Annotated in this window: 265 protein-coding genes, 3 tRNA genes, 3 rRNA genes, 5 pseudogenes and 2 riboswitches (2 of these 278 only partly in view); of the genes and pseudogenes, 206 read left to right on the top strand and 70 right to left on the bottom strand. The window is 48.8% G+C overall.

The window, feature by feature from the left end; genetic code table 11:
* The 4 genes in view from skT53_RS07865 to skT53_RS07850 are tightly spaced (at most 42 nt apart) and all read left to right on the top strand, a layout consistent with a single transcriptional unit that may run on beyond the window.
* On the top strand, positions 1–637 hold the 3' portion of the coding sequence (locus skT53_RS07865; protein WP_200760545.1) for a 2,3-diketo-5-methylthiopentyl-1-phosphate enolase. Its footprint begins 593 nt before the window's first position; 637 of the gene's 1230 nt are visible here — the last part of the coding sequence; its start codon lies beyond the left edge, outside the window; its stop codon occupies positions 635–637.
* A gap of 34 nt (positions 638–671) precedes the next feature.
* On the top strand, positions 672–1328 hold the full coding sequence (locus skT53_RS07860; RefSeq protein WP_226375429.1) for a 2-hydroxy-3-keto-5-methylthiopentenyl-1-phosphate phosphatase: 657 nt from the start codon (positions 672–674) through the stop codon (positions 1326–1328).
* Positions 1325–2005, top strand: coding sequence for a methylthioribulose 1-phosphate dehydratase (locus skT53_RS07855; RefSeq protein ID WP_200760544.1), 681 nt, complete (start codon positions 1325–1327; stop codon positions 2003–2005). Before skT53_RS07860 ends, skT53_RS07855 begins: the two co-directional genes overlap by 4 nt.
* Before the next feature lie 42 nt (positions 2006–2047).
* Positions 2048–2578 carry a 1,2-dihydroxy-3-keto-5-methylthiopentene dioxygenase gene (locus tag skT53_RS07850; RefSeq protein ID WP_200760543.1) on the top strand — a complete coding sequence of 177 codons (531 nt, stop codon included), beginning with the start codon at positions 2048–2050 and terminating at the stop codon, positions 2576–2578.
* A 213-nt stretch (positions 2579–2791) separates the two neighbouring features.
* On the opposite strand, the pseudogene skT53_RS07845 reads toward skT53_RS07850, so the two are convergent.
* A pseudogene (locus tag skT53_RS07845) lies at positions 2792–3457 on the bottom strand (methyl-accepting chemotaxis protein); the annotation flags it as partial.
* 25 nt (positions 3458–3482) lie between these two features.
* On the opposite strand from skT53_RS07845, the gene skT53_RS07840 reads away from it, so the two are divergent.
* Positions 3483–3845 (top strand): hypothetical protein, encoded by a 363-nt coding sequence (locus skT53_RS07840; RefSeq protein ID WP_200760541.1) that lies wholly within the window; start codon positions 3483–3485, stop codon positions 3843–3845.
* Between the two features lie 221 nt (positions 3846–4066).
* On the opposite strand, the gene skT53_RS07835 is transcribed toward skT53_RS07840, so the two are convergent.
* Both skT53_RS07835 and lgt read right to left on the bottom strand, forming a co-directional pair.
* Complete coding sequence (locus skT53_RS07835; RefSeq protein ID WP_200760540.1) at positions 4067–4261, bottom strand: hypothetical protein; 195 nt, start codon at positions 4259–4261, stop codon at positions 4067–4069.
* A 97-nt stretch (positions 4262–4358) separates the two neighbouring features.
* Positions 4359–5156 (bottom strand): prolipoprotein diacylglyceryl transferase, encoded by a 798-nt coding sequence (gene lgt, locus skT53_RS07830; protein ID WP_200760539.1) that lies wholly within the window; start codon positions 5154–5156, stop codon positions 4359–4361.
* A 431-nt stretch (positions 5157–5587) separates the two neighbouring features.
* On the opposite strand from lgt, the gene skT53_RS07825 reads away from it, so the two are divergent.
* Complete coding sequence (locus skT53_RS07825; RefSeq protein ID WP_200760538.1) at positions 5588–6178, top strand: DUF1802 family protein; 591 nt, start codon at positions 5588–5590, stop codon at positions 6176–6178.
* 88 nt (positions 6179–6266) lie between these two features.
* Here skT53_RS07825 and skT53_RS07820 read toward each other — a convergent pair whose 3' ends face one another.
* From skT53_RS07820 to skT53_RS07810, 3 genes are read right to left on the bottom strand one after another with little or no spacing between them, the layout of a single operon-like run.
* Positions 6267–6563 carry an antibiotic biosynthesis monooxygenase family protein gene (locus skT53_RS07820; protein ID WP_200760537.1) on the bottom strand — a complete coding sequence of 99 codons (297 nt, stop codon included), beginning with the start codon at positions 6561–6563 and terminating at the stop codon, positions 6267–6269.
* Positions 6564–6606: 43 nt separating this feature from the next.
* Positions 6607–6801 carry a hypothetical protein gene (locus skT53_RS07815; protein WP_200760536.1) on the bottom strand — a complete coding sequence of 65 codons (195 nt, stop codon included), beginning with the start codon at positions 6799–6801 and terminating at the stop codon, positions 6607–6609.
* Between the two features lie 38 nt (positions 6802–6839).
* Complete coding sequence (locus skT53_RS07810; protein WP_200760535.1) at positions 6840–7274, bottom strand: Dps family protein; 435 nt, start codon at positions 7272–7274, stop codon at positions 6840–6842.
* A gap of 103 nt (positions 7275–7377) precedes the next feature.
* Between skT53_RS07810 and skT53_RS07805 the strand changes: the two genes are divergently transcribed.
* The 10 genes from skT53_RS07805 to skT53_RS07760 all read left to right on the top strand — a co-directional run bounded on the left by skT53_RS07805 (position 7378) and on the right by skT53_RS07760 (position 17745).
* A complete protein-coding gene (locus skT53_RS07805; RefSeq protein ID WP_200760534.1) occupies positions 7378–7740 on the top strand; it encodes an arsenate reductase family protein in 363 nt (120 codons plus the stop codon).
* Positions 7737–9035 carry a M16 family metallopeptidase gene (locus skT53_RS07800; RefSeq protein ID WP_200760533.1) on the top strand — a complete coding sequence of 433 codons (1299 nt, stop codon included), beginning with the start codon at positions 7737–7739 and terminating at the stop codon, positions 9033–9035. The genes skT53_RS07805 and skT53_RS07800 overlap by 4 nt, the downstream gene beginning before the upstream one ends.
* A gap of 52 nt (positions 9036–9087) precedes the next feature.
* On the top strand, positions 9088–9939 hold the full coding sequence (gene dapF / locus skT53_RS07795; RefSeq protein WP_200760532.1) for a diaminopimelate epimerase: 852 nt from the start codon (positions 9088–9090) through the stop codon (positions 9937–9939).
* Positions 9940–9964: 25 nt separating this feature from the next.
* On the top strand, positions 9965–10939 hold the full coding sequence (locus skT53_RS07790; RefSeq protein ID WP_200760531.1) for a DMT family transporter: 975 nt from the start codon (positions 9965–9967) through the stop codon (positions 10937–10939).
* A 25-nt stretch (positions 10940–10964) separates the two neighbouring features.
* Positions 10965–11435, top strand: a complete 471-nt coding sequence (locus tag skT53_RS07785; RefSeq protein ID WP_200760530.1) for a YwhD family protein — start codon at positions 10965–10967, stop codon at positions 11433–11435.
* Positions 11432–12331 (top strand): DMT family transporter, encoded by a 900-nt coding sequence (locus skT53_RS07780; protein ID WP_200760529.1) that lies wholly within the window; start codon positions 11432–11434, stop codon positions 12329–12331. The genes skT53_RS07785 and skT53_RS07780 overlap by 4 nt, the downstream gene beginning before the upstream one ends.
* Positions 12332–12436: 105 nt before the next feature.
* Complete coding sequence (locus tag skT53_RS07775; protein WP_200760528.1) at positions 12437–13174, top strand: C40 family peptidase; 738 nt, start codon at positions 12437–12439, stop codon at positions 13172–13174.
* Positions 13175–13324: 150 nt separating this feature from the next.
* Positions 13325–14785, top strand: a complete 1461-nt coding sequence (locus skT53_RS07770) for an aminotransferase class I/II-fold pyridoxal phosphate-dependent enzyme (RefSeq protein WP_200760527.1) — start codon at positions 13325–13327, stop codon at positions 14783–14785.
* Positions 14786–14842: 57 nt separating this feature from the next.
* Positions 14843–15006: riboswitch (cyclic di-AMP (ydaO/yuaA leader) on the top strand.
* Positions 15007–15789, top strand: coding sequence for a 3D domain-containing protein (locus tag skT53_RS07765; protein WP_200760526.1), 783 nt, complete (start codon positions 15007–15009; stop codon positions 15787–15789).
* 96 nt (positions 15790–15885) lie between these two features.
* Positions 15886–17745 (top strand): hypothetical protein, encoded by a 1860-nt coding sequence (locus skT53_RS07760; protein ID WP_200760525.1) that lies wholly within the window; start codon positions 15886–15888, stop codon positions 17743–17745.
* 43 nt (positions 17746–17788) lie between these two features.
* Here skT53_RS07760 and skT53_RS07755 read toward each other — a convergent pair whose 3' ends face one another.
* Complete coding sequence (locus skT53_RS07755) at positions 17789–18004, bottom strand: hypothetical protein (RefSeq protein ID WP_200760524.1); 216 nt, start codon at positions 18002–18004, stop codon at positions 17789–17791.
* A gap of 134 nt (positions 18005–18138) precedes the next feature.
* The gene (locus tag skT53_RS07750) at positions 18139–18333 is read right to left on the bottom strand and encodes a hypothetical protein (RefSeq protein ID WP_200760523.1); all 195 of its coding nucleotides are present in this window, start codon (positions 18331–18333) and stop codon (positions 18139–18141) included.
* Positions 18334–18478: 145 nt separating this feature from the next.
* Between skT53_RS07750 and skT53_RS07745 the strand changes: the two genes are divergently transcribed.
* The 3 genes and pseudogenes from skT53_RS07745 to skT53_RS07735 form a co-directional block, all read left to right on the top strand.
* A complete protein-coding gene (locus skT53_RS07745; RefSeq protein ID WP_200760522.1) occupies positions 18479–18757 on the top strand; it encodes a hypothetical protein in 279 nt (92 codons plus the stop codon).
* A gap of 37 nt (positions 18758–18794) precedes the next feature.
* Complete coding sequence (locus skT53_RS07740) at positions 18795–19361, top strand: class I SAM-dependent methyltransferase (protein ID WP_200760521.1); 567 nt, start codon at positions 18795–18797, stop codon at positions 19359–19361.
* Between the two features lie 247 nt (positions 19362–19608).
* Positions 19609–19845 (top strand): annotated as a pseudogene (locus skT53_RS07735) (HesB/IscA family protein); the annotation flags it as partial.
* Positions 19846–19898: 53 nt separating this feature from the next.
* Here the strand turns inward: skT53_RS07735 and skT53_RS07730 are convergent.
* Together skT53_RS07730 and skT53_RS07725 are read right to left on the bottom strand one after the other, a co-directional pair.
* Positions 19899–20234, bottom strand: coding sequence for a spore coat protein (locus skT53_RS07730; RefSeq protein ID WP_200760519.1), 336 nt, complete (start codon positions 20232–20234; stop codon positions 19899–19901).
* Positions 20235–20335: 101 nt separating this feature from the next.
* Positions 20336–20767, bottom strand: coding sequence for a hypothetical protein (locus tag skT53_RS07725; RefSeq protein WP_200760518.1), 432 nt, complete (start codon positions 20765–20767; stop codon positions 20336–20338).
* Between the two features lie 164 nt (positions 20768–20931).
* Between skT53_RS07725 and skT53_RS07720 the strand changes: the two genes are divergently transcribed.
* The 5 genes from skT53_RS07720 to skT53_RS07705 all read left to right on the top strand — a co-directional run bounded on the left by skT53_RS07720 (position 20932) and on the right by skT53_RS07705 (position 26445).
* Positions 20932–22203 carry an HD domain-containing protein gene (locus tag skT53_RS07720; RefSeq protein ID WP_200760517.1) on the top strand — a complete coding sequence of 424 codons (1272 nt, stop codon included), beginning with the start codon at positions 20932–20934 and terminating at the stop codon, positions 22201–22203.
* A gap of 54 nt (positions 22204–22257) precedes the next feature.
* Positions 22258–22389: a hypothetical protein gene (locus tag skT53_RS18835; protein WP_264176003.1), complete on the top strand. Its 132-nt coding sequence runs from the start codon at positions 22258–22260 to the stop codon at positions 22387–22389.
* Between the two features lie 141 nt (positions 22390–22530).
* Positions 22531–23778 (top strand): glycosyltransferase family 2 protein, encoded by a 1248-nt coding sequence (locus skT53_RS07715; RefSeq protein ID WP_200760516.1) that lies wholly within the window; start codon positions 22531–22533, stop codon positions 23776–23778.
* A gap of 129 nt (positions 23779–23907) precedes the next feature.
* Positions 23908–24675 carry a class II aldolase/adducin family protein gene (locus tag skT53_RS07710; protein WP_226375372.1) on the top strand — a complete coding sequence of 256 codons (768 nt, stop codon included), beginning with the start codon at positions 23908–23910 and terminating at the stop codon, positions 24673–24675.
* Between the two features lie 222 nt (positions 24676–24897).
* Positions 24898–26445: an acyl CoA:acetate/3-ketoacid CoA transferase gene (locus skT53_RS07705; protein WP_200760515.1), complete on the top strand. Its 1548-nt coding sequence runs from the start codon at positions 24898–24900 to the stop codon at positions 26443–26445.
* 307 nt (positions 26446–26752) lie between these two features.
* Here skT53_RS07705 and skT53_RS07700 read toward each other — a convergent pair whose 3' ends face one another.
* The gene (locus skT53_RS07700) at positions 26753–27055 is read right to left on the bottom strand and encodes a YunC family protein (RefSeq protein WP_200760514.1); all 303 of its coding nucleotides are present in this window, start codon (positions 27053–27055) and stop codon (positions 26753–26755) included.
* Positions 27056–27227: 172 nt separating this feature from the next.
* Here skT53_RS07700 and skT53_RS07695 point away from each other — a divergent pair, with 172 nt between their 5' ends.
* The 6 genes from skT53_RS07695 to skT53_RS07670 all read left to right on the top strand — a co-directional run bounded on the left by skT53_RS07695 (position 27228) and on the right by skT53_RS07670 (position 32787).
* Entirely contained in the window at positions 27228–29000 is a 1773-nt protein-coding gene (locus tag skT53_RS07695; RefSeq protein WP_200760513.1) for a B12-binding domain-containing radical SAM protein, read from the top strand.
* 119 nt (positions 29001–29119) lie between these two features.
* Entirely contained in the window at positions 29120–30196 is a 1077-nt protein-coding gene (locus skT53_RS07690; protein ID WP_200760512.1) for a M42 family metallopeptidase, read from the top strand.
* A gap of 154 nt (positions 30197–30350) precedes the next feature.
* Positions 30351–30851 (top strand): divergent PAP2 family protein, encoded by a 501-nt coding sequence (locus tag skT53_RS07685; RefSeq protein ID WP_200760511.1) that lies wholly within the window; start codon positions 30351–30353, stop codon positions 30849–30851.
* Positions 30852–30870: 19 nt separating this feature from the next.
* Positions 30871–31935: a spore photoproduct lyase gene (gene splB, locus skT53_RS07680; RefSeq protein WP_200760510.1), complete on the top strand. Its 1065-nt coding sequence runs from the start codon at positions 30871–30873 to the stop codon at positions 31933–31935.
* Between the two features lie 63 nt (positions 31936–31998).
* Complete coding sequence (locus skT53_RS07675; RefSeq protein ID WP_200760509.1) at positions 31999–32253, top strand: hypothetical protein; 255 nt, start codon at positions 31999–32001, stop codon at positions 32251–32253.
* 84 nt (positions 32254–32337) lie between these two features.
* Complete coding sequence (locus skT53_RS07670; RefSeq protein ID WP_200760508.1) at positions 32338–32787, top strand: hypothetical protein; 450 nt, start codon at positions 32338–32340, stop codon at positions 32785–32787.
* Here the strand turns inward: skT53_RS07670 and skT53_RS07665 are convergent.
* From skT53_RS07665 to skT53_RS07650, 4 genes are all read right to left on the bottom strand, one after another.
* Positions 32784–33050, bottom strand: coding sequence for a hypothetical protein (locus tag skT53_RS07665; protein ID WP_200760507.1), 267 nt, complete (start codon positions 33048–33050; stop codon positions 32784–32786). The two genes, skT53_RS07670 and skT53_RS07665, sit on opposite strands and share 4 nt — an antisense overlap.
* 94 nt (positions 33051–33144) lie before the next feature.
* Positions 33145–34368, bottom strand: coding sequence for a site-specific integrase (locus tag skT53_RS07660; RefSeq protein WP_200760506.1), 1224 nt, complete (start codon positions 34366–34368; stop codon positions 33145–33147).
* Positions 34356–35327: an exonuclease domain-containing protein gene (locus skT53_RS07655; protein ID WP_200760505.1), complete on the bottom strand. Its 972-nt coding sequence runs from the start codon at positions 35325–35327 to the stop codon at positions 34356–34358. Before skT53_RS07655 ends, skT53_RS07660 begins: the two co-directional genes overlap by 13 nt.
* A gap of 157 nt (positions 35328–35484) precedes the next feature.
* Positions 35485–35570: riboswitch (cyclic di-GMP riboswitch) on the top strand.
* A 183-nt stretch (positions 35571–35753) separates the two neighbouring features.
* Positions 35754–36125 carry a helix-turn-helix domain-containing protein gene (locus tag skT53_RS07650; RefSeq protein WP_200760504.1) on the bottom strand — a complete coding sequence of 124 codons (372 nt, stop codon included), beginning with the start codon at positions 36123–36125 and terminating at the stop codon, positions 35754–35756.
* A gap of 155 nt (positions 36126–36280) precedes the next feature.
* Between skT53_RS07650 and skT53_RS07645 the strand changes: the two genes are divergently transcribed.
* Together skT53_RS07645 and skT53_RS07640 are read left to right on the top strand one after the other, a co-directional pair.
* Positions 36281–36529 (top strand): helix-turn-helix domain-containing protein, encoded by a 249-nt coding sequence (locus skT53_RS07645; protein WP_200760503.1) that lies wholly within the window; start codon positions 36281–36283, stop codon positions 36527–36529.
* Between the two features lie 23 nt (positions 36530–36552).
* Positions 36553–36741, top strand: coding sequence for a hypothetical protein (locus tag skT53_RS07640; RefSeq protein ID WP_200760502.1), 189 nt, complete (start codon positions 36553–36555; stop codon positions 36739–36741).
* Positions 36742–36959: 218 nt separating this feature from the next.
* Here the strand turns inward: skT53_RS07640 and skT53_RS07635 are convergent, their stop codons facing one another.
* Positions 36960–37142, bottom strand: coding sequence for an Arc family DNA-binding protein (locus skT53_RS07635; protein ID WP_200760501.1), 183 nt, complete (start codon positions 37140–37142; stop codon positions 36960–36962).
* Between the two features lie 134 nt (positions 37143–37276).
* Between skT53_RS07635 and skT53_RS07630 the strand changes: the two genes are divergently transcribed.
* Together skT53_RS07630 and skT53_RS07625 are read left to right on the top strand one after the other, a co-directional pair.
* Complete coding sequence (locus tag skT53_RS07630; RefSeq protein ID WP_200760500.1) at positions 37277–37444, top strand: toxin-antitoxin system HicB family antitoxin; 168 nt, start codon at positions 37277–37279, stop codon at positions 37442–37444.
* A gap of 23 nt (positions 37445–37467) precedes the next feature.
* Positions 37468–37632 carry a hypothetical protein gene (locus skT53_RS07625; protein ID WP_200760499.1) on the top strand — a complete coding sequence of 55 codons (165 nt, stop codon included), beginning with the start codon at positions 37468–37470 and terminating at the stop codon, positions 37630–37632.
* Positions 37633–37645: 13 nt separating this feature from the next.
* Here the strand turns inward: skT53_RS07625 and skT53_RS07620 are convergent, their stop codons facing one another.
* On the bottom strand, positions 37646–37816 hold the full coding sequence (locus skT53_RS07620; protein WP_200760498.1) for a hypothetical protein: 171 nt from the start codon (positions 37814–37816) through the stop codon (positions 37646–37648).
* 114 nt (positions 37817–37930) lie between these two features.
* Here skT53_RS07620 and skT53_RS07615 point away from each other — a divergent pair, with 114 nt between their 5' ends.
* The 48 genes and pseudogenes from skT53_RS07615 (at position 37931) to skT53_RS07380 (ending at position 63931) form a co-directional block, all read left to right on the top strand.
* Positions 37931–38719, top strand: coding sequence for a phage antirepressor KilAC domain-containing protein (locus tag skT53_RS07615; protein ID WP_200760497.1), 789 nt, complete (start codon positions 37931–37933; stop codon positions 38717–38719).
* A 2-nt stretch (positions 38720–38721) separates the two neighbouring features.
* A complete protein-coding gene (locus tag skT53_RS07610; RefSeq protein ID WP_404828940.1) occupies positions 38722–38901 on the top strand; it encodes a helix-turn-helix domain-containing protein in 180 nt (59 codons plus the stop codon).
* A gap of 22 nt (positions 38902–38923) precedes the next feature.
* A complete protein-coding gene (locus skT53_RS07605) occupies positions 38924–39457 on the top strand; it encodes a pentapeptide repeat-containing protein (protein ID WP_200760496.1) in 534 nt (177 codons plus the stop codon).
* 2 nt (positions 39458–39459) lie between these two features.
* Complete coding sequence (locus tag skT53_RS07600; RefSeq protein WP_200760495.1) at positions 39460–39708, top strand: hypothetical protein; 249 nt, start codon at positions 39460–39462, stop codon at positions 39706–39708.
* A 17-nt stretch (positions 39709–39725) separates the two neighbouring features.
* Entirely contained in the window at positions 39726–40133 is a 408-nt protein-coding gene (locus skT53_RS07595) for a hypothetical protein (RefSeq protein WP_200760494.1), read from the top strand.
* A gap of 157 nt (positions 40134–40290) precedes the next feature.
* Positions 40291–40464 carry a hypothetical protein gene (locus skT53_RS07590; RefSeq protein WP_200760493.1) on the top strand — a complete coding sequence of 58 codons (174 nt, stop codon included), beginning with the start codon at positions 40291–40293 and terminating at the stop codon, positions 40462–40464.
* Positions 40461–40826 (top strand): BC1872 family protein, encoded by a 366-nt coding sequence (locus tag skT53_RS07585; protein WP_200760492.1) that lies wholly within the window; start codon positions 40461–40463, stop codon positions 40824–40826. The genes skT53_RS07590 and skT53_RS07585 overlap by 4 nt, the downstream gene beginning before the upstream one ends.
* A gap of 170 nt (positions 40827–40996) precedes the next feature.
* Positions 40997–41314, top strand: coding sequence for a helix-turn-helix domain-containing protein (locus tag skT53_RS07580; RefSeq protein WP_200760491.1), 318 nt, complete (start codon positions 40997–40999; stop codon positions 41312–41314).
* Between the two features lie 131 nt (positions 41315–41445).
* Positions 41446–41658, top strand: coding sequence for a hypothetical protein (locus skT53_RS07575; protein WP_200760490.1), 213 nt, complete (start codon positions 41446–41448; stop codon positions 41656–41658).
* Positions 41655–42512: a YqaJ viral recombinase family nuclease gene (locus skT53_RS07570; RefSeq protein WP_200760489.1), complete on the top strand. Its 858-nt coding sequence runs from the start codon at positions 41655–41657 to the stop codon at positions 42510–42512. Before skT53_RS07575 ends, skT53_RS07570 begins: the two co-directional genes overlap by 4 nt.
* 10 nt (positions 42513–42522) lie before the next feature.
* The gene (gene recT, locus skT53_RS07565) at positions 42523–43395 is read left to right on the top strand and encodes a recombination protein RecT (protein ID WP_200760488.1); all 873 of its coding nucleotides are present in this window, start codon (positions 42523–42525) and stop codon (positions 43393–43395) included.
* A 35-nt stretch (positions 43396–43430) separates the two neighbouring features.
* On the top strand, positions 43431–43613 hold the full coding sequence (locus skT53_RS07560) for a hypothetical protein (RefSeq protein ID WP_200760487.1): 183 nt from the start codon (positions 43431–43433) through the stop codon (positions 43611–43613).
* A 19-nt stretch (positions 43614–43632) separates the two neighbouring features.
* Positions 43633–43995, top strand: a complete 363-nt coding sequence (locus tag skT53_RS07555; protein WP_200760486.1) for a YopX family protein — start codon at positions 43633–43635, stop codon at positions 43993–43995.
* Positions 43988–44308: an HNH endonuclease gene (locus tag skT53_RS07550; protein ID WP_200760485.1), complete on the top strand. Its 321-nt coding sequence runs from the start codon at positions 43988–43990 to the stop codon at positions 44306–44308. The genes skT53_RS07555 and skT53_RS07550 overlap by 8 nt, the downstream gene beginning before the upstream one ends.
* A complete protein-coding gene (locus skT53_RS07545; protein WP_200760484.1) occupies positions 44305–44529 on the top strand; it encodes a hypothetical protein in 225 nt (74 codons plus the stop codon). Before skT53_RS07550 ends, skT53_RS07545 begins: the two co-directional genes overlap by 4 nt.
* Positions 44519–44695, top strand: a complete 177-nt coding sequence (locus tag skT53_RS07540; RefSeq protein ID WP_200760483.1) for a hypothetical protein — start codon at positions 44519–44521, stop codon at positions 44693–44695. The genes skT53_RS07545 and skT53_RS07540 overlap by 11 nt, the downstream gene beginning before the upstream one ends.
* Positions 44696–44697: 2 nt before the next feature.
* Positions 44698–45195, top strand: a complete 498-nt coding sequence (locus skT53_RS07535; protein ID WP_200760482.1) for a hypothetical protein — start codon at positions 44698–44700, stop codon at positions 45193–45195.
* Between the two features lie 37 nt (positions 45196–45232).
* Positions 45233–45448 (top strand): DUF7167 family protein, encoded by a 216-nt coding sequence (locus skT53_RS07530; RefSeq protein ID WP_200760481.1) that lies wholly within the window; start codon positions 45233–45235, stop codon positions 45446–45448.
* A gap of 3 nt (positions 45449–45451) precedes the next feature.
* Positions 45452–45658 (top strand): hypothetical protein, encoded by a 207-nt coding sequence (locus tag skT53_RS07525; protein ID WP_200760480.1) that lies wholly within the window; start codon positions 45452–45454, stop codon positions 45656–45658.
* A gap of 49 nt (positions 45659–45707) precedes the next feature.
* Positions 45708–46577 (top strand): annotated as a pseudogene (locus skT53_RS07520) (DNA cytosine methyltransferase).
* A gap of 106 nt (positions 46578–46683) precedes the next feature.
* The gene (locus skT53_RS07515) at positions 46684–47514 is read left to right on the top strand and encodes a DUF4373 domain-containing protein (RefSeq protein ID WP_200760479.1); all 831 of its coding nucleotides are present in this window, start codon (positions 46684–46686) and stop codon (positions 47512–47514) included.
* The gene (locus skT53_RS07510; protein ID WP_200760478.1) at positions 47511–47741 is read left to right on the top strand and encodes a LuxR C-terminal-related transcriptional regulator; all 231 of its coding nucleotides are present in this window, start codon (positions 47511–47513) and stop codon (positions 47739–47741) included. The genes skT53_RS07515 and skT53_RS07510 overlap by 4 nt, the downstream gene beginning before the upstream one ends.
* Positions 47742–47743: 2 nt before the next feature.
* Entirely contained in the window at positions 47744–48040 is a 297-nt protein-coding gene (locus skT53_RS07505) for a hypothetical protein (protein WP_200760477.1), read from the top strand.
* On the top strand, positions 48040–49419 hold the full coding sequence (locus skT53_RS07500; RefSeq protein WP_200760476.1) for a helicase-related protein: 1380 nt from the start codon (positions 48040–48042) through the stop codon (positions 49417–49419). Before skT53_RS07505 ends, skT53_RS07500 begins: the two co-directional genes overlap by 1 nt.
* Positions 49416–50327: a DNA-methyltransferase gene (locus tag skT53_RS07495; RefSeq protein ID WP_200760475.1), complete on the top strand. Its 912-nt coding sequence runs from the start codon at positions 49416–49418 to the stop codon at positions 50325–50327. Before skT53_RS07500 ends, skT53_RS07495 begins: the two co-directional genes overlap by 4 nt.
* Positions 50311–50643, top strand: coding sequence for a hypothetical protein (locus tag skT53_RS07490; protein WP_200760474.1), 333 nt, complete (start codon positions 50311–50313; stop codon positions 50641–50643). Before skT53_RS07495 ends, skT53_RS07490 begins: the two co-directional genes overlap by 17 nt.
* Positions 50640–51206 carry a sigma factor gene (locus skT53_RS07485; protein WP_200760473.1) on the top strand — a complete coding sequence of 189 codons (567 nt, stop codon included), beginning with the start codon at positions 50640–50642 and terminating at the stop codon, positions 51204–51206. The genes skT53_RS07490 and skT53_RS07485 overlap by 4 nt, the downstream gene beginning before the upstream one ends.
* 13 nt (positions 51207–51219) lie before the next feature.
* The gene (locus tag skT53_RS07480; RefSeq protein ID WP_200760472.1) at positions 51220–51363 is read left to right on the top strand and encodes a hypothetical protein; all 144 of its coding nucleotides are present in this window, start codon (positions 51220–51222) and stop codon (positions 51361–51363) included.
* A complete protein-coding gene (locus tag skT53_RS07475) occupies positions 51360–51713 on the top strand; it encodes a RusA family crossover junction endodeoxyribonuclease (RefSeq protein ID WP_200760471.1) in 354 nt (117 codons plus the stop codon). Before skT53_RS07480 ends, skT53_RS07475 begins: the two co-directional genes overlap by 4 nt.
* A 449-nt stretch (positions 51714–52162) precedes the next feature.
* Positions 52163–52366: pseudogene (locus tag skT53_RS07470) on the top strand (LexA family protein); the annotation flags it as partial.
* 39 nt (positions 52367–52405) lie between these two features.
* On the top strand, positions 52406–52735 hold the full coding sequence (locus tag skT53_RS07465) for a hypothetical protein (protein ID WP_200760469.1): 330 nt from the start codon (positions 52406–52408) through the stop codon (positions 52733–52735).
* A 40-nt stretch (positions 52736–52775) separates the two neighbouring features.
* A complete protein-coding gene (locus tag skT53_RS07460; protein ID WP_200760468.1) occupies positions 52776–53417 on the top strand; it encodes an RNA polymerase subunit sigma-24 in 642 nt (213 codons plus the stop codon).
* Between the two features lie 965 nt (positions 53418–54382).
* Complete coding sequence (locus skT53_RS07455; RefSeq protein ID WP_200760467.1) at positions 54383–54733, top strand: hypothetical protein; 351 nt, start codon at positions 54383–54385, stop codon at positions 54731–54733.
* A gap of 41 nt (positions 54734–54774) precedes the next feature.
* Entirely contained in the window at positions 54775–55125 is a 351-nt protein-coding gene (locus skT53_RS18995; protein ID WP_200760466.1) for an HNH endonuclease, read from the top strand.
* A gap of 100 nt (positions 55126–55225) precedes the next feature.
* On the top strand, positions 55226–55726 hold the full coding sequence (locus tag skT53_RS07445) for a phage terminase small subunit P27 family (protein WP_200760465.1): 501 nt from the start codon (positions 55226–55228) through the stop codon (positions 55724–55726).
* Positions 55723–57414, top strand: a complete 1692-nt coding sequence (locus tag skT53_RS07440) for a terminase large subunit (RefSeq protein WP_226375370.1) — start codon at positions 55723–55725, stop codon at positions 57412–57414. The genes skT53_RS07445 and skT53_RS07440 overlap by 4 nt, the downstream gene beginning before the upstream one ends.
* 41 nt (positions 57415–57455) lie before the next feature.
* Entirely contained in the window at positions 57456–58676 is a 1221-nt protein-coding gene (locus skT53_RS07435; protein ID WP_226375369.1) for a phage portal protein, read from the top strand.
* A 24-nt stretch (positions 58677–58700) separates the two neighbouring features.
* Positions 58701–59297, top strand: coding sequence for an HK97 family phage prohead protease (locus skT53_RS07430; protein WP_200760464.1), 597 nt, complete (start codon positions 58701–58703; stop codon positions 59295–59297).
* Positions 59298–59339: 42 nt separating this feature from the next.
* Entirely contained in the window at positions 59340–60575 is a 1236-nt protein-coding gene (locus tag skT53_RS07425; RefSeq protein WP_200760463.1) for a phage major capsid protein, read from the top strand.
* Positions 60576–60626: 51 nt separating this feature from the next.
* A complete protein-coding gene (locus skT53_RS07420; RefSeq protein WP_200760462.1) occupies positions 60627–60854 on the top strand; it encodes a DUF7302 family protein in 228 nt (75 codons plus the stop codon).
* On the top strand, positions 60802–61356 hold the full coding sequence (locus skT53_RS07415; protein ID WP_200760461.1) for a head-tail connector protein: 555 nt from the start codon (positions 60802–60804) through the stop codon (positions 61354–61356). The genes skT53_RS07420 and skT53_RS07415 overlap by 53 nt, the downstream gene beginning before the upstream one ends.
* On the top strand, positions 61353–61667 hold the full coding sequence (locus skT53_RS07410; protein WP_200760460.1) for a phage head closure protein: 315 nt from the start codon (positions 61353–61355) through the stop codon (positions 61665–61667). The genes skT53_RS07415 and skT53_RS07410 overlap by 4 nt, the downstream gene beginning before the upstream one ends.
* A gap of 3 nt (positions 61668–61670) precedes the next feature.
* Positions 61671–62021, top strand: coding sequence for an HK97-gp10 family putative phage morphogenesis protein (locus skT53_RS07405; RefSeq protein ID WP_200760459.1), 351 nt, complete (start codon positions 61671–61673; stop codon positions 62019–62021).
* A complete protein-coding gene (locus skT53_RS07400; RefSeq protein ID WP_200760458.1) occupies positions 62018–62416 on the top strand; it encodes a DUF3168 domain-containing protein in 399 nt (132 codons plus the stop codon). The genes skT53_RS07405 and skT53_RS07400 overlap by 4 nt, the downstream gene beginning before the upstream one ends.
* 14 nt (positions 62417–62430) lie before the next feature.
* Positions 62431–62757: a hypothetical protein gene (locus skT53_RS07395; RefSeq protein WP_200760457.1), complete on the top strand. Its 327-nt coding sequence runs from the start codon at positions 62431–62433 to the stop codon at positions 62755–62757.
* A gap of 15 nt (positions 62758–62772) precedes the next feature.
* Positions 62773–63336: a major tail protein gene (locus skT53_RS07390; protein ID WP_200760456.1), complete on the top strand. Its 564-nt coding sequence runs from the start codon at positions 62773–62775 to the stop codon at positions 63334–63336.
* Positions 63337–63389: 53 nt separating this feature from the next.
* Positions 63390–63725: a hypothetical protein gene (locus skT53_RS07385; protein ID WP_200760455.1), complete on the top strand. Its 336-nt coding sequence runs from the start codon at positions 63390–63392 to the stop codon at positions 63723–63725.
* Positions 63726–63778: 53 nt separating this feature from the next.
* On the top strand, positions 63779–63931 hold the full coding sequence (locus tag skT53_RS07380; protein ID WP_200760454.1) for a hypothetical protein: 153 nt from the start codon (positions 63779–63781) through the stop codon (positions 63929–63931).
* Here the strand turns inward: skT53_RS07380 and skT53_RS07375 are convergent.
* On the bottom strand, positions 63928–64383 hold the full coding sequence (locus skT53_RS07375) for an LptM family lipoprotein (RefSeq protein WP_200760453.1): 456 nt from the start codon (positions 64381–64383) through the stop codon (positions 63928–63930). The two genes, skT53_RS07380 and skT53_RS07375, sit on opposite strands and share 4 nt — an antisense overlap.
* A gap of 74 nt (positions 64384–64457) precedes the next feature.
* Here skT53_RS07375 and skT53_RS07370 point away from each other — a divergent pair, with 74 nt between their 5' ends.
* The 20 genes from skT53_RS07370 (at position 64458) to skT53_RS07275 (ending at position 78572) form a co-directional block, all read left to right on the top strand.
* Positions 64458–66998 carry a tape measure protein gene (locus skT53_RS07370; RefSeq protein WP_200760452.1) on the top strand — a complete coding sequence of 847 codons (2541 nt, stop codon included), beginning with the start codon at positions 64458–64460 and terminating at the stop codon, positions 66996–66998.
* Positions 66998–69268, top strand: a complete 2271-nt coding sequence (locus skT53_RS07365) for a LamG domain-containing protein (protein ID WP_200760451.1) — start codon at positions 66998–67000, stop codon at positions 69266–69268. The genes skT53_RS07370 and skT53_RS07365 overlap by 1 nt, the downstream gene beginning before the upstream one ends.
* Positions 69265–69714 carry a hypothetical protein gene (locus tag skT53_RS07360; protein WP_200760450.1) on the top strand — a complete coding sequence of 150 codons (450 nt, stop codon included), beginning with the start codon at positions 69265–69267 and terminating at the stop codon, positions 69712–69714. Before skT53_RS07365 ends, skT53_RS07360 begins: the two co-directional genes overlap by 4 nt.
* Positions 69715–69726: 12 nt before the next feature.
* Positions 69727–70476: a choice-of-anchor R domain-containing protein gene (locus skT53_RS07355; protein ID WP_200760449.1), complete on the top strand. Its 750-nt coding sequence runs from the start codon at positions 69727–69729 to the stop codon at positions 70474–70476.
* Positions 70476–70979 carry a hypothetical protein gene (locus skT53_RS07350; RefSeq protein ID WP_200760448.1) on the top strand — a complete coding sequence of 168 codons (504 nt, stop codon included), beginning with the start codon at positions 70476–70478 and terminating at the stop codon, positions 70977–70979. Before skT53_RS07355 ends, skT53_RS07350 begins: the two co-directional genes overlap by 1 nt.
* Before the next feature lie 6 nt (positions 70980–70985).
* A complete protein-coding gene (locus skT53_RS07345) occupies positions 70986–71417 on the top strand; it encodes a hypothetical protein (protein ID WP_200760447.1) in 432 nt (143 codons plus the stop codon).
* A complete protein-coding gene (locus skT53_RS07340) occupies positions 71414–71590 on the top strand; it encodes a hypothetical protein (protein WP_200760446.1) in 177 nt (58 codons plus the stop codon). The genes skT53_RS07345 and skT53_RS07340 overlap by 4 nt, the downstream gene beginning before the upstream one ends.
* A 37-nt stretch (positions 71591–71627) precedes the next feature.
* Positions 71628–72044 (top strand): phage holin family protein, encoded by a 417-nt coding sequence (locus skT53_RS07335; RefSeq protein WP_200760445.1) that lies wholly within the window; start codon positions 71628–71630, stop codon positions 72042–72044.
* A complete protein-coding gene (locus skT53_RS07330) occupies positions 72031–72693 on the top strand; it encodes a peptidoglycan recognition protein family protein (protein ID WP_200760444.1) in 663 nt (220 codons plus the stop codon). The genes skT53_RS07335 and skT53_RS07330 overlap by 14 nt, the downstream gene beginning before the upstream one ends.
* A 144-nt stretch (positions 72694–72837) precedes the next feature.
* The gene (locus tag skT53_RS07325; RefSeq protein ID WP_200760443.1) at positions 72838–73209 is read left to right on the top strand and encodes a hypothetical protein; all 372 of its coding nucleotides are present in this window, start codon (positions 72838–72840) and stop codon (positions 73207–73209) included.
* Positions 73209–73880, top strand: a complete 672-nt coding sequence (locus skT53_RS07320; protein WP_200760442.1) for a hypothetical protein — start codon at positions 73209–73211, stop codon at positions 73878–73880. The genes skT53_RS07325 and skT53_RS07320 overlap by 1 nt, the downstream gene beginning before the upstream one ends.
* Positions 73873–74088 (top strand): hypothetical protein, encoded by a 216-nt coding sequence (locus skT53_RS07315; RefSeq protein ID WP_200760441.1) that lies wholly within the window; start codon positions 73873–73875, stop codon positions 74086–74088. Before skT53_RS07320 ends, skT53_RS07315 begins: the two co-directional genes overlap by 8 nt.
* Before the next feature lie 104 nt (positions 74089–74192).
* Positions 74193–74402 (top strand): hypothetical protein, encoded by a 210-nt coding sequence (locus skT53_RS07310; RefSeq protein ID WP_200760440.1) that lies wholly within the window; start codon positions 74193–74195, stop codon positions 74400–74402.
* A gap of 130 nt (positions 74403–74532) precedes the next feature.
* Positions 74533–74724, top strand: a complete 192-nt coding sequence (locus skT53_RS07305) for a helix-turn-helix transcriptional regulator (protein WP_226375368.1) — start codon at positions 74533–74535, stop codon at positions 74722–74724.
* A gap of 95 nt (positions 74725–74819) precedes the next feature.
* Positions 74820–74972 carry a hypothetical protein gene (locus skT53_RS07300; protein WP_200760438.1) on the top strand — a complete coding sequence of 51 codons (153 nt, stop codon included), beginning with the start codon at positions 74820–74822 and terminating at the stop codon, positions 74970–74972.
* 2 nt (positions 74973–74974) lie between these two features.
* On the top strand, positions 74975–75202 hold the full coding sequence (locus tag skT53_RS07295; RefSeq protein WP_200760437.1) for a DUF7667 family protein: 228 nt from the start codon (positions 74975–74977) through the stop codon (positions 75200–75202).
* Positions 75203–75406: 204 nt separating this feature from the next.
* A complete protein-coding gene (locus skT53_RS07290; RefSeq protein ID WP_200760436.1) occupies positions 75407–76543 on the top strand; it encodes a class I SAM-dependent methyltransferase in 1137 nt (378 codons plus the stop codon).
* Between the two features lie 34 nt (positions 76544–76577).
* Positions 76578–77126, top strand: coding sequence for a 5' nucleotidase, NT5C type (locus tag skT53_RS07285; protein ID WP_226375367.1), 549 nt, complete (start codon positions 76578–76580; stop codon positions 77124–77126).
* Between the two features lie 25 nt (positions 77127–77151).
* Positions 77152–78072 carry an NAD(P)/FAD-dependent oxidoreductase gene (locus skT53_RS07280; RefSeq protein WP_200760435.1) on the top strand — a complete coding sequence of 307 codons (921 nt, stop codon included), beginning with the start codon at positions 77152–77154 and terminating at the stop codon, positions 78070–78072.
* Entirely contained in the window at positions 78069–78572 is a 504-nt protein-coding gene (locus tag skT53_RS07275) for an NUDIX domain-containing protein (RefSeq protein WP_200760434.1), read from the top strand. Before skT53_RS07280 ends, skT53_RS07275 begins: the two co-directional genes overlap by 4 nt.
* A 127-nt stretch (positions 78573–78699) precedes the next feature.
* Here the strand turns inward: skT53_RS07275 and skT53_RS07270 are convergent, their stop codons facing one another.
* The 3 genes from skT53_RS07270 to skT53_RS07260 form a co-directional block, all read right to left on the bottom strand.
* On the bottom strand, positions 78700–79563 hold the full coding sequence (locus tag skT53_RS07270; RefSeq protein ID WP_200760433.1) for a 2-oxoacid:ferredoxin oxidoreductase subunit beta: 864 nt from the start codon (positions 79561–79563) through the stop codon (positions 78700–78702).
* 1 nt (position 79564) lies between these two features.
* Complete coding sequence (locus skT53_RS07265) at positions 79565–81292, bottom strand: 2-oxoacid:acceptor oxidoreductase subunit alpha (protein WP_200760432.1); 1728 nt, start codon at positions 81290–81292, stop codon at positions 79565–79567.
* 82 nt (positions 81293–81374) lie between these two features.
* Complete coding sequence (locus tag skT53_RS07260; RefSeq protein ID WP_200760431.1) at positions 81375–82334, bottom strand: GntR family transcriptional regulator; 960 nt, start codon at positions 82332–82334, stop codon at positions 81375–81377.
* A 159-nt stretch (positions 82335–82493) separates the two neighbouring features.
* Here skT53_RS07260 and skT53_RS07255 point away from each other — a divergent pair, with 159 nt between their 5' ends.
* Entirely contained in the window at positions 82494–83213 is a 720-nt protein-coding gene (locus skT53_RS07255; protein WP_200760912.1) for a glycerophosphodiester phosphodiesterase, read from the top strand.
* Between the two features lie 89 nt (positions 83214–83302).
* Here the strand turns inward: skT53_RS07255 and thiO are convergent, their stop codons facing one another.
* The gene (thiO, locus tag skT53_RS07250) at positions 83303–84409 is read right to left on the bottom strand and encodes a glycine oxidase ThiO (RefSeq protein WP_200760430.1); all 1107 of its coding nucleotides are present in this window, start codon (positions 84407–84409) and stop codon (positions 83303–83305) included.
* Positions 84410–84502: 93 nt separating this feature from the next.
* Positions 84503–85162, bottom strand: coding sequence for a thiamine phosphate synthase (gene thiE / locus skT53_RS07245; RefSeq protein WP_200760429.1), 660 nt, complete (start codon positions 85160–85162; stop codon positions 84503–84505).
* 260 nt (positions 85163–85422) lie between these two features.
* Here thiE and hepT point away from each other — a divergent pair, with 260 nt between their 5' ends.
* The gene (hepT, locus tag skT53_RS07240; RefSeq protein ID WP_200760428.1) at positions 85423–85854 is read left to right on the top strand and encodes a type VII toxin-antitoxin system HepT family RNase toxin; all 432 of its coding nucleotides are present in this window, start codon (positions 85423–85425) and stop codon (positions 85852–85854) included.
* A 135-nt stretch (positions 85855–85989) separates the two neighbouring features.
* Here hepT and skT53_RS18830 read toward each other — a convergent pair whose 3' ends face one another.
* Positions 85990–86667 carry a 3D domain-containing protein gene (locus tag skT53_RS18830; protein ID WP_200760427.1) on the bottom strand — a complete coding sequence of 226 codons (678 nt, stop codon included), beginning with the start codon at positions 86665–86667 and terminating at the stop codon, positions 85990–85992.
* A gap of 596 nt (positions 86668–87263) precedes the next feature.
* Here skT53_RS18830 and skT53_RS07230 point away from each other — a divergent pair.
* From skT53_RS07230 to skT53_RS07205, 6 genes are all read left to right on the top strand, one after another.
* A 16S ribosomal RNA gene (locus skT53_RS07230) occupies positions 87264–88812 on the top strand.
* Positions 88813–88969: 157 nt separating this feature from the next.
* Positions 88970–89046 (top strand) — tRNA-Ile (locus skT53_RS07225).
* Between the two features lie 27 nt (positions 89047–89073).
* Positions 89074–89149: transfer RNA gene (locus tag skT53_RS07220), tRNA-Ala, on the top strand.
* Positions 89150–89557: 408 nt separating this feature from the next.
* A 23S ribosomal RNA gene (locus skT53_RS07215) occupies positions 89558–92491 on the top strand.
* A gap of 130 nt (positions 92492–92621) precedes the next feature.
* A 5S ribosomal RNA gene (gene rrf / locus skT53_RS07210) occupies positions 92622–92736 on the top strand.
* Together the 16S, 23S and 5S rRNA genes with 2 tRNA genes alongside form the textbook arrangement of a ribosomal RNA operon.
* Positions 92737–93061: 325 nt before the next feature.
* Positions 93062–93187 carry a DUF255 domain-containing protein gene (locus skT53_RS07205; RefSeq protein WP_200760911.1) on the top strand — a complete coding sequence of 42 codons (126 nt, stop codon included), beginning with the start codon at positions 93062–93064 and terminating at the stop codon, positions 93185–93187.
* Positions 93188–93749: 562 nt separating this feature from the next.
* Here the strand turns inward: skT53_RS07205 and skT53_RS07200 are convergent.
* On the bottom strand, positions 93750–94772 hold the full coding sequence (locus skT53_RS07200) for a tyrosine-type recombinase/integrase (protein WP_200760426.1): 1023 nt from the start codon (positions 94770–94772) through the stop codon (positions 93750–93752).
* A gap of 244 nt (positions 94773–95016) precedes the next feature.
* Positions 95017–95113 (bottom strand) — tRNA-Sec (locus tag skT53_RS07195).
* Positions 95114–95487: 374 nt separating this feature from the next.
* Between skT53_RS07195 and skT53_RS07190 the strand changes: the two genes are divergently transcribed.
* Positions 95488–95889 (top strand): DUF2203 domain-containing protein, encoded by a 402-nt coding sequence (locus skT53_RS07190; RefSeq protein ID WP_200760425.1) that lies wholly within the window; start codon positions 95488–95490, stop codon positions 95887–95889.
* Positions 95890–95968: 79 nt separating this feature from the next.
* Here the strand turns inward: skT53_RS07190 and asnB are convergent, their stop codons facing one another.
* The 5 genes from asnB to skT53_RS07165 form a co-directional block, all read right to left on the bottom strand.
* The gene (gene asnB / locus skT53_RS07185; RefSeq protein WP_200760424.1) at positions 95969–97813 is read right to left on the bottom strand and encodes an asparagine synthase (glutamine-hydrolyzing); all 1845 of its coding nucleotides are present in this window, start codon (positions 97811–97813) and stop codon (positions 95969–95971) included.
* A 110-nt stretch (positions 97814–97923) separates the two neighbouring features.
* The gene (locus skT53_RS07180) at positions 97924–99636 is read right to left on the bottom strand and encodes a methyl-accepting chemotaxis protein (RefSeq protein ID WP_200760423.1); all 1713 of its coding nucleotides are present in this window, start codon (positions 99634–99636) and stop codon (positions 97924–97926) included.
* Between the two features lie 157 nt (positions 99637–99793).
* Positions 99794–100138, bottom strand: a complete 345-nt coding sequence (locus skT53_RS07175) for a DMT family transporter (RefSeq protein WP_200760910.1) — start codon at positions 100136–100138, stop codon at positions 99794–99796.
* Positions 100138–100566 carry a DUF2304 domain-containing protein gene (locus skT53_RS07170; RefSeq protein ID WP_200760422.1) on the bottom strand — a complete coding sequence of 143 codons (429 nt, stop codon included), beginning with the start codon at positions 100564–100566 and terminating at the stop codon, positions 100138–100140. Before skT53_RS07170 ends, skT53_RS07175 begins: the two co-directional genes overlap by 1 nt.
* Complete coding sequence (locus skT53_RS07165; protein WP_226375366.1) at positions 100563–101279, bottom strand: glycosyltransferase family 2 protein; 717 nt, start codon at positions 101277–101279, stop codon at positions 100563–100565. Before skT53_RS07165 ends, skT53_RS07170 begins: the two co-directional genes overlap by 4 nt.
* A gap of 167 nt (positions 101280–101446) precedes the next feature.
* Here skT53_RS07165 and skT53_RS07160 point away from each other — a divergent pair, with 167 nt between their 5' ends.
* Complete coding sequence (locus tag skT53_RS07160) at positions 101447–101677, top strand: hypothetical protein (RefSeq protein ID WP_200760420.1); 231 nt, start codon at positions 101447–101449, stop codon at positions 101675–101677.
* Between the two features lie 13 nt (positions 101678–101690).
* On the opposite strand, the gene skT53_RS07155 is transcribed toward skT53_RS07160, so the two are convergent.
* The gene (locus skT53_RS07155; RefSeq protein ID WP_200760419.1) at positions 101691–102596 is read right to left on the bottom strand and encodes an RluA family pseudouridine synthase; all 906 of its coding nucleotides are present in this window, start codon (positions 102594–102596) and stop codon (positions 101691–101693) included.
* Between the two features lie 160 nt (positions 102597–102756).
* Between skT53_RS07155 and skT53_RS07150 the strand changes: the two genes are divergently transcribed.
* Complete coding sequence (locus skT53_RS07150; protein ID WP_200760418.1) at positions 102757–103581, top strand: ParB N-terminal domain-containing protein; 825 nt, start codon at positions 102757–102759, stop codon at positions 103579–103581.
* A gap of 54 nt (positions 103582–103635) precedes the next feature.
* On the opposite strand, the gene skT53_RS07145 is transcribed toward skT53_RS07150, so the two are convergent.
* Positions 103636–104889: a cation:proton antiporter gene (locus skT53_RS07145; RefSeq protein WP_200760417.1), complete on the bottom strand. Its 1254-nt coding sequence runs from the start codon at positions 104887–104889 to the stop codon at positions 103636–103638.
* A gap of 221 nt (positions 104890–105110) precedes the next feature.
* Between skT53_RS07145 and skT53_RS07135 the strand changes: the two genes are divergently transcribed.
* The 4 genes from skT53_RS07135 (at position 105111) to skT53_RS07120 (ending at position 107959) form a co-directional block, all read left to right on the top strand.
* Positions 105111–105611 (top strand): peroxiredoxin, encoded by a 501-nt coding sequence (locus skT53_RS07135; RefSeq protein WP_226375365.1) that lies wholly within the window; start codon positions 105111–105113, stop codon positions 105609–105611.
* A 193-nt stretch (positions 105612–105804) separates the two neighbouring features.
* Positions 105805–106230 (top strand): glycine/sarcosine/betaine reductase selenoprotein B family protein, encoded by a 426-nt coding sequence (locus skT53_RS07130; RefSeq protein ID WP_200760414.1) that lies wholly within the window; start codon positions 105805–105807, stop codon positions 106228–106230.
* A gap of 18 nt (positions 106231–106248) precedes the next feature.
* Positions 106249–106497: a hypothetical protein gene (locus skT53_RS07125; protein WP_200761062.1), complete on the top strand. Its 249-nt coding sequence runs from the start codon at positions 106249–106251 to the stop codon at positions 106495–106497.
* A 184-nt stretch (positions 106498–106681) separates the two neighbouring features.
* On the top strand, positions 106682–107959 hold the full coding sequence (locus tag skT53_RS07120; protein WP_200760413.1) for a dicarboxylate/amino acid:cation symporter: 1278 nt from the start codon (positions 106682–106684) through the stop codon (positions 107957–107959).
* Positions 107960–108052: 93 nt separating this feature from the next.
* On the opposite strand, the gene skT53_RS07115 is transcribed toward skT53_RS07120, so the two are convergent.
* Genes skT53_RS07115 through skT53_RS07105 form a run of 3 tightly spaced genes read right to left on the bottom strand, consistent with a single transcriptional unit; the run spans position 108053 to position 111446 of the window.
* Positions 108053–108766, bottom strand: a complete 714-nt coding sequence (locus skT53_RS07115) for a response regulator (RefSeq protein ID WP_200760412.1) — start codon at positions 108764–108766, stop codon at positions 108053–108055.
* Positions 108763–110382: an ATP-binding protein gene (locus skT53_RS07110; protein WP_200760411.1), complete on the bottom strand. Its 1620-nt coding sequence runs from the start codon at positions 110380–110382 to the stop codon at positions 108763–108765. Before skT53_RS07110 ends, skT53_RS07115 begins: the two co-directional genes overlap by 4 nt.
* 41 nt (positions 110383–110423) lie before the next feature.
* Entirely contained in the window at positions 110424–111446 is a 1023-nt protein-coding gene (locus skT53_RS07105; RefSeq protein WP_200760410.1) for a DctP family TRAP transporter solute-binding subunit, read from the bottom strand.
* A 306-nt stretch (positions 111447–111752) separates the two neighbouring features.
* Between skT53_RS07105 and skT53_RS07100 the strand changes: the two genes are divergently transcribed.
* Positions 111753–112229, top strand: a complete 477-nt coding sequence (locus skT53_RS07100; protein ID WP_200760409.1) for a TRAP transporter small permease — start codon at positions 111753–111755, stop codon at positions 112227–112229.
* Position 112230: 1 nt separating this feature from the next.
* Positions 112231–113505, top strand: coding sequence for a TRAP transporter large permease (locus skT53_RS07095; protein WP_200760408.1), 1275 nt, complete (start codon positions 112231–112233; stop codon positions 113503–113505).
* Between the two features lie 192 nt (positions 113506–113697).
* On the opposite strand, the gene pcaC is transcribed toward skT53_RS07095, so the two are convergent.
* Positions 113698–114078, bottom strand: a complete 381-nt coding sequence (gene pcaC / locus skT53_RS07090) for a 4-carboxymuconolactone decarboxylase (protein ID WP_200760407.1) — start codon at positions 114076–114078, stop codon at positions 113698–113700.
* A gap of 147 nt (positions 114079–114225) precedes the next feature.
* Here pcaC and skT53_RS07085 point away from each other — a divergent pair, with 147 nt between their 5' ends.
* The 15 genes from skT53_RS07085 to skT53_RS07020 all read left to right on the top strand — a co-directional run bounded on the left by skT53_RS07085 (position 114226) and on the right by skT53_RS07020 (position 126662).
* A complete protein-coding gene (locus skT53_RS07085) occupies positions 114226–115119 on the top strand; it encodes an NAD(P)-dependent oxidoreductase (protein ID WP_200760406.1) in 894 nt (297 codons plus the stop codon).
* A gap of 64 nt (positions 115120–115183) precedes the next feature.
* Positions 115184–115870, top strand: coding sequence for an amidohydrolase family protein (locus skT53_RS07080; protein WP_200760405.1), 687 nt, complete (start codon positions 115184–115186; stop codon positions 115868–115870).
* On the top strand, positions 115776–116258 hold the full coding sequence (locus tag skT53_RS07075; RefSeq protein WP_200760404.1) for an FCD domain-containing protein: 483 nt from the start codon (positions 115776–115778) through the stop codon (positions 116256–116258). Before skT53_RS07080 ends, skT53_RS07075 begins: the two co-directional genes overlap by 95 nt.
* Positions 116259–116367: 109 nt before the next feature.
* Entirely contained in the window at positions 116368–117258 is an 891-nt protein-coding gene (locus tag skT53_RS07070) for a DctP family TRAP transporter solute-binding subunit (protein WP_200760403.1), read from the top strand.
* A gap of 137 nt (positions 117259–117395) precedes the next feature.
* Positions 117396–118124: a GntR family transcriptional regulator gene (locus skT53_RS07065; RefSeq protein WP_226375364.1), complete on the top strand. Its 729-nt coding sequence runs from the start codon at positions 117396–117398 to the stop codon at positions 118122–118124.
* A 162-nt stretch (positions 118125–118286) separates the two neighbouring features.
* Complete coding sequence (locus tag skT53_RS07060; RefSeq protein WP_200760402.1) at positions 118287–119636, top strand: MmgE/PrpD family protein; 1350 nt, start codon at positions 118287–118289, stop codon at positions 119634–119636.
* A gap of 19 nt (positions 119637–119655) precedes the next feature.
* Positions 119656–121284, top strand: a complete 1629-nt coding sequence (locus skT53_RS07055) for an FAD-dependent oxidoreductase (protein WP_200760401.1) — start codon at positions 119656–119658, stop codon at positions 121282–121284.
* A gap of 144 nt (positions 121285–121428) precedes the next feature.
* Positions 121429–121917, top strand: a complete 489-nt coding sequence (locus tag skT53_RS07050) for a PaaI family thioesterase (protein WP_200760400.1) — start codon at positions 121429–121431, stop codon at positions 121915–121917.
* Between the two features lie 54 nt (positions 121918–121971).
* The gene (locus skT53_RS18990) at positions 121972–122244 is read left to right on the top strand and encodes a fumarate hydratase (RefSeq protein WP_318978601.1); all 273 of its coding nucleotides are present in this window, start codon (positions 121972–121974) and stop codon (positions 122242–122244) included.
* The gene (locus skT53_RS07045) at positions 122186–122815 is read left to right on the top strand and encodes a fumarate hydratase (RefSeq protein WP_318978600.1); all 630 of its coding nucleotides are present in this window, start codon (positions 122186–122188) and stop codon (positions 122813–122815) included. Before skT53_RS18990 ends, skT53_RS07045 begins: the two co-directional genes overlap by 59 nt.
* A 9-nt stretch (positions 122816–122824) precedes the next feature.
* Positions 122825–123379 (top strand): Fe-S-containing hydro-lyase, encoded by a 555-nt coding sequence (locus skT53_RS07040; RefSeq protein WP_200760399.1) that lies wholly within the window; start codon positions 122825–122827, stop codon positions 123377–123379.
* Positions 123380–123412: 33 nt separating this feature from the next.
* On the top strand, positions 123413–124285 hold the full coding sequence (locus skT53_RS07035) for an HpcH/HpaI aldolase/citrate lyase family protein (RefSeq protein WP_200760398.1): 873 nt from the start codon (positions 123413–123415) through the stop codon (positions 124283–124285).
* A gap of 119 nt (positions 124286–124404) precedes the next feature.
* Entirely contained in the window at positions 124405–125439 is a 1035-nt protein-coding gene (locus skT53_RS07030) for a DctP family TRAP transporter solute-binding subunit (protein ID WP_226375363.1), read from the top strand.
* Positions 125440–125615: 176 nt separating this feature from the next.
* Positions 125616–126263, top strand: coding sequence for a histidine kinase dimerization/phospho-acceptor domain-containing protein (locus tag skT53_RS07025; protein WP_200760397.1), 648 nt, complete (start codon positions 125616–125618; stop codon positions 126261–126263).
* A 69-nt stretch (positions 126264–126332) separates the two neighbouring features.
* Complete coding sequence (locus skT53_RS07020; protein WP_200760396.1) at positions 126333–126662, top strand: sensor histidine kinase; 330 nt, start codon at positions 126333–126335, stop codon at positions 126660–126662.
* Here skT53_RS07020 and skT53_RS07015 read toward each other — a convergent pair.
* Entirely contained in the window at positions 126649–127824 is a 1176-nt protein-coding gene (locus skT53_RS07015) for a rhomboid family intramembrane serine protease (RefSeq protein ID WP_200760395.1), read from the bottom strand. The two genes, skT53_RS07020 and skT53_RS07015, sit on opposite strands and share 14 nt — an antisense overlap.
* Positions 127825–128096: 272 nt before the next feature.
* Here skT53_RS07015 and skT53_RS07010 point away from each other — a divergent pair, with 272 nt between their 5' ends.
* The 4 genes from skT53_RS07010 (at position 128097) to skT53_RS06995 (ending at position 129932) form a co-directional block, all read left to right on the top strand.
* Positions 128097–128321: a NifU family protein gene (locus skT53_RS07010; protein WP_264176018.1), complete on the top strand. Its 225-nt coding sequence runs from the start codon at positions 128097–128099 to the stop codon at positions 128319–128321.
* 26 nt (positions 128322–128347) lie between these two features.
* Positions 128348–128674 carry a thioredoxin gene (gene trxA / locus skT53_RS07005; RefSeq protein ID WP_200760393.1) on the top strand — a complete coding sequence of 109 codons (327 nt, stop codon included), beginning with the start codon at positions 128348–128350 and terminating at the stop codon, positions 128672–128674.
* Positions 128675–128744: 70 nt separating this feature from the next.
* Positions 128745–129587 (top strand): deoxyribonuclease IV, encoded by an 843-nt coding sequence (locus skT53_RS07000; protein ID WP_200760392.1) that lies wholly within the window; start codon positions 128745–128747, stop codon positions 129585–129587.
* A 78-nt stretch (positions 129588–129665) separates the two neighbouring features.
* Entirely contained in the window at positions 129666–129932 is a 267-nt protein-coding gene (locus skT53_RS06995; RefSeq protein ID WP_200760391.1) for a twin-arginine translocase TatA/TatE family subunit, read from the top strand.
* Positions 129933–130011: 79 nt separating this feature from the next.
* Here the strand turns inward: skT53_RS06995 and skT53_RS06990 are convergent, their stop codons facing one another.
* A complete protein-coding gene (locus tag skT53_RS06990) occupies positions 130012–130545 on the bottom strand; it encodes a hypothetical protein (RefSeq protein ID WP_200760390.1) in 534 nt (177 codons plus the stop codon).
* Between the two features lie 184 nt (positions 130546–130729).
* On the opposite strand from skT53_RS06990, the gene fdhD reads away from it, so the two are divergent.
* From fdhD to skT53_RS06930, 11 genes are all read left to right on the top strand, one after another.
* A complete protein-coding gene (gene fdhD / locus skT53_RS06985) occupies positions 130730–131494 on the top strand; it encodes a formate dehydrogenase accessory sulfurtransferase FdhD (RefSeq protein ID WP_200760389.1) in 765 nt (254 codons plus the stop codon).
* 114 nt (positions 131495–131608) lie between these two features.
* On the top strand, positions 131609–134749 hold the full coding sequence (gene fdh / locus skT53_RS06975; RefSeq protein WP_318978599.1) for a formate dehydrogenase: 3141 nt from the start codon (positions 131609–131611) through the stop codon (positions 134747–134749).
* Between the two features lie 3 nt (positions 134750–134752).
* Entirely contained in the window at positions 134753–135562 is an 810-nt protein-coding gene (locus skT53_RS06970) for a 4Fe-4S dicluster domain-containing protein (RefSeq protein ID WP_200760387.1), read from the top strand.
* Positions 135563–135574: 12 nt separating this feature from the next.
* A complete protein-coding gene (gene nrfD, locus skT53_RS06965; protein WP_200760386.1) occupies positions 135575–136510 on the top strand; it encodes an NrfD/PsrC family molybdoenzyme membrane anchor subunit in 936 nt (311 codons plus the stop codon).
* Positions 136511–136634: 124 nt separating this feature from the next.
* A complete protein-coding gene (locus skT53_RS06960) occupies positions 136635–137516 on the top strand; it encodes a formate dehydrogenase accessory protein FdhE (RefSeq protein ID WP_200760385.1) in 882 nt (293 codons plus the stop codon).
* Complete coding sequence (gene mobA / locus skT53_RS06955) at positions 137500–138189, top strand: molybdenum cofactor guanylyltransferase (protein WP_200760384.1); 690 nt, start codon at positions 137500–137502, stop codon at positions 138187–138189. Before skT53_RS06960 ends, mobA begins: the two co-directional genes overlap by 17 nt.
* Entirely contained in the window at positions 138186–139502 is a 1317-nt protein-coding gene (locus skT53_RS06950; protein WP_200760383.1) for a molybdopterin molybdotransferase MoeA, read from the top strand. The genes mobA and skT53_RS06950 overlap by 4 nt, the downstream gene beginning before the upstream one ends.
* The gene (locus tag skT53_RS06945; RefSeq protein ID WP_200760382.1) at positions 139432–141339 is read left to right on the top strand and encodes a molybdopterin biosynthesis protein; all 1908 of its coding nucleotides are present in this window, start codon (positions 139432–139434) and stop codon (positions 141337–141339) included. Before skT53_RS06950 ends, skT53_RS06945 begins: the two co-directional genes overlap by 71 nt.
* A 40-nt stretch (positions 141340–141379) precedes the next feature.
* Positions 141380–141625, top strand: a complete 246-nt coding sequence (locus skT53_RS19145; RefSeq protein WP_200760381.1) for a redoxin domain-containing protein — start codon at positions 141380–141382, stop codon at positions 141623–141625.
* Positions 141626–141634: 9 nt separating this feature from the next.
* Positions 141635–142024 (top strand): peroxiredoxin family protein, encoded by a 390-nt coding sequence (locus tag skT53_RS19140; protein WP_404828959.1) that lies wholly within the window; start codon positions 141635–141637, stop codon positions 142022–142024.
* Between the two features lie 485 nt (positions 142025–142509).
* On the top strand, positions 142510–143388 hold the full coding sequence (locus skT53_RS06930; protein ID WP_200760379.1) for a DUF5667 domain-containing protein: 879 nt from the start codon (positions 142510–142512) through the stop codon (positions 143386–143388).
* Between the two features lie 91 nt (positions 143389–143479).
* On the opposite strand, the gene skT53_RS06925 is transcribed toward skT53_RS06930, so the two are convergent.
* From skT53_RS06925 to skT53_RS06915, 3 genes are all read right to left on the bottom strand, one after another.
* Positions 143480–144097 carry a thioredoxin domain-containing protein gene (locus tag skT53_RS06925; RefSeq protein WP_200760378.1) on the bottom strand — a complete coding sequence of 206 codons (618 nt, stop codon included), beginning with the start codon at positions 144095–144097 and terminating at the stop codon, positions 143480–143482.
* Positions 144098–144251: 154 nt separating this feature from the next.
* A complete protein-coding gene (locus tag skT53_RS06920) occupies positions 144252–145637 on the bottom strand; it encodes a hypothetical protein (RefSeq protein WP_200760377.1) in 1386 nt (461 codons plus the stop codon).
* An 85-nt stretch (positions 145638–145722) separates the two neighbouring features.
* Positions 145723–147021 (bottom strand): glutamate-1-semialdehyde 2,1-aminomutase, encoded by a 1299-nt coding sequence (locus skT53_RS06915; RefSeq protein WP_200760376.1) that lies wholly within the window; start codon positions 147019–147021, stop codon positions 145723–145725.
* Positions 147022–147124: 103 nt separating this feature from the next.
* On the opposite strand from skT53_RS06915, the gene skT53_RS06910 reads away from it, so the two are divergent.
* Positions 147125–147421 carry a hypothetical protein gene (locus skT53_RS06910; RefSeq protein ID WP_200760375.1) on the top strand — a complete coding sequence of 99 codons (297 nt, stop codon included), beginning with the start codon at positions 147125–147127 and terminating at the stop codon, positions 147419–147421.
* A 130-nt stretch (positions 147422–147551) separates the two neighbouring features.
* On the opposite strand, the gene skT53_RS06905 is transcribed toward skT53_RS06910, so the two are convergent.
* Complete coding sequence (locus tag skT53_RS06905) at positions 147552–148301, bottom strand: ZIP family metal transporter (RefSeq protein WP_200760374.1); 750 nt, start codon at positions 148299–148301, stop codon at positions 147552–147554.
* A gap of 178 nt (positions 148302–148479) precedes the next feature.
* On the opposite strand from skT53_RS06905, the gene skT53_RS06900 reads away from it, so the two are divergent.
* Positions 148480–148629: a hypothetical protein gene (locus skT53_RS06900; RefSeq protein WP_200760373.1), complete on the top strand. Its 150-nt coding sequence runs from the start codon at positions 148480–148482 to the stop codon at positions 148627–148629.
* Positions 148630–148708: 79 nt separating this feature from the next.
* Here skT53_RS06900 and skT53_RS06895 read toward each other — a convergent pair whose 3' ends face one another.
* Entirely contained in the window at positions 148709–149980 is a 1272-nt protein-coding gene (locus tag skT53_RS06895) for an Nramp family divalent metal transporter (RefSeq protein ID WP_200760372.1), read from the bottom strand.
* A gap of 304 nt (positions 149981–150284) precedes the next feature.
* On the opposite strand from skT53_RS06895, the gene selA reads away from it, so the two are divergent.
* From selA to hemZ, 4 genes are all read left to right on the top strand, one after another.
* The gene (gene selA, locus skT53_RS06890) at positions 150285–151697 is read left to right on the top strand and encodes an L-seryl-tRNA(Sec) selenium transferase (protein WP_200760371.1); all 1413 of its coding nucleotides are present in this window, start codon (positions 150285–150287) and stop codon (positions 151695–151697) included.
* Between the two features lie 4 nt (positions 151698–151701).
* Complete coding sequence (gene selD / locus skT53_RS06885) at positions 151702–152754, top strand: selenide, water dikinase SelD (RefSeq protein WP_226375427.1); 1053 nt, start codon at positions 151702–151704, stop codon at positions 152752–152754.
* A gap of 158 nt (positions 152755–152912) precedes the next feature.
* Complete coding sequence (locus tag skT53_RS06880) at positions 152913–153089, top strand: hypothetical protein (protein WP_200760369.1); 177 nt, start codon at positions 152913–152915, stop codon at positions 153087–153089.
* Between the two features lie 115 nt (positions 153090–153204).
* Positions 153205–154773 (top strand): coproporphyrinogen dehydrogenase HemZ, encoded by a 1569-nt coding sequence (gene hemZ / locus skT53_RS06875; RefSeq protein WP_200760368.1) that lies wholly within the window; start codon positions 153205–153207, stop codon positions 154771–154773.
* A 106-nt stretch (positions 154774–154879) separates the two neighbouring features.
* On the opposite strand, the gene skT53_RS06870 is transcribed toward hemZ, so the two are convergent.
* Together skT53_RS06870 and skT53_RS19135 are read right to left on the bottom strand one after the other, a co-directional pair.
* On the bottom strand, positions 154880–155311 hold the full coding sequence (locus skT53_RS06870) for a hypothetical protein (protein ID WP_200760367.1): 432 nt from the start codon (positions 155309–155311) through the stop codon (positions 154880–154882).
* 16 nt (positions 155312–155327) lie between these two features.
* The gene (locus skT53_RS19135; protein ID WP_200760366.1) at positions 155328–155591 is read right to left on the bottom strand and encodes a glycosyltransferase; all 264 of its coding nucleotides are present in this window, start codon (positions 155589–155591) and stop codon (positions 155328–155330) included.
* Here skT53_RS19135 and skT53_RS06860 point away from each other — a divergent pair.
* The 5 genes from skT53_RS06860 to skT53_RS06840 all read left to right on the top strand — a co-directional run bounded on the left by skT53_RS06860 (position 155574) and on the right by skT53_RS06840 (position 162171).
* Positions 155574–156386, top strand: coding sequence for a transposase (locus skT53_RS06860; RefSeq protein ID WP_200760365.1), 813 nt, complete (start codon positions 155574–155576; stop codon positions 156384–156386). The two genes, skT53_RS19135 and skT53_RS06860, sit on opposite strands and share 18 nt — an antisense overlap.
* Positions 156387–156636: 250 nt before the next feature.
* A complete protein-coding gene (locus tag skT53_RS06855) occupies positions 156637–158307 on the top strand; it encodes a long-chain fatty acid--CoA ligase (RefSeq protein ID WP_200760364.1) in 1671 nt (556 codons plus the stop codon).
* A gap of 36 nt (positions 158308–158343) precedes the next feature.
* A complete protein-coding gene (locus skT53_RS06850) occupies positions 158344–159546 on the top strand; it encodes an acyl-CoA dehydrogenase (protein WP_200760363.1) in 1203 nt (400 codons plus the stop codon).
* A 96-nt stretch (positions 159547–159642) separates the two neighbouring features.
* Complete coding sequence (locus tag skT53_RS06845; RefSeq protein WP_200760362.1) at positions 159643–160650, top strand: phosphotriesterase family protein; 1008 nt, start codon at positions 159643–159645, stop codon at positions 160648–160650.
* 465 nt (positions 160651–161115) lie between these two features.
* Positions 161116–162171 carry a zinc-dependent alcohol dehydrogenase gene (locus skT53_RS06840; RefSeq protein ID WP_200760361.1) on the top strand — a complete coding sequence of 352 codons (1056 nt, stop codon included), beginning with the start codon at positions 161116–161118 and terminating at the stop codon, positions 162169–162171.
* Between the two features lie 42 nt (positions 162172–162213).
* Here the strand turns inward: skT53_RS06840 and skT53_RS06835 are convergent, their stop codons facing one another.
* The 6 genes from skT53_RS06835 to skT53_RS06810 all read right to left on the bottom strand — a co-directional run bounded on the left by skT53_RS06835 (position 162214) and on the right by skT53_RS06810 (position 164634).
* Complete coding sequence (locus tag skT53_RS06835; protein ID WP_200760360.1) at positions 162214–162762, bottom strand: hypothetical protein; 549 nt, start codon at positions 162760–162762, stop codon at positions 162214–162216.
* A gap of 121 nt (positions 162763–162883) precedes the next feature.
* Positions 162884–163060, bottom strand: a complete 177-nt coding sequence (locus skT53_RS06830) for a hypothetical protein (protein WP_200760359.1) — start codon at positions 163058–163060, stop codon at positions 162884–162886.
* A gap of 97 nt (positions 163061–163157) precedes the next feature.
* A complete protein-coding gene (locus tag skT53_RS06825; protein ID WP_200760358.1) occupies positions 163158–163331 on the bottom strand; it encodes a hypothetical protein in 174 nt (57 codons plus the stop codon).
* A gap of 12 nt (positions 163332–163343) precedes the next feature.
* Entirely contained in the window at positions 163344–163526 is a 183-nt protein-coding gene (locus skT53_RS06820; protein ID WP_200760357.1) for a hypothetical protein, read from the bottom strand.
* Positions 163527–163600: 74 nt separating this feature from the next.
* Positions 163601–163864 carry a hypothetical protein gene (locus skT53_RS06815; protein WP_449757739.1) on the bottom strand — a complete coding sequence of 88 codons (264 nt, stop codon included), beginning with the start codon at positions 163862–163864 and terminating at the stop codon, positions 163601–163603.
* Entirely contained in the window at positions 163828–164634 is an 807-nt protein-coding gene (locus skT53_RS06810) for an AMP-binding protein (protein ID WP_200760355.1), read from the bottom strand. The genes skT53_RS06815 and skT53_RS06810 overlap by 37 nt, the downstream gene beginning before the upstream one ends.
* Before the next feature lie 179 nt (positions 164635–164813).
* Here skT53_RS06810 and skT53_RS06805 point away from each other — a divergent pair, with 179 nt between their 5' ends.
* Both skT53_RS06805 and skT53_RS06800 read left to right on the top strand, forming a co-directional pair.
* Positions 164814–165425, top strand: coding sequence for an NUDIX hydrolase (locus skT53_RS06805; protein WP_200760354.1), 612 nt, complete (start codon positions 164814–164816; stop codon positions 165423–165425).
* Between the two features lie 155 nt (positions 165426–165580).
* Positions 165581–166174, top strand: a complete 594-nt coding sequence (locus skT53_RS06800; RefSeq protein ID WP_200760353.1) for a winged helix-turn-helix domain-containing protein — start codon at positions 165581–165583, stop codon at positions 166172–166174.
* Between the two features lie 152 nt (positions 166175–166326).
* On the opposite strand, the gene skT53_RS06795 is transcribed toward skT53_RS06800, so the two are convergent.
* Positions 166327–167565, bottom strand: coding sequence for an aminotransferase-like domain-containing protein (locus skT53_RS06795; RefSeq protein WP_200760352.1), 1239 nt, complete (start codon positions 167563–167565; stop codon positions 166327–166329).
* A 139-nt stretch (positions 167566–167704) separates the two neighbouring features.
* Between skT53_RS06795 and skT53_RS06790 the strand changes: the two genes are divergently transcribed.
* Positions 167705–168133, top strand: coding sequence for a GNAT family N-acetyltransferase (locus skT53_RS06790; RefSeq protein ID WP_200760351.1), 429 nt, complete (start codon positions 167705–167707; stop codon positions 168131–168133).
* On the opposite strand, the gene skT53_RS06785 is transcribed toward skT53_RS06790, so the two are convergent.
* The 4 genes from skT53_RS06785 to skT53_RS06770 are packed head-to-tail and all read right to left on the bottom strand — an operon-like array spanning position 168125 to position 172211.
* Complete coding sequence (locus tag skT53_RS06785) at positions 168125–168634, bottom strand: transcription repressor NadR (protein WP_200760350.1); 510 nt, start codon at positions 168632–168634, stop codon at positions 168125–168127. The two genes, skT53_RS06790 and skT53_RS06785, sit on opposite strands and share 9 nt — an antisense overlap.
* A gap of 27 nt (positions 168635–168661) precedes the next feature.
* Positions 168662–169762 carry a quinolinate synthase NadA gene (gene nadA, locus skT53_RS06780; protein WP_200760349.1) on the bottom strand — a complete coding sequence of 367 codons (1101 nt, stop codon included), beginning with the start codon at positions 169760–169762 and terminating at the stop codon, positions 168662–168664.
* A 35-nt stretch (positions 169763–169797) separates the two neighbouring features.
* A complete protein-coding gene (gene nadC / locus skT53_RS06775) occupies positions 169798–170628 on the bottom strand; it encodes a carboxylating nicotinate-nucleotide diphosphorylase (RefSeq protein WP_200760348.1) in 831 nt (276 codons plus the stop codon).
* A gap of 2 nt (positions 170629–170630) precedes the next feature.
* A complete protein-coding gene (locus skT53_RS06770) occupies positions 170631–172211 on the bottom strand; it encodes an L-aspartate oxidase (RefSeq protein ID WP_200760347.1) in 1581 nt (526 codons plus the stop codon).
* Between the two features lie 147 nt (positions 172212–172358).
* Here skT53_RS06770 and skT53_RS06765 point away from each other — a divergent pair, with 147 nt between their 5' ends.
* From skT53_RS06765 to skT53_RS06715, 11 genes are all read left to right on the top strand, one after another.
* Positions 172359–173540 carry a cysteine desulfurase family protein gene (locus skT53_RS06765; protein WP_200760346.1) on the top strand — a complete coding sequence of 394 codons (1182 nt, stop codon included), beginning with the start codon at positions 172359–172361 and terminating at the stop codon, positions 173538–173540.
* A 318-nt stretch (positions 173541–173858) separates the two neighbouring features.
* Complete coding sequence (locus skT53_RS06760; protein ID WP_200760345.1) at positions 173859–175457, top strand: acetate--CoA ligase; 1599 nt, start codon at positions 173859–173861, stop codon at positions 175455–175457.
* Between the two features lie 94 nt (positions 175458–175551).
* Positions 175552–175875, top strand: a complete 324-nt coding sequence (locus skT53_RS06755; RefSeq protein WP_200760344.1) for an ArsR/SmtB family transcription factor — start codon at positions 175552–175554, stop codon at positions 175873–175875.
* Between the two features lie 20 nt (positions 175876–175895).
* Positions 175896–176957, top strand: coding sequence for an ACR3 family arsenite efflux transporter (arsB, locus tag skT53_RS06750; RefSeq protein WP_226375361.1), 1062 nt, complete (start codon positions 175896–175898; stop codon positions 176955–176957).
* Between the two features lie 35 nt (positions 176958–176992).
* Positions 176993–177277 carry a low molecular weight phosphatase family protein gene (locus tag skT53_RS06745; protein WP_200760342.1) on the top strand — a complete coding sequence of 95 codons (285 nt, stop codon included), beginning with the start codon at positions 176993–176995 and terminating at the stop codon, positions 177275–177277.
* 15 nt (positions 177278–177292) lie between these two features.
* Positions 177293–177757, top strand: a complete 465-nt coding sequence (locus skT53_RS06740) for an ArsI/CadI family heavy metal resistance metalloenzyme (protein ID WP_200760341.1) — start codon at positions 177293–177295, stop codon at positions 177755–177757.
* Positions 177757–178185, top strand: coding sequence for an arsenate reductase (thioredoxin) (gene arsC / locus skT53_RS06735; protein ID WP_200760340.1), 429 nt, complete (start codon positions 177757–177759; stop codon positions 178183–178185). Before skT53_RS06740 ends, arsC begins: the two co-directional genes overlap by 1 nt.
* A 497-nt stretch (positions 178186–178682) precedes the next feature.
* Entirely contained in the window at positions 178683–179399 is a 717-nt protein-coding gene (locus skT53_RS06730; RefSeq protein ID WP_200760339.1) for a class I SAM-dependent methyltransferase, read from the top strand.
* Positions 179400–180132: 733 nt separating this feature from the next.
* Positions 180133–181389: a histidine--tRNA ligase gene (hisS, locus tag skT53_RS06725; protein WP_200760338.1), complete on the top strand. Its 1257-nt coding sequence runs from the start codon at positions 180133–180135 to the stop codon at positions 181387–181389.
* A 16-nt stretch (positions 181390–181405) separates the two neighbouring features.
* The gene (aspS, locus tag skT53_RS06720) at positions 181406–183199 is read left to right on the top strand and encodes an aspartate--tRNA ligase (RefSeq protein ID WP_200760337.1); all 1794 of its coding nucleotides are present in this window, start codon (positions 181406–181408) and stop codon (positions 183197–183199) included.
* A 5-nt stretch (positions 183200–183204) separates the two neighbouring features.
* Positions 183205–183567 carry a VOC family protein gene (locus skT53_RS06715; RefSeq protein WP_200760336.1) on the top strand — a complete coding sequence of 121 codons (363 nt, stop codon included), beginning with the start codon at positions 183205–183207 and terminating at the stop codon, positions 183565–183567.
* 150 nt (positions 183568–183717) lie between these two features.
* Here the strand turns inward: skT53_RS06715 and skT53_RS06710 are convergent, their stop codons facing one another.
* From skT53_RS06710 to skT53_RS06700, 3 genes are all read right to left on the bottom strand, one after another.
* Entirely contained in the window at positions 183718–183855 is a 138-nt protein-coding gene (locus skT53_RS06710; protein ID WP_200760335.1) for a hypothetical protein, read from the bottom strand.
* A 6-nt stretch (positions 183856–183861) separates the two neighbouring features.
* The gene (locus skT53_RS06705) at positions 183862–184302 is read right to left on the bottom strand and encodes a hypothetical protein (RefSeq protein WP_200760334.1); all 441 of its coding nucleotides are present in this window, start codon (positions 184300–184302) and stop codon (positions 183862–183864) included.
* 240 nt (positions 184303–184542) lie between these two features.
* Entirely contained in the window at positions 184543–185049 is a 507-nt protein-coding gene (locus skT53_RS06700; protein ID WP_200760333.1) for a TerC family protein, read from the bottom strand.
* 202 nt (positions 185050–185251) lie between these two features.
* Between skT53_RS06700 and skT53_RS06695 the strand changes: the two are divergent.
* The 13 genes and pseudogenes from skT53_RS06695 (at position 185252) to skT53_RS06635 (ending at position 200189) form a co-directional block, all read left to right on the top strand.
* Positions 185252–187595: pseudogene (locus skT53_RS06695) on the top strand (xanthine dehydrogenase family protein molybdopterin-binding subunit).
* Positions 187582–188421 (top strand): FAD binding domain-containing protein, encoded by an 840-nt coding sequence (locus skT53_RS06690; RefSeq protein ID WP_200760332.1) that lies wholly within the window; start codon positions 187582–187584, stop codon positions 188419–188421. The pseudogene skT53_RS06695 and the gene skT53_RS06690 overlap by 14 nt, the downstream one beginning before the upstream one ends.
* Positions 188418–188897, top strand: a complete 480-nt coding sequence (locus tag skT53_RS06685) for a (2Fe-2S)-binding protein (protein WP_226375360.1) — start codon at positions 188418–188420, stop codon at positions 188895–188897. The genes skT53_RS06690 and skT53_RS06685 overlap by 4 nt, the downstream gene beginning before the upstream one ends.
* Positions 188898–189020: 123 nt before the next feature.
* On the top strand, positions 189021–190112 hold the full coding sequence (mnmA, locus tag skT53_RS06680) for a tRNA 2-thiouridine(34) synthase MnmA (RefSeq protein WP_200760331.1): 1092 nt from the start codon (positions 189021–189023) through the stop codon (positions 190110–190112).
* On the top strand, positions 190090–190497 hold the full coding sequence (locus skT53_RS06675; RefSeq protein WP_200760330.1) for a hypothetical protein: 408 nt from the start codon (positions 190090–190092) through the stop codon (positions 190495–190497). The genes mnmA and skT53_RS06675 overlap by 23 nt, the downstream gene beginning before the upstream one ends.
* A gap of 170 nt (positions 190498–190667) precedes the next feature.
* A complete protein-coding gene (locus tag skT53_RS06670; protein WP_200760329.1) occupies positions 190668–191045 on the top strand; it encodes a hypothetical protein in 378 nt (125 codons plus the stop codon).
* Positions 191046–191225: 180 nt separating this feature from the next.
* On the top strand, positions 191226–192032 hold the full coding sequence (locus skT53_RS06665; RefSeq protein ID WP_200760328.1) for a YheC/YheD family protein: 807 nt from the start codon (positions 191226–191228) through the stop codon (positions 192030–192032).
* Positions 192033–192186: 154 nt separating this feature from the next.
* On the top strand, positions 192187–192960 hold the full coding sequence (locus skT53_RS06660; protein WP_200760327.1) for a class I SAM-dependent methyltransferase: 774 nt from the start codon (positions 192187–192189) through the stop codon (positions 192958–192960).
* A gap of 10 nt (positions 192961–192970) precedes the next feature.
* Positions 192971–194194: an o-succinylbenzoate synthase gene (gene menC / locus skT53_RS06655; protein WP_200760326.1), complete on the top strand. Its 1224-nt coding sequence runs from the start codon at positions 192971–192973 to the stop codon at positions 194192–194194.
* Positions 194195–194245: 51 nt separating this feature from the next.
* Entirely contained in the window at positions 194246–195619 is a 1374-nt protein-coding gene (locus skT53_RS06650) for a sigma-54 interaction domain-containing protein (RefSeq protein ID WP_200760325.1), read from the top strand.
* A 236-nt stretch (positions 195620–195855) separates the two neighbouring features.
* Complete coding sequence (locus tag skT53_RS06645; RefSeq protein ID WP_200760324.1) at positions 195856–197238, top strand: GntP family permease; 1383 nt, start codon at positions 195856–195858, stop codon at positions 197236–197238.
* A 144-nt stretch (positions 197239–197382) separates the two neighbouring features.
* Positions 197383–198159 carry a 3-hydroxybutyrate dehydrogenase gene (locus skT53_RS06640; RefSeq protein WP_200760905.1) on the top strand — a complete coding sequence of 259 codons (777 nt, stop codon included), beginning with the start codon at positions 197383–197385 and terminating at the stop codon, positions 198157–198159.
* Positions 198160–198224: 65 nt separating this feature from the next.
* Complete coding sequence (locus skT53_RS06635) at positions 198225–200189, top strand: AMP-binding protein (RefSeq protein WP_200760323.1); 1965 nt, start codon at positions 198225–198227, stop codon at positions 200187–200189.
* 99 nt (positions 200190–200288) lie between these two features.
* On the opposite strand, the gene skT53_RS06630 is transcribed toward skT53_RS06635, so the two are convergent.
* The 5 genes from skT53_RS06630 to skT53_RS06610 are packed head-to-tail and all read right to left on the bottom strand — an operon-like array spanning position 200289 to position 206707.
* Positions 200289–201785 carry an o-succinylbenzoate--CoA ligase gene (locus tag skT53_RS06630; RefSeq protein ID WP_200760322.1) on the bottom strand — a complete coding sequence of 499 codons (1497 nt, stop codon included), beginning with the start codon at positions 201783–201785 and terminating at the stop codon, positions 200289–200291.
* Between the two features lie 47 nt (positions 201786–201832).
* Positions 201833–202651 carry a 1,4-dihydroxy-2-naphthoyl-CoA synthase gene (gene menB / locus skT53_RS06625; RefSeq protein WP_200760321.1) on the bottom strand — a complete coding sequence of 273 codons (819 nt, stop codon included), beginning with the start codon at positions 202649–202651 and terminating at the stop codon, positions 201833–201835.
* Complete coding sequence (menH, locus tag skT53_RS06620) at positions 202652–203488, bottom strand: 2-succinyl-6-hydroxy-2,4-cyclohexadiene-1-carboxylate synthase (RefSeq protein WP_200760320.1); 837 nt, start codon at positions 203486–203488, stop codon at positions 202652–202654.
* Positions 203485–205281: a 2-succinyl-5-enolpyruvyl-6-hydroxy-3-cyclohexene-1-carboxylic-acid synthase gene (gene menD, locus skT53_RS06615; protein WP_200760319.1), complete on the bottom strand. Its 1797-nt coding sequence runs from the start codon at positions 205279–205281 to the stop codon at positions 203485–203487. The genes menH and menD overlap by 4 nt, the downstream gene beginning before the upstream one ends.
* Positions 205271–206707, bottom strand: coding sequence for an isochorismate synthase (locus skT53_RS06610; protein ID WP_200760318.1), 1437 nt, complete (start codon positions 206705–206707; stop codon positions 205271–205273). Before skT53_RS06610 ends, menD begins: the two co-directional genes overlap by 11 nt.
* Positions 206708–206946: 239 nt before the next feature.
* Between skT53_RS06610 and ltaE the strand changes: the two genes are divergently transcribed.
* The 18 genes from ltaE (at position 206947) to skT53_RS06520 (ending at position 221444) form a co-directional block, all read left to right on the top strand.
* Positions 206947–207981, top strand: coding sequence for a low-specificity L-threonine aldolase (gene ltaE / locus skT53_RS06605; RefSeq protein WP_200760904.1), 1035 nt, complete (start codon positions 206947–206949; stop codon positions 207979–207981).
* 80 nt (positions 207982–208061) lie between these two features.
* Positions 208062–209387 (top strand): AAA family ATPase, encoded by a 1326-nt coding sequence (locus skT53_RS06600; RefSeq protein ID WP_200760317.1) that lies wholly within the window; start codon positions 208062–208064, stop codon positions 209385–209387.
* Positions 209388–209739: 352 nt separating this feature from the next.
* Entirely contained in the window at positions 209740–210483 is a 744-nt protein-coding gene (locus skT53_RS06595; protein ID WP_200760316.1) for a YczE/YyaS/YitT family protein, read from the top strand.
* Positions 210467–210874, top strand: a complete 408-nt coding sequence (gene cymR / locus skT53_RS06590; RefSeq protein ID WP_200760315.1) for a cysteine metabolism transcriptional regulator CymR — start codon at positions 210467–210469, stop codon at positions 210872–210874. The genes skT53_RS06595 and cymR overlap by 17 nt, the downstream gene beginning before the upstream one ends.
* A gap of 69 nt (positions 210875–210943) precedes the next feature.
* Positions 210944–212083 carry a cysteine desulfurase family protein gene (locus tag skT53_RS06585; RefSeq protein ID WP_200760314.1) on the top strand — a complete coding sequence of 380 codons (1140 nt, stop codon included), beginning with the start codon at positions 210944–210946 and terminating at the stop codon, positions 212081–212083.
* Positions 212084–212836: 753 nt separating this feature from the next.
* A complete protein-coding gene (locus skT53_RS06580; protein ID WP_200760313.1) occupies positions 212837–213025 on the top strand; it encodes a hypothetical protein in 189 nt (62 codons plus the stop codon).
* A complete protein-coding gene (locus skT53_RS18455) occupies positions 213007–213090 on the top strand; it encodes a group II intron maturase-specific domain-containing protein (RefSeq protein WP_264176017.1) in 84 nt (27 codons plus the stop codon). Before skT53_RS06580 ends, skT53_RS18455 begins: the two co-directional genes overlap by 19 nt.
* A 343-nt stretch (positions 213091–213433) precedes the next feature.
* Positions 213434–213937, top strand: a complete 504-nt coding sequence (locus skT53_RS06570) for a PRC-barrel domain-containing protein (RefSeq protein ID WP_200760312.1) — start codon at positions 213434–213436, stop codon at positions 213935–213937.
* A 13-nt stretch (positions 213938–213950) separates the two neighbouring features.
* Positions 213951–214142 carry a hypothetical protein gene (locus skT53_RS06565; RefSeq protein ID WP_226375425.1) on the top strand — a complete coding sequence of 64 codons (192 nt, stop codon included), beginning with the start codon at positions 213951–213953 and terminating at the stop codon, positions 214140–214142.
* Positions 214143–214184: 42 nt separating this feature from the next.
* The gene (locus skT53_RS06560) at positions 214185–215000 is read left to right on the top strand and encodes a DUF116 domain-containing protein (protein ID WP_200760311.1); all 816 of its coding nucleotides are present in this window, start codon (positions 214185–214187) and stop codon (positions 214998–215000) included.
* Between the two features lie 138 nt (positions 215001–215138).
* The gene (locus tag skT53_RS06555; RefSeq protein ID WP_200760902.1) at positions 215139–216203 is read left to right on the top strand and encodes an AI-2E family transporter; all 1065 of its coding nucleotides are present in this window, start codon (positions 215139–215141) and stop codon (positions 216201–216203) included.
* A 127-nt stretch (positions 216204–216330) separates the two neighbouring features.
* Positions 216331–216591 carry an IreB family regulatory phosphoprotein gene (locus tag skT53_RS06550; protein WP_200760310.1) on the top strand — a complete coding sequence of 87 codons (261 nt, stop codon included), beginning with the start codon at positions 216331–216333 and terminating at the stop codon, positions 216589–216591.
* Complete coding sequence (gene ruvX / locus skT53_RS06545) at positions 216588–217001, top strand: Holliday junction resolvase RuvX (RefSeq protein WP_200760309.1); 414 nt, start codon at positions 216588–216590, stop codon at positions 216999–217001. Before skT53_RS06550 ends, ruvX begins: the two co-directional genes overlap by 4 nt.
* Before the next feature lie 15 nt (positions 217002–217016).
* Positions 217017–217289, top strand: a complete 273-nt coding sequence (locus skT53_RS06540) for a DUF1292 domain-containing protein (protein ID WP_200760308.1) — start codon at positions 217017–217019, stop codon at positions 217287–217289.
* A gap of 69 nt (positions 217290–217358) precedes the next feature.
* Positions 217359–218411, top strand: a complete 1053-nt coding sequence (gene mltG / locus skT53_RS06535) for an endolytic transglycosylase MltG (protein ID WP_200760307.1) — start codon at positions 217359–217361, stop codon at positions 218409–218411.
* A 12-nt stretch (positions 218412–218423) separates the two neighbouring features.
* Positions 218424–219053: an O-methyltransferase gene (locus tag skT53_RS06530; protein WP_200760306.1), complete on the top strand. Its 630-nt coding sequence runs from the start codon at positions 218424–218426 to the stop codon at positions 219051–219053.
* Between the two features lie 84 nt (positions 219054–219137).
* The gene (locus skT53_RS06525) at positions 219138–220886 is read left to right on the top strand and encodes a peptidoglycan D,D-transpeptidase FtsI family protein (protein ID WP_200760305.1); all 1749 of its coding nucleotides are present in this window, start codon (positions 219138–219140) and stop codon (positions 220884–220886) included.
* A 93-nt stretch (positions 220887–220979) separates the two neighbouring features.
* Entirely contained in the window at positions 220980–221444 is a 465-nt protein-coding gene (locus skT53_RS06520; RefSeq protein ID WP_200760304.1) for a hypothetical protein, read from the top strand.
* Positions 221445–221558: 114 nt separating this feature from the next.
* On the opposite strand, the gene skT53_RS06515 is transcribed toward skT53_RS06520, so the two are convergent.
* A complete protein-coding gene (locus skT53_RS06515) occupies positions 221559–223367 on the bottom strand; it encodes a GAF domain-containing protein (RefSeq protein WP_200760303.1) in 1809 nt (602 codons plus the stop codon).
* Positions 223368–223381: 14 nt separating this feature from the next.
* On the bottom strand, positions 223382–224959 hold the full coding sequence (locus skT53_RS06510; protein WP_200760302.1) for a flagellar assembly protein A: 1578 nt from the start codon (positions 224957–224959) through the stop codon (positions 223382–223384).
* Between the two features lie 242 nt (positions 224960–225201).
* Here skT53_RS06510 and skT53_RS06505 point away from each other — a divergent pair, with 242 nt between their 5' ends.
* Positions 225202–225879 carry a cyclase family protein gene (locus skT53_RS06505; RefSeq protein WP_200760301.1) on the top strand — a complete coding sequence of 226 codons (678 nt, stop codon included), beginning with the start codon at positions 225202–225204 and terminating at the stop codon, positions 225877–225879.
* Positions 225880–225946: 67 nt separating this feature from the next.
* On the opposite strand, the gene skT53_RS06500 is transcribed toward skT53_RS06505, so the two are convergent.
* The 3 genes from skT53_RS06500 to skT53_RS06490 all read right to left on the bottom strand — a co-directional run.
* Positions 225947–226840: a TIGR01777 family oxidoreductase gene (locus tag skT53_RS06500; RefSeq protein ID WP_200760300.1), complete on the bottom strand. Its 894-nt coding sequence runs from the start codon at positions 226838–226840 to the stop codon at positions 225947–225949.
* A 154-nt stretch (positions 226841–226994) separates the two neighbouring features.
* A complete protein-coding gene (locus tag skT53_RS06495) occupies positions 226995–227369 on the bottom strand; it encodes a hypothetical protein (protein ID WP_200760299.1) in 375 nt (124 codons plus the stop codon).
* 45 nt (positions 227370–227414) lie between these two features.
* Positions 227415–227530: the final stretch of a ParM/StbA family protein gene (locus skT53_RS06490; protein WP_200760298.1), read on the bottom strand. 961 nt of this gene lie beyond the right edge of the window; only the last 116 of its 1077 coding nucleotides appear in the window; its start codon lies beyond the right edge, outside the window; its stop codon occupies positions 227415–227417.

The raw sequence follows: 227530 nt of genomic DNA, 5'->3' as shown, positions 1-227530 counted from the left end.
AAGGGCTTACTCTGTTACGGGCAAAAAGGTGTTGTATGCGGCCAATTTGACCGGACCGGTTACGGAAATCGTGGAAAAAGCGAAACGGGCTGTTGAGGCAGGCGCCAGTGCCCTTCTGTTGAATGTGTTGGCATATGGATATGATGTGTTGCACAGATTGGCGGGAGATCCGGCCGTTACAGTTCCGATCATGGCGCATCCCGCCTTGTCGGGTGCTGTGTATCCAGCGCCACAGTACGGTATACGAGCCAGCGTTCTGCTGGGGAAACTGATGCGAATGGCAGGGGCTGATTTTGTGCTGTATCCTTCCGCCTATGGTTCGGTTGCCATGGAACGCACAGAGACGTTGGCGATTGCAGACGAATTGCGCATGGATGCGTTTGCCCTCAAACGGTCGTTCCCTGTCCCTTCCGCAGGGATTCATCCTGCGTTGGTGCCGCAGCTGTATGAGGATCTCGGAAATGATCAAATCGTCAACGCGGGTGGCGGCATTCACGGGCATCCGGACGGATCGGCAGCCGGCGGGCGGGCGTTTGTGGCAGCGATTGAAGCGGTCCTAAAAGGCCGAACACTTGCTGAAGCAGCAACCGAAAGTGATGAACTGGCGAAGGCACTCCAGTTGTGGGGAGGCAAGTAAATTGGGAGATGGCAATCAGATTTTTAGCAAGCAAATGGTCGTTTTTTGTGACTTTGACGGGACGATTACCGAACGAGATATGATCATTTCCGTAATGGAGCGGTTTGCACCGGATGGATGGGAATTAACGAAGGACGATATTTTATCGCAACGAATTTCGGTGCAGGAAGGGGTTGGCAGACTGTTTTCCATGATTCCCTCCGGCCAGCGGGATGAACTGGTTGCATATGCAAAACAGACGGCAAGAATCCGTGAAGGATTTGGCGAGTTTGTCGAATATTGCCGTGGAAATAATGTGGAACTGTTGGTGACAAGCGGCGGCATCGATTTTTTTGTGGAGCCGATTTTGGCACCTTACCAAATCTCGCAAATCTACTGCAATCAAGCAGACTTTTCGGATGAGACGATTCGCATTTTGTGGCCGCATGATTGTGACGACAAATGTGACGGGGGTTGCGGGATGTGTAAACCTTCGGTTATGCGAAAGTATCCGGCCGATCGATTTACACGCCTTGTGATTGGGGACAGTATCACCGATCTGAAAGCGGCGAGACAGGCCGATTTTGTGATTGCACGTTCCTTTTTGCTGGACAGGTGCAGAGAAGAAGGACTCACGCTTGCGCCGTTTACCGATTTTGGGGACGTTAAAGCATGCATTGAACGATTGTTGCAATTGGGGGTGTCCGCATGACAGACTATCAATTCTATCAGGAAGACCGGATTCAAATTGCGAGGCAATTAAAAGAGATTGCGGACAATTTTACGCAAAAAGGGTGGCTGCCGGCGACGGCGGGCAATCTGTCGATTAAACTGAGCGACGATCCGTTGGTTTTCGGTGTGACCGCGAGCGGCAAAGATAAGGAAAGTTTGCAACTGGACGATATTTTGGCGGTTGATCAGGAGTGCAAACCGATCGAACCAACCCGGCTGCGCCCGTCTGCCGAGACCCTTATTCACTCGAAAATCTATCAGTTAACAGACGCAGGATCAGTACTGCATGTACACACGGTATATAACAACCTGATTTCAGAGCTGTACTTCCACGAAGGGAACGTTACGTTGTCCCAGATGGAGCTTATCAAGGGCCTGGGTATATGGGAAGAGGGGGCCGTTATCGAAGTTCCAATCATTGAGAACTTTGCGGACATTCCCAGATTGGCAGATGAAATTGGTAACCGATTGGACCCACGGGTTCCTGGTGTGCTGATCCGCAAACATGGCATTTACGCATGGGGGCGAACTCCGTTTGAAGCGAAACGTCATGTGGAAGCTCTTGAGTTTTTGTTTCACTATCAGTTTTTGTGGGTATCGGTAACAAGAAACGGTTCGTTGCCGCTGGCGGTTCCGCCAATTGCGACTGCGCTGTAAATTATCTATTAAATAAATTCATATTCTGGGGAGGAAAATCGTATGGCACAAATTCGTTTTCACGAAACAAATGAAAGAATTGAAAATCCGGATGCAGTCGAGGCCTATCTGGAAGAGCAAGGCATTATCTATGAAAAATGGGATATTTCCCGGCTGCAGGGCAATCTCAAGGAAGAGTACGCGCTGACGGACGAACAGAAATCAGAAATTCTTGCGTTGTTTAAACCGGAAGTCGATGCGCTGTCAGCCAAAAGAGGATATAAGTCGGCCGACATTGTGGTGTTGTCTGATAAAACTCCCAATTTGGATCAACTGCTTGACATGTTCAAGAAAGAGCATCATCACAGTGAGGACGAAGTCCGCTTCATCGTAGACGGTCACGGCATCTTCGCGATCAAAGGTCCGAAAGACGGCGTGTTCTTTGATGTAGAACTGGAAGCGGGCGACCTGATTTCTGTACCGAACGGCACCCGTCACTGGTTTACCCTGATGGATGACCGCAAGGTGAAGGCGATCCGGATTTTCGAATCGACCGAAGGCTGGGCGGCGATCTTTGAGGAGCAGACGGCGTAAGGGGAAAGTGAATAGCTAAGAAACATCATCAAAGCGGACGCAGCTCTAAAATCAAACGGTACAGTTTGATGAAAGCAGCAGTCCGCTCTGGTGGGTTTAAATTAAACAACTCAGTTACAACTCGTTACAAAGTAAATGAAAACGCAGTGACACCTATAACCGAGACAAATTACAACTCATCATGAGAGAAGGTGTGCATTCTGTCTGATACGCCTATACCTTAAATTTCATTACAATTTTCTGAAGTTCCTCTGCCATTTGCGCCAGTGCATTTGCTGAAGCAGTGATTTCTTCCATTGTGGCCAGTTGTTCTTCCGATGCCGCTGAAACATTCTGTGCACCCGCTGCGGTAGATTCTGTGATTTCGGAAATCGTATCTATTGATTTAATTACTTGTTGTGAGTTTGTAGACATTTGCTTTGATGCGGCGGATACTTCTTGCATCTGGGAACTAACATCTGTAATAGAGTGTCCAATCTGTTCAAACGATTCCCCAGCCAAGTTAACGGCTGTGATACCTTCCGATACTTCCTTTGTGCCTCTTTCCATCGATTCAACGGCTTTATTCGTTTCTTCTTGAATTGTTGCAATTAATTCAGAGATTTGTTGTGCCGAGATAGATGATTGTTCGGCAAGTTTGCGTACTTCATCAGCCACCACTGCAAATCCACGACCGTGCTCTCCCGCACGTGCAGCCTCAATGGCAGCGTTAAGTGCCAGAAGATTGGTTTGGGAAGCAATACTGGTAATTGCCTCTACAATTTGCCCAATCTCTTGAGAGCGTTCTCCAAGCCCCGTGATAACCTTGGCCAATCCACTTACAGTATTTTGAATCGAGTTCATTTGACTGATTGCGGTTCGGATTGCCTGGTTGCCTTCTTCTACCCAAAGTATTACAAAACTTGTGTTTTCGGGAGACATTGGATCTGCCGGCCAGGCTATTGTATGTGATCCTGAGAAGATCGAAGAAGCGGATTATGTCTTTGTTGAGTCAACTTACGGCAATCGCCTTCACCCGCCTGTTGCGGAGCGCAGTGAACAACTTCTTGCCATAATTCGAGCGGCACAAAAGGATAACGGATTGGTGATTATTCCCGCGTTTGTGTTCTTTTTGATCGTATGGATCATCCGATTCCTTGAACGGATTTCGACACGCAGCAACAAAATTCAAGTGACAACTGGACAAAACGATGTATGGGTGGTTGATCCAGACAGGAATAAGATTTCAGTCTATCGCCTGAATCCGGAAACAAATCAAATTGAATAAGTGGCGAATCGCAGTTTATAACAGGGTGTGCGGGCTGTACTCAGAAGATCGTATTTTCTCCATATAAACCAGGGTCAAGTTGGCTCCTATGGGAACCGTCTTGAACTAGCGATATCCCAATTTTTGATAGAGAGTGATGTTTTTCCCGCTTCTGGAGATTGAGAAATGCCCTGACTTTGTTCCGTCACGGGCATTTTAGTTATGCAATTTACTTATAAAACTTAGGCACGATAGTCAATCTTTTGCCCTTTTCCGGTGTCGATATCGGGACCTTTTCCCGTATCGATATCGCCGTCGTGATCGGGATCGACATTTTGAACGGCATGCTGTTGCTGCTGAGCGTTTTGAGCTTGATGAACTTGCGGCTGTCTGTAAATAGCGGCTGCCGAATAACCGGTTGCTCCTGATACGTTCATCGTGTAGCCCTCCTTCCATATGTTTCATATTGCCTTACTCTTTTAGTATAGGGACGGATGATGAGAAATAAATGAGAATGAAATTAAAATTGTGTATTTAAGTTTCGCTGACATCGGAAGCAGGTTCTTCCCGGCGAGCCGGTTTCACCTTTAAATACACCATTAGAATCAGCGCCAACGCAATCACCGCCAAGCTTGTCCATTGGGCGGCTGTCATGCCAAGCGTGCGGGGGGAGTCGCCGCGCAGGAATTCAAGTAAGAAGCGACCCGCCGAGTAAAGAATATTGTAAAACAGAAAAAGATAGCCGGTGGGAAGCTTTCGCTGTTTCAAAAACAGCAGCAGCGCAAAAACCACCATATCCCACTGCCCTTCCCACACTTCAGCAGGAAATAAAGGTTGAGAACCGTACGTATCATAGGCGAATGTCCCGGGGGGATAGACAAGCCCATAATTTCCCCCGGTCGGAGAGCCGAACGCGTCTCCGTTCATCAGACAGGCGGCTCTGCCGATTCCCTGCCCAAAAATAATGCCCGGCGCCATTACATCCGCTAAATCCCAAAACGGTACCCTGTATCTCCAGGTATATAAGAGGCCAGCGGCAAATCCGCCGACCAGTCCGCCTTGAATCGACATTCCCCCATGCCAGAGGGCAATGATCTCGGCCGGATGCTGGGAATAATAGCCCCAATCGAAAAACAGCACCTGCCATACGCGGGCCCCAATGATGGCGCCGAGAATTGTATAAAAAGCGATGCCGGATATATGCGCTTCGTATTTTCCTTCCCGCCGCGCGAAGTAAGTGGCGACACCAATCCCCAGCAAAATGGAGATGGCCACGATTAGACCGTAGGAACGGACAGGAAAGTCTCCGATATAAAATAAGATTGGTCTCATTTGAGTTCCGTCCTTTTCAGGTATTTGAATGTCTTGAACTTTCTCTGCAAAGATTTTACCATAAGATTGCAGAGGGTTCTTGTGAATTTTCCATTTTTTTTTTCGGGAGGGGTTGCCATGCGGGTGCATGTGGAAGAACAAGCGGTGGAATATATTAAACGGCGCAATTGGGCCATTCATCTTGAGCTCCCCACAAATACGGGAACGTGCTGAGGAAGTGTTCAATTTGCCCCGTCCGTGCGGCTGGGCGAACCTCGTTTCAAGCAGAACCTTTATGAGAAGCAAGAACAGGGTGAAATTACGGTTTATATACCGAAACGGATCAATCAAGAAAACTTGAGCATCGGATTAAATCGTTTTCTCGGTCTGCCTTATTTGGTGATTCGCGGCTGGCGACCGATCGGTATTTGAAGACAGGGGGCACGAAAGAAATGGAAGATCGGCAATCGGTCGCTCTGAAGGAATGGGCAGTAGCGATTCAAGCGCTGGAAGCGGGAAAACAAACCATTTTGCTGCGAAAAGGCGGCATACGCGAAGAAACGAGAGATTTTCAGTTAAAAGAAAAATCGTTTTATCTCTATCCCACATATGAGCATCAGAAAGCCGATCTGATACGTCCAGAGTATCAATCTGATCTGCAGGCTACGCTGCAAGGCTTTGATCCGGCGAAACAGGATCAGGTAACCATCCGGCTGTTTGCGGAGGTGGTAGAGGAATATCCGCTTTTGGACGAGCAGATTCTGGCGGAACTGGCGCCGTTTTATGTGTATACGAACGAGTATGCGGCGGAGCGGCTGCATTGGAAAAAGACGAAACCGCTGCATGTGCTTCTCATTCGTGCCTATCGTTTGGCAGAACCGGTGACGATTCCTGTTCTAAATCAGTATCTAGGGTGTTTTTCATGGATTTCGCTCGACCAATCGCTCTGCGATGTGGAACGCGTACCGGTGTTGCCGGATGAGCAGTTTGCGAAGCGGCGGGAACAGATCGGCCAGATTTTGCAAAAATCGGCTCGGTTATGAAGTGATCGTAACGAAAAACAAAAGACGCTTCCGGTGAGCGGTATCGTATGGCGGCTCGCCTCCGAAGCGTCTGTTTTAATTGCGAGCCTTATGTATGGTGAATCACTTGATAGGTTTCCAGTTTGGAACCGGTAGCCGTAGATCCGCTGGTTCGCCGTTCATCATGCGCACGACGGAATGCCTCACTTTGCGTCCAGGCGACAAACGCTTCTTTATTTTCCCATTTCGTGTAGACGATCTGTTTGTCCTCTTCGTTTGAATCGAGGAACATGAATTCCAGACAGCCAGGAACCTGTTTCATATTGTCGGCGCTTTTGCCGAACAGTTCGATCATTTTGGCTTTGCCTTCTTGTGGAACCTGCAAAACGTTAAATACTACGTACATGGATCGCACCTCCCGGATTTTAAGTATAGCAAAATTCGCAGTGTCAATCGATGGTATCATTTGACCAGCCCCAACTCTCGACGCGGCTGTTTTCATCCGTTTCGGACTGTGTCCGCATCAATTGCCGGGCTGACTGAAGAAGCTGAATCGCATTTTTCAGGTCGGGAGCGTCCTGCTGCAACAACAGGAGTGCTTCCTGAATCATTTCATGCGGGTGTTGCGGCTCCAATTCATTCATGCGTGAGCCTCCTCTTGTTGGCAATTATTGTGGGCAATCTATTTAAGAAACGCTCGTAACATCCAGACGTGTTTTTCCAGCTGGGAGTGAATCGCCAGCAGCATATCGGCCGTTGTTTCATCGTTTTGATTTTGCGCGATTTCCATTCCGTTTTTTAATTCCTGAATAATGACCGAGAAATCATTTGCTGTGGCTTTCACCATCTGTTCGGCCGTTTCATTGCCGTTTGCTTCCTTCACGCTGGCTGTTTCCAATGCTTCCCGCATGGTGGCGATCGGTTTGCCGCCCAACGCCAGCAGACGTTCGGCCAATTCGTCAATATGTGCAGCGGCTTCGTTGTACAGTTCCTCAAACTTCGCATGTAAAGTGAAAAATTGCGGCCCCTGCACATACCAGTGGAAATTGTGCAGCTTGATGTACAGTACGCTCCAGTTTGCGATTTGTTTGTTCAATACGTTTACTGTTTCAGACATTTTACATGCCCCCTTTGATTGATGGTACATTTATAGTATATCTTTTTTGTAAGAACTTACCATGAGCCAGCCTACATTTTATTTATGAAACGGAGGGGTTTTTATGCCACAGGTTCAGTTTATCCATTATCCAAAATGTTCAACATGCCGCAACGCGAAAAAATATATCGAAAGCAAAGGATTTCAGGTGCAGGAGCGACACATTGTGGACGAACCGCTAAACAAACAGGAACTGCGCGATCTGATTGCAAAAAGCGGTCTGGACATACGCAAATGGTTCAATACAAGCGGGCAAAAATACAGGGAATTGGGCCTTAAAGATAAAATCGGTTCGATGTCGGAAGATGAATTAATCACGCTGTTGGTCTCTGACGGTATGCTGGTCAAACGGCCTGTGATCAGATATGGAGATCGGGTAACGGTCGGTTTCAAACAGGAAGCGGTCGATCAGGTGCTGCAGGCATGAAAGGTGATTTTTCAATTAAAAGAACCGTTTGCAAGAACGGAATGGTGGTTTTGACGCAGCACACCCCCCATTTTAACGGAGCGGCGGCGCTCTTTCGGTTTGGAGCAGGCTCTTCGCAGGAAGAGGGCTCCGACGCATGGGGGACCGCCCATTTTTTAGAGCATATGGTGTTTCAGGGAACGAAGCAGAAAAATCATGATCGGTTGATGACCGATCTGGCAAGAGTCGGAGCTTCCGCCAATGCGGCAACCGGTTTTGACGCGACCGTTTATGAGCTGACGGCGCCAGCCGATACGTTGCCGCAGGCGCTGGACATTATGGGGGAGATGCTGAGCGGTTTTGCGCTCGACCCGGAGGCGGTTGCCCGCGAACGGGACATCATCCTGGAAGAATTGAGAATGACGCGGGACGATCCGGCTGCTTGGGGCGAAGATTGTTTGTACCATCTGGTATTGGGCGATTTTGGTCATCCAATTTTGGGGACGGAAGCTTCTTTGCCAAAATTGGATCGCAGCCGGTTGCGGAAATTTGCCGACGATTTTTACACGCCAGACAACCTGATCGTCTCGATCGTCGGAAATATCGATCAATCGGCTGTTTTGGACTCGGTAGAGCGCTGGTTTACAGACAAAAAACAAACAGAAGGACGGGCGGAGCGGCAGCGACTGGCAGACGGACGGGCGAAGGGCGGACAGCGAAACGGCGAGCAGGCAGGACCGGAAGTGTCAAAGGGTGGCCACCCGAAACGGTTGCATGTTTCAGATGAGAATGAACAGGAACACCTGTTGCTTGGATTTTCGGCCCCTGCACTGACTGATAAAGCGCTTCCTGTGCTGGATATTCTGTCGCTGATTCTGGGGGGAGACAGTTGGTCCCGGCTGTTTCGCAAAGTCCGTAACGAATTGGGGCTGGCCTATTCAGTGGGCGGCTTTTATTCCGGTTGGAAAGAGAGAGGCATTTACGGAATTCAGTCGGCCACTCATTCGGATCAGGCGGCGCAATTGCTGGCGGCAATCCGGCAGGAGATAGAGTCGATCCGAACCAATGTGACAGATGATGAGCTTGCATTGGCTAAAGCGACATTGAAGGCAAATTTGCTTTTTCAATCGGACCAGGTGATGTGGCGGGCGGAACGGATGATGCAGAATGAAGCGGTATTCGGGCGTGTGAGGGAACTCACGGAAGATGTGGAATCGATTGAAGCGGCCACCAGAGAGCAGGTCATTGACTTAGCCCGGTCGATGCTTGATGAGGAACAGGAGTCGATTGTCACGGTAGGCAAAGTGGAACTGTAAATCTTTTCGCGCAAGGCGTATAATGGGGATAGTTTTTCGGGCGGGTGATCGAATGGCACAGTTTAAATTTACGAAAATGCATGGCTTGGGCAATACGTACATATACGTGAATCTGTTTGAAGAAACGCTGCAAGAGGCGGAACTGGCATCGCTGGCGGTACAGGTCAGCAATGTCAACACAGGCATCGGATCTGACGGCATGATCCTGATCGGTCCTTCTGACAAGGCGGATTTTCGTATGCGGGTTTTTAACAATGATGGATCAGAAGCGAAAAACTGCGGAAACGGTTTGCGCTGTGTGGCCAAATATGTGTATGATCGCGGTTTGACTGATAAGAGAAACATTCAAATCGAAACGCTCGGCGGCAATGTGGAAGCGCAAATCCACTTGGGCACTGATGGCAAAACGGAATCGGTGACAGTCGATATGGGAATGCCGCGTTTAACCAAACAGGAAATCCCGATGTTGGGGAACCCTGACTCAAAAACGATTGAAGAAACGTTTACGTTTCACGGAATGCCGTTTGCGGTCACAGCCGTTTCGATGGGCAATCCGCACGCGGTGATTTTTGTCGATGATGCGGATGCGGTCGATGTGGAGAGGATTGGGCCGGTAATTGAATTTGATGAACGGTTTCCGGAACGGGTGAACGTCGAATTTATCGAGGTGGTCAGCCGAAACGAAATTATTTTCCGCGTCTGGGAGCGGGGTTCCGGCATTACCCAGGCATGTGGTACGGGTGCTTGCGCGGCGGTCGTGGCGGGCGTGCTGACGGAAAAAACAGATTGCAATGTGCTGGTTCATCTGCTTGGCGGCGATCTGCAGATTGAGTGGCGCGAAGACGGCCGTATTTATATGACAGGTCCGGCCAATTTTATATGTGATGGCATTTTTTACCGGTAAAATTGCGAAGACGAGAGGGTGCCCAATGAACGAAGAGCGATCTGTAAAGGCTTTGCTGTGGGCGGTTGTTGTGGTTTGGGGACTTAATGTCGTCATAGTCAAATTTCTGGTTGGCTATTTGCCGCCTGTAACGCTTGGAGCCATTCGGATCGGGATTGGAACGCTGGTTTTGCTGGCGACTTTGTTTTTTAAGAACGGATTTTCCCGCATTTCCTTAAAATCATGGCTCTATATTGCAGGGGCTGGTTTATCCGGAGTGGCGTTACATCAAATGACCTTGGCAATGGGATTAAAGTCGGCTAATGCGTCGACCGGTTCCTTAATCCTGGGACTCAATCCACTGGTTACTGGTGTGCTTGCTTACTTCCTGTTCCGTGAACCAATCGGATGGCAACGAATTGTCGGAATTGTGATGGGGTTTGCCGGGGTTTTTGTGGTGGTGATGGGGGATTCGCTGATGCAGGGAGCGACCAACCTGTTCCATTTGGGGAAAGGCGAATGGATCGTGATAGCAGCGATGCTTTTTTATGTGATTGCCGGATTGTTTATTAAAAAAGCGGCGGAGACCGTTCCGGTTTTGGTTGTTACTTCGTACATGAATCTGGTCGGCACGATCTTTCTTGCAATTGGATCTGTATTCGAATCGAAAGCGGTTGGCGGCATCCTCTGGCCAACCGACTGGTTCGTTTGGGGAGCGCTTTTGTTTTCCTCTGTTTTTGCAACCGCTGTTTGTGGAATCTGGTTTAATAATGGCATCCAAAAAATTGGCGCCGGTCCAACGGCGATGTATTTAAACGGAATGCCGGTTGCGAGCCTGGTGTTTGCTATCCTATTGCTGGGGGAAAGGTTTATCTGGCTGCATGCGGTCGGATTTGGTCTCGTGTTTGCCGGAATTTGGCTGGGTACAATCGGCAGACGGACACCCCGATTAAACGCCTCTGTCCAGACTGTGACAGCTCTGCAAGCTCGCAATTCGCAGCACGTGTCGGATAGTATTTGATGTATAACCAAGGAGTGAGATTTTTATGGAATTAAACCTGACTGCGAAATCGAGTCATGACACACCGGACGAATTTGCGTCCCTGTCGGCCGTAATTATCGATGGCGATCAGATATTTGTCGATAACGGGGCGATTCATGGCAAGAGCCGCGTCGAGCGGGGAATTCAGTTTGGCGCCACAAGCCCTGACCAGATACCAGGCGGGCGGCGGGTCAGCGTTGTCTGGGTCACACTGACAAAAGGAACGAACGGCATGGGGTACCATGGAGTTTGTGCTGCGATTCCGTTTCGGATTGACGCGGAGGCGAAACTCGGGTACAAGAGTTTGCCCGACCAGGTCAACAAAATGGGAGACGCGATGAAAGGGGCCATCAAAGTTGATCTGCTGGAAACCGGCGAGAAGACGAAACTGGCCAATTTTCTGAAAGAATTCCGGGATGGAGAACTTTGGAACAATGCCCGCCCGGAATTCCGTGAGGCTTTGCAAGTTCCATGAATCAGGCGAAAGGAATCTGGTTTGCTGTACTGTCCGCTTGCGGTTTTGGGGCGATGCCGATCTTTGCGAATTATGCTTACCGGGCCGGTGGTGACGTGATAACGGTACTGACCGGTCGTTTTTTATTTGCGGCGATCGCTTTATGGGTGATTGTGTGGGTTCGCAAGCTGCCTGTCCGAATTGGAAAATGGGCGGTTGTTCAATGTGTTTTGTTAGGGATGCTGGGCTATGCCGTTGTATCGTTCTGCTATTTTGCCTCCCTGAAATATATTTCCGCCTCGATGACGGCGATTCTTCTCTATCTGTATCCGGCCTTTGTGACAGTATTGAGCTTGTTGACCAGACAAGAGAAATGGCAGGCACGCAAAGGGGTTGCTTTGTTCTGTTCCTTTTTCGGGCTGCTGATGATTGTCGGATTGTCTGGCGGACAGATCAACCTGTTGGGGGTTCTGCTGGGAGGAGCAGCCGGGTTGCTTTACTCGTTCTTTATTTTGGTGAACCGTCAGGTCGGACTGGGACTGCCTGTTTTGACAATGACCGCCTTTCTGGTAACAGGCGCTTTTTTGGCATTTGCGGCGATTGGCCTGTTGAACCGTTCGATTCATCCGGTTATGGCCCCGTATGGATATCTGGCGATTTTGGCTATTTCCCTGTTTTCGACTGTGCTCGGCATCTGGCTTTTCAGTGCCAGCATTCAACTGATCGGCCCTGCTAATGCCTCCATTATTTCTATGTTTGAACCTGTGTTCACTATCCTGTTGGGGTATTTGCTGTTTGCGGAACGCATGACGCCGCTGCAAATGGCAGGGGCCCTGATGATTCTGTTGTCTTTGTTCATCCTGCAGTTGAAACTCCCGAATCGGACAGGCAAGAATACGCATACGGAAATCTCCTAATTCCATACCAGAATGGTAAATTTTACAGCTACCTTCCAGTATCTATCTTTTTTAAAATAGAATTGGAAACATTACCACAACTAGGTGATACTGGGAGGTACAGAGATGCGACATGGGAAACGTTATTGGAAAGGGATGCTGGCAGCAGGTGCCATGATCGCTGCCTTATCGATTCATGGAATGGCGGAAGCGGCTTTCGGAGATACCGTTTTGAAAACCGGAATGTCGAGTGCAGATGTGAAAACGTTACAGTCAGATTTGAAGCAGCTGGGTTATTTCTCAGCAACGGAAACCGGCTACTTTGGGTCGATCACCCGTGATGCGGTGGTCAAATTTCAACAAGCGAACGGGTTAACGGCCGATGGTGTCGTTGGGCCAAAAACATTCAGCGTTCTAAACAAACAAATTCCCCAAGAGCAACAAAACCCGCAAAACACATCAATCCCGCAAGAGAAACCTACCACGCAAGAGAAATCAATCCTGCAAGCCAATATTGTAGCAACAGCAAAAAAATATATAGGCGTACCCTATCTGTGGGGCGGCAACACACCGTCAGGATTTGACTGCTCCGGTTTTTCCAGTTACGTATTTGCCCAAAACGGACTGACGATTCCCCGCGTTTCGGCCGACCAGTACAAGAATGGGACACCGGTTGACCGAAGCAAACTGGAAGTCGGCGACCTGGTGTTTTTTACAACAACCCGTGTGGGCCCGTCGCATCTTGGAATTTACATTGGCGATGGACAATTTATTCATGCCAGTTCGTCGCAGGGCGTGATCATCTCTTCCCTGTCCAACTCCTATTGGAGCGCGCGCTATGTCGGAGCGAGACGTTATTTATAGCCTGAACATACGGAGCGAGAGGATATCTTTGCCTGAACATACGGTTTGCGTTTTTTTCTTTCCGGCTGGATAAGCTTCTGGTATACTACTTGCTGTTATGAAATGGGACTCCTGCAATGTCCCTTTTTGCAGAAAGGTCGGGAAGCTTGAATGAACAAACAGGAACAGGAACGTACGCCGCTTTTTACAATGCTTGTGGAACATGCAAAACGGGATCCGATTCAATTTCATATACCCGGCCACAAGAAAGGCAGTGGGATGTCGGCGGAATTTCGTGATTTTATCGGCTCAAACGCTCTATCCATCGATTTGATCAACATTGCTCCGCTTGACGATTTGCACAATCCGAAAGGGATGATTCGCGAAGCGCAGGAATTGGCGGCAAAAGCGTTTGGCGCAGACCATACATTTTTCTCTGTACAGGGTACTTCTGGGGCCATTATGACAATGGTCATGTCGGTCGTGGGACCGGGAGACAAACTGTTGGTGCCGCGGAATGTACACAAATCGGTGTCGGCAGCCATTATTCTGTCTGGTGCGCAACCGGTCTTCATGCACCCGGAACTTGATCCAAATCTTGGAATTGCGCATGGCGTCTCTTACCAGACGGTCGAGCGTACATTGCAGCAACATCCGGATGCAAAAGGAATTTTGTTGATCAACCCGACCTATTTTGGAGTGTCATGCGATTTAAAATCGATCGTGGATATGGCGCATGAGAGGGGAATTCCTGTGATTGTGGACGAAGCGCATGGTGTTCACATCCATTTTCATGAAAAATTGCCGTTGTCTGCCATGCAGGCAGGTGCCGACATGGCGGCTACCTCCGTTCACAAGCTGGGCGGTTCGATGACGCAGAGTTCTGTCTTGAATGTGAAAGAGGGATTGGTCAATCCGAACCATGTGCAGTCGATTCTGTCGATGCTGACCACTACGTCCACCTCCTATGTGCTGTTGGCTTCGCTGGATACAGCGAGGAAACATTTGGCGATCAACGGTCACGATATGCTTGACAAAGCACTCGAACTGGCGGATTATGCCCGCCAAGAGATTAACCGAATCGACGGACTGTATTGTTTCGGCAAAGAAATTCTGCACAACTCATCCGTTTATGACCTGGACCCCCTGAAATTAACCGTTTCCGTTGTGAAATTGGGGATTACCGGGTATGATGTGGAGCGTATTTTGCGGGAAGAGTTTAATATTGAAGTGGAATTGTCGGACCTCTACAATATTCTGTGCATCGTGACAGGCGGCGATACAAGGGAAACGATCGATGCTTTGCTGAATGCCCTGCGTCGGATTGCGGAGCGTCATGTGTACCAAACCGGGAAACCGATGGTACAGGTGCGTCTGCCGGAAATTCCACGGTTGGCCATGTCGCCTCGTGAGGCGTTCTATTCAGAAACAGAGGTAGTTCCTTTTGATGAAGCGATCGGACGGACATTTGCCGAATTGGTAATGGTGTATCCGCCGGGAATTCCCATCCTGATGCCGGGAGAAATTGTCACTCGCGAGAATATTGAGTATATCCGGGAACATATGAAAGCGGGGTTGCCGGTGCAAGGACCGGATGATCCTGACATTGCACAGGTGAAAGTCGTAAAATAAGCTTTTTTCCAGCAGATTCCTAATGATTTTTTACTTTCAATTTCGTATAATTTACAGGAATTTTACAAGCCGAATCCGCGCATGCGTGACTTTGTTCGCATGCTGAAGTACGGAGGAACCGTTTTTTGGGGTGAAAGGACCGGAGAGCAACGATTTTCCGGAACAAGGGTACCTTCTACCGAACCCGTCAGCTAACTTCGGAGGCTTAGGAAGGAGACTGTATGTTACGTATTAAGGCTACATGTGCTTTGTTTGCATTCCTTTTTTTACCAGTTGAAGGGCAAGCCCATCACGTAGGGGATCTGCCTGATTTGATCAAATTGGCCGATTTGTCCAGTAAAGTGGATGATCGGCAGACAGGCCAATTTTTATCTCCGGCAATAGTCAGTGCCGGACAGCAAGCTGCCCCTCAAAATAGTGGACAAGTTTTTCCGGTAGGCGAACAAACGGTTCAACCAGTCGGAAAAGCTGTTCAACCGAACGAACAAGCTGCGCAATCGAACGGAGAAATGGCGCAGTTGGGTGGACAAACTGCTCCCCAGAGCGATCAAGCCGCCAGTCAAAACTACCGGCCGAATACGGTTGCTGTTGACAGTACGCATATAGCAGCAAGCCGCAGCGGTCTTTCCGCGTTGAGAGAAGCGACTCCAACCGTTGTAAAAGTGGCGCAGACAGTTGGAACGACCGAAGGAAAAACATTGGCGATGCGGGCCACCGCATACGGTCCATCTGATGTGAATTGGAAAAATGGCGGCAAGACCTATTCCGGAACGACTGTCCGGCAAGGTGTCATTGCTGTTGATCCAAACGTGATTCCTATCGGGACAAAAGTTTGGATTTCCGGTTACTCAAATCCGAATCTGCCGCCAGATGGCTTTCAGGCGGTAGCGGAGGACACAGGCGGGAAAATTCGCGGCAACCGGATTGACATATACATCGATACAGATGCGCAAGGTATCAGTCAATTTGGCGTACAGAATGTTCAAGTTCGTATGTTAAACTAAAAAGTTCCAATCGAGAAAGGGGCCTGTATAATCAGGTTCCTTTTTTTGCATTCTAGAAAATGGAACTGAAATCGTTAGGATAGAAAGAGGGATTGCATGAAACGCGGCAGCGGGCGGATAATCAGATTCTTTCAACTTTTTATTCTATGCCTCAGTCTCTTACAGGTTACGCCTGCGGCCGCCTGGGGGCAACAGGAGAATCAGGTGATTGTGGTGGTCATTCCCGGTTTGAAATGGGACCTGTTATCCAGCCAGGCGACACCTCATTTACTGGATATGGCGGCCGCAGGCGGCGCGGCTAATGTATCGATCCCTGTACGTAAAACGGAGGGGATTGAGGCGGCAGAATCCCTCATTCGACAAACAGGTGGAAGGGTGGAACGGATCGGACCGGAAACAGTTGGCGAAGAACAGATGTACAAGCGATATTTGGCTTTGCGCGACCACAGCAACCTGTTGACGGTTCAATTCAATCGACTGGAGCGGTTGACTGAACGACAACAGTTGAAGGCTGCCGACCGATTTGTCGGGAATTTGCTGCAGGACGTGGATTTGAAACATCTGCTGCTGGTGACGAGTGATCTGTCAACTGCCGGACAAGATCGAGGTCCTTGTTCCGCTGGCATACTGCTGGTCAGCGGCGGCGGAGTTGATCCAAATTCGCTGCTCAGTTCGAATGGCACACGTCAAATCGGGTTAGTCTCTGTACGGGATATGAATCCTACCATATTGGCACATTTAGGGCTGCCCGAACACCCTAACACAGGCGGTGAAGTCATCGGATCCTTGATGTGGTCCGGTTCGACGCTGCCGTATTTGCAGGATCAGGTCCATCAAATATCACTGGTCAACCGGGTGCGCCCTTATATGGTTAAAGGGTTTGTTTTCGGTATGCTGGTCGTGCTGATAGGGTCCATCAGCAGCCGACTGGCGCCTGTCCGTTTTGCTGATAAATGGGGAGTTCTTTTAACCGGATTATTGACGATGCCATCCGTGTTTCTGCTCTTGCCGATCCTTGGCTACCGAGACGTTGCCGATTTAACTGTCAAATGCGGGATTCTGTCGGCGATCCTGTTTGTCGCGCTGACGCTGTTTAAGACACAGAGGGGGAGACTCTTTTTCCTGTCTGCGATGACAGTTGGACTGGTCCTGCCAGATCTGCTGCAGCAGGGATACTGGATGAAGAATTCGGTGCTTGGCTACGATTTGTTGGCAGGGGATCGCTATTACGGAATCGGCAACGAATATATGGGAATTTTGATTGGGGCTGTGCTGCTGCTGTACTATTTAGCCAGTCAGCGCTATGTGGAGTGGAAAACGATTATTCAGGCTTTTTCCTTTCTTGTATTTGGTGCAATCATTTATCTGCTGGCGTCTCCCCGCTTGGGGACGAATGCGGGAGGGGCGGTGGCCGCTTCGATCGCTTTTATGTATGTGGCGGCGGTCGAAAGAGCAGCGATTTTTTATAAAAAATGGGTCTGGGTGGTTGCCGGAACGGCGGTTCTGGCAAGCGGCATACTGGCTATCAATCTGTTGGTCCCCTATGAACAGCAGAGCCATATCGGACGTATATGTTCACTGCTTTTAAATGGCGGATTCGATGAATTTTTTGCTATCATCCATCGAAAATGGCTTTTAAACTGGTATTTGTTGCGTGTATCTCCTTGGGGAATGCTCTTGTGTGTGACCCTGCTCGTGCTGTTTGCCCATCAGTTTTGGACGGATTGGTTTCGTACGCTTACCCCGGCGGAGGGGCGGATGGTGCAATCGTTCGCGGTGGCAGCATTGGCCGTTTTTCTATTGAATGATTCGGGAGTGATTGCAGCGACCGGAGTCTTGCTGTTTGCGGCGGTAACGGTGTTGACGAACGCAATGGTGAAGACGGGCATCATCCAACAGGCAATTGTGGCTGACAATGCAGCGAAAGACGACCGGGAGGATGTTAGCAAGGTGTAAAACAAAAGGGATTCCATTTGACGGAATCCCTTTCTCCTAAAAATTAGTAGGCGTACGGATAAGCGCCTGCGGCCGGGTAACCGTAGCCGTAACCAGCGCCGTAAGCGCCTGCGACTCCCACTCCGGCAGGGCCGCAGCCGCAAGGTTTCGCCGCAGCAACCCCAGCATACGGAACCCCCGGCACCAGCAAGAAGAACAGCACGAAAATAATCAGGAATACAATAGCCCATTGGGTCCAACCGCCAAAAACTCCTGTCATTGTTTTGCCCTCCCTTCACGTTTACATCAATAGTAAATTCGTGAAGGATGCAATAGGTAACGGACAGATACCCTAACCGCAAGCCTATTTTCCAGGGGAACGCCCGTACATACCGGTCGAGGAAACAAGGTACGCTATTCACGGGAGGACAGATATTCCCGCCAAACTTTCCGATAGGGGTTGTCGACTACTTCCGGATCGGTCTGTTCTTCTTCCAAAATCGTATATTTCACTTCTTCGTTCCAGGAACCATTCTGTTTAAAATAAGTGACCAGCCCAACAATCAACAACAACTGCAGAATGAGCAAAGCGATCACCCACATATGCATTAGAGTTTTTCCTCCCCGTATCGGTAGTGTACAAGTTTCGGTAAAATGTTATAACGGTAGATAATGTGTGTGTAAAATGTTCGATGCGGGAAATTGGTTTTCCTGCATCCGTTTGCAGCCAATTCTGATAAAAGGGAGGGATCTGATGGAAGGAAATCAATGCTGTAAATGCGACAACCGGGTGGATGAACACCATGTGATGTGTGATGCGTGTTTTACCGAACTGAGGGAGCAGGCGTTTCACCGCTTGCTGCAACTGAAAGAGCATCCGGAAATTCCTGTTTCGATCAAAGAATTGAGAACGAGGCTGGCGCTCGATTTTGAACAGGTGGAGAAAGACCCGGATGCAGAACGGTTCAGAACATCTGCAGCAAAGTTTTTTTTGGCAAACGATTATCCGGGTCACTATCGGTTTAAAGGTTGAAGTACAATAGAGAGAAGAGACAAGGGGAGGAGTTTGCATGGGACATCGTTTTAATCCAAATAAAGTTCATAAACTGGACAATCCGAAACGGCGGGAACTGTTGCCGCCGGAAGAAACTCTTGCTGCGTTACATATACAAGACGGGGACAATGTTGCGGATATCGGCGTAGGAATTGGTTATTTTGCCATTCCAGCCGCTCGTTTGACATCTGGCACAGTGTATGGAATTGATGTGGAACCGCAGATGCTTGAGATGTTAAAGGAAAAATGCGAGGCAGCGGGTATTTCCAATCTCCGGATGGTTCAAAGCGAAGCGGAGCAGATCAATCTGCCGGACAGCAGCGTAGAAAAAGTGATATGTGCCTTTATGCTGCATGAGTTGAACGATTTGCGGCAGGGGCTTTTGGAAATGAAGCGGATTTTACGGCCCGGTGGCAAAGTGCTGATTCTCGATTGGGAGAAGAAAGAGACACAGTCAGGCCCGCCGGTGGAAGAACGGCTGGCGGCGGAATTTTTGCAGAGCGAGCTGGAAAAAACAGGTTTTCGTCCGCAACTTTCACGGCCACACGATAGTTTTTATCTGATTTTAGCTGAATTGGTGTAAGCAGATTCAATTGGGACACCCTAAATGTGTGTTGGTGTATTTTTAAATGACAAAAGTGTAAGGTATCAGACTTTTCTCGTTTTCAGTACTATGTTAAAATAGCTCTAGAACTCAACGAAAGGGGAGAGATGCAATGGTAACATTGACCGAATCTGCTGCAAGTAAAGTAAAAACCTTGCTTGCGGATAAAGGGGAAGACATGGCTCTCCGGATTTTTGTAAAATCTGGCGGCTGAAGCGGCTTCTCATATGGAATGGCACTGGATCGTGCCAAGGAGCAAGATCAAGTATTTACAGAAAATGGAGTTAAGGTTCTGGTTGACATGAACAGCGCGCAATATTTGAACGGCGCTGAAGTGGACTATGTGGATTCCCTGATGGGAGCCGGTTTTAAAATCAGCAACCCGAACGCAACGTCCAGCTGCGGTTGCGGCAGTTCATTTCGCACAGCAAATGACGCCGGGAAACCGGGCGCCTGCTCGTAATTAAAGAATGAAAAGCCTATGGATGCAAGTGTCCATAGGCTTTTTTTTCGATTTCAGTGGCTATACACATTCATGGGTTGCTGATAGGGCACTTGCTGATAAATATGTCCCAGCGTCGTCATCGTTTGTTGGGGAGCGTAAACAACCGGGTAATACCCTTTGCGAGCCATATATTGCCAAACTTCATATGCTTGATGGGAACACATACGAAACGCATCTTCCAGGAAGCCTCGGAGACGCGGAACAGTCGTTTCAAATGCCGCCCAAGCATAGTCCCGTCCGGATCGTTTCAGTGTAAGCAGGTAAGAGGTAGCAATGGCACGGTCATCCAATCTGTTTAACCTGACTTCCGGCTGGATTGGCGGATACGGCTGGTTTGTTTGTTGCATCCCATTCGTATACGCCGGAAGCGGCGGAACCTTTGTGGTCTAAACTCCGGCTTTCGCCTGATTTAGTATGACAACGGGGATTCTGTTATGTGAAGAGTTCTTCACTTGGTAACGTAATGCAAATGTTTATGCAAAGTTTCCAGTACCTCTTTGTCGAAAACATCCGAGTCTGGATCCTTCTCAAAAATCGCCTTTAATTCATACGCCGCTTCCAGCACATACATCTTCTCGGCGGCATCCCTGGTTTTAGCGGTGGAAATGCTGTCAAGGTCAGGGTGAAACGCGATGTATCCCAATTCAACGCGGGGTGCGTAATGATTTTCCACCACTTTTTTCAAAGCGTTAAGGCAGTGCCATTCATTAAGAAAGCTCGGGTTTTGCAACGGCGGATTTTGCGGTGATTCCCCTGTCTCTGTGGGTTGCTTCTGTACCGGCATTTCCAGCCAAGTTTTCATCAAATGTATTACGTCATCTTGTTGATGCGGGGTGAGCCGATCGAACAATGAAAGCAACTGTTCACGGTTGGCGTCCATTTGCTTTACTCCTTTAGGACCGTTGGTCGTTGATTTATACGTTTACATTATAACACAATCAATAGTTGAGAACGATTCTCTTTGCAAGCTGTTTTTAAAAAAATATGGTACTCTTTTAGAAAGACCGGGTTTTGTTGGAAACATATGCGAGGGAGGAAGCGGATTTGCCGACGCAATGGTTTGCCGAAGAAAAAGTACTGAAAGACCCGATACACGACTGGATTTACATAAAAGATCCGTTAATCTGGAATCTGATCAACACCAGAGCGTTTCAACGCTTGCGGCGGATTAAACAACTCGGTACTTCCTACCTGGTATTTCATGGATCGGAACACAGCAGGTTAACCCATTCTCTGGGAACTTATGAAACGATGCGCAAGCTGCTGTCCCATTTTCATCGCAATCATGGCTGGCCGGATGAGGAAAGAGTGGAAAAACTGGCCCTATGCGCGGCGTTGCTGCACGATATTGGACATGGTCCGTTTTCTCATTCGTTTGAAACTGCTTTTCAAACTCATCACGAGAATTGGACACAGCGAATTTTAATGGAGGATTCGGAGGTAAACGGAATCTTGCGGTCGGTTGACGAACAGTTTCCGCAGGATGTGGCTGGCATTATTGCCAAAGATAGCAAATACCCTCTGCTGGTGCAGATTATTTCCAGCCAGTTGGATGTGGACCGGATGGATTATTTATTGCGTGACGCATTCAATACGGGAGTCATTTACGGAAAATATGAATTGGAGCGTTTAATTCGGGTTATGCGTCCCTATGAGAACGATATTGTGATCAAAAGCTCTGGCATTCATACGGTAGAACAATATGTGTTGGCCCGTTATTTCATGTACACACAGGTGTACTTGCATCACAAAACAGTAGGCAGTGATCTGTTGCTGCGGTCCGTCATGCTGCGGGCAAAAGCTCTGTTTGGTAAAGGCCTTTTACAATACCATCCGGTTGAACTGGTTCCTTTCTTCAGTAAACGGGAGTCTGATATACAGGTGTCAGAGTATCTGAGTCTCGACGAATCGATTATGCTGCATGCATTTCAACGTTGGCGGTCAGAATCGGATCCCATTTTGGCCGATCTGGCGAGCCGTTTTCTGGATCGTCGCCTGTTTGCTTCCGTCGCGTGCGACAAGCAGACAGAAGACAGTCTGCAGGAAATGCGTGACGCGTTTCAAGCCACGGGACTTGATCCGCACTATTATTTGATTTACCAAGAGATTGCCACAGGCGGGTTTCTTTACAAAGAGGGGATTCGCGTGATCGACGAACAGGGAATGCTGCGGGAGATTCACGAGGTGTCTCATCTGATCAATTCATTGGTGCCGGAAATCAGATACAGACTGTATTATCCTAAAGACGCGATTACGGCGGACGGGGAATTTGCATCCCTGTATGACCGACTGCAGCAGTTGAAAACCGGAAATTAAAAACCTGTCATATATGTTCAATCTGGATCGTAAGAAAAAACGGGAGCTTGTTTTATGAAATCGGTATTTACAGTGTTATTTTCTGTTATCTTTATGGCAATGCGGGGCGAGAAGGATTTATTGGCTGAATGGCGAAATGGATTAGGAGAACTTGGCAGCTACATACCAGAAAATAGAGAATCGTGATTCGGTTTCATAAGAAATATCGTTAAATTGACGTTTTTCCGTTAAAAAAGAGATTCATCCCACTTGTGTGTGTTTTACAACACGTGCTATAGTAAATTGTTGTTTTTACCCTTTGGAATAAAAAAGTGAGGGAAAGTCTTTATGAGTATGCTTGGATCCGTGATGGACGGTGCGTTTATTATCCTGCAAGTCCTAGTGGGAGTTACAAGCGCGTATCTTGCGGGAATGGCATTTTTTGGCTTATATCACAAAAAAGAAAAAATTACGGTTCCTCCCGAAAAAACGTTTGCTGTAATCGTGGCGGCGCATAACGAGGAGGAAGTGATTGAACCATTAATCGATAATCTGAAAAAAATGGATTATCCGAAGGAACTGTATGATATCTACGTAATCTGCGACAACTGCAGCGACGGAACGGCCAACATCGTAAGAAAGTCAGGCGCAATCCCTTGCGAACGGTTTGACGAAACGAAACGCGGCAAAGGGTACGCGATCGAATGGATGCTGGAACGTTTGTGGGCGCAGGAAAAACAGTATGATGCCGTCGTAATGTTTGATGCGGACAACCTGGCAGCAACCGATTTTCTGCTGCACATGAATCAGAAATTGGTGAATGGCGCACGCGTGATTCAGGGCTATCTGGATACGAAAAATCCGTATGACTCGTGGATCTCGATTTCGTACTGTATCTCCTATTACTTTACCAATCGGATGTGGCAACTCCCGAGGTTTAACTTGGGGTTGGCCAACGCTCTTGGTGGTACTGGCATTTGCATCGAATCCCAGCTCCTGAAGGAGATGGGATGGGGCGCCCATTCCCTGACGGAGGACGTAGAATTCACAGCCCGTTGTGTGGAACGGGGCGTATACCCGGTTTGGGCGCATGATGCAATCGTTTATGACGAAAAGCCGAATACGATGAAAGCCTCATGGAATCAGCGCTTGCGTTGGATGCAGGGACATTTCGACTGTGCCTCGCGCTTCTTGTGGCCGCTTTTGGTGAAAAGCATTAAAACTCGCAATTGGGCGATGCTTGATGCAGCCTTGTATCTGTTCCAGCCGATGCGGCTGCTTATGATTTTCCTGATTACGGTGATTCTCTATCTGCAGTGGGTGATGCCTTCCTGGTGGTCCGTTACCGATGTGCAAAAGCTGTTGTTCCCCACGCAGTATTGGACTATTGTGAGCATTCTGATTTACGCTCAATTGCCGCTTTCCATGCTGTTGGAAAAAGCGAACTGGCGTGCTTATGTAGGCTTGATTGGCTATCCGGTGTTTCTGCTTACTTGGTTTCCGATCACCGTCGTAGCGTACTTTACGAAAAACAATAAGACATGGAGCCACACGGCTCATAATCGCGGAATTCGGGTGGAAGAATTGCCGAGGTAAAGAGGTCGATCCGTCAAACGGTTACGTTTGGCGGTTTTTTTTACGCTCAATTTGTTTTTTGTATGTTACAATTATTCTGAATCGTGTTACAGATAGAATCGAAAGCAATCGAAACCGGGGGGGATTTTAATGGCGAGAGGAACCATGCGGATCACGATGCCGCCGACTTTTGAAACAGTGGAGGAAGAAAGAAGATATCGGAAAGAGCGGCTGGCAGCGGCGTTTCGGCTTTTTTCATTATTCGGGTTTGATGAAGGGGTGGCCGGACACATTACCGCGAGAGATCCGGAAAAACCGGACCATTTCTGGGTGAATCCGTTTGGTATGCATTTCAGTCAGATTCGAGTCTCCGATTTGATACTGGTGAACCATCTAGGGGAAGTGGTGGAAGGTGACCGGCCGGTAAACGGGGCTGCGTTTGCCATTCACTCCGAAGTCCATAAGGCCCGACCTGATGTGATTGCCGCTGCGCATGCCCACTCTGTTTATGGAAAAACGTGGTCCGCATTGGGACGACTGCTTGACCCTATCACACAGGATGCTTGCGCATTTTATCAGGATCACTCTTTGTTTGATGACTATACGGGAGTCGTACTGGATACGGAAGAAGGAAGAAGGATTGGACAGACTCTAGGTAATCACAAGGCGGTTATTTTGCGGAATCATGGACTTCTAACGGTGGGTCATACAGTGGAAGAAGCGGCATGGTGGTTTATAACCATGGAACGCTCCTGTCAAGCACAGCTTATGGCGGAAGCGGCAGGCAAACCGATTCTGATCGAACCGGAGAATGCTGCTCTGACGCAAACGCAGGTAGGCAGCCACCTGGCAGGTTGGTTCAGTTTTCAACCGCTATGGGACAAAATTGTCAGATTGCAACCGGATCTTCTGGAATAGTGGCGACATAAGGGAAATCAGACATAAGGGAAATCAAACGAAGCACGGAATGCAAACTTGGGTTGCATTCCGTTTTTATTGCTGGAACGGAGTATGGGTACGCGTCTGCGGTTTCGGTCACACGGACAGAGACGCCAAATTGGACGAGCAGACGGGCCGGTGCTATTATAGGAGCAGACGAAATTGGGTAACGCATCGAGATAGTGGCAGAAGGAGAGGCCTATGGAGATTTTATCGGCAAAACAGGCGGCTGAAAAAATACCTGACGGAGCAACTGTCCTCTATGACGGGTATATCGGGTTCGGCCACCCGGAAGAACTGACGAAAGCGATTGCGGAACGATTTCGCAACAGCGGTCACCCGCATTTGCTAACTGTCATTCACGCGGCAGGACAGGGAGATGGCAAAGACCGGGGCATGAACCATTTCGCCCAACCGGGCATGATCAAACGGATCATCGGTTCCCATTTTTCTATGACGCCGAAACTGGCTGAAATGATTGTCTCGGGCGAAATTGAAGCGTTTGCATTGCCGCAAGGCGTTATGTGTCATCTGTACCGCGAGACAGCCGCAAAACGACCCGGCCTATTTTCAAAAATCGGACTTCATACATACGTGGATCCCCGTCTGGAAGGAGCCAAATGCAATGACCGTACAGAGGGGCAGATCGTTGAACTGACAGAATGGAACGGCGAGGAATATCTGTTTTACAGGGCTTTTCAACCGGATGTTGCAGTTCTGAGAGGCACGTTTGCGGATACGGCAGGCAACATATCGCAGCATAAAGAAGCCCTTTCTCTGGATGTCCTGCCTATTGCGCAAGCGGTCCGCAATCATGGCGGAATCGTCATTGTACAGGTCGAATCGGTCGCCGCTCAGGGCAGCATCCAGCCGAGAGAAGTGGCAATACCAGGCGATCTGGTGGATTATGTGGTGGTGGCCCAGCCTGAAAATCATAAACAGACATGGAATGTGAGACATGATCCCCGCTTTTATACGGCAGCGGAAGGGGAGGTCGATTACCCCGTGCTTCCGTTCGATATCCGGAAAGTGATTGCCCGCCGTGGAGCGCTGGAACTTACGCCAAACAAGACTCATATTTTCGGGATTGGAATTCCAGACAGCGTGCTGACGGTGGCTGCGGAAGAAGGGGTGGCATCATCCCTGTCTGTTTATTTGGATTCGGGCGCAATTGGCGGAGTACCGGCCACGGGACTGGAGTTTGGCGCCGCCTTTAACCCGACCGCCATTTTGCCGCAGCATCAGCAGTTCGATTTTATTCACGGCGGCGGAATCCATACGGCGTTTCTCGGTATGGCCCAGGCCGACTCAAAAGGGAATGTGAACGTCAGCAAATTTAACGGTCAATTGATCGGAGCAGGAGGTTTTATCGATATTGCCCACAGTTGTCGTAAGGTTGTGTTTATGGGAACGTTCACAGCAGCCGGGTTGAAAGTGGAGCTTGCGGAGGGGCGGTTGCGGATCGTACAGGAAGGAAGGATTAAAAAGTTTGTGGAACAGGTGGAACAGATTACATTCAGTGGAAAAATGGCCCACCTGCTGAAGCAGGAAGTGCTGTTTGTAACCGAGCGGGCCGTGTTCCGAATGGCTGACGGACAGCTGCAGTTGACCGAATATGCGCCGGGTATCGATGTGGAAAAGGATATTCTTGCGCTGCTCGGTTTCCCGGTAAAACTTGCTGACAGTTTGGAACAGATGGATCCTCGTATATTTATTGATACGCGGCTGGAGCTGGCAAATCAATTTTAATGAGCGGAGACACGGTTGCCGTCTGTACGACACATGCATAAACAGCTCTCATTCCGTGTGACCGAAACCGGACCCGTCACGGTGTATTCATACGCCGCGAATCGCTTGTTCCGAAACGGTCCGTTTTCGATCTACACGGTACGAGAGCCATGCATGCGAGTTGTTTGACGGCAACCCTGTCTCCTTCGCTGCTAGATTTCACGCAGTGCAAGAGCGGACGTGCAGTGTAAGCACATACAGATGTATCGCCACCAGCGCCGAAGTGGACGTGCGGTGCCTGTGCGTCCGCTTCCGGGAAGCATTTTTGTCAAATCATACGCAGCAGCGCTTCTTTCCCGCTCATTCCTTCTCGAATCCCTATTTCTTCCGCCTTTTTGGTGATCGACTCGAGCGGGAAATTGAGCAGATCCTCAAGGCTTCGCACGCCGACTGCGCGGCCCGCAATGATGCCGCGGTCGGCCAGTTTGTCGTTCAACAGCGATACGTCCAACGCTCCGCACATAATATATCCTTTCTCCGTCCGAATGGCAATCAGATTGGTCTTCGGAAGTTCCACTTGAACCCCGATGACTGTATGACCCTCAATTTCGATCGGTGTAACGGTTATCATTTGATTCCCTCCCAACATAATGCGGGGTATTTTTGCCCCGGATTTTTCGCCTTCTATACAGATATGGCGGGACAGGCTGAAAATGGAAGGGCGGATGCCGTGAATGGGAAAGAAAACTGTACTATACTAGGAAAAGATCAGGGTACTGGCTTAGGAATCGGAGGATTCATTTATGAATATATTGCTTTCCACACTGAATGCAAAATTTGTTCATTCCTCATTGGCGCTTCGTTACCTGCGCAGTTATGTAGAACCCTATTTTCCTGAACTGCGTTTGGTGGAGTATACGATCAACGACTTGAGTGAACGGATTGCGGCTGATATTTATAAACAAAAGCCGGATTTGGTCGGGTTTTCCTGCTATATTTGGAATATTACGGAAACGATTGCGGTTATCAAACGGTTGAAAAAGGTCCTCCCTCGCCTAAAAATCGTACTCGGCGGTCCGGAAGTGACTTATGAAACGAAAGAGTTTCTCGAACGGCACCCGGAAGTCGATTTTGTGGTGGTAGGAGAAGGAGAGCAAACGTTTCTGGAACTTTTGCAAGCAGTCAGCGTAGGGAGAGGGGCAGAAGGCATTCGCGGCGTTTCCTATCGCGAAGGCGATTTGATTTGGGAAAATCCGCCCCGAGCGTGGTTGCCTGATTTAAACGTAATTCCTTCACCCTACCAAAACCGGTTTGAAGAGTTGGAAAACCGGATTGTCTATTACGAATGTTCACGCGGCTGTCCGTTCAAATGCCAGTACTGCCTGTCGTCGATCGAGGATGGCGTCCGTTATTTCGACATAGAAAGAGTAAAGCGTGAACTGAAAACGCTGATCGATGTGGGAGTCCGGCAGATCAAATTTGTAGATCGCACGTTTAATCTGCATAAACGGTATGCGTTGGAGATTTTTCAGTTTTTGATCGAGAACCGGAAAGAAACGACGTTTCATTTTGAAATCACGGCCGATATTTTGCATCCGGATGTTGTCGATTTTCTGAACAAGAACGCGCCAAAAGGTCTGTTCCAATTTGAAATTGGCGTACAGTCGACCAATGATCTGACCAACCAGTTGGTGCAGCGGCGGCAGAATTTTGAAAAACTGTCGAACACGGTGACAAAAATCCGGGAAGGCGGCAGAATTCATCAGCATCTGGATTTGATTGCCGGCTTGCCGGAGGAAGACTATGCCTCCTTCAGGCAAACGTTTAACGATGTGTATGCGCTCAAACCGGATGAACTGCAGTTGGGATTTTTGAAGATGCTGAAAGGGGTCGGCGTGAAACTCCGGGCAGCCGAACACGGGTATGTGTGGAGCGACGAACCGCCGTATGAAATTTTCTATAACAATGTTCTTTCCTATGAAGATGTACTGCGTCTGAAGGGTGTGGAAGACATTCTGGAGCGTTATGGCAATTCGCACAAGTTCGATGTATCGCTGCCTTATATCATCGCGCAGGAGTTTGATACGCCGTTCGACTTTTTCCAGGATTTTGCCGACTATTGGGAAGCGAATGGTCTGTTTCGAATCGGGCACCGATTAAAGTCGCTTTATGAATACTTGTTTCGTTTCTTGGAGTCGCGTCACGCAAAACAGCTGCCTGTCATTCGGGAACTGTTGAAGCTGGATATGGCGCTTCATGAGAAATCCCGTCAATGGCCGGATTGGGTAGATCCTGAAAAGGATCCGGAACAAGTGCAACAAACGTATGAAATGCTGCAAAACGTAACGTGGCGGCAGGCGAACATCCCGGCATTGGCGGATGTGGCACCCCAAATGCTGCGCAAAAACGCATTTGTGATGACGCTTCAAGCGGATGTAGAAAAGGCGGTTACCCATCCAGAGCAGCCGCAAACGGGCGATTGTCGTGATACTGTGATTGTTTTCTACGACGCCCCGCATCGACAGGCTGGGTCTGCCGATTTTTATGTGGTGAAGCAGACCAAATTGTCTACATAGCGGTTGGTTTTTTACGCATCCTAACGTAAACAGGACTACTATGCAAAGTAGAATGTTTTATACTACAATAGAAGTTAGTTGTTTTTTACAGTTTTTTTAACAGGAATGGGGGGATTTGAATGGATCGCGTAATGGCGATGTTTAAAGAACTCACGGAAGCGGCGGGTGTTCCCGGCCAGGAACAGGAAATTCGCAGTTTGATGCGAAACTATTTGCAACCTCTCTCGGATGAGATTTTGACCGATAACTTGGGAAGCATTATCGCGAAAAAAACAGGCGACGCAAACGGACCGAAAATCATGTTAGCCGGTCACCTTGATGAAGTTGGATTTATCGTGACGCACGTCAATTCAAAAGGGTATATCAAGTTTCAGACGCTCGGCGGCTGGTGGTCGCAGGTGATGCTTGCCCAGCGGGTGTTGGTCAAAACGAGAAAAGGCGATATTGTCGGTGTGATCGGTTCCAAACCGCCGCATGTACTGTCGCCGGAAGAGCGAAATAAAGTGGTGCAGATCAAGGACATGTTTATCGACATCGGGGCGTCGAGTGCGGAAGAGGCAAAAGAATTTGGCGTTCGGCCAGGCGATATGATTGTCCCGATCTGTCCTTTCACGATCATGAAGAATGAAAAGTTTATCATGGGCAAAGCGTTGGACAACCGTTCCGGTTGCGCGTTGGCGGTTGAAGTCCTGCATCAATTGCAAAACGAATCGCATCCAAACATCGTATACAGCGGAGCGACTGTACAGGAAGAAGTCGGCCTGCGCGGCGCGATGACCAGTCCGCATGTAGTGGATCCGGATATTTTCTTTGCGCTTGATGTGGGAATTGCAGGCGATACGCCCGGGATGTCAGAGGAACAGATGCCAAACAGCAAATGCGGCAAAGGTCCGTTGGTCGTGCTGTACGATGCGTCGATGGTGCCGCACCATAAACTGCTGAATTTTGTGCTGGATACAGCGGAAGCCGAAGGAATTCCGGTACAGTTTGAATCGATGGCAGGCGGCGGAACAGATGCAGGTCGCGTGCATCTTCACAAAAAAGGGGTGCCGTCCCTTGTGATCGGGTTCCCGACCCGCTACATACACAGCCATGCGGCCATTATGCATCGTGACGATTTTGACAACGCGGCGAAACTTTTGCTTGCGGTCATTAAAAAGCTTGATCGGAACACGTTGGCTGACTTGTTGTCGTAAGACGGAACGCTCAAATTTTTTGAGCGTTTTTTTGGTCAATAGGATTTTATATATTATATCCTATCGACATAAGGGCAACTAAGGTTCGCCTGCGCTTAGGCTTGGCGAAGCCAAGTTTTCCTAACCAGATTTTTAGATGTGGCCGGAGGATCTCATGCATACGTTTTTTTTCAATTATCCGTTGGTGGCGGCCTTGTTGGCCACCTTTCTGGCGCAAGCAGTGAAGGTGCCCATTTATTTTTTAACTGATAAAAAGTGGAATTGGCGGCTTATTTTTAACACGGGTGGAATGCCGAGCTCCCATTCAGCTTCCGTTTCCTGTCTGGCAGTCAGTCTCGGGTTGACGGAAGGGTTTGATTCGCCTTTTTTTGCGATTGCTGTCACGTTGGGGCTGATTGTGATGTATGATGCGATGGGGATCAGGCGGCACGCTGGGGAAACGGCCATGGCTTTGAACAAACTGGAAGCGGATTTTGATCGGCATTTAGAGGAACAATACAAAGGCAGGGCGATGTTGTTTTATCGTCGTCGCACGAAACAATTGAAAGAAATGCTGGGGCATCAGCCGATTGAAGTGATTGTCGGTTCCCTGCTTGGCTGTTTGCTGGCGATTTTTCTGTATTATTTCTGGGGGGTCAGCACAGTTCATTCCTAGAGGGCGAGGGATCATACAGATGGCAACTATAGGTGAGAAACCGCTCGCGCTTCCCAAAACGAAGCCATTTATGCCGGATCTGGTGTTTTTTGAACCGAAAGCGCTCGATTACGAAATGGGAGACAGGCTTTATCGGCAATTTAAAGAAATGGGCACCCCGATTAAAATCACGCCTTCTCACAACCGGGTGGTCGGCATTCCGGGAGATACACCGCAGCAGGCTTACCGTAACGCCAAAAACACTTTGGTGGTGGGCATTAAGAAATCGATGGATTTGGAGCAATCAAAACCGTCTGCCGATTATTCACTTCCCCCATCGACCGGCTGCATGGGCCACTGTCACTATTGTTACCTGCAAACGACGATGGGCAAGAAACCGTATGTGCGTGTGTATGTTAACATTGACGAAATACTGGCGACTGCCAAGAAATATATAGAACGGCGAGCACCGAACATCACCACGTTTGAGGCAGCCTGTTCTTCTGACCCGGTCGGTGTGGAACATCTGACCGGGTCACTGCATAAAATGATCGAGTTTTTCGGGCAGGAGGAATTGGGGCGACTGCGCTTCGTTACCAAATATGCAAATGTCGATTCACTGCTGGACGCGCGTCATAATCAGCACACCCGTTTTCGTTTTTCAGTTAATTCCGAATATGTAATTCGCAACTTTGAACCGGCCACCTCCCATTTTCAGGAACGGGTGGAGGCGGCCGGTAAAGTAGCCCGAGCGGGTTTTCCACTTGGTTTTATTGTTGCGCCCTTAATGGTGTATAAAGGGTGGCAGGAAGGCTATGAAAAACTGTTTCGGACGTTGGCAGACACATTAATTCAGGAAGCCAAGAAAGATTTGACATTCGAACTGATTCAACACCGGTTTACGCCGACTGCCAAAAAAGTAATTCTGGAACGGTATCCAAAGACGAAACTCGAAATGGAGGAAGAAAAACGAAAGTATAAATGGGGAAAATACGGTCGCGGAAAATATGTATATCCGGATGAGCAGGCCCGTGATTTGGACGAAACGATTCGTCATTACATTGCAACGTATTTTCCGGAGGCAGTTGTCCAATACTTTACGTAAGGTGGGGCGGTGGCTGATTGTCGCACCTGCACGTTTTCCAAAACGTACGGCGGAGGTGCCGATATGGACAAGCGGTTACACCAGCAGTTGGAACAATCGGATGCGACAGAAAAAGTGATCCGGCAGGTAGAGAAGACGGCTGACGAATCCATTTTGGCGGGCATGGTCAAGACGGCCGTTCGTGCCAATGTTGGGGGCGCATCGGCAATTCAGTCTGTCGATATGTCGGCCGTACTGGATGAGATTTCGGAACGGGATAGTGCCGGTACGGAAGCACAGCATGACGGATTTCGGTACGATTATGACGACAATCGATAGAGCACACCGTTAAACCCGGTCAGTACGACCGGGTATCTCTTTAGCAGACAGGTATGTAGTTCAGACACCAGGAGGAGTTCACTCATGTCAAGAAAACTTGTATCTGCCGCCCTGTTTTGCTTGCTCTTGCTGTTTTCGAATCTGTGCGCATTGGCAGAACCGATGATGCGGGCAGACATTGAGCAGTTCGACGCGGGAGAAGGGAAAGTAACGAAACGGTTTTGCAACACGGAACAGATTCAATCGGAAGTCAGTCAGTGGCTCACAAAGGATGTACAGCTTGCACCCGAATCAAAAATTGACGTAAAGCAGGGACTGATTTTTAAAATTCCGCTGCAGCCACCCGTTCAGGTACAAAAGCTCAATATCACCGTATCGGAACTGTTTGTGATTGTAAATACAGGTCCCCAGCTACGCATGCTGGTGTTGGATCATAACCGGCCGTTCCTGTTGATTCTGAACCGGGATAAAACTTCCACATTTTTTAGTCTGTTGAAAGAACGTCCTGAAATGCACAATAATCCGTCTCTTTAATCGACCCACGTGCCCTCGCGGTCAATTTTTTCCAGGACCGTCTGCAAGGCGATTCTTTTATCACTGACTACATGGCTTCCGTAAATGACCATTTTGGCATTCGGGTCTTTATCCGTTCCGATTGCGTAAAATTTACCATCCATCGTTTCGAATAATTCAATCAGGAATTGCCCTTTCTCACATTGGAAATCAAACAATTCTTTCTTTACAAGATCCGATCCCTCCGGCAGTTCGACAGTCCGCCAGGCAGGTTGCTCCGCCATATGTTCCACATCCTTTTACCAGTTGATTCCCTCTCATTGTACATCTCTGGTAGATGAATTTGTTTGAAAAATACTCATAATTATAGGGTTTTCCTTATATGCTTTTATCCTTTGGGGACGAATTGGGGACGAATTTTCTCGGGTCAAATACTTCCAGGTTCCCCGCCAGCTTTTTGCTCATTCGTTTCGTTACCTTCGCGTAAGTGTCGGCCGTCATAGCAAACGTGGAATGTCCGAGTCGTTGCTGAACGCCTTTCAGCGTCACATCCGCATCAATTCCCTGCTCAATTGCAGTTTCTATCAACAGAGTGGCGGCCGTGTGTCTAAGGTCATGCAACCGGATCTTTTTTAGTCCGTGTTTTTTGATGAAGTCCCGCCATTTGATTGTTGGGGTGTGGAAATGAAACGGTCGGCCGAATTCGTTGTGAAAAACAAATTCGCGTTCTTCCTCCCATGCGTCCCCAACGTCATCCTTATACTTTACCCATTCTAACCGATATTGCCTAAGTTCTTCCATATACCATTCTGGCATATCTACCTTCCGAATGGAACTTTTAGTCTTAGGCGGTTTTATAATCGGTTGTTTATCGACCGTCAACGAAAGAGACTGCTCGATGCTAAACGTGCCTTCATCAAAATCTACATGTCGCCACTCTAAAGCCAACAATTCCCCGCGCCGAAATCCGCCGATCATGGAAGCGATAAAATACAATCTCCATAGAGCAGGTTCTTCGTATAGTTTCTGAATGACCTTCTTTGCTTCTGAGCTGTCGTAATATTTCATTTCTACATTATCGCGAGCTGGCATCTTTACGCCGTCTATAGGATTGTTTTGTATGACTTGCCAATCTTTCGCACGATCCAGAACATTTTTCAGAACCTTGTATATGAATTGTTTTGTGGCTCCCGAAAGCGGCTTCTCTTTTCCGTCCTTTCGTGCGGTAGGCTTGTCCAATTCGTTAAAAAAGTTAATAAGATGCATGGTTTTTATTTGATCGAGCCGCAAATGTCCAAGAGCAGGAAGGATCTGTGCTCGTAATTGGTAGGTGTAATGCTTCAGTGATGAGGGAGCGAATTTCTTTTCGGCGTATTTGGGTAACCATTCTCTCTCGGAGAAAGCAGAAAGCGTCATCTTTTCTGGGGCGATATACTCACCGGATTGAACTTCCGCAACAAACTTAGCCAGTTCGATTTCTGCTTCCCGTTTGGTTTTCACTTTGACTGTTTTTGTTCGCTTGATCCGCTTTCCGTTTGCGTCATATCCCGCTTCCACAACTAACCGAAAGCTGTTTTTCCCGCGTTTCTCTATCGATGCCATCTTACTCCCTCCTGAAAAAGAAAAGCCCGGGTGGGCTGGAATTTATTTTTTGGATTTTTTCGTCCAAACCACCAAACAAATCCGCCTACAACAACACCCGCCCCGATAAATCCAAAGGAAATAAATACAATTACCAAAAGGATTAACCAAAACACATACCACATCGGTTTAATGCTTGATTTTGTGCTATTCGGTTCAATTTTGGCAGCTTCTTCTTGCGGAATTTCGCCTTTTTCTATTTGTATTTCTCTAATAACATCAGCAATATTTACTTTCATTTCAAGACTCTGCTTTTCTCGTGGTTCTGGTCTTACTTGATTCTCTGCAACTTGATTCTGTATTTTCTTCAATCTGGCCTTTTCTTTACGTTCGTTATTTCGGAGTAATTCTTTAAAGTAATATTCACCTTTTGAATTTTTTTGAGAAAGCAACATCAAAGCGGCGCGAACATCATTTGCCGCTCTATGCGCGTTATTAACTTCAATTCCATGATCTTTCAAAAGATTTTGCAGACCTTTGGATGCAAACCCTTTACGCTTCCAGCCAATGCCATTCATGGAGCAGAGCCACGGCTTGTTCGTCCAATCAAGTTTTGGATATTCCATTTCGACAAATGAGCGATCGAATTTAGCGTTATGAGCCACAATAAACTCCGCTGAATGAATTAAAGAAATAATCTTGTCGTCATCTAATTCTTCGCCTTCTACCATATCGTTTGTAATCCCATTGACACGAGTCGCGGCTCGCGGGATGCGTTTTCCGATCGGTTCTTTAAGTCCTGTATATTCGTCTATAATATCGGTGAATTCTCCTGTCTTACGATCAAATTCAAAAAGAACAATTGAGAACTCGATAATTTCATCATCAAATGGATCTAACCCTGTCGTTTCAACATCGATAAACGCAGCTAATCCATGCGTCTCCGATTTTATTTGCGCGGCTGAACTTTGATTTTCCAACGCCATCCTCTCCTATATTTCAAATACAATGGAAAATATTTCCTTGCAAAACACGAACATACGTTCTATTATTATAAGTACCCCCTTAGCAAACTACTATTTTTACACTGACACTATAGACATAACATTCCGAAAATAATGTAGTAAAATGCATCTCCAACGATAAAGCCAAAACCGTCGAAAGACGGTGACGGAAAGCTATGGGGCTAACTCCACAATGGACATGCTTGCCAAGCTACCGAAAGGAAGGTAATATGGGTGTCTCAACAACCGCAATTTCCAAAAAAGAAAAAGGTTAAGACTAAGTCAGATTGGTCATTATTGTTGAAGAAGATCACGAAACTAATCATGGTAATAATTGTGGATTTAATTGACGGAAGATTTGATCTGTATTATCTGATTACGAAAATACTTACGTGAGCAGGGTTAACCCCTGTTTTTTATTTGGTTTCGTCTAATTTTTATCAGTTCTATTTGTTTGATTATATCTTTGATATCTTCCTCTTCGGCCTCCGGGAATTCAAATAATTCCCTTAACTTCTCAAATGGCATATTTCCAACAGCATCATACATTTCCCTTTCATCATCGGTTAGAATTTCTTTTGGATTCTCTACACGACCAAGCAAATAGTCAACGGATACACCGAAAAAGTCTGCCATTTTTCTTAATAAGTCATTGTCTGGTTGCACTCGATCATTCTCATAATGTGAATATCTAGCACGAGAAATCCCGAATATTCTCGCCACTTCTTCTTGAGTCCTTTTACCTCTTAGTTCCTTTAACCGTTTCCCAAGCATGGTTTTCACCACCTTCCCCAAGTATTATAGATAAAAAAATTATCATACGAAACAAATGATAAAATATTTTTCGCAAATGTATTGACGATAAATTATTTATCATGGTATATTGGTTACACAATGATAAAAAATTTATCAAAGAAAGGAGATCGAACATGAAACGTGAGCGTCTTATTTCCGAACGCAACAAGAAAAGGAAAACACAACTACAAGTAGCACAAGACCTTGATATATCCGAGGTTTATGTTCGGAAACTTGAAAGCGGAAGTGTTAATCCTGGGCGCGATACTATGTTTAAATTCGAGAACTACTACAAAGTTGATGCAAAAAAATTGTTCCCAGATATTTTTTTGCGATTCGATGATAAAAAAGTTATCAAAGACAAACCTTCCGCATCAGCCTAACCAAATCAAAGGAGAGATGAAAGATGGATGAACAACGTATCATGGATATTCAGGCGAAAGACGCGGATGAGCGACTTGTGATTGAGTGTCCTAAATGTTTGAAGGCAACTGAATATAAAATTCCACCTAATTATTGTGCGTTCTGTGGATCGAATATCGATAGAACTGTTTGTTCTGTGGGGAGTCCGCATGAAATCATTCGCGCCGATTGATGGGTTTAATAATCCCATCCCGGAAAAACGAAGTCTCTGATCCACAGTACGGACAATAACAGGCATCAACAGGGCAGGATTCAGGTTCATCGTCATTGTTCATGACGCAGTGTGGATTTGTGCAGTTGTTTCCATCCAATCCAAATCCACAATTCTGGCAGTATTCTGCACCTTCAATATGACGATCGAAGCCACAACGTATGCATGATTGAGACATATTATTCATCTCCTTCTGGAATTTCAATAACGCCGTGCTCATTCTCATACTCGGCGATGTATTGCTCGACAAGAAATTCGATCTGCATAGCGATGGAACGCTTTGATTTTTCAGCAATAACTTTGATCTTTTGAAAGTTCTCTTCTTGCAGACGCAATGTGAATTGACGTTTATCTGTAGCCATATACAAAATTCCTTTCAAAGTGAATGCAAATTGAATGCATATGTAGATTGTACACTTTTTTATTGATTGCACAAAGAATCATATTGACATCTAAGTGAATTCACCTTATGATGTAAACGAGGAGGTGAGTCAAAGTGAATTCACCTAAAAGAAGCCAAATAACCTTGCGTCTCAATAAGGATTTAGACGAAAGAATTGCACTTCTTTCAAATAAAATAGGTGTTTCCAAGAACGCCTATATTCTGATGGTGCTTGCGAGAGAGTTAGATGTGAAAAATGAACAAACATCCACGTCAGCCTAATCAAATCAAAGGAGAGATGAAAGATGAAAGAAATCGCAGGGATTATCGAAGAGCAAATCGAGTTTCTATCGAAAGCCAATTTTGAACTTAACGCAGTTAAGGACGGGGAAGAGGTTCGCCAAAACATATTGGTAATTTGTGAAGCGACACAACTCTTAATGGTTTTGAAGAAGGAGGGGCTTGCATAACAAGCCCGCGAGTTTAGCATACTTCATCAACTTTCTTAAAAATAATCTCGTACATGTCTGAAACTTTCTCGGCCACTTCATTTGCGGATCCTTTTGTAGTCAGACTACCAATAGAAACCTTCTCTAGTGCTGCCAAAGTAAGTTCTTTCGCAACTTGAATCTTTGCTTCACCATAACTCGACATTTTATACCCTCCTTCCCTCGAAGATACGGAAGAACACCACTCGCCAAAGTTCGATTCTTCCGATGACTCACTTCGATAAAGGAGAAGAAAAATCCTTGAAAGGATGATGTTTGAATGGATAATCTACCACAAATCTTTAACCATCCGGCTTTTGGAAATGTTGAGCTTCTAGTTGAAGGTGAAAAATTCTGGTTCGGTGCAACAGATGTAGGTTTAGCCCTCGGCTATTCTAACCCCCAAAAAGCTGTTAGAGATCATTGCCGAGCAGATGGGTGCACGATTCGTTCAGTCATCGACTCATTAGGACGAGAACAACAAAAACGATTTATCGACGAAGGCAATCTATATCGGTTGATCACCAAATCAAAGCTACCGGACGCTGAAAAATTCGAGTCCTGGGTGTTTGATGAAGTGATCCCTTCGGTAAGAAAGCACGGTGCCTACATGACACCAGGCACACTGGAAAAAGCATTGACGAGTCCTGATTTCTTAATCCAACTGGCAACCAAATTGAAAGAGGAACGGCAAGCGCGTCTTGCAGCAGAAAAAAAGATTCAACTCGACAAGCCAAAAGTGATTTTTGCGGAAGCGTTAGAAATCTCCAGCAACACGATCTTAGTTGGAGAACTAGCCAAACTTTTAAAGCAAAACGGCGTGGAGATAGGTCAGAATCGATTGTTCGAGTGGCTAAGAAAAGAGGGTTATCTCGGGAGTAAGGGCGAGTATTACAACCTACCCACTCAAAAGTCAATGGAATTGGGGTTGTTTGAAATCAAAACGACTACCGTAAACAATCCGGACGGAAGCGTTCGTGTCACAAAAACACCGAAAGTAACAGGGAAAGGTCAAATCTACTTTATCAACAAGTTCAAGCAAGAATTAGTTGGCGAAAAGGCGGTGTAATCATGAAATCCACAATGACCGTTAATGAAGCCGCAGAATATCTAGGTGTTCATGTTGACACGATTTACACAATGGTGAGAGAAAAGCAAATCCCACATGTGAGATTGCGGAGAAGGATCGTGTTCCGGCGAGAAACGCTAAACGAGTGGATGTCCCAGCAAGAACGCAAGATCAGTTCCTAAGCAAAGGGGAGAGTGAGAATCAATGAAACTCACACAAGAGCAACTCAACGAAATCCTAGAGGAGCATCGTAAATGGTGGTACTACGAGGAAGGCGGCGAGCGAGCCAACCTGCGCAGAGCCGACCTGTGCGTAGCCAACCTACACGGAGCCGATTTGCGCGTAGCATACATGCGTGGAGCCGATTTGCGCGGAGCCAACCTACACGGAGCCAAACTGTGTGGAGCCGACTTATACGGAGCTGACCTACGCGGAGCTGACCTACGCGGAGCTGACCTACGCGGAGCTGACCTACGCGGAGCCGACCTGTCAAATGCTAATGTAACGCGAGTCTATGGTCAAACCTTTATGTCAGTCGACAACATCGGTAGTCGCAACAGCAAAACCGTCTATCACGTTGATCTGGATACCGTATTCTGCGGCTGCTGGAAAGGTACGTTGAATGAGTTTGAAAAGAGAGTGGCGGACGTATATCCAGAAGGCAAATATCGTAAACAGTACGATGCGGCGATTCGGTTGTTTCGTGAGTTGGTACAAATCGCTAAGGAGAGTGAATGACCATGAAAACCTACACTGACATGTTCTTGGAAGCTGTGCGAATGAGGCCTGAACAATTCGAAAAGATGCTTCAGCACATCGCAGAGTCTCCTTTCCAAAGTGAATATGGGGATGTTTGGATCAGCAAAGAATATGCCGAGGCTGTCTGCACAGAACTATACGAAATGGCAGTTTATGGTGAAATGTGCAGTTATCACGATTTCGAGAAGTTGAAAGAAGATGATTCTGACTTACTAAAAATTGTGTATTGAAAGGATGGTGAATGAACATGAAAACCTACAGCGCGACTGAAATCATAAGCGTGTTAAAACCGGGTCAAAAAGCAAAAGCGGTAAACCGTCATAATTTCGTAATCGAAAGAAGCTGCGCCGGAATAAAAGACGTAAGCTTTGGTGGTTTAGATGATCCGGAATACGTTACTCTTAGTCCAATTTTTTTCAGCACCAAATGGCAAATACTACCGCGATACGTCAGCTTCGAGGAAGCGTTGAAGGCGTATAAAGAAGGGAAAACGATTCGGGTCGAGTGGTCTCATGATGAAGATCCAAACGATTGGGAAATGTTCAAAGACTTTCCTCATAATAGCCAAGTTTCTTTTTACCAAATAATTCATGGTCGATGGTCCATTGTAGAGGACGACACAGAAAGGGAGGATGACAATGCTATCAACGGCTGAACGCCTAGAACTCCCAACCATCTGCACTCTACACAAATATAGCGAGCCAGCATATCGCATGTGTCCAGAGTGCGGAGAGAAAACCTACTGCCACATCTGTGAAGCATGTATAGTAATCGACTGCCGCTTGTCAGAGCAGTCGCAAAAGGAGGCCTATATGAAAGACGAGACTTTGAAACAAGCGCTCGCCATATTTGCAAAGCGCATGAAAGAGGATGGTCAAACGGTAGCTTTCATCGAGACGAATGACGATGATCCGAAGTTGATTGAGTTTCACTATTCCACAGAGAAACCCATTGCACAGGTCAATATTGAGGAGGAATCGGCGTGACAAATCGGGAGATTGACGTACTGATTGAAAAGTACATTTTCGGACACGAGAAAATTGTCTGTCGACATGCGGAGGATGATTACCACGTGCTAATTGAATCGGATGGATGGGATGTATTAATACCTCTCAGGTACTTTACGGAATCAATATCAGACGCTTGGCAAGTGTTGGAAAAACTCAAGAATGATGGGTACGGAATCAACTTATACGGTCAGGATGGTTTTAAATGGCAAGTCCAGTTGTACGAAGGTCGAACGTATGGAGCAATAGTGACATTCGACGAGCTGATTGAACATACATCCGCACCAATGGCAATATGTCTCGCTGCCTTGAAATCTGTTGGTGTGGAAATTGCCACCTGACAATGAGAGGGTTTGCCAGGCGGCATTGAGAGGAAGTGAAGCATTTGAGAGGCTATTGAGAGGGTGTACATCGAGGTTGTTCTTGCGAGGTACATCTTTAACTCTACTCATAATTTTGTGATATGGAAGTAGGTTCAATATCACAAATTTGGAAGGCGGTGAAATCGAAGGTGGATTCAAAGAAAACGGGGGAACTATTAGGAAGATGTAGAGAACGAGCAGGGCTTACTCAACTGGAGTTAGCCAAAAAGATGTATACCACACAATCCAAGGTCAGCATGGTCGAATCAGGGGAACGAAAGATCAGTGTTACAGAGATGTTGGAATGGGTGGAGATAACTGGGCAAGAGGATTTTTTCCTGAAAAGTTTAGCGGAAGAAATGAAAGCCACAACATTTAAAAAAGCCTATGAATACAGGGAGGAAGCCGCTAAATACAAGCAGGTTGTGGAAACGATGAAAAAAGCCTTAGTGGGAGTAGGAGCGTGATGGGCGTGACAAATGAACAAGAAAAATCCCCATCGTCCGACAACGAATGAGGATTCTGGATGCTCATGGCATCGATATACACCTATCTAATTATACCACGGGCATCCTCAATAAACAAATGAGGTGAGTATATGAGCGCGATAAAACCAACTGAATTAATTGACGCAAACATCGTGATTCTCACGGATGTCATTGCACATAACAAAATGCTTAAAGAAACGATAAGCCACTTGGAAGCCTACTGCAAGAATTTAGAAGCGGAAAATGAGTCGCTTTCCAACCGATTGGCGATCAAAGAAGAACCCATAATATTGATCATTAATCCAGGAGGGAAGTCTATATGAGCATTAACATTCTAGCCGCAACCAAAGACATGGGCCGGGATGAATGGTTGGAATGGCGCAGGAAAGGAATTGGCGGTTCGGATGTATCCGCAATCGCCGGACTCAACAAATACAAGTCCGCCATTCAGGTCTATCTCGAAAAAATCGGAGAATGGCCCGAAGAAGATGAACAAAGCGAAGCCGCCTACTGGGGAACTCGCATGGAGGATGTAATCGCGGAAGAGTTTCAAAAGAGAACCGGAATCAAGGTCAGGCGCAGAAATGTGATGTTCCGACATCCGAAATATCCGTGGATGATCGCAAACCTTGATCGCGTGGTTATCGGAGAAAATGCGGGACTCGAGTGTAAAACCGCGTCGGAATATCTAAAGGAAGAATGGCAAGGAGAAGATATTCCGAACTCATATATGCTCCAAATTCAGCACTACATGGAAGTTTGCCAATTCAATCATATGTATATCGCGGTTCTGATCGGCGGGAATAAGTTTGTCTGGAAAAAGATCGAACGGGACCAGGAAATGATCGACTACATTATCAAAATCGAAGCGGATTTTTGGAGAAAAGTAGAAACTCGCACCATGCCAATGGCGGACGGTTCTCCCGCCACTACAGAAGTGATGAAAATTCTGTATCCAAAATCCGACCGATCTATTTGCAATCTACCGGACGAAGCAAAACTGTATATCGATCAATACGAAGCATACAAAGCGGAAGAAAAAGAAGCAGCAGAACGGGCAGAGGAAGCAAAGAACCGACTCAAAATGATGCTCGGTGACAAAGAAATTGGATTTGTGAATGAACGGAAAGTCTGCTGGAAAAACACGGCTAAAGGCCGCAGATTCACGATCGAATAGGGGGATAAGCATGGCAACTCAAAAGCAACAGGATTTAAAAAACGCACTTTCTACAGTGGCAGAAAACAGACCGTCACAAGTAGATCCGGCAAAAACCATCGACGGTATGCTCAAAAGATTGGCTCCTCAGATTGCCAGGGCACTACCAAAACACATGACCGCAGACCGTTTGGCACGAATTGCATTAACAACTATACGGCAAAACCCGAAACTTTTGGAATGTACACAAGAATCCCTTATGGGAGCTGTGATGTTGTCGGCTCAGTTAGGACTTGAACCAGGTCCTTTAGGTCACGCTTACTTAGTTCCCTTCTGGGACAGCAAAACAAATTCCACAAACGCACAGTTCCAGATTGGTTATAAGGGAATGATCGACCTTACCCGGCGGACTGGAGAAATACAAACCATTACCGCCAATGAAGTCTACGAAAATGACACCTTTGAAGTGGAATATGGAAGCAATGGACACCTTACACACAAACCGTTCATGCACGGAGAGCGCGGAGACGTGACCAAATATTACGCCTATGCCAAAACAAAAGATGGCGGCGAGTATTTCTACTACATGACCAAAGAGGACGTAATCAAGTATCGCGACAAATACACGAAATCAAAAAACTTTAAAACAGGTGAGATATACGGGCCGTGGGCAACGGAATTCGATGCCATGGCAAAGAAAACCTGCCTGAAACAGATGATCAAATACATGCCGCTATCCGTAGAAGTCCAGCGTCAACTAGCCCAAGACGAAACTGTGAAACTTGATATGGACGAGGATATGACGATGGTTCCAAATGCGGATATTGAGTACGAATATAATCCAGCTACCAATGAAGCGATTGATACACAGAAAGAAACGAATTCAACACCAGGGGCGGAATAATCCGCTCCTGCTAAAACCAAGTGAGGTGGACTGGTTTGGAAAAGATAATGCTAATTGCTTCAATCCCCGCCATACAAACGGCAATAAAAGTTTCAGGTGATGGATCAGCAAGGATCCAACTGGATGTGCCTGCATCAGAAATGGCTCCGCTTATGAAGTTAATCGCCTTCGGAAGAGGGAAAGCGTTGAAAGTAACATTCGAGAAAGATGGTCAATAATGCGGGGAGTGGTTTAACAATGAGGGAGATAAAATTTCGGGCGTGGGATAGCAAAGGATGGATGCGTACGGATTTCAGTCCGTCTATGATTTACGACGTATTAAATATAACGGCCTTTGACTTGATTTGGAACAGCCCAGATTTTGTAAAAATGCAATACACCGGACTCAAAGATCGGAACGGCAAGGAGATTTATGAGGGGGATATCCTCCGCGACGACGAGACGGGATTAAACTTAGTCGTTTGGGACAACGGAGCATACTGGATTCGACCGGTTTATGATGTCGTAGATACTTATATGGAATATTTATCTGATTACAACGAGGTATGCGAAATCATCGGCAACATCTACGAAAATCCGGAGTTGTTGTCCGATGTTTGAAGTCCGGGCGGTACCGAAACCTAGCTACCCAAGAAAAACACTAAAACGCAAATCACGTTCCGAATTCTCTCCCAAAGTCCGCAAGTTAATTCTGGAACGCGACAACTACCAATGTGTCCGGTGTGGCAGAATAGCAGAGCATATCCATCATTGCATCTATCGTTCGCAAATGGGTGGAAATCAACCGTGGAACGGTGCGAGTGTCTGTCTGATCTGCCACAACCTAGCCCATACGAAACGGGAAGTACGAGAATGGTTTGAGCAGTTTAGTGAGCGGTTGAAACAACAATATAACGTGGAGGAATGGGAATGAGTAAAATCTGCAAACATGACATATTAAGGCGCAGTTGTTATACCTGTGACCTTGAAGATGAAGTGAAAGAGTTACGGGAAGAAAACGAACTATACCGCAAAGCGTTGGAGAAAGTAAATTATTACAATTCTGACACAGTAACGAATGATCGCCGTATAAGGCATATTATTGGGCAAATTGTAGACGAAGCCCTGAAAGTAGATAGTAAAAATGCTAAGTAAAGAGGAACGCGATCAAATACGAGAAAGATGGGAAGATTACACGTCATCACTTGTATATGCAGATGATGCGATAACGGATATTCTCATGCTGCTCGATGACCTTGACGCAAAAGACATGGAGATTGAGCGGCTTAAACACCTACAGTACAAAGAGGGGGATGAATAAGCATGAATCTTGTAACTATTGAAAACGAATTAATTCGATTGTTCAACGAACGTAAGGAAGCTGTGAAAAATCATGAAAATTTCATGAGTCAAAACATGAAAGAAATAGAAGAATTAAAACGCCAGAAGGAAATGTGCTTGAAAGGTATTGATCTCAACAAGATCAAAATTGCGGAGTCTCTCTTGCGGGTAAAAGGATTGAGTTATGGTCAATATAACGACCGTTGTGTAACCGAAGCGATTAAAGATATTGCCCAAGGCGCGCCAAAGATGTCAGAAGGGTATTTCGGAGTCAAAAATTATGCTCACTGGACACACCAAGAAAGCGATCATCCGTATGGATACGGACCAAGACATGGTTCAATCGTGTTTTCAGTGGGATTAAAGAACCCCAAAGAAAAACTGACAGAAGAGCAGAAAGAATGTTGTTTATATTATCTAAACCTTTTACGAAATAGAGAAATGCGTGAAGCAATTGTAAAGAAAGACATGATGGATTAGTTCAAGCAATTAAACTAACGAAAGCGAGTGGTTATAGATGGCTAAATTTGTATTCTTTTGCAACACGGGTTTTGCTGGAGCAAACCATAGAGAAATAATTGAAATTCCAGACGAAGAATTGGTCGGTCTATCTGACGACGAGAAACAAACCCTGCTACAAGAAGCGGTTGAAGAATGGGTGTGGAGTAAAATCGATGTCGGTTTTTGCGAAGTTGGAGAGGATGATGAGGAATACGGGGTAAAGAGGGAATAAGGGATGAGTAGATTGGAAGAAATCAAAGCGAGATTCGCTGACGCACCAATCGACATGGCATATCTAATTTTCAGAGTAGAGAGGTTGGAGAAAGCGTTGGACGACATTTTATACCACTACCCGACACCAATAGATATTGAACTTGATTACGAGAAAGCCTATAGCGAGATCAAGGAAATCGCCAAGCGAGCAAAGGAGGAGTCCAATTGAAACTCATAGCCTGCGGTGAAGGCAGGAAGAGGGTGAGTGTTGTTTGAGGATGCTTGATTTGTTTAGTGGAATTGGAGGCATTTCGCTTGCAGCTAGTTGGGCTGGTATTCAAACAGTAGCTTTTTGCGAAATAGATCCGTTCTGTCAAAAGGTATTAGCGAAACATTGGCCTGATGTACCAATTTTTGATGATGTGCGCAAAATCAATCGAAATGCGCTTATTGAAAGGGGAGTGATGAAAAATGTATCCGAACCAGCAATTGACCTTATTTGCGGCGGATACCCATGACCTTGCCAACCCTTTAGTCTTGCCGGGGAGCGACGAGGCGCGGAAGATGACCGTCACCTCTGGCCGGAAATGTTTCGCATTATACAAGAAATCCGGCCCTCTTGGGTGCTTGGTGAGAATGTTGCTGGACACATCAGTTTGGGGCTCGACGATGTGTTATCTGACTTGGAAAGCATCGGCTACGAAGCACAAGCGTTTGTTATTCCGGCTTGTGCCGTCAACGCACCGCACAGAAGGGACAGGGTTTGGATTGTGGCCTACTCCAACAGCAAACTATGGAAAGAATATAACGTTACCGCCGTCAGCAAGGAATTGGGATTCAGTTCCTGGGGAGATTTTGCGAAGATTTTTCCCAACTCCTACGGCGAGTCAGGATTACAAGCCTATTCGACCATTAGCACCGTCGGAAGCGAACGGAACACATGGAACGATGCTAGTCGGGGCGATTGGAGAAGCATACCCGGAACTTATTGGGATGTATTTGAATCCCCAATTTTCGGAGTGGTTGATGGGCTTCCCGATCACATGGACCGAGTTGCCGCGCTCGGAAACGCTGTAGTACCTCAACAAGTCTACCCCATCTTAAAAGCCATTGCAGAAATTCAAAAAGGAATGGAGGAAATTGCTTGAACAGGGGTGATTCTATGAAACTCATAGCCTGCGGTGTACGAATCAACGGGAAGTGGAAGAAAGTTGTGTTTGCGAAGTGAAACTGCCATAGAGAGGGATGGCATATATGGCAAGACCGGTCAAAGAAGGAATGGATTACTTCTCGCATGATACGGACGCGGTCAATGACGAGAAGATTGAGGCGCTTAGGATGCTATACGGAAATGATGGGTACGCTTTCTATTTCATCCTGTTGGAGAGGATCTATCGAACAAACGATTTTGAACTAGACATTTCTGACGCAGAAACTATTCAGATACTCGCCAAAAAAGTAGGAGTAACGGAAGAAAAATTCCATCAGATATTACAGTCAGCTTTGAAGTGGAATTGTTTTGATCGTGAAGCCTACGAAAAAAGGAGGGTGCTAACGAGTTCTGGCATTAAAAAAAGGGCAGCGACAATCATCGAAAAACGCGCTGCCATGCGGGAAAAATACCGCAAATCGAAGTTAGTAGTTTCTGAATCAGAAACCACACAAGAAACTATACCAGAAATCCCACAAGTAAAGAAAAGTAAAGTAAAGAAAAGTAAAGTAAATAAAAATATATATTCTTCGGATTACACACCTGAGTTTGAACAATTTTGGATTCACTATCCCAAGAAAGTGGAAAAGCAGGCGGCGTTTAAAAAGTGGTGTGCCAGACTGAATGAAAAAGATTCTCCTACTGCTGAAAGTTTAATTGAGGCCGCCAAAAATTATGCGATATTTTGTGCGAATGAAAAGACGGAATTTCGATTCATCAAACACCCTAAAACATTTCTTGGGCCTAGTAAGCCATATGAAGATTATTTGCAAGCAATACCAATCAAACAAGCAAGCGAAACAAAATCAGGGACGAAAATACATGATTTCCGATCAGAATACGTCGATAAACTCAAAAAGGCGGGATTGAAATGAACCGATTAGAAGCGTTAGCGATCCTAGCACAAGAGAATCAACTTAGACCGCGTCATATACAGATCATCGAGCAGTTACTAAGCGGCAAGAACCTGACGGAAACAGCGGAAGAATTAGGGATCAGCTACAGAACTGCCAAAAATCACATGGAGCGTATATATAGCCTAGGCGGTTGGCGCAACTTCCACCAGGTAGCCAGTTCCATCATGGACATCATGGAGCGGTAGTTATGATTCGGTTGATTCAGGCGTTCGCTGATCTGGGGTATGGGCGAAAAGAGCAGGAACAAGCGATTGCCGAAGCATTAAACGAATCGAAACATATCAGCAAACTCTCACAGCAAGAGATCAAGCGAGTTCTAAAACATATCGGCATCGATGAGGAATACGACGATCTGCTCAAGCGATTGGTCACAGGTGCGGAATACTTGGAACGCGAGGATTTGACACCGCAGCAACGAGAAAAGGCACAAAAACGATACGACGAGTTAGATATGAGATTTCGGAATTTGAGGGGGTGGGTGTAGTGAATTATGACGATTTTATCAAGTCAAAGCAAATTGAAGTTCAGCCTACGGGGTTTGAAGCGAAAGAACTGCATCCTGCATTGTTCCCTTTCCAGCGTGATATTGTCCGATGGTCGTTGAAAAAAGGGAAAGCTGCCATATTCGCGGGGACGGGATTAGGGAAAACGATCATGCAAACGGAATGGGCCGAACAAGTCCATCGGCATACAGGAGAAAACATTTTAATGCTTGCCCCTCTCGCTGTGGCCTCGCAAACCGTGCGAGAAGGGCAGAAGATAGGCGTTTACATCAATCTGTGTAGGGAACAGAAAGATGTGAAGCCTGGACTCAATATAGCAAACTACGAAATGCTGCACAAATTTGACATGGAAAAGTTCGTTGGAGTTGTATTGGACGAATCCTCAATCTTAAAAGCCTATGATGGGAAAATGCGTAATCTGATTATCGATTCTTTCAGGCAAACACCGTTTAAATTGGCCTGTACAGCAACGCCTGCACCGAATGACTACATGGAGCTTGGGAACCATGCAGAATTCTTGGGTGTTATGAGCCGTACCGAAATGCTGTCCATGTTCTTTGTGCATGATGGGGGAGACACCAGCAAATGGAGATTAAAAGGCCATGCGCAGAGCAAATTTTGGGAATGGGTCGCATCATGGGCGGTGCTTTTACGAAAGCCGTCAGACTTGGGATATGAGGATGGAGAGTTTAATCTTCCGCCATTAAACGTACAGGAACACATCGTTGAAGCCGATTCGATGGAAGGGCATCTATTTCCCGTTGAGGCACTGACGTTGCAAGAGAGACAGCAGGCAAGACGTAGCACGATTGAACAACGGGTAGAAAAATGCGCGGAGATTGTAAACAGTACAGAAAAGCCATTTCTGGTGTGGTGCGATTTAAACAAAGAATCCGAACTGCTGACAAAATCAATACCAGACGCAGTGGAAGTGAAGGGATCTGATTCTCCGGAACACAAAGAAAAATCCATGCTTGATTTCGCGGAAGGTAAAATCCGTGTTCTGGTCACAAAACCGAGTATTGCGGGGTATGGAATGAACTGGCAGCATTGTGCGGATATGGCGTTTGTCGGTCTTTCAGATTCGTTTGAACAAGTCTTTCAGGCGATCCGAAGGTGCTATCGGTTCGGTCAAAAAAATCCGGTCAATGTCCATATGATCATCAGCCAGTTAGAGGGCGCGGTAGCATCCAATATCAAGCGCAAAGAAAACGACTTTGAACACATGGCGAACGAGCTGGTGAAATACACACAAAAGATCACGAAAGAAAATATCCAATCTACCAAACAAGAAAAAACGGATTATAAACCGCAAGTGAAAATGTTAATTCCGGATTGGTTGAGGGGGAACGCGGCATGAATGTATTGGATCAGAAGATTACAGAACATTATGCGCTTTACCACGGCGATTGTGTGGAAGTGACAAAGGGTATACCGGACAATTCGATTCACTTCTCCATTTTCAGTCCTCCGTTTTCGTCGCTGTATACCTATTCCAACAGCGATAGAGACATGGGGAATTGTAAAAATGATGACGAGTTTATGATTCACTTTCAGTTCCTTGTGAAAGAACTCTATCGGGTGACGATGCCGGGCAGACTTGTGTCGTTTCACTGCATGAATTTGCCAACATCAAAACAGCATCACGGTTTCATCGGGATTCGGGATTTTCGCGGGGATTTGATTCGTGCGTTTGAGAAAGAAGGATGGATTTTTCATAGCGAGGTATGTATCTGGAAAGACCCGGTTACGGCTATGCAGAGGACAAAAGCATTAGGACTCCTGCACAAAACGATCCGAAAAGACAGTAGCATGTCGCGTCAGGGGATACCAGATTATCTGGTGACGATGAGAAAGCCGGGCGTAAACCTTGAGCCAATTTCACATACACACGAAGAATTTCCGGTCGAACTCTGGCAGAGGTACGCGTCTCCTGTATGGATGGACATAAATCCATCGAACACTCTGCAATATATGTCGGCGAGAGAGAACGAGGATGAACGCCATATATGCCCCTTGCAGCTAGACGTAATAGAGAGGGCGTTGATGCTGTGGAGCAATGAAGGGGATACGGTTTTCTCACCGTTTGCAGGTATTGGCTCGGAAGGATACACCGCTATCAAAATGGGACGTAGATTTGTGGGCGTGGAGCTGAAAAGAAGCTACTACGAATTGGCGAAAAAGAATCTGGACAGCGCCGTATCAGCAACAAAGGAACTGACAATTTTTGATCTGATGGAGGGGAGCGAAGTTGAAAGCGTTGGATAAGGTTGATAGCCCTGAAATACTCGCTATGCTTCGTGAAACCAAAAACTGCCTCAATTGCGGAAACAGGATCCCGAGAGGGCATAGATTCAAAATCAAACAAGGGTACTGTTCGGCTCGTTGCTACTACGAAAAGCCGCCCAAAATGGCCTATCTGGAATATCGCTTTGGTCTACCGATACGCGACATACTCGTGGAGACGCTGAACAGTTCGGAAGCCAGCATGGAGATCAAGGCACAACTGCTCGGGATTCCGAAAAGAAGGCTGTATTACTGGATCGAAAAGTTAAACATTCGCCGGGCGGTGGTGTGGAAATGAATTTAAACGAACTGGCTGTACAAGCCAAAACAGACGAGAGGGCATTTGAGAGGCTATTGAATAACGGGGTACGCTGGATGATCCGAGAAAAAGCGAAAAACTATGCCTGGATAGATGGCTACGACGAGGCATATCAAATGGCAAGACTTGCGGTGTGGGAAGCGGTGAACAGTTATGATCCGGGAAGAGAATCTGGCTTTTACAACTTCGCTGTCCGAGTTATCACAATGCGCATGGTGGATTATGGACGCTCGTGCTTTCGCGATAAGCACAAGTTTATTCGGCGAGCTGAACCGTTGGAATGGGAGGATGAATTCGGGGAGATTGTCCATCATCCGGAAGCATTTTACGAGTTAAACTTTAACGCAGGTGTTTTTCGTCAAGAGTGCATCCAAACCATCCGAGATGCAGGATTGACGGAACTTGAAAAAGTGGCATTGCAGAAATGGATAGATCGTGAATCGTATGAGTGCTCCAAAAGTTTGGATAATGCGATACAGAGAGTCAAAAGAAAACTCCGGAAAAACGAACGGCTACAACAACTGTATCAAGAAATCGGGTGAAGGAGAGGATGACATGATTCGCTTACTATTCGGAGCGGCAACTGTAATTTGGGTATTTTGTGCAATGGTAGAGATTAATCGACCAGAGCGCAATCTTTGGAGAGTGGCTGGGGATACGGGGATGGCGTTGATCTGCGCGGGGTTGATGTTGGGATGAAGATCACCATTCCCGGCACATTGCCAACTATGAACGAGATTATTGACGTGTGTAAGAAGCATTGGGCGAAATACTACGACATGAAAACCATCAACACGTACGTAGTTAAATTTGCAGCAAAGAATCTACCGCACATGAAACGGATTAACCTCACGATTCACTGGTACTGCAAAGACAAGCGTCAGGACAAAGACAACATCATGGCCGGCACAAAGTTTATATTGGACGGATTGAAAGAAGCCGGCGTAATCGAAAATGACGGATGGAAACAGATCGGAGATATAAACAATCGCTTTTACGTGGATAAGGAAAATCCAAGAATTGAAGTGGAAGTGGAGGAGATTGCATGAAAGGCGAACTGAAACAAATGTGTAACTCATGTGGCGAGGTATTCCCTATGGATTGGACATGTGCAATGCGAAATGAAGGCAATGGAGAGTGGTCAACATACCACCTGTATTGCAAACCACCTGAAAAGAAATGTGAGGATTGCGGGTTACATCGAAACGTATGTGATGAATGCCGTGAATTACCGGATGAGGAGGCATAGCCCATGAACCAATGCCCACTCTGCCACGAGGTCGTTGAGATACTGACAAACTATCATTGCCAGACCAAACATGGGATAAGCAAAAAGGAAATTGTCAAGAAGTACGGGGAACCAAAATATTTCGAGCCGCACACATCGAGAGAATTGAGTGATTGGCTCAAAGAAAACACTGTCTTTGTAGGCAAGAAGGATTTTGATATACCGCAGGCAGCGGTAAGGATGGTATACAAAAAGTTTTGAGGGGGAACGATGATGAACCTAACCAACCGTCAAAACGAAATCCTTGACTATATCAAGCAATATATCGCAAAGAAAGGCTACCCACCAACATGCCGGGAGATAGGAAAGGGAATCTATCTTTCCACTTCATCGGTGCATAAACATTTGGCAACCCTGGAAGAAAAAGGAGTCATACAGCGGGATCCAGAAACACCAAGGGCGATAAGGGTATTAGTTTAGCGCACTATAACCAATCTGTGAGAGGGTGGTTGTATGAAAGTAGACTATGAAAAACTGGTGACAGATTTGAAAAACGCAAACGAAAAAGCGGTTATCGAAGCAGAAAAATATGACGATGGTGGGTCAGCAAATCTGGATAGAGTATTTCTGCGGATTCCGGGAGCACGTGAGTCAAAAGTCTTAGAAGCGATTAAACAGGCTGGATTATATTGCCGATCAAAAAGGCAATGGATCGGGACGGGGTATTTTATTTCTCCGACTGTAAACGGACAAGGCAACAAACGTTATATCGGCGTTGAGACAATGAGCAAACATCTTAGAGAATGCGGTTGGGATACATTGGTATTTGCGAAGATGGATTGACGGATTTTGGCACACACCAACTTAGAGAGGGGTTGGCGTTATGCAGGCAGTACAGGACAACTATGATCGCATCGAGGCACAGGTAATTGAGCAGTTGAGCGAGTACAACACGATTGTAGGCAGGATCAAGATTTTGGAGAAGTACCCGATTGGGAACGGTTTATATCTGACCGAACCCTACAGCGAGGATGACAAATTGCAGGCCCTTCATAAGCAGTTGAAGGGTCTCCCCTCCCACATGTATTTGAGCCGGAGAGAACAGAAACTAGAGAGCGTGGCAAACGCATATATAACCCGGCATCCGGCAGGCACAAAAAGCCAGTTGTACGAGGTAAAAAGTGTTCGGACGCTGGATGATGATGACAAAAAGCTGCTCAAAGAGCTGGGTAGCAAGATTGAAAAGGTGATTGATGCTAGGCATGGAACTGTCGATGGGTATGAGGGGGCATTACAAAGGGTTGCGGAGTTGCAAGAGTTGCAGCAGAAGAAAGAGTGGATTGACGATATTCTTAAAACAATGGCGGAATACAAGCCGCATTACAGTGAATTGCTTATTCTTCGCTATATCCAATGCAAAGATGTAGAGGCGGTTTGTAACCAAATCCCGACTTCAAGAGCCAACTACAAACGGTGGAGGCCAATGGCGATTAAGGAATATGCCAAATTAGCAGGAATTGAATGAGCCAAAAATGAGCCAAATGTGAACCTTTAATTATACCACATAGGAAGAATTTGACGTTATAATGATTATAGTGGACAAAGTGTCCGAAGGGACAAGAGTCCAAATACGTTACACATTTTGGTTTCCCCCGCGCCGGTTTATACCGGCGTTGAGGTTCCAAAGATAGCGAACTGGACGAAAGGTTGCGATATTGGATTGTGACTGCATCGAAAGGTTTGACGTGGAACCTGAACGCTGTGATGAACAGCAGGTAAGTCCTCTGCCTATAGTGAAGCTGGTTTGGTGAAACGGGGAAAACCTCCTAGTTTGAGGCATCCGTGATCTGTATGGTAGGCCGCGTAACCAGTGGGTATCACAATGCGAGTTCCCCGGTCTTGATGGCAGTGGCACAATGAGTGCCGCCACTATTACCTGAAACCATGACCTCTTCGGTCGTGGGAGGTTGGACGTATGTAACGACTAGGGAATGGGGCGGTACAACTAATTTTCTCCCTCCTCTTATCCAGGCATCTGAGCCGATCAGGTGCTAATCTTTTTGATGAGGTGTTTAATGAGCAAATTCGACTGTTGAAATATGAACATCATCGAGCACGATGGCGGCATCATTTAGAGCGGTTGATAGAGTTGGTTGGATAGGAGGAAGAAAGATGAGCCTGTTTGTTCTATTTTGGATATTCTTCATTTATACGATGGGATTAAGTACGTCCGTGTTATTTCTGTGGACAAAAGGATACAAGTGGACCTGGGGAAGCAATGCAATCTTTTTCTCTGGTGCGATATTTGGATACTTACTAGGACTACTTAAAATGATTCATGGGTGATCGGATAATGTCTCATGTCCACTCACGAAAAACAAAACGAGCAAAAATGATCAAAATTCACGGGTAAATATCCACTCACAGAGGACATACATATTAGAAGGAATTTTCTGACCGCTTATAGAAAGAGTAAGTGGGGAGGTGATTATGATGAATCTTGATATAACAACCAAAAGAGAAGAATTGGAAAAGTGGACTAGAGAACTTGATTCAGAGTTAAATCAATTGGAAGATGAATTGGATGCTGCTAATAAGGAAATTGCAAAATTACGATTAAGACAAACTGTTTTAGGTGACGCGATTGACTTTTCTAAAATACAGCAAAGACATTTTATCGTACCGAAGTTAGAAGAAGAATACAGAAATATTGGCTCATTAGTTGAACAAAAAGAGAAACAAGTTGATGAAGCGAGAAATAATTTAAACCAACTTCAACAGTACACTCAAACATTAACAGATGTAATAAATACAATTCTTGAACAACAACTTAAGCGCTAAGCACCTTCGGGTGCTTTTTCTTTTTAAAAGTAGGTGAGCGAATGCCATGCAGACCGAAAAAGCCATGTAGTCATCCACGTTGTCCTGAACTAACAACGGAACGGTACTGTGACACCCACCGCAAACAAGAGCATCGATCATACAAACAAAGGCGTACGGATAAAGAGGAGCAAGCCTTTTACAATAGCAAAGAGTGGCGTGTACTCCGTAGCATGAAGCTACGACGAGATCCGCTATGTGAAGAGTGCCAACGGCAAGGCAGACTGATACCTGCTGTGCTAGTCGATCATATTCAACCGATCAAGCAAGGTGGCGCAAGGCTGGATATGGACAACCTACAGAGCTTATGCAGAGCCTGCCACAACGCCAAGACGGCGGCAGAGCGGGGATAGGGCAGGGGGTATAAAATCCTTGCGGAATAAGGCTTAGGGGTCGGCGCGGGCCGCTTCCGTACATGAATTTCGTTTTATTTTGCAAAGGGGGTGACATAATATGGGACGAAAAGCACAGCCGATTGCACTGCAACTGCTCAAAGGCAACAAAAACAGACTCACCAAGCAGGAGATCGAGCATCGGCAATCGATCGAGGAAAAACTTAAACCTAAAAAAGATGCTGTTAAACCTCCCGTCTGGCTGAATGACGTTGCTAAAAAAGAGTTCAAGCGAATCGCTAAAGAGTTGATGGAGCTTGATCTGATTACAAACGTGGACATTAACGCGTTGGCGGCATATTGTGACGCTTACTCCGACTACGTGGAGTGTACAAAGATCATCCAGGACGAAGGACTGATGGTCGAGTATACCAACAAGGCGGCTGAGACAAACAAAGTCCCTCACCCCCTGTTGACGAAAAAGAAGCAACTGCATGAGCAGATGAAGTCGCTAGCAACAGAGTTCGGTTTGACACCATCCTCAAGAGCAAAACTTGCCATGCCGAAGCTGGATGAAAAACCGAAGTCCGAAGAAGAACGAATGTTTGGTGATGCATTGTGATCGAAGAACTTATTGAACGCGTTGTTCACTATGCGCAAGATGTTATTGACGGACGGATTACAGCCTGTAAGAAGCATCGACAGGCGTGCGGGAGATTCATACAAGACATCGAACGCAGTCAGGTGGACGGATATCCATTCGAGTTCGATGTAGATGAATTATATAGGTTCTATCGCTGGTCACGGATGTTTAAACATACGAAAGGCATATTAGCAGGGCAGGCAATCGAGTTGACGGACTTTCAGTTATTTCTTATCGGGAACATTTTCTGCTGGAAACGAAAGGAAAGCGGATTAAGAAGATTCCGCAAGGCTTATATCCAGTTAGCGCGAAAGAACGCAAAGTCTCAACTGCTGGCTTTGATCTCCAGCTATGAGTGCTTCATCTCGCCGGAACAGTCGGAAGTGTATATTGCTGGTTGGGGCCGGGAGCAGTCCAGTATCGTTTATAACGAAATCCTGTCACAGATCCATGCAGCAGAGTTGTTGAAAGGCAAATTCTCAGACTCATACGGACGGATTCGGCATACGAAAAGTGGTAGCATCATCCAACCGCTGTCAAAAGAGGCACGTAAGACTGGCGATGGTAAAAATCCAAGCCTGGCCGTGATTGATGAGTACCACGTCCACGAAACAAGCGAGATTTATGATGTTCTAATCTCTGGTATGGTGGCCCGTGCGAATCCGCTAATTGTGATTATTACAACTGCCGGATTCAATCTTGATGTGCCTTGTTTCACGGAATATCAGTACGTGTCAAGTATTCTCGAACCTGATTCTCCAATTGAAAATGACGAGTATTTCGTTATGATCTGTGAGTTGGATAAGGATGACGACATCAAAGACGAACAGAATTGGATCAAGGCCAATCCGATTGTAGCTACCTATGAGGAAGGTATGGACTTCTTACGAGGCGAACTACAAGCGGCGCTCGATGTGCCGGAAAAGATGCGGAACTTCCTGACCAAAAACATGAATCTCTGGGTTGATCAGAAGGACAACGGATACATGCCGATGAGCGAATGGCGTGCTTGTGCAGTTACAGAAAAGATCGATCTTGACGTGCGGGAATGCTACATCGGCGTAGACTTATCCAAGAAAATAGACTTAACCAGTATCGGCGGCGTTATCCCGTTGGGGGATGGCCGTTTTTATGTTTGGTCACATAGCTTTATCCCGGAAGATACGCTGGCAATAAAGCGTAAGACAGATAAAGTTCCGTATGATCTATGGGCGAAACAAGGTTGGCTGACGGTAACGCCGGGTGCTGTAGTAGACTATCGATTTATCCATACGCACATCAAAAAACTAGAGCAAGATAATCTCTGGACCATCAAAGAAGTCTGCTATGACCCATACAATGCAACTCATTTCGCACAAGAAATGGAATCGGATGGATACACGATGGTGGAGATCCGACAAGGGGTTCGTACACTTTCTGAACCTACAAAATTTTTGCGGGAATTGGTACTGTCGAGGAAACTCATTCATGACGACAACCCAGTACTTACTTGGTCGGTAGGGAATGCGGTTGTACGACAAGACCACAACGAGAATATCATGTTAGACAAAGACAAGTCCACAGATCGGATTGACCCGATTGCGGCGCTTATAAACGCTATGGTCAGGGCTATGCTTGATGAGGACACCACATCGGTTTATGAAGATCGCGGCATAATTCTGCTGTGAGGAGGTGAACAAAACTGAGAGCGCCAAAGTTTTTACGAGAATTGCGGTCAGCCATATCCGCGCTTGCAAATCCACAATCTTGGCTGATTGAAACGCTTGGCGGCGGACAAGTCAAATCGGGCGTAAGAGTCAATGAATGGACAGCCATGCAATCCACGGCTGTTTTTGCTTGTGTTCGTATTCTAGCTGAGTCAGTCGCATCGCTCCCCTTGCCGGTTTACGAACGGTTGCAAGGTGGTGGAAAGCAAAGGGCACCGAACCATCCTTTGTATCGAGTGCTTCACGACATGCCAAACCCAGAAATGACATCTTTTGCTTTCCGAGAAACCATGATGGCGCATGTGTTGCTGTGGGGTAACGCATACGCTGAAATTGAACGGGACGGTGCCGGTCGAATTGTTGCTTTATGGCCTTTGCTACCGGATCGAACGCAAGTGTACCGTAATATGCAGACTCTACAGTTGGAATATTTAACCGTTTTGCCGGATGGTAGACAGATCATTTTGCCTGCTTTTCAGGTGCTGCATATACCGGGACTTGGGTTTAACGGAATTGTTGGTCATTCTCCAATTCGTATGGCAAGAGAAGCGGTCGGATTGGCGTTAGCAACGGAGGAATTTGGCGCACGATTCTTTGGAAACGGAGCGCAGTTGAACGGTGTTCTCGAACATCCTGGTAAGCTGGGAGACACTGCTCATAAAAATTTGAGAGAGTCTTTTGACGAAAAATATTCCGGGCTGTCTCAATCTCACCGCGTGATGATTCTGGAAGAAGGCATGAAGTACAACCGGATCGGGATTCCTCCGGAAGATGCACAGTTTTTGCAGACAAGGAAGTTCCAAATTGCAGAAATTGCCCGTTTGTACCGCGTGCCACTTCATATGTTGCAGGACTTGGAACGTGCGACGAACAACAATATCGAGCATCAATCTCTGGAATTTGTGGTTCATAGTCTTAGGCCTTGGTTGGTACGGTGGGAGCAGGCGATATTATCAAAATTGCTGACACCGCAAGAACAGGACATATACTTTGCGGAATTTCTGGTTGACGGGTTATTACGCGGGGACATCAAAAGCCGATATGATGCCTATGCCGTTGGACGACAAAATGGTTGGTTGAGTGCCGATGACATTCGCGAGATGGAAAACATGAACCCGCTTCCGGATGGAAAAGGAAAAATCTACCTTGTAAATGGAAATATGGTGCCAACAGATCAAGCCGGTCAACAAACTCAAACCGGACAACAAACTCAAACAGGTTGAGCCGATGAAGGGAGGTGAGCAAGGGTGAAGATTGAACGTCGTGAAATACCGATATCAGACGTAGAAGTTAGGACAACCGAAGGACAAAACACCGTAATTTCCGGTTACGCGGCCCGTTTTGACAAATTATCAGTTCCGTTGTGGGGGTTTCGGGAGCAGATTCGCAAAGGAGCTTTCGAAAACTCTGTCAGAAACAACAATGTGAAGGCGCTATGGAACCACAATTCGGACATTCCGCTGGGAAGCACAAAAAACGGAACCCTGAAACTGCAAGAGGACGATCAAGGTTTGCGTTTTGAATTGGAACTTCCGGAGTCGAATTGGGGGCAATTTGCTGCCGAAGCAATAAGGCGCGGCGATGTGGAAGGTGTTTCCTTTGGTTTTCAGGTCAAAAAAGACGAGTGGGACAAATCTGACCCGAAAAACGTCATCCGAACACTGGTCGAAGTAGACTTGATCGAGATTAGCCCGACTCCTTTTCCCGCGTACCCACAAACAAGCGTTGGAGTTCGCTCTTTGCAAGAGGTGTTTGAAGAAAACGTCAAAATACCACCTGAAACACCGCAAAGAAGCCTTGAAGTATTGAAAAAACGTATAGATTTGGCTGAAAAAGCCGTCTAAAACCGATAAAATAGGCGGTTATTTTATTTGGAGGTGTTGAAAGTGAGAAATATCATCGAAATGCGCCAACAGCGTGCCGCATTGGTACAGCAAGCGAGAGACATTCTGAACAAGGCAGAATCAGAAAATCGGGACCTGACAGCCGAGGAAACGCAGGAATATGACCGCATTATGGCAGATGTTGACCGTCGTGCGGCTGAAATTGAGCGCGAAGAACGCTTGCAAGGCATCGAAAACGAATTAACTCGCAGCAGTCGCACGGTTGTGGTTGATCCGAACGCCGTACCGAACCAACAAAGAGCAGATCAAAAGCTGCATGAAACGGACGAATATCGTTCTGCTTTCTGGCAAGCGGTCCGTCAAGGTCAAAACGCGCTAGATCATGAACAAGTTCGCATGCTTCTTGATCCAGAAGTACGCGCGTTGGTTACGCAAACCAATACAGCGGGCGGCTACTTGGTGCCGAACGAGTTTGAAAGGACGCTGGTTGAAAAATTGCTTCCTTTCAATGTTATGCGCGGACTGGCAACTGTCATTACAACCAGTAGCGGAACTACGCAGATTCCTGTTGAGTCTGATTTTGGAACGGCGCAATGGATCGGCGAAGGTGCGGCGTATACAGACACTGATTCAACCTTCGCACAAGTGACTTTGAGCGCTTATAAACTGACAACCATGATCAAAGTCAGTGAGGAATTACTCAATGATTCCGCGTTCAACATTGACAATTACGTGGCTTCCGCATTTGCTCGTCGTATGGGTACTACGGAAGAGGCCGCTTTCGTCAATGGCGACGGAACCGGCAAGCCGACAGGCGTTGTATCTGGTGCCACACAAGGAAAGGTTGGGGCAACAGGTCAAACCACGTCTGTAACGGTGGATGATATCATCGACTTGTATCACTCGCTCAAACGGCCATACCGTCCGACTGCTACATGGATGTTGGCGGACGCAACGGCAAAAGCCATCCGTAAGCTGAAAGATTCCACCGGTCAGTTCATCTGGCAACCAGGATTGCAGGCAGGTCAACCGGATCGTCTTTTGTCTCGTCCGGTAGCCATTTCTGACAACGTACCGGCGATGGCGGCATCCGCGAAATCGATTCTGTTTGGCGACTTCTCGTACTACTGGATTGCAGACCGACAAGGAACGGTTATGCAGCGTCTGTCGGAATTGTACGCAGCAAACGGACAAGTTGGTTTCCGGATGTTCAAGCGTACAGACGGCAAACTGATTCTGCCGGAAGCAGTAGTGTACTATCAAAACAGCGCAACCTAATAGAGATCAGGCGGTTATATGCCGCCTTTTTCTCTTGATTGGAGGTGTCACATGAAAGTAAAAATGCTGACAAGTATCGCAGCAGAAGATTGGTCATATGCGATCGGCGAGACAGTGGATTTGGACGACGAGCAGGCCGCTGCATGGATAGAAAGCGGACTCGCGGAAACTGCGGATGCCGAACAAGTCAAGAAAGCACCGGCTCGCAAGAAAGCAGGTGATGCAAATGGCGCTGAAGCTGATAACAGCACCAACGGAGGAACCGATAGCGCTGAATGATGTAAAAGGCTACTTGCGCATTGACGGAACCGACTTCGACGCTCTGTTGACCGGTCTAATTAAAGCAGCCAGAGAATACTGTGAAGCATTCCAGAATCGTGCATACGTCACGCAAACATGGGAAATGTCACTGGATGCGTTTCCAGACCTGCCTTTGAAGCTGCCAAAGCCGCCGTTGCAGTCGGTTGTGAGCGTGAAATACACCGATCAAAACGGCGTTGAAAGCGTATTTGCACCATCCAATTACCTTGTAGATCCAGTGTCCGAACCCGGCAGACTTGCGTTCGCCTATGGAAAAAGCTGGCCATCCGTCACACTTCAACCGGTAAACGCGGTAAAAATCCAGTTTGTAGCAGGTTATGGTGCAGCTGCAGCAGTTCCGCAAGCGGTCAAAACAGCCATGATGCTCTATATCGCGCATCGATTTGAGAATCCGGACGGAGACGATGTACCGGAGGCGGTTCATTCGCTTCTCTGGGCGGAGAGAGTGGTGCCAGTATGAAAATTGGACTGCTAAGAAACCGCGTGACAATCCAAAAACTGACGCAAACGGATGACGGCATGGGCGGATATACGGAAGGATGGGGAGTCGTTGCGACTGTTTATGCATCTGTCCATCCGCTAAAAGGACGGGAACTATTTGACGCACAGCAGGTACGGGAGCATATGACGCACCGCGTGACAATCCGGTATCGCGTAGACGTTACGCCAGATATGCGGGTTCTGTTTGGCGCAAAGGTGTTTAACATCCGGTCTGTTATCAATGTAGAGTCCAAAAACAGGGAACTGCAACTGCTTTGCGAGGAGGTGTGAAGCATGTCGGTAGAAGTAGACGGCTTACAACAACTGTTTTCTGGTCTGGATCGGCTGTCTGACGAAATGCGGGATGCCATCTGGAAGCAGATCAAACAGTCGGCCAAAGAGTTGCGAAAGGATGCTCAATCTCGCGCTCCGGCAAGGGCGGATCAACGCCTGAAAAAAAGTATCCGTGTGCAGTATGACGAGGACGCTTTAGAGGCTGTCATCGGCCCGAAAGTGTTTTACGCGCACTTTTTGGAGTTTGGAACCGTCCAGCAACCGGCACAACCTTACATGACACCGGCATTTGAGAACCAAAAGTCAAAATATCTGGACGCTCTCAAGCGAACCGTGGAGGGATTGCTGTGAAGTCGGCTCTTGGAATACTCCAAACGGCGATTTACAGCCGCCTTAAAAGTAGCTCTACACTCACATCCAAAGCACCCATTTTCGACGCAGTTCCCGAAAATCAGCCGTTTCCGTATGTAACGCTTGGAGACGAAACGGCAAGCGACTGGATGCTTCCGGCGCTTCAAACCGGTCAGGAAGTTGTGACAGACGTGCATATTTGGAGCAGATATCCGGGTTACAAAGAAACAAAAGATTTGATGAGCCTGGTCATTCAGACTCTTACCGAACCGCCGTTAACTCTTGATGGCGGTTTTCATATTTCATACGCCAGAGTGGATTTTCAGGAGACGTTTCGCGATCCGGACGGGATTACTCGTCACGGTGTGGTTCGTTTCCGTTTCAAAATTGCATAGTGAGGTGATGGCAAATGGCAGTTTTAAATGTGCAGGACATAACCGCGAGCGGAATTACGCCTAGCTATACCGCCGCCGCAGCCGCAGGAGATAGTTTTGCAAACGACGGTCAGACCATGCTGCATGTGAAAAACGGCGATACGGCAGCGCATACCGTAACGATCAAAAGTGCGCGACAATGCAATCAAGGATTTACACATGATCTGACAGTATCAGTTGCGGCAGGCTCCGACAAAATGATCGGTCCGTTTTCTCGTGACCGATTCAACGATGATAACGGACGAGTGCAGATCACATATGACGCGGTTACGGGTATGACTGTAGCCGTACTTCAACTCTAATGGAGGTGTTTTCATATGGCATTGAGCCACACAATCAAACTGATGGAGCTGTCTGATGCAAAAATTGCGCAACTAACATCGGACAGCGGAGCTTCACCAGCTTATTCTGCATCAGTTGATCTTCCTGGCATCACAAAAATTACATTGTCACCGAAAGCAGACATGAAAAAGCTGTACGGAGACAGTGCGCTTCTCGATGTATACCAAAAAACAACGGAAGTGGAGCTGGACATTGAGTGTTCGCTGCTTTCTCTTGATGCGCTGAAAGTCATGATGGGCGGCACGGTCACAGATGCGGGTACGACTCCAAGCCAGACCACAACCTACTCATTGCAAGCGACGAACAGCACGCCGCCGTATTTCAAACTGGAAGGCCAATGGACATATGCGGGTGACGGTATTGGAGACGGACACGTTGTACTGTACAAGTGCAAAGTCACTGACCCGCCGCAGATCGATCTGAACGACGCATCCGGCAACTACGGTACTGTGAAGTTCAAGGCTATCGCACTGCCTGCCACATCGAACGGAAAGTGGTTCGATCTGGTACTGAACGAAACGAAAACGGCGATTTCGTAATAGCAAAACGGGCGGCCTAAGTGCCGCCTGATCTTATATTTGGAGGGTTTACGATGTCAAATCTTGCGGATGTTCGTGTGAAATCGGTGCAAGTAACACTCGATAAAGAACGCTCTCTACTCTACGATCTGAACGCCTTTGCGGAGTTGGAAGATAAGTTCGGCAGCATTGACGAAACGCTAGAAAAGGTAGGTAAAGGGAGCATAAAGGCATTACGGGCGGTTCTGTGGGCCGGTTTGTTGCATGAGGATGAAAGCCTGACTGAAAAGCAAGTCGGAAAACTTATCACTTTGGCCGATCTGCAAGAGTTGTCAACGGCTGTCAATCAGGCACTCACCGCCTCCATGCCACAAGTCGAAAAAAAGACAGAAAACCCGCCGGAGAAATAACCGACGGGTGGGATTGGGCTTGGCTATTATATCTCGGTACGGTGATTTTGTGCATGAGTGAAGAAAAATTCTGGCGATGCACACCGCGCAAGCTGTTTGCTTTGGCAGATCGTCACATTCAGGCAAATACTGTCTCGAAGGATAAAGAAAAGCCGTCCGGAGAACCGGAACGGCTAACCGTGCAGGAGTTATTGAGTTGGCGTTAGTTTTTTATCGGCGACCAAAAATATCTCCAAGTGCCGTCATTTGTTTTAGCGAGGTGAATTGTGCCGCGTAATGTTTTATCGCCGTTAAAGGTTAGTATAAACGGAACTTCTGCTGCATTCTGATAAGTTTTCCCTGTTCCGTCTTTGTCAGTCCAGCTTTCTACGATACTCGCTTTATCAACTTTGTAGTCCTTTACATTTGCGAAAATGCCGCCTGCCTTCTTTCGATCTTCAATGAACTGTTCTTTTGTGTATTTTGCTTGCACATCTGGATGCAAATAGCTGTAAAGTTGATCCCACTGTTGAAAAGAGGACATTTTTAAAATGTTTGTGGCGGTATCCTCTGCACTTTCAACTTTCGGTTTTGATGCAGAAGGAGTTGCACTTGAACCGCAACCAGCGATTGAAAAGGCTAAAAACAAAGAAAAAATTGCGAAAAACAGCTTTTTCACTTAGAAACACCTCTTTTGATTATTTTTATATTCGTCTTTATTCCAAATATTACTAGAAAGGCGGTGAAAAATAAATGGAACTTGGTTCGCTTTTTGTAAAACTAGGGCTTGACTTCTCGCAGTTTAAGAAAGGAGTCCAGGATGCAAAAACAACCGTTTCTGATCTCGGCAAAAGCCTTGACAACAGTTTTTCGACCGCTGGACTGTCTAATTATACAGAAACTGTTTCTGGATTGCGAACACGACTTGGAATCCTACGTAATGAACTTAAAACCGTAACTGCTGGTTTGGACGAAACCGACGATAGAGAGCGCATTTTAACAGCTCAAACGGAGTCGTTGTCAAAGCAGATTGAGTTGCAACAGCAATTGGTGCAGAAACTGGCCGATAAATACCAAAAGTTGGCGCAAGAGAAAGGCGAAAACACAAAAGCTACACAGTCCGCAGCGTTGCAATTGTCTAAAGAGCAGAAAAACCTAGCAGAACTCGAAGCACAACTACGACGAACGAGCAATGAGATAAAAAAGCAATCCGACAACTTGAATGATTTGAATAATAAGTATTCATCGTTTGGCAGGGTCGCAGAGATTGTGAAAGGAGCATTGCTATTTTCCGGAATTTACGGCGGATTGCAGATGGTTGCGGATGGTTTTAGAGCCGTGGTTGGTGGAGGAATTGAATTTAACGCCAACATGGAACAAAATCAGATTGCTTTCACGCAAATGCTTGGTTCTGCCGAACAAGCCAAAGCGATGCTGGAAGATCTAACAAAGTTTGCAGCAGATACGCCGTTTGAATTGCCTCAAGTGGAGGATGCAGCGAAAAAACTGCTTGCTTTCGGGTTTGCCGCAGATCAAATTAAGCCAATGCTGACAAGTATAGGTGACGCGGCGGCAGGTCTGGGACTGGGAGCGGAGGGCGTTAACCGTATAACCATCGCGCTTGGCCAGATGCAGGCAAAAGGTAAAGTACAATCTGACGAAATGCTGCAGCTCGTCGAGGCAGGAATACCGGCTTGGGATATACTCGCCAAATCCATCGGCGTATCAACAGCAGAACTGCAAAATATGGTAACAAAAGGCGCTGTTCCAGCAGATCAAGCCATTCAAGCTCTCGTAAAAGGCATGGAAGAACGATTTCCAAACATGATGGATGCACAAAGCAAATCATTCTCCGGCATGATGTCAACCCTTAAAGATAACCTGAACATTACATTTGGGCAGGTTATGCAACCTTTATTTCAGTGGTTGACAGACGTTGCGTTGCCTAAAGCGCTAGACTTAACAACCAAGTTTACCGATGCACTCAAAGAAGGCGGAGCGGTAGAAGCGTTCAAGACTATTCTTCCATCTAACGTGGTGGACGATCTTGTATCAGTCGGAGGCGCTGTAAAAGAAGTGTTCGGCTTCATCAAAGAGAATAGCGAACCAATAATGGCGGCGTTAATCGGAATCGGTGCCGGATTTGCCGTGTTTAAAGGGTATAACGAAATAAAAAACACGGTCCAGGCGATCCAGGAATTGCGAGTAGCATTGATGCTACTTACCGCGTCCAATCCGATTCTGCTAGCCGTGTCTTTGGCAATTGGATCAGTAGCAGCGGCCTCTTATCTTGTCTACCAGCATTGGGATGGGATAAAGGCGTTTTTTGCATCAACGTGGGAGGGTGTCAAGCAAGTATTCTCAAACGCTCTGGATGCTATCGTTGGGTTCTTCAAAACTTGGGGACCGACGATCTTAGCCGTTGCTACAGGGCCAATCGGGCTACTCATTTTTGAAGTCGTAAAGCACTGGGAATCGATTAAGCAAGCGACTATAGAAGCGTGGGATGCCGTTAAAAACTTTGTTGTCAATGCGTTTCAATGGATGTATGACCACAACTACTATTTCAAGGATTTGGTTGATTTCATTCGTAACACTTGGGCCAAAGCCAAACAAGACGCGCAAGAAATATGGCAGGCTATTACAGACACTTTATCCTCTATTTGGGACGCAATCAGCACAAAGGTAAAAGACGTTTGGAATACGATCAGCCAGACCACCATGACAATTTGGTCAACGATTTCCAACTGGCTCTCCGGTTTGTGGGAAAGATTGAAAGGACAAGTCAATAATGCATGGAACGCAATATATGGAGTCATTTCCGGTGTTTGGGAGCGCATTTCATCAGGGTTTAAAAGCTTGATTGATGAGGCTTGGAATTGGGGCGCTAATTTACTCGATACATTCATTCAGGGTTTTCGATCAGCTTTTGATAGATTGGTTGAGTCACTTTCTGATGCAGGTAAAACAATCGCTGGTTATCTAGGCTTTCACTCTCCGACCGAACTGGGAGCAGGGCGCGATGCTGACAAATGGGCACCTAACTTTATGAAGATGTTTACAGCAGGCATACAAGAGAATATGCCGAAACTACAGGAGGTTGTAAATGGTATGGCCTTCTCGTTGAACCCGTCATTGCCAATCATTTCACCAGCTATGGTAGGAAGTAGCTACAATACAAGTTCAAGCACCGTAAATTACGGCGGTATATATATCACGGTTCAAGGCTCCAACGCCTCCGACCAAGCTGACCAACTTATCCGAGAACTGCAAAGACGCGGGGTGAGACTCTAATGGCGCGGCATATTTATATCGCTGGCGTTGATCGTTTTGCGAATGACTACGAAAAAGGTACGCTGTCCATTCAGCAGGCTCTGACGTACCAGATCGACACAGCGGATTTTCATGTACGCGGCGTACAACCGACAGAAGGTGACGAGGTGATCATATCGGATGATTCGCTTGGTCGCCTTTTTGCTGGCATCATCACAAAAGTCGATCTCGCGTACACCACGCCAGACCGATCAACAAATGTGTGGAGCGTACAATGTGACGACTACACGGCGCTGTTAGATCGGCGGCTTGTGGTGGAAACATATGCAAATATGACCGCAGACGCAATATTCCGCGACATCGTTACAAAGTATTGTCCGGGCTTTATCGCAAACGGTGTAAAGGCAGGAGCGCCGACCATCGAAGCCATTTCGTTCGATTACACACCTGTCAGCGAATCGTTTAAACAGTTGTGTGATTATGTTGGATGGCAGTGGCAGCCGGATTATTTCAAAGACCTTTCATTTTATAACGCGGAAAACGTGGCGAGTCCTGCGCCGATTACGTTGAAGCCAGGCGGCTACTTCCGAAATCTCAAACATACCATCGATCAGCAAGGACTAAGGAACCGCGTTTACGTTCGCGGCGGTACAATGCTCTCCGATCCATGGACGTACTCAATCAAAGCGGACGGCGCGGCCAGACAATGGGTTTTGCCGCACAAGCCGCATCAAATTTCCATGACGGTTAATGGTACTGCAGTTCGGGTCGGCATCGAGAATGTCCATGATGAAGCACAATTCGACTACATGATGAACTATGAGGAAAAATACGTACGGGCAAGCAATCAGACAGCAACCATTGCATCCGGAACAACAATCTCATGGACATACAAATACGACCTCGATGTCATCACGATGGTGGAGGACATCCAAAGTCAGCAGGCGATTGCAAAGGTACAAGGCGGTGACGGCGTATATGAGTACGCCATTACAGACGACAGCCTGACCACGATTGATGCGGCGGAGGCGGCGGGAAACGCGGATCTCAGACTGCATGCCAATCCAATCGTGAAAGGTTCCTTCGAAACGGAGATAAGCGGCTGGGCACCGGGGCAACTGGTCACGATCGACCTGCCAGACCGAGGTATAAACGGTACGTTTCTCGTCCAAAAAGTGACGATCACACCGGCGACGGATACGCTGTGGACGTACAAGGTCGAGTATGGCGGTAGACTGTTGGGCATAGCGGACTTTCTCAAAGCGATGCTCTCTGCACAGCAGAAAAAGAAGCTAAACGACACGGCGCTGCTGCACAAATTCGCCTACGGCGCGGAGACTGCCAAGCTGACGGATGAGGTTGTGACGACTTCACGAGCAACCGGCTGGAAGGTGGAGCAGAGTGTGGAGATTGACTCTCTTAAACCCGGTTCGGCTCTTGCATTTAACGGCGCAGATAGTAGTGTCGTTATACCAAACAGTTCTGTATTTAACATGACGAATACATTAACAATTGAGGCAACGGTCATACCGAGAAAAGGAAGAACCGCACCGACTGGGCATGTGTTATCAAAAGAGTTGGATTATAAGTTTCGAGTTTCACCTGATGGACATATCGACTTTTTATCAACGACGAATAATGCGTGGGCCGTAAAAGGAACGTCAGTTGGAACCATACCGGATGATGCAAGGTCAAATATTGCCGTAACCTATGACGCTTCCATTGGTAAATTACGGTTCTACATTAACGGAGTTTTTGACAGCGAATTTGCTGACTCAGGCGAAATCGTAAATAGCAATTCGTATCTACTCTGCATCGGCGTGAGAGATAATGGAACTCCGACCTATCCTTTTGACGGCATCATAAGCGAAGTACGACTGTGGAATGTTGTCCGCCCTGTAGCCAGCCTGCATGTACCACTTACAGGCAATGAGTCCGGTTTGGTCGGATACTGGAAGCTGAACGATGGAAACGGTACGGTTGCAAAAGATCTAACAATCAACCAAAACCACGGAACAATCTCCAAGTGCAAGTGGGTACAGGAGTTTGCGACTGTAGGCAGTAACGTAAATGTCAGTGATCCGAACGGGATGGAGTACCAAACCAGCGTAGACGGCGGCGTGACATGGAGCGCATGGCAATCGGTCAATCCGGCGCAACGCGATCCGATCACAGTACCGCATCCCTGCCGCCTGCGGTTGAAAGCAAACGGGCGTGTACAAGCACGAAACTGGAAGAAACCATTCGACGAGACTGACGTTGTATGCGGCTTCGTGGAGGTGAGTGCATGATCGCAGTACCAGAGTCAATCGCAATCCGAGGCGATTGGCTTTTTACGTATGAGGATGGAATGGTAATTGAAGCGAAAAACTTGATTACGCAGGCGGGACTCAATTTGCTGGCCAGTCTGCTGATCAACGAACAAAGTAACAGCCTGCCTTTTCATCTGGCCATGGGAATCGGCACAACCGCAGCGGCGGCTGGCGATACCAAACTGCAAACCGAAACATTCCGGAAGATTGTCAGCGCGAAGTCTAGGCAAGCCAACATGGCGCGGATTCGGACGTTTTTGTTATCTGGTGAAGCGAATGGGAATTTCAATGAGTTTGGTATTTTTGTGGCTGGTACGGATGCAAAGGACAGTGGAACGTTGCTGAATAGATTAGTTACGCCGATCAGCAAGACGGCGCAGACGGTGCTGACGGTCGAATGCAGATTGACGTTTACAGCAGGATAGGGGGTGTAGATATTGACGCTAAACGCTTTTAAAAACGGTGTTACAACGCTTGACGAGGCGACGATGAACGCCATTTTGGCGGCTCAACCGTCATCCATTATTTTCGATGGCACACAGGCCGATGCTAAAACAGGTACAGGAGCAGCCGATAGTGACTTATCGATTTTCACTTATTACGCCAGGTTCACGTTGACCGGCCAGACAACCATCGGACGCATTGAGTTAGAGTTGATCAAGTATGGCAACGGAGCTGATCTGACAGTAGAGATTCGCGATAACTCATTCAATCCGAACGGAAGCAACAATGGTGTCTTGATCAAATCATTCACGTTTCCGGCGAAGTTGTTCCAAACGGCAGCCGGATATATAAGCCTTCCTATTGACCTGTCCGGACTTACATCCGGAGCACAGTATTGGGTGGTGTTGAAAAAAGCTGGTGATAGCACAAACCGTATTGCGTGGCGTGGTGAAACGACAGCAGATGCAAACTATCCAACCTATTACAGATCAGGCTCAACTGGGGCGTGGACAGCTGGAAACGCGCTTCATTTCAAAATCTTTGCCAATACATCTGGAACATACATCCTTAAACACGGCATCTACGGAACCAACGCTAAAACACTCGTCAATTACGACGCAAACGGTAACATAACCGAGATATGGCGCTGGCTTCCGGCAAGTGATGGGACGTTTATGATCTGTGACAAACTCATACCGACTTATGATGCAAATGGTGTGCCAGTTCGATGGGAGGTGCAGTGATGTTTGGGTTTTTTGACGCTATATACGGTTTTCTGACGCGGCAGATGGGAACGCGCGGAGATGCGGCAAATTCTTCTGGGAGTTTGCATGCTAAAGTGTCCAGCATACAAAATGACATCAGCACGAAGCCGCAGAGGGCGAGATCAGGGAAATATACGGGAACAGTAAGCACCACAAGTACTACAGAAGTATCGATGCTCAGTGTATCCGGGAAAGGTAGGTTAGTAGCACTGAGATTAAGAATATCATCGACCAGCACCACGTCTCAAAATTTTAATGTAAGGATACTGATTGATGGAGTACAGATTGCATCGTGGTCACTTAGTAGCCCGTCCGGAACGAATGGAACCGTTTTAGGATGGCCTAGTATTTATGCAATGCTGACTTCTGCCAATTACACCGAAATTGATCTGAGTTTCAATGGCTCATTTGAACTAAGAGGATATGTTACCGGAGCCACTAGTTACACAGGATATATAGATTATGTCTACGAATTGGAGTGAGTTGGAATGTATGTGAGAGTTCCATTTAAAAATAAAGGCTTTGACATGGATAATACCTTGATTTTAGAGGGCGTATACCTTAACGGTGGATCTTTCGGGTATGTACGAATTCCCGATGGCGCTGTCCTGGCGGATGGCTGGGAAGTAATGACAGAGCTTGAATGGTTGTCTAAGTTTGAGTCTGGTATCGTTTCGGTGGACAAAGCATCCATCGTTGCAAATGGAACAGACGAAGCGACTGTAACCGCGGATGTAGATAGAAGCTTATTATCAGTAGATTTTTTCCGCGATGATGATGGAAGTCTCATATGTACACAACCAGTTACAAACGGTAAAGCTATTTTGAAAGTAAGTAGTACAATTTCAGGACGTATCCGAATAAGAGCAGGTAAGCCTACATCTGAAAACAAAAACATTGTCGAGGTGACGGCGCAATGAAACCGACTAAAATAGACGGCAACAAAGTCCAGTTTGGTGATGATCGAAAGGAAAAAGAGCAACAGAGACAATTGAAATTGGATGCGATCAACAAAAAGAAAGGCAAACTGACGATTGAGGACCTGAACGACAAATTAGACGTTATACTTGATATTTTGCAACAGCGCCAATAGGTGTTTTTTATTGTTGAAAAATAGGAGACGGAGAGTGATGAACGTGAAAGAAATCAGTTTTAATACGGCGTTCGCGGTGGTCAGTCTGGTGGTCACTACATGGTTAGGAGGGTGGGATGCCGCATTGCAAGCATTAGTTGTTTTCATGGTACTTGACTATATAACTGGTGTCCTATCCGCTATCAAAAACAAAAACCTAGACAGCGAAGTGGCATTTTGGGGCGGCATACGAAAGGCCGCTATTCTAGTCGTTGTCGCCGTAGCCGTTCTATTCGACCAGCTGACAGGAAACAAAGAACCGATCTTCCGTACACTCGCCATTTATTTCTATGTGGCTCGGGAGGGATTATCCATCGTGGAAAACTTTGGCCTGTTGGGTGTTCCATTGCCGCCGTTTGTCGCCAAAGTGTTGACGCAGTTACAAGAAAAGGGTGACAGCAATGTTTCCCGTTAATACGTTACTGATTACCGAGTCAGCTAATCGAAGTTTCCGAAAACGGTCCGAAACGCGACATCTTGTATTACACGAAACCGTTTCACAGGCAACTGCTAGGCAACAGTTAGCCTATTTCAATTCTGGTTCCCGTGATGCAAACGCGCACGGATTCATTGATTGGAATGAAATTCTGCTGACCCTCCCGTTTGATGAAGTGGGCTGGCACGTTGGGCAACCTGCTAATCAATTTACAGAGGGCTATGAGTTATGTCGTGCCAGCAACGCTGATGACTTTGCTAAACAGTGGGTAATGGCTACATGGTGGTTCGCTCAAAGATGCACAGTTTACGGACGCGGAGCCGACTTCATTCGCTCTCATCATGAGATTGCGCTACAGTATGGCGGGACGGATCACACCGACCCGGATGAATATTTCGCCATGTACGGAAAGACAGTTGATGATTTCCGGTCAGACGTGGACAAGATCCTGAAAGGTGAGGTGGATTATATGCTGAGTGTATCCGATGCAAATAAGATCATTGCGTGCTTGAAAGCGTCATACGGATTGATAGAGTCTGTGCCTGGCGCTGACGAAGCGCGAAAAGAAATTGGCCGTCTGGCCGATGAATTGCGGAAAGCGTCCGGTCAGCCGACACAAAACAGTTAATATGCGAGAGCCTCCTACCCTTCGGGGTGGGAGGTTTTTTTTGTTTCGGAAACTTCACATTATGTTCGTATTGTGTTCGTATTTACATATTATTATTTACATGTTATTATTAATACATAAGATAACGGCAAGGAGGAACCGGAAATGAAAATGAACGTAATGAGCAAAGCGTGGGGAATTGCAAGAGCTGGTCAAAAGAAATTCGGAGGCAACGTTAAAGAGTATTTTGCAGAAGCGCTGAAAATGGCGTGGGCAGAATCAAAGGCTCCTCAAAAAGCACTGGTCGAGCTCGCGGTAAACAACCGTAAAGGAAAAACGTGGGTCGCTCAGATCCTCGGCAAGGATCCGCAATACAAATACTTGCGAAATTTTGTAAGCTCAAGCTATGACGAGGACGGCGAAAGCGGTTGGAGATTAACGGACGGCATCTACGAGATTTGCGAAGTCGGCAAACGTTACTTTATCCGTGTTGCTAACGGAGACTGGAAGCGTATCGAAGAAAAGGAAGTCGCATGATGGGAAAACCGCGCATGGATCTGACAGGGCAACACTATGGACGGCTGACAGTAGTAAAAGAAGTCGAGCCAAACGGGTACACTCGGCGCTGGCTTTGCCAGTGCGACTGTGGTAACGAAAAGATAGTAACGATGTATAACCTCCGTACTGGACACACTGTCTCATGCGGCTGCGTGCAAAAAGAACGCGCCAGCCAAAAGAACACAGATGACCTAACCGGATCTGTTTTTGGCCGCCTGAAAGTTTTGCGGAGATCTGATACAAAACCCTATAAGTCGCGCCACGTTTTTTGGGAGTGCATGTGCGATTGCGGAAATACAACGATAGTTGACGGTGTGCACTTAAAAGACGGCACGACGCAATCTTGCGGCTGTTTGCGATCGGACAAAGGCGTTGAGCTGCAAGAGTATAATAACGCGAACTTATATAGTGACGGTGTGTTTACGCCAGTCCTCAAAAGTAAGCTACGAACAGACAACTCAACTGGTGTTAAAGGCGTATCCCGTAAGCGCAAGAAAGACGGCACAATCGTATATCGCGCAAATATCCGAGTAAAAAGCAAATCATATTATCTCGGGGAATACGCAACGGTCGAAGAAGCCACTGCCGCCCGTAAGCGCGGCGAAGAGGAATACCACAAACCATACTTGGAAGGTGAACACGATGAATAAAGACGAAATCAAAAAGTGGATCAAGGACAATCTGGTCATGCAGGACAAGGCTCGGACTATAACGGGCCAATCCGTATCCGCTTTTAACCAATCAGTTGCAACTGGCGGGATCGTCCCCTTTGTTGAATTTGGGTACGCTCGAAAAACGCGCCTTTATCTGCGAGAGGACTTAGAAGAGTACGCCAAAAACAAAAGGTCAAGAAAATAATCTCTATTTTTTGTATATAGCTATTTACATGTAATTTATTATATGTTATATTTAAACCACAGCAGGAAATGACATAAAAACAAACCAAAAAGGAGCGAATGAAAATGAAAACATGGGAACGGAAAGGTTACACGGTTGTCGAGAAGGAATTTGACCACGATCTGCACGAGTTTGAAGTTGTGAAAGGTGGGGAGGTTGTCGCAACGATCACCCCGGCAGATCTCGACGACATGAACCGCATCATTGAAGACCTGGACAACGGCGAGGACGTAAACGGCTGGGAAGACGGGATGGGTAACACAATCTCGGTTTGATCTGACAGGGCTTTGTCCCTTATTCTCCAAGACAAAGGGCTGCCAATTCGGCGGCTCTTTGTCTTTTCGCCAAAACATCCCATCTATCGCCAAAGGATTCGACAGCCTCCGTCTCGAAGTATCCTGTGAGGTGGGGGAGTTGGAGAATAGACTTAAAGCCGTTCTGGACGGCAGGACAATTAAATGGTTGTCTGATAAAACAGGCATAAATAGAAATACCATAACCTCATACATAAATGGTACTGTTCCGCCTCTTGACAAGGCTTATGCAATAGCAAGAGTTTTAGGTGTTTCTGTTTATGATATATGGCCGCAAGAATAGGCGGCTAATTTTTTTGTCATAAATGCTAAAAATGTTGTCATCAATAACGATATAACGTGCATAAGATATACCATCAAACCGAATGGAGGATGGATATGAAAGAGCTAATCAAAGTGTGGTTGGTATCAAAAGTGATCGGAGAGGCAATCAGTCTAATAGGGATACTCTTTTGTGCAACTGTGGTGGGATGGCTGGCGTTTAAGGTATTGCCAGCCGCAATCGGGAAGGTGTTCTGGTGGGGGTGGTAAGAATGTGGGTGGTCATGCAAAGGCTCGCCGAACTTTGGACGATCAATAAAAAACGCCCTCTGACAGAGGACGAAATGAAAGAAATGGAGCAATGCCTAGAGGCGAACGCAAAGAGGGCCTGGAAGCTCGCTACGCTTGAGAACCTTTCTTTGGTTGCCTCTATGACAAATGATATGGAATGGCAACATGAAATATGTGCTGAAATCGAGAAATTAGAGAAGGCCCATTGAAGGCCTTTTTCTTTTGGTATAATGGTGACATGACGGGGGACGAATTGGGGACTAAATTTATCATATCGTCCCCAAAATGAAACTTTTAAATCCGATTAACCGAAATAAAAACTCATATATATCAAGGTTTAACCGATTATAAAACAAGTCACCTTAGCTAATAAATGTACATCTCTGCTAGAATAAAGGCGAGTGGTGAACAAGATGAATCAATTAGAGTTGGCAATCAAAAAACGGATCCACCAGGCTGGCGGTCGCCTTCCGTTCGCCGAATTTATGACGGAGGCGTTATATCACCCGGAATGGGGGTATTACAATCGGGCTGGGATGACAATTGGCGAACAGGGCGATTTTTACACGGCACCGATGGTACATCCGATATTTGGCGAGTGCGTGGCACGGCAAATTTTTCGTATGTGGGAGCATTTGGGCTGCCCTGCTTCGTTTGCAATTGTTGAAATGGGGGCAGGAACAGGAGCTTTGGCACATGATCTTTTGCGTGAATGGGATCGTTTGATGGAATCGCAGTCGGGAAGTCAGAAGCTGCAGCGTGTACCTGAGGTTCGCTACCTGATTGTGGAGCAGAGTGGCGTACTGCAGAAAATACAGAAGGATGTAACGGCTGACGTTGCCCGCGAGCGGATAGGATGGTATCAAACTTTGCAAGAAGTGGAGGGGTATGGGGAACTAATCGGTGCGGTCCTCAGCAACGAGCTGTTTGACGCTCTGCCTGTCCATCGTCTGATTCGAGATGACGGTATGTGGAAGGAACTCTATGTCTCGTTTGTGGAGACGGGAGAGACCCGGCGGTTTGAGGAAACCATCGCCCCATTGTCCGACGAAAAATTGGCTGAACTGCTGCCCGCTTCCTTGTCTGCCGAATGGGAAACGGGGGATCGGTGGACTGTCTGTCCGCTTGCTGGCCATGTATTGGCAGACATGGCAGCCTGCTTGCGGCGAGGGTTTCTTTTGACGATTGATTATGGGGATCGGTCGGCTGCCGCTTTCGAGCCGTTTGATCGTTCCCGCGAGATTCGCTGCTATTACAAACAAACGCTTGTCGATGACCCTTTGGTTCGGATTGGCGAGCAGGACATTACAGCCGATGTAGATTTTGGCTATCTGGAACAAGTCGGCTCCCGGCTGGGACTGTTTACGGTCGATTACATGACACAAGGCGAATTTTTGGAGAAGTTCGGATTTTTGAAACAGGTGGAAATCATGCAAAGGAAGGCGTTTCTTGATCTGCAAGCCGATTTTGATTTGCAGAAAATGTTGACTTTGTATCTGCCGCAAGGGTTGGGCAGTGCCTGTAAAGTTCTTGTGCAAGCGAAACTTTGAACGGCTCATTCAAGCACCTGGAGGCGTAGGCAGTTTGAAGAAAAAAATTCTCTGTATCGATATGGATTCTGTACTTGTTGATTTGATGAGTGAGTGGCACGGACGTTACAACCGGGATTATCAGGACGATTTGACGCCGGAACGGGTACTGAGCTGGGATGCGAAATCGTACGTGAAGCCGGAATGTGGGGAGAAGATCTACGAATATCTGAAAGAACCCGGCTTATTTTCCTGTTTGCAGCCGTTACCGCATGCGGTGGAAGTGATGGAGCGGCTGACCCAGCGGTTTGACGTTGTGATTGTGACCGCCCCTCCGTCACCGATCGCCTATCAGGAGAAGGAAGCGTGGGTAGCGGAACATTTGCCGTTTCTGGGGCGGCACAATCTTATTTTTGCCCATCGGAAAGATTTGATCAGCGGCGATTTGCTGTTTGATGATGCGCCGCCAAATCTGAATGCTTTTATGGCGGCAGGCCGAATCGCGGTGGCGATGGATTATCCGTATAACCGGAATGTGAATTGTCCGCGCGTCTCCGGTTGGTTGGAGTTCGAGCAAAAGGTAGACCAATTTTTATCCGGCTAAGGCTTGCCCGAAGGGAGAGAGAAGGATGTATGACGTTGTGGTGGCAGGCGGCGGACCGGCCGGTCTATCTGCCCTGCTTTGGAGTCATAGGTTGGGACTTCGCGCCGTCCTGTTGGAACGAAGCGAGCAGCTTGGCGGTCAATTGAGCAGGATACATAATCCGATCATAGACTATCTGGGGATTTGGGCCCAAAATGGCCAGGAACTGCAGAAACGGTTTATTGAGCATATCGACCATTCAGGGGCAGATTATCGCTGTGGTGTTGATATTTCATCTATAGACCCGGATCAAAAAAAGATCATCACAAATCAGGGGGAATTTGCTGCCAAGGCGCTTATCTTGGCTTTGGGAGCAGAAGATCGCAGACTCGGGGTGCCGGGAGAAGCCGAAATGATTGCACGCCGGGAGATCTACTCCGCTTCCCGAGACAGAGCCAAATTTGCGGGGAAAAAAGTAGCGGTGGTGGGAGGCGGCGATCGGGCGCTGGAAGGGGCGCTTTTACTGGCTGAAGAGGGGGCTCAGGTTACGCTGATTCATCGCTCTGATCAATTCCGCGCGCGCAGTGAGTTTTTGCAGGCTGTCAGAGAACATCCACGGATTGAGATGATGACCGGTACGGTCGTTGAACGAATTTCTTCAGATGAACGTGTGAAGGGGCTTGTCGTGGTGCAGGAAGGAAGTCAACGCGAGATTCCGGCAGAAGCCGTTTTTGTCCGAATCGGCGTCCAACCGAATAACCGTCTTTTGGAGGGGAAGCTGAATTTGACAGAAGGGGGATTTGTGGAGACAGATCGCTACGGTGAGACAGATATTCGTGATGTGTTTGCTGCAGGAGATATTTGTACAAGTCCGATTTTCTCAAGTGTTGCCGTATCTGTGGCACAAGGGACGCAGGCAGCCAGGATGATCTCCTATCGGATCAACGCCAAAGGGGGAGCGAAGTGAACGATCAATTTCAATTTCCAGGGTCTTATGGCGGACAGGTAACTCTTTCGTTCCGACCGGAGGATGCAGCATCGGCTGGTTACGTGTTGGTATTTGCATTTTATGAGGGGAAACTGATTCTTACGAAAAACAAGCGGAGAGGGTGGGAAGTGCCGGGCGGTACGGTCGAACTGGATGAGTGGCCCCTTCAGGCGGCGATCCGCGAGACGTATGAAGAAACAGGAGCGGAACTGGATGCGGCAGAGTGGATCGGACAGTACACGATTATTGGCGAACGGGAAGTTTCGATGGTAAAATCGGTCTATGTCGGTCGCGTGTTCAAATTACACGACATGCCCGCCGGTTTTGAGACGGAAGACATCAGGGTGTGTGACAGACCGCCCACCAGAAACGAAATTTTGCAAGATGAATCCTATTCTCCCATCATGAGGGATCAGGTGTACCCTCTTGTTATGGAACGAATTCAACAAATTAGGCATCCTTTTACTCACCAAAAGTAAACCCTGCTACTTAAAATGGAAGCAGGGTTTGTTTTTGGTCGATAGGTTACTTTGGGTGAGTGTAACTTTGACTCGCCTGCACCAGAGGCGTGGCGAGGCCAGGTTTTCTTTAGGTAAAAAGCCTTTATTAAGCGAACTCTTTCAGGCACTGTTCAAACAGGTCGCGGTCAAGCGAAATGTCTTGGTTGACAAGCGCTTCCGGTTTATAACCCGGTATCAAGTCTTCGTAAGCCACTCGATCTTCCTTGTAAATCAGACCGGTGCAAAGACCGTTTGTTTCAATCACTTTTGTCATGGCAGCCGTCCGGTTGGATGGATCATACGATTCATCATTGTCCAGGTTCACAATATGTTCCTTAAACCAGTCGTACGTATTGATTTTGTTGAACGTTACGCAAGGCGAGAATACGTTCACGAGCGAGAATCCTTTATGGTTGATCGCCTCTTCAATCAGACGGGTTAATTGATTGATGTCGGTCGAAAAACCTTGTGCGAGGAAGGAAATCCCGGCACCGAGCGCCACTTGCGACGGTGTTAAAGCGTGTTCAATATTCCCTTCCGGCGTCGTTTTATTTTTGAAACCGTGTGCCGATGTGGGACTTGTTTGCCCTTTGGTCAAACCATAAATTTGGTTATCCATCACAATGTAAGTGATGTCCATGTTACGGCGAACCGCATGCATGAAATGGTTTAAACCGATACCAAAACCGTCTCCGTCTCCGCCAGATGCAATCACTGTCAAATCGCGGTTTGCCAGTTTAACGCCCTGCGCGATTGGCAGTGCGCGTCCGTGAATACCATGGAACCCGTAGGAATGAATATAGCCGGAAATCCGTCCGGAACAACCAATGCCGGAAATCACAGCCACCTGTTCCGGCTCTTTCCCAATGTTTGCCAATGCCCGTTGAATGGCTGCCTGAACGGAGAAATCTCCACAGCCGGGGCACCAATTGGGGCGAACTTCATTACGGAAATCTTTTACTGTTGCCATTTTAGAACAGCTCCTTACAATGAGAGTAAATTTCACTAGGAACGTACGGGTTGCCGTCATATTTTAACTGGGAGTGGAATGTGCCTTTGACGCCGAAGAACTGCATGAGATGTCTCAATTGGCCGGTTGCGTTGTTCTCCACCACCAAAACTTTCTTTGCTTTGTCGACATATTTCTGCAGAGTTTCAGTCGGGAAGGGCGAAATCACACGCAAATGGGCATGTGCAACCTGCTTGCCTTCCTGTGTCAAGCGATCAAGCGCTTCATCCACTACACCGATTGTCGAACCCACCGATACGACTAACAGTTCCGGGTTTTCGGCGCCGGTATATGTCAACGAATTCGGCAATTCTCCTTGGACTTTATTTAACCGTTTGTTCATCATTTTTGTGCGGACGGTCGCATCTTCTGTAGGACGGCCGGTTTCAATATGTTCAACGCCGGTTACATGGTGAATCCCGCCTTTTTGGCCAGGGAACACGCGCGGCGAAATATTGTCTGCTGTAAATTCATAACGCTTAAACAGTTTGCCTGCTTCTACAGCCGCCAATTGTTCTTCGGTTGCCAATTTGCCGCGGTCAATTTGAATTTTATCAAAGTCAAGCGGTTCTACCGATTGTTTTGCCAGAGACAATGCCAAATCGGTGATCAAAATAACCGGTGTTTGATATTTCTCTGCGTAGTTGAACGCATCAATTGTCATATAAAAACATTCTTCTGCAGTTGCCGGAGCAAGTACGATTTTTGCTATTTCACCATGTGTACCAAATAAGACGGCATACATGTCAGATTGTTCATGTTTCGTAGGCATACCGGTAGAAGGACCACCGCGCTGCGTATCGATGATCACGACAGGTGTTTCGGTCATGCCTGCCAAGCCAATTGCCTCCATCATCAAGGAGAGACCCGGACCGGAAGTAGCAGTCAAGGCACGAACTCCGGCGAAGTTGGCACCGATCGTCATGGTAATGGCAGCAATTTCATCTTCCGTTTGAATGACATGACCGCCGACCTTCGGAAATTTCTTAATCAGGTATTCCATTACATCGGACGCAGGTGTAATCGGGTAAGCTGGCATCACGCGAGCTCCTGCAGCTAACGCCCCGAGTCCAATCGCATCGTTCCCCATCATAAACAGACGCTGTTTGCCATCTCCTGGCTGTAAATGGAAGTCCGCGAGTTCACCGCCATGTTCTTTCATGTAATCAAGGCCTTTTTGAATGGCCGCCATGTTCGAATCCACCACTTTTTGACCTTTGCGAAGGAACATGTCGGAAATAAGGCTTTCGAATGTTGTGGCAGGCAGACCGAGAATACAAGCGGTCGCGCCGATCGACACCATATTTTTCATAATGGCAGAACCTGCTTCCTCTGCCAGTTTGGTTAATGGAACCGTATAGAAACGAATGTCTTGTCCGGATGGCGGAACCGGTTTGAATTTTTCATCTGCAATAATCACGCCGCCTGATCGTAATTCATGCGCATTAAAATCGATTGTTTCTTGGTCGAATGCGATCAGAATGTCCAGATTGTCAGCATTTGCCCGACGCGGTTTCGTGCTTACACGAATTTTGTAGTTTGTATGACCGCCTTTGATCCGAGAAGAAAAGTGACGATACCCGTATACGTAGTACCCGTTGCGGTTAAGGGCGGTGGCGAAGATCTCACCGGTTGAGTCGATCCCTTCCCCCTGTTGTCCTCCAACCTTCCAAGAAAGTTGTTCCAGCATTCTGCACACTCCTCATAACATCTGAATGATGGCGCTTGAAAGCGCTCTATACAACCGAGACAACGCTTCGATTTTATTTTTGTTATTTGCGTCGAATATCAATCAGCGCGGCGCGCAACAAATTAATAGAAGCGACATCTGGTTTGTATATAAATTCAATGATTTCACGGCGTCGGTTGGAAAGTGTTTCCACTTCGCGACGGCGACCGGGTGAGACGATTAGTACGTCGTGATCTGCGACAAATTGCACCAGTTCGTCCTGATCTGCCACAACAGAAACATCAATTTGCATGTCGAGACCGGCATTTTTCAGGGCCAACAGCACTTTACTGGCAAAATTGTCCGAACGGCATACCAAACCTACACGTTTTCCAGCGGGAATACGTGCGATCTTGACAATTGTTTCCAGCTGAGGGTCGAGTGCAATCGCCAATACCTGATTGTGATTTTGCACAAGCCCTTTCACTTCATCATAATGAAAGAAAGTGGTAATCACAAGGTCAGCCGAATCAATCGCGGGCAGGAATTCATCCTGTTTGTTGCGAAATTCATCCAGTAAGACCGGAAGAATGTTTACGCCGGATCCAAACTGAAGCCGTTTCGCAAAGTAATCCAATTGTTCTCTGTTGCATTCAATAAATACAACCTGCACCTTGTTCAGAAATTCTTTCTTTTCTTCCGCCCGCAGTTCGGTCATCTCGACAAATTCGTCGATCGTGAACCCAAGCTGTAAACCTTCTTCCAAAGCTACATCAATAATCTTTAGCAGAAGTTCTTTACGGTTCTCAATCAAAACGGCGCCATCTCGGTCACAAACAAATGTGCCTCGCCCCTGGATCGATGTCAAAACGCCTTCTGCTTCCAATTCTTGGTAAGCTTGGCTAACGGTATTGCGGCTTACATTCAGCTTTTCGGAGAGTTCACGTTCTGTGGGCAGTTTATCGCCCGCTTTCCACTGTCCGCTCTTGATTTCTGCCAACACAGATTCTTTAACTTGCACGTATAGCGGAATACCGTTCTTACGAACAATCGGAAATGGCATGAACTTCACCCCCCGGTGCTTTCTTAGAAGAAAATTGGATTAATCCATTAATCCTTTCGCATCTATTATACTCGATCGTTCACAATTCGGAAACGAATTTTTTACAATGTGGTAAATTTTTTTATTTCAGAAAAATTGGGGTTGGTCTGTTTGAATCCAATGATCATTGGTCATCGCGGCGCTTCTGCTTATGCGCCGGAAAATACATTTTCTGCATTTAAATTGGCTCAAAAACTAGGGTGCCACGGATTGGAGTTTGACGTTCAACTCACTCGTGATGGAGTGCCAATTGTCATACATGACGAAACATTGGACCGTACGACCAATCATGTCGGACAGGTGTCCAACTTTTTGTGGAAGGAAATCCAATTGATCGATGCAGGCCTTTGGAAGGGAGAACAGTGGCGGGGTGAACGGATACCTGCTTTGGAAGATGTGTTAACAGAGTGTAAGGGGATGTATTTGAATATAGAACTGAAAAACTCGAAAATCGCTTACCCGGGATTGGAAGAAACTATAGTCCGTTTGATCGAACGATACTGCGATATTGGCAATGTGATCGTTTCCTCGTTTAATCACTCCTCGCTGCAACAAATTAAAAAACTGGCGCCTCATATCCAGACGGGTGTTCTGTATGAGCGTCAACCGAAGGACGCCGTCTCTTATATCAAAAATCTGGGGGGGACGGCTGCCCATCCAAATTTTCGATTTGTAAAAAAGGAACAGGTAGATGCATTTCATCAAGAAGGGATTTCGGTGTCAACCTGGACGGTGAACAGCCTTCGCGATTTGAAGGCCGCGATCCGATCGGGCGTCGATCGAATCATTACCAATTACCCTGACCGGTTGCGAGATTTGTTGCAACTTACAGAAGCGTAAAAAACGGATCAGAGATAACCGTTACTATGGCAGAAATCCCTGATCCGCTCGCATGCGCCAGTGGCTTGGCGAAGCCGAGGGCTTTTGCTCTACCGACTTATTGAAAAAGGTGTCAAGTCAACGCTTACAGGTTGGCCGGTCAGCAGTTCCGATACAACCAGACCGGTCAGCGGCGCAAGCAAAATCCCGTTTCGTAAATGACCGGAGGCGACATGCAATCCTTCAATGCCTTCGATAGAACCGATATAAGGCAGTCCGTCGGCAGATCCGGGACGAAGTCCGACCAGAGTGGAGTGAATACCCAACTGTTTAATGGACGGCAGGATGCGCGTGGCATCTGTCAATATGCGGTTGATGCCCTGCAGCGTATGCGTTTTGTCGAAACCCACCTGCTCCATCGTAGCGCCGATGTAAAGATGTCCCGAGATCTTTGGCACGAAGTAGGTTCCATGCGTAAATACAGTAAACGGAGTGATCGGAGAAGAGGCTTTCGCCAAAATTGACTGTCCTTTAACCGGGAAAACGGGCAAATCCAAGCCGATTCGCCTGCTTATCAGGCCCGACCAGGCGCCTGCGGCCAGCACGGTTTGATCTGCGTAAAATGGCCCGTTGCCAGTTTCTACCCCAATTACCCGTCCGCCTTCCTGCAGAAAATTGATCACTTCCGTATGTTCCTGTACCTCTGCTCCCAATTTGCGGGCGCCTGCGAGCAGTGCCTGAAGCATCGCCATACTGCGCACCTGCAGATCGTCCGGCAGGAACAGTCCGCCATATGTTGCGCCAAACAAATCGCCGGCCATTTTTCGTATATCCGCATCTTCCATCCATTCGGCCCGTTGCCCAAACTGTGTTTGCCATTCCTGTTTGGCAAGCAGGGAGGCGCGATCCTCTTCCGATACAGCGAGCCGAATCATACCTGCGGTTTGTAGTTCGATATCATACCCGGACAGTTCCTTTAACTCTGCCTGCAGATCTTGAAACATCGCGCGGCTTTGTACAGCAAACTGGAAAAGTGGATCTGGCGTATTTGTTTCCACTTGTGCGCCAAGCATGCCGCCTGCCGCTTGTGTCGATTGACTGCCAAACGTGCTGCGTTCGAGAATCAGCGGGCGCAGCCCTTTTCTGGCTGTATAATAGGCGATTGCAGTGCCAATAATACCGCCGCCGATAATGCATACATCAAATGTTTTCCGCATGGGGGATTCCTTCCTTCCTTACAATTTTACATTCTTAAACGAATGACGCTTTCTGCGGTCAATAGTTTAGGGATGTTCTACAGGCAGTTTTTCCTACTTCTTTATAAATGCATGTTTGGGTCGATAAGGGCTGGCATTCATGCGCGCTTTCAGTTTTCCGGCGGCTGTCTGCGGGTCTTTGTCATCCGAAATGGCGCCGATTACGGCAATTCCGGCACATCCGGTGGCCAAAACCAAGTCAATATTTTCGGCTGTGATCCCGCCGATGGCGAGGACCGGAATCGACACGGATTGCACCACTTGAAAAAGAGCGTCAGTCCCTTGCGGCGGCAGCCCAGGTTTTGATTTGGTCGGAAAAATATGACCAAATGTAACATAACTGGCTCCAGCCGCCTGGGCTTGTCTCGCCTCTTCCACCGAATGAACGGAACAGCCCAGCAGCATTCGTTCTCCGATAATCGTTTTTGTAGCGGCGACGGGCAGGCTTTTACCGGCCAAATGGACACCGGTTGTCTGCAGCGCGAGCGCCACGTCTACTCTATCGTTAATGAGAAGACCCGCTTGATATGTATGGATGATAGGCAGCAACGCTTTACCCAGCTTGTAGACATCAAGCGCAGCGGCTGATTTGTAGCGAAGCTGGATTACATCCGTTCCGCCTTGCAACGCTTTTTCGACCGTGTTGCACAGTTCGTTTGCCTGTTTGATTCCATCTGTAATTAGATGAAGCTGAAAATCTGATTTTGTCGCCATTCCTAAACTCCTATTATGAGAGGGTGATTTTTGCCAAGCAAAAAACCGCCTACTGCACCTGTTCGCGACGGGAATCGAACAATGGCAAATGTGGCGGTCAGTTCAATCTACTGCACCTTATTCACATCATTCATTGTACCACCCTTCGAAAAAAAGGTCTATGTGCAACTCTCTGACGTTTTTGTGAACGACGGTCATGCATGCATTGGAAAAAAGATGTACAATGAGAACCAAGTTCAAGTAGGGAGGACGGATCGATTTTGTTTATCACGGATCAGCATCGGAAACAGATTCGCCAATTTTTCGCGGAAATGGACCGTCATATCGATGTGTTGGAAAAACTGACTGCGCTGCCCCGTCAGCAGTTTATGTCAGATGTGATCCTGCAATCGGCGGCAGAACGATCTTTGCATTTGGCGCTGGAATGTGCAACAGATGTAGGGAACCTGATTATTGATGCGTTGATTATGCGGGACCCCAGTTCCTATGAGGATATTATACAGGTGTTAGCTGACGAGAAGCTGTTTCCGAGTGAGTTTGCCGACTTTTTTATGCAGGTAGTGAAATTCCGGCGTGTATTGGCACACGACTATTTGGAGCGGGATGTAGCTCAGTTGTATCAAATGGTGGTGGATCATGCGGGTGATTTTCGTCGGTTTCAAGAGTATGTGAGCGAGTATGTAGAGCTTTAACAAGGAAAAGTCACGGGAACTCCCGTTTTCTCTTTCAATCGGAGGACGGGAAAACTGCATGATCGTCTGTAATAATAGAACAGAAAATAAAATCGGCAATACCTCCGGCTCAGTTGGTATTGCCGCATTTGTCATTTAATTTGACGTCTCAAGAACGTAAACAGGAATCCCTTTTTGCCTTCCGAACTGAATGGCGGTGTTGATGTCCTCAAAGAAAACATCTATGTGCGAACCTTTTACAGCACCGCCCGTATCTTCAGCTGTTCGAAATCCGATTCCTTCTATATAAAGCTGGCTGCCGATCGGGATGGTTTGCGGGTCCACTGCAACAGTCCTGCCCTCAGCAGCTCGCTTGCCGCAGAACGTAATTCCGTAGCCCGGATCGCCCGGCCGTTTGCCGGTTGATTCAGGTCCTGCCGTATAGGCTGTCAGTGTACAATCCAGTTTTTTATTAAAGCGAAATGTTTTCCCGCTTCGCGAGATCGCCTGACGGTCTTGCGTTGCCATTGTGGGTTGAATGGCATCCGGCAAATTTCGACCCATCGGTATTTTCAAATGTTGTCCCGGTTGTAAATGGCCTGTATCCAGTTGAGGGTTTACGAGTTTCAGTTGGTCAAAATCAATCGTAAACCGCCGTAAAATTTTCCATACATTATCACTTTCCTGTACTTGATACATCACACACGAAGGTGTTGTTGCAGTTGCTGCCGAAAGCCTCGTTTTAGGTGCTTTGGCAACAGCATGGGGATTGCTCGACAGGGACACAAGTGTCACTGCGGTTAACAGAGCAATCCGCCATATGGGGATGTCCATTGGACGCACCTCGTTTTTAGTTTTTGTTCCAGGTTAGAATTTGCAGCAAAAAGTTTATTTATACCTGTTTAGATGATTACGTGCCGAATGGTTGCTTTTTATACAATGTTTTAGAATAAAGAAGAAATAAAAAGATTTATGATTTAAAACGTGATGTTTGTTCTAATTCGTTTGAAATTGGGGATTGAGAAGTAGGGGAAGGTCGTGATACTATATCCCTTGTCGCCGCGAGCGAGCGGCACGAAAAAAAGATAAAAACTCCCACTTGTTTTGGACGTTTGAATCTGTTAAGATCATCTTTGTCGCTTCTTTTGGGAAACACAACGAGTCGTTCTTTGTACCCAAAGGGTACAAGCACCCGAGGGGCACAAGCAACGCTAAGCCACCAAAGGTGGCAGTCGTTCTTTGAAAACTGAATCGTGTAGGGAGCCAGATGGATTCTTAAGGAAATCCCGATTCCAATGGAACGGGAACCATTCACAGAGGTGGCTCCGCTAAGAGCGCCAACGTCCTGTTGGCAACGCGGAGTATATCTAAGGAAATCCCGATTCCTATGGAACGGGATCCATTCACAGTAAGTGCTGAAGCACTAACTGTTCATTGAGAGTTTGATCCTGGCTCAGGACGAACGCTGGCGGCGTGCCTAATACATGCAAGTCGCGCGGGCGGAAAGAGAGCTTGCTCTCTGGAAGCCAGCGGCGGACGGGTGAGTAACACGTGGGTAACCTGCCTGACAGACTGGGATAACGCCTGGAAACGGGTGCTAATACCGGATAATCAGCCTTTAGGCATCTAAGGGTTGTAAAAGGTGCTACGGCATCACTGACAGATGGGCCCGCGGCGCATTAGCTAGTTGGTGGGGTAACGGCTCACCAAGGCGACGATGCGTAGCCGACCTGAGAGGGTGAACGGCCACACTGGGACTGAGACACGGCCCAGACTCCTACGGGAGGCAGCAGTAGGGAATCTTCCACAATGGGCGCAAGCCTGATGGAGCAACGCCGCGTGAGTGAAGAAGGCCTTCGGGTTGTAAAACTCTGTCTTTGGGGACGAATGGCTGAGAGAGGGAATGCTCATGGCGTGACGGTACCCAAGGAGGAAGCCACGGCTAACTACGTGCCAGCAGCCGCGGTAATACGTAGGTGGCAAGCGTTGTCCGGAATTACTGGGCGTAAAGCGCGCGCAGGCGGCCATTTAAGTCTGGGGTGAAAGCCCGGGGCTCAACCCCGGGATGGCCCTGGATACTGGATGGCTTGAGGATCGGAGAGGCAAGGGGAATTCCACGTGTAGCGGTGAAATGCGTAGAGATGTGGAGGAACACCAGTGGCGAAGGCGCCTTGCTGGCCGATAACTGACGCTGAGGCGCGAAAGCGTGGGGAGCAAACAGGATTAGATACCCTGGTAGTCCACGCCGTAAACGATGAGTGCTAGGTGTTGGTGGGGTCCACCCATCAGTGCCGAAGTCAACACAGTAAGCACTCCGCCTGGGGAGTACGGTCGCAAGACTGAAACTCAAAGGAATTGACGGGGGCCCGCACAAGCAGTGGAGCATGTGGTTTAATTCGAAGCAACGCGAAGAACCTTACCAGGGCTTGACATCCCGCTGACCGGTTTAGAGATAGACCTTCCCTTCGGGGCAGCGGAGACAGGTGGTGCATGGTTGTCGTCAGCTCGTGTCGTGAGATGTTGGGTTAAGTCCCGCAACGAGCGCAACCCTTGATCTGTGTTGCCAGCATTGAGTTGGGCACTCACAGGTGACTGCCGGTGACAAACCGGAGGAAGGCGGGGATGACGTCAAATCATCATGCCCCTTATGTCCTGGGCTACACACGTGCTACAATGGGCGGAACAACGGGAAGCGAAGGAGTGATCTGGAGCGAAACCCTGAAAACCGTTCGTAGTTCGGATTGCAGGCTGCAACTCGCCTGCATGAAGCCGGAATTGCTAGTAATCGCGGATCAGCATGCCGCGGTGAATACGTTCCCGGGCCTTGTACACACCGCCCGTCACACCACGAGAGTTGGTAACACCCGAAGTCGGTGAGGGAACCTGAAAGGGAGCCAGCCGCCGAAGGTGGGATCGATGATTGGGGTGAAGTCGTAACAAGGTAGCCGTATCGGAAGGTGCGGCTGGATCACCTCCTTTCTAAGGAGCTCGAAAGAGCACAAGCACGAACACACAGGCTTTCCTACACGATTTGGTTTTGAAGGAACGACAGCCTTCGAGAGAAGGAAGAGTTTCTTCAGGTGGCAAGATTTGAGGGTTGGAGCAAATGCTTCAACATGATACAATTGTCATCCTTGGGCCTATAGCTCAGCTGGCTAGAGCGCACGACTGATAATCGTGAGGTCAGTGGTTCGAGTCCACTTAGGCCCACCATTTTCTTTCTTAGAGGTAAGAGAATAAGGGGATATAGCTCAGTTGGTAGAGCACCTGCCTTGCAAGCAGGGGGTCAGCGGTTCGAATCCGCTTATCTCCACCATTGCTCCTTGTACCCAAAGGGCACAAGCACTCAAGGGGCACAAGTCGCTTCACGACAGCGTTGCTGTCGGATTGCGCTATGCACCCAAAGGGCACAAGTCGCGTCATGACAGCTGCGCTGTCAGATCGCGCTATGTAACACTTGCGGATGGTTCCAAGGTAACCCCGCTAAGAAACGTTGACGTCCATGTCAACAACGCGGGATAGATCATCCGTGATCTAAGTTGTTCTTTGAAAACTGGATAGCGAATATGAGAAACGAAAAATTGCGAGGTAACTCATCTACCCACCAAAGTGAAGTGAAGCGTTGGAGCAACACCGAATACTTTGGCGGGGACCCAAAGAGATTGGGGAGCGAGTATACAATTCACAATTAGCTGGGAAGATACCGAGTAAAACCGATGTAGATGATTAAGCTACAAAGGGCACACGGAGGATGCCTAGGCGCCAGGTGCCGAAGAAGGACGGAGCGAACGCCGAAACGCCTCGGGGAGCCGTACGCAGGCTGAGATCCGGGGATATCCGAATGGGGGAACCCACTGGACGTAATGGTCCAGTACCCGCTGCTGAATCCATAGGCAGCGAGGAGGCAGACCAGGGGAACTGAAACATCTAAGTACCCTGAGGAAAAGAAAACAACAGTGATTCCGTCAGTAGCGGCGAGCGAACGCGGAGAAGCCCAAACCAACCTGCTTGCAGGTTGGGGTTGCGGGGCGTCTCATGAGGAGTTACAAAATGGATGTGTAGGAGAAGCGGTTTGGAAAAGCCCACCGCAGAGGGTGAGAGTCCCGTATCTGAAACAGATCCATCTCCGAGACGGACCCCAAGTACCGCGGGACACGAGGAATCCCGTGGGAATCCGGGAGGACCACCTCCTAAGGCTAAATACAACCTGGCGACCGATAGTGAACCAGTACCGTGAGGGAAAGGTGAAAAGCACCCCGGGAGGGGAGTGAAAAAGAACCTGAAACCGTGTGCCTACAATCAGTCGGAGGACGTTAAAGTCTGACGGCGTGCCTTTTGTAGAATGAACCGGCGAGTTGCGATTGCAGGCGAGGTTAAGCAGAGAATGCGGAGCCGCAGCGAAAGCGCGTCTGAAGAGGGCGAAAGTTTGGAGTCGCAGACCCGAAACCGAGTGATCTACCCCTGGACAGGATGAAGGTGAGGTAACACTTACTGGAGGTCCGAACCCACGCACGTTGAAAAGTGCGGGGATGAGCTGGGGGTAGGGGTGAAATTCCAATCGAACTCGGAGATAGCTGGTTCTCCCCGAAATAGCTTTAGGGCTAGCGTCGAAGTAAGAGTCATGGAGGTAGAGCACTGATTGGGCTAGGGGCCTTCGCGGGTTACCGAACTCAGTCAAACTCCGAATGCCGTTGACTTATTTTCGGCAGTCAGACTACGAGTGCTAAGATCCGTGGTCAAGAGGGAAACAGCCCAGACCATCAGCTAAGGTCCCGAAGTACCGGTTAAGTGGGAAACGATGTGGCGGTGCACAGACAACCAGGATGTTGGCTTAGAAGCAGCCACCATTTAAAGAGTGCGTAATAGCTCACTGGTCGAGTGACGCTGCGCGGAAAATGTAACGGGGCTCAAACCGGACACCGAAGCTATGGATGACAATGTCGTGGTAGGGGAGCGTTCTATGCTCGTGGAAGTCAGACCGGAAGGACTGGTGGAGGGCATAGAAGTGAGAATGCCGGTATAAGTAGCGAAAAGACAAGTGAGAATCTTGTCCACCGAAAGCCTAAGGGTTCCTGGGGAAGGCTCGTCCGCCCAGGGTTAGTCGGGACCTAAGCTGAGGCCGAAAGGCGTAGGCGACGGACAACTGGTGGAAATTCCAGTACCACCGCGCTCGCGTTTGAGCGAAGGGGTGACGCAGGAGGATAGGGAGAGCGGCCTGCTGGAGATGGCCGTGTAAGCAGTGAGGAGGAGGAGTAGGCAAATCCGCTCCTCGTGAGACTGAGCTGTGATGCCGAGGGAAACTGAAGTACCGAAGTCCCTGATTTCACACTGCCAAGAAAAGCCTCTAGTGAGTGAGCCGGTGCCCGTACCGCAAACCGACACAGGTAGGCGAGGAGAGAATCCTCAGGTGCGCGGGAGAACTCTCGTTAAGGAACTCGGCAAAATGGCCCCGTAACTTCGGGAGAAGGGGCGCTCCGGTAGGGTGTCAAAGCCTGAGGGAGCCGCAGTGAAAAGGCCCAAGCGACTGTTTAGCAAAAACACAGGTCTCTGCTAAGCCGAAAGGCGACGTATAGGGGCTGACGCCTGCCCGGTGCTGGAAGGTTAAGGGGAAGGGTTAATGCCGAAAGGTGTGAAGCTTTGAACCGAAGCCCCAGTAAACGGCGGCCGTAACTATAACGGTCCTAAGGTAGCGAAATTCCTTGTCAGGTAAGTTCTGACCCGCACGAATGGCGTAACGACTTGGGCGCTGTCTCAACGAGAGACCCGGTGAAATTGTAATACCTGTGAAGATGCAGGTTACCCGCGGCAAGACGGAAAGACCCCGTGGAGCTTGACTGTAGCTTGATATGGGAGATGGGTACATCATGTACAGGATAGGTGGGAGACATCGAAGCTTGGGCGCCAGCCTAGGTGGAGTCGACGTTGGGATACCACCCTTGAGGTATTGATCTTCTAACTCGTCACCTTGAAGCAGGTGAGAGGACAGTGTCAGGTGGGCAGTTTGACTGGGGCGGTCGCCTCCTAAAGAGTAACGGAGGCGCCCAAGGGTTCCCTCAGCGCGGATGGAAATCGCGCTTTGAGTGCAAAGGCAAAAGGGAGCTTGACTGCGAGAGGGACAACTCGAGCAGGGACGAAAGTCGGGCTTAGTGATCCGGCGGTGCCGAGTGGAAGGGCCGTCGCTCAACGGATAAAAGCTACCCCGGGGATAACAGGCTTATCTCCCCCAAGAGTCCACATCGACGGGGAGGTTTGGCACCTCGATGTCGGCTCATCGCATCCTGGGGCTGAAGTAGGTCCCAAGGGTTGGGCTGTTCGCCCATTAAAGCGGTACGCGAGCTGGGTTCAGAACGTCGTGAGACAGTTCGGTCCCTATCTGCCGCGGGCGCAGGAAGTTTGAGAGGAGTTGTCCTTAGTACGAGAGGACCGGGATGAACCGACCGCTGGTGTCTCAGTTGTGGTGCCAACTGCAACGCTGAGTAGCCAAGTCGGGACGGGATAAGCGCTGAAAGCATCTAAGCGCGAAGCCCCCCTCAAGATCAGACTTCCCACATGGAGAACATGGTAAGATCCCCTGAAGAAGACAGGGTAGATAGGCTGGGTGTGGAAGTGCCGTGAGGCATGGAGCTGACCAGTACTAATCGATCGAGGGCTTAATCCATCATGGATTCCCATGCGCCACTCATATTCGCATCTGGTTTTCAGGGAGCAACCCTGAATAAAGAAAGAGGAAGCTCGACCAGGAACTGTGACATCCTGTCACAACGTCGAGCGACTTGCATCCCTGCAAGTCTAGTGACAATAGCGGAGAGGACCCACCCGTACCCATCCCGAACACGGAAGTTAAGCTCTCCAGCGCCGATGGTACTTGGGCATGAGCCCTGGGAGAGTAGGTCGTTGCTAGGCAAAATGAACGCTTCAGCCATTAGCTGAGGCGTTTTTCGTGCGCTTGGCAGCGCATCGTACTTGCGGGTGAAAGTCCCGAGCACGCCGCGACGTGGCGGAAGTGCATAGCTGACACATAGTGCTTAGTGTTTAAAATAAAAACATGGTAGGAAATACTTTAAGGAGAAGGGGAGTTTATGCCACTCCCCTCAATATTTAACGGAGATAAAGCGGTCCGTCTAAGGCATATAACCTTATCATCTTAGGTAAGATACATTATTGCCTACAAAGGAGTTGTTTATTATGACACACAATCGCTTAAATCGCAAAACCAACCGGTTGATTTATAAAAATCCCGTATTCGCTCCAACACGCCTACAGCCCTGTTGAATGTTATCCTTGGTCACCGGAAGCTTTTCAAAAAGAAAAGCGTGTAGGAAAGCCCATTTTCTTGTCCAACGGTTATTCCTAGCCTTCGGGTCGACTATAATAAAAGGTTGGTTACAATAAGCTACTTGTCATTGAAGCTCCTAAGAAAGATTCTTTTACAAAAGGGCTCTACAAACAAAAGAAACCAAAATATCAAAAACGAGACTTTAGTTTTGAGCATCTCTCTGATCAACCATACTTACTCGAGAATATGATTTTTCTACCAACAGATCCATTCAAACAATCAAAACTTTGGAGCTGATTTTTCCACCTTGATTGAAAAACTAGACAAGGGGCTCTTATAAGCCCTTTTCGACCAGAAAATCCGAATACCCGTAATTTTTCTTCAAGAATAAAACTGCGAAATACTTGAAGGGGAGGGGATAAGGTGAGCCAAAATTGGAGCGGAATACCCAAAAAATAAGGCAATCTAGATCAGCAATTTCGTCACTATTGTTCACTGTCTACCCCTCCCAAACTCTCGATAGTCGCCAACCACAGAGAAATTCCTATGCGTAGAAAGGTCAAGGAAGATTACGCAGTAAACATAGAGTAATTCGTTTTAATCGGTGAGGTAACATCTCAGAGCTGTTTTCCTTGATCTTTCATAACTTTAGGTTATTTAAAGGCGAGAATTTAGCATGAGCATCTTGTAAATCCTCTTGCGCCATTTGAACATACTTCCGCACCATCTCCATAGTGCTATGCCCCAATATCTTCTGAAGCGTGAACACATCTCCACCGTTTCGAATATAGAGTCGGCCAAAGGTATGCCGAAATGTATGGGGACTCACGCGACATACGTTTTCAATTCCGGCTGGTTCTCCATATTCTCTTAATCGATGCCTGATGGTGGAAGGATCCATCGGTGATCCGTAAATGCCAAGAAAGATATGCTCCGCCTTTTCGCCAAAGTGTTCTTTGTTTTCGGCTAGCAGTTCCTTAATGCAGTTGATGGTCTTTTGGCTTACTGGAACGATGCGTGGCTTTCGAGTTTTTGTCACTTCGGAAGAAAACTGAACCGTATAGTTGATAAAATCAATATTTGATGCGGTTAGCGATAAGGTTTCACGGATTCTAGCCCCGGTATCGAGCAGGAACAGCATTAGCGCATAATCCCTAAAACCGACATAGGTGCTAAGGTCCGGTTGGGCCAATAAAAGTGCAATCTGTTCGGTTGTAAAGCCTTGGTTGGTATCCTCTTCCGTACGCAGCAGGTGAATATTTTGCGTAGGGTTTTCCTGACAAAATCCTTCAGCCGTCAGCCAACGGAACAAAGTTTTTAATGTCCGTAGTCTGACATTGACTGTTACCGGTAACAGTCCGGTTCCGTACGTTCTTGCAGTGGTGTCTTGCTCCTCGTTATCTTCATCCATCAACATAAAATCCAGGTAATCTCGAATCGTATCCGTAGTGACCTGATCTACATAATTGATATCCGGATGTTCTGACTTAAGCCATCGGGTTAAATATACAAAGTGTCGCTCGTGATCCTCAATGGTTCGGGGTTTTAATTGTTCAAGTCGTTTGGCTCGGAGAAAAAGTTGAAAAGCCTCCTCTAGTGACCACCTTACTTGAACTTTGTTATCGGATGATTGTGCTTGGGAACGCCATTTTGGACGCGCCATGTTTTTCTATCTCCTTTCTTGCCCTCCCGCCAAATCACTTCGACCGATTAAATATGCAAGATATATGAATGAATATAAAGATAAGACTCACTCGGTCTTTTGCTTACCGACCCACGCGGTCTTGTCCTGCTCACCCCCTCGGTCTCGGCCAGTTTTTTCGTCATTCTTCATCACCTGAAATTTCCAGAAATAGCAAAAGGGTTTTCGCTCATTTGGCGAAAACCCTTGCTACAATAAGGATTTTTGGCGGAAGCGTGTGGGAATCGAACCCACCTGAGACATCCCATGCCTCACGCTCGGTTTTGAAGACCGGGAGGGACACCAGTACCCCATCCGCCTCCGTATCATCGATTCTTTCAGTCGCCGTGAATTATTCGGCGCAAAGAACAATATACCAGATTAGAGTAAGTATAACAAGTCAATTTTACTGGAAAATTCCTTGCCAAATCTTCCACTGCACTTTTGTTGTGCCACCCCATAAATCTGCATACGATTTATACAAGCGATTACTTGGCGACTGAAAGTGATGGCATCTTCCAGGTAACAACAGTTCCCAGCTAACATACCAGGTTCTCCCGATGAAAACGCTTGCATACCCGCCTGTTATGCAAATAAGATCTCCATCCATCACCGAATTCTTCCCTCAATCCCCTTATATCCACCTTCGCAAAAGAAGAATGTAATGGTATGATGTGATCAGGGGGAGGAGATGCCTATGAAGCGTTATTTTACAGTGCAAGAAGCGAATCGTCAACTGCCGCTGATCGAACCTTTACTCATCTCCTTGCAGCAGTTGAAGAAAGAGATAGCTGCCAAACATATACAACTACAGGCAGCGAAAGCCGCTTTCGGCCACAAAATGGACAAGGACGAGTTTTTTGTGCATGAAGCAGAAGTTGAATTTCTGCTGATGCAGGCCAACCATCTGGTCGACCAAGTGCAGGAGCACGGGGCGGAAGTCAAAAGCATCGATTTGGGACTGATCGATTTTTACACCGAGATCGACGGAAAAGAAGCCTACCTTTGCTGGAAGCTGGGGGAACCACTGTCCATCCGATTCTGGCATGGGCTGCACGAAGGGTTTCCGGGACGAAAACCGATTTGCGAACACGATTAAAAAATAGGGCACACCGCAGACAAGGCGTCGGGCCGATCATCACGAACCGCGACTGCCATCTGCATGTGTGCCTTTTGTTTTATACTACCCGCACGTGGTACGTCCGCATCCAGGTATCCACTTGCGCCAGATAGGCGTACATCTGTGGAACGCTCATCAACTGGCCGTACCACGGCAGGTGGGTCGTATCCGCATCCGAGCAGATCAGAGTACGAACCGCTTTTTCATCGATCAGTTGCAGCAGCGGAGAGGACGCATCGTTCAAAATCTCAATCAGCCACTCCCGCACCGCTCTTGTGTAAGCGGGGTGATGCGTTTTCGGATAGGGGCTTTTCTTCCGGTACAACACATCATCTGGCAAAATCCCGTCAAACGCCTGCCGCAAAATTCCCTTCTCACGGTTGTCGGCCATTTTGATGTGCCAGGGAATGTTCCACACGTATTCGACCAACCGGTGATCGCAAAACGGTACCCGGCCTTCCAGACTGGCCGCCATGGTCATCCGGTCTTTCCGGTCAAGCAGTTGCGCCATAAACCAATAGATATTCAAATAGAACATCTCGCGGCGGCGCGCTTCAAACGGATCTTCGCTCGGCAGGCGGGGAACTTCTGCCAATGTTTCTTCATAGCGTCTGGCCACATACGCTTCCGGCTGCATGAGATTGACAATTTCCGGGTTCAACAACTGCGCCCGTTCCGTTGTTTTCCGCAGCCAGGGGAACGTATTGCCGTTCATGTCCTCTTCTCGGTGGAACCAGGGATATCCGCCAAACAGTTCATCGGCGCATTCGCCCGACAGGACCACCGTCGTTTCTTTCTTGATTTCGCGGGCAAACAGATAAAGAGAAGAGTCAACGTCCACCTGTCCCGGCAAATCGCGTGCCAGCACGGCTGTCCGCAAGGCATCAACCAGCTCGGGTGTATCGATCACAATCGAGTGGTGCTTCGTTCCGAAGTACTCGCTCACGCGCTTGATAAACGGCGCATCCGCATTCGGCTGAAACGCATGTGCTTTAAAATATTTGTCATTGTCCACATAGTCGATGCTGTACGTATCGAGTGGGCCGCGTTTCTTCTTTTTATACGCAAGTGCTGCCACGGCGGTGATGATGCTGGAATCCAACCCGCCGGACAAAAGGGTGCCGAGCGGCACGTCAGACACCAGTTGGCGTTCAATCGCATCGGTTAACAGTTCACGCAATTTTGCCGCTGTCGTATCGAGGTCGTCTTCATGCGGCCAGCTTTCCAACCGCCAATAGGTATGCGACCTCGACCCGTTTGAATCGACCGTCATGCAGGTTCCCGGACGAAGTTCCCGAATTCCCTTGAACACTCCGTGTCCGGGCGTGCGGGACGGCCCCAACGCAAAAATTTCCCCCAATCCTTCCGCGTCAATCAGCGGTTCCACCAACGGATTGGCGAGCAGCGCCTTCAACTCGGAAGCAAACAGAAAACTTTCGCCGCGTTCCGTGTAAAAAAGCGGTTTGACGCCCAGCCGGTCGCGCGCCAGAAAAAGCCGCCGCACCGGTTCGTTCCAGATCGCAAACGCAAAAATCCCGTTCAGTTTCTCCACGCAGGCGGGTCCCCACTCGATAAAGGAAGTCAGAAGCACTTCCGTATCGGAATGAGAGCGGAACGTATGCCCCCGTTCCAATAACTCTTTCCGCAGATCTTCTGTATTGTACAGTTCTCCGTTATATACGATCACATACGTGTTGTCTCCGCGTTCGCGGATCATCGGCTGCGCGCCTCCGACCGGATCCACAACGGTCAATCGGCGGTGGCCGAACGCAGCGTTGGGCGACAACCAGACGGCGGATGCATCCGGGCCGCGGTAACGCAATGTTTCTGTCATCGATTCCAAGACGGCCCGCTGTTGTGTCAAATCCTGCTGCCAGTCGATCCATCCTGTGATCCCACACATGGTATGTCGTTCACCTCTCCTAATCGAAATAAGTAAAAAGCCACATGATTCTGACCCGCTGGGTCAAAGTCATGTGGCATTGTATGCCGTCAGATAGGCAAATGTCACGGTCAGATTTTAAATTTTTCCACCGTCCGTTGCAGGCTTTCCGCCATTTGGGCGAGAGAGGAGGCGGATGAGGTCATTTCCTCCATAGAAGCCAACTGCTCTTCCGCCGAAGCAGAGATGGTCTGAGAACCTGCGGCAGCTTCCTCGGTTGTCTTTGCAAAACCGGCAATCGTTCGGACCAACTGATCGGTTCCGGCCGACATTTGTTGGGAAGCGGCGGAAACTTCCTGCACCTGGGTTGTGACCTGTGTAATCGATTGCTGAATCTGTTCAAAAGTGCGTCCGGCAGTATTCACATAGTCGATGCCAACAGCCACTTCTTCCGTGTTGGTTTCCATGGTCTGTACGGCTTTTCCGGTTTCGTCCTGAATCCCTTTGATCAATTGGGTAATCTGCTGCGCCGATTGGGAAGACTGCTCGGCCAGCTTGCGGACTTCATCGGCGACAACCGCGAAGCCGCGTCCCTGGTCACCTGCCCGAGCTGCTTCGATGGCAGCGTTTAAAGCGAGCAAATTCGTTTGTTCCGCAATATCGGTGATCACCTGCACGATTTGCCCAATCTCCTGCGAACGGTGACCAAGCCCTTTGACGATATCGGCCAAGTCATTGACCGTGTTGCTGATCAAGTTCATCTGTTGGACAGACGTTTGTACCGCTTTATTGCCTTCCAAAGCCAGATTGGATGTGTGCAGAGAGGTTTGTGCCACGTTCTGCGCATGATCGGCGATTTGCCGAATGCCAACCGATATTTCATCGACCACCTGTTTCGACTCTTGTACGGCATGAAGCCTCTGTTCGGAGCCGGCTGCCATTTCTTCTATTGTGGAAGCGATCAGTTCTGTCGCGCGTCCGGTCTGTTCGGAAGTGGCTGACAATTCTTCTGAGGCGGCCGCCACCTGTTCCGATGTTTCTTTGACCTGACGGATCAAATTTTTCAGATTGCGCACCATCTGGTTCACAGACTGTGCGAGTTGACCGATCTCATCTTGCGAGCTGTTGTCGATCTCTTCCACACGCAGGTCGCCTTCTGCCACACGGTTGGTAATCTCCGTTACCTGCGCGAGCGGTTTGCTGATCATACGGGCAATCAGGTAGCCGATGCCAATTGCCAGCACAATCCCGATTACAATCACTCCAGACAATAGGGTAACCGCTGTCAGCTCAGCTTTCTGGCTCTGCGCGTTCTGGTCTTGCGCTTTTTTGGCATTGTAATTGGCCAACTCTTCCAAACCATTGTTTACTTGAGTGACCGAATTGGCGGATGTTTTGTACATCGCATACGCTTCATCGCGATAACCGCTTACGGCCGCATCCAGGAACATTTCTCGCTGGCCCCGGTAAGCTTCCAGATCGATTTTTAAATTTGCCAGCTTTGACTTTTCAAAATCGTCCAAACCCGTTTTTTCATAATTGGCAATTTCCAAGTTAAACGCTTTCGCCTGGCTGTTCAAATCGTTTCGAATTTTTACTTGTTCGGCTGTGTCTTTCGTAAGCATGATTTCCAATACAAGTGCTTCGCTTGCTTTCGAGTAGGCTCGTGCTGCGTTCAAATACTGAATGGGCAGCAGATTGTCGGAAAACATCGACTCGATCCGGTTGTTGGCCTGTTTCAAATACACATACCCGGTGCCGCCCACCGCTCCCATAAATACAGCCGTTATAAGCACCAATAAAATAATCTTTGCCGAGGTCTTCACATTCTTGATCCACTGCATCTGCTGCCCCGCCCCTTTGTGTCTGTTTAAAAAATGGTTTTTTATTTTTTTCGACTTTTTGTCGGAAAATTCCTTTTAATTGACGAAGAAAATTGAAAAGTTTGCCAAAAAAACTCTGCCAGGTAGGCAGAGTTTGAAATCATTATACAGGGTACCGTTATTCCCAGGCGACCAAAATCACCCCGACCAGAATCACAAATACGCCAATCCAACGGATAAGAGGGACAGTCTCACCAAAATAAAAGACGGCGATAGCGACGCCCAGCGCGTAGGCGAGACTTTGCAGCGGATAGGCAATGCTAAACGGCATGCGGGACAGAATGACAAACCAGAGCCCGGTTGTTGCGACGTAAAGCAGAAGTCCGATGAGAATGGCAGGGGAGGCAGCCGCTTTCCACAGATTGTTTAAACTGACGCCGCCGATCCGTTCCAAGCCGATTTTGAAAAACACTTGTCCCAGTACGAGCAGCACAATATTGATGAATAGGTACAGGTAGTTCATCAAATCCCGGCAGTCCTTTCCCCGTTCGCATGCGCTGCGGTTTCCGGATGTATGGTGGATTGCTGTGTGGTGGTTTGCTGTATGGTCGATTGCGGTTGGTTTTCCTGTTCCGCTTTTAATACGGTCAGTTCTTGCGTCAGGCGCAGCACGCGGTCAGACAAACGCGAGATGACCACAGTCAGATGGAGAATCAGGGCAAAGCAGAAGATCAGCCCAAGCAGAAACAGGACGGCCGGGGCGTACTTGATATCAAGCATTCGGGCGGTCCATTCGAGCACTACTGTATTGGAAGAAACGACCAGCAGACCGATTCCAACCAGCAGCCAGAGCAGCGAATATTGTTCTTTCAACCGCTGGCGGCGCACCAGATCGAGCACGACCACGATAAAACCGACCGAAAACAATAAAGAAAACAGATAGACTGTCATGACAGTTCCCTTGCCTTTCGATGTCTCAGTACGTTCATGATGAGCGCAAGCGCCACTTTTACGATGTAATAGACCGATTTAAAAGGTGTGATGGACGAAACGCCGGCCTGACGCTGATGCATTTCGGTAGGTACTTCCAGCAGCGAGTATCCGTGCCGTTTTAAAAATACGATCACTTCCACTTCCGGATAATCTGTCGGATACGAGCGGCTGAACAGATCGATCAGGTTTTTGTTGACAACCCGGTAACCGCTGGTCGTGTCTTTTACCTCCTGGCCGGTCAGCAAAAACACCAGTTTGGAAAAGAAGATCATTCCCACCCGCCGCATGGCAGAGGATTTATAAGAGGTTTTGGCAATATAACGGGAACCGAGAATCATGTCGGCTTCCCCGTTTTTGGCGTGTTGAAGCAGCCGCGGCAAATCTGCCGGATCATGCTGACCGTCAGCATCAATCTGGACCGCATAGCGATACCCTTTTTCATGCGCATACAGATAACCGGTTTGCATGCCGCCTCCGATGCCTACATTAAAAGGAAGATTTAACACGATGGCGCCTGCTTGTCCGGCGACCTGGGCTGTGTTGTCTGTCGAACCGTCATTGACCACTACAATATCGGCGTCCGGCGTGTAGCGGAGAATGGAACGAATGACCTGTGCAATACTTTTCTCTTCGTTATATGCGGGTATGATGATAAGCGTGTCTCGATTCACGCCGATAACTCCCTTCCAACCGTTCATGCCTTATAAGCGTATCATGATTTGTATTAAATTTCAAAAAACCGGTCTAAAGAAAGAAGCCGGGAAGAATGAAAAAGAAGCGGCAAACTCATACTGAGAAGAAAATGGAAATGCGTTTTAAAGGAGGAAATCGGTTTTAGATGAATAAAGTCACTGTGTTTGTCAATGAAAAAGCGGTCACGCTGCCGTTTAACCAGCGGGTCAGTCACGCCATCCGCGCGTACTTGGCCCGCCGTGATCCCGATCTTGTCAAACTGGTCGAACGGGATCAGTTGTATGCGGTCGATCCGACAGGGCATCAACTGGAAGCGGACAATTCGCTTGTGGAAGGGATGCGGATTTTTGTAAGAAAGAAAAGTTTTCCGGAATGAAAGGAAAAATGGGTCAAGTTTCTTGCATCCGTTGTATCGCAGCCTGCATATCTTCCGGCAAAGATGCGCAAAACGCCATGTTCTCTCCGGTCATCGGGTGAACGAAGGAAATGTCCGAGGCGTGCAGCGCTTGCCTGCGGATCAACGGGGATGGCCGCCCGTATTGGCGATCTCCCAGTACCGGGTGGCCATAATGAGCCAAGTGCACCCGTATCTGATGCGTTCGCCCTGTTTCCAACTGCAATCGCAGCAAACTTACTGTCCCGAAACGCTCTACCACTTGAAAATGGGTGACCGCCGGATCGCCGTCCGGCCGTACCTTGCGTTTTGCCGGGTTATTCGGATCTTTTCCGATCGGGAACTGTAAAGTGCCGGTTTCCTCCTGAAAGTCTCCTTCCGCTAATGCCAGATAGACCCGCTTCAATTCCCGCTGGCGCAATTGCCGATCCAAATGCTGATGTGCGAAAGCGGATTTTCCAACGAGAAGAATGCCGGACGTATCGCGGTCCAAGCGATGCACAGGACGCACCGGAATCCTGATTCCATGTTGTTGCCAATGCCATGCAATGCCGTTAGCCAAAGTGCCGGTTTGTCCCGGTTGAACGGGATGTACATTGATTCCCGCCGGTTTATTGACGACCAACAGATGTTCATCTTCAAATAAAATGTCAAATGGAATTTCCTGCGGCACAATGGTTTGCCGGTTGCCGGATTCGGCTGCCACTTTTACAAAGTGTCCTTTTTTCACCTGCCGTTTTAAAAAAGTCGGTTTGCCGTTATACAATATCCCCTTGCTGCGAGTCAGTTTTTGAATCATGCGGCGGGAAATTTGCATCGGTCCTGTCAGCACGTCTTGCAGGGTGGCACCTTCCCAATCGTCCGGAATTGTATATTCAATCCAGGAATTTTTTGGTTTCATGCTTACGTCACGCCCTTCGGGTAGACTTCAAACGCATCCTGTCACAGCCGATAGTATCACAAAAAATGACGCAGTGGATGCATATTCAAAATGGATAGACAAAAAACAAAAAAAAATTTATAGTGAAATTAAAATTATACAGGAAATGGGGGGAGTGGCTTTGGAGTTCGTAACCATCCACGAATTGGCCAAGTTGTCGGGGGTATCAACGGCCACCATCCGGTTGGATATCAAAGCGGGAAAGATTCCAATTGCCACCATGGGAAGCAGGGGGCGCGGCAATCCGACTCGCATACGAATTTCCGATCTGGAACGTACGGACCGGATTCAGTACCAGCAATTGGCACGGAAAAAACTGTCAAATCTGGAAACCGAAAATGGAAATGTGGAACCCGTCCGTTTCACGGTCAACGAATTGGCGTTGCGGACAGGGTTATCCGCACAGGTCATTCGGAAGGATATTCTGGACGGAAAACTGCATGCCGAAGGGGGTGGCAGGCGGGGCAGCCCCTATATGATTTTTCATGAACATTTACTGCAGGCCGCGCGACCGGAATATCGCCGGGTGGCCGCACACGGCGCCAGGGAAGCCGCAACCTTGCCAGAGGAGTGGCAGAGTCAGATCGTCAAGTTGCAACAAGAAATTCAACAGTTAAAAGAGCGGATCAGTTTTTTGGAGCAGCGAATTCGGACAACGGAGCAGCCAGACACGGAACCCTCGCTTCAGAAAAACAGTTTGCCAATTGTTGAGGTTCCGCTGCATGAGATTTCGTTGCCTGCGGTGTTTGAAAATTATTACATCAGCGAGGAAAAAATTAAGGAACTAAAGCACAAGATCGAAAAAGGGGTTGTCATAGAGCCGGTTCACATTCGCAAGATGGAGAACGGCAGCTATCTGTTGCGGCGCGGAATTGCCCAGTTTCATGTGGCTCAGGAATTGGGGCTGGTTACATTGCCTGCCCATTTGGAAATTATGGATGAATAAATCAGGTCCCTCCGATTGGAAGGACCATTTTTCTTGAATGGGAAACAATTGTGGTCAAGACCGGTCGGATTCGGCTGAAGGGGGGACGGTAACCCCGAGTTTCTTTGCCACCCAACCGGTTGTGCTTGCTTGCAGGACTACAGTGATCAAAATCGTCAGGAAGGTGACGGAAGCGATCACATCCATGTGGGCAATTCCGGTTCCGGATATGATGCCTAACAGTGCAGCCGGGATCACTCCGGTTTCCCTCACCCAGAACATAAAAGCGATTTCGTTCCATTTCCACTTTGCCTTCCGGTCCGGCAGCGTACTGGACAATACCGTGATCGGGCGGGCGATCAGCATAAACACGGCGACAACGGCCAAACCGGGCAGCAGGAAGGAGGTTAGGCTGGCGAAGTTGACTTGCGTCCCCAGCAATACAAAAATCAGCATTCGCATCATCAGGGTAATTCCTTCGTAAAAATGCCCCACAGCTTCCAATTTCACATCACTGACCGGCAAACGGAATGAATGATGATTGCCGAGTATCACTCCCGCAATAAAGGTAGCCATAAATCCGGAAAAATGCAGTTGATCGGCAATTACATAAGAAGCGACAGCGGCAGTCGTGTAGGCAACTGCCGGATAATCGCGAAACAACCCGAATTTTTTCTCAGACATGAGAACAGCTGTAATCCATCCCATTACTAAACCAATCCCTACACCGCCTAATGACATGCTGACAAATTCAAGAATGGTGCCCGACAGGGAAAAGGTAGTGGTTCCCAGAGCAAGTCCGAGCACTGTGAATGTGAGAATCGATCCGGTTGCGTCATTAAATGCGCTTTCGCTTTCCACCGTTTGTTTGACCCGTTCGTCAATCCTGATCTGCCGAAAGACAGGGATAAGGGTGGCGGGGTCGGTCGAAGCGATAATGGAAGCTAACAGTAAGGCATAAATCATGGGCAGATGCAACAAATAAATAGCCGCGAACGCGGTGATAAACGCCGTGATTATGACACCGGGTACAGAAAGCAGCAGAATGGTGGGCCACACCTGACGCAAAATTTGAAAACTGATGCTGCGTCCGCCGTCAAACAAAATCAAACAGGCTCCCAGGATCATAATGAATTGATTGACCGCAGACGAAGCGGGCAAATCGATCAGGTGAAGGACGGGTCCGGCCAGGATGCCTGCCAAAATAAAGATTGCCACATCCGGCACCCGCAAGTAATGGGCGAATTTGCCGGCAAACATGCCAAAGATAAAAACGATGACCAGTAACCAAAAAATGCTATGTATGATGTCTCCGGCTGCCGATTCCATGCTCGTATAATCCTCCATTTTTGAAAAATTGTATTATTCTTCAACTTATCATGGCTTAAAAGTTCGACTTTGTCCAGTTTGTCTGCCTGCGACGTTTTCCAGTTTTCCACTTTTGAATTATAACAAAAAAATAGTTTCTCCACGTTGAGCTTTTCGGAAACTTGGTATAAAATAACTGTAGGATCAAAACCCTACATAAAAACATTGGAGGAGGGATTTCAATGCCAAAAGGTGCTACACAAACCAAGACGCTAAAAGTCGGTGACAAAGCTCCGGATTTTACGTTGAAGGCACATGGTAACCGGACCGTTACACTGTCTGATTATCTCGGCAAGAAAAACGTATTCATCGCGTTCTATCCCCTCGATTGGACGCCTGTCTGAGGTGCTCAGATGCCTTCGTACGAAGACGATCTGTCTAAGTTCGAAGAGTATGATACCCAAGTTTTGGGTATTTCGGTTGACAGTATTCCGAGCCATGAGGCTTGGCAAAAATCGATCGGCGGTATCAGCTATCCGCTGTGCTCCGATTTCTACCCGCATGGGGAAGTAGCGAATAAATTTGGCGTATTGCGTGAAGATCCGAATGCTCCGGCTTACGGTGCGACTGAGCGTGCGCTGTTCATCATTGACAAACAAGGTGTTGTTCGGTTTATCGATGTACATCCGATCGGTGAGCAACCGGATAATGAAGAATTGTTTGAGATTCTGCGCAAACTGTAAAACAGAAGAACAAAGAAGAGCATGTGCCTCGCATATGCTCTTTTAACAGCTTAGAAAGTATAAAAATGTGATATTCCATCACCATTTTTATACTTTCGGCTGTAGAAAAAGGCTTCCTCTATTAGACGCTGTTTCTTCTTGAATATGCTTCGGTAGAAGCCTTTTTTAATACATAAGAAGGGGGAATCAACCAATGGAAATGTCGCGCAAAGCGATTCCCTATACGCCTAACACGCTTGCGCTAAAGGACATGACCATCATGATCGTGTCGACAGCAGGAGCTCACCTGAAAGATCAGGAGCCTTTTAACACGGAGGGAGACATCTCCTACCGTGTGATTCCGGGCGACGTGAAAGCGGAAGATTTTACCGTCACACACGGGGCTCCGAAAGAGCACTACAACACGGACGAACCCAAAAAAGACATCAACTGCATCTTTCCGATCGATCGCTTGCGTGAGTTGGCGGCGGAAGGATTTATCCAGGGAGTCGCGGAAAAACATATTTCCATGATGGGCTATTCGATGCGGCTTAACCAGATAAACACGGAGACGGCTCCGGCGATTGCGAAAGAAGTGACCCGTTCGAAAGCGGACGCTGTTATTCTGACCGCTGGTTGACCGCTCTGCCACCGTACCGTGGTCACGGTACAACGGGCTATTGAATCGCAGGGCATTCCAACCGTACTGGTTACGCTTGATACGGAACAGTCAGGACTGATGCGGCCGCCGCGTGCGATCCATCCGGAAGGCTTTGAATTTGGCCATTCGCTTGGCAAACCGTTCGACAAAGAAACGCAAACGGCTGTTGTGAAGGCTGCCTTGGCACAGTTGGAAAACAAGCAGGAGCCGGGGCAGATCCACACGATCCGATTTTCAACTTACTGATTTCTTTACGTACTCAGGACCCGATCTACCGGGTCCTTTTTTCTGTTCCGAAAAGGTCCGATTTCCGAGATTAAAAAGAACTAAAAGAACTTTAAATACAAAATATTTAACTGTCCTGTTAAATCTGTTTTACTAACTTGGTGAGCATTTTCGATGAAAGCGAATACAACAAGGGGGTTACAACATGAAGAAAAAGCGCCTGTCCCTTACCGTTCAAGTATTGATCGGTTTGGTGCTGGGTATTGCAGTCGGATTTCTCTGGCCGAAAGTCGGCACTCAGATGCAACCGATCGGCGACACGTTTATTAATATGATCAAAATGGTGATCGGTCCGATTGTGTTTGTTACGATTGTTGTCGGGATTGCCAATATGGGGGACATGAAAAAGGTAGGCCGAGTAGGCGGCAAAGCGATCCTCTATTTTGAGATTGTATCGACGATCGCGTTGGCCATCGGGCTATTCGTAGTTCACATTCTGAAACCGGGGGCCGGTCTGAATCTGGCATCGCTGGCGAAAGGGAATATCGACACCTACACGAAAGCGGCGGCGCAAACCGATTGGCTGCAATTTTTCCTGCATGTAGTGCCAAACAATGTGGTAGATGCGTTTGCAAAAGGGGATCTGCTGCAAATTCTGTTTTTCTCTGTCTTTTTTGGCGCGGGCTTATCGGCGCTCGGGGAAAAAGGGAAACCGCTGCTCATCGTTTTCGAAAAAATTTCCGATGTGTTGTTTAAAGTGGTCGGTTATGTGATGAAGGTTTCTCCGATTGGCGCTTTTGCGGCGATTTCCTTCACGATCGGGAAGTTTGGCATCGCGTCCTTAATCCCATTGGGCAAATTGATGATTTGCGTATATGCCACGATGATTCTGTTCGTTGTGGTCGTGCTCGGATCGATCGCGAAACTGTATGGTTTCAGCATTTTTAAATTTATCCGCTACATCAAGGATGAACTGTTGATCGTTCTGGGGACTTCCTCATCGGAATCGGTATTGCCTCGCATGATGGATAAGATGGAAAAATACGGCTGTTCGAAGCCTGTAGTAGGAATGGTGCTGCCAACCGGATATTCGTTTAATCTGGACGGCACCGCGATTTATTTGTCGGCAGCCGTGGTCTTTATTGCGCAAGTGTATAACGTCCATCTCAGTATTGGACAAATGTTGACGGTTATTGCCATTCTTATGCTCACTTCAAAAGGCGCCGCTGCTGTAACGGGAGGCGGATTTGTAACACTGGCCGCCACGCTTGCCGCTACGCATGTGGTACCGGTGGAAGGCCTGGCGCTCTTGTTAGGCGTTGATCGGTTCATGTCGGAAGCGCGCGCATTGGTAAACCTGGTCGGTAACGGTGTGGCAACTGTGGTAGTATCCAAAATGGAAAAAGAGTTTGACGAAAGCAAGATGATTGAGCAAAATCGTCTGCTCTCAGGCCGCAGCGAGCCTCAGGTGAAAGCTTCCTAAAGCCTTTCCAATCGATGATTTATAATCAAACACCCCTTAAAGCAGCTCACGCCGCAACGATGGCTTCCTGTGCTGCTCTAAGGGGTTTTTTTGTTACTCAAACGTTTGTTTATTTAACGAGGATGTTTGCATTTTATAAAGATTTACGGGCCGGCCAATCGAGCCATATTGAATATCAAGTTGAACACGCCCTTTTGTCTGCAGATATTCCAGATAACGGCGTACCGTCACTCTTGCCAGTCCGGTGCCTGCGGCTACATCTTCAGCCGAAAGAAATTCCGTTTGAGTCTGCAAGAACTGAATGATCTGCTGCAGAGTGTGGTCGTTTAATCCTTTCGGCAGGATTTTTGGAGGCGTATTCTTACTGTCTCTCCGCATCCCGATCAAAAGATCCAGGTCGCTCTGTTCCAACTGCTCTGTGCTGTTCAGTTTTTCAACAAGGGTTCGGTATTGTTCGAGCGCGGTTCGAAACCGTTCAAAGCGAAACGGTTTGAAAATATAATCGACCGCTCCCAATCGAAGAATTTGCTGTACATGCTCGGCCGAACGGTTGGCTGTCAGAAAGATGACGTCGAGCGAAAGTTCCTGCTGTCTGATTTCCTTAAGCAGAGAAAAGCCGTCCGTATCAGGCAGAAAATAATCAAGCAAGACGAGATCCGGTTGTATGTTTGTAATCAGTTGCAGAGCATCGGAGCCGTTACATGCTTTTCCTGCAAGCTCAAATCCGTCAATGCGGGAAACAAATTCCGAATTGACTTCCATAACCATCGGGTCATCTTCCACAATCACAAGTCGAATCGGTTTCATGTTTGTTTTTCCTCCATTTCCCAATCAGGTCCGGGAAGCACCACCACAAAGCGGGTTCCTTCACCGGGGCGGGATTCCAGCTGAATATCGCCGCCCAAGAAATCGATCAACTGCTTTACCAGATACAACCCGATTCCTTGGCCGCCCGAACCTTTCGTACTGAAACCGTAATCAAAAATTTTCGGCTGGATATCCGCTTCTATCCCGATCCCGTTGTCAGACACTTGAATTTCCAGCCCATCTTCGTTCCCTTCCAGGAACAGCTCCACCTGTTTATGCGGACGCGTGGATTTGGCTGCCGCATAGATCGCATTCTCCAATAAATTTCCCAACAGCATCAGCAAATCCGATTTTTCAAGATTGGCAGGTATAGTGGTCAGCGAAGACCGCTTGTCGAGCAGCAGATCAACACCCTGTTCTTTCGCGTGACTGATTTTTCCCATAATCAAGCCGGAAACGCTGAAATCTTTGATCCGTTCCGTCAGAAAATAGGTTTCCGCTTCTTTTTCCTGGTTAAAGCTTACAATCCGGTCGATCACTTCGTCATAGCGCTGCATTTGAATCAAACCGAGAATCGTGTGCAGTTTGTTCAGGTATTCATGATTTTGCGCACGCAGCGCGTCAATGAATTTCTGGACACCGGTCAGTTCCTGTGCCAGTTGATAGACTTCTGTACGATCCTGCAGCATGGACATGGCGCCGGTCGTCTTGCCGTTCACCTGAATCGGAAACCGGTTTACGAGCAGCACACTGTCCTGAATTTCCCTCAGTTGGTGGTATTGCGGAACACCATGGTGAAGGACTTCCGGCAGCCGACTGTCTTGAATCACTTCCTGAATCGGTTTGCCAATTACATCTTTTGAAACGCGCATCATTTTGGCCGCCTGTTGATTGAACACAGTGATCCGTTCCTCACTGTCGATGGCGATGATCCCCTCGGCGATCGACTCGATGACCGCTTCTCTTTCTTCAAATAAATGCGCAATATCATCCGGTTCCATGTTAAACATTTGCCGCTTGATCCGATTGGCTACCCAAACGGCCCCGATAATGGCCAATACAGTTCCCAGCAGGAGAGAAAAGTACAGGTCGGTATGATAATTCAGCAGCACTTCCAGAAAGGAGGGAACCAGGATCCCCACCACCACAACGCCAAGTTGTTTGGATCCGTCTTCGTCCATGACGGGAACAAACGACCGGATGGCATCCCCTTTCACACCGTGCGCTTCCGAAATATAAGATTGCTCGGTAAGGGCAGGGCCTTCGTCACCATCTTCAAACGGGGTGCCGATGCGATCTTCCAGAGGGTCTGAGTACCTGGTTTTGTTCATATCAAATACGACAACATACTCCACATCGGTTGCCAATCGAACCCGTTCCGCAATTGGCTGGATTTCCTGCCAGCCATTAGCCGTTTGCAAACCTTCCCGCAAACTGGGGGATTGTGCGAGTGTTTGCGCAATTGCCATCACTCGTTTGCCCAATTCGCGTTGATAAGTATCGGTCATTTTGTTAATGAGAATCAGATTTGCGCAGATGACGGACAGAAAGACCACCACCGACACGATCAATGCTGTTCTTGTCCGCACTGTAAGTTTGAATCGTCTGTTTGCCATTTTGCTGGTTTCTCCGGTTTTTCAAAGGTTAAGGTTGCAAGTTAAGGCTGCGGATTCAATTGCCGGAAAAAATGCGTCCCCAACTTTTGCTCCATCGTTTGATAAAGCGGCTGGTAAAATTCTTTCCAGCGATCTTTTTCCGCCTGGCTGAGACGGTCAATCTCGATACATTGGCAGTTGGACATGGCTTTCAAATTGTTTTGCTCAAACTGAACCGCTTGTTGCCGCTCCCAGTCGGTTACTTCCTGCATCACCAGAGAGATCGTTCGTCTGGTTTCGGGATCCAGGGAGTTCCAGAAGTCGCGGTTCATCACAACCACGTAGCCAAGCAATCCATGATCGCTTAAGGTCAGGTATTTTTGGACTTGAAAGAAACGTTTGCTGTATATGTTTGAGATCGAGTTTTCCTGACCATCCACCTGTTTTTTGGTAAGTGCCGAATATAGATCGTTAAAATTGATTTCGACGGGTGTGACCTGCAGCAGTTTGAATTGCTGATCAAGTACAGCGCTGGGCATGATTCGCATGGTCATTCCGGCCAAATCCTCGGGTGTCCGAATCGGGCGGACGCTGTTGGTAAACTGTTTCATTCCACCATCCCAGTAAGCCAGTTCGACCATGTTCTGCTGATAGAGAGAAGCGGCGATCTGTTGACCGACAGGTCCGTCCAGCACTTGATGGTAGCGGTCCAAATCGGAATAAAGATAGGGTAGGTCGAATGCTGCCAATTCCGGCACCAGACTGCTTAACTTTGGGGTTGCCGGTGCGATAATCTGAATGCGGTTTTGCTGCAACGCGTCCGTTTCTTCCGAATCTTTGTAAAGAGAGCTGTTTGAAAACACCTGAACCTCCACTTTGCCGTTTGTCCGCTCTTTCATCAATTTCGCAAACATTCTGGCGGCCTGTCCCTTAGGCGTATCTTCTCCCACCACATGTGAGAAGCGAATCACGATCTTCTCGTTTTTACTGACCTGTTCGTGATCGATCACCCGCGGCGCGCAGGCAGGCAGCAATCCCAGCAAAACAGCCGCGAAAACGAATCCGATTTTGTTGGCGATTCTCATCTTGGTTTAACCACTCCAATCCAATCATCCCCTCTATATTCTCATAAATTCTGCATTAGATTCAAAGAGAAAATAAAGTAAGACCAAAAAGAATAAAATGAACTAAATGGTCAGAACCTTTTCAATTGGATCCAAATTTAGTATTTTTAACTTGAAAGCGCTTACTATTTTAAGTTGTCTCAATTAACAAAAAAATGGTATCATAACTTTCCGGTGGACATCTTGTGCCACGGTGGCGCTTTTCCGTTGGTTGGGACAATGTATTTTAAGAGTTTCATATATAAATAGGGAACAGGAGGGACTCAATTGGAAAAGCTTAAAAAAGGGTACGCTGTGTTCGAAGATTACTTGTCGGGTACTCTGCTCGCGGTTGGATTGGCACTTATTTTCTACGGAGTGGTCATGCGTTACTTTATGAATGACCCGAAATCATGGGTTGACGAAATTTCCGGCTATTTGGTCGTTTGGGGTACACTGACCGGTGCTGCCGTAGCACTCAGGGAAGGACATCATATTCAGGTGGATATTTTGTACGATCGGGTGCCTGATTCCGTAAAGAGAATTTTCAATATTTTCTCAAACCTGTTGGGTGTTCTTTTCTGTGTATGTTTTATATTCTTCGGTTCGAAGCTGTTGAATCTGTATATGCTGACGCAACAGCAATCGACCGACACCGGTGTTTATTTGTGGATTGTGTATCTGGTGATTCCGTTAAGCGGGATTATGCTCGGCATCCGTTTTCTGGAGAATCTGATTATCAATTTGAGAGGGGAGCTGAAATAGTATGGCATGGCTTGTGTTTCTTATTTTCCTGCTGCTCCTCCTTGTGCGGGTACCGATTTTCATTGCGTTGACATTCTCGTCAGCGATTGCGCTGCTTGACAGCCATTTCAATTTAAATGTTTTGCCGCAAAAAATGTTTGCCGCGCTCGATGTTTCCACGTTGATGGCGGTACCGGGCTTTGTGGTTGCCGGTGTTTTGATGGCGCGCGGCGGCATATCCAAATCGCTGATTGATGCGCTGCGTGCGTGGGTCGGCCATTTTTCCGGCGGTCTGTCTGTCGTGACGATTCTGGCGTGTGCCGTATTCGCCGCTATTTCCGGTTCTTCTCCGGCAACGGCTGCTGCGATTGGAGCCATTATGATCCCAGGGATGGTGGAAGCGGGATACAGCAAAAGATATTCAATGGGACTGGTGGCCGCTTCCGGAACACTCGGAATCCTGATTCCACCGTCGATTCCGTTGATCGTATACGGTACCGTATCGGAAGAGTCGATCGGAAAACTGTTTATGGCCGGGATTCTGCCTGGTTTGTTCCTGACGGCAGTGCTGATTGTAGCCGCGATTGTATACGCAAGGATCAAAAACTTCGGGCGGTTGCCGAAACTCGGTTGGAGAGAACGGTGGATTTTGAGTTTTAAAGCCATACCTGCCGCATTCCTGCCGATTCTTATCTTAGGAACTATCTATCTGGGAGTCGCCACACCGACAGAAGCAGCAGTCGTTTCTGCCGTATATTCTCTGCTTGTCGCCGTATTCATTTACCGTCAAATCAAATGGTCTGATGTAAGACAAATTTTGCGTGAATCGATCAATACCAGCTCGATGATTTTTATGATTATTGCCGGTGCAACTGTGTTTGGCCTCTATCTGACAAACGCTCAGGTGCCGCAGGATGTTGCAAAATGGATTATGGCAAGCGATGTAAACCAGTGGACGTTCCAAATTGCCGCTAACATTTTGTTCTTTATCATGGGGATGTTCCTGGAACCGACATCCATCACTTTGATTACGTTGCCGATTTTCTTGCCGATCTTAAAAATGCTGCATATCGATTTGATTCATTTTGCGATCATTATGACCGTCAACATGGAATTGGGAATGATCACGCCGCCGGTCGGACTCAATTTGTTTGTGGTCAGTGGTGTTGCCAAAGAAAAACTGGAAGAAGTTGTGAAAGGCATTTTACCGTTTATTATCTTGATGATTATCGTCTTGGTGATTATCATCGTCTGGCCGGAACTGTCGCTCTGGCTGCCGGAACACACGGCACAGTAAAAGAGGACGGGTCAGTTCGCTGTTTCATATTCGTACTACGTAACAGGTCGCTCTTCTCCTGGCAAGCAGCCAGGAGGGGGCGGCTTTTTTTCTTGTTAAAACAAGAATGGATTGCACAAAAGAAGAAGCAGGGGAGTCACCCCTGCCTCATCCATTTGCATCATGAAATGGACTGATGTGAACCGGCAGCCGTTAATTCTGCTGCTCCTCTTTAAAAACCTCCTGGGCGATTCGGAAACTTTCAACTCCTGCCGGAACCCCGCAATAAATTGTGGCCTGCAGCAATACTTCCCGGATTTCCTCTTTTGTACACCCATTGTTTAATGCGCCGCGTATATGGACTTTTAATTCGTGGGGCCGATTTAAAGCGGTTAACATGGCGAGGTTGATTAAACTCCGGATATTCCTTGATAAGCCGGGTCTTGTCCAGACTTCTCCCCAGCAATATTCGGTGACCAACTCCTGCAACGGGCTGTTGAAATCATCCGTATTCTGGATGGCACGATCTACATATTCCGAACCGACCACAGCCCGTCTGACTTCCATTCCTTTTTCAAATCTTTCTTTATTCATCTGCAACAACCTCTTTTCAAAAGAATTTTGGGGTAACACGATACGCATAGGATCTGGGAATAAACCGATATATGCACCAGTCTATCGCAATTGTAAAGAATTTTCACCCAAACCAATTTTTAAATTCGCATCAAAGGGGGGAGACAAGTGAAAATCGGCTTTATTGGTTTAGGCAACATGGGAAACCCGATGGCAGCCAACTTAATTCAGGCGGGATACCACCTTAAGGTGTTTGATGTAAATCCTGACAACATGGATCCGTTTGCCAAACTTGGTGCGGAATTATCTCGAAGTTCTAAAGAAATTGGTGAAGAATGCAATATCATCATTACGATGCTGCCAAATGCGGCAGCGGTTGAAAGCGCTATCATAGGTGAATCCGGCTTGATTCATTGTGTTCAGGAAGGCTCCATCGTTATGGATATGAGCAGTTCCTCTCCGATCTCTACAAAAAAAATAGGGTCGTCACTTGCGGCAAAAGGTGTATGCATGGTCGATGCTCCTGTCAGCGGTGGTGTGAAAGGTGCACGCGAGGGAACACTGTCAATCCTGCTGGGCGGCCGACAGGAGGATGTGGCGGCCGTTACCCCAATTCTTCAGGTACTCGGACAGAAGTTGATACATGTCGGGGAGCTCGGCAGCGGTCACACAGTCAAGGCATTAAATAATTTGCTGACTGCAACCACTCTTCTGGCGACTTCTGAGGCAATGGTTGCCGGTGTGAAATTCGGGGTCGACCCGAACAAAATGTTGGAAGCGATCAACAGCAGCAGCGGCAGCAGTTTTTCCAGCCTACACAAATTCCCGAAGATTTTGGATCGGAATTTTGATGTCGGTTTTACCATTGATCTGATGTACAAAGATCTTGGAATTGCCATGGAAATTGCGGACTCTGTTGAGGTTCCGACATTTCTTGGCAGCAATGTTCGGCATTTCTGGGGATTTGCTGTCGGGCAGGGCGGGGGCCGTTGGGACCATACCGCGATTGTTAAATTTGTCGAAAAGTGGGCGGGAATCGAACTCAACTCCAATACGGATTGAGTCGCAGCAGAGGACAGGAGCAGCTCTGTCCTGCTGGAATCTAGTTTTCTGGGAGGAAAGGCATATGAACGAAGCGGAAACAAGAAGGATTATTGACGCTGACGTGCACCCTTGGATCAACGGAGATATTGAAGGATTGCTGCCATATTTGAGCGTATCGTGGCAACAGCATTTTGATGGCCGACTACGGTTGCCTGACCACCCTTTACGGCCTCCGCTTGCAGGGGCTACTTCCATACGGAGAGATGCGAAGCCGCCGGGTGGCGGAGTTGGCGGTTCTGATCCGGTATTTGCCAAGACAGATCTGCTCGAGCGCTACAATATCGAATATGCGGTATTGTCATCCATTCAGGCCGGGAAGCTGGTATCGCTCCCGAATCCGAATGAAGCGATTGCACTGGCCCGCGCGTTTAATGACTATTTCATAGACAAATGGCTGTCTGTCGATCCGCGTTACTGTCTGGCGATGGTGGTCGCTGTTCACGATCCGCTTGAAGCGGCGAAAGAAATTCGGCGGATCGGGCATGAAAAAAGAGTCGTCGCAGTATTTTTGCCGCTCATCAATATTTCGTTGGGAAACCGGTACTATCATCCGATCTATGAGGCGGCAGAGGAAATGGGCTTGCCGATTTTACTTCATCCAACGGGAACAGAAGGTGGATTTTCCACAAGCGTATCATTTGCCTGCGGAACACCCACTGGTATACCATCTGGAGGAAATTGTTTTCAAAAAAATCATCGATGCGGCTGAAACGGAAATCATTGGCCAGTTTGATGTCTGGTTGGAACAAATGGAAGCAGCGATTCCGGATGGGAAAGTCAAAAAATATTTTGATGCCATGGAAAAACTTCACATGAAATTTTTTGAGGCGGCTCACAATGCGGTCATGCTCGATTTATATGAGAGCCTTATGAAACGGCTGGCCCCTTTTCGCTACATGTCTTTGTCTTTTCCAAACAGCTTGCAGCACTCTTTGCGGGAATATAAGGATATTGTGGCAGGATTGAAGGCAAAGGATTACGCAAGCGTCGTAAACAGATGGAGGCAGAAGCAAAAACGGGCGCTGGATGCTTTGGAAAAAGTGATCGTCCGGCAGGAACAACAACCGGGTCCGTTAAAACCGAATCTGTTTAAATAGCAACTGCAAAGCCGGAAGGAGGTGGATAGGAACAGCGCTTATCTGTCTGAAATTAACGCAATATTTTAACTGGCTTAACTTTTTATATTTTTCCCAAGGGGCGGTGTACATGAAAAAAGGATTACAAACAGTTTTTGCGTTTGCGCTAACTCTCTCTGTTGCGGCACTTACTGCATGCGGGGGCCAGCCTGCCGCGCAAAATCCGACTTCTTATACGAAAGACAATCCGATGATTATCAAATTTTCACATGTGGTTACGGAAGATAGCCCAAAAGGAAAGGCATCCAAACGGTTTGCCGCGCTAATGGCGCAAAAAACGGGGGGACGAGTGAAAGTGGAAGTCTATCCGTCCTCTCAGCTTTACAGAGATAAAGACGAACTGGAAGCGTTGCAGGCAGGAAACGTTCAGCTGATTGCCCCTTCCACCGCGAAAATGGTCGGCATCAATCCTGCGTTTCAGGTGAACGATCTGCCTTTCCTGTTTAAAGAGCACGATGCAGTCGTCAAATTTTGGGACGGTGAGTACGGAAAAAAACTGTTTAACTCACTTGAAAGCAAGAATTTAAAAGGTCTTGCGTTATGGGAGCTTGGCTACAAACAATTTACTTCCCGTAAACCGATCGCAAAAGTGGAAGATTTTGCTGGACAGAAGTTCCGTACACAGGCAGGAAAAGTGTTGGATGCCCAATTTAAAGCGCTGGGTGCGGCGGCAGCCACCATTGCTTTTGGGGAAACCTACAAGCAATGGTATGACAATCTTCCGGCTGACATTAAAAAAGCATTTGATGAATCGATTCAGGAATCTACAAAATATCAGCGCGAGCTGGCTGCAAAGTTGGACGAGGAGTCGAAAACCAGAATTGTTAAATCCGGCAAATTGCAAATGGTTCAAATGACGCCGGAAGAACGGGGAAAATTCATTCAAAAAATGGAACCCGTATACAAGGAATTTGAAAATACTATCGGTAAAGACATGATTGACGCAGCACGCAAAATGTAGAAATCTCCTTACGGGCAACATCTTTCCATACTGGGAGGATGTTGCCCGTTGGCTGTTGACTTGAAATTGCTTATACTAAATGGTAAGCAGAATTTTAATCAGCAGCGTGGGTAAGTTGAAAGGAGAATCACATTCACTTGAAAAGCGGAAACCGTAAGCAAGTTTTGAATATGTCTGATACAAATCCGAACCGCTCTCAGCTACGTTTGGACGATAAGTCCACACTTCATCAGCGGGTGGTTTCCCGATTGCGTCAGGCCATTATGCGAGGTGAGTTTGCGCCGGGAGAACGGCTTGTACAGGAAGAATTGGCGGAAGCGATGGGGGTAAGCCGCATGCCAATTCGGGAAGCATTGCGGCAATTGGAAAAAGAAGGCTTGATCATGTTCGAACCTCACAAAGGCGCAGTTGTTACTTCTGTGACAACGGAAGATATTGAAGAAATCTACCAGCTGCGTGCCATTCTCGAATGGCTGGCAATTGAGCGTTCCATGCCGAATTTGACGGAAGAAGATAAGAAAATGTTGAAACAGTTGACTATTGATATGGAACGCGCAGTGGAAGACGACGATATTGAGCGTTTTGTAGAACTGAATGATGACTTTCACAGATTGCTTCGAAAGGGATGCGGATGGCGGCGAACCCAGATGATACTTGACATGTTATGGCACGGGTTTCCACCCCATACCCCGAATATCTTGCCGCGCCAAATCGAACGTTCGCTGCAGGAACATAGAAAAATGGTGGAACTGATTGAAACGGGTGATTTGGAAGGACTGAAGCGGGTCATACAAGAGCATATTTTAAGAACGGGAGATGCGTTAAAACAGTATCTTGATTCGGTGCAGAGAGATTCCGCCACTTGAGGACCGGTTTTTAGCAAAATGGGGAAACAGATTGGAATTGGGAGCAGGAATTATAAAGTTTATACCGTATAAGAAAATATAGTATTTTTAATTTGGATCCAATATCCTATATCCAAGGAGTGGCGAATTTACGAAAAATTTTAAATTTCGGGAGGGGAAAGTATGTCATTAAGTGCAAAACTGGCCCGATTTATTGTCGACACAAAGTATGAAGATTTGCCGCATGATGTCGTGGAGTTTACCAAATTGTGCATCCTTGACTGGTTATCTTCGGCGATTGCAGGTTCCGTAAAACCGTCTGTACAGATGGTAGACCAACTTGCAAAAGAATTGGGCGGTTTCGAGCAGGCTACTTTGGTGACAGGCGGCCGCACATCCGTAGCGAACGCGGCGTTGGTAAACGGGGCGGCCTCGCATGTGGTGGAATTGGATGACATTCATAAAGGATCGATTATCCACGCGGCGACAGTAGTGGTTCCGGCTGCCCTGGCAGTAGCTGAATGGATGGGCAAAAGCGGCAAGGATCTTATTACAGCGGTCGCCGTCGGATATGATGTGTGTTTTCGAATTGGCGAAGCGGTCAGCCCCTCTCACTATTATTACTGGCACAATACTGCCACCTGCGGAACGTTTGGATCGGCAGCCGCCGTGGCGAAACTGCTGGAACTTGACGAAAAGCAGATTGTGCATGCGCTTGGCAATGCAGGAACCCAGGCGGCCGGTCTGTGGGAGTTTATTGTCGATGGGGCGATGAGCAAGCAGCTGCACACGGCAAAAGCAGCGATGAACGGTTTGCTGGCTTCCCTTTTGGCGCAAAAAGGTTTTACCGGACCGTCCAAGATTCTGGAAGGAGATCGCGGGTTTTTCAAGGCGATGTCAGAATCGTACGATGAAACAAGAATCACCAATGGGCTCGGTGAACGTTTTAAAATTACGGAGAATTCCTTCAAAATTCATGCGTCCTGCCGTCACACTCATCCGGCTGTCGATCTGATCATCCGGGCCAAAAAGGAACATTCCCTGCAGCCTTCCGATATACGAAAAATTCATGTCGGAGGATACCAGTCGGTCATCAATATAACCGACAATCCGAATCCGCAGACGGTTTATGCGGCCAAATTCAGTTTGCAGTACTGCGTCTCATTGGCGCTTGTGAAAGGGAAAGCCGGGTTGCCCGATTTTACGGAAGAATCGCTTTGGGATCCGGAGATTCGGTCCCTGATTCCCAAAGTCGAGCTGACGCTCGATTCGGCGGTGAATGACGCCTACCCGGAAAAATGGGGTTCCGTCGTCGAAATCGAAACACAGGACGGAAAACGTATCCAGTTGTCGACCGAATACCCGAAAGGCGATCCGGAACACCCGGTGACAGCAGATGATTTGGTTGCCAAGTTTCGGGAATTGGCGGCGGAGCTTTCGGAAGAACAAATCAATCGATATGTGGAAACCGTATTATCGCTCGAAAAAGTAGAATCGGCAGCCGATTTCTGGAAAGCTGCCACTCTCGTTTAACGAATAGGTGGTTGGTTCAGTGATTGCAAATGGGAACGGTCGAATCGTAACAACAGATGTGTTAGTCATCGGCGGTGGTGAAGCTGCCTTGCGGGCTGCCATTGAAGCGCGTCGGAAAGGCGCGAACGTGGTGATGGTATCGAAAGGGCAGATCGGTTCCAGCGGATCTTCCGCCATTTCTGATACGATTCACTCTGCCATTCTTTCGCCAGAAGATTCGCCCGATATTTTTTATCAGGATATTTTAAAAGGCGGCAAACGGATTAACAGGCCGGAATTGGCTCGCGCGCTTGCAGAGGATTGTACCGCGAGGGTTCAGGAATTGAGCGAGTTTGGCATTGAATTGGAGTTTGAACGGGAACTGGTTACGCCCGGTCATTCGTTTCCGCGCCGCTGCTATCACAAAGCGGGACTCGGCGCTCACATTACCCGCCGTCTGCGCGAGTACGCACAGGAAATCGGTATCCAGTTCCATGAAAAAACCTGGATTGTGGATCTGTTGAATGAGCACGGATTGGCTGATACTGGGCCTGACCGGTTGCCCGGTTCCGGCGACCGGATTTGCGGAGCGCTCGGTTGGGCAAATGAGGATTGGATTGTGTTTGTGGCAGGCAGTACGATTCTGGCCAGCGGCGGTATGGGACGGATTTATGCCCAGTCCGACAATCCGATCGACGTTTCGGGCGAAACGATTGGCATGGCCTGGCGGCATGGTGCGCGACTGCAGGATATGGAGTTTGTTCAGTTTTACCCTTATCGCCTGGTTTCACCTGTCAATCTCGATCTTTATACGAAATTGTTTTCTAATGGTGCAATGATGCGAAATCTGCAGGGAGAACGGTTCATGGCCGGCTATCCCCGCAAGGAACTGGAAACGCGTGATGTGATCTGCTATCAAATGTTCAAACAGGGAAAAGTGCTGCTCGACATATCGCAAGTCAGTGACTCGGATCTGAAAGCGACCAGTCCGCGATTGCACGGATTGCTGGCAAAAGGGTACGCAGGGGAACTGGAAGTGCAGCCGGTGGAACATTATTCGATCGGCGGCATTTCGATCGATCAATACGGCAAAACCAGTGTAAAAGGTTTATACGCTTGCGGTGAGTGTACCGGTGGTGTACACGGAGCCAACCGCCTGGGCGGAGGGGCTTTGACCGAATCGTTGGTGTTTGGGGCGCGGGCCGGGTTTGCGGCAGCGGAAGAAACGGTTCTGCAGACGCCTGATTTTGTGACGAAAATCGAGCAGGAATTGCGCCATAGAAAACCACCTCTGTTCTTCACGGAGGAGGGCAAACAAGCGACAGCTGCCATTCGCAAGAAGGTACAGGAAATCATGTGGAATCAAGTCGGTATCGAACGTTCTGCGGCCGGTCTTGCGGAAGCGTCTGTTCAATTGGGTCAACTCGCGGCGGAAGCAGAGCCGTATCTGCCGCTTTTGGATATGGTGCGGGCAGCCGCAATGGTAGCTCGTTCCGCATTGGAACGGAAAGAAAGCCGGGGCGCTCATCAAGTGATTGATTTTCCCGGTGAGCGGGACGAGTGGATCGGCAATTTGATGATCGAAGGCGAGGAACTTTCGTTTTGGCCTTTGCTGAACTACGCTGCACCCAAACGGAATGATGCACAACCTGGCAATTTGTTGCCTTAGTTGTACAGATCCCAGCAAGGGGGCAAGTACCCAAGGGGCACAACTCCGCGCTGCGGCAGTAAACTGCCGAGTCGCGCTAAGCACCCAAAGGGCACAAGTCTCGCCATGGCGCTATGCATCAGGTCTCGCTAAGGAGTGAATGAGATGACGCAGGAATCTTACGCCGCTAAAATACAATCCTTGGCGGAACAACTGGCCGAGTTGGACGATCAGGAACTCGATCTTGTCCAGCACACCATCCGGGCCATCCGTAAATCGCGGACAAAAGATTTTCATTTTTACGGAAATTTTCTCGATATTGAACTGCCGGACCGGGATGATCTTGAGCAAGTGGCGAAAATGCGGCTGGGACCGCATGTCGAAAATTATTTTGGCGTTGCGCAGGGCGGGGCGGTCTACACGCTGGCTGACGTTTCGATGGGATATCTGATTTTGTCACGTCTGGAACCGGAGAGACGGGTGGCTACGCTGGAGTTGAAGATGAATTACATCCGGCCGGGAACGGGCGATGCGCTGCGCTGCAAATCAGAAATTCTCCACTGGGGCCGTAATACAATCGTTGCCGAATGCAAAATTGTCAACGATCAGGACCAATTGGTAGCTACTGCTTTGGGCACATTTTTTCACCAATGAGGCGGGAAACAAATCCAGGCGGGGAACAAATTCAGTGGCAAGGGGGGAACGATCATGAGAGAGGTTCATTACCAACAGATTGTCGACGCGGTGGCTGACATGTGCCAACGGGCCAATTACGATCTGGGGGAAGATGTGGTCAACGCTTTTAAGAGTGCTCTCGAAACGGAAGTATCCGAAACGGGCAAAGACGTTCTTTTGCAGTTGATTGAAAATGCGGAAATTGCATCGGCGGAACGGGTGCCGATGTGTCAGGATACCGGGTACGTTGTTTTTTTTTGTCGAACTGGGACAGGACTGCCACATCGTCGGCGGCAGCCTCTATGACGCCATTCATGACGGCGTGCGAAAAGGATACGGAGAAGGTTATTTGCGCAATTCGATTGTCGGCCATCCCCTGGAACGTGTAAACACAGGCGATAATGCGCCGGCTGTGGTGCACCTGGCACTGGTGCCCGGCGATAAACTCACTCTTCATATGACAGCCAAAGGCGGCGGCAGTGAAAACATGAGCGCTCTGAAAATGCTGAAACCGTCCGACGGACTGCAGGGGGTGAAAGATTTTATTCTTGACACGGTTCGCCAAGCGGGACCTAACGCGTGCCCGCCGATCATTGTCGGGGTCGGGATTGGCGGCACTTTTGAAAAATCGGCTTTGCTGGCAAAAAAATCACTGTTTCGCCCCATTGGTCATCGCAACCCGCTGCCGGAAATTGCCGCTTTGGAAGTAGAGATTATGGAACTGAGCAACAAACTGGGAATCGGCCCGCAGGGAATGGGTGGACGGACTACCGCACTCGATGTAAAAATCGAGATTTATCCGTCACATATCGCATCGCTGCCAGTTGCAGTCAATATCAATTGCCATGCCAGCCGACACAAAGAAGCGGTGCTTTAGGAGGAGAACATGTCAGCCAAACAAATTACAACACCGTTGACAGAAGAAACCATTTCGACTTTGCGGGCGGGTGACCGCGTCTTGATCAGCGGCACCGTTTATACTGCCAGGGACGCCGCTCATAAGCGCATGATCGAACTTTTGGAGCGAGGCGAAAAACTGCCGATCGATATCCAGGGCCAGACCATTTACTATGTCGGACCGACGCCTGCCAAACCGGGCCAGGTGATTGGGTCGGCGGGACCTACGACAAGCGGGCGGATGGACAAGTATGCGCCAACGTTGCTTGACCTTGGATTAAAAGGGATGATCGGCAAGGGATACCGCAACCAGGAAGTAAAAGATTCAATCGTCAAAAACAAGGCGGTTTATTTTGCGGCTGTTGGCGGATCGGGGGCGCTCCTGGCAAGGGCAATTAAAAGCCAGGAGATCGTCGCCTATGAAGATTTGGGACCGGAAGCGATCCGCCGCTTGACGATTGAAAACTTCCCTGCGGTTGTGATCAACGACATGTATGGGAACGATTTGTACATGGAAGGAAAAGAAAAGTACAGGGAGATCTAGCTGGTAAATCAGTTGCGGAAAGGGGGTGAGGATATGTCATTATTCCGTTCCTGGATGTTTGTGCCGGGAAACAGTGAAAGAAGATTGGCGAAAGTGGACGATCTGACGGCTGATGTGATTATTTTTGATCTGGAGGACGCAGTTCCCCTGAGCGAGAAACAAAACGCTCGGCAATTGGTTTGTCAAACGATACGGAACAGCCGCGCAGCATGCAGTTTTGTGAGAGTTAATGACCTGGCAAGCGGTTTTTTTGCGGACGATATAGCGGATCTGGCTGGTGTTTTACTTGCCGGCATCGTTCTCCCGAAGGCGAACAGCAGACAGGATATTCTGACAGCCGATCAGGCGCTGGCGGAAGCTGAGTCAAAAAGCGGCAGGCAATTGGGCGACATTGAAATTGTTCCTTTGATTGAAAGCGCTTTAGGACTCTACCAGGCGTTTGAAATTGCTGCATCAAGTCCGAGGGTCAAACGGCTTGCATTCGGTTCTGTTGATTTCACGCTTGACATCCAGGCGCAATTAACACACGAGGGGACCGAAATATTGTACGCGCGCTCCCATTTGGTTGTGGTCTCCCGGGCGGCAGGAATTGAGCCGCCGATCGACGCTGTTTTTGTGCAGATGAAAGACCGGGAAGGATTGCTGCGGGATACCAAATTGGCCAAGCAGTTGGGCTTTCAGGGGAAAATGGTGATCCATCCGGACCAAATCGGCATTGTAAACGATGTGTTTACGCCGACACAGGAAGAAATCGAAGAAGCAAAACGAATCGTCTCAGCATTTGACGAGGCTTTGCTTGAAGGTTCGGCCGCCATCCAACTGGACGGAAAAATGATCGATTATCCTGTGGCGGAGCGTGCGAAACGGATTGTCCGGCAAGCGGAGTTTTTGCAGCGGAACAATTGAGCAAATCGTATAAACTTACCAAAACGCAAGAATTGACCAAAAGTTTTCTATTATTATATTATTGTATTATTAACTGAGCTAGATAAACTAACTAGACAAGTCGAATGGAGGGTTATGTCTTGAAAAAAGGGACAAAAGTATTCTTGGGTATGGCATTGACTGCTTCCATGGCAGTTGTGACAGGTTGTGGCAGCAGCAGCAATAATGCAAGCCCGTCAAATTCCGCCAACTACACAAAAGAGAAACCGTTGGTGATCAAGTTTTCACACGTGGTGACGGCTGACACCCCGAAAGGGAAAGCGGCTACTAAATTTGCTGAATTGATGGCGCAAAAGACTGACGGTCGTGTGAAAGTAGAAGTGTATCCGTCTTCCCAGTTGTACGGAGACAAGGATGAGCTGGAAGCGCTGCAGGCTGGCAATGTCCAGGTGATCGCGCCTTCTATGACAAAATTGGTCGGTTTTAACCCTTCGTTCCAAATTACGGATATGCCGTTCCTGTTCAAAAACCATGATTCGGTTGTGAAATTCTGGGATGGGGATCTTGGCAAGAAATTGCTCACCAGTCTGGACAGCAAAAACCTGAAAGGTCTTGCCATGTGGGAAAACGGTTTCAAACAGTTTACTTCCAACAAACCGATTTCCAAACCGGAAGATTTTGCGGGGCAGAAATTCCGTACGCAGGCAGGAAAAGTGCTGGATGCCCAGTTTAAAGCATTGGGCGCCGCTGGGGCTACCATTGCATTTGGTGAAACCTATAACGCTCTGCAACAGGGTACGGTAGACGGCGAAGAGAACACATGGAATAACATCGATACACAAAAATACGAAGAAGTTCAAAAGTATCTGTTGGTTTCCAACCATGGCCGCGTCGACTATGCGGTATTGACTAACAAACAATGGTATGATGCGCTGCCGGCTGATATCAAGAAAGCGTTTGACGAATCGATGGCAGAAGCGACCAAGTTGGAAAGACAGCTTTCTGTGGATGAGGATAAGGCTTCTGAAAACAAACTTAGAAAGTCTGGCAAGCTGCAGATTATTGAAATGACGGATGCGCAACGTCAAGAATTCGTGAAAAAGATGGAACCGGTTTACAAACAATATGAATCTGTGATCGGTAAAGAATATATTGACGGCGCGCGCAATATGTAATTTGTGCAAGTAAGTCGAGGAGAGGCCTGCGCAGGAAGTTTGCGCAGGTCTTTTTTTTCGGCTTTTATTTCCAGGTTTTTTGTGCTGAAAATGTCGAACCTTATCGGAAAAAATAGACTTTCCCGCGAAACGGAAATTGGTAGAATGAGAAAGGGGACAGGCAAGGAGGCGGCAGGATGACTCACATGCAAAATTTACATATCCAGAAATGGATGGAAACGGACCACCAATTGATAAAATCATATTCAGAATGCATTGTAGTTCTTGATCCGAACGGTGTAATCTTGTCCATTAATGAGAAAACACTTGCTATTTTGCTCGAAGATCGGTTCAAGTGTGATGAATTGGTTGGCTGTTCGTATAAAGTATTGGAAACGGATGAAACAAGGGAGTTTATCAGGTGCTTGTGCAATTCGCCAATCGGTGAATCGGATGTACCGTGGAATGATCGAATCTGGTTGGTTAAAAAAAGTCATCTGTTTGACGAACAGAACACCCTGTTGGGAATTACCTTTTGTCTGCAGGATGTAACCGTTCAGCGGAAAGCGGAGGAACGGACAAGACAATCCGAAAAGTTTGCCGTTGTCGGACAACTGTCTGCCGGTTTGGCACATGAATTATTAAACCCGCTTACTGTAATTAAAGGGTATCTGCAGCTATACGAAAAGAATCAGGTCGTACGATCGGACTCCTGGTCTCTTTTATTGCAAGAGGTGGAAAAAGTGGAATCGCTGGTTAACGATTTTCTGCTTTTGACCAATCCGTCGGCACCCAAATATGAACGATTCAATCTGGCCGAAACGCTGGCTGATGTTGTTGCTTAATACGATTGGATCGCCCGGCAAAGAAACATTTCTGTAGATCTGCAGGTTGCGGAAGATGTCGCGGAACTGTTGGCTGACCCCCATCAAATTCGTCAGGTTTTTGTCAATCTGTTGTCGAATGCGTTTGACAGTTTGTTGACAGGCGGTCATCTTATCATTCAAGTCCGGGAAGAAGCGGAATACATCCAAATTTCCTTTTCCAACGATGGACCTGTAATTCCGGATGAAATCCGGAAGCGGATTTTTGAACCGTTCTTTTCAACGAAAGCCTATGGGATCGGGCTTGGTCTGCCGATCACATATCGTATTGTGGAAAATCATAATGGGCAAATTTTGATGGAAAGCAAAGAGGGGCAGGGAACAACTTTTACTGTCGTGCTCCCTGTTATACCAACCTGACTTTAAAACCGATCCATAAAGTGGCCAGCAAACCAGCCACAAGCAAAAAGCCTGCCGCTGCACGTGAAAAACGAAAACGTTCAGTCGGCAATCCAACTGCCGCTGACATGAGGAACCCGCCTATTAACCCCCCGATATGTCCCGAGTTGCTGATTTGCGGAATGGCGAAACCAAGCAGCAAATTAACCAGCAGCGTGCTCCAGACGGCGCTGCTCATTGTGCGCCGGAAAAAGTCCCGACGCTGTGTTCCAAAATAGAGCAGAGATCCCAAAATGCCAAAGATAGCTCCAGAAGCGCCAACTGTCGGATAGGGTGAAAAAGCGAAGCTTGCTACATTGCCGACAATTCCGGATACGAGAAAAATCAGCAAAAAACGGTTGCTGCCGTAAATCCACTCTACGTCACGCAGGGAATAGAGCGCAAAGCAATTGACAATCAGATGCAAAAAAGAAGCATGCAGAAACATAGGTACAAATAACCGCCAATAGTCTCCTGCGAGAATCAGGCGATTCACCTTGGCGCCGAAACGAACCAGCACATCAATGCCAATCTGGCTTTCCGTTGCTGCCATCCAGAGAAACACTCCAATGATAATTCCAAGTAAAGAATAGACCGCTTTGGAAGAATGTTGAACATAGACGTTTCTCCACTCCGACTCCCGTTTTTGCAGCGTTTGTTGAATGTCCTCCTGCAATATTTCGGGGTGGCTTTGCGATTCGGAAAACGCTTCCCGAACCGCCGATTTTGGCAGAATTCCTTTTGAAAACCAGGGCAAATTGGATGTAAAGCTGCCTGTTTCCAGTTCGATCCAAGCTGAAAAAACCGAAACATCGGGTGAGATTTGCAGCTTTTCCAGTTTTTCTAACTGTTTTTGTAATTCCAAACCAGGAGCCGTTTGGAAAAGGATAATTTGCAGAACGGTCAGGCCCCGATACGGATGGTCCTGCAGAATCTCTGCCGCTTCAGCAAACGAGGTCTGCAAGAGATTCTCGAAGGAAGTCGCGGTTTCATACGGGATAATACGGATTAATGTACCGCGCCCAGCGTACGCTTTAAATAAAGTTAATTCGGGATATACCACGCCTGGCGGAAACCAGCTGTAGCTTTGTTTTTGCACCATATGCCGGGCGAACGCCAATTGAAATGAATCCATGCCATCCATCACCTCGCTCCCCCACAGTTTCTCTTATTCTTTGGCATTGCGCAAGGGTTATGCGATATTTTGATGCTGTTCATCCTGTTCATCCGCGATCGGTTTGGTTGATTTTTCAATTTAGAAGCTTTATAATTTTAATCGAAAGGTTTTGTATTGTTCATTACATCCAACGGGAAACATGCAATGTAAAATGATTAAACAAAGGTTTGCTTGCATGACAGACCGGATGTTGGTGATACTAATTTTGATTATGGATTGGAGGGTTTTATATGGAAGATATACGTCAACGCGTGCAGGACGCACTTGATAAAATCCGCCCCGGTTTGATGGCTGACGGTGGCGATGCAGAATTGATCGATGTCGACGAGCAGGCAGGGGTGGCTACCATTCGAATGGTGGGCGCTTGCGGCGGCTGCCCGATGTCTACCATGACACTGAAGATGGGAATCGAGCGGACCATCCGGGCTTCTGTTCCTGAAATTAAAGAAGTCGTAGCGGTATAACAGACGAACGGAAGGAGGCCTATAAAATGGCTGCTGACGTAATTGCAAAAGTAACAGATGCTACGTTTGAACAAGCTGTCCAATCAGATAAACCCGTACTGGTTGATTTTTGGGCAGAGTGGTGTGGGCCATGCAAAATGCTGGCGCCTATTTTGGACGAAATTGCGGTTGAAAATCAAAACAGGCTGACAGTTGCCAAATTGAATGTTGATGAAAACCCAAACATCTCTCAAAAGTATGGCATCATGTCGATTCCCACATTGCTTGTTTTTAAAAACGGTGAAGTAGTGAAAAGCCTTGTCGGTTATATGTCCAAAAAGGACCTGCTCGACAAGCTGGCTGATGTGATGTAATCGAAACTGACAATAGTCGTGCCCGCTTGGTGCACGACTTTGTTGTTTTTCCGGAAAGGGGTTTACTTGCTTGCGAATCGGTGCAAACGTTTCCATAGCGAAAACGGGACTATTGGCTGCTGTAGAAGAAAGCATCTCTTATTTGGCGGATACGTTTATGATTTACACACGGTCAAACAGGGGCGGCAAAGCACGCCCAATTGAATTGTTCAACCGTGATCAGGCGTATGAAAAAATGCGACTGCACAACATTGCGGATCCTGTGGTGCATGCACCGTACTTGATCAATTTGGCATCTCCCGTTCAAGATACCTGGGAATATGGTGTCGAACTGCTTGGGGAAGATATTAAACGAACCTCCTATCTGGGGATTCGTTATGTGGTGTTTCATCCGGGCGCACATGTTGGACAAGGCGTCAGTTATGCCTTAAAGCGGATTGCAGAGGGCCTTAACGAAATCCTTACGGGTGAGGAAGATGTGTTTGTCTGCCTGGAAACGATGGCAGGCGACGGGTCCAAAGTGGGGAACAGCTTCGAGGAAATTGCTGAAATTATTTCCCTGGTCAAGCATAAGGACCGATTAGGGGTCTGTGCGGACACATGCCACCTTTATTCGTACGGATACGATATTGTGAACGATTTTGATGGCGTGATGCAAAAGTTTGACGACATCATTGGCTTGGATCGTTTGAAAGTGTTTCATATCAACGATTCCAAGACGCCGTTTGGCTCGCGTAAAGACCGTCACGAAAATATTGGATTGGGTTCGATCGGAACGGACGCGATGATGCGGATTGTGCATCATGATCTTTTGGCGGACATGCCACTGATTCTGGAAACTCCGGAAGGCAGGTATAAAGAGGAAATTGCCTATCTGCGACGGGAAATCGATCGCCCCAGTTATCTGGAATAACACTGTTCAAGAGGTGTACAAACCGGTATAATAAAGTTTACAAACATGTTCTATACTTTACAGTCTATGGAGGTTGCGATGTTTTCACAAATTGGTGTTCCCGGTTTGATCCTTATATTGATCATCGCTTTGATTGTGTTTGGTCCAAGCAAACTGCCTGAATTGGGCAAGGCGTTTGGCCGTACGCTGCGGGAATTTAAAGATGCGACGAAAGGTCTTGTTGATGGCGATGACAAACCGTCGGTCGACACGAACAAGGCAACTGCTGACAAGCCGCAGGATTCAGCGGTCAACAAAGCAGTTTCACATGCAGAAGCAGAAAAGCCTTCTGCAGAGGTAAAATAAACTGGAGTACATGAGAAAAGGGGCTGTCCCGAAAGTCATGTGAATGACTAAGGGATTGCCCCTCTTTTTGGTCCCGTTTTTATAAAACATACCATAAATGAATTGCAAGCAAAGCGGTAAACAACACGGCAATCCAACGGTGCACGACACGGCTTAGAAACGGACTGGACATCAATCCGATTCCGTCTATCGCCAGAATGGAGAGAGTCAGCAGGCTCAGCGCGCCGCTGATCGAATAACGGTTCCAACCGTAACCGGTTTTAACGAAAGCGTATGCATGGATCAGGACGATGCCCAATGCGAATAAACCGCTCATCATATGCAACGGTCGCAGTATACGAACAGTCATGGTAAGGGAAGCGCGGGCTTTTTTCGGCATTTTGATGTAATCGCGCGTCAAAAAAAACCATAAAATCCCGTGCAGCATGGTAAATATGGCAAACACCATCGCCGTGATGCCGAATACTTTTCCGTTTGGTCGCCAATCTGGGGCGAACGGAGTCAGAATCCAGATACCCAGTATGACAATCAAGAGAAGTATATAGAACGAAATACTGTTGCCAATTGTTTCAAATCGTGCCAGAAACCGATCCAATCGCGTTTGCCTGATCATGATAGCCACTCCTTTCGGGACAATCCATATTATAACGATTGCTTCCGCAAAAAACTAGAATCAATCAAAGCTGCGTGAATTTTTTTTGACACACACGTCCCAACTCGTAGTATACTTTTATTGTAAATAGGTTTTGTGTTTTAAAGTAATTCAGGTATATAAATAGGTGTAAGGAGTTGACAGCATGGGACAAGGAAAGAAAGGAATGCCTGTTGAATACCCTGTCACCTTGCATGTGAATGATGAAGAACTCCTGACGATTCAATTGACGCCCGTTCAACTGGAAGAGTGGACAATTGGTTTTTTGTTTGGTGAAGGTATGATCACTCGACCAGATGAACTTGAAAAAATCGTGATCGACGAAGATCATGGGATGATCTGGACCGATATAAAAGGCGATGTGAAACGGCGTTCTGCTGAAGGAAAAAAACGTTTCCTAACTTCTGGCTGCGGAAAAGGAATTACCTTTTCCTCTTTTGAGGACGCGTTTTCTTTGCGCCCTGTTAACCCGAGCGTCGTGGTGAAACAGGAGCTGCTGACAGAGTGCATGCGTTTTATGTACAAAGAAGCTGTCTTGTACCAAGAGACTGGAGGCATGCACGCCGCTGCTGTAGCTTCATCATCAGGACCGTTATTTGTGAAAGAAGATATCGGTCGTCACAATGCAGTGGACAAAGCGATAGGCACATCATTGAAAATGGGGCTTGATCCGAACGATATTTTTATTCTGACAACTGGCCGCATCTCCTATGAAATGGTTACAAAAGTAGCCCGTTTTGGGGGCAGTGTAGTGGCTTCCCGGACGGCAGCGACAGACCAGGCAGTTCGCTTGGCGGAAAAACTGGGGATTGAAGTCGTTGGTTATATCCGTGGACAGATGATGCAGGTTTATACGGGAGGGTCCCGGATCCTGCCATCTGCTTCCGAAGCGGAATTACATGTACGATAAAGAGAGGTTCATTAACTTTCGCTTGAAATTTGAAAGATTCGTAAGCATGATAGTTTGTGAACCCTTTTTATATAAGTTTTCACATCAAGCAAAGCAGGAAGGAGTAGAGGCGATATGGCGATTTCCCGCCGGGAGTTTTTAAAACGAACAGGTGTGGCTGCCGCTGGGCTGACAGTCGCATCGATCGGTGGACTAGACATTAAACCGGTGCAGGCGCGGGTAAACAGCATCAAACTGAGCGCTAAAAAAGGGAAACAGTATCCGAGTGTATGCCCGTATTGTTCTGTTGGCTGTGGTTTAATTATCACATCCGATGAAAAAACGGGACAGATCATCAATATTGAAGGGAATCCGGATAGCCCCGTCAATCTGGGCTCGTTGTGCCCGAAGGGTGCCGCTTCTTATCAGTTGGTACACAATGAGAACCGGCAACAAAAAGTATTGTATCGCGCCCCTGGCGCTACCGAATGGCAAGAAAAGCCGCTTGATTGGGCCTATGACCAGATTGCGCAACGAGTGAAGGAAACTCGTGACAAGTACTTCATAGAAACATTCGAGGGCAAAAAAGTAAACCAGAACCCGGCGATTGCCTCACTTGGCGGATCGACGATGGAAAACGAGTGGAACTACGTGTGGGCCAAATTGATGCGCTCACTCGGTGTCGTAAACCTCGAAAATCAGGCTCGTATTTGACACAGCTCGACTGTGCCCGGTCTGGGCACCAGTTTTGGCCGTGGCGGTGCCACGACAACGCCGCGTGATATGGCGGAGAGCGATTGTATCATCATCATGGGCTCAAACTTTGCAGAGAATCACCCGGTCGGTTTCCGATGGGTCATTCAGGCGCGCGATAAAGGAGCCCGCGTCATCCATGTCGATCCCCGCTTCACGCGGACATCGGCGATGGCTACTGACTATGTTCCGATGCGTTCCGGAACCGATATTGTGTTCCTGGGAGCATTGATTAACTATGTCATCAGCAACGAGAAGTATTTTAAAGAGTATGTTGTGAACTATACGAATGCCCCGTTCCTCGTACGGGAAGATTTCAAGGACACAGAGGACCTGGACGGTCTGTTCTCCGGCTTTAACGCGGAGAAGAAGGTCTATGATCAATCCACGTGGGACTTTGAGCGGGATGAAGTCAAGCTCCCGAGTACGGAACCGCAAACGTTGACCGATAAGGTGGCGTATGCCATCAAGAAGGGTCGTCCAAAAATGGATCCCACTTTGCAGCATCCACGTTCTGTGTTCCAGATCGTGAAACGCCACTATTCCCGCTATACACCGGAATTGGTGGAGCAGGTTTGCGGCACACCGAAAGAGAAATTTCTGATGGTCGCAGAAACGCTTGCGAAAAATTCCGGTCGTGATCGGACTTCCGCATTTGTTTACGCGATGGGGTGGACGCAGCATACGGTCGGGGTTCAGATGATTCGTGCCGGCGGTATTCTGCAGGGCTTGCTCGGCAATGTGGGGCGCCCGGGTTCCGGAATCTTGGCATTGCGGGGTCATGCAAACGTGCAGGGTGCAACCGATATCTCCACATTGTGGGATACGTTGCCAGGCTACTTGCAGCTCCCGATCATCACCAAAAAGCACGATACATTTATGGACTATCTGAAAACCGAGTCGAAACCGACAGGCTGGTGGGTGCACACGCCGAAATATTTCGTCAGCCTGATGAAAGCATGGTACGGTGATGCAGCAACGGCAGATAACGATTACGGTTATGATTACCTGCCAAAGCGCACGAAAAACCATTCCCACTACAACATGTTCCTTGACATGTATAACAAGGTGATCAAAGGATTTTTCGTGATGGGACAAAATCCGGCTGCTGGCGGTCAGAATGCCACTTTCCACCGGAAAGCGATGGCACGGTTGGATTGGATGGTCGTCTGTGATCCGTTCCTGACGGAAACGGCTACTTTCTGGAAATCGGCGCCGGAAGTCGTAAACGGAGAAGTGAAGCCGCAGGATATTAAAACAGAAATCTTCTTTATGCCAACTGCCGTATTTGCCGAAACGGATGGCAGCTTTACGAATACCAACCGGATGGCTCAATGGAAGGAAAAAGCGGCCGATCCGCCGGGAGATGCGCGTTCTGATACCTTCTTTACCTACGAGCTCGGTAAGCGGCTGAAAGCGTTGTATAAAGACAGTACGCTGGATCGCGATTGGCCGATCAAAAACATGACTTGGGATCATTATGCTCCGAATCCGAACGATGGATGGAAAGTGCACGAGCCGAATGGTCATGCGATCGTTAAGGAAATTAACGGCTATACGGTCAAGGATGGCAAGCCGGTTGCCGGTTTTGCGGCATTGAAAGACGACGGTTCAACCGCCTGCGGGGCATGGATTTACAGCGGTATCATGACCGAAGATGGGAAAAACAAAGCGGAAAACCGCAAAGGTGACAACTATATGTCACTCGGTTGGGGATTCTGCTGGCCTTCCAACCGCCATAACATGTATAACCGCGCATCCGCCGATCTGGACGGTCGTCCGTGGTCTGACCGCAAAAAGCTGGTCTGGTGGGATGATGTGAAGAAAACGTGGACCGGTCTCGACGTGCCAGACTTTGTGGCAAACAAAGCGCCTAATTCCCCAGGCAAGGATGAAGGAATTGGCATGGATTATCTGTCCGGTAATGATCCGTTCTTTATGCATCCGGACGGGCGGCTGCAGTTGTTTGGTGGATTGGCTGACGGTCCGTTGCCGACTCACTATGAACCGGTTGATACGCCTGTAGCGAACCCGCTTTATAAACAGCAGAACAATCCGGCAGCTACCTACTTTAATGTTGATAACAACAAGATTCATGGTATTGCAAACGAGAAATACCCATACGTGATGACAACGTACCGATTGACAGAACACCATCTGTCCGGTCCGATGTCACGCTGGCTGCCGTGGTTGGCTGAATTGCAGCCGGAACTGTTTGTCGAACTCAGTCCCGAACTGGCTGGCCAGTTGAGCATTAACAACGGTGAATGGGTAACGGTTGAAACGGAACGCGGTAAAGCGGAAGCGAAAGCGCTTGTCACACGCCGCATGCGTCCGCTTAAATTGGGCAGCAAAACCGTTCACGAAATCGGCATGCCGATTCACTGGGGTTATGCCGGGGTTGCCAAAGGCAGTATTTCAAACGAATTAACTTTGATGGTCGGCGATCCAAACGTCACCATTCACGAATCAAAAGCATTCACGGTCAATCTTCGCAAGGGCCGTATCAAGCAGGGGGTGTAATCGATGGCTGAACAGCAAATGGGGATGTTCGTCGATACATCTACCTGCCACGGCTGTAAAGCATGTCAAGTAGCCTGTAAAGAATGGAACGAACTCCCGATGGAAGACGAAATCAAATTCCTCGGAACCAGTTATGACAATACGGGACATTTGTCTGATACGAACTGGCGTCATGTCAAGTTTGTAGAACTGTTCAGCGAAGACCGCAGCGATGCTCGCTGGCTGTTCCTGAGCGATTCCTGCAAACACTGTCAACACGCCGGATGCATGGAAGTATGCCCGACCAACGCGATCATCCGTACTGAGTTTGACACGGTATATATCGATCAGGATACGTGTATCGGGTGCCGCTATTGTATTACCGGCTGTCCGTTTGGCGTGATTGAAATCAGCCACATTTCCGGTACGGCTCAAAAATGTACGCTTTGTTACGACCGTCTGCAAGTCGGTCAGCAACCTGCTTGCGCGCAGGCATGCCCGACTGACTGCATCCAGTTTGGCGAAGTGTCCAGCCTGATGAAAATTGCGGAAGAGCGGGAAGTCCTGTTGAAAAACATGGGCCATAGCAAAGCGCAAATTTACGGGAAATCCGATATTCTGGGCGGGTTGAACGTATTCTACATGCTGACAGAAGAGCCGAAAGTTTACGGGCTTCCAGAGAACCCGCAGCTGCCGCAAAAGAACATGGCAAAAAGCTACATGTTCTCGGTGGCGGGCATGGTGGCGGCTGGAGTGCTTGCGCTGCTCGCATTCCGCAGCAAACGGATGAGCCAGAAAACAGATATTGATCAAGATCAATCCCATGTCGTGTAAGGAGGAATTGAGATGCCTGTAAATCCATATGATTACTTTACGCATCAAGTAACGTCTCCTGCATGGCATTGGGAAATTGTTTGGTATTTCTTCTTTGCCGGGATTGCAGCCGGGACATACATTACGTCCACGATCGCTCAACTCGCCGGAAGCAAAAATGATCTGCAGGGTGTGATTCGCGGTTATCTAATCGGATTTCCAGTCATTCTGATTTGTGGAATCCTGCTGGTGACCGACTTGGACAGCCCGACGCGATTCCTGCACATGTTATGGTATCCGCGCGAGAATATCCCGATGTTCAAGGCGCACTCCCCAATGTCAGTAGGTGGTTGGGTAGTTGGATTGTTTGGCGCGTTTTCTTTCATCGGTTTCCTGTACGCTCTGGTGAAGATGGAAAAAATCAAGACACCCTGGTTGGTGAAATTGACGTCCTTTTTCCACGAAAGCGCGTTTTCGAAACTGTTTTTGATTATCGGTATGCTGTGTGGATTCTACCTGGGAACCTATACAGGGGTATTGGCAAACACCTCCCAGCTTCCGGGCTGGACGGCAAGTCCGCTCTTGCCGGTTCTGTTCCTCGCTTCCGGAATGTCGGCTGGTATGGCGCTTATGCTGCTTGTTACGCCGAAAAAGAGTGAACTGAACGAATACAAGCACAAGCTGGAACGGGCTGACAAATACATGGTGATTTTGGAACTTGTCGCTTTGGCGCTGTTCCTGATCACGCTCGGACAATGGGCAGGTAAAGTCACGACCGGATTTTACGGGTTCCTGCTCTGGGTTGGAGTCGTGCTGATCGGTTTGCTGCTTCCCTTGCTGTTGAAATGGAAGCCGAACCTGCTCGGCCATCGGACGACGCTTGTCAGCAGTTTGTTAATTTTGGTTGGCGGGTATGTCCTGCGCTATGTAGTGATCATGGGCCCGCAATCCGGTTATTTCGGATTCTAAAAATGCAAGACAGGAACTAGAGGAGGTGGACGGTTGTTCACCCCTCTTTTTTCTTCGGGAAAATAGGATACAATGAGGAATAAAGGAAAATCGGCAAACGCCGTAGAAGAAGGTGGTATGACACATGGCAGCCAAAATGAGTGTGCTGGATCAGGTGAAAAAGCGCTGGCAGCAGTTAACGGATAAAGAAAAACAGTTTAAAGACATTGCCAAGGTACATATCGACCTTGTGGAACGAATGGAAAAACATGCACCGCATGTCACTGCGTTTACCATGCCCAATGATGAAAAGATCGCCAAATTGAAAGCCAAAACACCGTTGATGGAAGGGGCGGAAGAGCAGGTCGATTTGCGTTTTGCAGTCGCATTGTTCCGTGATTTGACCGATTGGTCCGGCACGGGTGATGAAAGAAAACAACTGAAAAAATGGGGCAAATCGCTGTCCGATCAGGAGATTGAAAAGGTGTTGCGGGGCTGGTTAAAAGGTGATCTGGAACCGTTTACCCGCTGGACGCTTGAAAACCGCCTGCCGCAGGATGCCATAACCGTTCTCATTCAATACAGTTTATTGCCTACGCTTTACAAACATACGGAGGGACTGCTTCCCGACAAATCGTTTATGCTGGAAAGCTGGTCGGAAGGGTTCTGTCCGGTCTGCGGGGACCAGGCGGCGCTCGGCGAAATTCGGGATTCGGAGCGATTCCGCTATTTGCGCTGTATGTCGTGTGGCAGCGACTGGCCTTTTCGACGTATCAAATGCCCTGTATGTGACAACCACGATCACGAAAAACTGGAAAGCTTTCTGATCGAAGATGAGAAAACAGGTGGGACCTGGCAAGTGGACGTTTGTGAAGAATGCAAATCCTATTTGAAAGTATCGCACAAATTGCAGCCGTCTGAACCGGAGATGTTGATTTTGGATGATTTGTCGACCACTCATCTCGACATGTTTGCAGTTGAACAAGGCTATTATAAAGGCGGAAAACCGGATGGGACGCTTCAGTAAACAGGAGTCGGTTGGCATTGTGATTTTGGCTGGCGGCCGCTCAAGTCGAATGGGAACGAACAAAGCATTGCTGCCGATTGACGGCAAACCGAATATTCAACACATTCGTGATGTGTTGCGCGGCGTGCATGTGCGCCATCAGCCTGGTATGCCGCCAAACGGCGCCGAGCAGGATTTCCTGCCATGCCTGATCGTAACAAATGAACCGGATACATACCAATTCCTGGGGGAACGGATGGTAAGCGACAAATATCCGGGACTTGGGCCGTTGGCTGGTATTCAGGTCGGTTTGCAGGCCGCCGTGGCCGAATGGAATTTGGTAGTCGCTTGTGATATGCCGCTGGTGACGGCAGAGGCCGGGCAGTGGATGCTGCAGGTCGCGATTGGTACGGAACATCCGGATATAGATGCGGTGGTACCTGTTATCGAGGGACAGCTTCACCCGTTATTTGCCGTATATCATAAGCGTTGTGCGGAGCGGATCGAAGATATGCTTTTGAACAAGCAGCTTCGGATGGTGGAGTTGCTGCGTCAATTACAGGTCAAACAGTTGACCGAAGCGGATTTTCCGAACTATATCGATGTAAATCAGGTTTTTTTCAATATGAACACGCCCGATGAATGGCGGCAGGTTCAGCAATGGATAATGGATGAGGGGAGGAACGGGAATTGAAGTTTTTTCAGGTTCATGAAACGAGTGACGTGTTGCGTCTGATTGAAGATACGTACAAGCCGTTGGAACGGACCGAAGAAGTTTCTCTGTATGAGGCGTTTGACCGTGTTCTTGCGGAGGATGTAGTGGCGTCGGAAGACGTTCCCGGCTTTGACCGTTCAACGGTCGACGGGTATGCGGTGCGGGCGCAGGATACGTATGGCGCATCCGAATCGATGCCGGCTTTTCTCGATGTGTCAGGTGTGATCGAGATGGGAAAAGAGGGAGGAGCGATTGCTCCGGCGAAAGCCAAATACATCCCGACCGGCGGCATGATGCCATCCGGCGCCGATTCTGTTGTAATGGTGGAACATGCGGAAGAAGTGGGATCGCTCCTGAATGTGCACAAACAGGTGGCTCCCGGCGAAAACGTAATCAAAAAAGGGGAAGACATCCAAGCCGGATCTCGCGTCCTGCAGCGGGGGCACCGTCTGCAGCCGCAGGATTTGGGTGTACTGGCGGCTGCGGGTGTGTCTCGCGTAAAAGTGTTCGCCAAACCGGTCGTGGGGATTTTGTCAACCGGTGATGAAATCGTACCGCCTGAAACCAAGCAGCTACGACCGGGCGAGGTACGTGACGTCAATACGATTACGATTGGCGCCGCTTTGCAAAGCATGGGGGCGGATGTCCTGTATGGCGGCATTGTGAAAGACGATTTACAGGAATATTTGCGACGGGCCCGCGAACTTTTTGAAAAAGTGGATCTGTTGGTGATGTCAGGTGGCAGTTCGGTGGGAACCCGCGATTTCAGCGTACAGGTGATGGAAGCGCTGGGCGAACCGGGGATTTTGGTGCATGGGATTTCCCTCAAACCGGGCAAACCGACTATTTTGGCGAAGGCGGGCCACAAGCCGGTTGTGGGGCTGCCGGGACACCCGGTATCGGCATTGATTGTTTTCGATCTGGTGGTAAGACGGATTGTGAACCGTTTGTACGACAGAACACCGCATCCATTCGATCCACGCATCCGGGCGCGGTTGAGTCGCAATCTTCCGTCTGCTGTCGGCCGATCCGATTATGTTCGAGTTCGGCTTGAAAAAAGGGACGGTGAAATGTGGGCGATTCCTGTTTTTGGAAAGTCAGGTCTGATTTCGGTGATCAGCGAAAGTGACGGCGTGATCGAAATCCCTGCACGGAAAGAGGGATTGCTGCAAGGTGAATGGGTGAATGTCAATTGTTTTGTGACAGAGAGGGGGATCGTCAGTGAAGAGGAAGATCTATCTGGAAGACACTCCGCTCAAAGAGGCACAGAAGAAACTCCTGACTGCTGTTGAATTTGCAGCTCGTATGGAGCGGATTCCTACGGTGGACGCGTTGGGGCGCGTGACGGCCGAACCGATTTTTGCCGTGGTGTCGATGCCCAACTTTCATGCGTCGGCGATGGACGGTATCTCGGTAAAAGCAAGTCAAACGTATTCGGCGCATGAAAAAAACCCGTTGCGGCTGAAAAAAGGGGTCGACTTCCGAATTGTCGATACGGGCGATCCGATTCCGGATGAGCACGATGCGGTTATTATGATCGAAAACGTACATATGATTGATGAAGACACATATGAAATCATCGAACCGGCCAGTCCCTGGCAGCATATCCGGCAAATCGGCGAAGACGTGGTTGCGGGCGAACTGATTGTGCCTGCCAGTCATGTGCTGCGTCCTGTCGACTTGGGCGCGCTGCTGGCGGGTGGGGTACTGGAAGTGCCTGTTGTATCAAAGCCGCAGGTGGCGATCATTCCGACAGGAACCGAGTTGGTGCCGCCGCGCAGGCGAATCGAACGGGGAGAAATTCCGGAATTTAACGGGACTGTATTTGCCGGCTATGTGCAGACATGGGGCGGAGAACCCGTTTATCGAGGAATTGTGGAAGACAACTACGAGAAAATAAAATCGGCTGTCCAGTCGGCTGTGGAAACATGCGATATCGTGCTGTTGAATGCCGGATCGTCTGCCGGATCGGAAGATTTTACGGTTCACGTGATCGGGGAACTCGGTGAAGTGCTGACGCACGGTGTGGCGACCCGGCCGGGCAAGCCGGTTGTAGTAGGGATCGTAGACGGGAAACCGGTAATCGGGCTGCCTGGGTACCCGGTTTCTGCCTATTTGGCTTTGGAATGGTTTGCGAGGCCTCTGATTCATCATTATTTAGGGATTTCCGAAATCGAACGGGACAAAGTAAAAGTCACTTTGGGACGCCGTGTCGTGTCTGTGATGGGGGCGGAAGATTTTGTCCGTATGACGATTGGCGCGGTGGGCGGAAAATTGATTGCCAATCCGCTGACGCGCAATGCGGGTGTCACCATGTCCATGGTACGCGCGGACGGACTGTTGCGAATTCCGGCAACCAGCCTTGGATATGAACAGGGAGAAGAAGTGGATATTGAACTGTATCGGCCTCTGCAGCAGATCGAGAAAACAATGGTCTTGTCAGGAAGTCACGATATGACGCTTGATTTGTTGGCTACTGCGGTTCATAAAGCAGATCCGAACCGGTTCCTGTCTTCCGCGCATGTAGGAAGCATGGGCGGCATTTTGGCGATTCGCAAGGGAGAAGCGCATGCAGCGGGCGTTCACTTGCTGGATGAAAATACGGGGGAGTACAACGTTTCTTTTGCCAGACAGTATTTGGCGGATACGCCGTTTGTTCTGGTCAATTTGGTCTACCGTCAACAGGGATGGATTGTACCGCAGGGAAACCCCCGACATATACAAACGGTAGAGGATTTGCAGCAGGAAAATATCACGTATATAAACAGACAGCGAGGAGCAGGCACTCGTTTGTTGTTTGATTATTTGCTGAAACAGGCGGGTATCGATCCGCAACAAATTTACGGCTACAACCGGGAGGATTTCTCCCATTTAAGTGTAGCAGCTGCTGTAGCGGGCGGAACGGCGGATTGCGGATTGGGGATTTTGTCAGCAGCAAAAGCGTTTGGACTCGACTTTGTGCCGGTCGCGGAAGAACGCTACGATTTGCTGATGACCAAACAATTTTATGAAAGCGAAGGGGGGCAGGTATTGCGGTCTGTAATGGCGTCGGACAGCTTCAAGCAACAGGTTGAATCGCTTGGCGGGTACAGTTGTCGTGACACCGGAAGGCTGATTTTTGCCAGCTAGTTGGAGTTGCCTGATTGTTGACCATAAAGGAGGGGTTCACATGGCACTGCAAGATCAATTGCAGCAGATCGCTGCGCAAGCGTCAAATCGCGTGTCGAAAGAGTTTTTGCAGACCACTTCGAAAGAGATCCAAAACTTAAAAGGATCCCGGACAGCCATTGGGCTGCAGGCGGGGGATAAGGCGCCCGATTTTGAGCTCTGGGGTGCGGATGGAAAGACCTATCAGTTGTCTGACGCTTTGCATAATGGACCCGCCATACTGTCTTTTTACCGGGGTAGCTGGTGACCCTACTGTATCGCTGAACTTCGTGCGTTGCATGAAGTGTACCCGGATTTTCGGAAAGCGGGCGCACAACTGTTTGCCATCAGTGTGGAAAAGCCCGAGCGGATAAAAGAAATGGTGCAAAAACATGGACTCTCCTTCCCGTGCTTGTCGGACGAGGGGGGACAGACAGCGCGAAACTACAACATTCTCTGGGAGTTGTCGCCTGCTTTGCAGGCTCAGTATCGCGAAGGCCTGAAATTTGATCTCAGCCAGGTCAGTGCCAACTCCGGTTGGCATCTGCCGGTTCCGGCTACATTCATCATCGACCGGAACGGCGTCATCCGCTCGGCCTTAGTGGATCAGGATTTTACGAAACGGATGGAACCATCCGATATTTTGGATACGTTGAAAACGATTTGACCGATCATGTAACACTTCCTGAAGCGGCCTCACAAAGAGGGCCGCTTTGTTTTCGCAAAGCGGACGTACAGGCACCGCGTCTCGCGGACAGATGCGAAGGGCTGCTTTTCCTGTCGGGAAATCGAAACCGACTTTTCGACGGAGTATCACATACGCCGTGTCTCACTTGTCTTAAAGCGAAGTCGGTTTCTCCTTCCTGCCATCGGAAGCAAACGCATCTGAATCCGGGTAAGCGATACCTGCACGTCCGTTCCGGCGTTGGTAGTGATATATCTGCGTTCGTTTACACGGTAAGGGAGCCGTTTATGCATGTGGCGTGCAGACGGTAGCCCTGTCTCCTGAGCGCGGTACTTTTACAAAGGAGGACCGCTCGGAACAAGTGATTCGCGGCGTATGTGATACACCGTTTCGGGATGGACAGAAAAATCCCTCCTTGTCCGAAATCTCTGAGTGAAGCAGAGAAAACATCAAGGGAGAGATTTTCTGTGAATAAAAAAATCACTTCGGCGTTTCTAGCGTCAATCGTTTTAAGCGGTACGGTTCCTGTTATCGCAGTCGGAGCAGCAACCGCAACCAACCAGAGTGTTACGATTACGGAAACAACACCAGCAACAGGTAACGCAACAACGGCAGGCACCACCACAACCGCTGTGGACCCTGAATCGTTTTTGTATAAACTGAGGGAGTTACTTGCTCAACTTCACCTGGCCTTTACGTTTAAGGATCAACAAAAGGCAGATTTGCTGCTGAAGCAGGCAGACCAAAAGCTTGCCGAACTGCAAACGCTGAATCAGGCAGGGAAAGTCGGCTATAACGAAAAGTTTGTTCATGACATTGATGACGCTCTGAGCAAAGCGGAAGAAGCATTGGAACAAGCCAAGCAGGCGGCGAAAGCAAACAAAGATGAAACGGTGAATGTGGAGGTTGCCAACAAGGAACAAGCTGCGATTCTGGCTCAAAAACATTCGATTGCCGTACTGCAAATGTTGCTTGCGAAAGTGCCTGAAGAAGGCAAGGAGGAAATTCAAAAAGCGCTCGACAAACAAGTTGCCGAATTGGCAAAAAAGGGAGTCGTGATGGAACTGCCCGTCCATACAGAAGGTGGCAACCAGGCGGGGAACGCGACAGTCACAATTTCGGAAAATGGTGCAGGTACAACTCCGAACAACACCGACTTGGCCAATAACGCCAACACGTCTTCGAATATCATCATCGGGGCGAATGACGCCAATACGTCTTCGAATATCACCGGTATGAATCACCACGATAACGGACTGCATCTCGGGCAAGTGAAGCATCGGAATAACGATGACAACGAACAACACGGCAAGCAGCACAACAAGAAAGAACACGAGGATGACTGATTTTTTGAATTCATTAGGCGGAAGCCCTTTATGACAAAATGGCGTATCCGAACCCAGTGTTCACGCGGGTTTAGATACGCCATTTATTTCTCTACTCCTTGGCTAAAAAGTTAATATCCTGCAGCAAGCTGTTTTCACCATGAGAACCTTCCTCGACGTCGAGGGCATTGCCTCGAAAAGAGCCGTTAATCACTCTTCGGACGATATTGTTTCGATCCGTTTCCACAATGGTATAATCTCTGCCTTGTGTGTCAATTTGACCGGAATGATTCAGTTTGAGGCCGAATCCGGAAGAAATTTTGGCGGAATCTCCCTTTGGGAACCACCAGCCGCTAAGATCGGCTTTGTAAGTTGTTTGGTATTCGCTGATCAAATCAGGAGACAGCCGTTTATCAAGCGGAACAGGAACCAATACGACATCTTTGCCGAATAGCCCCTTTTGTTTTAAGGTTTGCTGCAAATGTATCATATCTTGAACAGCCGCAGAAGATTCATAGTTAAAGAAATACACGACCCGCACCTTATGGGACAGATCAAAAAAATCGGCCGTTTGCCCAGCCTGATTCATTACCTGAAAATGCGGAGCTGTATTATTCACCGGCGGACGTGCCGTCGCCCACTGAACCCAATAATAGATCCCTCCGATAAAAGCTAAAACCAACAGAACCACGATGGAAGTAAACCAGTGTTTTTTGATGATGTGGACCATAGTAAATTTACACCTGCTCTTCCTGCCTAACACTGAAAATAGTAACGAAAAAAGTATACCATAATTTTCGAACAGAAAGAATAAGCCCCTGCATGGCGGAACTATACGCAACGCAGGAGCCTCTTTTTCCTTTGGGGTTAACGTTTTATGCAAGTTATATCAGAAACATCGTAAATATCGTTGTTACGACCAAACCGAGCAGGACGGGGAGCAAATTGCGGCGTGCCAGTTCAAACGGATCGACGCCGCAGATGGCAGCTGCCGGAATCAGCGCCCAGGGAATCAACGTTCCGCCGCCGACCCAGATGGCGGCAATCTGACCGAGTGCCGTCAATGTGGCCGTGCCGCCATGAATTGCCGAGCCAAACAGATGACCGATCGATCCGGCCAGTGAAATACCGGAAAAACCGGATCCGTCAAGACCGGTGATCGCACCGACAATCGTCAGTGTAACAGCCGCAATTCCTGAATTTAATGGGACTGTATGGGCCAGCGCCACTCCGAGATCGTTTACGATGCCAAGCGATCCCTTTGGCAGCACGTCGCCAATAATTTTCCCGATGCCCGAATCTCCCAAGTAAAAGAAAGCAGCGATTGGAATTACAGGCCCGAACACTTTAAAACCGAATTCAAACCCTTCAATCAAATAACGGGTGATTGTCTCCATTCGCTGTGTTTTATGATGCAGCAAAGTGGTCAAAATCAAAATCAGCACAGTCGTGCCGCCCAACAGCGCCGTTGCATCGCCGCCTGTCAGGTGAAGCGACAGCATAGCGATGATATCCAGCAGGAACAGAAGCGGAACCAGCACTGCCAACCATTTCACGGAAGGGGAAACGGCAGAGGGGGGACGGCCTGACAACTCGTTCAATTGCGTTTGGTTCACTTGCAGGATCCCCGCTTTTAAATCTTTGCGCAATAACCAATACGCAATGACAGTGGTAACAATTCCCATGATGAATACGAGCGGCACGCTGGCCGAAATGACTTCGGAAACCGGAATGTTGGCCGCTTTCGCGGTAATCGACGGTGCCCCCTGAATGACAAAATCCCCCGACAGCGCGATCCCGTGGCCAAACAGGTTCATCGCCATCGCTACTCCCAAAGCAGGCAGTCCGACCCGCAGCGCGACAGGCAGCAAAACAGCCCCGATCAGCGCGACGCCAGGTGACGGCCAGAAAAACCAGGAGATTACCATCATCACAATTCCGATCACCCAGTAAGTGATACCAGGACCACGCATCAGTTTCGCAATCGGACGAATCATCGTTTCATTGACTCCCGAATTGGTTAACACTCTGCTCATGGCAACGATCAGACAGATTACCAGAATGGTTGGCAACAGTTCTGTAATCGCGAATATAAACCCGTTAAAAATACTGCTTAGTGCATGGCTCAGTGATCGGGTGGCCAGCAATGCGATTGCAAAAATCCCGATGACGCAAACCAGTGTGGTGTCCCGCCGCAACACCATCACAAGAATGATCAGCAGAATAAACAACAGATAGATCCAATGCAATGCGGTAAGTTCAATGCCCATACGCTATACACACCCTTTCATAGGCGGAAGCCCTGTGTAAAGCATGTATATTCAGGTGCGGCATGGGCTGAAAGTTGTCCGTTGCTTACTGATCGGCCAATTTGGCAAACGCCCGATCGGCGGCTTGAATCGTATATTGAATATCTTCCTCTGTATGAGCCGTTGAAACAAACCAGGCTTCATATTTGGAAGGAGCGAGACAAATGCCTTCTTCCAACATCAATTTGAAAAATCGGCCGAACTGCTCCCCGTCAGTCGACTGTGCATCGTCATAATTGCGAACCGGCTCCGTTCTGCCGAAATATAAGGTCAAGGCGCCTTTTATACGGTTTATCACAACCGGATGACCATATCGCTTTGCTGTCGCAAGCAATCCTTCTTCCAGCATTCGTCCCAACTGATCCATCCGATCGTATACGCCCGCTTCCTGCAGAAGTTCGAGACAGGCGATGCCAGCCGAGATGGATGCCGGATTGCCGGCCATCGTACCCGCTTGATAGGCAGGGCCGAGCGGCGCCACCTGCTCCATGATCTCCTGCCTGCCGCCGTACGCTCCAATGGGCAGACCGCCGCCGATAATTTTGCCAAGTGCTGTCATGTCCGGATATACGTTCAATAGATCCTGCGCACCGCCATAATGAAAGCGGAAGGCGGTAATTACTTCGTCATAGATCACCAGCGCTCCATAGCGATGGGTTAACTCATTGACGCCTTGCAAGAAACCGGGCTCCGGCGGCACCATCCCGAAATTCCCGACAATCGGCTCCACCAATACGGCTGCTGTTTCATGGCCCCAATGCTGCAGCGCTTCTGCCAGTCCTCCTAAATCGTTAAACGGTACGGTAATCACTTCGTTTGCAATCGATTGGGGAATGCCTGCCGAATCGGGGATCCCCAGTGTGGACGGGCCGGAACCGGCGGCGACCAGCACCAAATCGGAATGGCCATGATAACAGCCGGCAAATTTAATGATTTTATTCCGTTTCGTAAACGCCCGCGCCACGCGGATCGTGGTCATTACCGCCTCTGTTCCGGAGTTGACAAATCGAATTTTTTCCAAAGAGGGGATGGCTGACCGCAGCATTTTGGCAAAATCGATCTCGAGCTTGGTGGGGGTGCCGTACAGAAGCCCGTTTTCGGCTGCCCGTCCGATCGCTTTTGCGATATGCGGGTGGCCATGACCGTGAATCAAAGGCCCGTAAGCGGCCAGATAATCGATGTAGCGGTTGCCGTCCACATCCCAGAAATAAGCTCCTTTGCCCCGTTCCATAAAAACCGGCGCTCCGCCGCCAACCGCCTTAAAAGAACGGGAGGGCGAATTGACACCGCCAACGATGTATTGCAGCGCTTCTTGGTAATAGTGAACCGAATTTTGGAAATTCATTTTTTTGTTACCCCTTTTACGGAAAAATGATAAAATAAAACAAATAAAGCTTGTTGACTCGATTGTAAAACAAGATGTATAACTGGTGGTAGGGGGGAGTACCGTGAAACTGACCGGCAGAATCGTTCGAAAAAGAGCCTATTTTGACAGCGAAGACCGCAATATCAACTGTATCACGTTTCTTGAAATCGATGATGGCGTAGTCGTAAACGGAGATAAAATCAAAATCATTCCGATTCTTAGCGAAGATTCGCAAATCCCTCAGGCAGTAGGCGAAAGTGTGGAAGTGGAAGGGGAAATCCAGTTCAAACAGATCGTCACTTCCTCAGGAAAACGAAATTCTTCGCTCATGCCGATTCTACAGCCAAACCGAATTAATAAAGTAAGCGAAACCGCATAGAAAGCGCATTCAAACCCGTAACCGTCGAGTTTTGAACGGGTACCACGAATGTTTGCCGAAAATAGGGCCGACCCCATTTGAGTCGGCCTTTTCTGTTGCGTTTTTCCGTTGCTTTGGTGGGACAAATTTGTCAAAGACCTCCGAAAACCTGAGAGGCGAGCGAACTGAACAAAAACAAGGCGATGCCCAAAAAAACGAAAAGCGAATTTTTCCGGTTCTCCGTACGGTTTACCGCCGGGAGCAGGTCGGTGCAGGCTACATAGAGAAAAACTCCGCTCGAAAACGCCAGTGCAACACCAACCAGATTGTCCAGATGAATCGTTTTTCCCAGTAAGATAATGACCAAACCGCCAAGCAGTGTGGAGACTCCGAGATAAGCGGATGCGAGCAGCGCCCGTTTACGGGAGCCGTTTTTGGCAAGCGTCACCGATGCGATCGTCAAACCATCAGGGATTTTATGTAGAAGAACGGCGAAGAAAACCAGAATTCCCAACTTGATGTCCACTTCAAAACCGGATGCGACAGCCACACCATCAAAAAATGTGTGTGTCAGCATACCGATATAGATGCCGATTCGCGAACCGTACTCGTGCTCATGAGTTTCCTCGCCGAAATGGAAGTGAGTCGAGATTACGTTCTGAAACAAATAGACAACCAGAAAACCGATCAGCGCGAAGTAGATGTTGTGGGCGGAGGCCTGCAGGCTTTCCGGCAGCAGATCAAGCAGGCCGATCGACAGCAAAAAACCGGCGCCTATCGCCATGAAGGCGTTCAGTGCGGTGTCTGACCAAGACTTCTTCATTACGATCAATGCCCCGCCAAGCACATTGGCGATGGAGGTGACGATCACTAAAAGAATAATGCTGGCCGTGTGTGACATGTGCCGGTTCCTTCCCTGTTTTATTCTGCCTGGCAGGACGAACAGTACCCGTCTCTTTCAAAGCGGTGTCCCACACCTGTTTGCAAATCGTAATGGTTATTATGTAACGTTAACAGGGGGCGCTTGTCAAATACGCTCAGGAGACAGAGTTGCTGCTTCTTACGGAGTGAGGACCGTCATGCAGTGTATGCGAATGCAGATGTTTTTTGCCATCGCCCGCAGTGGACGTGCAGGTACCGCTCAAGCGGCAGCCGCACGCCCGCTTCGGCGTTGGGCTAGAGAACGCATCTCGTATGTGGAACAGCGTGTACAGTCCCGCACTCCGTAAAAGCTAGCCGCACAGACGGACTTTGTCTCTACAACAGAAAAAACCGTGGCCGTACAGGCCACGGACAGATTGATTTCAATTAAAACGTAAACTTGCCGCCAAACGTTTGATAGAGAAGCAATCCGTTCAATAGAATCACAATCGCTGCAATCAGGTAGGCCAGCGTATTGACCCACGGTTTGTTCGCGAATTCGCCCATTAGTTTCTTGGATCGCGTGAATAGGATCAGTGGCACAATCGTAAACGGAAGCTGCAGTGACAATACCACCTGGGAAAGGACAAGCACCTGCAAGGTGTCAACCTGCAGTCCGATTAATACCAGGGCCGGAATCATCGTAATCAGCCGGGTAACAAAAGGAGACAAGCGGATATGCATGAATCCTTCCAAAATCGACTGTCCCGCCATAGTTCCGGTTGTCGCCGAGGACAGGCCCGCCGACAGCAATGCAATACCAAAAATCATGCTGGAAGCAGTCCCGAGCAGAGGTGTCAGCGTAGCATGCGCCTGTTCGATCGATTCTACAGCAATCCCGTTTTTGAAAAATACGGCGGCCGCCATGATAATCATGGCCGAATTGATGAACCACGCGAGGTTTAGCGCAACCACAGAATCGATTTTGGTAAACCGCAGCAAATTTCGATTGTGTTCCTTGTTGCCAGGGATCAAACGGCTTTTGACAATGTCTGAATGCAGAAAAATATTATGGGGCATCACCGTGGCACCGAGCATCCCAATGGCAACCAGTATGCTTTGTGAATCAATGCTGGGTACAAAAATATTTTGCCCGATGGCACCCCAATCCGGTTTTGCCCAAAACAGCTCCACCAGATACCCGATTCCCACCAGCGCCACCAGCAGAAAAATTACCGTTTCAAGTGATCGGTGTCCAAATTTTTTCAACCAAAGGAAGAAAAATACGGCAACGCCCGCAATCAAGGCAGCCGGAAACATGGGAATGTTCAAGAGGATTTTAAAACCGAGCGCCGCTCCCAAGAACTCCGCCAGATCGGTCGCCATTGCGGCCAATGTAGCTGTGATCCAAAGAAAATAGACAATTGGTTTGGCAAAATTCTCCCGGCAGTTCTCGGCAAGCGACCGGCCGGTTGCAATTCCTAATTTAGCCGCCAGCACTTGCAGCAGAATCGCCATCAGATTGGACAAGAGCAATACCCAAAGCAACTTGTATCCAAAACTGGACCCGCCGGCAATGTTGGTTGCCCAGTTGCCAGGGTCGATGTATCCCACCGAAACGATAAAAGCAGGCCCGAGAAAAGGCAAGAGTTTACGAAAAGTAAACAGTTTTCCATGAGACGAAAGTGTCGGAAACGATTGAGGCTGGATGTTTTCCATAAGATCGATGTCACCCCTTTCTGCACTTACCTTATGTGTATGCAGGTAATTTGGTGATGAGAAAATAAATTCGTTGTCCGCAAATGTTTTTTTTATGGTTAAAAAAGTTTCCCTTAACTAAATTTTATCCATTGCCTATCCGCCAGTCAATAGGTAGGTCGGCAGATGGAGAGCTGTTTGGCAAGTGGGTTTTCAATTAAAGGATCTGTTTTGTAAGCCGGCTTTCAATTTGGAAGGCTGTATTTGAAGTTAGTTGACCGCTTCGGTAAAATAGAGAACAACGTTGATTTTTTGAGGTGTCAGTATGTCAGCCAAACCGAATTCCGCTTTACTGCGTAAACTTCCGGCAGTACATCGGTTGCTTGAACATCCGATAGCCCGGCAGTTGTCCGTACATTATTCGCATGACCTCGTATCGGAAGCAATTGCCGCCATTGTGGACGCCGCCAGACAACAGATTCTGTCCGGTCAACGAGTGACGGAAGTGGCGGAGGCAGAGCTTTTAGAGGAAACGATCCGTTATATGCAGGGCCGGTTTCGTCCGAACTTCCGCCGCGTGTTGAATGCGACAGGCGTTGTGCTTCACACCAATCTCGGCAGAGCTCCCTTGGCTGCCCCGGCCCTGGAGGCGATCGAGCGTACGGCGAGAGGCTATTCCAATCTGGAGCTGAATTTGGAAACAGGTGAGCGAGGGTCCCGTTATGACCATGTAGAGCAGTTGATCTGCCGGTTAACGGGAGCGGAGGCCGCTTTGGTGGTGAACAACAACGCGGCAGCCGTTTTGCTTGTGCTGCGGGAGATGGCAAAAGGGCGGGAGGTAATCGTATCACGCGGGCAGCTTGTGGAGATTGGCGGTTCGTTCCGGGTTTCGGAAGTCATGAAGGAGTCGGGCGCGGTTCTGGTGGAAGTAGGAACCACAAACAAGACGCATGAACGGGATTACATCCAGGCAATCGGCGAAAACACGGCCCTGATCATGAGGGCGCACACCAGCAATTTTCGAATCGTCGGATTTACGTATCAACCGGATTTGGCCGATTTGGTTACACTGTCACATGACCACAGGATTCCTGTCTATGAGGACTTGGGCTCCGGCTCGTTAATTGATTTACGCAAATATGGCATCGGCGATGAACCGACTGTCGGCGCTTCCCTGGCGGCGGGGGTGGACATTGTGTCCTTCTCCGGCGACAAGCTGCTGGGCGGGACACAGGCAGGCATTATCGCAGGAAAGCAAACGTTTATCAATCGGATTAAACGGAATCAACTGACGAGGGCTTTACGTGTAGACAAATTGACGTTGGCGGCGCTGGAGGCCACGTTGCTGCTCTACCTCGATGAACAGCGGGCGATCCGGGAGATTCCGACTCTTTATTTGCTGACAAGACGGAAGGAAGAGTTGGTTCACGAGGCGCATCGCCTGGCTGAACAGCTTGTAAATGTATTTGCTGGACAGGCGGTTGTGGAAGTGACAGAAACAGTGTCACAGGTCGGCGGAGGCAGTCTGCCGACAGAAGATCTTCCGACTTACGCGGTTGCCATACGGTCTTCCCAGTTCAGTCTGAATGCGCTTGAAAGCGCTATGCGTCAAGTAGATTTGCCAGTCATGGCAACAATTCGAAAGGAGGCTTTATTACTCGATGTCCGAACATTATTCCCAACCGAAATTGACGAATGCGTCAGCAGCATCCGTGACGCCTATCAGCGGCTCGGCTGATGCGGTGACGCCCGCTGAGGCCGTACGGCTGACGCTTTTATCAGAAAAAGCAGGCTGAGGCTGTAAAATCGGCCCGGCCGATTTGGCTCAAGTATTGAGCTACTTACCCAAAAATTTGCCTGATGCCAACCTGATTGTCGGGCTTGATACGTCTGATGATGCAGGTGTTTACAAACTATCGGACGATACGGCGATCGTGCAGACGGTCGATTATTTTACGCCGATCGTGGATGATCCCTATATGTTCGGCGCAATTGCGGCAGCAAACGCGTTATCTGACGTATACGCAATGGGAGGCAAACCGCTGACCGTTTTAAATATTGTCGGATTTCCGGTCAGCAAGCTGGACAAGAAAATTCTGGCCGAAATTTTGCGCGGCGGAGCGGATAAAGTGCGTGAGGCGGGAGCTGTCATTGCGGGAGGTCATTCGATTGATGATTCTGACCCGAAATTCGGGATGGCGGTGACCGGCATTGTGCATCCGGACAAAGTCTGGACGAATGCAGGCGCTCGTGCAGGTGACCGGTTGGTCCTCACCAAACCGATAGGCGTGGGCATTGTGACAACCGCCATTAAACGGGCAAAGGCCACCCCGGAAGCGATCCGGCAGGTGGAAACGGTGATGGCCACTTTGAACAAAGCGGCAGCTGAAACCGCACACCATTATACCGTGCATGCATGCACGGACATCACCGGTTTTGGCCTGTTGGGGCATGCGGCGGAAATGGCGCGCGGCGCATGTGTCGGTGTTGAAATTGACAAAAACTCAGTCCCCATGCTGCCGGACGCTTATGAATTGGCGAAACAAGGCATCATCCCTGGCGGTTCGCTGCGCAATTATGAATGGTTGGCGGACGATGTGCAGTATGATGAGTCGATTGACGAAGTCACCCGCAAAGTTCTTTGCGATGCCGTGACTTCCGGCGGACTGTTGTTGTCAGTTCCGGAAGCGGAAGCAGAATCGCTTGTGGAAGCACTGAAAAAGAACGGTGTGGAAACGGCGGCCGTAATCGGACGTGTGGTGGCTGACCACCCGAACAAAATTGTCGTCAAGTAAGTTTTGCCAAACGGGTTGCGTTTGATTCGAAAATATTTCGTTTATGCGACAGGTTGCCTTTTGGAAAGGCAGCCTGTTTTTGATCGATCGGGCTTTCGATCCGGTTTGATTCCGCCTCTTCTGGTGAAACTAATTGGCAAGAGAAGGGGGCGATCGGAATGCAAACGAGTTGGCAGGCACAGTTCCATCAATCGGTTGGTCATTTGGGAACGGGGATGGATCGGCATGATGGTTCCCTAAAGGTGTTCGTCTGGCAAGAGGCAGCAGTTTCAAGCAACTACGTGGTGTCGAAACAGGATGTGAGGGGAATCTGTCAAAACGCGATCCGGAGTTAACGCGGCGTGTGTCAGTACCGCGTGTGCGAATAGGGAAGCAGACAGTTGACGGAAAGGATACAACTCGGAGTATAGTAGAGAGAAGACAGCGGCACGTTTGGGAAGGAGGTTGGCAATGCGTATTTTTGTCAACCAGATAGGATTTGATTTTCAGGTGGAAGTTGAACGGATGACCTATCTGTTTTTTGAAGAAGATATTGTGACATTTGAACCGTATGGAGATCCGGATCTGGAAATCCGTATCCGTTTGTTTGACGGGCAGGAACAGATTGCAGCGGAGGCCGAACTGTCCGAAAAAGGGACGGTACGGTCAACCGGCAGTTCCGGGCAACTTGCGGTGGCGGATATGGAGCAAGCTGCCCGTCGCAAAAAGTGCAAGCAAACGGTTCTGCAGGCTCTGCATGATTGTTTGGCTGATTATACAGGAGAAGGCCAACCGTGGGGGATTCTGACAGGCGTTCGGCCTATGAAACTGGTGCACGGTATGGTGCAAAGCGGAATGCCGCAGCAAGAGATTGTGTGTGTGCTGCAGGATCATTATCGGATTGCCCCGGACCGGATTCGTTTGTTGTTCGACATTTTGGATGCCCAGCAGGATGCGCTGCCCGATCTTTATCAGATTGCCGATCAGGCCAGCCTTTACATCGGCATCCCGTTTTGCCCGACACACTGCGCATATTGTACGTTTCCCGCTTATTCAATGGAAGACAAGTATACGTATGCGGCCGATTTTTTGCGGGCGCTGGAAAAGGAGTTTGCGGCGGTGGGCCGATTTTTACGGGAATACCGGATTCCGGTCACCAGTGTATACCTGGGCGGCGGCACGCCTACCAGTTTGAATCCGCCGGAGTTGGAATTTCTGATGGAAATGCTGTATCGGGAGATACCGGGCGGGGAAGCATGGGCAAAGCGGGGCAGGGAAGCGGGTCGAAATGGCATGGCAAAAAGCGGCATTTGGCGAGAATTTACGGTGGAAGCTGGGCGGCCAGACACGATTACGCCGGAACGGGTAGAAGTACTGCGGCGTTTTTTTGTCAACCGGATTTCGGTGAATCCGCAGACCTATAAGGCAGAAACCTTAAAAACGATCGGGCGCGGCCATACACCGGACATCGTCGATCGGCGTTTCCGTCTGGTGAAAGAGGCAGGGTTTGAAAATATTAATATGGACATGATCCTGGGGCTGCCAGGTGAGGATTTGGACGATGTGCGTTATACACGGGAGCGAATCGGAGCGCTTCAGCCAGATTCCGTAACGGTGCATACGATGTCATTTAAGCGGACAGCTGTAGTGAACAAAGAAAAAGACAGGTTTACGATTCCCCACACGCAGTTGGTGCGAATGATGATGGCGGAGACAGACCGGTGGGCGCGGGATTTGGGTTATCGCCCTTATTATGTGTATCGGCAAAAAAATATTCTTGGCAATCTGGAAAATACCGGATATGCCATGCCTGGTAAAGAGGGGATTTACAATATCAGCATCATGGAAGAAAGGCAGTGCATTATCGGACTTGGTGGCGGTGCATCGACCAAGCTGATTGGACCTGACGGCCGGAGCTTTGGACGGCTTGGCAATCCACGGGAACCGAAAGCCTATGTGGAAACGATTGATACGGTACTTGAGAAAAAGATCGACCAGTTAAAGCGGATGAACGAAATGATTCTGCAGCAACAACTGTAAGGTAAGAATAATGACTCAGACAGATGAAGGATGATACATAGTACATCTCACTACTATATTCATCCTTTTACCGGTGATTTTGTTGCTGCAGACCTGCTTTACTACCTCAGTCTTCCGAAGCGTCCGTCACCCGCTCCGGCGTTTGACCTGCCTGCATGGCCGTCTCCGGAGCCGTGTGGGGAGCGGAATCTTTATATTCGGCTAAACCTTTTATATAAACAGAATCAGGAATCGAGTAGTCAATCGGGACACTTTTTAAAACATGGTGCCATTGATTAACATCTAATTTTGAGGAGTCCGATTCGAATTGAAAAAGTTTTGTAACGGGATCTTCCTTACCTGTTCTGGTTTTTACCAACCCGTACTGGCCAATTAAATTCGGTGTTTCCAGGCTGTAAGGAGTTGGTGAGTTTTTTGCATCGAGTGTCAGCTCGTACATGTTCATTGTCTTTTCAAACAACGTTGCGGAGGAATATTGCACTCTCCCCCTTTTGGCCGCATTTGCCGCCAATCTGAGACGGAGGCCCGGATCGTTCATTAACTCCAATATTTTTTCAGCGTTGCACGCTGTTTCCTGTTTTAAAGATTAAGCCTGTTTCTCCATGTTGTACGACTTCAGGTATTCCGCCGGCAACTGAGGTGACACAGGCTTTGCCTGCAACTTGCGCTTCCATTAGCGTATACGGGTGCATATCCTGTAGGGAAGCAAGTACGACAATGTTTGAAAGTCTCAATAAAGCGGGTACATCCCAACGAGATCCGAAGAACACTATATTTTCATTTACATCCGATCCCCTGTGGTGGAAACCGATATTCACTATCCTACCGATGCAAGTTTGCTGCAGGATGGTGTACGCGTCATCACGCGTATTGCAAAAGCTATGAAAGAAAGCAGCACTGAACTGACCTCTCAAATCAAGGACCGCAGTCGGACGATTCGTAACAAGGTATTTTCAATTAGCAAGGTTCTTAAGCGCCGCACACAAGAAGCTATTTCGGAAGTCCGCCAGATTACAGGCGAAATTCTGGATGTAACTCAGGATGTGGTGCGCTCGGGTTGGACGCTTTTGCAGGAGACAACCGAGAAGGCGAAGTCCCTTCCATCCAAAGTGATCAACAGGTTATTACCGCGGACTGAATTCGGCTACAAGGTTCTTTTAGAAGAGACTGAGGATCAAATCATTGTTGGTTATGACGTATTCGAAGGAAATCCCGGTGACGACACGCTGCTCAACGACTCCCTTGACCGATTTGAAGAGACGTTTCAAAGAGTCCCGACTGCCGTAGCCACAGACCGTGGATTCTCCAGTAAATCCAATGAAGAGTCGCTTCGGCAACGAGGAGTCAAAAAGATCCGTCTGCCTCGCAAAGGTAAAACCAGCAGGGAACGACGAGAATTCGAGAAAACATCAGGATTCAAGAGACTGCAGCGATTCCGGGCAGCGGGAGAAGCCACTATTAGTGTCTTAAAACGTTGTTACGGACTCCGTAGAAGCCTGTTCCATGGAAAACAAGGAACCGGGGCTTGGACTGGTTATGCCATTTTTGCCCGTAACCTCAACCGATTAAGCCGCACTATGAAGCAAAAAAGCAGCAAAATAGTCCTCCAGTAAGAACCAAAGATAAACAAAAAGATAATTTCCAGTCGGGAACGACCCTATTTTCCAATTACAGTTATCAGAAGACGAAACAAGTAGTTTTTCATGGGGAACTAATACTAATTAAGATTATCGGCCGCAAATCGAAGTCGGATTTTATCGAAAATTTTGACTGGTGTATAACTAGCGGATGAATTACAATATATTTATCGAAATAGATTGTACTTTACATCATATGATGATCGGAATGGGGGGCGGGATAGTAATGAACACGCGTCATCATGAGTTTTGGCCAAATCGGATTCCCAAGTCACTGGTACTACCAAAAACGACACTCTATGATAACTTGCTAGTGAGCGCTCGGCGATATCCGGACAAAACGGCGATTCTTTATTACGGAAACGCGATCACCTATCAGCAATTTTTGACACAAGTTGATGCCCTGGCAGGTTATCTGCAAAATCGGCTTGGAGTGTCAAAGGGCGACCGCGTTGTTTTGTACATGCAAAATTCTCCGCAGTTTATGATCGCCTTTTATGCCATTCTGCGAGCCAATGCGATCGTGGTTCCGCTCAATCCGATGAATGTTACGGAAGAGTTGCGGTTTTATATGGAAGACTGTGATTCGAAAGTTGCCGTTGTCGGGCAAGAATTGTATGAAAGGATTGCTCCGCTGATCGGTACGACGCCTCTGCAAAATGTGATTGTGGCAGCTTATTCCGAATACTTGCCTTCCGATGTGGAGTACCCGCTTACACCTGACATTACGTCTGCTGCTGTAAGAATTGACAATCCTTCTGTTACTGCTTGGAAAACAGCGCTTTCGGAAAATATGCAGCCGGATGAACTGGAAGTTGAGTCGGATGATCTCGCAAGCTTGCCGTATACTTCCGGCACTACGGGCAAACCGAAAGGGTGTATGCACACGCATGCCACGATGCAGGCTACGCTCGTCGGCGCTGTTGTTTGGAATACGCTTACACCAAATGCGGTCTGCCTAAGCGTTTTGCCTCTCTTCCATGTGACCGGAATGCAGCACAGCATGAATGCCCCGATTTTTTCCGGCAGCACGATGGTTTTGATGACCCGTTGGAACCGCGAAATTGCGGCCGATCTGATTCAGCGGTACGGCTGTACGCACTGGACGAATATCAGCACGATGCTGGTGGATTTCCTCTCCAACCCGCGCATTTCCGACTACGACATTTCGTCGTTGAAAGCAATCGGCGGCGGCGGCGCACCATTGCCTGAAGCAGTCGGCCAGAAGCTGTTTGATATGACGGGAGTACGATACGCGGAAGGATATGGGCTGAGCGAAACGATTTCTCAAACGCATACCAATCCGGGCGATCGTCCAAAAATGCAATGTCTGGGCATTCCCCATTTTGATGTGGATGCAAGAATTATAGATCCGGAAACGCTTCGTGAATTGGGGCCCAATGAAGAAGGCGAAATTATTGTCAATGGACCGCAGGTATTTAAGGGATATTGGCAGCGCCCGGAGGAAACGGAGAAATCGTTTATCGAACTGGATGGAAAACGGTTTTTCCGTACCGGTGATATCGGTCGATACGATGAAGAAGGATATTTCTTCATGGTGGATCGGGTGAAGCGTATGATCAACGCTTCCGGTTTCAAAGTATGGCCGACTGAAGTGGAGTCGATCCTGTACAAACATCCCGCTGTTCAACAGGCATGCGTGATTGGCGTTCCGGATGAAAAACGGGGCGAAACGGTGAAAGCATACGTGATTTTAAACGAAAAAGACCGTGGAAAAGTTACCGAGCAGGAGATTATTGACTGGTCAAAAGAGCAAATGGCTGCTTATAAATACCCTCGCATTGTACAGTTTGTCGAAAGCTTGCCAGTGTCCGGCAGCGGCAAAATTCTTTGGCGCTTATTGCAGGAGCAAGAGATGGCCAGCTTGAAAAAATAAGCATCTTTACACTAAAAAGCTAAAGGGGAGAGCCGCATGAACTTTGAGTATTCAGACAAAGTGAACAAACTGCGCAAACAAGTGACTGAATTTATGGAAGAAGTAGTCTACCCGAACGAAAAGGTGTATGAACAGCAAGTGCGCGAGGCAGAAAGCCGCTGGACGGTTCCGGCGGTGATGGAGGAAATGAAAGCGAAAGCCAAATCGGCCGGACTGTGGAACCTGTTTTTGCCGGAAAGCGATTACGGAGCAGGGCTGACCAATCTTGAATACGCTCCGCTTGCCGAAATTATGGGTCGTTCCCATATCGGACCGGAAGTTTTTAACTGCAGCGCGCCTGATACGGGGAACATGGAGGTATTGGTTCGTTATGGAACGAAAGAGCAGCAGGAGAAATGGCTGGTTCCGTTGTTAAACGGGGAAATCCGTTCCTGCTTCTCGATGACGGAACCGGATGTCGCTTCATCGGATGCCACCAACATTCAGGCCAGCATCGTGCGGGAGGGTGACGAATATGTCATCAATGCACGTAAATGGTGGTCATCCGGCGCAGGCGACCCCCGTTGCAAAATATCCATTTTTATGGGTAAAACAGACCCGAATGCAGCTCGCCATGAGCAGCAATCAATGATTTTGGTTCCGTTGGATACACCGGGTGTCAAAATCGAGCGCATGCTGCCTGTATTCGGATACGACCATGCGCCTCACGGGCACGGCGAAATTACCTTTACCGATGTGCGCGTACCGGTGAGCAACATCCTCTGGGAAGAAGGAAAAGGATTTGCTATCGCACAGGGACGCCTCGGACCAGGCCGCATCCATCACTGTATGCGCTCGATCGGCGTGGCGGAACGGGCGCTTGAATTGATGGTAAAACGTGTGAAAAATCGGGTAGCGTTCGGCAAACCGTTGGCTGATCAAGGTGTCATCCGGCAATGGATTGCCGAATCCCGGATTGAAATTGAACAGGCGCGTCTTCTTACACTGAAAGCCGCGTTTATGATGGATACGGTCGGCAACAAGGTGGCGAAGAAGGAAATCGCCATGATTAAAGTGGTGGCTCCGAATGTGGCGCTGCGGGTATTGGATCGTGCCATCCAGGCGTTTGGGGCGGCGGGCGTAAGCGATGACTTCCCGCTTGCAGCGATGTGGGCAAATGCGCGTACGCTGCGCCTGGCAGACGGTCCGGATGAAGTGCATAAAAACGCAATTGCAAAACAGGAATTGGCTGACCAATAATCCAACTCGTCGATGAATCCAACTGGATGAACCCGCTATGGTGAAGGAATCAACCGCATTTTGCGGCTGATTATAAAAATTTAGGGGGAATTGGATATGGGGAACATGGTGAATACCGTAACAGGTCCTGTCGCAGCTGAAGATTTAGGAAAGACATTGATGCACGAACATTTTATATTCGGCTATCCCGGATTTCAGGGAGACACCACGTTGGGCCCTTACGACCGCAACGCCTATCTGCAAATCGGTATTGAGGTGGCAGAACGGGCAAAAGCGCACGGCGTAAAAACAGTTGTTGACCCGACGCCGAATGAATGCGGTCGTGATCCGGAACTTCTTCGAGAAATTTCAGAACGGACGGGTGTGCAGATCGTCTGCGCCACCGGTTACTATTACGAAGGTGAATCGGCGACTGCCTATTTTAAATTCCGTTCTGCAATGGGAAATGTAGAAGACGAAATTTATGAAATGTATATGAAGGAAATCACTGAGGGAATTGGAAACACTGGAATTAAAGCGGGAATTATCAAACTGGCTTCCAGCAAAGACCAAATCACTCCGTATGAGCAAATGTTTTTCCGTGCTGCTGCAAGAGTACAGAAGGAAACGGGAATCACCATTCTTACCCATACACAGGAAGGCACGATGGGGCCGCAACAGGCTGAATTGCTGGTGTCAAATGGAGCAGACCCGACTCGTGTCATGATTGGGCATATGGACGGAAACACGAACGTCAGCTATCATTTGCAAACGCTGCAGTATGGCGTAAATATCGGCTTTGACCGATTTGGCCTGGAAGGCCTCGTAGGTACACCGCACGATGTGGATCGCGTAGCTGTTCTGCTTGGATTAATCGGTCTTGGCTATCAAAATCAGATTATGCTGTCCCATGATACGGTCAACATTTGGCTGGGCAGACCGTTACATATGCCGGAAGCGATGCAGCAGATGGTCGCCAACTGGCATATCACCCATATTTTTGACAATATCATTCCGAAATTGAAGGCAGCCGGTATTTCGGATGAAACGCTCCACACGTTGTTTGTGAGCAATCCGGCAAAAACATTTGGAGCAGAAGTGCTCGCTGAGCAGAAAGTTTCTTAACAACAACAGTTTAGGGGAACTGACAACTTAGCGACGACACCCTTTGTCCCCGTTTTTGGGGCAAAGGGTTTTTAATTGGGCGATGGGCCCCAACAAAGTGCTTGTCACTTTGTTGGGTGCAACTTTGGCGCCACCTGCGCCAGAGGCTTGGTGAAGCCAAGTTTTCTTTACACTGTCGGAATGTATAACTTGAAGCGTTCGACAGTATAAGGGCAACTAAGGCTCCACCTGCGCCAGAGGCTTGGTGAAGCCATGTTTTCTTTACACTGTCGGAATGTATAACTTGAAGCGTTCGACAGTATAAGGGCAACTAAGGCTCCACCTGCGCCAGAGGCTTGGTGAAGCCAAGTTTTCTTTACACTGTCGGAATGTATAACTTGAAGCGTTCGACAGTATAAGGGCAACTAAGGCTCCACCTGCGCCAGAGGCTTGGTGAAGCCAAGTTTTCTTTAGGGGGATTGGCTGATGAACATTCCGATAACCATGAAAGCGGCAAGATTTTATGAAGTCAACCAGCCGTTGCGGATCGATCAGGTAGCTGTGCCGGACATCAAGGATGATGAAGTGCTGGTGCAGATCAAGGCGGTCGGTCTTTGCGGTTCTGATGTGCATATCGTATATGAAGGTATTACACCGACCGCTTTTCGTCCTATCACCCTTGGACATGAACCGGCCGGTATAGTGGCAAAGGTCGGGGCGAACGTGACAGGATGGGAAGTTGGGACCCGTGTGTCTGTTACACCCGGGATATTCTGTGGTTCCTGTCAAAACTGTATCACAGGCCACGCCGAAATATGTCTGAATCGAAAAGTGATCGGCATTCAAACAGAAGGGGCATTGGCCGAATATCTGGTGATACCAGCCAAAAATTTGGTCCGTCTTGCAGATAACGTACCGTTTACGGTCGGTGCGATCATTACGGATGCTGTTGCAACACCTTTTCATGCGTTGATTGACCGGGCAGAACTCCGCTCGGGAGAATCGATCGCCATTTACGGTGCTGGCGGATTAGGGCTGCATGCGGTGCAGATTGCCAAGATGGCGGGTGCCAAGCAGATTTTTGTAGTGGATGTGCGTGACGATCAGTTGGAACGGGCTCGTAAACTGGGGGCAGATATTACAGTCAATTCGACCAAAGAATCACCTGTAGAGGTGATTTTGCAGCATACGAATGGGCTGGGCGTCGACGTAGCGGCCGAACTGATCGGTCTCAGAGAAACCATCGGTCAGGCTGTTGAATCGGTCATTTCGGGGGGCCGGGTTGTGGTGGTGGGACTTGGACCGGACCCTATTACAATTCTGCCGCCGACCATATTTGTCCGGAAACAGTTGTCGCTGCTCGGTTCTTACGGTTTTACGAAGCGGACGATTGAACAACTGGTTGAATTGGTATCAGCAGGACGTTTGCAGTTGGAAGAATCGATCACACATACATTCCCCATCGATCAGGTAAACGAGGCCTTGGATACCTTGCATGAGAAACGGGGAAATCCGGTACGAGTGGTTGTTACGTTTGAATGAAGTTGTGTTTGAATGAAAAGGGACCTGCGGAGAGTTATCCATTTATTCCCCGCAGGTCTTTTGCGTATAAGGAGAGGCTCGTGTCAGCGTTGCAAAAAGTTTTCCACCCGTTGGGCGGTGAAGCTTGGCTAAGGCAGTTGTCGAAGCAGGTACAATTTCGCATTCAATTGTGTCAACTGGGCAATCGATTCTTCGGTCAAGCGGTTGATTTCTGTCAGTTGATCGGCCTTCCGGCCGCTTTGTGAGGCGGACTGATCTGTCGCCTGCAACCGATTGATTGATACCGCTGACAGTCTGATTTAACGTTTGCAGGCCCTGATCCATATCGGCGGTTGCCGACTGCAGTTCCTGTACGTTGCCAGACATATGGACCGTCACCGCTTTCAACTCTGTCAACCCGCCCAATCCGTCTTTCATGCCGCTAAACAATTGCTGGGCTTCCGTCACTTGTGTTTTGAGTTGTCCCGCATTCACCACGATCCTGTTCTGCAGTCCCATTTGAATCAGCCCATTAGCCCTTAATCCCAGCAGGCATAGAAGAGTGATCTTTTGGGGAATGGATAGGCTCAGTAACTTATGAATCGGTTTCATGGGGTCACCCCCGGCAGCTTGCTGTTCATCTCATCCGTGTCCTGCTTCATGCGGGACAGATTTGCCCGATCCTGATTGGTAATCTCTTTCAGTTGAACCAATGTTTACGTTACCTGTTGATCTATTTGCCGGGTGGTACCATTACATTCTGCAGCGATTTGTTTTTGTCTATAATCGCTTTCTGGACAGTGATCAGTCGGGATGTGGAATCCAGGCTCGTATTCAGTCCGTGGTAAATTTTTCCGAGGTAAAAGGTGGTCACTGTCGTTTGCAGAAAAACACCCATCACGACGACCATCACCACATATCCCAATGCTTTCAGTACCCTATTGGTCTCCCCCCAACCTGTTAGGGCATATTTTGGACGAGCTGATCGGTTCCTGCCGCGGCTTGGCTCAGTTTGTCAGCAATTCGTTTGTTGATGCCGCAGCCTGATCGGCTATTGTGGAAATTTGCCCGGATGTGTTTTGCATTTGCCGAATCGAACCGGATTGGTTGGCAGAATGGTTTTTAACGCTCTGCAGGTCGTTTTTTAGAGTATCAGCCAATCGATGAAGGTTATCGCTCAATTCCACCTGCTTTTAAAACTGGTTCAAATTGGAAAGCGACGCATCTTGTTCGCCCAAACCTCCCTGCAGATTCGACAAATACCCGCTAATTCGTGTGGGGGTTGTCGCCAGGGAATCAATTTGCTGCATATTGCCGAGAACCTGGCTGTTTACATCGTTGATGCCATTGTTGTGGGCATAGATATGACGAATCAATCCGATTACATCCAATTGTTCCGGGACACGTGGGACAGGCGAGAAGACAATGACTGCAAACGGAATAAGAAAGGCTAGACCGGCACGAATTCGGAACTCAGCACAAGCGCCCGTTTCGGCCGTTCAAATTCGGCAAAATCTTCTGTCAGCCTGCTTACTTCCTGCCGCAAAAGCGACTGGATGACGCCCGACTGCACCCATACTTCCCGGTTTTCTCCCAATCCGTTTGCCGCCGCGATCGGCTGTAAAGCCGAAAAATCAGGCACCAGCAAACAGGTGACATAGTTGTGTTTGTCGCCAATTAACAACGCTTCTGCGATATAGGGGCTGAGTGTAATTTTGTTTTCGATGGGCCATGGGGCAATATTTTTACCGGTTGCCAGTACGAGAATATCCTTTTTCCGATGACGATGGATACATACCCGTCATGAATTGCCGCAATATCTTCTGTCTGCAGCCAACCATCCGGTGTGAACAGCTCAGCGGTCGCTTCCGGAGCGCGATAGTATCCCTGCGTCACGTTTGGGCCTTTGACCAGCAGTTCTCCATCCTCCGCCAATTTGACCTCCACACCTGGAATCGGGCGACCCACAGTGCCGGGGCGGGCCTCACCCAGCGGATTGGCGCAAATAACCGGCGCTGATTCGGTCATGCCATAGCCTTCATACACCGGCACACCCGATTTATTGAAAAATTCAGCAATTTCTTCCGCCAATCCGGCCCCTCCTGATACCACCAGGCGTATTCTGCCGCTCAACCCGGACCGGATTTTTTTCTGGATGGATCGCTGCAACAGTCGGGAATTTTGCATGCATTTAGGCATTCGGGACACTTTCTGATTAACGGCGGAATACACCTTCTCCAATTGCCTGGGAACAGTACATAACACTGTGAGGCGGACTTCCTTCAGATTTTGTTGAATCTGTTCAATGCTTTCGGCGTAAGCGATTGCCGCGCCGCTTGCCAGGGTGGCGAATTGGCCAACCGTTCGTTCAAATATATGGGACAGCGGCAGATACGACAGGGCAAAATCGCTGATCGCCCACTGTGGCCAGTTGGTGGACAGGATGGCCACCTTCTCTCCCGGTTGGATGCCGTATACGAGCAAACAGAATTTTTTGCCTGTAGCCTATACAAAAGGCTTCTACCGAAGCATATTCAAGAAGAAGCAGCGTCTAATAGAAGAAGCCTTTGTTTTACAAGAGCATGCCGGTTACCTCTAAGAGAGCTTCCATTGCGGGGTGAGATTCGTTTGTGATACCATAAAATAGAATAGGCGGGGAAAACATGAGAGAGTTGATTGACCAATTTATTCGGAACCGGAAAGCGTTTGTAATGGGACACGAAAACCTATTTAAATCTGCTGTTTTGCTGCCTTTGGTAGAACGAAACGGTGAGTGGTGCGTCTTATTTGAAGAGCGAGCCCATCATTTGAATCGGCAGCCGGGTGAGATTTGTTTTCCGGGCGGTCGGATGGACCCGGATGATGTAAATCCGCAAATGACGGCAGTCAGGGAAACGTGTGAAGAACTTGGACTGCGACCGACCGATTTGGAAATTCTCGGTGAACTGGATCAGGTGATTAACCAGTTTCAAATGGTTCAACCGTTTGTCGGACGCATTTTCGATTGGGAACGGATACAGCCGGACTCAAACGAAGTGGCAAGCGTTTTTTTTGTTCCTTTCGATTTTCTGAAACATACGGAGCCGGACTTGCACTACGTGGATTTGCAAATGACGCCCCGGGAAGATTTTCCGTTCGAAAAAATCCCAAACGGCAGGAACTATAAATGGCGTAAGGGACAAGTACCGGAATATTTTTATGAGTATGAAGGGCGTATCATCTGGGGATTGACAGCCAGGATTTTGCATCATTTTATCAATTTGGTTCGGGAATAACAGTTTCGGTTTGCGGACTTTTCGATGGAAAGTCCGTTTTTTATGCGGCTTCTGGTATAGGGATGTGACAAAATGTTTGTCGCTGAGCTATCCGTATCTTTTGCAGCAAGCAATGAAGAAGGCTACGATAGTATCTTTCTTTTGGGAATAATTGCATGGAAAGGGGGCTGGTCATTAAATTGATGCTTGTCTCAGAAAACGATGCGCAAGTTACGTTGTTTCAACATCTGTTCACGGAACTGGAAGTCATTCATGTTCCGTCCCGGGCGCAAGCCCGGAAACAACTGAAAGAAACGGATTGGATGACCGTGTTATTGGATATTCCGCAATGTACCCATGAGGATTTTCAGTTTTTCCGGGAAATGCGCAAAAATACGAATGCACCTGTTTTGCTGTTAAGTTCAGAGCAAACCGAATCAGGAAGCGTGCAAGAGTACGAACAAACGGCGTTGCGGTTATCAGAAGGATTTAGTAAATTTCTCCAGTTTTTGAACCGCCCAATGCGGGTTCAGTCGGCCGTTTCGCAGGAAATGATTGAAAATAGCGTTCCGCTCGGGGACAATGTATATTTTGATTATTTAAACCGGACGGTGATCCGAAACGGGAAATTGTTTCAGCTTACCAATATAGAATTTCGTCTCCTGTTGGCGCTTGTGCAGCGAACAGAAGCGCCGTTAAGCAGTCAGGAATTATATGAGCTTGTATGGCAGGACAGAGAAGAAGTGAATATCAACAACCTTTATGTTTAAATACGACAGCTGAGACTGAAATTGGAAGAGGATCCGAAACATCCAAAACTATTACTGACAACGAAGAAACGAACAGGCGTTGTAAAAGGTTTTACGCTGTGCCGGGCGAGGTAACGCAGGGCCGAGCGAGTAGGGAGAAAATCCCTGTCAGCTTACGTTCTGTAGGAAACCGAACGGACTATCTTAATACAGCCCGCAGCCGCTGAATCCCCTCCTCGATCTCTTCGAATCGTCAACTTCCGTCGTAATTTTTCCACATTTTCTTTCCACTCACCTGCAGTCAGGTAGATGTGGGTTATGTGCTGGTTGACAGCACTTGTTCCCAGGTCGATCTGCTGCTTCGCGTCGGCAAGTCTCCCGATCACCTGCTCAGGTCCCACGATCCAGCCAATACGCAACCCGGGCGCCACCGATTTGGAAAGACTTCCTACATACATGACGGTCTGATTTCCGTTATCCATCACGAATAGAGGCAGCGGAGGCAAGGCTGTCCCTTGCAGGTTTAAATCCGCATACGCAGCATCCTCTACAATCGGGATGCGAAGCCGAGTGCAGATATCGAGCAGTTTTTGCCTGCGGTCCAAATCCAGAGTGGTGGTTGCCGAATTCTGATAGGTAGGGTTGACAAAAATCATCTTGATTCTATGTTTTCGTTGGAGCGAAGCGACTGCTTCCGGCAAAAGCCCGTCCTCATCCATCGGTATGCGAAACAGGCGAAGTCCGGCAGAACTACACAGCGGCAAGGAATATAAATAGGACGGTTCCTCTAAGCCAACCGCATCGCCCGGCTGCAGCAGACAGATGGCAATCAGATGCAGCGCCTGCTGGGCTCCTGCAGTAATTATAATCTGCTCAGGAGACACACGGCTAGAATGTTCCACTGCCAGAAGATCGGCAAGTGTGGAACGTAAAGTGAGATCCCCCTTCGGATCGGGGTAGCCGAGTGGGATGGAGAGCGATGCCTGCTGGAGAAGACGGTTCAAAGATTGATAAGGTAACAGGTCGGGCGCCAGTTCTCCCCGGGCCAGATTGATAATGCCCGGAATCTGACTCGCATCCCGGATTTTTCGGATGATTGGCAAGCTGGGCTGAAATGCGCCATTCGTTGTGTAGCTTTTCCAATTGGGTACTCGTTTCGGATCGATACCCCACAGATGCTCGCTAACCCGCGTACCGCTGCCTTGCCGGGATTGAATGAGACCCGTCGCCTTCAGTTCATCGTAAGCGAGCGTGACGGTGCTGCGGTGAACGCCAAGATTGACTGCCATTTGACGCTCCGCTGGAAGCGGCGAGCCGGGAGCCAGTTCGCCTTTCAATATCTCTTCTTCAAAATAATGGACGATCTGGCGAAAAATCGGTTCTGCCTTATTGGGATCCGGTTTCCAGTCCAACGAATCGCCTCCTTTTTGTAACGTTTGCCTTTATCATATAAAAATTGGCGGGTAACAAAACCGCCAATTGGCCGGAGACAGATCGACCGTTTGCGTGTACATTCAGTAAGGAAGGCCATTATAGAGAGGAGAAGTGAAGATGTATACCGTATCGACTGACCGTGATCGGCTCGATCTTGACCGTGTGTATTCTTTTTTACATAAGGAGGCGTATTGGAGCCAGGGGATACCGCGTGAAATTGTAATTCGTTCGGTGCAGAACTCGCTTTGCTTCGGAGTGTACCTGGGGGAAGAACAGGTGGGTTTCGCGCGGGTGATTTCCGATTTTGCCACATATGCCTATCTGGCTGACGTATTTATTACAGAGCCGCACCGCGGACGGGGACTGTCCAAATTACTGCTGGAGTCGATTTTGTCGCATCCCGATTTGCAGGGGATCCGCCGCTTCATGTTGATGACTCAAGACGCGCAAGGGCTTTACGAAAAATTCGGATTTCAAACGGTGGCCGTTCCGGACATGCATATGGAACGGGTAGTGCCGATCGATCAATTGTATGGTTCAGACTAACCAACAAGCGTATCCTTCTGCGCGGAGCGCTTCTTTCGCTGCCTGAATCGATTCCGGATCGTCTGCCGCCAGCGTATGGTAGTGCAGTCCGCCAGTTACTTCCGAAAAAAGTGGGATACCGGATTCCGACCGCTTTTGCAGAAACTCTTTCACATCTTTCAGAGTGGCAATATCAAGCGAGCCGCGAATCCGGCCATAGACAGGGTGCTCAATAAACACATCCTCGACCATAACATGGTGGGCTACCAGAATTTCCAGTTCTCTTGGCAGCTGCTCAGACGTATGGATAATTTTCAATATTTCGCGATGACGTGTTTTGGGTGTCCGTTCCAAAATGTAACCTTGTGTTGTACTGATGATCGAAAATCCGTCTCTTCGCAAAAATGCAATGTCTTGCACAATGGTCTGCCGTGTGACATCCAATCGTTCCGCCAGATCGGCGCCCGCAATCGGATCTTTTGATGCTTTCAAAATCTCTAACAGCTGCTGTCGGCGATCCATGTACAGACATCCTCCTTTAACAAGAAATCAGGAAATTTGCAGCATCCGGTCGATTGCCGCTTTCGCCCAGCGGGCGGTGTCAGGCGGGACCATGATGATGTTTTGCGGCTTGCCGGTCAGAATGTTGTCGAGCGACCAAAGCAGGTGCGGCCGGTCAATCCGGTTCATGGTCAAGCAAGGGCAAATCATTTCGTTCAAGGAAACAATCAGTTGTTCCGGGTGTTCCTGTTTTAAGCGGTTCACCAGATTATGCTCCGTGCCGATCGCCCATTTGGTACCGGGGGGAGCATTGCGAACCGCTTTAATGATAAAATCGGTGGAACCGTTTTCGTCTGCCAATTGGACTGTTTCATGCATACATTCGGGATGCACCAGGACACGGATACCCGGATATTTGGCACGCACTTCATGAACATGGCGCGGCTCGAATTTGGTATGCACCGAACAGTGTCCTTTCCAAAGTATAACACGCGGGTCTCCTTTTCCGTAAGGAAACTCAAGATTCATTTGCTGCGGGTTGTAAACGCACATTTCGTTCAGCGGAATGCCAAATTTTACTGCCGTATTGCGCCCTAAATGTTGGTCGGGCAGAAACAGGATGCGCCGTTTCGCCTGCAGTGCGTAAGCAAATATTTTTTCGGCGTTCGATGAAGTGATGGTCAGCCCGCCGTGTTGCCCGACAAACGATTTAATGGCAGCGGTGGAATTCACGTACGTTACCGGGATGATGGAATCTCCGTACAGATTCGTGATCATTTCCCAACATTCTTCCACTTCCTGATCATCTGCCATATCGGCCATCGAACAGCCTGCATTTTGATCAGGCAGGATTACGATCTGTTCGCTGGCGGTCAATATGTCAGCCGTTTCCGCCATGAAATGTACGCCGCAAAAAACGATATAGCGGGCACTGTCCAGTGAGGCGGCAATTCGTGCCAACTGCAGCGAATCACCGCGATGGTCAGAATGGGCAATGACGTCATCCCGCTGGTAGTGGTGTCCTAAAATCACGAGATCTTTATCCAACGCTCGTTTGGCGGCTCGAATCCGTTCATCCAACTCTTCGGAAGACAGCAATGCATATTCATGAATTTCAGACTGCATCGAAAAATTGACCGGTGCGGACATGGGAATCCCCCTCTTCAGAAGTGATAAATCAACAGTTAGGAAAGATCAAGACTAATATCGAACGCGCGGACCGAATGGGTCAGCCAGCCAAGCGAAATATAATCGACGCCGGTCATTGCGAAGTCCCTGACCGTCTCCGGCGTAATGCCGCCGGACGCTTCCGTGACCGCTCTTTTTTTCACAATCTCGACGGCCAATGACATGGCGGCCGGTGTCATGTTGTCGAACAAAATCGCGTCCACTCCGGCTTCTGCCGCTTCCTTTACCTGCTCCAGGTTGTCTGCCTCCGCTTCGATTTTCACCAGATGACCGACCTGTTGTTTGATTTTTCGGACGGCGTTCTTGAGGGAACCGGCAGCCGCAATATGGTTGTCCTTGATCATTACGGCATCGTACAAGCCAAACCGGTGATTGACGCCCCCGCCAATCGTAACCGCATATTTGTCGAAGATACGCAAACCGGGCAGCGTTTTCCGTGTGTCGGTAATGCGTGTCGGCAAATTCTCTACTTTGCGGCAAACATCACGCGTTACGGTCGCGATTCCAGACATGCGCTGCAGGAGGTTGAGCGCGACCCGTTCCGCTGACAGGATCGCCCGCGCATTCCCGGTCACGGTGGCCAGTACATCGCCTTTCTGTACATCGGTGCCGTCCGGCAGGTGAACTTCAAATCGAATGTGAGGGTCCAGCAGCCGGAATGTTTCCTCCGCTACTGAAAGACCGGCGATTCTTCCTTCCCATTTGGCCAAAAAGTGGCCCTGAATCTGTTGATCGGGTTCAAACAGGAGCTCCGTAGTGATGTCACGGGTACCGATATCTTCGATTAACGCCTGCTGTAAAAACTGACGTACCATCAATGGATTCATCTCTATACCTCCATGTTCAGTTGGTACAGGGAACTTTCGCTGCCAAGCTGTACGAACTGTTTTGTAAGAACCTGCAAGGAATGAGTCTTAAACAGCCGGTCTGGTTCCGGAAAATCGGACCGGTAATGGGCGCCCCTGCTTTCTTTTCGCCATAATGCGGCTTCTACGACCAAGCGGGCGGCTGTCAACAGATGATGATCCGCCCGATTGAAATCGGGCAGATCATGCATCCAGTTTGCGATCTGCCGCCAGGCGGCTATCAGGTCGGCTTCATTGCGAACAATACCGACATGGGTCCACATGATGGTTTGTACTTGTTTCAACAGCCAAGGACTCAATGATACGTTCAGAGTTTGAATATGGTCGATCTGTGTCTTGGGCAGTCGGGAGGCGGTTGAAAGTTCTGTCATGTCCGCCAACTCCTGTGCGGCAAGTCGTGCCATTACGAGACCTTCCAGCAGGGAGTTGCTTGCCAGCCGGTTTGCCCCGTGCAGTCCGCTGGAGGCGGCTTCCCCGATAGCGAATAATCGATTGACCGATGTACGACCGTGAGCGTCTGTCTGGATGCCGCCCATCGTATAGTGAGCGGCGGGTGCAATGGGAAGCAGGTCGGTTGATGGATCCAGGCCGATTTTGTGGCAGGATTGATAGATGGTTGGAAACCGACCTGAAAAATTGGGTATGGCGCGTGCGTCGAGAAACACGTCTTGGCCGGTTTGCATTTCTGCATAGATGGCTCTTGCTACCACATCGCGGGAAGCGAGTTCTTGGCGCGGATCGTAGCGGTGCATAAACCGTTCCCCGTTTGCGTTAACCAGTATGGCTCCATCTCCCCGGACCGCTTCCGAAATCAAAGGCAGCGGGTGGCTGTCTGTCCGCAGCGCTGTCGGATGAAACTGAACAAATTCCATGTCGCGCAAAACAGCACCCGCTCGATAGGCGAGAGCGAATCCGTCACCAAGGCTGCCCGACACGTTGGTTGTGTATTGAAACAATTGGCCCAATCCGCCCGTCGCGAGCACCACCGCTCGTGTTTGCAGCCAAACGGGTTGACCGTCAACCGTTTTGGCAAGCAAACCGCTGCATTCTCCGTTCTCCGTTAAGAGCTCCAAGACGGTGGTATGTTCCCAAATGTCGATATGGGGGTGTCTTGCTACGTGTGGAAGCAGGGCTTCCACCAGCAAGCGCCCGGTCGCATCACCGCCTGCATGCACGATCCGTCTCCGGCTGTGTGCGCCTTCTCTCCCCATACACAGATTCCCCGCTTCGTCGCAGTCGAAAGGGACCCCCAACTGCTGCAAAAATCGAATCACATCGGGAGCCTCATCCACGATGGCGCTAACCGTTTGAGAGTCACACAGCTCTTGTCCGGTTATCCGTGTATCTTCCTGGTGCAGCAGCGGGTTGTCGTCAGCTGCGAGTGCAGCCGCTATGCCGCCCTGTGCCCGGCTGCTGTTGCTGTCCCGGAGCATTCCCTTGGTCAGCAAAGCGACCCGGCCGTGCTGAGCTGCCAGCAGGCTGATGGTGAGTCCGGCAATACCCGAGCCTACAACTGCAAAATCGATTTGTACCGATTGCCGCATGATTCCCGCCCCCCTTTCGATCTGCTAAAAACTATGACCCTATTATGTGGAAGAATGATGTATACTGTCAAGACATATGTAATTACAGGTGTAAAATGTTGTGTAAAATGATATTATTTCAACATATATTCCGGTGAGGTGTGAAGAATGTTTTGTGCTGACAAATATTTTGATCATGCGGCGACCACGATTGTGAGGAAAGAAGCGTATGTGGCAATGGAGCCTTTTTTGAAAGAGATGTTTGGCAATCCGGCCAGCTTGCATCAGTTTGGTTTGCAGGCAAAAGAAGCGGTGGAAGCGGCGAGGAAAACGGTGGCAGAGACGATTGGCGCGTCAAGCAAAGATTTGATTTTTACGGGAAGCGGGACCGAGTCGAACAATCTGGCCGTATTGGGTGCGGCAAGGCGAATGAGACAATTGGGAAAAGGAATGCATTTGGTGACGAGCGAAGTGGAGCATCCGTCTGTCAGGGAAGCAATGCGGGCACTTGGCAGGGAAGGATTTCAGGTGACTTGTGTGCCGGTTGATTCCTATGGTCGTGTAAACCCGACTGATATTCGGGCTGCGATACGACCGAATACAGTGTTGATCAGTATCATGCATGCCAATAATGTGACAGGAACGATACAGCCGATTCAGGATATTGGGAAAATAGCGCGTGAGCAAGGGGTGCTGTTTCATTGCGATGCGGTGCAGTCCTACGGGAAGCTGCCTTTACATGTAGACGATCTGCAGGTCGATCTGCTGACGCTCAATGCGCATAAAATAGGCGGCCCAAAAGGTGTGGCCGCTTTATACGTGCGGAAAGGGGTGCGGTTGGATCCGATTTTGTACGGAGGCGGCCAGGAACGTGGGCTGCGGCCGGCTACCTTGCATACAGCAGGGATTGTCGGATTTGCGAAAGCGGCTGTGCTGGCCGTGCAGGATCAGGCAGCGGAATGGGAGCGGATGACGCGATTGCGCAGCCGGTTGGTTGAGCGTTTGAAACAAACAATTCCGGGTTTCACGGTGAACGGATTTACGAGGGGCTCTGGCTTGGAAGACAGGGGTGTGGAAGGGCTGCCTCACATTTTAAACATCAGTATCGCGCGGATTGAGGGACAGGCATTGATGCTGGAGTTGGATCGATTTGGTTTTGCGACTTCGAGTGGATCTGCCTGCAGTGCGACCGACCATGAACCCTCCTACGTCTTGTTGGCGATGGGGCGATCGCGGGATGCGGCGCTGGAAAGCTTAAGAATCAGCATGGGACGAACAACGACGGAGGAAAGCGTCGACCAGCTGGCATCCGCTTTGGAGCAAGCGGCAAAACAGTGGCGGAGTGGGTGAGAGTTATGGAAACGTTCCCATGCAAGTTCCGTCAGAATCAAATGTATCGATAAATCCTTTGACGCATTGATAGATGGATCATAATTTTCCTGGAATATTAGCTTTTGATCGGATTCTTTTCCTGCCAAATTCAAGAGCATTATATACGCCGGTTGCCATTATGATATATTACATTTATGTGCAGTGTAAGATGATCCAAAGAATAATTGACAATCAGAATGTATGTGTCAAAAGGGCACACACTCATCTTGCTATATATGAACTTTTTGACGGCGTACGATTCGGGGCAGAAAAAATAAAGTCGCAGGGGGAACCAAAATGGCAGAGGCAAATGGCAAATTTTCATTTGAGATTCCGGAGTATTATAATTTCGCAGGACAGGTAAGCGCCTATGCGGACAAGAATCCGGACAAAGATGCAATTGTAGCCGTTAATGAAGCGGGAGAAGCACAATCGGTCACATATCGGGAGTTAATTTCCCTTGCGAACCGGATCGGGAATGGACTGCGGTCCTTGGGAGTACAACAGGGCGACAAAGTGATCGTTCTCGTTCCCAGAGGGATTGACGCATACGGAATTTATCTTGCCTTAAACAAAATCGGCGCCGTAATCATCCCCTGTTCCGAAATGCTGCGGGGTAAAGATATTGAGTATCGTGCCAACCATGCCGGGGTAAAAGCGGTTATTTCATTTTCCGGCGGCGTGCAGGAGGTGGAATCGATACGCGCAAGCTGCCCGACAATTGAACATTATATTGAGCTCGGTGGAGGGAAAACGGGGTGGGTATCGCTCGAAGAGTTGGCTTCCAACTCGCCGGATACGTTGGAGGCGGTCAATACGCACTCGGATGAGCTGGCTTTTCTTTCTTACACATCCGGGACGACCGGCGGACCCAAGGGGGTCATGCACGTTCACGGTTGGCCCTATGCGCACCTGTCTGTGGCGGCGACCTATTGGCTGGATGTGCGGGAAGAGGATCTGGTTTGGGCCACTGCGGGTCCCGGGTGGGCAAAGTGGGTGTGGAGTCCGTTTGTTGCCACACTGGGGATGGGAGCCACCGCTTTTGTCTACCAGGGGAGGTTTTCGCCGGAATCATATTTAAAAATAATCGAACAATACCCGATTTCCGTTTTATGCGCGACCCCTACAGAATATCGGTTAATGGCGAAAGTATCGGGCATAGAGAATTTTAAATTGAAGGCGCTTCGATCTGCCTGCTCTGCCGGAGAGCCGCTCAATCGCGAAGTGATTGACACGTTTCGGCGTGTGTTTCAGATCACGGTGCGCGACGGTTACGGTCAAACCGAAAACACGCTGCTTGTCGGAACTTTTGTCGGAGTGGAACCAAAGCCCGGTTCCATGGGCCGTCCATCGCCTGTTGTACGAGTGGCCATTATTGACGAAGCCGGGCAGGAGGTGCCGGTGGGGGAAGTGGGCGATATAGCGATTGACCGCAACATGGTAGCTCTGTTTAAAGGGTATCTGCATGATCCGGACCGTACCGCAAAGGCATTTCGGGGCAACTGGTACGTAACAGGCGACCAGGGACGACTGGATGAGGATGGCTATATCTGGTTTGAGGGTCGGGCGGATGATATTATTATTTCTGCAGGATATACGATCGGCCCGTTTGAAGTGGAGGATGCGCTTGTAAAACATCCGGCGGTTGCCGAATGTGCGGCGGTGGCAAGCCCCGATCCGGATCGCGGCGCGGTTGTAAAAGCGTTTGTGGTATTGAAAAAAGGCTATGAAGGATCCGAAGCACTGATACGAGAGCTGCAGGAACATACAAAGACATTGACAGCTCCCTATAAATACCCTCGAAAGATCGAATTCGTGGACGATCTTCCGAAAACGACATCCGGCAAAATCCGGCGAATTGAACTGCGCATGAAAGAAAAGCAAATGCAGGGATAGGAAAAAATCGATAGCAATCACTTGCTATCGATTTTTTTGTGTATATAATTATCATATAATAATATCGTTATATGGTTTAGGGGTGATCCCAGAAGTGGAATTCGATAAATTAGCGGATGTTTTTAAGGCATTAGGAGATCCAACCCGGTTACAAATCGTTTCTTTGCTTAATTCCCGCGATTGTTGCGTTTGCGAGTTGGTCCCCCTGTTCAATATCTCCCAACCGGCAGTTTCAAAGCACATGAACCGGCTGAAAACGGCAGGCCTTGTCCATGAAACGAGAAAAGGGCAGTGGGTGTTTTATTCATTGAATCGTGAAACGTTAAGTAAACTGGGTGTTGCGTTAGACAATTTGCCGGATATGTCCGGCAAATTTAAGGAGTTGGAAGATAAGGGACTATTGGTATCCTGCGATTAAAACGGAAAGGAATGTTACAAGTGGACGAAAAAGTCGGAAAAAGATTGTCTTTTCTGGATCGATATTTGACCCTGTGGATTTTTGCAGCGATGGTGATCGGAATCGGAGCCGGATTTTTGTTTCCGAATTTTGTGGATCTTTTGAATCAATTTCAAATGGGCACCACTTCGATTCCGATCGCGGTTGGATTGATCCTCATGATGTATCCGCCGCTTGCAAAAGTCCGGTACGAAGAGATGGGGCGTGTTTTTCGAAACGGCAAAATCCTGGGATTGTCCTTGGTTCAAAACTGGGTGATCGGTCCCGTCTTAATGTTTATTTTGGCTATCATCTTTCTACAGGGTTATCCGGAGTACATGGTGGGTCTCATCATGATCGGTTTAGCGCGCTGCATCGCGATGGTCATCGTCTGGAATGATCTCTCGAAAGGAAATGCGGAATACGCAGCTGGACTTGTGGCATTCAATTCTATTTTTCAAGTCTTATTCTATTCGGTCTATGCGTATGTCTTTGTGACGATCCTACCAGAATGGTTTGGATTACACGGGATGGTCATCAAAATCACCATCGCAGAGGTTGCTAAAAGCGTCTTCATTTATCTTGGCATTCCGTTTTTCGCAGGCATCATTACGCGCTACTCGTTGGTCAAAGCAAAGGGACGCACTTGGTATGAGGAAGTCTTTATTCCGAAAATCAGTCCCATTACCTTAATCGCCTTGCTCTTTACGATTATTGTGATGTTCTCACTAAAAGGCGACATGGTTGTCCGTCTGCCTCTTGATGTAGTCCGAATTGCCATACCGCTCCTGATTTACTTTATCGTCATGTTCTTATTGTCCTTCTTTATGGGGAAGCGGGCAGGAGCTGACTACTCTGTCACATGTACCCTGTCTTTTACGGGGGCAAGCAACAATTTCGAGTTAGCGATTGCCGTTGCGGTTGGAGTTTTCGGGATCAATTCGGGGGCGGCCTTTGCGGCTGTCATTGGCCCTCTTGTGGAAGTTCCTGTCATGATCGCTTTGGTCAATGTTGCTCTGTGGTTTCAGCGTAAATATTTTCAAAAAGCATCGGCAGTACGATAATGGCGTTCATGAAATAGAAGGGAGGAGAATGGATTTTGAAAAAACCTGTGCGCCCAAATTGCAGAAGCCTTTGCAAAAATTTTATTCATGAAAACTTTCGTCGATTCGCAAGTTATCGTGAAATTGTGCGAGCAAGTAAAAGAAAGATGCCCGATTATTTTATTCCTTTCGGTACTCGACAAGAGGAATGGAATATACAAGACCCGATTAACGATTCAGAATCACGAATGGAGGATTTTCGCAAGACTAGGGATGAAATCCAAAAACGGGTGAAAGAACTACTTTATGATTTACAGATACCTGTTATCAGCCAACTTTGAAAGGAGACTAATATTATGCAAACATTTCGCATGCACGTAGCAATCAACGTCGGCAACCTTCAGGAAAACTTGAAATTTTACCGCGCTTTCTTTGGCGAGGAACCGACCAAAGTGAAGGAGAACTATGCGAAGTTCGAACTCAACAATCCGCCGCTTCATTTTTCGATGAACGTGCGTCCGCACGAACGGAAAGGAGTGCTCAATCATTTGGGATTCCAGGTGGAAAACACGGAGGCGGTACTAGCGATGAAAGAGCGCTTCCAAAAAGCGGGTCTCGTGTCGATCGACGAAATGGGAACTACTTGCTGCTATGCTGTTCAAGATAAAATTTGGGTGCGTGATCCTGAGGGAAACGCGTGGGAAATCTTTTACACCAAAGAGGATTCTGAATTTGAATCTGCAGGAGAAGCTGTGATGGAAGGGGTTTGTTGCGTGCCGTCCCCTGTAACCGACTTCGTAGAGCTGGAGGAACTGAAATAATGGCGGACAAGAAAAAAGTAATTTATTTTCTTTGTACGGGCAACTCTTGCCGCAGCCAGATGGCCGAAGGGTGGGGGAAGCATTTCGGCGGGGATAAGGTGGAAGTGTACAGTGCAGGAATTGAAACACACGGACTGAATCCCAGAGCGGTTGCGACAATGAAAGAAGCGGGAATCGACATCTCGAAACAAACATCAGATCTGATCGACCCGGAGATTTTGAATCAGGCTGACTACGTGATTACGCTCTGCGGAGATGCGAATGACAAATGTCCCGTCACGCCTCCCCATGTGAAAAGGCTTCACTTTGGACTGGAAGATCCTGCGAAAACGACCGGGACAGAAGAAGAAATCCAAGCGAAGTTCCGTGAAGTGCGGGACAATATCCGCGACCGAATTAAACAGTTTTTCAACGAGGTTCTTGCATAATGAAAGGCCAAGGATTTGTATGTCGAAAATCCCCGTGACGACGGATTCGTCCGGGGCAATTCCGGGACAATGAACCATCTATTTTCAATATTGCGTGATCTGCAGAAGCGTATTTGCGGCCTGGTGTACGATAATGTGCCAAATCACTGCCATAATACATACGTTATGTAATAACGATATTGTAAAAAAGGAGAAAACTGCAAATTCCACGCAGTATCACCCGTCGATTTTTTGGCGAGAGATGGAGCGTTACAGTTTGGAATGGGCCGCAATGCAGCTAAACATCAAAGAATACGATTTGATTCACTGTCATGACTTTATGATGGCACGGGCGCTGTCCCGTGCGAAGCCCTCCCGTGTTCCATTAATCGTTTCCCTCCATAATTGTAAATATCATGAAGCCATCATTAATACCAGTATGTGTTAGAATGTGAAAGAACGGCGAACTGTCGCGTTCGAGTTGAGAAGAGTCGAGACAGATGAGGAGAGTGGAGTGTATGGCGAAGTTGGAGAGCAACGATGTGTATGAGCAGGACGGGGTCGCGATGACCAGCCGCTCCTTCCGGGAGTATCAGAGCATGTTCGCGCTGCAGGAAAACGTGTTAAAAAGCGGGCCGATTTTGGATGTGGCGGCAGGCGCCTCCTCATTTACCGCAGAAGCGAATCTGCTTGGGTTGCAATCGTATGCAGTGGATCCGCTGTATCATTTGACAGCGGAACAGATGCATCAGCACGGACGCAAGGAGATTGAGGAATCTACCGCAAAACTGGAAAAAATCGCCCATCGGTATGATTGGAGTTTTTACGGCGATTTGGCAACTCACAGACAAAATCGGGAAGATTCGCTGGAACGGTTTATCAGCGATTACAAAACAGGGCGGGGCAGCCGGTACAAAATCGGTTCACTGCCGAGACTGCCGTTTGCCGGCAACAGTTTTTCTCTGGTTCTATGCAATCACTTTTTATTTTTGTATCAGGAGCAGTTCGATTATGATTTTCATCTGCAGTCTGTTCGTGAGCTGATCAGGGTCTGTCGAACAGGCGGGGAAGTTCGCATATATCCGCTGGTCACGCTTCGCAGAGAACCTTATCTTCATTTACAGCGGTTGATTGACGAGATACGAAAAGCGGGTCAACGGGTGGAGCAGATCCCCATCGATTTTCAATTTGCGCCAGATGCAAACCGATTTTTGCAAATTCGGAAGGAAGCTTGACATTCCTGGCACGGTTGCGTAAGATACACTGGAGAAAACATGTACGTTTTATCCATATACGATTCGTTGAAGGGAAGAGTAGCAAAAACAGGCTTGGCCAGAGAGAAGACGCCGCGGCTGAAAGCGTCTTTCCAACGCAGTCTTTGCGAATAACATCCTGGAGAACTCACTGTGAAACAAACCGAATGCGGGCAAAAAAAACCGGGTCACTTTGTTAGGGTGTGCCAGTTGAATGCTTCCGTATTATTGCAGTAGCAGTCGAGCGCGGCCGGGCGTTAACGGAGAGCGGGAGTTTGCGTCGAGTGGTCTTGCGATGCGGCTCCAAACAGGGTGGTACCACGGGTGATTCGATCTCTCGTCCCTGGCAGACGGCCGATTTGTCGTTTTGTCAGGAACGGGAGATTTTTTAGTACGGCGGACTCATTAACGTACCAAAATTGTACCATCAGATGGAGGTGTACCCTTTCGGTTTCTGTTGTCTTCCGGCATAGAAGCAGAATGATCAGGGAGCGACCGAGCGACCAAGTACCCATCGCAGAATATGCTAGCGATCATTTTCCGATTCTCATGGGTACTAGACCGCTCGGCCCTCCCTTCAGCACGGAAAACAAAAGAAATCGAAAGGGCACACCCCCACCCCTCATGTACAAGAAGAATTTAGTGAAGTACGTTAATGAGTCCACCGTAGTCGTTTGATGAGATGGAAAGGTATGTTTGAACGGAGGGATGGCTTATGTTTACCGGCAAGCCAAGGGGAACGTACGATATTCTCCCCGGCGAAGTGGAGAAATGGCAGTATGTAGAGAAAGTGGCGCGGGATGTATGCAAACGATTCAATTATCACGAAATCCGCACGCCTGTTTTTGAACATACAGAACTGTTTGCACGGGGAGTCGGCGAAACAACCGACATAGTGGAAAAAGAGATGTACACGTTTGCGGACCGGGGAGAGCGCAGTTTAACGCTGCGGCCGGAAGGAACAGCGGGCGCGGTAAGGGCGTTTGTGGAGAACAAACTGTACGGACTGCCGCAGCAGCCGACCAAACTGTACTACATTGGTCAGATGTTCCGCTACGAACGGCCGCAGGCGGGACGCAACCGGCAGTTTGTCCAGTTCGGTACGGAGGTGCTTGGCTCTGATCATCCAAGCGTCGATGCGGAGGTGCTGTCTCTGGCGATGACCTTTTTGACGGAAGCGGGTGTCCAAAACCTGTCGCTGGAGATCAACTCGGTGGGATGTCCGGACTGCCGCGCCGCCTATAGGGAAGTACTCAAGAAATACCTGGCGGGCAAGCTCGATCAACTTTGCAAAGACTGCAACTCCCGCTATGAACGGAATCCGATGCGTATCCTCGACTGCAAGCTGGACAAGGATAAGTTTTCCGATGCGCCGGTGATGCTGGATCATCTTTGCGAAGGATGCCGGACTCATTTTGAACAACTGCAGGCGTATTTGTCCGACGCGGGCATTCCTTTTACGGTTAATCCGTACATTGTGCGGGGGCTCGATTATTATACAAAAACGGCGTTTGAAATCATTGTCGATGGTGCGACCGTGATCGGCGGCGGCCGCTACAACGGGTTGGTCAAAGAACTGGGCGGGCCGGAAACGCCAGGCATCGGGTTTGGCTGCGGTTTGGACCGGGTGGTGTTGACGCTTTCGAATCAGAATGTCGAATTGCCGATCCAGCAAACGATCGACGCTTTTCTGGTGACGCTCGGGGATGCGGCCGACCGCAAAGCGGTGTCGCTGCTGCAGCAGCTTCGCCGCGCGGGACTGATCGCCGAAAAGGACTATCTGGCGCGCGGCATGAAGGCCCAGTTGAAAGCGGCCGACCGATTGGGTGCCAGACAGGTGATTATTTTGGGGGACGATGAATTATCGCAGGGCGTGGCCAACGTGAAAAATATGGCGACAGGCGAACAGTCAACTGTTCCCTTGGCCGAGTTGGCGGATAAAATTTTGCATGCAAGACGTATCGACAACTGAAAGGAGTCCATTTTATATGTCACAACAGGTGAAAGCATTGGAACTGTACCGCACCCATAACGCAGGGGAACTGCGGACGAAAGATTCCGGTCAGGAAGTGGTGTTGAGCGGTTGGGTAAGCCGCCGACGCGACCTGGGCGGTGTGATTTTCATCGATTTGCGCGATCGCAGCGGCATTGTGCAGGTAGTGTTCAATCCGGATTTTTCATCGGCGGAGCTGATGGAACAGGCGGACAAGCTGCGCAATGAATATGTGGTGTCGATTCGCGCCAAAGTCGTGACCCGCGACCCATCGACCGTCAATCCGAAAATTCCGACGGGCGAAATCGAAGCACAGGCGTTGCAGATGGAAATTCTCAACACGGCGAAAAATCCGCCTTTCTACATCCAGGACAACGTTGACGTAGACGAGATGGTGCGGTTGAAATACCGCTATCTTGATCTTCGCCGGCCGGAGATGCAGAATGCGCTGATCCTGCGCCACAAAGCGATCCAGCATATTCGCTCTTTTCTGGACCGGAACGGCTTCCTCGACATCGAGACACCGATGTTGACACGTTCGACGCCGGAAGGGGCACGCGATTTTCTGGTGCCGAGCCGTCTGCACCCGGGCGAATTTTACGCGCTTCCGCAGTCGCCGCAGCTGTTCAAGCAGCTTCTGATGGTATCCGGGTTTGAGCGCTACTATCAGGTGGCTCGCTGCTTCCGTGACGAAGATTTGCGGGCTGACCGGCAGCCGGAATTTACACAGGTCGACATTGAGATGTCGTTTATGAAACTGGAAGATTTCCACAACATGCTGGAAGAAATGATGGCGTCACTGTTTAAAGAGACGCTGGGTGTGGAGATCCCGCTTCCATTCCAGCGGATGCCTTACAAAGAAGCGATGGACCGTTATGGTTCCGATAAGCCGGATGTGCGTTTTGGCCTGGAATTGAAAGATGTGTCATCGATTGCGGCAAACTGCAACTTTAAGGTGTTCAAATCGGCCATCGAATCGGGTGGTGTGGTGAAAGCGATCAATGCCAAAGGATGCGGCCATTACACGCGCAAACAGATTGACGAGCTGGAAGAGTACGCGAAGCGGTACGGCGCGAAGGGCATGGCCTGGATGGCGTTTACGGAAGAGGGACTGAAATCGGCCATTTCCAAATTTTTCACCGAGGAAGAAATCGAGTCGATCAAACAGATTTGCGAAGTGGAAACGGGCGATTTGCTGCTGTTTGGGGCGGACAAGGCAAAAGTTGTGGCAGACGTGCTCGGCAACCTGCGCTTGAAACTGGGACGCGACCTCAATCTGATTCCGGAAGGGACATTCAAATTCCTCTGGATCACCGAATTCCCGCTGCTCGGCTACGATGAGGAAGAAAAACGCTGGGTGGCGGAACATCACCCCTTCACCATGCCGATGTGGGAAGACCTTGACAAACTGGACAGCGATCCGGGCAGTGTGCGGGCGCAGGCATACGACATGGTGCTCAACGGATACGAAATTGGCGGCGGTTCGATGCGGATTTTCCGGCGCGATATCCAGGAAAAAATGTTCAAATCGCTTGGCTTCTCGATGGAAGAAGCGTATGAAAAATTCGGCTTTCTGCTTGACGCTTTTGAATACGGAACACCGCCGCACGGTGGCGTAGCGTTTGGATTGGACCGGATCATCATGCTGATGGCAGGCCGCCAGTCCATCCGTGACACGATCGCCTTCCCGAAAACGCAGTCGGGCAGCGACCCGCTCACACAGGCGCCGTCTGACGTGTCGGAGCGCCAGTTGCGGGATTTGCACATTCGATTGGCGGAACAGAGGTGAACAGAATGATCAAGCAAATCGCAACCGTTGCCGTATATGTAGAGGACCAACAGCGAGCTTTGCAGTTCTGGACGGATAAAGTCGGATTTGAGGTATTTGCCAACCATCCGATGGGACCGAACGCTAACTGGTTGGAAGTAGGCCCGAAAGGGGCGCAATCCCATCTGGTGATTTATCCCCGCGCGATGATGCCAAACTGGCAGGAACTGAAGGCCTCGATTGTGTTTGAGTGCGAGGACATTCAGGGCACGTACCGGCAGATGTCGGACAACGGAGTCGAGTTTCTGGAAGAGCCGAAAGCGATGGCATGGGGCACTTACGCCCGATTCAAAGATCCGGACGGAAACGAGTTCCTGCTGAAAGGCTGACATGTAAGTCATATCGATAAAAACAAGGCATGCCTGCAATCGATTCATCTGCGGGCATGCCGTTTGTTTTGGAAATTGTAAAAACCGGCCCGGTCGCAATCATCCCGTTCAGGTCTCTCATCAACCAGCAAGTGCGGTGGTCCGGCTTATTCAAGATGTTTCGGAAGCTCTCTCCTGATCAGTAGGTTTACCGCGTAAGAACCAAAAAACAAAGGTGGCGAGAAAAGCTCCCATAAAGAACACAGCGCTTTTGGAGGGTTTAATGGTGGGGAGATCTGTCAACGCCATTTCGGATCATCTCCTTGGGAAATGTTTCTGCACGCGGCATTTTTCAAAAACATGATCCTTAAACTCAGAGAAAAATTTCCGTGCGTCAGGCGAATACGCTACACGTTTTTCTTCCCCGAAGGCAGGGCCGCTCACTACGATAGTAAAGCTACCGTTGGTAATAAACGTGCCGATCACATTGATTTGATCGAGAATGAGCAGCAATGCGGCAATCGCATCTGCCGCATCGAGGACCAAATTCGCTTGTGGAACGGTTTCGATACCAATCGAACGGGCACTGCCGGTAATCGCCCCTCTTAACGAAAGGGAAAATCCTCCCTCCGTGGTAATAAAAACTCCGCCAATGGTGATTTGACCTGTGAGCAATAACACAACGGTGATCAGATCGAGAGTCCGGTGAATTGCTTGAACGGATTTCTCAAACCGGTTCTTGCCCCACTTGGCCATTCTCATCACCTCTATTGCATATCCTAAAATATTCTTAACGGATAAGGACTGTTCAGGGTGAGCGCCTAAATTGTTTTGAAATTGGGATAAGGATGTTATCGAATCCTAAACTTTTTGCGGAACTGATTGAGGTATCCGTACACAATTACGGCAAGAGCGGCACCGCCGGCAATGATCCGTATCTGGTTAACTCCGTGAAACGTCCAAAGAAAATTGACTGTCCTTTGGAATAGATCGTCTTTAAGCATTTGTTGCACGGCAATTTGCGCAATCATTCCAGCTGCCAAAATTTGTAACCCAGCCACGTAGAAGAAAATCGAAGTAATTGCCGGAAGCAACGAAAAAACAAGCCCCATGCTCAGAAAGATGCCTGCCCAAGATTTCAATCGGGCGATAAGAAAGCGCGGCTGTGGCCAGAATGTTATCCAAGCTGATCGTTAAGTCGGCAATGACTACCAGAAACGTTATAGAAAACAAAGAGGATTTTTTGCGGTATTGCACAGATTTTGCCATCTTAAGCGCAAGCAAAAAAGTGATCAAGCCGGAAATAAATTTGAGACCGGGGAATGAAGCAAGACTTTGCGCGAATAGAATACAAACGGTTCGACCAACTGTTAACGCTGCAATTGACAACAGGAGCACTCTCATGCGGGGGCCGACAGAGTGCTTTATAATCCCCGCAATCACAAATGCGTTATCAATGCTGGTAACCAAGTGCAGCAGAAAAACATGGATAACTGATTCCACGACGGAATCCTCCAATCATAAACTCTAAGGACAACATTATGCGAAGAATCAAAAAGAAATGTTCACTTCTTGCCTGAAATCCACCTTTCACAAATTTGGGCGAATGCACATATAGTGAGGAGGGTTCGGCGCCGAAGGGCCGAAAGGATTGCCGGGATTGGGGATACCCGGATATTGCCAAAACCGAGGGGGTGAGGGGAGCTTGAAGAATTTCAGAGGGGTCGGGGAAAGCGTTCCGAGGAAAGAAGCTTATGGCAAGGTTACAGGAGCGGCTAAATATACCAACGATTTTATAAGGCCCGGAATGCTTCATGCCAAAATGGTGACGAGCCCGTATGCGCATGCCAGGATCAAATCGATTGACACATCAGCCGCCTGGGAAAACCCAGAGATTCGGGCGGTGATAACGGGCCGGTTTTGCCCGGTTCTTACCGGTGAGGAAATCCGAGACAGACCTCCGATCGCGGTGGAAAAGGTCAGGTACTACGGTGAAGTGGTCGCCGTAGTCGTTGCCGATACCGAATATGAAGCCAAGAGAGGCGCCGAATCGGTTCGGGTGGAATATGATCCGTTGCCGGTAGTCAACTCGCCGAGTGAAGCCGTTCAAAGCGATGCCCCTCTGCTGCATGCAAATCTGGCGGATTATGAACGAACCGCAGAAGTTTACCCGGAGCCCGGCACCAATATAGCGCACCGTACCCGAATACGAAAAGGGAACATGGAGAAGGGATGGAGTGAAAGCGAGGTCGTTGTCGAATCGTTTTTTTTCGTTTCCCCCGTCCGATCATGCGGCGATGGAAACGCGCTGTGCGATTGCCGAAATTTTGCCCGACGGACAAATACAAATCGTTTCTTCCACACAAGGGCCGTTTATGGTGAAACGATTATTGAGTACTTACTTCAATATTGAACAGGGAAAAATCAACGTCATTACGCCTTTAGTAGGCGGCGCATACGGCGGAAAAGCGGCCGTACAGCTTGAACTTCTTGCGTATCTGGCTTCTGCAGCCGTTGGCGGTAGGGCTGTCAAAATCGTGAATTCCAGGGAAGAGGATTTTGTTACTTCCCCCGTTCATATCGGTCTGGATGCGAAAGTCAGGCTTGGATGCACAAACAGCGGCGAATTAAAAGCGGCTGAGATCCTCTTCTTGTTCGACGGCGGAGCTTATGGTGACAAATCAATTGATGTAAGCAGGGCTGCGGCAGTGGATTGTACAGGACCCTACCGGGTTGAAAACGTATGGTGCGATTCGTTGTGCATGTACACGAACCATCCGTACGCAACGCCGTTCCGGGGATTTGGCCATCCGGAGATGACGTTTCCCGTGGAAAGAACCATTGATATGCTGGCCCGAAAAATAGGGATGGATCGGTTGGAGTTCCGGCTGAAGAATGCGATTGGTCCGGGCGATACCACCCCTACACAAGCGCTTCTGGACTACAGCAACGTGGGGAACCTTCCCAAGTGCATAAACCGTTTGCGAGAACTCATTCACTGGTACGAAGGGGAAAGAGTCGAAATTGGCGACCATAAAGTAAGGGCAAAAGGGGTTTCTTGCTTGTGGAAAACATCGACGATCGATACGGATGCCGGATCGGGAGCGATTCTCACCTTTAATCGCGACGGCAGCATCAACCTGAACTGCGGGGTAGTCGAGATCGGAACCGGGACCCGAACGGTGCTCGCCCAAATAGTTGCCGAAAGAATGAAGATGGATGTGGGGCAAGTTCATGTCAAGATGGATGTTGACACGGAGGTCTCGCCGGAACACTGGAAAACGGTGGCAAGCAGGGGGACGTTTATGGCGGGAAGGGCCGTTCTGCAGGCGGCTGAGGACGCTATCAAACAACTGCGAAGCGTTGCCGCTATTGTCTTAAGGTGCCCACCGGAAGATTTGGAGATTGGGGAGGGGAGAGTCTTTTTGAAAGCGAACCCCGCTAGGGGGATTGCAATAAAAGACATCGCTCACGGGTACAAGTATCCGAACGGGAATGCGGTCGGCGGAGAAATCATCGGACGCGGGAGCTATATTTTAAGGCATTTGACGCATCTTGACCGAGAAACCGGAAGCGGAGTGCCCGGACCGGAATGGACAGTGGGCGCCCAGGCCGTGGAAGTCGAGTTGGATTTGAAAGAGTATACGTACAGGATTCTCAAAGCGGTCTCCGTAATCGATGCGGGGAAAGTAGTAAATCCCAAACTTGCGGAAGGGCAGATCATGGGGGGAATGAGCATGGGACTAAGCTTTGCCAGCCGGGAGTCTTTTTTGTTTGATTCGATGGGTATAGTTCAAAACCCTCAGTTTCGAACCTATAAAGTGATCCATTACGGGGAGAATCCGGAGTATAAGGTCGACTTTGTGGAAACTCCTCATGTGGATGGGCCTTATGGTGCCCGTGGAATCGGAGAACACGGTGTTATAGGGATGCCGGCGGCACTGGCGAACGCTTTATCCGTGGCAGTCCAAGCGGAACTCAATCAATTGCCGTTGCTGCCCGAGTACATCTGGAGAGTAAAAAAGGGAGACAGCGATGATCTCGTTTGATTTCGCTTACCACAGACCGCTTACCCTCCCTGAGGCGGTGCAACTGCACCAGTACCTGACTTTGCAGGAGAAACAGCCCGTGTACTATGCCGGAGGAACAGAGATTATCACCCTGGCCCGGATGAATCAGCTTTATACGAAAGCAGTCATTGACATTAAACGAATTCCTGAGTGCAACGTGCTTGAGTTCCGGCATGACAAACTGGTTTTGGGAACTGCGTTAACCCTCACGCAACTGGCAGAAGCCAATGTGTTTCCCCTGCTCACAGAGACCGCCGGAAGAGCGGCCGATCACACGGCGAGAAGCAAGATCACGCTCGGAGGAAACATCTGCGGTTCGATTATTTACAGGGAGGCGGTGCTGCCGTTTTTGTTGGCGGACAGCCAAGTGATGATAGCCGGAAAAAAGGGAATCCGGGTGGTTCCGATTCCTTATGTATTCGTTCCGCAATTGTGGTTGGAAGAAGGGGAATTTGCCGTTCAACTGATCACAGACCGGAGTTATGTCGATGCACCGTATGTTAGCGTAAAAAAGCGAAAGTTGGAAACCATTGACTATCCCCTCGTTACAGTTGCCGCACTGAAAAAGGAGAACCGGATCCGGACAGCTTTTAGCGGGCTAGTTCCTTTCCCCTTCCGTTCATTGGAGATGGAAGACATATTAAACAATCGACATCTTCCGCTTGAGACAAGAGTGGAGGAAGCGGTCAGGCATTTGCCGGGCCCGATAATCGACGATATACGGGGGTCAGCCGAATACCGAAAGTTTGTATTAAAGAATACGTTAACGAGTATTTTGAAACGGCTGGAAGAGGTGAGAGAATGACCCCAAAATTATCCGTGGAGATGGATGTTAATGGTGAAAAAAGAAATGTGGTCGCCAGGTCCGCCGATACCCTTTTATATGTTTTGCGGGAACAGCTTGGGCTGACCGGCGCAAAACCCGGTTGTCTGAATGGGGATTGTGGAGCCTGTACCGTGCTGGTGGACGGATGGCCTCTAAAATCCTGCATCATGCTGGCGGTTGAAGCACCGGGACATCGAATTACCACCGTTGAAGGCCTCAAGAATACATCCATTCAGCAAGCGTTTGTCGAAAAAAACGCCTTTCAATGCGGCTATTGCACGCCCGGATTTATTATGAACTGCTTCGGACTGGTCACTCTTCATCCGGACGCCGACGATGCGGTTATCGAAGAATGGCTGCAGTCAAACATCTGCCGCTGCACCGGATACGAAGAAATAAAAGAGGCTGTCAAGTGGGTTTTAAGTCAGGCGTCTTATTCGGGAAAGGGTATATGAAACAGGAACGCTGCGGCATGATCAAGAACAGTCGCCCCTCATTCGAAATTTCGTTCGCAATATGTTATAACGTAGGATAGGCAGTCATCTGTCGACAGTTTGAATGGATGGGGTGGGCAAGAGATGAACAAACGACCGGAAGAGACAAGGGTGATCTGCGGCATGTCGGGCGGCGTCGATTCGTCCGTCACGGCGCTTTTGTTGAAACAGCAGGGATATGACGTGATCGGCGTCTTTATGAAAAATTGGGACGATACGGATGAGTTCGGACACTGCACGGCAGAGGACGATTTTCACGATGTGCGGCGCGTCTGTGAACATATTGGCATTCCTTATTACACCGTTAATTTTGAGAAAGAATATATGGACAAAGTGTTCCAATACTTTCTGGACGAGTATCGCAAGGGACGCACCCCCAACCCGGATGTAATGTGCAACCGGGAAATCAAGTTCGGCGAATTTCTCGAAAAGGCGCTTGATCTCGGCGCGGACTATATCGCAACCGGACACTATGCCCAAGTTGATGAGGTGGACGGAAAATACCGCCTGTTGCGCGGGGCTGATTCGAACAAGGATCAGACCTATTTTTTGAATGCGTTGAGCCAGTATCAACTTTCGAAAGCGATGTTTCCGATTGGCCATTTGACGAAGCCGCAGGTGCGGGAAATCGCGCTGGAGGCGGGGCTGCCGACTGCGAAGAAAAAGGACAGCACCGGGATTTGCTTTATTGGCGAGCGGGATTTTCGGGAGTTTTTAAGCCACTATCTGCCTGCGCAGCCGGGGGAAATGAGAACCCTTTCGGGAGAAAAAGTGGGGCAGCATCAGGGCCTGATGTATTATACGCTGGGGCAGCGGCATGGACTTGGCCTCGGCGGCCAGGGGGAGCCGTGGTTTGTGGTGGAGAAAGATGTGGAACACAATATTCTCTACGTAGAGCGGGGGACGGAACATCCGCGTATGTATTCAAAAGGGCTGTTTGCCACCGATTTAAATTGGATCAGCGGCGATATTCCGGCGCAACCTGTCAAATGTACGGCCAAATTCCGTTACCGTCAGCCGGATCAGGGTGTGACCATTGAATTTAAAAAGGACCAAACCTGCGATGTATGGTTTGACACGCCGCAAATTGCGGTCACGCCGGGACAAGCAGTCGTTTTTTACGAGGGGGAAGTGTGCCTGGGAGGCGGCACGATTGACAAGGTATATAAAGATTAAACGGCAGCAATTGGACGACATGAGGAAAGAGTTGGAAACCACTCACTCAGTCGAGGAACGGGTCACGAAAGCGATCGACTACTTGCGATCAGAGAGGTTGTCTGATTGGAAAAGAATCTACTTGGACCTGTTGGCAAGGGCGATGTGGATGCCGAAGATGGCAAGTGAAACGAAAGCGTTGCAGGAGGAGCTGTTGGAAGTGATTTTGACGGCGCATAATGTATGGGGGGTTCAAAAGAAAGAATTGGCCCGCTTAGTGTTGGCGTCGCTGGACGGACTCGCAATGCAGTATCTGCAAGGTGTCCCGGAAGGGGAGATCGCATTGGCGTACAATTTATTGGAAAAGACGATTCTCCGGATGGTACAAACAGAAAAAGAATCTTAAAAAGATGTTTCTTAAAGGGGAGACGGAGAATGACCAGACTCAAGTTGATCGTTGGAGGTTTTGCAGTTTCAAGTATGTAGGCAGCAGGAAGCGGTATTGTTTCTGCAGCAGAAAACGATACCACCGCAGCCGCTGCACAGGCAGCAACCACTGCGCAAGCAACAACCGCTGTGCAAGCAGAAGATGCTGTACAATGGGCTACAAATGCAGGCCTTCTGGCTGAAATCCAGAACACGGTTGGAACGAACCGGGCAGATGTCCAAAAATATGCGGAAGCCATCAAGGCTCTTGTTGACAAAGGACTTCCGACAGTTGCACCGAAACAGGATCAAGCGCCAGACAATCAAGCTGCAACCTCTGCTGAACCGCAACAAGCAGCAGACGCTTCCAAAGCACAAGACAACCAGAATGCATCTACTACGGAAACAAAACAAGCACCTGATTCGCACGTGACACAAGGTACTCAATCTTTAAGTTCTACTACCCTGGCTCCAAATGCGACAATAGATACGACGAACAACTTGTTTGAATATCCTTATGTTTGGTAATCGGAGGATTTAGTTCTCTGCCGGAACTATTGTGATATTACAGAACCCGATGTGATTCTTCGCAGGGAGAATGGCATAGGGTTCTTTTTCTTGTGTCGAACCGGTCGGGTGTTGTATACCCTGTAACAGATGAAGTGCGCCGGAAGAGAAGGAGGCGGTTTTTCACTGGGAAGGGGAATCGTGGATCCGGAACGGGGATCGCTGAACAAATGGGAAATGTACAAGGCGCTGCAAGGCGAGCCAATCGGCCCCTGCCAGCTCCCTGTCACACATCTGCTGACGGGAGAAACGTTGCGCCAGATGCTGAAACGGTTTACAGCCGTATATGTGAAGCCGGCAGGCAGTTGGGGTGGAAACGGCATCAGCGTCGTAAAGCGACTGAAAGATGGCTATTCCTGGCAGTTGCAGGGGGAATCCGAACAGACTTATGTTTCCATACAGCCGCTTGCCGAACGCCTGACAAGATTTTACCAAGGATGCACCATCGTACAGCAAGCGATTGACTTTTTGCCCTATCAAAATCGGCCGTTTGATGTCCGCATTCATATGCAGCGGGAAGCGGATTGGAATTGGGTGTTTGCCGGAAGCTTGGCGCGCATTGGCGGGCGAGGTTCGATTGTTTCAAACGTTTTGATCAGCAGGGGGGCGGTTGAGCCAACGGCGCAGGTGCTTGCTTCTGTTTATCCAACTGCCGAGTGGGAGCAAATTGAGCACCAGCTTATCGAGATCGGGTACAGTATCAGTCTGATTTTAGAGGAATATAGGTTGTTTTACGAAATTGGGATTGATGTGGGCGTTGATCCGACAGGGACGCTTTGGCTGATTGAAGTCAATACGGATGATGCGTTAGGGGGACCGAGCCATCAACTGTTTGCCGAACTGCCTGACCGGTCCGTTTACGACCGGATGATACAACGTTTGCAAAAGCGGCAGCAGATGAGGGCGATGGATTTATGGCAGTTGTTTTTCTCATTGCCGACAGAATAAGCATGATCGGATTCATACAACTGGATTCATATAGGGTAAGCTCACTGCAGGGGCAGTGAGTTTTTTGTTTGTTATTGGAGGACCCAAAATTCCCGGAATGTATGTTATTTTGATAGAAGAATATCGGTAACCATTTGGAAGAGGGGGACTCCGTATGAACGCATCCTCACAAAACGATTGGAACGCCTGTTTGTACGATAAAAAAATCGGCTTTGTCTCTGAACTGGGCAAAGGGGTGGTCGATCTGCTCGATCCACAGCCCGGCGAACAGATTCTGGATGTGGGATGCGGGACGGGAGATTTAAGTGCGGAAGTGAAAAAACGTGGTGCAGTCCCGGTTGGAATTGACCTGTCCGAGAAGATGATCGAACAAGCCCGGTCCAAATATCCGTCCATCCGGTTTGAGGTGGCAAATGCGGAAACGTTTCGGATTGAATCGACGTTTGACGCCGTATTCTCCAATGCGGCCCTGCACTGGATGAGGCATCCTGAACAAGTGGCAGAGTCAATTTGGCTTGCCTTGCGCCCTGGCGGTCGTTTTGTCGCCGAATTTGGCGGAAAGGGAAATGTGGAGACGATTATACGGGGGATTGGTGAAGTGTTGGCCGAATCGTATGGAATCAACGCGGATGAGCGCAATCCGTGGTATTTTCCAAGCGTCGGCGAATATGGAAGTCTGTTGGAAGCGCAAGGATTTCGCGTGATCTACGCGGTGCATTTTGACCGGCCAACCGTGTTGCAGGACGACGAGGGTATGATGGATTGGCTCAATATGTTTGCAGATGATTTTTTGCAAGGATTTACGGAACGGGAGAGAACCGAGGCGCAGAAACAAATTGTGGCGCGGCTGCGGCCGATTTTGTATCAGGCGGGGAAATGGATGGCCGATTATAAGCGGATCCGCGTAATGGCCATAAAAGAAAGGTGAAACAAGCTGTATGTTGGTGGATCGGATCGTACTGCGCAAAGTTCGCATGCAATTGAAAACCCCTTTCGTCTCAAGTCAAGGAGCGGAACATCAGCGCACTGTGCTGATTGTGGAAGCCTATTTGGGCGATCGGATCGGATACGGTGAAATTCCTGTTTTGTCAGCTCCGTACTATAACGAAGAGACGGTGGGTACGGTCTGGCATGTGGCAGAATCGTTTTTAGTGCCTGTTCTGTTTCAAACCGATTGGCAAACGCCTATAGATGTAGCGGACGCCTTTCGTCATGTGAGGCGGAATTACATGGCAAAATCAGGTTTGGAGGCAGCCGTCTGGGATCTCTACGCGCAGCTATATGGGGTTTCCATGGCGGAAGCGCTGAACGGTGTGCGGCAGATTCAGACGCCGAGTGGGCCGGGCGGGAAGCGGCAAGAGGGCATGGCGCAACAGGAAACAGGGGGGCAACAGGAAACAGTAGGTCCACAGGAAACGCCGGGTGGTTTACGGACACGGGTGGAAGCGGGTGTCAGCATTGGCATTCAGCCGGATACGAAAACGCTGCTAAAGCTGATCGAAGGTTATCTGTCAGAAGGCTACAGACGAATCAAAATCAAAATCCAGCCCGATTGGGATGAAATTCCACTGCGGGCGATCCGTCAAGCGTTTGGCCCGGTCCCGCTGATGGCAGACGCGAATTCGGCCTATACACTGGCGGATGTGGATCGTCTTCGCAGATTGGATGAATTTGGACTGATGATGATCGAGCAGCCGCTTGCCCATGACGATATCATCGATCACGCGAAACTGCAGCGGGTGATCGATACACCGATCTGTCTCGATGAAAGCATCGTTTCGGCGGAAGATGGCAGACGGGCCGCTGAGCTTTGCAGCTGCAAAATCATCAATATCAAGCCCAGCCGTGTGGGAGGACCGACGGAGGCTGTCCGGCTGCATGACATTTGCCGTGCAAATGGAATCCCTGTCTGGTGCGGCGGCATGTTTGAATCAGGCATCGGCCGTGCGTTTAATATCGCGTTGGCCGCATTGCCGAATTTTTGCCTGCCGGGGGACATTTCTGCATCGAATCGCTATTGGCAGGAAGACATCATCGAGCCGGAAATCGTAATGGAAACAGACGGAACAATTGGGGTGCCTGCTGTCGCAGGGATGGGATTTGCGGTAAAACGGGAACTGCTTGACCGTCTTACGATTGAAAAGAAAGAATATGAAAGATAACAACGCATAGAATTGGGGTCATCATGTACAGAGAGAAAAAGGAGGATTCGCATGATAGACCGTGACTCCCCAAACTATCACCAATTGCTTGAAGCGGTCTTGGAAAACGCGTATGAAGCGATTGTGGTGACCGATCCTGACGGTAAAATACTTCTGATGAACCGATCCTATTGTGATTTTCTCGGAGTGAAAGATGTAATCGGTCGGAATGTAACGGAAGTAATTGAGAATACGCGCATGCATGTGGTCGCCGAAACCGGAAAGCCCGAAATTGCACAGATTCAGCGGATCCAGGGGCAAGATATGATTGCCAACCGGATTCCAATTTTTCAAAATGGTAAGTTGGTTGCCGTTCTGGGAACGGTGACTTTTCAGGACGTACGCCAACTGCACGCATTGGCGGCTACCGTGGACCATCTAAAACAAGAACTGGCCTATTACAAAAGGGAATTTCGCCTCAAATTGGGCGCCGTCTACCATTTTGACCAAATTGTCGGTACCAGTCCCAAGATGCTTGAGGTAAAGAATTTTGCTCAAAAAGTAGCGAAAAGTGACACGACTATATTAATTACAGGGGAAAGCGGTACGGGAAAAGAGTTGTTTGCCCACGCCATTCATGCAAAGAGCAGACGGGAAATGGGACCTTTTATCCGTGTGAATTGTGCGGCCATTCCGGACACATTGTTGGAGTCAGAACTGTTCGGATATGAGCAGGGAGCTTTTACTGGGGCTCTGCAAAAAGGGAAAAAAGGGAAGTTCGAGCTTGCTGACCATGGTACGATCCTGCTTGATGAAATAGGCGATATGCCCTTGCCGCTACAAGCAAAACTCTTGCGGGTGCTGCAGGAAAAAGAGGTGGAACGGGTGGGGGGGATACGCCCCATCCCGGTCGATGTCCGGGTGATTGCTTCCACGAACCGGGATTTGCAGAAGAGCATCTCGGAAGGGAGGTTCCGGGAAGATTTGTTTTATCGGCTGAATGTCGTGACGCTAACCATCCCGCCATTACGGGAGCGGCTGGAAGATATCCCCGAACTGGTCAGTGTTCTGTTGGATTCGTTAATGGAGTCAACTGGCATCATTGTAAGAGAAATTCAAGAAGATGTTTATGATGTGCTCAGGCAATACACTTGGCCTGGAAATGTTCGTGAACTGAGGAATGTGTTGGAAAGAGCGCTGCATGTGATGGAAGGGAACCGTCTGACGGCAAAATGTTTGATGATCCAGACGTCTGAAAAAGGGTTGCCTGCTTCTTCCAGGGTGCCCACTCTAAAAGAAAGCCTGGAATTTGCAGAGCGAGAGGCAATCGCGAAAGCTCTTGCCGAAACGGGAGGAAACAAACTGAAAGCGGCAAAATTGCTGGGAATCAGCAAATCAGGATTTTATCAGAAGCTTGAGAAATACGGATTTTCTGCAGATAAATAAGAGGTCCAGAAATTTGGAGTCGAGTCCAGATTTTTGGACTTCTTTCTTTATGCTGTGAAATGAATATGTCAGGGTTTGTCGAAAAAAGGACAAGTTGCCTGTTTCCAGAATTCTGGACTGTTTTTTTGGGGGGTAACTGCTAAAATCCTTTCAGAGCAAAGGTGGCATGAATCTTGCTTATTTTCAAACAACAGACAATAAATTGTCACAGTTTGAACAGGAGAGGATGGGGTTACATGTTTATCGAAGTGTTAGCAATTCTTGTCTCACTTGGGTTGCTGATGTATTTTGCTTATCGGGGGTTCCCGGTCATCGTATTTGCACCGATCTTCACTTTGCTGGCAGTCATTTTATCCGGTCTTGCCTTAATGCCCAGTTATACAGAAACGTTTATGACAAACGCAGCCAACTATGTGAAATCGTTTTTTCCGATATTTCTGTTAGGTGCGATCTTCGGAAAGGTAATGGAGATGAATGGAGCAGCCGCTTCGATTGCGCAAACCATAGTAAGAGCGCTTGGTTCAAAACGGGCTATCTTATCAGTGGTGTTGGCGGGTGCTATTTTGACTTATGGAGGCGTGTCGCTTTTCGTGGTGGCGTTTGCGGTTTATCCGTTTGCGGCAGCGATTTTTCGAGAGGCGAATATTCCGAAACGCTTAATTCCCGGAACCATTGCGCTTGGCGCCTTTACATTTACCATGGATGCGCTTCCCGGTACACCGCAAATTCAAAATATTATACCGACCGCCTATTTTGGCACGGATGCTTATGCAGCTCCGATAGTAGGGATTATTGGAGCCATTATGGTATTTTCCGGCGGAATGCTCTGGTTGGAGCGGCGGCGCAAGCAGGCTGAGGCGGTCGGCGAGGGATATGGCGAGGGGCATATTAACGAACCTGTGCTGAATCATGAAGAGAAGTATCCAAATATTTGGTTGTCCATTTTACCGCTGGTTCTGGTGCTGTTGTTCAACTATCTTTTAAGCAGAGGCTTCCTGACGGTGAACACTTGGTATGATCCTGCCATGCTGAAAAAGAACTTTAATATTGCTGACGTGAAAACGGTTTCATCTTCTTGGGCATTGATTATTGCCCTCACGATCGGTGTTGTGGCCGCTTTGCTGATTAACGTGAAGCGTGTGCAAAACAAACTGGCTGCGGGACTGACAACGGCTGCAATGGGTGCGTTATTGGCGATTTTTAATACCGCATCCGAGGTGGGTTTTGGAAATGTAGTAAAAACGTTACCCGGTTTTAAGGCGATTTCAGGTTGGATTCTAGGGGCAAGCAATCATCCGTTGGTTTCCGAGGCAGTGGCGGTAAACGTGCTGGCCGGAATTACCGGATCTGCGTCAGGCGGAATGTCGATTGCACTGGAAGTGATGGGAAAGCAATATCTTCAATTGGCTCAATCAGCAGGGATCAGTCCTGAACTTTTGCATCGGATCGCTTCTATGGCATCAGGCGGTATGGATACACTGCCGCATAACGGCGCAGTTATTACGCTTCTCGCGATTACGGGTCTTACACACCGTCAATCCTACAAAGACATTTTTGCTGTCACAGTAGTTAAAACATTGACAGTCTTTATCCTGGCATTCGCGGTTTCGATTTTTTAGGTGGTGCAGGTCGGGGTGTAACATATGAAACTGCACTCGACTGTGGAGCAGGTTCATATTTTTTATCGGAATTCAACGCCTGGCTTGTATGTTGAATGAGTTGGCAAAATAATTTTTCACAAAGGGGTGGGTTTGGTGGAGAAAATGTTATCGCAAAAAATCGCCTTGGTCACCGGAGCCGCCAGCGGAATCGGACTGGAAATTTCCCGCACATTTGCAAGGGAAGGGGCGACTGTGGTCATCTCCGACGTGAATGAAGAAGCGGCCTTTAGAGCGGCGCTTCAGTTGCAAAGTGATGGTTATAAAGCGCTGGGGGTAACATGTGATGTAACAAATGAAGATCAATTTCAAACATGCATCGAGACAGCGGCTCGCTCCTACGGAAGGATTGACATATTGGTCAACAACGCCGGGATGCAATATGTATCCTCAATTGAGGATTTCCCGACCGAAAAGTTTGAACGGATGGTTAAGATTATGTTGACTGCCCCGTTTATAGGAATTAAGCATGTATTCCCCATCATGAAACGGCAAGGCTATGGTCGAATCATCAACATCGCTTCGATCAACGGATTGGTCGGGTTTGCCGGTAAAGCCGCCTATAACAGTGCAAAGCACGGTGTAATCGGTTTGACAAAAGTGGCTGCTTTGGAAGGAGCGGCACACGGGATCACGGTCAATGCATTGTGTCCAGGTTATGTGGATACCCCCTTGGTGCGCAACCAATTGGAGGATTTGGCGAGAACCCGGAATGTTCCGTTGGAAAAGGTTTTGGAAGAAGTGATTTACCCATTGGTGCCACAGAAACGCCTGCTTTCGGTGGAAGAAATTGCCGATTACGCAGCGTTTTTGGCAAGCGAGAAAGGCAGGGGGATTACGGGCGTGCCCGTTGTAATAGATGGGGGATACACGGCTCAGTGAGCTGTGTATCCCGTAAAATGTAAGGGAAAAAGACAGAATAACATATTGAATTGGGGAGTGGAAAAATGAGTAAAGCAGTATGGTTTCCCGATCAATCCCTGATCGAATCGACACGCCTTTATCAGTGGTTGCAACAATTGGGATTCAAGAACTATGACAGTTTCTTGCAAGCCACAGTAAATGATATTGCATGGTTCTCGAGGGAAGCGGAGAAAGCGCTCGGTATCGAGTGGTTCCGCCCCTACAGCCAATCCCTGGATTTATCACGTGGCATCAAATGGCCGAATTGGTTTGTGGACGGTCAACTGAATGTGTTCCACAATACGGTTGTAAAGTGGGCGAACAACCCTGAGACATCCGAGCAGGTCGCTCTGATTTGGGAAGGGGAAGATGGGGCGGTTAGGCGCTACACCTTTGCGGAGTTAAGTGACTGGGTCTCCCGGGTTGCGGCGGGATTACGAATACAGGGGATTCAAAAAGGGGATCGTATCTCCATTTATATGCCGATGATTCCGGAGACTGTCGTAATCATGTTGGCCGCTGCCAAAATCGGCGCCGTCTTCTCGCCGTCTTTCTCCGGTTATGGAGCCGATGCAGTGGCCAAACGGACAGGTGCATCTTCAGCAAAAATGTTGGTAACGGCAGACGGTTTTCTACGCCGGGGGAAGGTAGTTGCCATGAAAGAAGAGGCGGATCGGGCAGCTGCCCTGTCACCGGCGCTTGAGAAAGTGGTTGTTGTCCGCCGCTTGGGGCGCGACATTTCATGGATGGAAGGTCGGGATGTGGATTGGACCGTATTGGAAGCCGGGGCTTCGCAATCAGGCGGTTCCGCCAAAGATGACGCATTATTCCGTACGGAAGCGATGAACAGTTCGGATCCTTTAATGCTGCTTTATACATCCGGTACCACAGGCAAACCGAAAGGAGCTGTGCACACGCACGCAGGGTTCCCGATCAAGGCTGCATTTGATGCGGGATTCGGAATGGATGTAAAGCAAGGAGAAACCCTTTTCTGGGTAACGGACATGGGCTGGATGATGGGGCCGTTTTTGGTATTCGGGGCACTTTTGAACGGAGCCGCTACCGTCCTTTATGAAGGCTCGCCCGATTATCCGGAACCGGATCGCCTATGGAAATTGGTAGCGGATCACCGCGTCACACATCTGGGAATTTCGCCCACACTGATTCGTTCTTTGATGAAGCATGGCGAATCGTGGGCGAAGAAACATGACATCAGCAGCTTGCGTGCGATCGGTTCAACCGGCGAACCTTGGAATCCGGAACCGTGGATGTGGCTATTTGAAAAAGTGGGAAACAGCCGAATCCCTATTATCAATTATTCCGGCGGAACGGAAATCTCCGGAGGGATTCTGGGCAATGTACTGCTGAAACCGATTGCTCCGATTACATTTAATTCGCCGCTTCCGGGGATGGATGTTGACGTATATGATGAGAACGGGCACCCGGTTCGCAATGCGGTTGGCGAATTGGTAATCAAACAGCCTTGGGTGGGCATGACAAACGGTTTCTGGCAGGAACCGGAAAGATATGAAGAAGCGTACTGGAGCCGTTGGCCCGACACTTGGGTGCACGGTGACTGGGTGATATTGGATGACGAGGGGTTTTGGACGATTACGGGACGGTCGGATGATACGCTAAATATTGCGGGTAAACGTGTAGGTCCTGCCGAAGTCGAGTCTGTTCTGGTAAGGCATGAAGCGGTGGTGGAAGCGGGTGTGATTGGTGTTCCGGATCCGATTAAAGGTGAGACGGCAGTCTGCTTCGTGGTTGTAAAACAGGGAGTGGAAGCAACGCCCGAATTGGAAAAGGAACTTCTTGATCTTGTCGCTGACAACATGAGCAAGGCGCTCCGTCCGAAGGCTCTCTATTTTGTAACGGAACTGCCGAGAACCCGTAACGGTAAAATCCTGCGCCGCGCAATGCGTGCCGCCTATCTGGATCGTGACGCAGGCGATCTGTCCTCACTGGAGAATCCGGATGCAGTGGAGTTTATTCGCAAATTAACGTAACCGAATTATTCTACAACTGCCAGATAAAAGATATTGCCAAATAGAAAGCGTAAAGAAAGCCGGACAGAGAATTGTCCGGCGATTGTTTTGGGAGTGACACTAGCGAGCCCCGGCTTCTTCCCGGAACAGATCGGCCAATAAGCGGCGCAGCAGTTTGTCAGACGCGTTGCGCGGCAACTGGTCGACAAACTGGATGCGCTTCGGTACTTTGTAAGAAGCAAGCTGTTTCCGACAAAATTCGATCAGTTCCGCCTCGGTCACCGTCTGATTTTCCGTCAGTTTGACTGCCGCGACCGGCACTTGTCCCCATTTTTCATCAGGGATGCCGGTAACGCCCGCCTCTTTGATCGCATCATGCGCCAGCAAGACCGACTCCACCTCTGCCGGGTATACGTTTTCACCGCCGGAGATGATCAGGTCCTTGCGGCGATCCAATACGTACAAATATCCTTCTTCATCCAGGTAGCCAAGATCGCCCGTATGCAACCAGCCGTCACGCAGCGCTTCCTTTGTTGTCTCCGGACGATTGTAGTAGCCAATTGTCACACTCGGTCCGCGTACCGCGATTTCACCCACTTCACCGGCTGGCAAAATCTGCCCGTCCAGCTCGATCCGCAATTCTGCCGGCAGCAGCGGCTTGCCTGCCGAGCCCAGTTTGCGGATGGCGTCCTCCGGCGACAGCGTGACGATTTGCGATCCGGTCTCCGTCATCCCATAGGTTTGTACGACCGGAATATTTCTCCGTTCACAATCTTCCAGCAGCGGCAGGGGGGCGGGCCCGCCGCCAAGCAGAACACAGCGCAGGGTGTCCGGATAAGGGCGGTCTCCCTGTTCCTCCAACATGCGGAATAACATATGGCTGACAACCGAAATGATGGTGACACCGTCTTCTTCAATCGAGCGGTTGACGGTTGCCGGATCAAACGATTCATGCACAATCACGGGCATTCCGTAAATTACGCTGCGCATCAGAATCGACAGACCGCTTACGTGAAAAAACGGGACACAGGCCAACCAACGGTCTGTTTTTTCAAGTCCCAGGTTAAGCGAAGATCCGATCGCGTTCCACCAATGGTTGCCGTATGTGAGCATCGCCCCTTTTGGCCGACCGGTCGTACCGGATGTATAAATGATACAATATGTATCAGACAGGCGGATTCGATCCCGCAGAACGGCGTTACCGAACGGAAGTTCACCGATCGAATTGCGATTCAACTGCGTCAACGAAGGGAGCAACTCGCCGATTTCAGCCGCCTTCTCCGTGTGAATGTCGTCAAAAACAAGCAGTTTGGCTTCTACGTCGGTCAACTGCCAGACAATCTCGGAGGCGGTCAGACGAATGTTCAAGGGGACCTGAACCACTCCCAAACGGCTTAACGCGTGAATCCACACCGCCGTTTGCACACTGTTGCGCATCAGCCAGGCTACTTTATCCCCTGCCTGAATGCCAAGTGATGCCAATCGTTTGGCGATTTCCTCCGCCTGCCTGTACAAATCGGCGAATGTCAAGCTTTCTGTTTTTCCTTTAACCGCAATCTGATTCGGCATTCCTGAAGCCCGTCGGGAAAGCCAATCGGGCAACCAATCTCCAGACATGTCTGTCACCTCGAAGTCAATCGAATCAAATCCGGAGTCCGTTTTGATCACGGGAAGCGCGGGAACTTGGAGAAGTCAGGCGGCCGTTTTTCGAGAAACGCGTTTTTGCCCTCTTTCGCTTCATCGCTGAGGTAATAGAGCAGTGTCGCATCGCCGGCCAACTGCTGAATGCCAGCCAGGCCATCGGTGTCCGCATTGAACGATGCTTTCAGGAAGCGAATCGCCATCGGGCTTTTCTCCAAAATTTCTTTCGACCATTGAAGCGCTTCCGCTTCCAATTGATCGAGCGGCACCACGGTGTTGACCAGTCCCATGTCGAGTGCTTGCTGTGCGTTGTATTGGCGGCACAAATACCAAATTTCGCGTGCTTTTTTATGTCCTACCACACGAGCCAAGTAGGTGGCCCCGTAGCCGGCGTCAAAGCTGCCGACTTTCGGTCCCGTTTGGCCGAACACCGCATTTTCCGCTGCAATGGTCAGGTCGCAGACAAGATGCAGTACGTGTCCGCCACCGATTGCGTAACCTGCTACGACCGCAATCACCGGTTTTGGGATGGTGCGGATCAGCCGTTGCAGATCGAGCACGTTCAAACGGGGTACTTGGTCTTCCCCTACATAACCGCCTTCACCGCGAACACGCTGGTCGCCGCCGGAGCAAAATGCTTTGCCGCCGACACCTGTCAGCCAGATGACGCCAACGCTGTTATCTTCTCTGGCTGCCGCAAAAGCGTCGAGCATTTCCATCACCGTCTTGGGACGGAATGCATTATGTACCTCCGGTCGATTGATTGAGATTTTGGCAATTCCTTCATAGGTTTCATACAGAATGTCTTCATATTGCCTGGTTTGTTTCCATTCTACGGCCATTTATGAACCCTTCCTTTTCCCTTGTATATTTGACTGGAAAAACTCCAACACAAGCTCGTCAAAAACATCAGGCTGCTCCAAATGCACCGTATGACCGGCATTGGGGACCACCTCCAGCCGGGAGCGAGGCAACCGGTTGTTCATCTTATGGCCGATCGAGACATATTTGTCGTCCCATTCACCGGCGATCAACAGCACAGGCATGTCCAGTTCCTGCAGTCTGTCGTGCAGCGGGGATTGCATGCCGGTTCCCATGCCGCGCAGGCTGTTTGCGAGGCCAGCAGGTGAATTGCGGAGCCGCTGTTCCCGAAGCCCTTTGCGAATATCTTCCGGCAGCTTTTGCTGGCTCTGAAAAAGCGGGATCGACTGCCAATAATCGATAAACGGCAAAATCCCATCCCGTTCGATTCGGTCAGCCAGTGCGTTGTCATTTGCGATTCGCGCCTTCCGTTCGGCTGCATCGGCGATGCCGGGCGAGGCGCTTTCCAACACTAACGCCGCCACACGTTCCGGCGCAGCATTGGCAAGCTGTAAGGCAACCCGTCCTCCCATAGAATAACCCAGCAATCCAAATCGATCAATCTGTAACTGGTTCATCAGTTCCAAAAGGTCCGCCACACAGGCTTCCATCCGGTATCTGTCCGCATCGTGCGGAGAATCAGAATCACCGTGCCCGATCAAATCGACTGTGATCGTACGAAAAAAAGGGTTCCAACAGGAGACATGCGGCTGCCAAGTCCGGCTGCTGCCTGTAAAACCGTGCAAAAGAAGGAGCGGGAATCCGTTGCCTTGAATATCCGCATTCAGCGAAATTCCGTTTATGGCATAGCGGGTCATAGGGTTTCCCGCTTTCGCCCGTTGTCCAACATATCGGATACCGCTTTCCAGATCTGGCGATGCTGCCTGACATTCAATTGGCGGTCTGTTCGCAGCTCGATCACATGCAACCCGTCTCCCTCGAGAGCAGAGGTGACGCTGCGTCTGAAGGTGTCCCAATTTTCCGGGCGGGTAAACGATCCGCCGTACATTTCGACCGCCTTTTCGAAGTCCAGGCCGATCGGGGTGCCGAACAACGTTTCAAAATGGCGCGGGTGTTCCGCCTGCGGCAAAAAGGAGAAAATGCCGCCCCCGTCATTGTTCAACAGAATGATCGTCAGATGAAGACCGTGTCGTTTGGCAGCCAGTAAACCGTTCAGGTCATGGTAGAAGGACAGGTCGCCAATCACCAGCACAACCGGACCCTCCGAGGCAGCCGCCGCCCCCAGCGAACTGGAAACAATGCCGTCTATACCGTTCGCTCCCCGGTTGGCCAGAAAGCGGATGTCCTGATCTTTACGCGGGAAAAATGTGTCCTGATCCCGTACCGGCATACTGTTTCCGACATATAAGACGGAGCCATCCGGCAATAAATCGGCCAATTCGGTAAACACGCGCCCTTCAAACGGTTCCTGCATGGAAAGTACAGTGTCCTGCATCGCCAGTTCCGTTTGTTCATTTGCCGTCTGCCAGATTTTCAGCCAGCTTGCGTCGCCGCGAACCGATACCGCAGGGACGCCCGATAAACCGCTCTGTGACGCAAGCTGTGCGTTAAGCTCCTGACAGAATAAAACGGGAGAGGCATGCACCAACTCGGTTGCCAGTAAGGTCGGTTCATTCCATCGCTCGATCGTATCGACAACGATTTGTCTGCAGGCGGAGTGACGCTTCAAATAAAGCAGAAGCGGTTTGGAAACGGGCATGGCGCCAAGCCGGATCACCACTTCGGGAACTGTATCCTCGACAAAACGGGAATCCCGCAAAAACGCGTCATAGCTGTTGATCACCACATCTTTTCGATGGGAGCCGCAACGAACCTGCGACAAAGGATCGGCCAACACGGGATAACCCAGTGTTTCCGCCAACGCCACCACCGATTTTGCAAAATCGGGCTGGTCAAGCGGACCGCAAACGATCAATCCGTTTGCAGTCCGGCGCAGCTGGTCGGCCAATTGCTGCATCTGTGGCCCTGACAAATGATGTTCGCCCCTGATGGCAGACACATAGGGCTGCTCCGCCGTTCTGGCAAAACTGTTTGCCTCTTCCGCAGCAGAAGGAACCAGCGGTTCCCGCAGCGGAAAATTCAAATGAACAGGGCCGGAGGGGGCTGTGGCGGCAACTGCTGCAGCTCTGGAGGCGACGGTACGTACATAGCGGAACATATCCGGGGTCGTTTCCGGCAGCGCCATTTCCGTAAACCATTTGACATGCGTACCGTACAAGCGCAGTTGATCGATCGTCTGAGGCGCCCCAATATCCCTCAATTCATGCGGACGGTCAGCTGTCAATACAATCAGCGGCACCCGACCGTGAAACGCTTCTACCACTGCCGGAAAAAAATTGGCGGAAGCCGTTCCTGACGTACAGACAAGCGCCACTGGTTCCCGCAGCGTTTTGGCCATCCCTAAAGCAAAAAAAGCGGCTGAGCGCTCGTCGATATGAATCCATATTCGAAAACCGGGATGATCGGCAAATCGCATCGCCAATGGCGTGGAGCGTGACCCTGGGCAGATGCAGACATGTCTGACGCCGCTGCGCGCCAGTTCGTCAATCAAGGCACCCAGGTAGTGGTGGAGCAATTCCTCATTTTTCATTGTGGTGTCCCCCCAAAGCGGAAAGCATCGGCCGCAGTTTTAAACAGGTTTCCGCATATTCGTCCTCCGGGTTGGAGTCGGCTACAATCCCGCATCCGGCAAACAACCATGCGTCTCTGTTGTCAATCAGCGCCGAACGCAGCGCGACAGCATATTCCCCGTTGCCTTGCGAATCGACCCAGCCGATGGGAGATGCATACCAGCCGCGGTCCATATTTTCCAAAATACGAATCTGCTGGATGGCCTCCTCACGGGGGAATCCTCCCACTGCCGGTGTCGGATGCAGCTCGGGCAACAGGGACAGAATCGTTTCATTTGGCTTCAATGTTCCGGTTACGGGCGTATACAGGTGTTGAATGTATTGAAGTTTCATCAGTTCAGGCTGATTTTTCGCCTGTACGGTTTCACAAAATGGCTCCAGTGTATGCTGCAGCATATCGACAACAAAAGCGTGTTCCGCCCGATTTTTCATATCGTTGCGCAAATACTCGGCCAGTTCCCGGTCTTCCGTTTCATTGTTGCCACGGGCAATCGACCCGGCCAAGCATGCGGCGTCGACCCGACTGCCTTGGACGGCAGTCAACCTTTCCGGTGTGGCTCCCAGGAAACAGCAGCTTCCTCTGGAAATGGCAAAATGATAGCAGTCCGGCTGCATTTCCAGCAGATTGCGAAGCACATCGGCAGGACGGAACGGCTGCTCGGACCGGACAAGTACTTTTCTGGCCAGCACTGTTTTTTGCAGTTGGTTTTGCAAAATCTTGTCCACCGCTTGGGAAACGGCCTGTTTCCAGTAAGCCGCATCTCCCTGGTCCACTTTCAGCGCGGCAGGTGATTGCGGTTCCCGCGTAGGGTTGCTTTCGCTGCTGCCGTTTAACAGAGCATACTGTTTCTTGATCAGTTCATCAGCCAGTTTGCAGGCATCATCGGATGCTCCCACCATCACGTTGACAGTTATCCAGTACCTGTTATTTGAGACGGTAAACAGAAAACCGGGTATCATAAGCTGTGCATCGGGGTAGGCCCGCCAAATTTCGTCTTTGTTTGGCTGCAAAGGATCAAATGAGAATCCCCCCAGCCACAATGGACCGGTGCCGGGAATCTCGGCCGGTGCAGACTGGAGTGTAACCTGTTTAATCTGTTTCAGTTGCTGAGTGATTTGCCGCCAGCGTTGAGTGCCGTTTGCTTCTGCTGTGACCGCTGAACCGATTCCTGTCAAACGGAGCGACCTGTCCGGTGTCGACCAATACATGCACTCGTTTACAAGTGTCATTCCGGAGCGAAATATTTCCACCGCATCAAAAACGGGAGCTTCCGTTGTAAAACTGCAAAGAATTTGACGCTGGAGGGCGGTTGCCCGTTTGATGCCTCGCGCCAAAAACTGCTGCAATTGCTGTTGATTTGTCAGCATCAGATTCGAAATTACCATAATCAATCGTCCCTTTATCACCAACTTGTCCGAAGAATTCCTGACAAGCAGAGATTGACATTCAAAACCAGAATAAATCTTTCTTTCGGAAGGGTCAAGAATGAGGATTTTCTGCTGTTGCCATTTTTCTTACCATTACTTAAATTATTTGTTACAATGAAAGCATAGCAAATCAGTCGGAAATATCGGTCTGACAAGACGCAGGTTTCATCTTGCAGGGAGTGAATGTATCTTTGAGAATCATCGATTTGCGAAGCGATACGGTAACTCACCCGACAGATGCCATGCGCCAGGCGATGGCTGCTGCGGAAGTGGGCGATGATGTATACGGAGAAGATCCTACCGTCAATCGGCTGGAAACATTGGCGGCAGAAAAGCTGGGGAAAGAAGCGGCTCTGTTTGTAACAAGCGGAACACAGGGAAATCAGCTGGCTGTTTTATCGCATGCCCGTGCAGGCGAAGAAGTGATTTTGGAGGCTGAATCCCACCTTTTTTATTATGAAGCGGCTGCTGCTTCCGCTCTGGCGGGAGTTCAGACGCGCCCGATCGTGGGCGTACGGGGCGCCATGCATCCGCAAGAAGTGGAGCGGGCGATTCGCGGCAACGACATCCATGTTCCGCGCACCGCTCTGATTTGTTTGGAAAATACGCATAACCGTGCCGGCGGAGCGATTGTGCCGCTTGCCAACATGCGCTCGATTTACGAAATGGCCCGCCAAAAAAATGTGCCCGTGCACTTGGATGGAGCGCGTATTTTTAATGCGGCGGTTGCGCTCGGTGTAGATGTGCGCGAATTCACCGCCTATGTCGATACGGTGCAAATTTGCTTCTCAAAAGGACTCTCGGCGCCCGTTGGTTCCCTGCTTGCCGGTTCACGCGAGTTTATCGAGCAGGCCCGCCGATGGAGAAAACGGCTTGGCGGCGGTATGCGTCAGGCCGGCGTGATTGCCGCTCCCGCTATTCTGGCGTTAACCGAGATGGTGGATCGATTGGCGGAAGATCATGCGAATGCCAAACGGCTTGCACATTCACTGGCGGAAATGAAGGGATTGCAGTTGGATCCCGCTTTGGTGGAGACTAATATTGTAATTGCGGATGTGTCACAAACGGGCCTGAGCGCTGTCCAACTGCTGGAAAAAATGAAGCGGGAAGGCGTTTTGGCGGCCGATTTCGGCAAGTCGTTAATCCGATTTGTGACCCATAAAGATGTGAACCAATCGGATGTGGAAGAAGCGGCCAGGCGGGTGCATAAAGCGCTGCAAACGGTTTGGTAAAGGAAAGTATTCGTAGAGGAAAAGCATTTCCGTTAAAAGGAATAGCACCTGAATCTTTAGGCAGCAAGGATGGATGGCAAATGGATTTGTTCTCCTATCAAGCAAGAGAATCGCAGCAAAAGATGGCGCCTCTGGCAGCCCGCATGCGTCCGCAAAGTCTTGACGAACTGTTTGGACAAGAGGAGATCGTCGGCAAGGGCAAATTGCTGCGGCGCGCAATTGAAAGCGATCAACTGTCTTCGATCATTTTGTATGGTCCGCCGGGAACGGGCAAAACGACGATCGCTCAAATCGTGGCGGGGCACACCCAATCGTATTTTCGCACGCTGAACGCCGTGACGGCCGGTGTAGTCGATATCCGGCAGGTTGTAGAAGAGGCGAAAAACCGCCAAACAATGTACAATCAACGGACCGTTCTGTTCATTGACGAGATTCACCGCTTTAACAAAGCGCAGCAGGATGCGCTGCTGCCGCATGTGGAAAGCGGATTGATGATCTTGATTGGAGCCACAACTGAAAATCCCTTTTTTGAAGTAAATGCGGCGCTGTTGTCGCGCTCCCAGGTGTTTTCCCTGTCCCCATTGACAGAAACGGATTTGAAGCGGGTGGCGGAAAGAGCACTCGCAGACCGTGAGCGGGGATTGGGGCATTTTCCGGTAAAAATAGACGAGGCGGCGCTCGATCATCTGGTGCGCTATGCGGACGGCGACGCACGGAGGCTGCTGAATGCGCTGGAACTTGCCGTTTTATCGACAGACCCGGGAGAAGACGGAATGATTCGGATTACGTTGGAGACAGCCGTGGAATCGATCCAGAGAAGGGCGGTTCGCTATGACAAATCGGGGGATCAGCATTATGATACGATTTCCGCCTTTATTAAATCAATTCGCGGTTCTGACCCGCATGCCGCGCTGTTCTGGCTGGCACGGATGATCGATGCGGGGGAAGATCCTCGTTTTATCGCCCGACGCTTGGTGATATCCGCCTCTGAGGATATCGGAAACGCCGATCCACAGGCGCTGCAGGTTGCGGTTGCCGCTTTCCAGGCGATAGAACTAATTGGTATGCCGGAAGGGCGAATCGTATTGGCGCAGGCGGTCACCTATCTGGCTTCTGCACCGAAAAGCAACGCGTCTTATATGGGGATCAATGAAGCGTTGAGTGCGATCCGCAGCGGACAGTCGATCGAGATTCCGGTTCACCTGCGGGATGCTCATTACAAAGGGGCGGAACAGTTGGGGCACGGCAAAGGATATTTGTATCCCCATAATTTCCCGGGGAATTTTGTCGAACAGGAGTATCTGCCACAGGAACTAAGCGGCACAATTTTTTATCGGCCGACGGCTAACGGTTATGAAAAGCGGATTCGCGAGCACCTTTTGGCAATCCGCAAGCTTACGGATTAGGAAAACTAGGCTTCGCCAAGTTAAAGCGCAGGCGAACCAAAGTTACACCCACCAAAGTGGCAAGCACTTTCACTCACGAGTACGAATGCTCATTGAGCATTTGTCACGACGACCATGGACGGTCCAGTGTCGACGATGCAACATGGACGTTGCGTTTTCGTCGACCGACGACCATGGACGGTCTAGTGTCGGCCATATCGCAGGACGCGCCGCTTATAGCCGACCGCCGGGGCACCCAAGGCGCTTAGCCGTTCCTTTGGGGAAGGGCCCCATCGCCCTTATGCCGATAGGTTAAAATATATAATTTCATTCGACTAAAGACGAGTAACCGCGCAACGGACGGAGGATATGGATGGAATCGGATACGTATACTGGGGCTGTGGAAGGAGCAAGGAAAACAATCATCCTGCGGTCGTTGGACGGTCGCAAAAAAGCAGCAGACAGCCAATTGGCATATCGTGTTTGGCTGACAGTCAGACGTCTGGCCGTTTTCCTGGTCGGCATTTGGATTATGTCGTATGGGATTGTGTGTGTGGTGAAAGCCCACTTGGGGGCCGCGCCATGGGATGTGTTGCATTTGGGAATTGCCCTTCATACCGGACTCTCTTTCGGTCGGGTGCAGCAGATGGCAGGGCTGGTGATTTTGTTAACGGCCTGCCTCATTCTGAAAAAATGGCCCAGCTTCGGTTCCATTGCCAATATGGTGTTGGTGGGCGAATTTTGCGATTGGATCATTCGTTGGCAGCTTGTCCCGGAATGGCAGCACCTGGCGGCCCGGATTGGATTGTTTGTCGTCGGAATAGCGGTTTGGGGATTTGGCACAGGGATTTATATTGAGTCCCGTTTGGGCGCCGGGCCGCGTGATTGGCTGATGCTGGCCTTGCATCAAACAACGGGTTGGGCCATCCGCTGGGTGCGCACGTTCTTGGAAATATTTGCCGTGGCGGTCGGTTTCGCATTAGGGGGGCCGTTTTCTGCAGGCACAATCGTGTTTTCGTTATCAATCGGGCATTCCACTGAATATGGATTGCGGGTAGCCGCCAAACTGTGCAATCGATTTGTGAAGGGAGGAGAAACATATGAAACTGTCCACTAAAGGGCGCTATGGAATCACGTTGATGATGGATCTGGCGCTGCATCAAGGGGAAGGGCCGATTTCTCTAAAATCAGTGGCGGAGCGGGAAGAACTGTCGGAACACTATTTGGAACAGTTGATTGCCCCGCTTCGAAATGCAGGCTTGGTGCGTTCCATTCGGGGAGCTTACGGAGGGTATGTATTGTCCAGAACTCCTCAGGAAATCACGGTGGGTGATATTATTCGCGTCCTGGAGGGGCCGATCACCGTCGTCGAGGATCCAAACGATGAACTGGATTACCTGTGGGAAGAAGTCCGAAAAGCAATTAACGGGGCGCTGGATTCGTTTACACTGGCCGATGTGGTTGAACGAAGAAAAACAGGTGATGATAATTTTATGTTTTATATTTGACCAACTGCCATCCGAAACGGTATTCAGCAGATTTCGGCTTTGGCAGGAGAAGCAAGGAGGTAAGGCTTAATGCCGGTCATTTATCTTGACAATGCAGCAACCACGCCACTGGATCCTGCCGTAAGAGAAGCGATGGAACCCTATTTGACCGATCAGTACGGAAATCCTTCCAGCACCCACCAAATGGGGCGAGCTGCCCGCCGTGCGATTGAGCGGGCCCGTGAACAGGTGGGGGAAGCAATCGACGCCGATCCGGCAGAGATTGTTTTCACCAGCGGCGGCACGGAGTCAGATAACGCCGCCATTATGGGCGCAGCGGTCGCAAACCGGAAAAAAGGTAGACATATTGTCACGACTTCCATCGAGCATCATGCTGTTTTACATACGTGTGAATTTCTTGAAAAAATCGGCTTTTCGGTCACGTACGTGCCTCCTGGCGAAAACGGAATCGTCAGTTCGGAGGAGGTGCGTAAAGCGATCCGACCGGATACGACGGTTGTGTCGGTGATGCATGTGAACAACGAAACGGGCGCCATCCAGCCAATCGAAGAAATTGCCGACATCTGCCGGGAACAGGAAATTCTGTTTCATACGGATGCTGTACAGGCAGTAGGCCTGCTGCCGATCCGTTTAAAACAAACGAAGATCGACCTGCTCTCGTTGTCCGCCCATAAACTGCATGGGCCAAAAGGAGTGGGTGTGCTTTACGTCCGGCGCGGAATCGCCTGGACCCCGATCTTGCATGGTGGATCACAGGAACGAAAAAAACGGGCCGGTACGGAAAATGTATCCGGAATCGTTGGATTGGGCGCTGCGATGGAACGAACTATGCAGCAGCAAACGGAGCATTACAAGCAAATCGTCACATTGCGGAACCGGATGCTCGCCGTCCTTACGGAAGAGTTGGATGATCTGCAAATCAACTCGCCCGAGGAGTCGGTTCCTTCGATTCTTTCCCTGTCCTTTCCGAATGTTTCGGCTGAGACGCTGCTGATGAATCTGGATATGGAAGGAATTGCCGCATCGAGCGGGTCTGCCTGCACATCGGGCTCCCTGCAGCCCTCCCATGTGTTAATGGCAATGAAGCGGGACGAGAATTGCGTGAAATCGGTGATCCGGTTCAGTTTCTCAAATCAAAATACGGTCGCCGAAGTGGAAACGGCCGCCCGCAAAACGGCAGCAATTGTAAATCGTTTGCGGCGAAAATAGAGAATAAAGATGTAAGAATGAAGATGTCCGGTGACGGGCATCTTTTTCTTGTGCGCTTGGCAGCGCATCGTACTTGCGGGTGAAAGTCCCGAGCACGCCGCGACGTGGCGGAAGTGCATAGCTGACACATAGTGCTTAGTCCGTAAGGATAGGTGCGGAGGATGTGAAGGCCAAATCCGGAACAGGCGGCATCAAACCATGTTGGCTGGCAGAGTCGGATAACCCTGCAAGAAAAGGGGAAGTCCCCTACCACGAATGGCTCTGCAAGTTAGGAGGACTGGGTTCGGAGGAAAGACGATCACGTGACCCAAGGAGATCTCATCGCTTCCGCAAAGCGGTAATCCAGACCAAGATCGCGAAGGTCAAGGGGTGGGTTATGGGTGGTGAGAAGTCAGAGCAGGGGATAGTAGTGAATAAGGTCGCCGGAAAAGCCGCAATGGCGAGTGACCCAGTGCCACGTCATTGGGGCAAGCCTTGACCCAAAAGGCAAGGACTTGATGCGAAGCCTGACTGCCCGTGGAAGAGAAGCAACGGAATCGGAGAACGAACCGCCATGTGTCAGACAGGAGCCGGGGAGCCAAGAAGCGCGAAGAACCGGGGTCGAACAAACGGGTAGACCGTCTGAGGCGGAGTACCGGAGAGAAAGGGAGCGAATGCCGCGGAACGGCTAACTCACAACCCGAACTACCGGGAAGAAACACGAACCTGGAGGAAACCTTCAAGGAGGTCAAGCGTAACCGAGGGGCGGCGGGCGTGGACAGAGTAACCATTAAAGTATTTGAGTCCGAGTGGGCGCATAACTTAAAAATGCTTCAGCAGGCCCTGCAAACGAAAACGTACCGCCCGAAACCGGTGCGCCGCGAGTACATCGACAAAGAGGTCGGGAGATCACACGTCAGAACCAAACGGTCAACGAAGAGCAGTTGGTCAAGAAGAAACTGAATCCATACATCAGAGGTTGGGGGAACTACTTCGGGCGCAGCGATGCGAAGAAGATATTCACTTGATATGATGCATGGATTCGGAGAAGACTACGTATGGTGCAGCTCCGCAGCTGGAAGAATACACGGAAACTGCACCGGGAGATGAGGCGCAGAGGGTGGAAAGGAAATGAACTTCCCCGGCTGAGAATGACAGCATGGAGAAGTTCTCGGGAAGCACATGTAAATTTTGCTTTGCCGAACACTTGGTTCAAGGATATCGGTCTATGCAGTCTGATCGACATTTACAATGAACTTCATCCCAGTGGGGATAATCGCGGAAGAGCCGTATGCGATGACCCGCACGTACGGTTCTGTGAGAGGCCCATGAATTAATTCATGGGCCTACTCGATATCGGAAGGTGAAAACATGAGACGAATCGGCGATTGGATCGGGCTGCCCGTTGTCACCATCCTGGAAGGCAGCCGGATTGGTGAAGTGTCGGATGTCATGGTTGACGAAGCGAATCAAATCTGCGCATTGATCGTACAAAAGGACGGATTTCTGGGTGGGATGGACAAACTCCCGATCGATTCCGTACGTTCCGTCGGGACGGATGCGGTGATGATCGAACGGGCGGATGATCTTCTGCCTCAATCGCCCGACAACCAGAGACCCACATTTGTTTGTTGCAACAAATCTTTTATCGACAAAGAAATCGTAACGGAAGAGGGGGCAATTTTGGGAACGGTGGCAGATGTTTACATCAGCGAGGAATCGGACAAGATAGTAGGGTATGAAGTGTCGGATGGCTTACTAGCTGATCTGGTCTCAGGTCGAAAATGGATCTCTTTTTCGGAAACCCTGCATGTCGGAGAAACGATCATCGTCACAGCTGATGCAAAGCTTTCCGATCTCCAATCGAACCGCTAGGAGTGTGAGGATGTTGATGCGCTGTCCCAATTGCAACAGCCGAGACATAGGCAAGATTGGCAGCAACCAGTTTTATTGTTGGGAATGTTTCGTGGAATTTAATGTAGTCGGGGATCAGGTGAAACTCTTTCAGGTAGAAGAAGATGGGTCGTTAAGTTCGTTTGATGATTTGTTTTCCGAAATTCCGCAAGTCGGGACAGTATAACAGCTACGACACGAGATTTGAACGACAGAGGGAGGCACTACAATGGCTAACGCAGATTCTGCAACAAGTTCGGTTGAATCGGTCTCTGCCAGGAAACTTGGCGATACTTGGGAAGGCTGGAGTGGGGAATTAGAAGAAAATAACGGAGATCTGGCTACATCCCCCTGGTATTTTTTGGGTTATTACGCAGTGATGCTGCTCCTTCTGCACACCCTCGCATTCGGATTATGGTTTTTGACAGAGCCACGGTTGGCCGAGATCGGACCCATTTTTAAAAATTTGGTGGAGATTGCCGGAATCGCCAGCCTGGCAACCATGGATGTAGGTTTTGGGTTAGTGGTTGCAACCGTTTTAACAGGAAAAAACTTCGTGCCTCATTATAAGGGGAAACATATTGCGTTGTCCCCGCTACTGCCTGGAATTATAAAAATCGGAACGAAATTTGGACTGTCGAAAGACCGCATTTCCAACTCACTGCTGCAGGTTGGAAACCGAATCACAATTGCCAATACAAAGCGGATCAAATCGACCGAATTGGTAGTTTTGCTGCCTCGCTGCTTGACAAAAGTGATGCGGGAATCAGTCGATGAAATTGCAAAACGTTATGGAGTTACGGCGCATGTTTGCGGCGGGGGGCAGCAGGCGCGGCAAATTTTGGCGGAACGAAAGCCAAAAGGAGTGATAGCAGTTGCCTGCGAACGGGATCTGATGGCTGGCGTACAGGATGTGGGAGCGGCGATTCCGGTGATTGCGATTGCCAACAAGCGACCGGAAGGTCCTTGTCGAAACACAAACATTGACCTGCCGGAAATGGAAAGTGCATTTCGTTCGTTTTTGGGGGAAGTTTCTCGTGTCTAGTCGATGCATCTCCCTTGCCGCGAATCTCTTTTGCGGACAGGGGGATTTTTTGTGTTTATACATATGGGACAACTGGCATATACTTGATACATGTCCAAAGGGTCCGCCTGATCCGTATTCAGGGGGTGTATGCCTGTGATGGAAAGATCCCCGCGCAATCGATCGATTGACATTGCGTTGCTTGTTTTGATTGTTTTGGGCTGCGTCTACTTATTGACACAAATGAGCGGTCTTTTGTTAGGGATCTGGATTGTTTTGCGTGCAGTTCTCACTCCGTTTCTGATTGCGGTCATGATTTCCTACCTGTTAAACCCGATCGTATCCCGTTTGGTGGAACGCGGCGTCCCACGGGGAGTCAGCGTCCTTATCATTTACGTTGTCTTTTTCACCTTACTTGGTGTTGTTCTTGTCAATTCCATACCGGTTTTTATCAAACAGTTAAAGGAATTTGTCGAATCGCTGCCGGCGATTGTCGAACAGGTGGAAAGTTGGAACAAAAGTTTGGACAGCGGGGCGCGTGCGATGCCCGATGCGGTGCACAAGGCAATTGATGCGAACCTGCTTCGGTTCGAAGAAGCGGTTACCGAGTACATAACGAACTTTATGGGATCGCTCGGAAGCACCGTCGGGCAGCTTCTGATGGCTATGATCATCCCATTTTTGGTCTTTTATATGCTAAAAGATCTAAAGGTCATGGAGAGGACCGTTTTTATCATTTTTCCTGTCAAACGGCGGCGTGAACTGGTGGATCTGTTCAAGTCGATTGACGAGGCGCTCGGCAATTATATTCGCGGGCAATTGATTGTGATGCTTGCTGTCGGAACGTTAGTTTATGTTGGATATTTGATCATCGGCATGCCTTACAGCCTGATGCTTGCCTTACTGGTCGGCATTACCAATATCATTCCCTATGTAGGGCCTTTCATTGGAGCGGCGCCGGCAGTCATCCTGGCGCTTACGATTTCGCCTCTTATGGCGTTGAAGGTGACAATCGTCAATCTGATTGTTCAACAGTTGGAAGGAAACGTGATTTCCCCCCAAATTGTCAGCAAATCGTTAAATCTTCACCCGCTTGTCATCATTCTCGCCCTGCTCCTGGGAGGCGAAGTGGGAGGAATTATGGGGCTGATTTTGGCGGTTCCCATTGTGGCCGTGATGAAGGTGATTTTGGAGCATATGGTAGAGCATTATGTCAGACGCTAGCGGCTCCACCTGCGCCAGAGTCTTGGCGAAGCCAAGTTTTCTTGATCGAAAAAAGAGGGAATTGCAGGTGAAAAGTCGAATATGTTGACAAATAATCTGTAAGACTACGAAAAAGAGGTGTCGAACCATGACATCAAATCTTGACAAAACAATGATGTTCTCTGGTAATCGAGAAGAGCCGAACGAAGCGCAAAAAGCGCTGCTGAAAGCGTACCAGGCACTGAAAGTGAAAGGATATAATCCGATTCACCAAATTGTGGGCTATCTCATCTCCGGCGATCCGGCGTACATCACGAGCCATGATGATGCCCGCAACACGATCCGCAAGGTGGAGAGGGATGACCTGATTGAAGAGTTGGTGCGTGCGTACTTGGCGGATCGGGCATGACCGGGCGAATTTTGGGGATTGATTTCGGCGATGTTCGGATCGGGCTTGCTGTGAGTGATCCGTTAGGCATGACCGCGCAAGGATTGGATGTCCTCCGCCGCAAGTCAGAAACGGACGATTTGAATGCACTTCGCGAAATCATCCAAAAGTATGAGATTGTAAAAATCGTACTCGGATTTCCCAGGAACATGAACGGGACGGTAGGGCCGCGCGGCGAATTCACGCGGGAATTTGGCAAGTTGCTTGAGGAGACGTTTGATTTGCCTGTTGTTTATTGGGACGAGCGGTTATCCACGGCGGCGGCGGAGCGAATGCTGATTGCGGCAGACGTACGGAGAGAAAAACGGAAACAGGTAATCGATAAAATGGCTGCTGCCATTATTTTGCAGGGGTACCTTGATTCCTTATAGAGATGGAGGATTCTCATGAGTGACGAAATCGTAAGCGAAAACATTATTGTTCTGACCGATGAAGATGGGGATGAACACGAATTTGAAGTGTTGGAAGTGCTCGAAGTGGATCAAAAAACATACGCCGTTCTGCAGCCTACCGATACGAAGGATGATGAGGCGATCATCTTGCGCGTCGAAAAGGACGAAAACGGGGAAGATGTGTTGGTGAACATTGAAAGTGATGAGGAATGGGATAAAGTGGCGGAAATGTACGACACGCTGCTTTTTGAAGAAATGGATCAATAAAGCGACACCAAAACCGGACAAAAACAGTTCGGTTTTTTGCTATAATGGGAGCAGAAAGGAGGCTGCGGGATGGGTTTTACTCCGCCGCAAAGAGCCCGTCAAATCAGACGTTCTGCTCTTTTTTTGATCTTATTGATTTTATTATTTGTATGGTATTTATGGACCCCTCCCGCATCTGACGGTCGGGTGGTATCTGTGGAGATCAAGCAAGGGTCGACGACCGCCGAGATTGCAAATTTGCTCGAACAGAAAGGTTTGGTGAAAAGTTCTTTCCTGTTCCGCCTTGCTGTGCTGCTGAATGGACAAGCTGCCTCCCTGCAGGCTGGAACCTATGAAATTTCACGCGGCTCTTCGATGACCGAAATCGCAGACATCATCGGAAAAGGGAAAACGAGAAGCGATATTGTCAAATTTACCATCCCGGAAGGGTATACGGTGGAACAGATTGCCGACGTGTTAAGCAAAAATGGGCTGGTGGACCGGCAGCGCTTCCTGCAGGAAGCGGATAACGGCACGTTTTCGCAGGAATTTTTGAAATCGGAACCGCAGAATACAGGCATTCGGCATCGTCTGGAAGGCTACCTGTATCCGGACACGTATGAAATCAAGAAAGGCACTGCTGAGCATGACATATTGAACATGATGCTGAATCAGTTCGATCAAGTGGTAGATGAACAAATGAGACAGCAGTTTCAAGCAAACGGCCTGTCATTGCACCAAGCGGTTACACTTGCTTCGCTGGTGGAGCGGGAAGCACGCGTGGCAAAGGAGCGGCCGATCATCGCCGGTGTCATTTACAACCGGCTCCGTCACAATCCTCCGATGCTTTTGCAGATTGATGCGGCTGTCCAATATGCGGTCGGACAAAAAGCAGAGCTGACGTATCAGGATTTGCAGGTAAACAGTCCCTACAACACGTACAAACGGGAAGGATTGCCGCCCGGACCGATTGCATGCCCCGGCAAGGACAGTCTGCTGGCGGTTGCAGAGCCGGATCATAATGAGTTTCTTTACTACGTCACAAAGAAAGACGGGTCTGGGGAACATTATTTTGGCAAAACGCTGGAAGAGCACAATCACAATATTGCATTGAGCGAACAAAATCAGGCACGCCACCAGTAGAGGATGTTTGCAATGGACAACCAGTTGACCAGTTACATACGGGAATTGGTCCCGCCCCGGGATCAACTTTTGCGTGCGATGGAACAGCGTGCGGAAGAACTGTATATTCCGATTCTCGATCTGGAAACCGCCCAGTTTTTACGGGTTACGCTGCAACAGCTGCAGCCGAAGCGGATTTTGGAGATCGGTTCGGCTATCGGCTATTCGGGGATCTGGATGGCACGCTCCTGCACCGCATCGATTGTTACCATCGAACGGGATGCGGAGCGGGCGGAAGAAGCGCGGCAAAATATTGCGAAAGCAGGACTCCTGGCGCGGATTGAACTGTTGGAGGGAGACGCTTTTGAGCTGCTTTCGTCTGTACAAGGGCCGTTTGATGTTGTGTTTCTGGATGCAGCCAAAGGGCAGTATCCTAACTTTTTGGAACTGGTGCTGCCTCTGCTTCGTTCAGGCGGCACGCTGTTCAGTGACAACGTGTTTTTTCAGGGGTTAGTGGCTGGACCGGAACATGTGAAACATAAGCTGCGAACGATCGTCATGCGGCTGCGGGAGTACAATCGGTTGATCGCCGATCATCCGTTGTTGGAAACGGCATTTGTACCGCTTGGCGACGGGTTGGCTGTGTCGGTGAAGAAACAGTAGCCATTCGTTTATCCGGCTGTTTTTCCGTCAACACTGAGGGTATCGTGACATTCACGCATACAAAAAGTGGACGGGGGTGGCAGGATGTCGACGCAGCACTCGGTGCAAAAGCGGCTGTTACTGATTTTATCGCTTTTTTCAATCGGGTTGGTCGCCCTGCTGGGGCGGCTTTTTTATATTCAGATTTGGGCACGGCACGACATGCAGGGGCATGATCTGGTGGCCACTTCTGTCGAACAGCGGAAAGAAACATGGGTGATCGATTCCGGACGCGGCGATATTTTGGATCGGAACGGCAAATCGTTGACAGGCTCCCGCATTCGCGGCGTGTTGGTGATGCCGCTTTGGACAGGTGACCCGGATAGGCAGAAATTAAAACAACTGGCTGATATTCTGCAGACCGATCTGCAGACGCTTCAGCAGAATCTGGCGATGATTGACCGTCCGGCATTGCTTAGATTGCCGGACAAGAAAGGCAGTCGAAAACCGGTCGAACTGACCGACAGTCAGGCGGCATCAATTGAAAAACTGCATCTGCCCGGCATTTATCCGAAGGAAGTCAAAATTCGCTACGACGAAAATTCGCTTGCCAGGCATTTGATTGGTTTTGTCGGCCTTGATCCGCAGTTAGCGGAAAGCGCATTTGGCGGCAAATACCCGTCTAATGAACAGATCGGAAAAATGGGCCTCGAGTATCTGTTCCAGAATGAACTGCGGGGACTCGGAAAACGTAAGGAAATCTCCTACTTCATCGGCGCGGACAAGCAGCCCATCAATGGACTCGGCATTCAAATGAAAGAAGAAGAAAATCATGCGCTGTCTGTCAAGACGACATTGGATTACAATGTACAGAAAACGGCAGAAGCAGCCATGGATCAATATGGGTTAACAAACGGGTCGGTCGTTGTAATGGATGCGGCAAGCGAAGAGATTTTGGCGATGGCCAGCCGACCGCAGTTTGATCAGGATGCACCGCTCAAGCAAAATGAATATCCGGTCAATAAAGCGTTGGAAGCGGATTTTCCAGGTTCCGTGTTCAAGACAGTGATTGCGGCCGCCGCGTTGGAAAAAGGGATCGTGCATGCAGACGATGTGTTCAATTGTCCCGGTTATATCGAGATTGGCGACGGACGGCTTAACTGTTGGACCACGCACGGCAAAATCACGGCTGAACAGGGATTTGCAGAATCGTGCAATGTGGTGTTTTCGACGCTTGCGATGAAATTGGGCAGACAGACGATCGAAGAATATGCGGACAAGTTTGGACTGGGAAAGCCGCCGCTGCAAAAAATCGATGGAAAACCGCAGGTTGACCGGGAAGATGCCGGGCAGATTTTTGCCAAACCGGAAACGTCCGACCGTCTGCTTGCCAATACGGGTATCGGACAGGAGGATGTTCGCCTGTCGCCTTTACAGGTGGCGCATATGATGGCGGTTGTCAGTCAAGGTGGGCTGTCACGCGAACCGCGCCTGTTAAAAGAATGGCGGACCAGTCCGGATAACGAATTGTACAAAACTCTCCCTGCTCCCGCGAAGCCAACCCAGGTCATAAAACCGGAAACGGCGCGTGAACTGCAGCGCTGGATGCGGGAAGTGGTAAGTGAACCGAAAGGAACGGCTCACCTGTTAAATTCCGCCAAAATGCCAGTCGCGGGGAAAACAGGCACCGCCCAGACCGGCAAGGAGAATGCCTATCATTACTGGTTCTCCGGTTACGCACCGGCAGACCACCCGAAATATGTCATTGTCGTAATGGCCAAAGATGTGGAAACGGAAAACGGCAGTCAAATGGTGCAAAATGTGACACGGCAAATTGTTGATTCCCTGCCATAAATCGCTTGTCCATAGGACTTCCGTTCCTTTTTTCCGGCAACCTTCTCCTGTATAGTGGATGTGGCGATCTTTTGCAGGGGAGGACGTAATGGAATGGCAACGGAAATAACAGCGGAAACAGCAGCGGTAGATAATCAGACAGAGCAGCAGGCGGAGCAATCGCAGGAAGCTTTTGGACAGTTGGTGGAAGAAAAGATTTTGCGCTATTTTCAGAACAAGGAAATTGCGAATGAACGCAAAGAAGAAAACAAGATGCTGTTCGAGGAAATTGAACATTTTTTTGAACAGATGCAGGAAGACGAGTTGATTTTTCAACTGCCGAACGGGGAATATGCGGTTCTTTCCAAGAAAGCGACCATTCGTGAGGTGTTGGACAAAGAAGCGTTGGCGCATGAACTGCTGATTGCGAAAGACGAACTCAAAACGCCGTTCGATTTTTCGATGCTGACAGCAAAGGGGAAACTGACGCCCGACATGATTTCCCGCCATACGGAGACAGAGACGTCCATCCGTGTAAGACTGAGCAAACGGAAAACAAAGCCGCGCAAAAAGAGATAAGCAACACAACCAAAAGAGATAAGCAACATAAAAATAACAACGAAAAAATAGCAAAAAGGATGTGGGAGTTCAGCGTTCCACATCCTTTTCCTTTACGGCAATTGATTTCCTGGTTCAGATAAAAGGATACTGAAGCAGATCCAAAGCGGTTTGAATTCTGGGGATTTCTTTAAACTGTGGGTCTGCAAGCGGTTCATATGTAAGCACAAACAGGTACGGATTGATGAAATAGGTTTCCAGCCCAGGATAGGTATTCGGATCGATTGCTTGAAAGGGGTTTCGCTCTATTTTGCGATAATACAGATAAAATTCGATCTGATATTGTTCTCTGTTCCTGATTTTTTCGGCCAGTATAGCGAGAAACTTTTTGCTGACATCTTCCACGTAACGCTCTTTTACCGCGTCTGTCAGCTTGATCTGCCGCAAAATCGGTGAGATGTTTTTAGCGATCGTGTCAATCAGCAGAACCTCTTCTTCCTTTAGGATGTCTTTCGTTTCCAGAATGACGAGAAATCCTTCCGGCTCCTGTCCGGGATACGCGGATGGGTTGTGGAACAGAAGCGGTGAAATCACGATACAGTTCGTATTGCCGAACGACTCAACAAGCTCCGCATCATTAAAAAAATCGTGGGCGCTTGCCGTTGTATATTCAAAAACCGTATCTCCGTCAAACGTTTTTTGCCAGGGGTCGCTTAGAACAAACCTCTCCTGGTGAAGCTCCGCGCCAATCGCATGCTCAATCAAATAAAATCCGTTTTTCTTGAAACAGATAAACGCTTTTTTGATGCCAAATGACAGATGCAGCGTGCGCAGCGTTAAATAGCAAATTTCCTCCTGATTGTCGCAATGATTAATGGTATTCACCAGTTTGTTGAGATTGTTCAGCGTGTTGTATTTTTGTTCAAGCGTCTTTTTTTGCGCCGAAATTTCGTCGAACAGTAAGGCGTTATTGACCGCAATATAGGTGGCGGAAGCGAGCGATTCAATAAGTTGAAAATAGGATTCGTCATAATCATGATGATCGACCGACTCGCTTAACGTGACAAAGCCAATCACCCGGTCTTTTACGATCAGAACGATATATTTGGCCCGTAAAACGGCAAATTGCTGCCAATTTACAAAAATCGATTGAATGATGTCTTGATCATGCTCCATCGACAGCACGATTTTGTGACCCGAATCGATTTGCTTGTGAAGCTGCAGTTCAGCATATTGTTTGCTGTGTGAAAACACATCGCGGTAGCCCCGGATTTTAATCGTGTCGCTCCACTCATCATAAATACCGAGAGAGGTCACCGCGCTGCGGGACACTTCGCTAAATACATCGATCGCATTTGCATACAGCTTGTCCAAAGTCACTTCTGACAGCAGCGCTTTTGTACTTTGGTTAATCATGAACAAATTAAAATTGGTCTGGTCGAGAAGCTGATTTTTCGCCTGCAAATCGGCAAATTGCTTACTGTTTTCAAGAGAATGGTTGACAAGTGACATCAATTTGTTGGCAACATCATAGTCGTCATCGTCAAGCTCGCCTAAGATTTTACCGTCCGAAATGATAAACCCGTAGAGGGTGTCGTGAATAATCAGGGGAATTACAAATCGGATGGTCAGATAGTCAATATCTTTCGGGGCAAAAAACAGCTCGAAGCGATTTCGAATGCTCTTTCCGTGAAAAGTGGCGATCCGTTCCAACCGCTCCGAATTTTCAATCCGGTAATTTTCGAATGGATACAGTTTTTGCCGTACCGAAACGAAATCATCTCCCTGTTTGACAAACAACATCGAAGCATGCAGGGTCAGCACTTCGTTCGTAAACTCAAATGCAAAGTTGCAAATCTGATCCAGGCTGAATTTCTGTGTGAACACTTCAATTGCATTCAGCAGCGCTTCATAGCGGAATAACTTGCTGGCAATGTTAGACATGCCGATTCCTCTTTCTATTCATATAATAATTCATAATCAAGCACGTAAAATGTCCCGGAAGTAATCTTATCGATTCGTTTCTGCGTATGTTTGATTTGCAGAACCGTTTTCGGGAACGCTTTTTTCAGGATGGAGACCTCACCCTCCCCTTTTGATTGCAGAAATGTCAGGAGAGCCTGCCGCGTTTCCTCCATAGCGTACAGTTTGTCTGCCAACTCTTCCTGCCTCTGTTTGAAAAAATGAACCTCCTGCAGCTGATCGTCGCTTAAACGGTTTAACACGGTCTCGTACACAGCCAGCTCCCGCTGAATTTTTTCTTGCAGTATCAATGTGGATTTGTATTCCTCTAACAGTTGATCTATCTGGCGAAGAATGTCTGCCCGGTTAAATCCTTCAATGCGAACGGGAGTTGTCCGTTCCAGCTCGTTGCCGAGGTATGCGGTTACTACTTTCACTTCGGCGTGCGTTTCGCCCCCGATGATTTTCCCACGCTGTTGATCCAGGATGATACTCTTGGCAAACAACTGGCTGCCGATCGTGTACAGGCCAACATAGATATGTTCGTCTGCCTTTATGATGCAATCGTTTGCATGCTTCACGATGACATCTTTTTTCGCTTGCACAAACGCTTTATTGCGACCGAAAATACCGCCTTTTATCAAGACGCTGCCTGATAAGGAGACAATTCTGTCAACCGCTCCGATCCCGATTTCGCCGAGAATCGAAATGTCCTTGTCGGCGACAACGCTGTATCCGTCATGCACCGTCCCCTTTACAGTTACACAACCGCTGTATTTAATGTTGCCGGTTGCAGGGCCCACGTCGCCATCGATGATAATGTGTTCGATGACGGATACTTTTCCGTTCTCAAAATGAATAGCGCCTTCCCGGGCGGCGCGCAGAACCACTTTTCCGTCTTCATGCGATTCGTACACCGAGTTTTTGTCATACAAGAGAGGTTTATCCTTGCCCGGTTTGGGAGGCAGCGGCTGTCCGGTTACAGTTCGCCCTGGTGTGCCTGCGGTCGGCGGAATCTTCTCTCCCAGCCAGCCGTCTTTTTCCACCCGGTCAATAAAATTCAACTCATAAAAATTGGCCCTGCCATCGCTTAAGAGAGTCGGTCTTTTTTCAGACAATTGCACATACGAGATTTGTGCATCTTCCCCGTGAACGGGAGGGATGCCGCGGGCAATCACCAAATCCTGCTTGGCCTGCAAGCGGTCTAACGCATCCGGTAAAATTCCTTCCGTAATTTGATGCGCTTCCAAAATTGCAAGAATCTCCGAGCGAACAAAGTCATATTGGGAAAGCAGTTCTTCCTCCGACAGATAGAGTTTGATGCTGGCGTCCATCTGATCTTTTGACAAGGTGACTTCAATCGGGGCGCGAAGGACGCCGATTTTCACAGGTGCTTCAGTCGCTTCTTTGAGGGCAGTGCCAAGCGACTTGAAATCGGTGATTTTCATGCGGGGATATTGCTCCAGGATGGCACCGAGTTTTTGTGCCTCAAATCCGCTGCGAAAAACAGTTATGAACAATTCGTCCTGTTCCTGAACGGTTATTTTAAAAAAATCGTTTTGTACAAGATCCACCTTGTTCAGCTCCTGTTCAACCAAAATGCTATATAAACCAATTTTTCTATCAGAAGTTGTCGAAAAAGAAAGAAAAAATTCTTCTTACACTATATTCGCTTCATTTGTTGCCAATTCCTCGTCAAAAAAATCGATCCTGCGATTTTTGTCAGACGCTGAGGAGGTTGCTATTGACCGATTTTTAGGAATTTTTTATGATTTAAGATAGTTTCACGAATGCCCTGCCAAAAGGAGGAACACATATGAAAGTTGTCGATTTGACGGTTCAGTTATACGATGGGTTAACTTCCTATCCCACACATCCCAAATTTGTGGCGATGGATCATATCACGCACGATTTTTCAAAACCGCGATACATTCCGCCTTGCGAGGGGTATGCCAGCAAAATTTTTATCATGTCTGACCACGGCGGCACACACATGGATGCTCCCTACCATTTTTTTAAGGAAGGATTGACGATTGACCAGATTCCGCTGGAAGCCAGCATGGGACAGGCGGTGCTGATCGACGTGTCGGATAAAGAACCGGAGCAGCCTGTAACCCGAAATATGGTAGAGGAAGCAGTCCGGAAAAATCAACTGGAAGTGCGGGAAGGAGATATAGTGTTGTTTCGTTGCTGGCCGGGGGAGTGGAATGGTCCCGGATTTCACGATTGCAAGTCACTTGACGCTTCCGTAGGAGACTGGATCGTGGAAAAGAAATTGAAGGCGATCGGTTTGGATTTACCGAATGCCGATATAAACGAAAACATGCAGCGGTCCGTTCATCTCGCGCTGCTGAGCCGCAATATCCTGATTATCGAAAACCTTACCAATCTGCAGAATCTTTCGAAAAAACGGTTTTACTTTATCGGTACACCGCTCAATTTGCGGGGAATGACCGGTTCGCCGATCCGGGCGATTGCGATCGAAGAGTGGTGAAACTGATTTTTTTCGCACGGAATGAACACATTGTATAGGAAGGTATGTCGCTGTAAAATTCTCCCCCTCATTTTAATAAATCCTGTAAAGCCGAGGATACTGTCCCGTACTGAAAAGAATAGCCGCTGCCCAGCATTTTCTCTGGCAGTACCCTTTGTCCCTGCAAAACGATTTCCGACATTTCCCCCAGCAACAATTGCAACGCAAACGAAGGGACCGGAATCCAGTGCGGCTTATGCAATACATCGCCAATCGCCTTTCCAAACCGGTCCATTCTCTCAGGTACAGGCGCTGTAACATTGACTGGACCCTCAATTGTATCCCGACCGATACAGTGATGGAAAATCCCGCATACATCATCGATGTGAACCCATGACATCCACTGCTTCCCGGTTCCTACCCTCCCTCCTAAATAAAATGAATAAGGTGTCGCCATTCGAGGAAGGGCTCCGCCATCTCGCCCTAGTACCACTCCCAAGCGGGCAAGGACAACGCGGGTATGGCTCTTTGCCCGCTTGGCCGTCTCTTCCCATTGCTGTGTGACTTCGGCCAGAAAACCTGTTCCCTTTGCATCCTCTTCGGTGAATGTTTTTTCATCAGAATAGCCATAAAATCCGATGGCGGAGGCGTTGATCAGAACCTGGGGTTTTCTGTTCACTTGCATGATCGCCTCTGTTATGCCTTGCGTTACATGTATGCGTGACTCCAGAATTTCTTTTTTTCTTGCCGCCGTCCAGCTGCCTGAGTTGATCGATTGTCCTGCCAAGTTAATCACACCATACTCCTGCTCCCTATTTTCCAAAAGGGGTAAAATCTGCCCAAGCGTATACACCACATTTTTTCCATAACGAACTTCCTGCTGCCTTCTCGAAGCAACCCAAACCTGGTACCCCATTTTTTCCAAATACTTAGCCAAATGCTGACCGACAAAACCGGATCCGCCAAAAATGAGAATGTCCATCACGTGTCATCCCACCCAGTCAAGGAAATTCATCTTATCTTCATTATGATCAAAAACAGGTAATACGAAAATGGGAAGAGAGATACAAGTTGTCCCATTTGAAATCCGACGTTCACCATTTACATATTTTAGGGAGGTTAAGCAACCTCCCTTATTAAAGTAAACCTTTTAGCCTTTCCACATCTGGCCTGTTTTTGGGCATGGTTTTTGTATTTACGGTATTCACGGGGGCAGAAACTTGTAATCTGTTTGGCAACTCTTTGAGAAGGACTTGAATGATTCGATTGGCAGTTTTGTCTGCGATCTCATCCTCATCAACAATAAAACGTCGTGTTTCCTTTTCCCGTATTGCATCCAGGACATACTGAATACCTTTCGTTTTTATATAGCTATCAAGAAGTTGATTCTGTTCATCTGTTCCGTTAAGAAAACGGTCAGCCTTTTGCATAAAAACCTCCTCAGAGAATTGTGGAAGATCGCGACTTTTTCGTAATGGTTTATTCCGCTTTGCTTTTGGTTTTGAATTCATTGAAATTCACCTGGAGGATAATGGATTTGGTTTTCTTCATGCCAGTCATCTCCTAGCTTGTAAAACCTGCTTTTGGGGGTAATCCTCTGCCTCATAGTCATTTGAAAGCAATAATCCGAATTTATAGAAACCCCTGACGTTTGATATTTGATAATCTTCAA

It is taken from the genome of Effusibacillus dendaii (genome assembly GCF_015097055.1).
Taxonomy (GTDB): domain Bacteria; phylum Bacillota; class Bacilli; order Tumebacillales; family Effusibacillaceae; genus Effusibacillus; species Effusibacillus dendaii.
Note: the sequence above shows the minus strand (reverse complement) of the source record. Positions and strands in the feature narration are given on the sequence as shown.

Coding starts and splice junctions, on each gene's coding strand:
- skT53_RS07860 (WP_226375429.1), top strand. CDS start 672: ATGGTCGTTTTTTGTGACTTTGACGGGACGATTACCGAACGAGATATG.
- skT53_RS07855 (WP_200760544.1), top strand. CDS start 1,325: ATGACAGACTATCAATTCTATCAGGAAGACCGGATTCAAATTGCGAGG.
- skT53_RS07850 (WP_200760543.1), top strand. CDS start 2,048: ATGGCACAAATTCGTTTTCACGAAACAAATGAAAGAATTGAAAATCCG.
- skT53_RS07835 (WP_200760540.1), bottom strand. CDS start 4,261: ATGAACGTATCAGGAGCAACCGGTTATTCGGCAGCCGCTATTTACAGA.
- lgt (WP_200760539.1), bottom strand. CDS start 5,156: ATGAGACCAATCTTATTTTATATCGGAGACTTTCCTGTCCGTTCCTAC.
- skT53_RS07825 (WP_200760538.1), top strand. CDS start 5,588: ATGGAAGATCGGCAATCGGTCGCTCTGAAGGAATGGGCAGTAGCGATT.
- skT53_RS07820 (WP_200760537.1), bottom strand. CDS start 6,563: ATGTACGTAGTATTTAACGTTTTGCAGGTTCCACAAGAAGGCAAAGCC.
- skT53_RS07815 (WP_200760536.1), bottom strand. CDS start 6,801: ATGAATGAATTGGAGCCGCAACACCCGCATGAAATGATTCAGGAAGCA.
- skT53_RS07810 (WP_200760535.1), bottom strand. CDS start 7,274: ATGTCTGAAACAGTAAACGTATTGAACAAACAAATCGCAAACTGGAGC.
- skT53_RS07805 (WP_200760534.1), top strand. CDS start 7,378: ATGCCACAGGTTCAGTTTATCCATTATCCAAAATGTTCAACATGCCGC.
- skT53_RS07800 (WP_200760533.1), top strand. CDS start 7,737: ATGAAAGGTGATTTTTCAATTAAAAGAACCGTTTGCAAGAACGGAATG.
- dapF (WP_200760532.1), top strand. CDS start 9,088: ATGGCACAGTTTAAATTTACGAAAATGCATGGCTTGGGCAATACGTAC.
- skT53_RS07790 (WP_200760531.1), top strand. CDS start 9,965: ATGAACGAAGAGCGATCTGTAAAGGCTTTGCTGTGGGCGGTTGTTGTG.
- skT53_RS07785 (WP_200760530.1), top strand. CDS start 10,965: ATGGAATTAAACCTGACTGCGAAATCGAGTCATGACACACCGGACGAA.
- skT53_RS07780 (WP_200760529.1), top strand. CDS start 11,432: ATGAATCAGGCGAAAGGAATCTGGTTTGCTGTACTGTCCGCTTGCGGT.
- skT53_RS07775 (WP_200760528.1), top strand. CDS start 12,437: ATGCGACATGGGAAACGTTATTGGAAAGGGATGCTGGCAGCAGGTGCC.
- skT53_RS07770 (WP_200760527.1), top strand. CDS start 13,325: ATGAACAAACAGGAACAGGAACGTACGCCGCTTTTTACAATGCTTGTG.
- skT53_RS07765 (WP_200760526.1), top strand. CDS start 15,007: ATGTTACGTATTAAGGCTACATGTGCTTTGTTTGCATTCCTTTTTTTA.
- skT53_RS07760 (WP_200760525.1), top strand. CDS start 15,886: ATGAAACGCGGCAGCGGGCGGATAATCAGATTCTTTCAACTTTTTATT.
- skT53_RS07755 (WP_200760524.1), bottom strand. CDS start 18,004: ATGACAGGAGTTTTTGGCGGTTGGACCCAATGGGCTATTGTATTCCTG.
- skT53_RS07750 (WP_200760523.1), bottom strand. CDS start 18,333: ATGCATATGTGGGTGATCGCTTTGCTCATTCTGCAGTTGTTGTTGATT.
- skT53_RS07745 (WP_200760522.1), top strand. CDS start 18,479: ATGGAAGGAAATCAATGCTGTAAATGCGACAACCGGGTGGATGAACAC.
- skT53_RS07740 (WP_200760521.1), top strand. CDS start 18,795: ATGGGACATCGTTTTAATCCAAATAAAGTTCATAAACTGGACAATCCG.
- skT53_RS07730 (WP_200760519.1), bottom strand. CDS start 20,234: ATGCAACAAACAAACCAGCCGTATCCGCCAATCCAGCCGGAAGTCAGG.
- skT53_RS07725 (WP_200760518.1), bottom strand. CDS start 20,767: ATGGACGCCAACCGTGAACAGTTGCTTTCATTGTTCGATCGGCTCACC.
- skT53_RS18835 (WP_264176003.1), top strand. CDS start 22,258: ATGAAATCGGTATTTACAGTGTTATTTTCTGTTATCTTTATGGCAATG.
- skT53_RS07715 (WP_200760516.1), top strand. CDS start 22,531: ATGAGTATGCTTGGATCCGTGATGGACGGTGCGTTTATTATCCTGCAA.
- skT53_RS07710 (WP_226375372.1), top strand. CDS start 23,908: ATGGCGAGAGGAACCATGCGGATCACGATGCCGCCGACTTTTGAAACA.
- skT53_RS07705 (WP_200760515.1), top strand. CDS start 24,898: ATGGAGATTTTATCGGCAAAACAGGCGGCTGAAAAAATACCTGACGGA.
- skT53_RS07700 (WP_200760514.1), bottom strand. CDS start 27,055: ATGATAACCGTTACACCGATCGAAATTGAGGGTCATACAGTCATCGGG.
- skT53_RS07695 (WP_200760513.1), top strand. CDS start 27,228: ATGAATATATTGCTTTCCACACTGAATGCAAAATTTGTTCATTCCTCA.
- skT53_RS07690 (WP_200760512.1), top strand. CDS start 29,120: ATGGATCGCGTAATGGCGATGTTTAAAGAACTCACGGAAGCGGCGGGT.
- skT53_RS07685 (WP_200760511.1), top strand. CDS start 30,351: ATGCATACGTTTTTTTTCAATTATCCGTTGGTGGCGGCCTTGTTGGCC.
- splB (WP_200760510.1), top strand. CDS start 30,871: ATGGCAACTATAGGTGAGAAACCGCTCGCGCTTCCCAAAACGAAGCCA.
- skT53_RS07675 (WP_200760509.1), top strand. CDS start 31,999: ATGGACAAGCGGTTACACCAGCAGTTGGAACAATCGGATGCGACAGAA.
- skT53_RS07670 (WP_200760508.1), top strand. CDS start 32,338: ATGTCAAGAAAACTTGTATCTGCCGCCCTGTTTTGCTTGCTCTTGCTG.
- skT53_RS07665 (WP_200760507.1), bottom strand. CDS start 33,050: ATGGCGGAGCAACCTGCCTGGCGGACTGTCGAACTGCCGGAGGGATCG.
- skT53_RS07660 (WP_200760506.1), bottom strand. CDS start 34,368: ATGGCATCGATAGAGAAACGCGGGAAAAACAGCTTTCGGTTAGTTGTG.
- skT53_RS07650 (WP_200760504.1), bottom strand. CDS start 36,125: ATGCTTGGGAAACGGTTAAAGGAACTAAGAGGTAAAAGGACTCAAGAA.
- skT53_RS07645 (WP_200760503.1), top strand. CDS start 36,281: ATGAAACGTGAGCGTCTTATTTCCGAACGCAACAAGAAAAGGAAAACA.
- skT53_RS07640 (WP_200760502.1), top strand. CDS start 36,553: ATGGATGAACAACGTATCATGGATATTCAGGCGAAAGACGCGGATGAG.
- skT53_RS07635 (WP_200760501.1), bottom strand. CDS start 37,142: ATGGCTACAGATAAACGTCAATTCACATTGCGTCTGCAAGAAGAGAAC.
- skT53_RS07625 (WP_200760499.1), top strand. CDS start 37,468: ATGAAAGAAATCGCAGGGATTATCGAAGAGCAAATCGAGTTTCTATCG.
- skT53_RS07620 (WP_200760498.1), bottom strand. CDS start 37,816: ATGTCGAGTTATGGTGAAGCAAAGATTCAAGTTGCGAAAGAACTTACT.
- skT53_RS07615 (WP_200760497.1), top strand. CDS start 37,931: ATGGATAATCTACCACAAATCTTTAACCATCCGGCTTTTGGAAATGTT.
- skT53_RS07610 (WP_404828940.1), top strand. CDS start 38,722: ATGAAATCCACAATGACCGTTAATGAAGCCGCAGAATATCTAGGTGTT.
- skT53_RS07605 (WP_200760496.1), top strand. CDS start 38,924: ATGAAACTCACACAAGAGCAACTCAACGAAATCCTAGAGGAGCATCGT.
- skT53_RS07600 (WP_200760495.1), top strand. CDS start 39,460: ATGAAAACCTACACTGACATGTTCTTGGAAGCTGTGCGAATGAGGCCT.
- skT53_RS07595 (WP_200760494.1), top strand. CDS start 39,726: ATGAAAACCTACAGCGCGACTGAAATCATAAGCGTGTTAAAACCGGGT.
- skT53_RS07590 (WP_200760493.1), top strand. CDS start 40,291: ATGAAAGACGAGACTTTGAAACAAGCGCTCGCCATATTTGCAAAGCGC.
- skT53_RS07575 (WP_200760490.1), top strand. CDS start 41,446: ATGAGCGCGATAAAACCAACTGAATTAATTGACGCAAACATCGTGATT.
- skT53_RS07570 (WP_200760489.1), top strand. CDS start 41,655: ATGAGCATTAACATTCTAGCCGCAACCAAAGACATGGGCCGGGATGAA.
- recT (WP_200760488.1), top strand. CDS start 42,523: ATGGCAACTCAAAAGCAACAGGATTTAAAAAACGCACTTTCTACAGTG.
- skT53_RS07555 (WP_200760486.1), top strand. CDS start 43,633: ATGAGGGAGATAAAATTTCGGGCGTGGGATAGCAAAGGATGGATGCGT.
- skT53_RS07550 (WP_200760485.1), top strand. CDS start 43,988: ATGTTTGAAGTCCGGGCGGTACCGAAACCTAGCTACCCAAGAAAAACA.
- skT53_RS07545 (WP_200760484.1), top strand. CDS start 44,305: ATGAGTAAAATCTGCAAACATGACATATTAAGGCGCAGTTGTTATACC.
- skT53_RS07540 (WP_200760483.1), top strand. CDS start 44,519: ATGCTAAGTAAAGAGGAACGCGATCAAATACGAGAAAGATGGGAAGAT.
- skT53_RS07535 (WP_200760482.1), top strand. CDS start 44,698: ATGAATCTTGTAACTATTGAAAACGAATTAATTCGATTGTTCAACGAA.
- skT53_RS07530 (WP_200760481.1), top strand. CDS start 45,233: ATGGCTAAATTTGTATTCTTTTGCAACACGGGTTTTGCTGGAGCAAAC.
- skT53_RS07525 (WP_200760480.1), top strand. CDS start 45,452: ATGAGTAGATTGGAAGAAATCAAAGCGAGATTCGCTGACGCACCAATC.
- skT53_RS07515 (WP_200760479.1), top strand. CDS start 46,684: ATGGCAAGACCGGTCAAAGAAGGAATGGATTACTTCTCGCATGATACG.
- skT53_RS07510 (WP_200760478.1), top strand. CDS start 47,511: ATGAACCGATTAGAAGCGTTAGCGATCCTAGCACAAGAGAATCAACTT.
- skT53_RS07505 (WP_200760477.1), top strand. CDS start 47,744: ATGATTCGGTTGATTCAGGCGTTCGCTGATCTGGGGTATGGGCGAAAA.
- skT53_RS07495 (WP_200760475.1), top strand. CDS start 49,416: ATGAATGTATTGGATCAGAAGATTACAGAACATTATGCGCTTTACCAC.
- skT53_RS07485 (WP_200760473.1), top strand. CDS start 50,640: ATGAATTTAAACGAACTGGCTGTACAAGCCAAAACAGACGAGAGGGCA.
- skT53_RS07480 (WP_200760472.1), top strand. CDS start 51,220: ATGATTCGCTTACTATTCGGAGCGGCAACTGTAATTTGGGTATTTTGT.
- skT53_RS07475 (WP_200760471.1), top strand. CDS start 51,360: ATGAAGATCACCATTCCCGGCACATTGCCAACTATGAACGAGATTATT.
- skT53_RS07465 (WP_200760469.1), top strand. CDS start 52,406: ATGAAAGTAGACTATGAAAAACTGGTGACAGATTTGAAAAACGCAAAC.
- skT53_RS07460 (WP_200760468.1), top strand. CDS start 52,776: ATGCAGGCAGTACAGGACAACTATGATCGCATCGAGGCACAGGTAATT.
- skT53_RS07455 (WP_200760467.1), top strand. CDS start 54,383: ATGATGAATCTTGATATAACAACCAAAAGAGAAGAATTGGAAAAGTGG.
- skT53_RS18995 (WP_200760466.1), top strand. CDS start 54,775: ATGCCATGCAGACCGAAAAAGCCATGTAGTCATCCACGTTGTCCTGAA.
- skT53_RS07445 (WP_200760465.1), top strand. CDS start 55,226: ATGGGACGAAAAGCACAGCCGATTGCACTGCAACTGCTCAAAGGCAAC.
- skT53_RS07420 (WP_200760462.1), top strand. CDS start 60,627: ATGAAAGTAAAAATGCTGACAAGTATCGCAGCAGAAGATTGGTCATAT.
- skT53_RS07415 (WP_200760461.1), top strand. CDS start 60,802: ATGGCGCTGAAGCTGATAACAGCACCAACGGAGGAACCGATAGCGCTG.
- skT53_RS07410 (WP_200760460.1), top strand. CDS start 61,353: ATGAAAATTGGACTGCTAAGAAACCGCGTGACAATCCAAAAACTGACG.
- skT53_RS07405 (WP_200760459.1), top strand. CDS start 61,671: ATGTCGGTAGAAGTAGACGGCTTACAACAACTGTTTTCTGGTCTGGAT.
- skT53_RS07395 (WP_200760457.1), top strand. CDS start 62,431: ATGGCAGTTTTAAATGTGCAGGACATAACCGCGAGCGGAATTACGCCT.
- skT53_RS07390 (WP_200760456.1), top strand. CDS start 62,773: ATGGCATTGAGCCACACAATCAAACTGATGGAGCTGTCTGATGCAAAA.
- skT53_RS07385 (WP_200760455.1), top strand. CDS start 63,390: ATGTCAAATCTTGCGGATGTTCGTGTGAAATCGGTGCAAGTAACACTC.
- skT53_RS07380 (WP_200760454.1), top strand. CDS start 63,779: ATGAGTGAAGAAAAATTCTGGCGATGCACACCGCGCAAGCTGTTTGCT.
- skT53_RS07370 (WP_200760452.1), top strand. CDS start 64,458: ATGGAACTTGGTTCGCTTTTTGTAAAACTAGGGCTTGACTTCTCGCAG.
- skT53_RS07365 (WP_200760451.1), top strand. CDS start 66,998: ATGGCGCGGCATATTTATATCGCTGGCGTTGATCGTTTTGCGAATGAC.
- skT53_RS07360 (WP_200760450.1), top strand. CDS start 69,265: ATGATCGCAGTACCAGAGTCAATCGCAATCCGAGGCGATTGGCTTTTT.
- skT53_RS07350 (WP_200760448.1), top strand. CDS start 70,476: ATGTTTGGGTTTTTTGACGCTATATACGGTTTTCTGACGCGGCAGATG.
- skT53_RS07345 (WP_200760447.1), top strand. CDS start 70,986: ATGTATGTGAGAGTTCCATTTAAAAATAAAGGCTTTGACATGGATAAT.
- skT53_RS07340 (WP_200760446.1), top strand. CDS start 71,414: ATGAAACCGACTAAAATAGACGGCAACAAAGTCCAGTTTGGTGATGAT.
- skT53_RS07335 (WP_200760445.1), top strand. CDS start 71,628: ATGAACGTGAAAGAAATCAGTTTTAATACGGCGTTCGCGGTGGTCAGT.
- skT53_RS07330 (WP_200760444.1), top strand. CDS start 72,031: ATGTTTCCCGTTAATACGTTACTGATTACCGAGTCAGCTAATCGAAGT.
- skT53_RS07325 (WP_200760443.1), top strand. CDS start 72,838: ATGAAAATGAACGTAATGAGCAAAGCGTGGGGAATTGCAAGAGCTGGT.
- skT53_RS07320 (WP_200760442.1), top strand. CDS start 73,209: ATGGGAAAACCGCGCATGGATCTGACAGGGCAACACTATGGACGGCTG.
- skT53_RS07315 (WP_200760441.1), top strand. CDS start 73,873: ATGAATAAAGACGAAATCAAAAAGTGGATCAAGGACAATCTGGTCATG.
- skT53_RS07310 (WP_200760440.1), top strand. CDS start 74,193: ATGAAAACATGGGAACGGAAAGGTTACACGGTTGTCGAGAAGGAATTT.
- skT53_RS07300 (WP_200760438.1), top strand. CDS start 74,820: ATGAAAGAGCTAATCAAAGTGTGGTTGGTATCAAAAGTGATCGGAGAG.
- skT53_RS07295 (WP_200760437.1), top strand. CDS start 74,975: ATGTGGGTGGTCATGCAAAGGCTCGCCGAACTTTGGACGATCAATAAA.
- skT53_RS07290 (WP_200760436.1), top strand. CDS start 75,407: ATGAATCAATTAGAGTTGGCAATCAAAAAACGGATCCACCAGGCTGGC.
- skT53_RS07280 (WP_200760435.1), top strand. CDS start 77,152: ATGTATGACGTTGTGGTGGCAGGCGGCGGACCGGCCGGTCTATCTGCC.
- skT53_RS07270 (WP_200760433.1), bottom strand. CDS start 79,563: ATGGCAACAGTAAAAGATTTCCGTAATGAAGTTCGCCCCAATTGGTGC.
- skT53_RS07265 (WP_200760432.1), bottom strand. CDS start 81,292: ATGCTGGAACAACTTTCTTGGAAGGTTGGAGGACAACAGGGGGAAGGG.
- skT53_RS07260 (WP_200760431.1), bottom strand. CDS start 82,334: ATGCCATTTCCGATTGTTCGTAAGAACGGTATTCCGCTATACGTGCAA.
- skT53_RS07255 (WP_200760912.1), top strand. CDS start 82,494: ATGATCATTGGTCATCGCGGCGCTTCTGCTTATGCGCCGGAAAATACA.
- thiO (WP_200760430.1), bottom strand. CDS start 84,409: ATGCGGAAAACATTTGATGTATGCATTATCGGCGGCGGTATTATTGGC.
- thiE (WP_200760429.1), bottom strand. CDS start 85,162: ATGGCGACAAAATCAGATTTTCAGCTTCATCTAATTACAGATGGAATC.
- skT53_RS18830 (WP_200760427.1), bottom strand. CDS start 86,667: ATGGACATCCCCATATGGCGGATTGCTCTGTTAACCGCAGTGACACTT.
- skT53_RS07200 (WP_200760426.1), bottom strand. CDS start 94,772: ATGGCGCGTCCAAAATGGCGTTCCCAAGCACAATCATCCGATAACAAA.
- skT53_RS07190 (WP_200760425.1), top strand. CDS start 95,488: ATGAAGCGTTATTTTACAGTGCAAGAAGCGAATCGTCAACTGCCGCTG.
- asnB (WP_200760424.1), bottom strand. CDS start 97,813: ATGTGTGGGATCACAGGATGGATCGACTGGCAGCAGGATTTGACACAA.
- skT53_RS07180 (WP_200760423.1), bottom strand. CDS start 99,636: ATGCAGTGGATCAAGAATGTGAAGACCTCGGCAAAGATTATTTTATTG.
- skT53_RS07175 (WP_200760910.1), bottom strand. CDS start 100,138: ATGAACTACCTGTACCTATTCATCAATATTGTGCTGCTCGTACTGGGA.
- skT53_RS07170 (WP_200760422.1), bottom strand. CDS start 100,566: ATGACAGTCTATCTGTTTTCTTTATTGTTTTCGGTCGGTTTTATCGTG.
- skT53_RS07160 (WP_200760420.1), top strand. CDS start 101,447: ATGAATAAAGTCACTGTGTTTGTCAATGAAAAAGCGGTCACGCTGCCG.
- skT53_RS07155 (WP_200760419.1), bottom strand. CDS start 102,596: ATGAAACCAAAAAATTCCTGGATTGAATATACAATTCCGGACGATTGG.
- skT53_RS07145 (WP_200760417.1), bottom strand. CDS start 104,889: ATGGAATCGGCAGCCGGAGACATCATACATAGCATTTTTTGGTTACTG.
- skT53_RS07130 (WP_200760414.1), top strand. CDS start 105,805: ATGGAAATGTCGCGCAAAGCGATTCCCTATACGCCTAACACGCTTGCG.
- skT53_RS07120 (WP_200760413.1), top strand. CDS start 106,682: ATGAAGAAAAAGCGCCTGTCCCTTACCGTTCAAGTATTGATCGGTTTG.
- skT53_RS07115 (WP_200760412.1), bottom strand. CDS start 108,766: ATGAAACCGATTCGACTTGTGATTGTGGAAGATGACCCGATGGTTATG.
- skT53_RS07110 (WP_200760411.1), bottom strand. CDS start 110,382: ATGGCAAACAGACGATTCAAACTTACAGTGCGGACAAGAACAGCATTG.
- skT53_RS07105 (WP_200760410.1), bottom strand. CDS start 111,446: ATGAGAATCGCCAACAAAATCGGATTCGTTTTCGCGGCTGTTTTGCTG.
- skT53_RS07095 (WP_200760408.1), top strand. CDS start 112,231: ATGGCATGGCTTGTGTTTCTTATTTTCCTGCTGCTCCTCCTTGTGCGG.
- pcaC (WP_200760407.1), bottom strand. CDS start 114,078: ATGAATAAAGAAAGATTTGAAAAAGGAATGGAAGTCAGACGGGCTGTG.
- skT53_RS07080 (WP_200760405.1), top strand. CDS start 115,184: ATGAACGAAGCGGAAACAAGAAGGATTATTGACGCTGACGTGCACCCT.
- skT53_RS07070 (WP_200760403.1), top strand. CDS start 116,368: ATGAAAAAAGGATTACAAACAGTTTTTGCGTTTGCGCTAACTCTCTCT.
- skT53_RS07060 (WP_200760402.1), top strand. CDS start 118,287: ATGTCATTAAGTGCAAAACTGGCCCGATTTATTGTCGACACAAAGTAT.
- skT53_RS07050 (WP_200760400.1), top strand. CDS start 121,429: ATGACGCAGGAATCTTACGCCGCTAAAATACAATCCTTGGCGGAACAA.
- skT53_RS18990 (WP_318978601.1), top strand. CDS start 121,972: ATGAGAGAGGTTCATTACCAACAGATTGTCGACGCGGTGGCTGACATG.
- skT53_RS07040 (WP_200760399.1), top strand. CDS start 122,825: ATGTCAGCCAAACAAATTACAACACCGTTGACAGAAGAAACCATTTCG.
- skT53_RS07035 (WP_200760398.1), top strand. CDS start 123,413: ATGTCATTATTCCGTTCCTGGATGTTTGTGCCGGGAAACAGTGAAAGA.
- skT53_RS07025 (WP_200760397.1), top strand. CDS start 125,616: ATGACTCACATGCAAAATTTACATATCCAGAAATGGATGGAAACGGAC.
- skT53_RS07015 (WP_200760395.1), bottom strand. CDS start 127,824: ATGGATGGCATGGATTCATTTCAATTGGCGTTCGCCCGGCATATGGTG.
- trxA (WP_200760393.1), top strand. CDS start 128,348: ATGGCTGCTGACGTAATTGCAAAAGTAACAGATGCTACGTTTGAACAA.
- skT53_RS06995 (WP_200760391.1), top strand. CDS start 129,666: ATGTTTTCACAAATTGGTGTTCCCGGTTTGATCCTTATATTGATCATC.
- skT53_RS06990 (WP_200760390.1), bottom strand. CDS start 130,545: ATGATCAGGCAAACGCGATTGGATCGGTTTCTGGCACGATTTGAAACA.
- fdhD (WP_200760389.1), top strand. CDS start 130,730: ATGGGACAAGGAAAGAAAGGAATGCCTGTTGAATACCCTGTCACCTTG.
- skT53_RS06970 (WP_200760387.1), top strand. CDS start 134,753: ATGGCTGAACAGCAAATGGGGATGTTCGTCGATACATCTACCTGCCAC.
- nrfD (WP_200760386.1), top strand. CDS start 135,575: ATGCCTGTAAATCCATATGATTACTTTACGCATCAAGTAACGTCTCCT.
- skT53_RS06960 (WP_200760385.1), top strand. CDS start 136,635: ATGGCAGCCAAAATGAGTGTGCTGGATCAGGTGAAAAAGCGCTGGCAG.
- mobA (WP_200760384.1), top strand. CDS start 137,500: ATGGGACGCTTCAGTAAACAGGAGTCGGTTGGCATTGTGATTTTGGCT.
- skT53_RS19145 (WP_200760381.1), top strand. CDS start 141,380: ATGGCACTGCAAGATCAATTGCAGCAGATCGCTGCGCAAGCGTCAAAT.
- skT53_RS06925 (WP_200760378.1), bottom strand. CDS start 144,097: ATGGTCCACATCATCAAAAAACACTGGTTTACTTCCATCGTGGTTCTG.
- skT53_RS06920 (WP_200760377.1), bottom strand. CDS start 145,637: ATGGGCATTGAACTTACCGCATTGCATTGGATCTATCTGTTGTTTATT.
- skT53_RS06915 (WP_200760376.1), bottom strand. CDS start 147,021: ATGAATTTCCAAAATTCGGTTCACTATTACCAAGAAGCGCTGCAATAC.
- skT53_RS06905 (WP_200760374.1), bottom strand. CDS start 148,301: ATGTCACACACGGCCAGCATTATTCTTTTAGTGATCGTCACCTCCATC.
- skT53_RS06900 (WP_200760373.1), top strand. CDS start 148,480: ATGCAGTGTATGCGAATGCAGATGTTTTTTGCCATCGCCCGCAGTGGA.
- skT53_RS06895 (WP_200760372.1), bottom strand. CDS start 149,980: ATGGAAAACATCCAGCCTCAATCGTTTCCGACACTTTCGTCTCATGGA.
- selA (WP_200760371.1), top strand. CDS start 150,285: ATGTCAGCCAAACCGAATTCCGCTTTACTGCGTAAACTTCCGGCAGTA.
- skT53_RS06880 (WP_200760369.1), top strand. CDS start 152,913: ATGCAAACGAGTTGGCAGGCACAGTTCCATCAATCGGTTGGTCATTTG.
- hemZ (WP_200760368.1), top strand. CDS start 153,205: ATGCGTATTTTTGTCAACCAGATAGGATTTGATTTTCAGGTGGAAGTT.
- skT53_RS06870 (WP_200760367.1), bottom strand. CDS start 155,311: ATGAACGATCCGGGCCTCCGTCTCAGATTGGCGGCAAATGCGGCCAAA.
- skT53_RS06855 (WP_200760364.1), top strand. CDS start 156,637: ATGAACACGCGTCATCATGAGTTTTGGCCAAATCGGATTCCCAAGTCA.
- skT53_RS06850 (WP_200760363.1), top strand. CDS start 158,344: ATGAACTTTGAGTATTCAGACAAAGTGAACAAACTGCGCAAACAAGTG.
- skT53_RS06845 (WP_200760362.1), top strand. CDS start 159,643: ATGGGGAACATGGTGAATACCGTAACAGGTCCTGTCGCAGCTGAAGAT.
- skT53_RS06840 (WP_200760361.1), top strand. CDS start 161,116: ATGAACATTCCGATAACCATGAAAGCGGCAAGATTTTATGAAGTCAAC.
- skT53_RS06835 (WP_200760360.1), bottom strand. CDS start 162,762: ATGAAACCGATTCATAAGTTACTGAGCCTATCCATTCCCCAAAAGATC.
- skT53_RS06830 (WP_200760359.1), bottom strand. CDS start 163,060: ATGGTCGTCGTGATGGGTGTTTTTCTGCAAACGACAGTGACCACCTTT.
- skT53_RS06805 (WP_200760354.1), top strand. CDS start 164,814: ATGAGAGAGTTGATTGACCAATTTATTCGGAACCGGAAAGCGTTTGTA.
- skT53_RS06800 (WP_200760353.1), top strand. CDS start 165,581: ATGGAAAGGGGGCTGGTCATTAAATTGATGCTTGTCTCAGAAAACGAT.
- skT53_RS06790 (WP_200760351.1), top strand. CDS start 167,705: ATGTATACCGTATCGACTGACCGTGATCGGCTCGATCTTGACCGTGTG.
- skT53_RS06785 (WP_200760350.1), bottom strand. CDS start 168,634: ATGGATCGCCGACAGCAGCTGTTAGAGATTTTGAAAGCATCAAAAGAT.
- nadA (WP_200760349.1), bottom strand. CDS start 169,762: ATGTCCGCACCGGTCAATTTTTCGATGCAGTCTGAAATTCATGAATAT.
- nadC (WP_200760348.1), bottom strand. CDS start 170,628: ATGAATCCATTGATGGTACGTCAGTTTTTACAGCAGGCGTTAATCGAA.
- skT53_RS06770 (WP_200760347.1), bottom strand. CDS start 172,211: ATGCGGCAATCGGTACAAATCGATTTTGCAGTTGTAGGCTCGGGTATT.
- skT53_RS06765 (WP_200760346.1), top strand. CDS start 172,359: ATGTTTTGTGCTGACAAATATTTTGATCATGCGGCGACCACGATTGTG.
- skT53_RS06760 (WP_200760345.1), top strand. CDS start 173,859: ATGGCAGAGGCAAATGGCAAATTTTCATTTGAGATTCCGGAGTATTAT.
- skT53_RS06740 (WP_200760341.1), top strand. CDS start 177,293: ATGCAAACATTTCGCATGCACGTAGCAATCAACGTCGGCAACCTTCAG.
- arsC (WP_200760340.1), top strand. CDS start 177,757: ATGGCGGACAAGAAAAAAGTAATTTATTTTCTTTGTACGGGCAACTCT.
- skT53_RS06730 (WP_200760339.1), top strand. CDS start 178,683: ATGGCGAAGTTGGAGAGCAACGATGTGTATGAGCAGGACGGGGTCGCG.
- hisS (WP_200760338.1), top strand. CDS start 180,133: ATGTTTACCGGCAAGCCAAGGGGAACGTACGATATTCTCCCCGGCGAA.
- aspS (WP_200760337.1), top strand. CDS start 181,406: ATGTCACAACAGGTGAAAGCATTGGAACTGTACCGCACCCATAACGCA.
- skT53_RS06715 (WP_200760336.1), top strand. CDS start 183,205: ATGATCAAGCAAATCGCAACCGTTGCCGTATATGTAGAGGACCAACAG.
- skT53_RS06710 (WP_200760335.1), bottom strand. CDS start 183,855: ATGGCGTTGACAGATCTCCCCACCATTAAACCCTCCAAAAGCGCTGTG.
- skT53_RS06705 (WP_200760334.1), bottom strand. CDS start 184,302: ATGGCCAAGTGGGGCAAGAACCGGTTTGAGAAATCCGTTCAAGCAATT.
- skT53_RS06690 (WP_200760332.1), top strand. CDS start 187,582: ATGATCTCGTTTGATTTCGCTTACCACAGACCGCTTACCCTCCCTGAG.
- skT53_RS06685 (WP_226375360.1), top strand. CDS start 188,418: ATGACCCCAAAATTATCCGTGGAGATGGATGTTAATGGTGAAAAAAGA.
- mnmA (WP_200760331.1), top strand. CDS start 189,021: ATGAACAAACGACCGGAAGAGACAAGGGTGATCTGCGGCATGTCGGGC.
- skT53_RS06660 (WP_200760327.1), top strand. CDS start 192,187: ATGAACGCATCCTCACAAAACGATTGGAACGCCTGTTTGTACGATAAA.
- menC (WP_200760326.1), top strand. CDS start 192,971: ATGTTGGTGGATCGGATCGTACTGCGCAAAGTTCGCATGCAATTGAAA.
- skT53_RS06650 (WP_200760325.1), top strand. CDS start 194,246: ATGATAGACCGTGACTCCCCAAACTATCACCAATTGCTTGAAGCGGTC.
- skT53_RS06645 (WP_200760324.1), top strand. CDS start 195,856: ATGTTTATCGAAGTGTTAGCAATTCTTGTCTCACTTGGGTTGCTGATG.
- skT53_RS06640 (WP_200760905.1), top strand. CDS start 197,383: ATGTTATCGCAAAAAATCGCCTTGGTCACCGGAGCCGCCAGCGGAATC.
- skT53_RS06635 (WP_200760323.1), top strand. CDS start 198,225: ATGAGTAAAGCAGTATGGTTTCCCGATCAATCCCTGATCGAATCGACA.
- skT53_RS06630 (WP_200760322.1), bottom strand. CDS start 201,785: ATGTCTGGAGATTGGTTGCCCGATTGGCTTTCCCGACGGGCTTCAGGA.
- menB (WP_200760321.1), bottom strand. CDS start 202,651: ATGGCCGTAGAATGGAAACAAACCAGGCAATATGAAGACATTCTGTAT.
- menH (WP_200760320.1), bottom strand. CDS start 203,488: ATGACCCGCTATGCCATAAACGGAATTTCGCTGAATGCGGATATTCAA.
- menD (WP_200760319.1), bottom strand. CDS start 205,281: ATGAAAAATGAGGAATTGCTCCACCACTACCTGGGTGCCTTGATTGAC.
- skT53_RS06610 (WP_200760318.1), bottom strand. CDS start 206,707: ATGGTAATTTCGAATCTGATGCTGACAAATCAACAGCAATTGCAGCAG.
- skT53_RS06600 (WP_200760317.1), top strand. CDS start 208,062: ATGGATTTGTTCTCCTATCAAGCAAGAGAATCGCAGCAAAAGATGGCG.
- skT53_RS06595 (WP_200760316.1), top strand. CDS start 209,740: ATGGAATCGGATACGTATACTGGGGCTGTGGAAGGAGCAAGGAAAACA.
- cymR (WP_200760315.1), top strand. CDS start 210,467: ATGAAACTGTCCACTAAAGGGCGCTATGGAATCACGTTGATGATGGAT.
- skT53_RS06585 (WP_200760314.1), top strand. CDS start 210,944: ATGCCGGTCATTTATCTTGACAATGCAGCAACCACGCCACTGGATCCT.
- skT53_RS06570 (WP_200760312.1), top strand. CDS start 213,434: ATGAGACGAATCGGCGATTGGATCGGGCTGCCCGTTGTCACCATCCTG.
- skT53_RS06560 (WP_200760311.1), top strand. CDS start 214,185: ATGGCTAACGCAGATTCTGCAACAAGTTCGGTTGAATCGGTCTCTGCC.
- skT53_RS06555 (WP_200760902.1), top strand. CDS start 215,139: ATGGAAAGATCCCCGCGCAATCGATCGATTGACATTGCGTTGCTTGTT.
- skT53_RS06550 (WP_200760310.1), top strand. CDS start 216,331: ATGACATCAAATCTTGACAAAACAATGATGTTCTCTGGTAATCGAGAA.
- ruvX (WP_200760309.1), top strand. CDS start 216,588: ATGACCGGGCGAATTTTGGGGATTGATTTCGGCGATGTTCGGATCGGG.
- skT53_RS06540 (WP_200760308.1), top strand. CDS start 217,017: ATGAGTGACGAAATCGTAAGCGAAAACATTATTGTTCTGACCGATGAA.
- mltG (WP_200760307.1), top strand. CDS start 217,359: ATGGGTTTTACTCCGCCGCAAAGAGCCCGTCAAATCAGACGTTCTGCT.
- skT53_RS06530 (WP_200760306.1), top strand. CDS start 218,424: ATGGACAACCAGTTGACCAGTTACATACGGGAATTGGTCCCGCCCCGG.
- skT53_RS06525 (WP_200760305.1), top strand. CDS start 219,138: ATGTCGACGCAGCACTCGGTGCAAAAGCGGCTGTTACTGATTTTATCG.
- skT53_RS06520 (WP_200760304.1), top strand. CDS start 220,980: ATGGCAACGGAAATAACAGCGGAAACAGCAGCGGTAGATAATCAGACA.
- skT53_RS06515 (WP_200760303.1), bottom strand. CDS start 223,367: ATGTCTAACATTGCCAGCAAGTTATTCCGCTATGAAGCGCTGCTGAAT.
- skT53_RS06505 (WP_200760301.1), top strand. CDS start 225,202: ATGAAAGTTGTCGATTTGACGGTTCAGTTATACGATGGGTTAACTTCC.
- skT53_RS06500 (WP_200760300.1), bottom strand. CDS start 226,840: ATGGACATTCTCATTTTTGGCGGATCCGGTTTTGTCGGTCAGCATTTG.
- skT53_RS06495 (WP_200760299.1), bottom strand. CDS start 227,369: ATGAATTCAAAACCAAAAGCAAAGCGGAATAAACCATTACGAAAAAGT.